Below are 227,427 nucleotides of genomic sequence, written 5' to 3' on the forward strand. Positions count from 1 at the left end.
CAACGCAGCGCCACTACTGAAGTATGCCGAGCGCATCTTTAGTCGGCCTGCATACATTGAAGCGCTCACCCCTTCTGAGAAGGTGATGCGCCGCTAATTGCGGGGCGTTAAGGGTCTGCAATCATTACCATGGCTGCCGACGGCGTTTCAATTCCGAGTACCAAGCCGTATTTAATCCGCGCACTGCATGATTGGTGCTCGGATAACGGCTTTACGCCCTTTATTGCGGTGTTTGTCGACGGTAGAGTTGAAGTCCCCATGGAGTTTGTAAAGAACGACGAGATTGTGCTCAACCTCTCATCCGAGGCGTGCCATCAACTCGATCTGGGCAATGAATGGGTCAGTTTTCAGGCCCGCTTTGGCGGTGTACCCAAGCGCGTAATGGTGCCAGTGACCCACGTTCTGGCTATTTATGCCAGGGAAAATGGCCAAGGCATGTCATTCCCCTTTGATGGCGCTAAAAACCCATATCCAAGCAATGCCAGCGAGGGTGCTAGCGATGCGCCCAAAAAGCCAAGACCCAGCTTGACGATTGTGAAGTAGGATAAAATTCAAGCGTTGTAAAAAATTGCCCCATTAGCTCATCTGGTAGAGCAACTGATTTGTAATCAGTAGGTGGTCTGTTCGAGTCGGACATGGGGCACCATCGATTTACTATTTCCGTAAATTGACATCCCGCGTCTCTGGTAAATAAAACACCGCCACGATCGCAGCCGTCGCTAAGAAGAGCGTCGGATACCAAAGCCCCGCTAGGTTATTTCCCATTGTTTTATTCAGCCAAGTCACGATGAACGGCAGCATCCCCCCGATCCATCCTGCAGCTAAATTGTGCGGTAGGGTGGCTGCGCTGTTTCGAGTACGCGCAGGGAAGAGTTCAGCCAGTAAGGCGATTTGAGGGCCCACCACTAGGGCTAATGGAATCGAGAGGCAAATGAGAGTGAAGCCGGCGAGCAGGAGATTTAATTGCGCTGCCGATGCCAGGTATTGCAGAAATTGAAAGGCCGGCAATATCGCGAGCGCGCCAATGATTAAACCGCTAATCACAACCGGCCTTCTGCCGATGCGATCGGAAATCGCCCCAGCCAGTATGGTGAGCGGCAGTAGCGCGAGTGTGGCGGTGATGCTTAAGGCATCGACTGTCTTGGGCGCAATACCCAGTGCGGTTTTCAGAAAGATCGCAGTGTAGACCTGCATACAAAAGAACAAGACTGCGCCGCCTGCTGAGATGCAGAAGAACAATAAGAACATGCGCTTACGCGTCTCCTGATCCCGAAAGTTATCCATCAGGGGTGAAGAAGATCGCTTATTCTCTTTGCGCATCTCCGTAAAGATCGGCGTTTCTTCTAAGGCCATACGCACTTTGAAAGCAATTACGAACAGCACAAGGGAAACCCAAAACGGCACGCGCCAGCCCCATTCCTGAAATTGTTCCGGCGTTAAGAAGAATTGCAATAAGGCAATTTGCAAAGTGGACGCTAAGATGCCGAGCGGCCCCATGGTAGACAGAAAGCTGGTTTTAAATCCCCGATTGGACTCCCCGGCATGCTCAGTTAAAAAGACCGCGCTGCCACCAATTTCTCCGCCAGCAGATAGACCCTGTATTAAGCGCAGAATCACCAGCATGATCGGGGCTGCAATTCCAATTTGCGCATAGGTCGGTAAAAAACCCACGGCCAGGGTAGCAAAGCCCATCAGCGTAATCGTGATCATGAAGACGGGCCTGCGCCCAATCCGATCTCCCAGAGACCCGAAGTAGGCTGCCCCAAGAGGCCGCACCACCATGCCAACGCCAAAGGTAGCTAAGCTGAACAAGAGACTGGCCGCTGGATCGCTGCTGGGGAAGAAGAGAGGGCCAAAGGTAACCGCCAACGTAGCAAAGGTCAGAAAGTCATACCACTCTAAAAAAGTGCCAAAGCAAGCTGCAGAAGCCACTTTTCGGTAGGATTCAGCCTCTTTTTTACGATCTAATGCACTGATTTCATTCAATTTAGACTCATTTTCTATTATTTTGTTGCTTTGCAACAAAAACACTTGATTTGTTGCACTGCATCAGTTACATTTACATGGTGCGGTGCAATATCAAACAGATAATGCCCCTCAAAATTAGGCTTCACCTTACATCCTATTTTGCAATCTTACTTATTGAAACGGAGCATCACATGAATCAAGACCAAATCAACGCTAAATTGTCGCAAATCAGCAGCAAGGGCTTAGAAAGCTCATTCGCACTCAGCGAAGCCGCTTTAGAGAATGCACAGAAATTAGCAGAACTAAACTACGCTGCATCCAAAGATGCATTAGTGAATGTACAAGATAGCATTACTCAAGTTCTGAGCGCTAAAGATACAAAGCAAGTGACCGATCTGATCACTGCTGATCTGTTGCAAGATGCTGGTACACAAGCTGCTGCATACCAAAAGAAAGTAACTAAAGTATTGCGTGACAGCAATAAAGAATTGAACAACGTAGTTGAGTCCAGCATTGACCAGTTCCAAAAGGGCATGCAAGAGTGGATCAACACCATCTCTGCTAACGCACCAGCTGGTTCAGATGCATTTGTATCCGCAATGAAAACCGGTTACGGCAGCGCCTTGCAGGGCTTTGAGCAATTCCGCGCAGTAAGCAAAGATGCAATGGCAACTGCTGAGAAAAATGCTGAGCAAGCATTTGAGGCGTTTCAGGGTCAAGTAGCTCAAGTGAAAAAAGCAGCTACACCAGCAACACGTAGCCGCAAAGCTGCTTAATTTAGTGCAGCCACTTTAGTACCTTCGTTGGTACTTCAGTAAGTAAAAATCCCACTGCAGTGATGCAGTGGGATTTTTTTTTATGCATTAAGAAAGGCGGAGCGTTTAATCGTCTGTCTCTGCTGTTGAATCCAATAAGCCCGACGGCAGTGTTTTACTGGGCTTCACACCCAGCTCACGAACCTTCTCTGCCGTACGTATTAAATTGCCTTTACCCGTTTTGAGTTTGCTAAAAGCATCGTGGTAACTGGTTTGAGCTTGATCAATCCGTTGACCAAGTTTCTCCATGTCATCAATAAAGCCAACAAACTTGTCGTAGAGTGCGCCGCATTGGCGAGCAATTTCCAAGGCATTTTTATTCTGGTGGTCTTGCCTCCATAAATGGGCAACGGTACGGAGTGTCGCCATTAGAGTGCTTGGGCAAACCAAAACAATATTCTTGGCCAGAGCTTCTTGATAGAGATTAGGCGCTGATTTAAGTGCTAATAGGAATGCAGGTTCAATCGGAATAAACATCAATACAAAATCAACCGAGCCGACGCCGTAGAGCGAGCTGTAGTTTTTGCTGGAGAGCCCCTGAATATGTTGGCGTAGCGACTGTATGTGGGCATGGAGTTCGATCTGTGCTGTATCCGCATCAATTGATTCAGCATGGCGTGCATAAGCAGTAATCGATACCTTACTGTCAACTACCAGATGGCGTCCTTCAGGTAGGCGCACCACAATGTCGGGCTGCAAGCGTGAGCCATCCACTTGCGTATGGCTATCTTGCACCAGGTACTCTTCGCCTTTGCGAAGGCCCGACGATTCAAGAATGGACTCCAGAACGAGTTCGCCCCAATTGCCCTGAACTTTAGAGTCGCCCTTTAATGCTTGAGTAAGCGAGCGGGTTTCATCCGACATCTTGACGTTTAAAGCTGATAGACGCTCGATCTCGCTTTTGAGGGCAAAGCGTTCGCGGGATTCGTTGGCGTAGGACGTTGAAACCTGTTCTTTAAATTCCGTCAGCTTGGTTTGTAAGGGCTTGAGCAGGGCATCCAGGCTCAAGGCATTTTGCTCAGTAAAGCGCCGTGTTTTATCGTCCAAGATATCGTTAGCAAGATTCTTAAACTGAATGGTCAGCGCTTCTTTTGCTTCATTGAGTGACTCAATGCGACCGAGGCCTTGCTTGCGCTCCGAATCCAGCGCTGCCTCGAGGCGAATGGCATTTTGCAAAGCCGTATCGCGCTCCGCACGCAGGCTCGCAACTAAAGTAGTTTGTTCGGCAAGGGCCTGCTCCGTACTGCTAAAGCGACTGCGCAAAGTCAGCACATAGATCAGCAGCCCTGCACAGGCTGCAATGAGTAAACCAAAAAACAGAAGGGGGCTGGTATCAAACGACATCGTCATTGGACTTTCATTGAAAATGCGCGGCGATGCGAAAGGCTATGGCGAAAAAGACTCAGCTGGCTCGCCAATGAAGGCAAGCCGCTAAACGCATTAACCCTGAATCAACTGCTTGAGTTCACCGCTTTGAAACATCTCGGTCATGATGTCCGAGCCGCCAATAAACTCACCGTTGATGTAGAGCTGGGGGATGGTTGGCCAGTTAGCATATTGCTTGATACCTTGACGAATACCCTCATCATCAAAAACGTTGACGGTATGCAGGTTTTCAGCGCCGCAAGCCCGCAAGATGTTAATCGCATTGCCTGAAAAGCCACACTGTGGAAACTGGGGGGTGCCTTTCATAAACAGCACGACGGGGTGGCTGGTGACGATTTCTTTGATTTGAGCTTGGGTATCCATTGCGTTACTCCATATGTACAAAATTGATATGTCAATTTTAAGACCGAATCAAAAATAAGGTTATCGATTTGACCTTAGATGGCTTTACGGCCAGAAGCGACCCGCCAATGGCCCGCCAAATCCCGATGAGGCTTAATGTCCTCAAAGCCAGCCAGAGCCAGTCGCTCTAGAACGGCAGGGGATTGATCAAAACCATGCTCTACGGCCAAGAGACCGCCCGGTTTCAAATGGGCTATGGCGCCATCGATGATGGTTGAGAGGCAGGTCAGTCCCGAGCCAAAATCGGTTAAGGCACTTGGCGGCTCAAAACGCAGATCGCCTTTGCTGAGGTGCGGATCATCCGCCTGAATGTAGGGCGGGTTACTCAGAATCAGATCAAAACGATGGTGAGTATTGCCAAGGGTCTGCAGTGCCCCGTACCAATGACCAAGGCAAAACGACACGCGATTGCCCAGCTTGAGGCGTGCTGCATTCTGCTGAGCAATGTCCAGTGCAGCCTGCGACGCATCGGTCGCTACTACGGTTACATTGGGCTGGCTAGCCGCAATCGCCAGGGCAATTGCACCGGAGCCCGTACCCAAATCAAGCATATTAAGCGAACACTCACTCTCATTTAAAGTATTATTATTGTTGATTAGGCGCTGTAGTTGGTCAAGACCTAGATCGACCAAGAGCTCGGTTTCTGGGCGGGGGATAAGTACCCCTGGCCCTACCATTAACTCGATCACATGAAACCCACGTTTGCCAATCAGGTAGGCAATCGGCTCGCCATCCAGACGGCGTTGCTCTAGCAAAACCCACTCCTTTACAAAGGCATCGCTGAGTTCGGTTTCATCGTGCGTCAGTAAAGCCGACTTGGGTAATTGCAGGTGGATTTCAAGCAAATGGGCCAAGACCATGCGCGCTTCATTTTTGGGAAGTCGGGTTTCGTTCAGCAGGGAACGCAGGGTCGCCATCGGTTCAGATGAATGCCAAAAATTACTAGGGGGGCTTAGCTATCACCAAGGGCGGCGAGTAACTCAGCTTGATGCTCGCTGGCCAGGGCATTGCATAAATCATCAATATCGCCATCCATCATGGCATCAATCTTGTAGAGCGTGAGATTAATGCGGTGATCGGTAATTCGGCCCTGCGGGAAGTTGTAGGTCCGGATGCGGTCACTACGATCACCTGAGCCGATCAGGGATTTGCGGGTTTGCGCTTCCTGCTGATGCTGTTCGCGTTGACGGCCATCCATGATGCGGGAGACCAGGACTTTCATGGCTTGTTCTTTATTGCGGTGTTGGCTGCGGTCGTCTTGGCACTCCACCACGATTCCGGTAGGCAGATGCGTTATGCGCACCGCCGAATCAGTTTTATTGATGTGCTGACCGCCGGCGCCCGAGGCCCTAAAGGTATCAATCCGCAACTCAGCGGGATTGATTTTGACGGCCTCGATTTCATCTGCCTCTGGCATCACTGCCACCGTACATGCCGACGTATGAATGCGCCCCTGGGTTTCAGTTTGAGGAACGCGCTGCACCCGATGCCCCCCAGATTCAAACTTTAGACGGGAATATACCGATGGGCCAACGAGGCGGAGCACCACTTCCTTGTAACCACCGAGATCCGACTCGGCGGAATTCACCACCTCGATTTTCCAGCCTTGGCGTTCCGCAAAGCGGGTATACATGCGCAATAAATCAGCCGCAAATAAGGCGCTCTCATCGCCGCCCGTACCCGCCCGAATTTCCAAGAAGACGTTGCGATCATCGTTTTCATCTTTGGGCAGCAAGGCCTTTTGTAGGCTGGCCTCGAGCTCAACCATCTTCGCCGCAGCCGCCTTTTGCTCCTCATCCGCAAACGCCTTCATCTCCGGATCTGCGCGCATACCTTCGGCCGCCGCCAAATCTGCTTCTGCTTGGCGATATAAACCAAACTGCTCAACAACCGTCGCAATGTCCGAATGCTCGCGCGTTAATTTGCGATAGACGTCCATATCCTTGGTGGACTCTTCAAGCGTTAACAGGGAATTTAATTCAGCCAAGCGAGTATCAAGATGCTCCAGCTTGGCGCGCATGCTGGGTTTCATCTAAAGATCGTTCTTGTCGGATGTGTCGTTGGTGTGTTTACTAGAGTCTTGCTCGGCATGATGATAGGTGTGCGAGTAGGCGCTCGAGTGGGTGGAAAATAATTTAGGTAATAGTTTAATCAAGGAATCCCGTTCAGCGCCATTGGAGTGCTGCAGGGTGTGGAGCGAGCCATGCAAGAACTTATTGGTTAAGCCTTGTGCCATAGCGTTGAGAACGTCTTGAGGATCATCGCCGCGCATCAGGCGTTTCATGGCGCGCTCGAGTTCAATTTGTCGCAGGCGTTCCCCATGTTGCTGAAGGTCCTGAATCAATGGCACAGTATTGCGGCCATTGAGCCAATGCATAAAGTTGCCAACGCGGTCTTCAATAATGGCTTCTGCTTGGCTCACCGCCGCATGCCGCATTGATGTGCCGGTTTGGATCATGACGCCCAAGTCATCAACGGTGTAGAGGTAAATGTCATTTAAGCGAGCGATTTCGGGTTCGCAGTCGCGTGGCACGGCCAGGTCAATCATGACCATGGGCTTGCGCCGCCGTTGCTTGAGAGCGCTCTCGACCATGCCAAGACCAATGATCGGCAAGGAGCTTGCGGTACACGACACAATGATGTCGAACTCATGTAAGCGGCTTGGCAAGTCCGATAGCTTGAATGATTCTGCTTCCACATTTTGCGATGCAATCGCATCGGCTAATTCTTGGCCGCGCTCAATTGTGCGATTGGCAATTGCGACTTGCTTAGGCCGGCGCGCCACAAAGTGAGTGGCGCACAGCGAGATCATGTCGCCCGCGCCAATAAAGAGAACGCGCTGCTCGGCAATTTTTTCAAAGATGCGCTCAGAGAGCCTTACTGCCGCAGCCGCCATGGAAATCGAGTGCGCACCAATCTCGGTTGAGCCCCGCACCTCTTTGGCAACCGCAAAGGTTTTCTGGAAGAGCTGGTTTAAATACGTACCGAGTGCCCCTGCTTGATTGGCGGTACGAACCGCATCTTTCATTTGCCCGAGGATTTGGGTTTCACCAAGGACCATGGAATCCAGGCCGCAAGCGACTCGAAATGCATGGCGCACGGCATCGGACTGGGGCAGGGAATAAATGTGGGGCTCTAAACTACTGGGAGCCAGTTGCTGGCTTTTGGCTAGCCAATCAAAGGTAGCGCTGTGCAAGAGGGTGGCGGAGTCGGCATCGTTCGCTGCGCAATACAGTTCAGTTCGATTACACGTCGACAAAATGGTTGCTTCAGGCAGGCCCGACTGACTGACGCCGCTGAGGTGCTGGCGCAAGTCATGCAACGCTTCTTGCAGGTATTCAGGGTCAAAGGCGACTTTTTCCCGAACGTCCACTGGCGCTGTGTGATGATTGATGCCGAGGGTCAACAGCTTCATAGGCCCTAATTATAGGTTTGATGGCGTTTTAATGGGGATGCGCATGGGGTTTTTGGCTTTTCTACTGATTGGGTCGGCTGTTGGGTGGTCGGCGTATTACTTTTACCCTGGCCGCTCACGCCAAAAAACAGGACTATTGGGGATCTGCGGCCTTTTCTTGGCGGGCTTTCTGGGCGCTGCTGCCGGATCGTATGGGGGGCAGGCCTTAGGGCTATTTCAATCGGGTCAGATTGCGGAGTGGCTAACTGCCATCGGGTCAGCCTGGCTCGCCGGCTTGCTATTAACGCTTATCCGCAAATAAGCCGCTTTGCCTCAGTTGCTGCTGGGGATCAATCCAGCGAATGGGCCTCTTGCCGTGGGCAATCAACCAATCATTGGTTTTAGTGAAATGGCCGCAGCTTGCATTGGGCTGCTCACCCGTGCGCTGCTGAATTAAAAAAGGCTGCGCTGTTTTATAAACTCCCAAGCCCGAGGGGTGTGAGGCTTGCAATATCAGATGGCTTGGTTCCTCTGAATTAAGTATTCCATGCTCAATCAAGGGTATTTTGGATTGGGCATGCGCTCCCCACAGCAGCCAGACTAAATTGGGTTTTTCGATCGACAACTGACGGATCAGCGCATTGATGCAGTGCTGCCAACCCAGATGAAAGTGGCTGCCAGCCTCCCCTTGTTTGACGCTAAGCGCTGTATTCAAAAGTAAGGCGCCCTGTTTGGCCCAATCGCCTAAGTCGCCGTGCGCCAAGTAACCAAAACCTTCGAGCTCTAACGCTTTGCTGATGTTGCGCAGCGAACTTGGAAAGCTGCGTGAGCCGGGAACAACGGAAGCGGGTATTGAAAATGCCAAGCCTTGAGCTAAGCCTGGCGAGTGGTAAGGGTCTTGCCCAAGAATCACCACTGATACGGCATCTACTGGAGTCAGCGCTAAAGCCCGAAAGAACAGCGGGGGTGGTGGGCAAATGGCATTCCCATCTTCCTCAATTGCCTTATGCACATTAGCTTGTAGCTGCTGCCAATCCGGTGAGGCGAGGTAATCCCCAAGCAGTAATTTCCAGTCGTCTGGTATTAGCGCTTCTACATTGAGCATTGCCACGCCGTGTTCGTAAGAGTTGATTTACTTTGCGGACAATTGGTACTGCATAACGGGGCTGGAGGGTTCCAATACAAATTGGCTTTCATGCTCGCAGTCTTGACGATAAAAACGCAAGCGTGCATTTGTTCCCATTTGTAATTGCGCAAACACCGCATCCAGTCGAATGGGAGTAAGACGTTGACCGTTGATGCTAGAGATCAAATCACCAGGAGCCAAACCAGCACGCTGAGCGATTCCGCCATCCAGCACATTCGTTACCTTGACCCAGCCATTCTGATCGCTGTAGCGCATCGCCCATTGCAATTTCATCTGCTCGAGCAGACTCATTTTTTTATCACTAACCGCAATACCCTGGGCTGTAAGCCACTGAGCCAGCGGTAGGTCATGCGTACCCTCGATGAATCGCGCCTTAAATTGCAGCCAGGGCTTTTTAAAGTCAGGCCCAATCGCAGCCAGTACAATCCGATCAAAACCATCCTCTAGAAGGCCCTCTTGTGTTTTGCCATGCGCAGCCCAAAGCAATTGCATGACGTTATCTAGGGATTTGCGTTGGCGCGTTTGTGCCCGAATGAGTAGATCCAACCCAAGCGCAATTAAAGCGCCTTTGGCGTAATAGCTCACTACGGCATTGGGGGTGTGTTCATCGGCCTGGTAATACTTGGTCCAGGCATCAAAGGAGCTATCCGCGACGCTTTGCTTATGACGACCAGGACCACGCAAAACCATATTCCAATTCTTGGCGACTAAATCGAGGTAGGGCTGCAAGGCAATGCGCTTACTGCGCAGCAATTGCAAGTCATCGTAGTAGCTGGTGAAGCCCTCAAAAAGCCAAAGCAGGCGTGTGTGATTGCGGACTTGCAAATCGTAGGGCTGGAATGCCTTGGGCTGAATGCGCTTCACTAACCAAGCATGAATGTATTCGTGGCTACATAGACCTAAAAATTCGCGATAGCCATCTTCATTCAGAGGGGAGCCTTGTTGCGGCAAGTGATCGCGATTGCACAGCAATGCCGTGCTGTCGGCGTGCTCTAAACCGCCGTAGCCGGATAAAACCGCATTGACTAAAAATAAATACCACTGAAATGGCGCTTGCTTTGTCTTCGGTTCAAATAAATCAATGATGGATTCACAAATAGCAAACAAGTCAGTAGCTAAACGCTGGCGATCGACTTCCTGTAGGCAGCCCTGAATCACCATGCTGTGAGCGGTGCCGCGGGATTTCCAATCAATCGTCTGAAAATGTCCCAGCGCCACCGGATGATCGAGTAGGGCGTCATAGTTGGGTGCGAGGTAAAAACCAAAACCGGCAGAATCTGTCTTTACGCGACTTAAGGTGGTTTGTACCGACCACGTACCGATGGGCGCAATTGCGAGCGCAGTAGGTAAGTGTGTCTGACCTTCCACGGCCAAGCATAGGCTGCTGGGGTTAAAAAAGCCGCGCTCCGAATCCAGATATGCCGTGCGAACTGAAGTATCAAAGGCATACACCGTAGTACGAACTTCAACTACAGAACCTAAATCGACTTGAGGCAACTTCCAGCTATCGTTGTCGATGCGCTCGAGCTGTAGCTCGGTCTCTGTTGTATCCGTAATGGAAAAAGCAGCAATGCTTTCAATGTGCTTACTAAAGTCCCGAATTAAATAACTGCCCGGAATCCAAGCTGGCATCCGTAGCACTTGTCCCGCAGGATTAGGATTGGCGATGCGCAGGGTAACCTCATAGCGATGGCCATCTAAGTCAGCGGCATGGACGGTATATTGAATTGCTGGAATGGCCATAGAAAAAGTCAGTTGAGTTGGTTTATTTCAGCGAAGCAAATTTCTTTTCAATGTCGCTTAACTGCACTGCGCCCGGAAAGCGTGAGCCATCGGTAAAGAAGATGGTGGGTGTGCCGGTGATGCCATAGGACTTAGCCAAGGCTAGGTTCTTATCAATCGGCGTAGTGCACTCGCCTTTGCCGCTGGGTGTGGTGTTATTGATGGTCCAGTCGGCCCATGCTTTTGTGGCATCCGCAGAGCACCAAATTTGCTTGGACTTTTGCACCGAGTCTGCAGACAGAATCGGCAATAAAAAGGTGTATACCGTTACGTTATCTAACTGCTGAAACGTTTTTTCCAGGCGCTTGCAGTAACCGCAATTGGGGTCAGCAAAAACAGCGAGTTGACGACTGCCATTGCCGCGCACCATTTTGACTGCATTGCTTAGGGGCAAATCAGACCAGCGAATCCGATTGAGATCAGCCTGACGCTTTTCAGTAAGATTTTGACCGGAAGCTAATTCAATGACTTCACCCTGAATCAGGTATTTTGCATTGGCATCGGTATAAAAGATTTCACCATTGAGTTGTACTTCAAATAAGCCGGGCACCGGTGAGGCTGACACCCCTTTGATGTTGGCGGTGCTGCCCAGTCGCTTTTGCAACTCCGCCTTAATCTGTTGGGTATTTTGGGCCTGTGCAAGAGGAGCGCTAGCCAATAAGCCAATGACGCTAGCGCAGAATGCTAAGGCGGAAGCGGTATTTCGCAGATTGTTTTTCATTGCACTTCTCCTAAGGCTTCTTTAATTAAATACCGTTTAATCAGATGACTGCGGTTGACTAGGCCCATGCCCCAATTGCGAATGTGTTTCTGGAGAGGGCTCGCGCTCGTAAACAGTTGCTTGAGTCGATCAGTTACCCACAGTATGGCACTGGTATCGCCATGGCGTTCGCGTTCATAGCGGCGTAGCAAGACCGGATCGGTAATTGCTCGAAATGATTCACGTTCGCGCAGGATGCGCAGCAAAGCGGCCACATCACGTAAGCCCAAATTTAATCCTTGCCCAGCTAAGGGGTGAATGACGTGCGCAGCATCCCCAATCAAAATCACCTTGGGCATGAGCTCCGGCCCAATCACGCGCTGCGCGCGGATTTTGCGTAAGGGAAATGAGCCTGGCCTCGAGTGTGGGGTGAGTGTTCCGAGGGCATGCACAATCGCACCATCCTGCAGCATTGCAAACTCTGACTGCCATTGGTTGGTATCGAGCGTAAGGAGTCGGGTGGCATTTTCAGGGGAGGTTGACCACACCATCGACACCTGCTTGCCCGGTAGAGGTAGCATCGCCAGAATGTCGCCGCCTGGTAAAAACCACTGATATGCGGTTTCTAAATGGGCGTTCGTACATACAAAATTGGCGACCACCGCGCGTTGCTCATACGACTTTTCATCGGTTTGGATTTCGAGCATGGAACGCAGGGATGAATTCGCGCCATCGGCTGCAATGACCAAACTGGCTTTAATCTCGATCGGTGATTGCGCGCCATCGACTCGGAGTAAAGCGCCATCGGGCTCAATAAACACATTCTCGAGCGATCCAACAACACACTCCAATTTGGACTGAAAGCGGCAGGCTTGCTCGAGGGTATGCTCCAGTAAATCGGACTCTCCAATCCAGGCAAGCTGGGGAACGCCCGCTTCAAATGCGGAAAGATGCAATCCATCGCTGGGTTCACCGCGGTCGCCATAGATGCGCATATCGCGGACCACTTGGAGGCGGGCATGATCAATCGCATCCCACACTTGTAGGGATTGCAGTAGGGAGCGAGTTCCAGGAGAAATAGCGTAAATGCGTTCAGTCCAGCGATCCCCGCTGGGTTTGGCGGTTTGCTGGTCTAAATCTGGTGCAATTTGGACTACATCAAAACCCTGTTGCGCCAGGCCTAGGGCGCAGGCCTTACCGACAATACCCCCTCCAATGATGGCAATATCGCACTGACGTGTTTTGCCAGAGACCGGTGCGGGCGCCTTGGCTGAAGAAGCGGATTTGGATGAATGGAATGCCATAACCCGATGATATCGAAACAAGCCGAATTACAATGGAGGCATGTCTTTAAAATGCGGCATCGTCGGCCTGCCTAACGTCGGCAAATCTACCCTCTTTAATGCGCTTACCAAAGCTGGAATCGCGGCAGAAAACTATCCGTTCTGCACGATTGAGCCCAATGTAGGCGTAGTCGAGGTTCCTGACCCCCGTTTAGCTGCCTTGGCTGCTATCGTGACTCCAGAACGCATTGTGCCGGCGGCCGTCGAGTTCGTTGATATTGCGGGCTTGGTTGCTGGTGCATCCAAGGGCGAAGGCCTTGGTAATCAATTTTTGGCAAATATTCGGGAAACCGATGCAATTACCCATGTGGTGCGCTGCTTTGATGACCCGAATGTGATTCACGTTGCCGGTAAGATCGATCCCATTTCAGACATTGGGGTGATTGATACGGAATTGGCGCTATCTGATTTAGCCACGGTTGAAAAAACCCTGAATCGCTCGAGTAAAGCAGCCAAGTCAGGCAACGATAAAGAAGCGGCTGCCTTGGTAGCTGTTCTGAGCAAGGTCCAGACCCATTTGAATGAGGCGCAGCCAGTGCGAAGCATGAGCCTGAGTGATGATGAGAAGTTGCTTCTCAAGCCCCTTTGCTTGATTACTGCTAAGCCTGCCATGTATGTGGCTAATGTGAAAGACGATGGCTTTGAAAATAACCCGCATTTGGATGCGGTGATTGCACACGCAGCGAAAGAGGGCGCCCCAGTTGTGGCGGTTTGCGCTGCCATTGAGGCTGAGATTGCCGATCTAGAGGATGCCGATAAGACGGAATTCTTGGCTGATATGGGCATGCAAGAGCCCGGCCTAGATCGGGTGATTCGTGCGGGCTATGCTTTGCTGGGTTTGCAGACCTATTTCACGGCAGGCGTAAAAGAGGTGCGTGCCTGGACGATTCGCATTGGGGACACTGCACCTAATGCAGCGGGCGTGATCCATACGGATTTTGAGCGCGGCTTTATTCGAGCCCAAACCATTGCATTTGATGACTTTATTCAATACAAGGGCGAATCGGGCGCGAAAGAGGCAGGCAAAATGCGCGCCGAAGGAAAAGAGTACATCGTCAAAGATGGCGACGTGCTGAATTTCTTGTTTAACGTCTAAGTTTATTTAGCCTGCGCGAACTGCTTTTTCGAGGCATTTGGATAATTCTTCGTAGCGCTTGATGGCAAGCTTAGTTGGGACAACGTGTTTTTTACGGCCATCCTCATCGGCGTTCATCTCGATTAAGCCCATCGCGCGTAAGTTTTTCAGTCGGCCATGTAAGGTCGCTTGCGAACCGAATTCAGCGAGCGAAATCAAATCTCCCACCAACATAACCTGACCTTGGTGCGCGCTTAAAACAATCTTATTGAGTAAACTTTCCTCGGTGGCATCTAATTTCTTGCCCGGATTAATGCGATCCAACACATCAATTAAATTGAGGAAGCGAATATAGGCAGAATTCTTGGAGCTGGATGGGCCTGGCATTATTCAGTTTTTTCGATGTGGATTACGTTTTAGTAGTCAATACATTATGCGCGGTGTACACCATAAAGCTAAGTATAAACCCTCTATACATATGCTGAGCAAATAATTGCATAGAATTAAAGCATGGAACACATCAGCATTTCCTCTGAACGCCCGCGGCTTTTTCTGCTGGGCGCACTGATTAGTGCGCTACTGTACAGTGCTTTATTTTTTTTCAATGACTGGATCACTGAGATGCTGAAATACGATCTCGGTGTGAGCTGGATTTACTTGCCAGCAGGCTTGCGCTTATTTCTCATTTTGATATTTGGTTTGGCTGGTGCCATCGGTATTGCAGCGGCTTCCTTCGCTATTTCGTATTTTGGGGTTTTCCCACCCGATTTATTCACCTGCATTGGCATTGGCTTGATATCCGGATTTGCACCTTTATTCGCGAAGTGGGTTGTTGTCTCGAACACGTACATTAGTAATGACCTCAGTAATTTAAGTATGCAAAAAATTCTTCTTTGCATTGTGGTCTACGCATTAATGAGTTCGGCATTCCATCAGTATTGGTTTGTGTTGCGCGACTTAGAGTCAGGCAGCCTCAATCATTTTCTGGTGATGTTTGCTGGCGATGTCGCAGGATCTATTTTGTTAACTGCTCTCATCAAATACGGCATTGATTTAATGCGGCGTGGCGTACCTAGAAGGAGTTAGGCAAAAAGTGCAGCAAGCGCGGCGCCAGGGTCGGGCGCTCGCATAAATACTTCGCCTACTAAAAATGCATTGACGTGATGCTCTCGCATACGCAGAACATCCGCTCTCTCCAGAATTCCGGACTCAGTCACGATAATCTTGTCGCCGCCAATGCTGCTGAGTAGGTCAATAGTGGTGTCTAAGGTAACCTCAAAGGTCTTGAGGTTACGGTTATTGATGCCGAGTAAGGGAGTTTTAAGCTGCAGCGCAGCCGTAAGCTCTTCTGCATTGTGTACTTCAACCAAGACATCCATGCCCAGATCATGTGCGTATTGCTCAAGCTCACGCATGTGATCTAAATCAAGAGCCGCTGCAATCAGCAGAATTGCGTCTGCACCCATCGCGCGCGCCTCAAGCACCTGGTAGGGGTCGATCATAAAATCTTTGCGTAGCACCGGAAGGGTACAAGCTGCGCGTGCTGCTTTTAAATAGTCACTGGAGCCCTGAAAGTACTCGACATCTGTTAATACAGAGAGGCAAGCTGCACCGTGCTGCTCATAGTTTTTTGCAATCGATGCAGGCTCAAAGTCCGCACGCAAGATGCCCTTGCTCGGACTGGCTTTTTTAATTTCAGCGATGATGCCTGGATTACCGCTCGCGATCTTACGCTCAATCGCGGCTACAAACCCACGCGGTTTAAAAAGAGGGTCTTGACGCTGCGCTTCGACTTGATCACGTAATGCGTTCATTGGCATGGTGTTCAGGCCGTGCGCGACTTCAACGCGCTTAGTCGCAATAATGCGATCTAAGATATCACTCATGATTGAACCTGCGTTGTTGCTATGAACTGATCCAAGGTACTGCGAGCAGCGCCACTTGCAATCGCCGCTTTAGCCATAGCAATTCCGGCGGCAATGTCCGGCACGAGATCAGCAACATAGAGCGTGGCACCGGCATTAAGGCAAACAATATCGCTGGCAGGACCTGCCTCGCCGCTGAGAACGCGCAGCACAATCTGCTTGGACTCGTCGGCATTGGCTACCTGAAAGCCGCTAGTGGGAGCGGTGCTTAAACCAAAATCACGGGGATGGATCTCATATTCACTGACAAGGCCATTTTTGAGTTCGCCGATGAGCGTAGGGCCCTCGAGGGAGATTTCATCAAGGCCATCGCGGCCAAACACGACCATGGCATGGGTCATACCAAGGGATTGCAATACGCGCGCCTGAATGCCGACCAACTCCGCATTAAACACACCCATCAAAATGTGTTTGGCATTGGCTGGATTGGTGAGCGGCCCCAAAATATTAAAAATGGTGCGAACCCCGAGCTCTCTGCGAATCGGAACCACGTTCTTCATTGCAGGGTGGTGGTTGGGGGCAAACATGAAGCCTACGCCCAGCGTTGAAATACTTTCTGCAACACGCTCTGGACTGACGTTGAGATTGACGCCCAAGGACTCTAAAACATCGGCGCTGCCGGACTTGCTGCTCACGCTGCGATTACCATGCTTGGCAATCTTGGCGCCGGCAGCAGCTGCCACAAACATCGCTGCGGTTGAAATATTGAAGGTGTGCGCACCATCACCGCCGGTGCCAACCACATCGACTAAATGGCGTGTGTCGCTGACTTGAACCGGAGTAGCAAACTCACGCATGACTTGCGCTGCAGCAGCAATTTCACCCACGGTTTCTTTTTTGGTTCGCAGCGCGACTAAAAAAGCGGCGACCAGGGTGGGCGGAATATCACCGCTCATGATGTGGCGCATCATCGCGGTCATATCATCATGACTCAGTTCACGACCGTCAATACAGCATTGCAGGGCTTCGGATGGTGAGATCGCCATGGATTAATGGGCCTTTAAGTGCAGGAAGTTCTTGAGTAGGGCGTGGCCTTGCTCCGACAAAATCGACTCGGGATGGAACTGGACGCCCTCGATCGGTAACTCACGGTGCCGAACGCCCATGATCTCGCCATCGGCAGATTGCGCTGTAATCTCTAAGCACGCTGGAATGGTCTTGCGATCAATCGCGAGCGAGTGATAGCGCGTGACCGTAAATGGGCTTGGGAGCTTTTCAAATACACCAGCACCGGTATGCGTAATCGCATCGGTTTTGCCATGCATGACCTTCTGCGCGCGAATGATGTCGCCCCCGAAGGCTTCGCCAATCGCCTGGTGGCCAAGGCAGACTCCCAAAATAGGCACCTTGCCAGCAAAGTGCTTAATCACATCCACTGAAATGCCGGCCTCGCTTGGACTGCAAGGCCCTGGTGAAATACAGATGCGATCCGGTTTGAGTGCCTCAATCTGTTCAAGGGTAATTTCATCATTGCGATACACGCGAACATCTTCACCCAGTTCTGCAAAATACTGCACCAAGTTATAGGTAAACGAATCGTAGTTATCAATCATGAGGAGCATCAAGACCTCCTTGTACTAAATCAGCGGCCATCAGAACCGCACGCGCCTTGGCTTCGGTTTCACGCCACTCAGCAGCTGGGTCAGAGTCAGCCACAACCCCGGCACCCGCCTGCGAGTGCAGCATGCCATCGCGAATGACACCGGTACGAATCACAATGGCCACATCCATGTCGCCAGAAAAAGACAGGTAACCGGCTGCTCCACCGTAGATGCCGCGCTTGGTAATTTCCATTTCATCGATGATTTCCATGGCGCGTATTTTAGGAGCGCCCGATAAAGTACCTGCTGGAAAAGTAGCTCGGAGCACATTCATATTACTCATGTTATCGAGTAACTCGCCCTCGACCGAGCTGACGATGTGTTGTACGTGGGAGTATTTTTCAATCACCATCGAGTCCGTGACCTTCACCGTGCCGGTCTTAGCAATGCGACCCACATCGTTGCGCGCCAAGTCAATCAACATCACGTGCTCGGCAATTTCTTTTGGATCGGCGAGTAGTTCGGTAGCTAAGCGCGCATCCTCTTCGGGGGTAGCGCCGCGCGGACGGGTTCCAGCCAAGGGACGAATGGTGACGATCTTTTGTGATTCACGCAGCTCTTGGCGTACCAAGATCTCGGGCGATGAGCCGACCACCTGCAAGTCACCGAAATCATAGAAATACATATAGGGTGAAGGGTTCAATGAGCGCAGTGCGCGGTAGAGTGCCAATGGCGATTCAGTAAATGGCTTACTAATGCGCTGACCAATGACCACTTGCATGCAGTCGCCTGCCAGGATGTAGTCTTTGGTGCGGCGAACGGCAGCTTCAAAATCAGCCGCATCAAATCGGCGAATCAACTCGGTTTTGGTGCTTGGTGGTGTTGCTGGCATGGTGATCGATCGACCAATGCACTGACGCAGTTCATCTAATCTGGCCTGCGCCCGCTCAAAATCGTTTTTGATGTTGGGATCCGCATAGACGATTAAATAAATACGGCCCGCGACGTTATCAATCACTGCGAGCTCTTCGGTGAGCATCAATTGAATATCGGGTACATGCAATTCGTCGGGCAAGGTATGTTGCGCAAGACGGGATTCGATGTAGCGTACCGTGTCATAACCAAAGTAGCCGGCGAGGCCGCCGCAGAAGCGCGGGAGGCCAGGAGGAACAGCTACCTTAAAGCGCTTAAAGTACGCATCGACAAAATCCAATGGATTGTCGCGATTGGTTTCAACAACTGCGTCATCGGTAACGACTTCGGTGACGGGTGCGAGCGGCGTACCAACCGAGCGAAGAATGGTTTTTGCTGGGAGACCAATAAACGAAAAACGCCCAAAGCGCTCACCCCCAACAACGGACTCTAGTAAATAGGTATTTTTTTGACCGCTGGTACTCGTGAGCTTGAGGTACAGAGATAGCGGCGTTTCTAAATCGGCTAAGGTTTCTTGTACAAGGGGGATGCGATTAAAACCCTGAGCGGCTAGGGCATCAAATTCAGCGCGTTGCATTAGGCTTTGCTCACTTCCGTTCGCATGGCCGCAATGACATCCGCATAATTTGGTTTACCAAAAATAGCCGATCCCGCAACAAAAGTATCGGCACCCGCCTTGGCAATCGCCGCGATATTGTCGACCTTAATGCCACCATCGACTTCGAGGCGAATGTGTTTGCCAGTCTCCCGCTCATGGCGATCGAGGCGCGCACGTAGCGTCGCAATTTTCTCTAGCGTGCTCGGAATAAAGGATTGCCCACCAAAACCCGGATTTACCGACATTAGCAAAACCAAATCAATTAAGTCTAAGGTGTGATCAAGGTGATCCAGTGGCGTAGCCGGATTAAACACGAGGCCAGCGTAGCAGCCATGGTCGCGAATCAAATTCAGGCTGCGGTGTACGTGGCTACTCGCTTCCGGATGAAAGCTAATTAAATTGGCTCCCGCCTTGGCGAAGTCTGGAATGATGCGGTCAACGGGCTCCACCATTAAATGGACATCAATCATGGCTGGTTTGCCATCTTTCACGGCATAGGAGCGAATGGCTTCGCAAACCAAAGGCCCAATGGTTAGATTGGGAACGTAATGGTTGTCCATCACATCAAAGTGCACCCAGTCTGCCCCGGCGGACAAAACGCCAGTGACCTCTTCGCCGAGGCGAGCAAAGTCAGCCGACAGAATGGAGGGGGCAATAAGGTATTGCTTCGATTGACCTAGTTCTGGCTTTTGGCTCATATTGGCTTGAAAGAAAAGGGTTTTTGACGGTCCATACCTAGATTCTAGCTTGCAGTTGCCCTCAGGATGAAGCAGAATGCCTCCATGAATTCCCACGAAATCCGTATTTCCGTACGCACCCAGTACTTGCCAGAGCAGTCTGACCCCGATAACCGGCAATTTGCCTTTGCCTACACGGTCACGATTCGTAATATCGGCACTACTCCGGTGCAGCTCATTGCACGCCACTGGCACATCACGGATGGAGACAATGCCGTGCAGGAGGTTCGTGGTTTAGGGATTGTGGGGCAGCAGCCCCTATTGCGCACAGGCGAGCAGTTTGAATACACCAGTTGGGCCACTTTGCCCACGCCGGCTGGAACCATGCGCGGGGAATACTTCTGTGTTACCGAGGATGCCCACTTTTTTCAGGCGCCGATCGCTGAATTTGCCCTGGTGATGCCGCGCACCCTGCATTAAGGGTGTTGGGGGCTTAGTCCTCTTTTCTGCCCTTGCTAGTCCAAAAAACAATAAATAAAAGCAGGCATAAGGCAAGCAGTCCCTCGAGTACAAACAGCAGCATGGGGTATTGATCGAGTAAATTGGCAATCATGATGATGAATTTGCACCCTTTTTGTAAAAGCAATAAACAGCCACCGCTGCAACGGTCTAATCTTATCGCGATGTGTGCTCTGGTGCTGGTTTTGCTGGCGGGGTGCGCTAGTCCACCTACACGAGCCCCAGGACAACGCACACCATCGATTGAAAGCAGTGCTCCTGCAGCCAGCTTTACTAGCTCGATCGCCAGCTTTAGTCCGGTCGCATGGCAGCAAATACCCGGCTGGCAAGAAGATGATTTGAGCGCGGCTTGGTCTGCATGGCTTGAGAGTTGCAAAGCCATGGTGAAGCGCAATAGCACGCGCTCCTGGAGCGGTGTTTGCGATCGCGCCAAAACTGTTTCTGGTTCAAATCCACAGGCAGTGCGACGCTATTTCGAAGATGCGTTTCAGGCATACTCCATTCGTAGCAATTCCACTAGTAGTGAAACGGGCCTAGTGACAGGCTATTACGAGCCGATCATGAATGGCTCGCGCGTACGCACGTCGCGATACACGGTGCCCCTGTATGGTTACCCCGCAGCATGGAAGCGCAACAAACCCAATCCGGGACCCAGTCGCGCCGAGTTAATGGAATCCAATGTATTGCGGGGCTCAGAGCTGGTGTGGGTCGAAGACCCGGTTGCTGCAGCCTTCATGCAAATTCAGGGCTCGGGCAAAATTCAATTGGATGACGGTACGGTTTTGCGTTTTGGCTTTGCTGGTACCAATGAGCAACCATTCAAATCCTTTGCGCAATGGCTTTTGAATAAAGGCGAGATCACCCGCAGCCAAGCGACGATGCAGGGCATTCAGAGCTGGGCAAAACGCAATCCCCGCCGCGTGGAAGAGATGCTCAATGCCAATCCACGGTTTGTATTCTTTAAGGAGTTGCCGAGCAATGTCAGCCCCGATTTAGGCCCAATCGGCGCTCTAGGTGTGCCATTAACGGCAGAGCGCAGTATTGCCGTTGATCTCAAAGCAATGCCGCTCGGAGCACCTGTTTTCATTGCAACCACACGGCCCTTAAGTAAGCAATCCTTACGCCGCTTAGTGATGGCACAAGATACGGGGACGGCTATTGTGGGCGGCGTTCGTGCCGATTACTATTGGGGTACGGGTGATGCCGCTGGAGAGCTTGCTGGTAGGATGAAGCAAGACGGGCAGATGTGGTTACTATTACCGAAGTAAATGCGCGCAATGATGCGTGCAAAATCGCAAGCGCTTAAAGGAAAAAATGCATTACGACACCATACTCACCGCCGTCGATGGCAAAGTAGCAACGGTTACGTTAAATCGCCCACAAGTCCTTAATGCCTTAAACGATGCTCTGATGGATGAGTTGGGTGCGGCCCTTTTGGCATTTGATGCGGACGACCAGATTGGCTGCATCATTATTACGGGGAGCGAGAAAGCCTTCGCTGCTGGAGCAGACATTGCGAAGATGGCTGAGTATGGATTTCATGAAGTGTATCGACAGGACTTCATTACCCGCAATTGGGAGACCATTCGGAAAATTCGTAAGCCAGTGATTGCAGCGGTCAATGGCTATGCGCTTGGCGGAGGTTGTGAGCTTGCCATGATGTGCGACATGATCATTGCTGGTGATAGTGCCAAGTTTGGTCAGCCCGAAGTGAAATTAGGCATCTTGCCGGGCGCAGGCGGTACGCAGCGCTTACCGAGAGCAGTCTCTAAATCCAAAGCAATGGATCTATGCCTTACTGGGCGCATGATGGATGCGCAAGAGGCCGAGCGCGCGGGTTTAGTGAGCCGCATTTTCCCCGCCGCAGAGTTACTCACTCAAGTGGTTGCGATTGCAAAGACCATTGCCGACATGCCGCTACTCACCACCATGATGGTGAAAGAGAGCATCAACGCAGCGTATGAGATGCCTTTGTCGGAAGGCATTCGCTTTGAGCGCCGTCTCTTTCACAGCTGTTTTGGAACAGACGATCAAAAAGAAGGCATGGCCGCATTCATTGAGAAGCGCCCACCACAATTTAAAAATTCGTAATTGAATTGCCTGGCGGCTTAGGGCTTGTCCAGGAATTTTTGCGCTAATGCGACCCAGTAATTCACGCCGACCGGGATCAGCGCGTCATTAAAGTCGTACGAGGGATTGTGCAGGTGGCACGGCCCCATGCCATGACCGGTACTGCGGTGATCGCCATCGCCATTGCCCAAAAATACATAGCATCCGGGTTTTTCTTGCAACATAAAGGCAAAGTCTTCTGCACCCATAGTGGGATCAATGCGGACATTGACGTTGTCTTTGCCCACGAGATCCTGCATGACGCCGATGGCAAATTGCGTTTCTTGCTCGTGGTTAATCGTAGGTGGGTAATTGCGCGTGAAGACAACATCGGCTTGGCAATCAAAACCTTTTGCAACATGCTGGGCAACTTCATTTAAGCGCTGCTCAATCAGGTCGAGCACCTCGTGTGTGAAGGTGCGAACCGTGCCCCCAATCATGGCGCTATCGGGAATTACATTGCTGGTCTCGCCCGCATGAAACTGCGTAACCGATAGAACGGCGGCATCAACCGGACGCTTATTGCGGGTAATGATGCTTTGCAGTGCCGTGACCACGTGTGCTCCAGCAAGAACGGGATCGGCGCTGTTGTGGGGTAAGGCGGCATGACCGCCTTTGCCGCGAATGGTGATCGTGAACTCATTGCTCGATGCCATCATCGGCCCCGGAGTAACACCAAAGTGACCTTCCGCTAAACCGGGCCAATTGTGTAAGCCGAAAACAGCATCGCAAGGAAATTGCTTAAACAAACCATCTTTAATCATTTCGCGAGCGCCGCCGCCCCCTTCTTCTGCCGGCTGGAAGATAAAGATGATCGAGCCAGCAAAGTTGCGGTGGGTTGAAAAGTAGTGTGCAGCGCCGAGCAAGATAGCGGTGTGCCCATCGTGACCGCAGGCATGCATTTTCCCGGCATGTTGCGATGCATGCGCAAACGCATTTTTTTCTTGCAGCGGCAGGGCGTCCATATCGGCGCGCAAACCAATCATTTTTCCTGGGCCCGCGTCACCATCAATGCGGCCGACCACCCCAGTCTTGCCTAGGCCGCGCACTATTGGAATGCCCCAGTTGGTGAGCGCTTCCGCTACCAGTTCAGCCGTACGGATTTCCTCAAAGCGCAACTCGGGGTGGGCGTGGATGTCACGTCGAATGGCTTGTATGCTTGCCGCTGAATCGACGATTTCAGGAAGTAATCGCATAGAAGGATCTTATCTGAAAGGGAAATCACCTGCATATTGCAATGCAATACGGTATAAATCCTAAAAAATACGAATATTGCTACAGTACGGAAACAACATTCTGGATCCTATGTCAAACACTGCCCCATCCCTTCCTTGGCTTGCGCAATACCCCGCTAGCGTGCCTGCACAATTGGATTACAGCGCACATCATTCGGTGGTGGAAGTGCTGGAGGAGGCGTTTAGCGCCTATGCAGACCGGACGGCATTTTGGTGCATGGGTAAGGGCCTTACCTATAGCGAGCTCGATGCAGCATCTGCGCAATTTGCCAGCTACTTGCAAGGCATCGGATTAAGCAAGGGTGCGCGCGTAGCGATTATGTTGCCCAACTTGCCGCAATACCCCGTTGCTTTATACGGAATTATGCGGGCGGGGTATGTGGTGGTGAGCATCAATCCACAGTACACCGCGCATGAATTGGAGTTTCAGTTGCGCGATAGCGGAGCTGAGGCGATTGTGTTTTTAGAGCATTTTGGCAACACCTTAGAGCAAGCCCTCCACATCAATCCAGGGCTGCCAATCAAGTACGCGTTTGTCAGTAGTATTGGTGAGTTTTTGGGCTGGCGTGGTCCTTGGTTGGATCGTTTTATTCGTACATTTAAGCGCAAGGTAGAACCTTATAGCTTGCCAGCAAACCTCAATTGCTTGCAACTCAAGCCAACGCTGGATTTGGGTAAGCGGGCGAAGTATCAAAAGCCGCACCTGAGTGGGGATTCGATTGCCTTATTGCAATACACCGGCGGCACTACGGGTGTGAGTAAGGGCGCCATTTTGACGCACCGTAATCTACTCGCCAATTTATTGCAAGTGGAAACCTGGCTAAGGCCAATTGAGAAGGTCAAGCCCATTCGGCAGTGGAATTTTTTATGTGCACTACCGCTGTATCACATCTTCGCATTTACGGGATGCGGTCTTTTGGGTATGCGTTTGGGCGCGAAAATTATTTTGGTCCCCAATGCCCGTGATGTTCCCAATTTAGTCGGAATCTTGAAAGCATTTCCAGAGATCAATTTTTTCCCCGGCGTTAATACCTTGTTTCAAGCCCTGCTAAATAATGCCGACTTTGCTAGGTTGGATTTCTCGCAATGGGTCTTGACAATTGGCGGTGGCATGGCGGTACAAAAATCCGTAGCAGACCGCTGGAAAGCGCTCACCGGTGTTGCGATTGCCGAGGGCTATGGCCTCTCGGAGACTGCCCCCGTGGCCTGTTGCAATACCCCTTTGATCGAATCATTTACTGGCGGCATTGGCTATCCACTCCCTGATACGGAGTTGTCGATTCGAGATGAATCAGGAATGCCGTTGCCAGTAGGAGAGGTGGGCGAGATTTACATTCGAGGTCCGCAAGTGATGCAAGGGTATTGGAATCAAGCGGAAGAAACCGCCAATGCCATTACAGCAGATGGATTCTTTAAGACGGGCGACATTGGCGAGATGGACTCGAGCGGTTTTTTCCGCATCGTTGATCGCAAAAAAGACATGATTACGGTTGCTGGATTTAAGGTGTATCCAAACGAAGTAGAGGATGTTGTTGCATCCATACCTGGCGTATTGGAATGTGCTGTCGTCGGTATCGAGTCCGCATCGGGTGAGTTAGTGAAGCTGTTTGTTGTGTCAGATGACCCTGATTTGACTGCGGAGCGGATTATGGCGGTATGCGTAGAGCAGCTCAGCCCCTACAAGCGCCCGAGTGCAATCGAGTTTACGGAGAGCCTGCCTAAAAACAACGTCGGCAAGATACTGCGTCGCGTGCTACGTGATCAAGCGCGCAACGCGGTCTGAGTCAAGCGCATCGGCTGCAAACTGCATTGCCGCTAGTGGATAGGCTTGATTCGTTTGATGCTGACACTCCGCCGGTAGTGCATTCACGATACCCAAGAGCGGCGCCGCAATGCGTGCCCGCAGTGTGTCGATATTCTCGTGCAAGTAGGGCATGTCCGCATCAAGCGTATTAGCTACCCATCCGGCAAGCGTAAGACCGCGCTTAGCAATCGCTGCAACGGTTAAGAGCGCATGATTAATGCAGCCCAGGCGCAGCCCAACTACCAGGATGACCGGCATTTGCAGAGCCTCGGCCAAATCCCCTAAATCCTGCTCTTCATTGATGGGTACTAAAAAACCGCCCGCACCTTCGACTACAGTCCAGTCGGCCTTTGTACTGATTGCTTGATAGGCAGACAGCATGGCAGATAGCTCGAGCGTGACGCCCATCGATTTCGCTACTAGGTGGGGTGCAGCCGGGGTTGGTAACACATAAGGGCATAGATCTCTCGCATTCCCTGGGTAGCCGGATGCCAGCTTGAGTGATTCGAGATCTTCGTTCACCGTTAGGCCTGCAGGAGACTGGCTTGTTCCGGCAACGACCGGCTTAAAGCCCATGACTGTTTGATTGGGTGCAAGCGCTTTGATTTTGAGAATCAGCGCAGAAGCAATCAGCGTCTTGCCGACTTCAGTATTGGTGCCAGTAATAAAAAATCCACGATTACGCAATTGACTCATACTGCTTTCATTCCGCTGGAGGTGTAAACGAGGGCTTCTATTTTTTGTAACGCTGCAATGAGTTCGCGCACTGCCTGGGTGCTGTGATTGGCGGAGAACGTAATCCGCAGGCGCGCACTGCCTTCTGGAACGGTCGGTGGACGTATCGCCGGAATCCAGTAACCTGCCTCGTCTAATTGTTTTGATGCTGATAGTGCCGCCGCATTACTACCCAATACCAGCGGCTGAATCGGCGTCATCGACGAACTGATTTGCCAATGCTGAAGTTGTAATTCGTGATGCCAAATGGCAATCAGTTGATTTAAGTGAGCCCGTCGCGCTTGGCCTTCCTCGCCTTCAATCAGATGCAAGCTCGCCAGCACCGTATGCGCAATGGCAGGAGGAGTGGCGGTGCTGTAAATATACGGCCGCCCTTTTTGAATCAGGCACTCCATCAATGTTTTATGTGCACAGACAAAGGCACCACTGACCCCAGCGGCTTTACCCAGGGTGCCGATGTAAACAATGCGATCCGATTGAATTTGGCAGTGCTCCAAAATACCGTGACCGTATTTTCCGAGTACACCAAAGCCGTGTGCGTCATCGACAATTAGTAGGGCGTCATGGGCTTCTGCAATCGATAGCAAATCGGCAACCGGAGCCAAGTCGCCATCCATACTAAAGACGCCATCCGTCACAATCAATTTATGCGCCGATGCATCCGCTTGCAGCATTTCATTTAAATCAGCTAGCTTCGTGTGATCGAATAAATGAACGCTTGCTTTTGTCTGTGCCGCTGCCAGTTTGACGCCATCGATCAGGGATGCGTGATTTAACTTGGCGGAATAGATGCTAATGCCAGCATTCTGTTTTGCTGCTTGTAAACACAATCCTGCTAGCGCAGTAATCGCGGTGATATTGGCAAGATAGCCCGTGCAAAAGAAGAGCGCGCGCGCATCGTGGATATGCTCCGTTTGGGTACGGGCTAATTCAGTTTCAAGTAAGTCATGTGCCATGCTATGGCCGCTAATAAGGTGAGAGGCGCCGCTACCAACACCATATTGCGCTGCGCCTTCAGCCATCGCTGCGATAAGCCGCGGGTGATTGGCAAAACCCAGGTAATCGTTACTGCAAAATGCCTTCAGTTGGCGACCCGCCACATTGACTTCGACATCGCAGGGACTTTGCGTTTGCTTGAGGCGACGTCGCAACAGAGAGGCATCCAGGGTATCTAGCTGTTGCTGCGCAAGCGCAAGGGCAGTGAACGGAGTTGTCCTGGACTTCATGGTTTTTGTGCGTGCAGAACGTCTTCCACCACCTGCTGAATGCGCTGACCCATTTCCATGGTTTCATCGGCGCTGAGTATGTAGGGCGGCATGACGTAGACAGTAGAGCCAATGGGCCTTACTAAAATTCCTTCCTCGATGCCACGTGTAAATATTTCGCGGGCAAAGGTGCCGGGCTTATTCAATGCATCAGGGACAACATCAAAAGCCAAGATCATGCCTTGTTGCCTGAGGTATTTAATGCGCTTATCTGACTTTGTCCAAGTAAATGCAGATGCTAGATCGTGCGCGCGTTGTAGATTGCACTCCAAAACGTTTTCTGATGCAAACAGATCAAGGCAGGCCAGCGCAGCAGCGCAGGCTAAGGGATTGCCAGTGTAAGAGTGGGAATGCAAAAATCCGCGGGCCGTGTCATCCGAATAGAAGGCCTGATAAATGGCGTCAGTTGTTAGGCATAGTGATAGCGGTAAATAGCCGCCACTAATTCCTTTGGAGAGGGTGATGAAGTCAGGCCAAATGCCTGCATGCTCACAGGCAAAGAACTTGCCCGTTCTGCCGCACCCCACGGCAATTTCATCGGCGATGAGGTGAACGCCATACTGGTCACACAGTGCACGGGCACGCTGAAGATAGATTGGGGGGTGCATCGCCATTTGCCCAGCACATTGCACCAGTGGCTCTAATATGAGGGCGGCAATATGATGGTGTTCGCGTTGCAAAAGCTTTTCTAATTCATGCGCGGCGCGCAGCGCAACTTCGGCTTCTGATTCCCCATCCTGCGCTTGGCGACTGTCCGGCGACATCACTGTGAACACATCTGAAAGTAGTGATCCGTACGCAGTGCGAAACAGCGGCACATCGGTTACTGCCAAAGCGCCTAGGGTTTCGCCATGGTAACTGTTTTGCAAACAGACGAAGCGGGATTTCTCAGGCTTGCCGGCAAGTTGCCAATAGTGATGACTCATCTTTAAAGCAATCTCAACGGCAGAGGCGCCGTCCGATGCGTAAAAAGCATGGCCTAAGCGATGCTGCGTTAAAGCGGAGAGGCGTTCCGAGAGCTCAATGACCGGTTGGTGTGTAAAACCCGCCAGCATCACGTGCTCTATTTTTTCGAGTTGAGCCTGAATGCGTTGATTAATAAACAGGTTGGAATGCCCAAATAAATTGGTCCACCAAGAGCTGATGCAGTCCAGAATGGGTTTATCTTGATCGTCATACAACCAAGCACCTTTCCCTCGCGCAATCGTCACCAGGGGCATCTGCTCATGGTGCTTCATTTGTGTGCAGGGGTGCCATACCGACGCAAGACTGCGCAAAATCCACTCGTCAGTTGATTTGGGCTGGCTTACCGATGTCGTCATGAGTGATATTTGACCATTAGTTTTCGGCTTGAAGTGGATTCATCTGTTATGTTTATGGCTTATTGCCTCCTTTTTTGGAATTTCCTTATGTCCCAAAGCCAAGTCCTCGAAAAACCCCTGATTCAAGCAATGTCGGCATCGGCCGCCAAAGCAAGTGTTTCTCAGGGTGACTGGACGGTAGCGGCGGTCGAAGCCTTGTTTGCCTTGCCTTTTAATGACTTGCTTTTTCGTGCCCAAGAAGTGCACCGGGCTTATTTCCCAGAGGGTGATGTGGAATTGGCCACCTTGTTATCCATTAAGACCGGCGGCTGTCCGGAAGATTGTGGCTATTGCCCCCAGGCAGCGCGGTACAACACGGATGTTAAAGCCAACAAACTGATGGATTTAGAGGAAGTGCTAGAGGCAGCGAAAGCAGCGAAAGCAGCCGGCTCCAATCGATTCTGTATGGGCGCAGCCTGGCGTGAACCCAAAGACCGTGATATTGAAAAAGTGTCCGCCATGATTCGGGGGGTCAAAGCCCTGGGTCTTGAAACCTGCGCCACACTGGGTATGCTCGAGCCAGAGCAGGCCAAGGCGCTGCAGGGTGCGGGATTGGATTTTTATAACCACAATCTCGATACCAGCGAGGATTTCTACCGCTCAGTAATTAAGACCCGTGATTATCAGGATCGCCTAGATACGATCTCGCATGTCCGCGCCGCTGGTATGTCGGTCTGCTGTGGCGGTATTGTGGGCATGGGCGAGTCGCGCGAGCAGCGCTCTGCCTTCATTGCGCGCCTGGCTAATTTGAGTCCGTATCCCGAGTCTGTGCCAATTAATCATTTGGTTCCAGTGGCAGGAACGCCACTGGCGGATCAGCCACCGATGGACCCCTTGGAGTTTGTGCGAACCATTGCCGTTGCACGGATCACCATGCCCAAAGCCCGTGTGCGTTTATCGGCCGGCAGACAAGAGCTAGGCCGAGCCGTCCAAGCGATGTGCTTTCAGGCGGGTGCCAATTCGATTTTTTACGGCGATCAATTGCTGACAACCGGTAACCCAGAGGCAGAAGAGGATCGCGCACTGCTGGCCGAGCTCGGCCTCAAGACAAAGCAACACATGAAGGCGGAAGTAACGGTATAGTTTTAGCTATGCCCATGTCATTGCTGGACCGATTCATTACCGAGTTTGATGTCGCTTTGCGATCCCTTGCTGGCGGCGCTCAGGCCCGTCGTGCAATGCCGACAGCAGAAAATACAGCCACCCTTGATTCTGCCGAGCGAGCCCATGCAGCCGGGCTCATGCGGGTTAATCATGTGGGCGAAGTGTGCGCCCAAGCCTTATACCAATCGCAAAAAATACTTGCACGCAGCCCGGAAACGCGAGCCATGCTGGACGTTGCGGCGCAAGAGGAAATGGACCACATGGCGTGGTGTGAAGAGCGCCTGTCTGAGCTTGGTTCGCACACCAGTTATTTAAATCCGATTTGGTATGCTGGGTCCTTTGGCATCGGCCTATTAGCTGGCTTAGCGGGCGATCGATGGAGTCTGGGCTTCGTCGCGGAAACCGAAAAGCAGGTTGAAAAGCACCTTAATAGCCACCTTGAAACCTTGCCACTGGCAGATGCGCGCTCACGTGCCATCGTCGATCAGATGCGTCGCGATGAAATCAATCACGGCCAATCAGCATGGGATGCGGGCGGCCAGCCTTTGCCACAGCCCATCAAAAATGCCATGGAGGCTGTTTCCAAAGTCATGACTACAGCAGCCTACAAGGTGTGAATCGGATTGCGGAGCAAAACCGAATAAAAAAAGAGGGCATTATTTACCCAAAGTCTATTAATACTGTATATATAAACAGTATTAATTTAGATAATTAAGGTATATATCTAAGATACCTTCTTAAGTATATTTTCCAAGCCCTTGTTTCGGGTGACTATTTTTAAAATACCTTTCTCAATAGTCATCGCTAAGTGACTGTAAACACTAGAGAAAATCCAAAAAAAACCATTAAAAGACTTGACCCTCTGAATCCCTTCCTCTAAAGTGGGAAGAAGTGTGAAAAAGTGGGGTAAATGGTGTTTCAGGGTGCGTCATCTCTCAATTTAGATGCAAAAGGCCGCATGTCTGTGCCGGCAAAGCATCGTGACGCCTTGCTCGTGCAAGGTGAGGGAAGAGTGACGCTTACAAAACACCCCGATGGCTGTTTGATGCTTTTTCCACGCCCTGAGTGGGAAGCATTTCGAGCGCGTGTAGCGCAATTACCAATGGATGCGCATTGGTGGCGTCGAATTTTTCTCGGTAATGCAACCGAACTCGATCTGGATAGTGCGGGCCGAATTTTAGTCAGCCCCGAACTGCGATCTGCTGCAGGTATTCAGCGTGAAGTCATTCTGCTTGGCATGGGTAGTCATCTTGAGTTATGGGATGCAGCAACGTACGCAACAAAAGAGCAGGCCGCAATGATGCAAGGTGTGCCGGACGCCCTCAAACAATTTACTTATTAATGACAGGGCCGCATGAATCAGACTCATCGCCCAGTCTTACTGGCCGAGGCGGTAACTGCACTATTGGAAAGCCCTTTATTGCAAGCAGAATCGTCCGAGAAATCAATTGTGATCGACGGCACTTTCGGGCGCGGTGGTCATACGCGAGCACTCTTAGAGGCGATGCGATTCGATGCGCAGTTGATTGCATTCGACAAGGATCTGCAAGCGATTGCAGAGGCAAAAAAAATAACGGACTCACGTTTTCAGATTGTGCACAGCAGCTTCGCCAGTATGGCGCAGCATGCCGAGCCCGCATCAGTAGCGGGAGTGTTACTCGATTTAGGTATCAGTTCGCCACAGGTCGACGAGGCCGAGCGAGGGTTTTCATTTCGTCGCGATGGACCGCTTGATATGCGCATGAATACCACGACCGGATTGACTGCAGCGCAGTGGCTAAATCAAGCAAGCGTCGAAGACATTGCGCGCGTGATTAAAACCTATGGGGAAGAACGCTTTGCCTTGCCGATTGCGAAAGCGATCTTTGCGCGCCGTGAATTAAATCAGCCCTTAGCAAGCACCATGGAGTTGGCTAACCTTGTTGCCGGCGTTGTTAAAAAACGCGAGCCAGGACAAGATCCAGCAACGCGGACATTTCAAGCGCTGCGCATCTTCATCAATAAAGAGTTGGATGATTTGGCCAGTGGACTTCAAGCAGCCTTGGATTTACTCAAGCCAGGTGGACGTTTAGTTGTCATCAGCTTTCACTCCTTAGAAGACCGCATCGTCAAGCAGTTTATGCAAACGCATTCAGCAGTCGAGGTGCCGCGCGGTTTGCCCATTCGCGCAAAAGATTTACCGCAGGGTGAATTGGAGCTCATCTCTAGAGTCAAGCCAAGCAGTACTGAGATAAGTGATAACCCACGCGCACGCTCTGCAGTCATGCGTGTAGCGCAAAAACGTAGCCTTGAAGCAGGTCTTATATACCGAAAACAGGTGAGCCAATGAATCGTGCTACCTTAACTTTACTGGCCTTGCTTTTAATCTGCGCGCTCTCGCTCGTATCGGCGCAGCAGCGTGGTCGTAAGTTGGTAACTGCAATTGAGCGCGCGCAAATAGAAGAGCGCAAACTCAATCAAGAGTGGCTGCGCCTTGAGTACGAGCAACGGAATTTATCGAAATCGGCGCGGATTCGCGATGCAGCACGCAATCAACTCAATATGAGTCCTATTTCACCCAATCGAACCATTTATTTGCGAGAAGAGCGGTGAAGCGAGTCGGATTCTCAACCACGCCTAATTTAGTGTTGCGTCTGCCCATGTGGCGGTCGCGCTTAATGCTATTTATGTTGTTTATTGCATTTGCTGCACTGGTACTGCGCGCACTTTGGATTCAGGGACCTGGCAACGCCTTTTATGAAGCCAAGGCAGTCAAGGGAACCCAGCGTGAGCTGGAGATGTCTGCTAGACGTGGAAAAATACTAGATCGCAACGGTCAGGTCATTGCAACTAGCCTTGAGGCAAAGGCGGTAATTGCCTATAACGATACGATTCCCAAAGATTTATCGGATGAAAAAATCAAACAGCTCGCCAATCTACTGCAGATGCGCGAAGCCGATGTAAGAAAAAAATTAAAAGATGAGCGTAACCAAGTTTTCTTAAAGCGGCAGGTGGATCCTGTAGTAGCTCAGCAAATCCGCAAGTTAGAAATTCCAGGCATTGGACTCAACAATGAGTTTCGTCGCTTTTATCCCGAAGGCGAAGCGATGGCCCACGTTGTTGGCTTCACCAATGTAGAAGACCGCGGACAAGAGGGAATGGAGTTATCGCGCGAAAACGATTTGGCTGCGAGTACCGGTAAGCGCCGTGTCGTGGTTGATCGCCTCGGGCGCATCGTCGAAGATATGGGTGTTTTGCAGTTACCGCAAAACGGTAAGGATTTGAAACTCTCGGTTGACAGCAAGATTCAGTACATTGCTTACAACGCATTAAAAGACGCAGTTGAAAAGCATCGCGCTAAAGCGGCCGGAGCAGTTGTCATTAATGTGCAGACGGGTGAAATCTTAGCGCTCGCTAATTGGCCAAGTTATAACCCAAACGATCGCAAGATATTAAGTGGCGAACAGTTGCGTAATCGTGTGATGACCGATACGTTTGAGCCGGGCTCAACCATTAAGCCATTTACCGTTGCACTGGCAATGGAAAAAGGGCAAGTGAACCCCAATACGGTAATGGCGATCGGTGCGAAGTATTTGGTTGGACCAAAACCAATTACCGATACACACCCTTATCCATCATTGACGGTGGCAGAGGTGATTCAAAAATCAAGCAATATTGGCACCTCTAAGTTGGCAATGAATATGCCGGCGAGCGAAATGTGGGACTTATTTACTGCGGTTGGATTTGGTCAGACGCCTAAGGTTGGATTTCCGGGTGCCGTTGCAGGCCGAGTGCATCCCCATCAAAAATGGATGCCAACCGATCAAGCGCGCATAGCCTTTGGCTACGGTATCTCAACATCCCTTTTTCAGATGGCTCGGGCGTACACCATCTTCGCTCGCGATGGTGAGTTGGTTCCAGTCACGATCGAACACAGTCCTGATTACAAACCGGGTACACGGGTTATCTCAGCAAAAACGGCAATCGAAATGCGCAGCATGTTGGAATCGGTAACCGAGCCTGGAGGTACTGCGCTCAAAGCCCATGCTGAAGGTTATCGTGTTGGCGGAAAAACAGGTACGGCCCATAAGGTTGCTGGAAAAGGGTATGCAAGCAATAAGTATTTAGCTTATTTCACAGGGATTGCACCGATGAGTGCCCCGCGCATTGTGGTGGCGGTAATGGTCGATGAGCCGACTGCAAATGGCTACTATGGTGGCCAAGTTGCGGCGCCTATTTTTTCAACCATCGTTTCTGAAACGCTTCGCGCAATGAATGTAGCGCCGGATAGCGCAGTAAAAAATATGGTGCAGCGGGATGACGCGATTAAGCCAGGGCAGACAGCGCCCATTCAACGAGTCGTGTTAACGCAATGATGGTTACCTTGATAAAGCCAGAACAAGCCATTGATCACCTGCGGCGATTGGCTTTGCCGGCTGCACGCATCGTTAGTGATACACGGCAAATCAAGACAGGCGATGTTTTCATGGCGTACCGAGTGGGGCATGGTACTGCCATACAGGATAGCCGTCCCTACATTACAGCCGCTTTAGATGCTGGGGTCAGCGCTGTTATTTATGACCCAAGGGATTTAGAAGAAATTCCAGCCTTGAGCGATCCACGCTGTGTTGCACTGGAAAACTTATCAGCCCATGCCGGACCAATTTGTTCCGAATGGTATGGCAAGCCGAGCACTCAAATGACGGTGTTTGGCGTAACTGGAACCAATGGGAAGACGAGTATCACTCAATGGCTTTCTCAAGCCTTAGATCGCCCTAAGTCGCGGGCAGCTGTAATGGGCACATTAGGCATTGGCTTTCCAGGGCACTTGGAGGTAACGAGCTACACCACACCAAATGCTGCGCGCTTACAAACCGAACTCAAAGTACTTTTGGATTCCAATGCAAAGCACATTGCAATGGAGGTCTCTTCACACGCCCTAGAACAGGGTCGCGTTAATGGCGTCCAATTCACCACCGCTGTGTTTTCTAACTTGAGTCAAGATCATTTGGATTACCACGGCAGTATGGCGGAATATGCAGCAGTGAAGTTTCGTTTGTTCCAGTTCCCCGGTTTACAGAATGCGGTCATTAACTTGGAAGATCCATTGGGTCGTGAATTAGCCATGCAGTTACTGGCAAAGACAGGCGTTCAGGTTTGGGGCTATGCAGTCGACCATAAAGCCTTTGCCGGTTTTGAAAAGTTTGGCAAGCGACTGCATGCTATTTTTTCCGGCGGCATGCAGTTTAAAGAGTATGGCTATCAGGGTGTATTTGAATGGCAAGACTCCGGCAGGACGGAGGTCAGTGTTCCGGTTGTGGGCGACTTTAATCTGAGCAATTGCCTTGCGGTCTGGGCTTGCCTATTGGCTGGTGGCATGGATGTGCTTGAGGCAGGAAAGCGCATTGCACACTTAAAACCCGTTAGCGGAAGAATGGAGATGGTGCTTGGCAATTCGCGTAGCACGGGTCCATTGGTTATTGTTGACTATGCCCATACCCCAGATGCGTTAGAAAAGGTATTGAGTACACTGCGTCCCATCGCTACTCAGCGGGCAGGAAAGTTGGGGTGTATTTTTGGTTGCGGTGGTGATCGTGATGCTAGTAAGCGACCGCTCATGGGCCGTATTGCTGCGGAGTTGGCTGACCACACTATTTTGACCAGCGATAACCCACGCTCCGAGAATCCAGAAAAAATTAGCGCAGATATTCGAGCTGGAATGAGCAATGGCAAATCGGTCGAAGTCATTCTAGATCGGGCTGCAGCAATTCTTAGCGGGGTTCGGCATGCACAGGCTAATGATGTTGTATTGATTGCAGGCAAAGGCCACGAAACAAGCCAAGAGATTAATGGCAGAAAAGTCGATTTTTCAGATCAAGAACATGTTTTATTGGCTAGTGGGGGCTCCGTTTAATGGCGATGACTACCCTAGGCCAAATCCATGCATTTTTGCCATCCAGTAAATTGATCAATATCTCTGAGGTGGCAGCACAAAGTCATCCAATTGATTCCATTTCTACGGATAGCAGAGCCATTGAGAGTGGGTCGCTCTTTATTGCGCTCAAGGGTGAGCGTTTTGATGCACATCATTTCTTAGGCGAAGTTAGTGCCGCCGGAGCAAGCGCCGCACTGATTGAAGATGAGAAGGCATGCCCAAATCAACTTCCCGCAGTATGCGTTGCCGACACCCGAATGGGTTTAGGTGATTTTGCTGCAGCGTGGCGGCAGCAATTTACATTGCCGCTGGTCGTGGTAACGGGTAGTAATGGTAAGACTACCGTGAAAGAGATGATCGCAGCGATCTTTAGTGCGGCAGTAGGCAAAGAAGCAACCTTGGTTACGCCTGGTAATTTGAATAATGATATTGGGCTACCGCTAACGGTATTGCGTTTGCGTGAGTACCATCGATTGGCCGTGATTGAGCTCGGAATGAATCATCCTGGCGAGACAGCGTACCTTACCAAGATTGCCAAGCCAACGATTGCACTCATCAATAATGCCCAGCGTGAACACCAAGAATTCATGGAGACCGTGGATGCAGTTGCACACGAACATGCGGATGCAATCACAGCATTGCCAGTAGATGGCGTTGCAGTTTTTCCAGCAGACACTGCGTTTAGTGCCGAGTGGCGCAAAAAAGCTAGCGGGCGTCGCTCGATTGACTTTGCGCTCAATGGCCCTGCAGCAGTTAGCGGCACTCTCCTGATGGACGGTACGCTTGAAATAAAAACAAATGTAGGTCTTATTCAAGTAAAGCTTTCCGTACTTGGTGAACATAATCTTCGCAACGCCCTTGCTGCTACAGCTGTAGCCTTAGCTGCAAAGGTAGATCTAGAGGCTATTCGTCTTGGGTTGGAATCATTTCAGGCGGTCAGCGGCCGAATGATGGCAAACCAATTGGGTGCTTGCCTGTTGATTGATGACAGCTATAACGCCAATCCCGACTCAGTGCGCGCTGCAATTGATGCCCTCAGTCAGGCTAGCCAAAGGACCTGTTTGGTCCTGGGCGACATGGGTGAAGTGGGATCAAAGGGGCCTGAGTTTCATTACGAGGTGGGCGCATATGCAGCAGAGCGCGGCATTGTGCGCTTATGGGCGCTGGGAGAACAAACGCAGGCTTCAGTACGGGGCTTTAATGAATTTAATGGCCGCATCGGAAGTAGTAATGCAGCGATCCATTTTGAAACCATCGACGCATTAAATGCATGCGTAGCGCGTGTTGCTGACTTATTTTCTGAAGGCGCCTCAGTATCTCAGCCCTATGCAGTACTAGTAAAAGGATCCCGTTTTATGCGCATGGAGCGAGTAGTAGCGGCGTTAAAAGATACGCTGGCGGAGGTTAAAGCATGCTCTTAATCTTGGCGCAGTGGTTGCAAGACGATTACAGTTTTTTCCGGGTATTTAATTACATTACCTTCCGCGCAGTGATGGCGACATTGACCGCATTATTGATTGGTTTGATTTCGGGTCCTTGGGTCATTCGGAGACTGACTGAGTTAAAAATGGGCCAGGCAGTAAGGACCGATGGGCCACAAACCCATTTAGTCAAATCAGGTACTCCAACGATGGGCGGCGTGCTTATTCTGATTGGCATATTTATCTCCTGCGTTTTATGGGCCGACCTTACCAACCGATTCATCTGGATTGTGATGCTGGTTACCTTTGGTTTTGGTTTGATTGGCTGGGTCGATGATTACCGTAAAGTTGCCCGCAAAGACCCCAAGGGAATGGCGTCGCGCGAAAAGTTTTTTTGGCAAACCGTGATTGGATTATTTGCTGCAATTTACTTGGCTTTTTCTGTATCTGAAGTCAACAACTTAAAGGTGTTGCAGTTGTTCATTGATTGGGTGCAGAGCGGTTTTTCATTGGACCTGCCAGCCAAATCAAACCTCTATCTTCCGTTTGTCAAAGAAGTTAGCTATCCACTTGGGGTGATGGGTTTCATCATCCTGAGTTACCTGGTCATTGTGGGTAGTAGTAATGCCGTCAATTTAACGGATGGCCTGGATGGCCTAGTCATCATGCCCGTGATTTTGGTCGGCGCTGCATTGGGCGCGTTTGCCTATGTAATGGGTAACGCAATTTATGCCAAGTATTTACTATTCCCATTCATTCCTGGCGCAGGTGAGTTGATGATTTTCTGCGGCGCTATGGGTGGAGCGGGCCTTGCCTTCCTTTGGTACAACACCCATCCTGCGCAGGTCTTCATGGGCGATGTTGGCGCTTTAGCCCTAGGCGGCGCCCTTGGAACCATTGCGGTCATTGTGCGCCAAGAGATTGTTTTGTTTGTGATGGGCGGCATTTTTGTTGCCGAAACGGTTTCCGTGATGATGCAGGTGATTTGGTTTAAGTACACCAAAAAACGCTATGGCGAAGGACGCCGTATTTTTCGGATGGCGCCACTGCACCACCATTTTGAACTGGGTGGCTGGCGTGAAACCCAAGTCGTTGTTCGTTTTTGGATCATCACTATTTTGTTGGTGTTGGTTGGTTTATCAAGCTTGAAATTACGGTAATTAGTAGACGATGCGCAATGTAAAAGATCCTTTTGTACGCCCAGAACTGAGTAGAGCGGAGGCCCTCTCAGTTGAGCCAACACGCTTTTTAATTCTGGGGCTGGGCGAGTCTGGAATCGCAATGACCAATTGGTGCTTGCGTCATGGTGCGCATACCTGCTTGGTTGATACGCGCGAGCGAAGCGCCCTCAATGAAAAGCAGCAGGCGCAGTTAAGCGAACTGGAGTTTGCTGGTCTAACCGACATGCATTTTGGTAGTTGGAACTCCAGTTTTTTGGATCAGATTGATGTGATTGGTATATCGCCGGGACTATCGCCAATTGCAGAGCCAGCACAATCAATTTTGGCAGCGGCACAGGAAAAAGGTATTCCGGTGTGGAGCGAGATCGAGTTCTTTGCCCGCGGTATTGCGGCCTTGGAACGGGAATCGATTATTGAGTCATCTGATTCCGATGCTTGGACCTATGCGCCAAAAATCGTTGCCATTACTGGTACCAATGGTAAAACAACCACAACGGCGCTAGTTGGTCAGTTGTGTGAGCGTGCCGGCAAAACGGTGGCAGTGGCTGGCAATATTAGTCCCGCAGCATTGGATAAGTTAATGGCTTGTCTGGATAGCGCCGATGGTTTACGTGATCTGCCCGAGTTGTGGGTACTTGAGCTATCGAGCTTTCAACTGCACTTTACCTATAGCCTTAACCCGAGCGCAGCAACGGTTCTCAATTTAAGTCAGGATCACTTGGACTGGCATGGGGATATGCAGGCCTACGCAACTGCAAAAGCTGCCATTTTTGGACCTAGCAGTATTTGCATTGTGAACCGGGATGAGATTGAATTAAATCGTTTGCTGAGCAGTCAATTGGAAGATCGGCAGATCATTCACTTTGGCTCAAATCGGCCGGATGAGCCGGGATCATTTGGTATTGAGCGCGATCCTCAGGCCGGCGGAATTGATTGGTTGGTGTGGGCTGAGGTGGATGAGGATGCCGAGTTAGAAAAGCCGAAGCGGCGACGTAAAGTGGCAGCCGTAGAAGCCGAACCGATTCGTTTGAAGCGTTTAATTCCGGCGGATGCGTTACGTATTCGCGGAAAACACAATGCCCTCAATGCCCTTGCTGCCTTGGCATTGGCTCGCGCAGTCGGCTTGCCGCTCAACAAATTGCTGCATGGGTTGCGCGAGTACCGCGGTGAACCCCATCGCGTTCAAAGCGTTGCCATCATTCGGGATGTGGAGTACGTCGATGACAGCAAAGGAACCAATGTAGGCGCTACCGTTGCAGCTCTAAATGGCCTGGGTGATACGGCTGGCGCGAAAAAGATTTGGTTAATTGCGGGCGGCGATGGCAAAGGCCAAGATTTTTCGCCCCTCTTTGATCCAGTGCAGCGTTTTGCAAAAGGCGTTCTATTGATTGGTAAAGATGCGCCGCTTATTCAGGATGCGCTGCAAGCAACCGGTGTTGCAGTAGAGCGCTGTGAAACGATTACAGTCGCTGTGAAAACTGCCTCAGAGCGCGCAGCTTCAGGGGATGTGGTTCTGCTTTCGCCGGCATGCGCCAGCTTTGATCAGTTCAAGGACTACGTTCACCGTGCCGCTGTCTTTGTATCTGAGGTAGAAGAGCTGGGCATGCAGTTTTCCGACTCCAGCCTTGAAGCCGATTGCTCGTCTGGAGTAAGCGTATGAATCTAAATCGCTTTTGGAACTATTCCCGTGGCGGTATCACTGGCTTTCGAACTGGCTTACGTGATGCGGTTACAGGGGTAGAGCAAACGCGTTCGCGCATGATGGAATATGACCAGCTGCTGGTATGGGCGGTTGTTTCATTGGCGCTCATTGGCTTGGTGATGGTGTACTCAGCATCGATTACCTTGGCCGATGGTCCAAAGTATAAAAATTACAGTAGTAATCACTTTTTGATACGGCACTTGATTTCGCTCACGATTGCGACGGTAGTGGGCTTGTGTGTGTTTCGGATACCCGTGAAGGCGTGGGATAAGCTTGCGCCGATTCTATTTGGAATAACGATCCTGTTGTTAATTGCCGTCCTGATCCCTGGGATCGGTAAAGGCGTTAACGGAGCGCGCCGCTGGATCTCCTTCGGGTTTATGAATTTCCAGCCATCGGAGCTGATGAAGTTTGCCGTTGTCATTTTTGCTGCGAGCTATACCGTTCAGCGCCAAGAGTATCTTCACTCGTTTGTGAAAGGCTTGGTACCGATGGGTGTCGCTGTCATGATCATTGGCGCATTACTGCTATGGCAGCCGGATATGGGCGCTTTTGTAGTGATTGCTTTAATTGCCTTTGGCATTCTTTTCTTAGGCGGAATTAATGTGAAATTGTTTGGTGGCTTAGTGGTTGCTGGAATTTCGAGCGCCGCCATCATCATTGCGCTCTCGCCATTTCGCCGCGAACGCATCTTTGCATTCCTAGATCCCTGGGCGGCGGATCACGCTGCCAATAAAGGCTATCAATTAACGCATTCGCTCATGGCTTTTGGGCGGGGCGAGTGGTTTGGTACTGGCCTTGGCGGCAGTGTCGAAAAATTGCATTACCTGCCCGAAGCGCATACCGATTTCATCTTGGCCGTGATTGGTGAGGAGCTCGGTTTTGCTGGAGTGCTCGTCATTATATTTTTGTTCTATTGGATTGTGCGCCGCGCTTTTCTGATTGGTCGAACTTCATTGCAATTGGATCGCAGTTTTGCCGGCTTGGTAGCAAAAGGCATTGGGATCTGGATTGGATGGCAAGCCTTCATCAATATGGCAGTGAATTTAGGTCTGCTGCCGACAAAAGGATTAACACTGCCCTTAATTAGCTATGGCGGCTCGGGAATTTTGATGAATGCCGTTGCGATTGCAGTCCTACTCAAGATTGATTATGAAAACCGTGTATTGATGCGAGGAGGGAAGTTATGAATAAGCCCTCTATCTTAGTCATGGCTGGTGGCACTGGCGGGCATATCTTCCCTGGATTAGCCGTTGCCGAGCTTTTGCAAACGCGAGGCTGGCAGGTTTCTTGGTTGGGTAATGCGACTGGCATGGAATACCGTTTGGTACCGAGTCGCGGGTTTCCGTTTGAGGCTGTTAATTTTGGCGGCCTGCGCGGTAAGGGCCTGCTGACTAAGCTAATGCTGCCCTTTAATTTAGCAAGAGCATGTATACAAAGCTGGCAGATTATTCGTAGGCTCAAGCCCAGTGTGGTACTGGGCATGGGCGGCTACATCACCTTTCCGGGTGGATTAATGAGCGCCTTACTGAAGCGTCCACTGGTTTTGCATGAGGCAAACTCAGTTGCTGGCAGTGCCAATCGTTATCTCTCCAAGATTGCGACTAAAACCCTGACGGGATTCCCTAATACCCTGCCCGAAGGCGAGTGGGTTGGCAATCCGATTCGCAGTGAGTTTGAGTCAATAGCGTCGCCCGCTGAGCGTTACTGCGCGCGTACTGGCCCGCTGTCATTGTTAGTCGTCGGCGGTAGTTTGGGTGCCGCCGCTCTCAATGAAACAATTCCCGCTGCGTTAGCGCTAATACCTGCAGAAGAAAGGCCGCTTGTATTGCATCAGGCGGGTGAAAAACACGTCGCTGAACTCAAGCAACGCTATGCCGATTGTGGTGTTGTTGCGGATGTTCGCGCTTTTATTGGTGATATGGCGGAGGCATATGCTGTAGCTGATCTCGTCATCTGCCGTTCGGGTGCAATGACCGTCTCAGAGGTTGCCGCCTGCGGTGTTGCCGCTTGCTTCGTGCCATTTCCATTTGCCATTGACGATCACCAAACTGCGAACGCAGCATTTTTATCAACAGCAGATGCGGCTAAGTTATGGCCACAAACTGAGCTCAATCCAAGCGCACTGGCTGCTTGGTTGCAAACTTTACGGCGCCCTGAACTAATGGCAATGGCAGAGCGTGCTCGCGCACTAGCAAAGATGCAAGCAACGGAGCGCGTGGCAGCCATTTGCGCTGAATCTGCAGGAGTAAAGCAATGAAGCATATTGTTCAGCAAATTCATTTTGTCGGTATTGGCGGCGCTGGCATGAGCGGCATTGCCGAAGTGCTACTGAATTTGGGATACCAAGTTTCGGGTTCTGATTTAGCCGAAAGCGCGACAACGAAACGCTTACGTGAGCTGGGCGCCGATATTCAGATTGGGCACAAGGCTAGCCATGTTGGCACTGCTGAGGCTGTCGTGATTTCAACAGCAGTCGCTGGCAACAATCCTGAAGTGATTGCTGCACGCGCTGCAAAAATTCCGATTATTCAGCGGGCGGTAATGCTGGGTGAGCTGATGCGCTTAAAGCAAGGCATTGCCATCGCAGGCACACATGGAAAAACTACCACTACGAGTTTGGTTGCTTCGGTACTGGCGGAAGGGGGTCTTGATCCTACTTTTGTAATTGGCGGAAAACTCAATTCAGCCAATGCCAATGCACGCTTGGGGCAGGGCGATTTTATTGTGGTCGAGGCAGATGAATCGGATGCCTCATTCTTGCAGTTATTTCCGGCGATGGAAGTCATCACCAACATTGATGCTGATCACATGGACACGTATCAGCATGATATGGCGCGCCTCAAGCAAGCGTTTGTGCAATTTACGCAGCGCATGCCCTTTTATGGCATTGCGATTGTGTGCGCAGACGATGCCAACGTGCGGGATCTGATTCCATTTGTATCCCAACCCATTCTGAAATACGGCACTGCTGATGATGCCGATATTCGCGCGCACCACATTCAGGCGGATGGAACGCGGATGCGCTTTACGGTGGAGCGCCGTACGATTCGACGCCATGGTGCTAAGCCCGGACCCTTGCAAATCGAGCTGAACCTTCCAGGATTGCACAACGTGCGCAATGCCCTTGCCGCGATTGGTATAGCGACCGAATTGGGTATACGCGATGAAGCCATTGTGAAGGCCTTAGCCGAATTTAGTGGCGTTGGCAGGCGCTTCCAACGCTACGGTGATATTGCTTTGACACAGGGTGGAAGCTTCACCTTGATTGATGATTATGGACACCACCCCGTTGAAATGGCAGCCACCTTGGCGGCAGCACGTGGGGCCTATCCGGGTCGCCGATTAGTCTTGGCATTTCAGCCCCATCGCTACACGCGAACACGCGATTGTTTTGGTGACTTTGTGGATGTGTTGCGCGGCTTCGATGCCTTGGTTTTGACGGACGTATATCCTGCGGGAGAGCCCCGCATCAAAGGTGCTGATGGGGAGAGTCTCTTTAAAGCAACTTGCAGCAATGACCTTGAGGCCAAGTCAGCACTACTGAAGAATGCCGACTCTAGTTATGTAGCCAAAGTAGCGGATATGCCTGTAGCGATTACGACCATGCTGCGTGATGGCGATGTAGTTATTACGATGGGTGCCGGATCCATATCTACTTTGCCTGCTATTCTATCGGGAGCGCAACATGCTTAATCGCACGATGCCCTGGGGAGAGCGCGTCAAGATTGATCTTGCTAAGCTAAAGCCAAGTGACTTGGGTAAGGTCGGGGTATTGCTTGGCGGCAAATCAGGCGAGCGGGAAATTTCCCTCTTGTCTGGCAATGGTGTTTTAAGTGCATTGCTGGAAAACGGGGTTGATGCACATGTCTTTGATCCAGGTACGCGCAGCCCTACTGAGATTTCGAAGGAAGGGTTTGATCGGGTCTTTATTGCCCTGCATGGTCGCTATGGCGAGGATGGCACGATTCAGGGATTGCTCGAGTTATTGGAAATCCCGTATACCGGTAGTGGGGTCCTTGCTTCTGCGTTGTCCATCGACAAAATTGCAACCAAGCAAATCTGGCTCAGTAATGGTTTATCAACGCCTGACTTCGAAGAGCTGACACCAGAGAGTAATTGGGCTGCAGTAGCAAAGCACTTGGGCTTACCTTTGATCGTCAAGCCAGCCCATGAAGGCTCATCATTAGGTTTAACCAAAGTCAAAACCGTAGAAGAATTGCCGGCTGCTTACGCAAAAGCAGCTTCTTTAGATTCGAAGGTGATTGCCGAGACCTGCATTATTGGCGATGAACTGACTTGCCCTGTAGTGGGCGAGGGACATAGCGCCGAAGCACTGCCAGTGATTCGGATTGTTCCGCCTGACGCAAATTACGACTTCCACAATAAGTATTTCTCAAACGATACCCAATACTGCTGCCCAACTGGCTTGGATGAGGATGTTAACCAAAAGGTGCAAGCCTTGGCGCTTGCTGCTTACCGTGCATTGGGTTGCCGTACCTGGGGCCGTGCTGATGTGATGCTGGATAGCCGCGATGGCAAGCCCTATCTCTTAGAAATGAATACATCCCCTGGCATGACTTCACACTCCCTGGTACCGATGGCAGCAAAAGCAGCGGGTGTCAGTTATGCCGATTTAGTGTTGTGGCTACTGAGCCAGACAATGGATTCAAAACAATGAGTAATTTAGCGAAGCGCTCATTCAGTTTGGTCTTGGGCATATCCACGCCCTTGCTGAACAATCCCGCACGCATGGCTGAAGTGAGTCGTTGGTTAATGCGCCTCTTTTTTCTACTGGCGACGATAGCGGGATTAATGTGGCTAAGCCAGCGACCTGTTTTTGCCTTACGCCAAATGCAAGTTGAGCCCATACCAGGGCAGGTCGTCAAGCACGTCAATTTATCTCAAGTAAAAAATCAAGTACTCGAACAAGTCCAGGGGAACTTTTTTACAGTACGTCTAGAAAATATTAAGGAAGCGTTTGAAGATTTGCCGTGGGTAAGGCATGCGAGTGTTCGGCGGGTATGGCCGAATAGCCTAGCAGTTAGCATTGAAGAGCAAAAACCATTTGCTATTTGGGGTAGTCGTAGTGAACAAAAGTTTATGAATGGGTTTGGTGAACTGTTTAGCGGCAGCCTTTCTCAGGTAGAAGATCCGTCGCTTTTAATTGAAGTATCCGGACCGAATGACTCCAGCAAAGAGGTCATGCAGCTCTATCAAAAAGCGAGCCGCTGGTTTGCGCCATGGAATGTTGAAGTGGTTAGCGTTAATTTGTCGGATCGGTATTCGTGGAGCGTTAAGTTATCCAATGGCATCCGAGTGGAATTTGGCCGCGATGAGGAAGCGCAAGGCAAAGCCTTAACGGAAGAGCGTGTCGCTCGTTTAATTGAATATTGGCCAAAGGCGCAAGAGCGCCTGACGGGCCGTGTTGATGCAATTGATTTGCGGTACGGCAATGGATTTGCAGTACACCTTGCTAGTGCGACGAATAAAAAGTCAGAGCTAGATGAAAAAAAAAGTGGAGCACAACGGTGAATTTAATCATGAGGAAATTTGATGAGTAAGGATAACCGAGACCTTTTGGTCGGTCTTGATATTGGCACATCAAAAGTAGTTGCTTTGGTTGCTGAGCTTGAAGTGGATGGGCAATTTAATGTGGTTGGCGTTGGCCAAACTGCGTCCAAGGGTTTAAAGAAGGGTGTTGTGGTCAATATCGAGGCCACAGTGCAATCGATTCAAAAGGCGCTCGAGGAAGCCGAGGTCATGGCGGATCGTCGCATTGTTCAGGTGTTCACTGGTATTGCAGGGAATCATATTTTTAGTTTTAACTCGAGCGGCATGGTTGCCATTCGGGATAAAGAGGTTGGCTCTACTGATGTGGAGCGCGTACTGGAGACAGCAAAGGCCATCAATATTCCAACGGACCAGCAAATTCTGCACATCTTAATTCAGGAATTCATCATCGATGGGCAAGAAGATGTACGTGAGCCAATTGGTATGAGTGGGCTTCGTTTGGAAGTGAAGGTTCATATTGTTACCGGCGCTGTGAGTGCGGCCCAAAATATTGTGAAATGTGTTCGACGCTGTGGTTTAGAAGTGAACGATCTTATTTTGCAACCCCTCGCATCGAGCCTTGCAGTCCTTACGGATGATGAGAAAGAGCTTGGTGTGGTGTTGGTCGATATTGGTGGCGGCACAACGGACATTGCAATCTACAGTCAGGGATCGATTCGCCATACCGCGGTAATTCCGATTGCCGGCGATCAAATTACGAACGACATTGCGATGGCATTGCGCACCCCAACGGTGGAAGCAGAAGACCTCAAAATTCATTATGGAATTGCCCGCCAAGATATGGCTGATTCCGCTGCCATGATTGATGTGCCTGGCGTAGGTGATCGTGAGCCACGTCCCATTTCAAAGCAGGCTCTCGCCGCCGTGATTGAGCCGCGCGTCGAAGAACTATTTACCTTGGTATTGGGCGTTGTGCGCGACTCAGGCTATGAGGGCATGGTTTCGTCGGGCATTGTGCTGACGGGCGGCACCTCCTTGATGCCCGGCATGGTTGAGTTAGCAGAGCAGGTCTTTTTGAGGCCTGCGCGGATCGGAACACCAGAGTACCGCGGCCATCTTCATGAGGTATTGCGCAGCCCACGCTTTTCAACAGGTATTGGACTCTTAATGGAAGGTCAGGCACAGCTGATGCGCGGTCGCCGCGTATCGCAATCCGGCTCTTTTCAAAGTGTTTTTTCGCGAATGAAGGAATGGTTCGCGGGTAATTTTTAAGTTTTTTTCGTCGTCGTTAATGTAACTAAGTAACTCAGGAGGGTTTATGGAATTTGAAATGCTAGATCAAGATACAGCCGGCAAGACCATTATTAAAGTGGTTGGAGTCGGCGGCGCTGGTGGCAATGCTGTCCAGCATATGATTCGTCGCGGTGTCGATGGGGTGGAATTTATTTGCATGAACACGGATGCGGGTGCATTGCAGCGCTCCGCGGCATCGATTAATTTGCAATTAGGCTCAAGCGGTTTGGGCGCAGGTGCAAAACCAGAAATTGGCGCAGCATCGGCACAAGAAGCTCGCGCTCGCATTGCAGATTCATTGCAGGGCGCGCATATGGTATTCATTACCGCCGGTATGGGCGGCGGAACTGGCACAGGCGCGGCACCCATCGTCGCTCAAGTGGCGAAGGAAATGGGAATTTTGACGGTCGGTGTCATTAGTAAGCCATTTGATTTTGAGGGCGTTAAGCGCTTAAAAGTGGCAGAAGATGGAGCGCATGAATTAGAGGCGTATGTCGATTCGCTCATCGTTGTTCTCAATGAGAAGCTGTTTGAAGTCATGGGTGAAGATGCCGAGTTTGATAAAGCATTTGCCTGCGCTGACGATGTTTTGCATAACGCCGTTTCTGGCATTGCCGAAATCATCAATGTCCAAGGCTTGATTAACGTCGACTTTGAAGATGTGAAGACAGTCATGGGTGAGCAGGGCAAAGCCATGATGGGAACAGCTACTGTTTCTGGAATGGACCGCGCTCGTTTGGCCGCAGAAGCAGCAGTCGCATCACCCTTGTTAGAAGGCGTTGATTTATCGGGCGCACGTGGTGTTTTGGTCAACATTACTGCTAGCCGTTCCCTCAAGTTATCGGAAACGCGTGAAGTCATGGCAGCCATTCGTGGCTATGCTGCGGACGATGCCACGGTTATTTTTGGTACGGTATACGACGACAGTTTGGGCGATGCCTTGCGCGTTACGGTCGTGGCTACAGGCCTAAATCATCCCCAAGCGATGCAAAAAAGCCAGCCCGAAGTCATTTGGCGCAAAGCAACGGGTACGCACGATGCAATGCCTACGATGGCTGATTTAAATAGTTTCGCTCCATCTAGCCCATCGGCCGCAATGAGCATGGCGGGTATGGATTCAAGCATTTCAGCGGTAGGTTCTGGCGCAGGGATGGCTTCCACTGGTGGCAATGCATTTGGAGCAGCTTCAGCCCAGCCAGCTGGGGTCGATTACAGCCAATATGATTTGCCACGGGTATTTCGGTCCCGTTCCGAGCCTTCTAGCGCGCCAAGCTTGGGTGCAGATAGTTCGCCACAGGCCAAAACCATGCTCGATAAAGGGGCGGATTTCTATGAAATTCCGGCTTTTCTGCGTAAACAGGCCGACTGATGAATTGCTCAATACAATAGTGTTATGAGAGATGCCAGCGCAGCGCCCCTCCGGACGACGAATCCTGCGCTTGCGTTGGCTCACCCATTTATAACTATTGAATTGGAGATTTTATGATTGCAGTTGGACAAAAACTACCGAACGCCACCTTGTATGAGTTTCTGAATGAAGAAACCGAAGGCTGCGCCATTGGCCCTAATGCGTTTGAAGTGGAGAAGTTAGTTGCTGGCAAAAAAATTGTAATTTTTGCTTTGCCTGGCGCTTTCACGCCAACCTGCTCCGCACAACACGTGCCAGGTTATGTGGCCCAGTTTGATGCCATTAAAGCAAAAGGCGTTGACGAAATTTGGTGTGTCTCTGTGAACGATCCATTTGTCATGGGTGCATGGGGACGTGATCTCAATGTCGGTAAAAAAGTACGTATGTTGGGTGACGGTAGTGCCGAGTTCACCAGCAAATTGGGTATGGAATTTGACTTAACCAAGCGAGGACTCGGAATTCGTTCCCAGCGTTACGCCATGGTGGTAGAGAACGGCGTAGTGAAGTCGCTGTCCCTCGAGGCTCCAGGTAAGTTTGAGGTTAGCGATGCTGCCTCGGTATTAAAACAGCTGTAATTTCAACACTCGTTTCATCGATCTCCCCGAATTTACGAACGCGACCATGCTTAAGCAACGCACCATTGCCAATCCGATCAAAACGGTTGGCATTGGCTTGCACTCCGGTCGTAAAGCAAGCTTGTCAATTAAGCCTGCGCCCGTGAATTCGGGAATCCAGTTTGTCCGTATTGATTTACCCGAGCCAGTCGTAATTGCGGCAGATGCCATGCTGGTTGGCGATACGCGCCTCGCATCGGTCTTACAAAAAGACGGTGTGCGTGTATCTACAGTCGAACACTTGCTGTCTGCTTGTGCTGGACTAGGGTTAGACAATGTATTGATTGAAGTGGATTGCGAAGAGATTCCAATCATGGATGGCAGCGCCGCATCCTTTCTTTTTTTGCTGGAGTCTGCCGGCATAGCGGAGCAAGATGCGCCCCGTCAGTTCATGGTGATTAAGAAATCTGTTGAAGTGCGGGATGGGGATAAGTTAGCTCGCCTCGATCCTTTTTTCGGATTCAAGTTGGATTTCACGATTGACTTTAAGCACCCTGCGGTGGATAAAACGGGCCAGCATTTTGTGGTCGATTTTGCAGAGCATGCATACCGTAGTGAGATCGGCCGAGCGCGTACATTTGGTTTCGCGCACGAAGTTGAGGCTTTGCGTGAAATTGGTCTTGCGCGCGGCGGTAGTTTAGATAACGCGATTGTTTTAGATGAGCACCGCATTCTTAACAATGAAGAATTACGTTACGAGGATGAGTTTGTGCGTCACAAGATCCTCGATGCCATTGGTGATTTGTATTTAGCAGGACATCCGATTGTCGGATCGTATGTGGCAAAAAAATCAGGCCATGCCTTGAACAATGCCTTGTTACGCAAACTGTTTGAAGATCCCAGTGCCTTTGCAATTGAGTCGTTTCCACTCAATAAAGCGCCAGCAGCTTACACCGTAGAAAATCAGCCCCTCTTTTTTTAAGGCGAACCTGTTTTCGATTGCAGAAGGTGCTTTACTGCCTTACTGAGCTCGGATTCCGGCTCCAATTTACTGAGCAAATCAAGCCACGCTGAGCGGGCGACGGGATTTAGTCCCTTGGGCTTTTCCCTAGCCGGGGCTCGGGGCTGAACAACCCATTCCGACTGAGGAAGGGTGGGCTTTAGACTCACTTTTATTGCTGTGCAATTCAAGCCACTCTTGCCTAACTCATTGATTAAGCTAGGTAAAGATTGTTGTAAGCGGGCGGCAATGGTGGCATTGGGCACCATCAGCAAAAGCTCGGTAGGCTTGCCGGAGACCCAAACTGGCTCAACTTTAGAGCCAAAGTGCGCTAATTCAAGGGTTTTTAGGCAGTGCTGCAGGCAGGCCTTCAGTTTGGCTAAATCTTCCGTACGCGCCAAAATGCCATTGATTCCTTCTGGCCCGCGCAGGCAGTCTAGCCACTCGCGGGCTATCTTGGGCTTGGCAGAATAAGGGGTTTTTGGCTTTAGATTCATTGGGAAAAGGGGATTCGGGTGATAAACTCAAAGGCTTAATTTTGGTCAAAATCCCATGGCAATCGGCATTCTAAAAACTCTATTTGGCAGTCGAAATGATCGACTCTTAAAGCAATACCGCAAAGTCGTTCTCAAGGTTAATGCACTTGAGTCTACCTTGCAATCGCTCGATGACGCTGCGCTTCAAGCAAAAACAGCAGAATTCAAATCACGCCTTGCCGCCGGCGAATCTCTAGATGATCTTACTGCTGAGGCATTTGCTGTAGTCCGCGAATCCAGCCGTCGCGTCATGAAAATGCGCCACTTTGATGCGCAGATTATGGGCGCCCTAGCTTTGCATCAAGGCAAAATTGCCGAAATGGGTACAGGCGAAGGTAAAACCCTGACTGCAACCTTGGCCGTTTACCTCAATGCAATTGCGGGCAAGGGCGTTCACGTGGTGACGGTTAACGACTACCTAGCGCAGCGCGATGCCGAGTGGATGGCCAAGCTCTATAACTTCTTAGGTCTTCAGGTTGGGATCAATTTATCCCAAATGGATCATGAGGCAAAGCAAGCAGCCTACGCAGCCGATATTACCTACGGCACCAACAATGAATTTGGCTTTGATTATTTGCGCGACAACATGGTGCAAGATGCTGCGCAGCGGGTTCAGCGCGGCTTGGCCTATGCCATCGTTGACGAGGTCGACTCGATCTTGATTGACGAGGCGCGCACGCCATTAATCATCTCAGGACAGGCAGAGGACCATACCGATCTCTATCTGAAAATGAATCAATTGCCTTCGCACTTGGAGCGACAAATTGGCGAAGAAAAATCCGATGGCACCGGTGTTGAAAAGCCGGGTGATTATTGGGTTGATGAGAAAACCCAACAGGTTTATCTAACCGAGACTGGCCACGAAAAAGCCGAGAATATCTTGGCGCAAATCGGTGTTTTAAATCCAGGTGATTCGCTTTACGCACCACAGAACATTACCTTGATGCACCACGTCTACGCTGCCTTGCGAGCCCATTGCTTGCAACACCGCGATCAACAATACGTGGTTCAAAACCAAGAAGTCATCATTGTTGATGAATTCACAGGCCGTTTAATGACGGGCCGTCGTTGGTCCGATGGACTGCATCAGGCAGTAGAGGCAAAAGAAGGGGTACCGATTCAGAGTGAGAATCGCACTTTGGCCACCATCACTTTCCAGAATTATTTTCGCATGTACGGCAAGTTAGCTGGTATGACCGGTACTGCGGATACCGAAGCCTACGAGTTCAAGGAAATCTATAACTTAGAGACCGTCGTTATTCCGCCTAACCGCATGAGTCAGCGGACCGATCGCCAAGATCAGATTTATAAAACATCCGCAGAGCGTTACGCTGCCGTAGTCAAAGACATTGAAGAATGCTATGGCCGAGGTCAGCCTGTATTGGTGGGCACCACGTCGATTGAAAACTCGGAGCTGATTTCGCACTTGCTGGATCAGAAGAAGTTGCCGCACCAGGTCTTGAATGCAAAGCAGCATGCAAAAGAGGCTGAGATTATTGCGCAGGCAGGCCGCCCAAAAATGATTACGATTGCAACCAATATGGCCGGCCGTGGTACTGACATTGTGCTCGGCGGCAATGTCGAGAAGCAAGCGTCACTCATTGAGGTCGATGGCAATTTAGCGCCTGCTGATAAAGAAGCGCGCATTGCGGTCTTGCATGATGAGTGGCAAGGGCTGCATGACCAAGTATTGGCTGCAGGCGGTCTGCATATTATTGGTACTGAGCGCCACGAGAGTCGCCGTATTGATAATCAATTGCGTGGTCGATCGGGTCGCCAAGGCGATCCAGGCTCATCGCGTTTTTACTTGTCTTTAGATGATCCACTCTTGCGTATTTTTGCAGGCGATCGCTTGCGTGCGGTGATGGATCGCCTAAAGATGCCCGAGGGTGAGCCAATTGAAGCCGGGATGGTGACGCGCTCAATCGAGTCTGCACAGCGTAAGGTGGAAGCCCGCAACTTTGATATTCGCAAGCAGCTGTTGCAGTACGACGACGTTGCCAATGATCAACGTAAAGAGACCTACCGCTTGCGTAACGAAGTGCTGGAGAGCAAAGACATTGGTGATCTCATTACCAACTTGCGCGACGATGCACTACGTAGCTTTTGTGATTTGTATGTTCCTGCTGAGTCGATGGAAGAGCAGTGGGATTTGTCAGGACTCGAAAATAGCTTAGCGAATGAATGGGGTCTCGGCGTTGATTTAACTGGCCTAGTTCAGTCGGCTGACACGATTGAGGCAGAGGACGTAGTCGAACACGTCTTGACTGCCGCAAAAGCAGCGTATGACGGCAAAGTAGAGTTATCGGGGCGCGAGTCATTTGCTGGCTATGAGCGTTCAGTCATGCTCTACAGTTTAGATAGCCATTGGCGTGAGCATTTGGCTGCCTTGGACCATTTGCGCCAAGGTATTCATTTACGGGGTTATGCACAAAAGGATCCAAAACAAGAATACCGCCGCGAAGCATTTGAGCTGTATGGCGAACTCTTAAATGTGATTAAGAACGATGTAGTGAAGAGCATCATGGCGGTCAGAATTCGAACTGCCGATGAACTCGATGCCGCCTCCGAATCCATTAATGAAGACATGAGTCAAATTAAGGAAGTGCAGTATCAGCACGCCGATGTCAGCGCTGATGCTGCCGAGAGCGAAAAGCCTGCTGAACGCGCACCCGCTCCAGTTCGCTCAGGACCTAAGGTTGGTCGAAATGATCCCTGCCCTTGCGGCAGTGGCAAAAAATACAAAGCCTGTTGCGGTGCCTTGAGTTAATCATGCCAGTCAATTTGCCCTTGCCAGAACGCTCTGCGCTGAGTCCAGTTGCTGGAGTGCAGTTGGGTATTGCCGAGGCGGGTATAAAAAAAGCAAATCGGAAAGATCTTTTAGTCATCACCCTCAGTCCGGGCACACAGGTGGCTGGTGTGTTTACCTTAAATCGATTTTGCGCTGCCCCGGTGCAGCTATGCCGAGCCCATTTAGATTGGGTTGCCCAAACTGGTAGTGGAATTCGTGCTTTGGTTGTAAATACCGGTAATGCCAATGCGGGAACTGGCGAGCAGGGCATGCGCGACGCCTTGGAGACCTGCTGCGCCTTGGCGGCTGCTTTGAATATCCAACCAGAGCAAGTATTGCCTTTCTCCACCGGCGTCATCTTGGAGCCCTTACCCATTGCAAAGCTCACTGCTGCGCTGCCAAGCGCGATAGCTAAATTAACAGACGATGCCTGGTTTGATGCAGCAGAAGCAATCATGACCACGGATATTCAGCCCAAGGCCTTTTCGCAAGTGGTAATTACGCCGGATGGACTCATCACGCTCACCGGCATTTGCAAAGGCGCCGGCATGATTCATCCAAACATGGCTACGATGCTCGGCTTCATTGCAACGGATGCCGGTTTTGCGCCAGAGGTATTGCAAAGCCTAACCAAAGAAGTGGCCGACCTTTCCTTTAATGCCATTACGATCGATGGCGACACCAGCACCAATGATTCATTTATTGTGATGGCGACCGGTGTGTCCGCAGTAAAGATCAAGAGCACTGCCGATGCCAGCTACGCGATTGTGCGATCTGCGCTGATTGCATTTGCGCGCCGACTGGCGCAAATGATTGTGCGCGATGGCGAAGGTGCTACGAAATTCATTTCGATTGAAGTCATTGGTGGCAAGACAAACGAAGAGTGCCGTCTAGTAGCAGAGGCAGTAGCCCACTCTCCTTTGGTGAAAACCGCTTTTTTTGCCAGTGATCCCAATTTAGGCCGCATTCTGGCTGCCATTGGCTATGCCGGAATTACCGATCTGGATGTGAACCGAGTGCAGCTCTGGCTCGGTGACGTTTGGGTCGCAAAAGACGGTGGACGCAATCCCAGCTACCAAGAGGCGGATGGGAAGCGCGTGATGCAGGCTGCTGAGATTGCGGTCAAAATCGACTTAGGTCGTGGCGCTGCCGAGCAGACCATGTGGACCTGTGATTTATCGCATGAATACGTTTCGATCAACGCCGATTACCGCTCTTAATTCCATGAACGAAAAACTAGATCGATTACTGAGTCATCTCGAAACATTTCTTCCAAAACCATTGGACGAGGCGCAATGGAAATCATCCACCGCATTTCGTTGGCGCCGTCGCGATAGTATCTTTGGTAGCATTGGTTTTTTGCAGCCCGTAAAACACGTTGCCGGTATTTCGTATGAAGATCTGCAACACATTGATCGTCAGCGCGATGCGATTAAAGACAATACCCGCAACTTTGTACAAAAGAAACCAGCCAATAATATTTTGCTCACCGGCGCACGCGGTACAGGTAAATCTTCTTTAATTAAGGCCAGCTTGCATGCCTTCGCAAAAGATGGCCTACGCTTGGTCGAGGTTGAGAAGGAGCACTTGGCGGATTTAGCAGACATAACGGATCTACTGGCCGACCGCCCGGAGCGATTTATCGTTTTTTGCGATGACCTTTCCTTTGAGGAAGGTGAGTCTGGCTACAAAGCAATGAAGTCAGCCTTGGATGGTTCGATCTCCGCTCAGGTCGATAATATTTTGATTTACGCTACATCAAATCGCCGCCATTTATTGCCGGAGTACATGAAAGACAACCAAACATATCACCACGATGACGATGGCGAAATTCATCCGGGTGAGGCAGTGGAAGAGAAGATCTCTTTATCAGAGCGCTTTGGCTTGTGGCTTTCTTTTTACCCACCCAAGCAAGATGAATACCTTGCTATCGTGGCGCATTGGTTACGGCATTTTGGCTTGAGTGATGTTCAAATTGAGGCTGCTCGATCGGAGGCGTTAGTTTGGGCCTTGGAGCGCGGATCGCGTTCGGGCCGTGTAGCATGGCAGTTTGCAAAACACTGGACTGGCACGCACGCCTAAGCCCCCATGAGTGATACTCGGCGCCCAGTAACCGAGGTAGCAGCCGGTATTGTGCTCGATTCACAGCAGCGCTTTTTGATGGGTCAGCGACCCCTCGGCAAACCCTATGAGGGCTATTGGGAATTTCCGGGCGGCAAAGTGGAAGCAGATGAAACGCTGTTTCAGGCTCTGCAGCGCGAACTCCAAGAAGAGCTCGGAATCACCATTCATGGCAGCGTCGATTTAATGACGATTGAACATGACTACCCGCATGCGTATGTGCGCATTCACGTTAGCGTCATTCGGGATTGGAGTGGCGAGCCTACTGGTTGTGAAAACCAAGCTCTATCGTGGCAAGACTTAGGCGCGGATCACTTAACGATAGAGCCGCTGTTGCCGGCGGCGTTGCCGATGATTCAGCGCTTGAAACAGTTTTATGCCGAGATTAAAACTGGCACAAAGTTAGTTTGAATGGGATATCTTCCAGAATGGGATGTGGCTTTTTGTCCCGGTCGCTTTTTAAGAAACGAACCGATAGCAAGTATTTGTTTGCACTGATTTCAGAAAAGACGGAATCATCCTCAACCCCAATCCGCATGAGTTGGTAGACCTTGCCAGATGGCGCTTGTTGAAATGCACCTTGATGAGCAACCGCATCGCGCGATTCACCCGACTGACGCAGCAACTTTAAAAATAACTGGGATGATTCATTCCAAGGCAGTAGGGGTGCGATGAAATTTTGTAGTAGATCACGCCGATCACTGGGTGCGCTGCATTTCCATGCATGAAAATTCGGTAGATCAATCGGACTGGTACCGCCGGGTATCGATAGACGGGTTCGAATGCCATTGAGCCATTCATTTTCCGTAATTGCCGAATTGGGTTTGCCAAGCGATTGATTGAGGTGTGCGGATGCGCCATCGATCTCGGCTAGGGCTTGACTTAATATCGCTTGATCTACTTTTGCCGATGATTTGAGGCCATGCAGTGCCTGCTTTTGTCGCTCAAACTCTTTCAATAGCAGTGATTTGATATCACCCCGTGCGCCAATATCACCTAACTCAAATAAGGTTGCAATCGCGCACTGGTGTAGCTCGGGATCATCGGATTTAGAAAAATGGGTATAGCGCCCAAACAAATACTCCAAGCGGAGCATGTTGCGGACCAACTCATTGAAAGGATATTCATAAACAATCACGGAATCTATTCTATGCGGAATTGCTGGGCTTAGACCTATTTTTTGTGATCCATTGGTGCAGGGCATCGATTTGGGGAATCAGCTTGTCGAGGCTGCCATCATTGAGAAGAATCGTATCGGCTGCCGCTAGCCGATCCTCGCGCGATGCTTGTTTACGCATAATCTGCTCAATTTCGCTACGGTCCAAATTACTGCGCTGCATGACCCGTACAATTTGTAGCTCCGGGGGGCAGTCCACTACGACCAGATGATCGATTACCTGAGGCCAATAGCCCGATTCGACTAGGAGGGGAACCATAAAAACCAAGTACAGGGCTCCGTTTTGATAGGCTGCCATAGCTTGCCGGGCAGTTTCTGCTTGTATTAGCGGGTGGGTTATTGCTTCCAGCGATTGAAGTGCGCTTGGATCATTAAATACAAGGCGCCGCATCTTGGGTCGATCCAGGGATCCGTCGGCAGCCAATAAATCGGGGCCAAAACGATCCAGAATTGGGGCGATGGCCGCTCCATGCGGGGCAGTAATGTCATGGGCAATTTGATCTGAATCGATTACCGTTGCCCCAAGCTCGGCCAAGCACTTGGCTGCTAATGACTTGCCGGACCCAATCCCGCCCGTCAATCCAATAAGCGGAATTTGCCCTTTTAGTGCAGTGAGAGCGGAATGCGCAGGAGTTGGGGCCATATTAAGTAAATAATGCCAGCAAACGCCAAAAAGGGTCCAAATGGAAAGGCGCACGCACGCCCTTGTTTTTGCCAGTAAAGCCATATAACGCCACCCAGCAAGCCACTCAGTGCCGATAGCAACACAATACCCGGCAAGGCTTGCCAGCCCAGCCAAGCCCCCAGAGCAGCCAGCAGTTTTGCATCCCCCATACCCAAGCCGTCACGGCCTTTGAGGGAGCGATAGAGCCAATTCAGCCCCCAAAAGAATCCAAATCCGAACGTCGCACCGAGGATGGCCTCTTGAGGACTACAAAAGCGCACATCCACAAAGAGATTAAAGAGTAAGCCGCCGGCAATCAGCCGATAGGTGACGGCGTCCGGAATCCGAAACGTTCGAAAATCGACGTAGGCCACATAGGCCAAGGGCAGAATTAAGCCATAGCGAAGCACATCCGCAAGTAAGGTGAGATCAGTCAAACAATTTGCCCCAAGTTAAAGATTGGTAAGTACAGGATTATCACCAATCCCCCAATCAAAAGTCCTACAAATACAACGAGTATAGGTTCAAGGCTATGGCTCAAAAGCTTGAGTTGATTGGTTAACTGCTGTTCGAGGGCATCGGCGCGATTGCTGAGCATGGTTGCCAAAGAGCCACTAGCGCTACCAATCTGCAAGAGTTGCGCTGTCTCGTGGTCAAAAAACTGCTGCCGCGGATCGGCGCGTTGTAATGCTTCGCCAAAAGACCATCCTTGCGCAAGCGACTTAAAGATGTGCGCACTGAGATCATGGCAAAGCCACTGATTTGAGGTTTGCGCTGTAATGCGCATGGCCTCTAATGCAGGCAAGCCAGCCTGCATCAAATAACCTAAGCTACGACACCAGCACGCTAAGGTCGATTGGCGAAATGCATCCCCTATTATCGGAATCCGTAATAGGTACTGATCACAGCGCTTCTGAAGCCCCGGATAGCGCAGCCATAGTAGTGAGCTGCTAATTGCAGTGAGCGCAAGCCCACCGCTCATTACTGGCAAGTACAGCGTGAATTGCTCCGATGCGTTGAGAAGCAATTGGGTCGACCAGGGTAGGGGTGCATTGAAGTGACTAAATACGTCACTGAACACCGGGATGACCCAGGCGATCATCGCAATCATAAGTAAGCATGCCGAGCCTAAAGTAATCACGGGATAGGCGAGGGCGTGTTGTATCTGGCGATGCAATTCAATTTGGGTGTGTAATTGCTGTTGGATGGTACGCAGTGCAAGACTGATTTCGCCGGATTCTTCGCTGACACGGATTAAGCCGATAAAGGCTGGATCAAAAATAGCATGTTGCATTGAGAGGCATTGTGAGAAGCGCTCACCTTGCGCTAAGTGCTGCGCAATCAATGCCATCACCTTTTGCCACCGAGGCGAAGCCGATTGCTGCATAAGCTTGATGCTCTCCAATAGGGGTAATCCGGCATCAAGCAAGACGAGCATGCGCTCCACAAAATACAGCTGCTCTTGTTTTCTGAGTACCATGACTAATGCCAAGAGCCAAGCTGGGAATTGAGCTCGGCAAGGGTGATGCGTTGATGATCAACATGGACCATGCCAGCGGAGCGCATGTCCTGAAAACCGCAATGCTCGACCTGGCGTTTTAATTCAGCAGAATTTGAATTACTCTCAAATGCAGTGGCAATGGCGCTGGTGAAGGGTAAAACTTCATGGATGCCAATCCGATCAAATAGGCCTATTCCGCCGCACTGCGGGCAGTCATCGATTGACGCTGTAGCATGGCATTTGGAACAGATTTGACGTGCTAGGCGCTGCGAGCTAATGCAACGCAGGCACGCCCTTAAGACATCGCTGGCTATGCCTAAGCTACGCAGCCGTTGAATACTGGCGAGCGCGCCGCGGGTGTGTAAGGTGCTCAATACCAAGTGGCCGGTTTGCGCAGCCTGCATGGCCAGTTCGGCGGTCACCGCATCCCGAATTTCGCCGATCATGATGACATCGGGATCTTGCCTTAGTAGTGCGCGAACAATACCGTTGAAATCCAAGCCCGCTTTTGGGTGATAGGCAATCTGATTGACGCCCGCAAGACGGATCTCGATCGGGTCCTCGATGGAACATACATTTCGTCCGCTAGTATTTAATTGGCTTAAGCAGCTATAGAGTGTGCGGGTTTTGCCGCTACCAGTTGGTCCTGTAACGAGAATCAGGCCATCGGGCTGTGCAATGGCATCTGCGAGGTGGGTCAATTGCGCTGCATGCAAGCCAAGCAAGTTTAAATCCAATGCCGAAGTAGGGGGTGGCAATAAACGCAATACGGCTTTTTCCCCATACAGTGTGGGCAGTATGGAGACGCGGCAATCGATATCGGGGCGCGTGTAATTGAGTCCCACTGATAGTCGGCCATCTTGGGGAATGCGTTGCTCAGCGATATCTAATCTGGCCAGTATTTTGATACGGGCAATGATGCGTTCGTGCTCAACCGCTATGGGGACTTGAAGGATTTGTAATACGCCATCGACACGGATGCGAATGACAGTCTTATGTTCGAGCGCTTCGACATGAATATCGCTTGCGCGCGCATGCAGTGCTTGGGTAACGATGGCTTGCCACGCTCGAATAACCGTAAAGTCATCATGTTGAGTAGTCAAATTAATACAGTACCTTGAACAATGTTGAAGTAAGAGACCATGCATTAAGCGCTCAGAAGTGCTTGGCCTTACTGTAGTGACTGCACGCCTTCAGTACTATCGGGCGCGATTGAATTACCTGTCAGATACCATAGACCCCAATGACAAGCTTAGCCTCCACTCACCCACCATCCCATCACCAGAGCAATGCATGTGTGATTGCTGCGCCGTTTGGGTGTCTTGGTATCACTACCGAAATGGTCGATGGCAGTTTGATGCTGGCCTACATCCGCTATCTGCCCGCATCGGCAAAGCATCAAGCGCCTGGTAATGCCTTAGCAGCCTTGGTAGAGGAGCAATGTCGTGCCTATTTTGCGGATCCTAGGACGGTATTTGATTTACCCCTAAAGCCCCAAGGTACTGCGTTTCAACAGCGGGTATGGAATGCCGTTGCCCAGCTGCAATCGGGTGAAACGACCACCTACGGGGAGATCGCAGCCCGTTTGCATTCGGGTGCGCGCGCCGTCGGTGGCGCGTGCGGCGCCAACTATTTTCCCTTGGTGATTCCGTGCCACCGGGTTGTTGCGAAAGCCAATCTAGGTGGTTTTATGGGGCAGGATGCTCCCGGTCTCTATCGGGATATTAAGCGGTGGCTTCTCAATCACGAAGCGCGCGCTTGATTGGTCTTCCTGCAATCGTACAAAATTGCTGCATCACATAATCGGAACGTGCAGCAATCAATGTGAAGTAATAAAAAAGCCATACTGTTCTGCGAGGCAGTTTGACGTCATTCCCCCGAGAAAAATGGCTTCGATCGGCAATCTTACTGAGCGTGAGTACGGCCAACCCAAGGGCTAAAAAACAAAAGCGCCGAATACCCACTTCATCTGCCGGAATCAGGCGTATGTAGTCCATTGCTTCTGCTAACTTCTGGTCAGCAATCGCCAGCAAGGCAAGTTGGCTATAGCCTTGGGGTTTCCAGGAAACGCCGCGTGCGCTGTCTTCGGGAGAGTCTTTCAAAATATTGGTCATCTGCAAGGCTTGACCAAAGCCAATCGCCAGATATTCTTTACCAGCAATGGCACGAGCAAAGGCCGGCGAGTGCATGGCAAAGACGCTGGTGAGCATTTCACCAACGACGCCTGCCACCACATAACAGTACTCTTCAAATTCAGGTAGGTCGCGTAAGCCTGCCAAGGTTTGCTTGTCATGAAAGCGCAGCATGCCGTTCGACATAATTTCAACACAGCGGCTAATCGCGGCTTGCTCGTTTGTATTAAAGCCATGAAAAATGCGCAGTACCGTTGGGGTATTGGCAATCAAATCGCGCTCGTCCGCATTGCAGTGGCCTTCTAGTGCACGCAAGCAAGGGCTCACAAATGCATCAACCGATTGCTTACCTAAAACAGCATCCAGAAACAAGGAAGATAACTCCTGCTTCGCTTCGATGCTCAGAGTAGGCGCATCTTCGATCGTATCGATAATGCGGCACAGTAAATAGGTGTTCCCAATGACGGTTTCGAGCGCCTTGGGCAACAAAGGGATGGTGAGGGCAAAGGTTCTGGAAACCGCCCCCAAAATGGACTGCTGATATGCCATGTCGGCTATGGATTGCGGATGCACCTTGCTCATGCTGGAATTATGTCAGAGCGGCGTGTTTCAGAGGTCGTCATAAAACATATTTGCCATAAGTAACAAGGCCATATAATTTGTGCAAATGATTGAATGGGGCGGTTTGCCGTGCTGATTTGGTTTGTTGTCATCTATTGGGTAATCTCCGTTGGCATCGGCCTGTGGGCTGCTATGCGCGTCAAAAATACGGCCGATTTTGCAGCAGCAGGCCATAGCCTCCCCTTGCCGATTGTCACCGCCATGGTTTTTGCTACTTGGTTTGGTTCAGAGGCGGTTTTAGGTATTCCAGCCGAGTTTATTAAAGAGGGTTTGGGCGGGGTCGTCTCTGACCCCTTTGGATCGGCGCTCTGTTTAATCTTAGTGGGCCTTTTTTTTGCCAAGCACCTCTATAACCGCCGGATGCTCACGATCGGTGATTTCTTTCGTGAAAAGTATGGCCGCACAGTCGAGGTCTTGGTTACCTTGTGCATCGTCGTATCCTATTTAGGCTGGGTTGCTGCGCAGATCAAAGCCCTGGGTCTCGTCTTTCATGTTGTGTCGGATGGCGCCATCTCCGAAAACCTCGGCATGATGATTGGTGCCGGCAGTGTTTTGATCTATACCCTGTTTGGTGGCATGTGGTCGGTGGCGATTACCGACTTCATTCAGATGATTGTGATTGTGATTGGGATGCTCTACATCAGTGGGGAGATGACCGCGCTCACGGGTGGATTTACTGTAGTGGTTGAGCATGCGGCTGCGGCCGGCAAGTTCTCTTTTTGGCCCGATATGAATCTGGTCTCCATCCTTGGATTTACAGCGGCGCTGTGCACCATGATGCTGGGCTCGATCCCGCAGCAAGACGTCTTTCAGCGGATTAGCTCGTCCAAGAACGTCAATATTGCTGTGCAGGCGTCGATTTTGGGCGGCGTTTTGTATTTCATCTTTGCGTTTGTGCCAATGTACTTAGCCTATTCGGCAACCTTAATCGATCCCGGTTTGGTAGAGCGCTACATCAATACCGATTCCCAAATGATTTTGCCTAAGTTAGTGCTTGAGCATGCGCCGGTATTTGCCCAAATTCTATTTTTTGGCGCACTGCTCTCGGCCATCAAAAGTTGTGCAAGTGCAACATTATTGGCGCCGTCGGTCAGCTTTGCCGAAAACATCGTGCGCGGGTTTTATAAGAACTTAAGTGATCAAGGTTTGCTAAAAATCATGCGAATTACGGTCCTATTCTTTACCTTGGCCGTGACCTTATTTGCAATGAACTCAGAGCTATCTATCTTTAAGATGGTCGAAAGTGCCTATAAAGTCACTTTAGTTGCTGCATTTGTGCCTCTTGCCTTCGGAATTTACTGGTCGAAGGCCAATTCCTTGGGCGGCCTGCTTGCCGTCGTTTTTGGCTTGACAGTTTGGATTGGGGCTGAGATATTAGCTCCTGAAGCTACTTTACCGCCGCAATTGGCGGGACTCTTAGCCAGCATCGCTGGGATGCTGCTGGGTGGTCTAGTCCCCCGTTCTGCACTGCGTTAAGTGCAGGTTTGAATAATTTGTATTTTGTTGTGATTGATCCGCTGCGCGAGATCTCGCAGCAAAAGTTGCCTACGATGGGTGCAATGAAAAATTTTTTGTTCTTATGGAGTTGTTATGAAAATCTGTGTGATCGGCGGGGGTGGAGCCATTGGCGGCTACCTAGCTGTCATGTTAGCGAGAGCTGGCAATGATGTAACGGTGGTCGCCCGAGGGGCCACATTAAAAGCAATTCAGGAAAGAGGGCTGGCACTCATTACCAATGAAGAGCCAGAGCCATTGCATGCCACCGTTACTGCGGTTGAAAAGATTACCGATGCCGGTAAGCCCGACATCATTATTTTGGCGGTCAAGGCCCACCAAGTGGAGCCCGTCGTGCACGATATGGCGGCGATCATGGGCCCTGATACGATCTTGATCCCCATGCAAAACGGAATTCCGTGGTGGTACTTTCAAAAACTGCCCGGCGAGTATCAAGACCATTCGGTTGAGACAGTGGATGCGGGCGGCCTCATCATGCGCACGATCAATCCCAACAACATTCTGGGTTGCGTGGTGTATCCCGCTACATTTACCCAAGCCCCTGGCGTGATTCGCCATGTGGAAGGAACGCGCTTCCCAATTGGTGAGCTCGATGGCTCGGTATCCGATCGCGCAAAGATGGTTTCCGAGTTAATGGCGGCTGCTGGTTTTAAGTCACCGATTCTGGAAGATATCCGTGCCGAGATTTGGCTCAAACTTTGGGGCAATATGACCTTCAATCCGATCAGCGCCTTAACGCATGGTCACCTCGAAGGAATTTGCCAGCATCCGCTCACCAAAGATCTAGCGCGCAATATGATGGCCGAGGCGCAAACCATTGGAGAGAAGTTGGGCGTTACGTTCCGGGTTGATATTGAGCGCCGCATTGGTGGTGCTGAAAAAGTCGGCAAACATAAAACATCCATGCTGCAGGATTTAGAAGCCGGTCGTTCACTCGAGATTGATGCCTTGCTCGGTTCAGTTATTGAGCTGGGTCAGATCACCAAGATCCCAACACCATGCCTTAGTACGGTTTTTGCATTAACCAAAGTGCTGGATGAAAACGTCCAGGCATCCAATGGCAGTTTGGCTTTGCCATTTGCTGCGGGATATTAAGCCGGTTGATGGAGTGATGCGGAGTTCTACAGTTTTATAAAGTTTGTTCAGTTGTTAAAAAAGCCTCAAAGCAGCAATGCCTTGAGGCTTTTTTTATGAGCCCTACCTCTTTACTCGAAGGTGTTGTCGAGCTGTCCAACGCCATCAATCACAATGCTGACCTTGCTGCCAGGCTTCATTGAGCCAACACCTACTGAGGTGCCGCAGGCAATGATGTCACCCACCTCTAGAGTGATGTCTTGGGAAATCAAGCTCACCAATTTGGCGGGTTGGAAAATCATATCGGCAACTGGATAATTCTGGCGCTCTTGATCGTTCAAGATCGTTTTAATGTGCAACTGGCTTGGGTCGATGCCAGTAGTGATGTAGGGGCCAAAGGCGCCAAAGGTGTCGAAGCTCTTCGAGCGCGTCCACTGGGCATAGCCGGGATCACGGTTGAGGATTTCAATGGCGGTGACGTCATTAATGCAGGTGTAGCCAAAGATGGTAGAGGCGGCTTCGGCTTCACTAATACCTTGGCAGCGCCGCCCAATCACGATACCGAGCTCCCCTTCATACACCACTTTGCCGGAGTAGGACTTGGGCATACGAATGGTTTGGTTGGCAGCCAGAAATGAGCTATTGGATTTCAAGAAATACAGTGGTTCTGCTGGTACTGCATGCTCAAGCTTGGTCACCAGGGCATGGAAGTTATCAACCAGCGCAACCATCTTCGTTGGCACGCAAGGAATATCAATCACGACATCGGAGAGCTTTAGCGTAGCGCCGGTTGGTGTGGGATTGCAAAACAAATCGCCGCTGTACACCGTAATTTGATCGTTTTGAATTTGCCCAAAGCCAATTTGACCTTGGTGCTGATAGCGTACCCATTGCGTCATAATGAATTCCTCTTGTTTTCAGTATTGATGCGTTCTATCTTATCAAGGATCGGTTATGTCCCAGCCAGCGACCCCAGCTGAAATCCGTTTTGCCCCGGAATTCGATCAACCCGTGCGTTACATGATGCGCACCCGCAGCTACTATTTGGGCTTAGGCTATGAAAATCCCTATGTTTGGGCGCATTACATCGACGCACCATTTACACCACTCAAGAAACCACTAAGCGTAGCCAGGTTGGCCTTGGTGACAACGGCAGCGCCTTATCAGGCAGATAAGGGTCCGCAAGGTGCAGGCGCAGCATACAACGCGAATGCAAAGTTTTATGAGCCTTATGCGGGATCCATGAGCAGTAAGCCGGATTTACGCATCGCGCATGTTGGGATTGATCGCAAGCACGCCAATATGAGCGATAGCGAATGCTGGTTTCCGTATGAGGCGGCGCAGGCCGCACAGCAATCGGGCCGAATTGCAGCGCTCTCGCCCCGTTTTTATGGATTACCCAGTAATCGTAGCCAGCGTCACACCCTCGAGATCGATGCGCCCGCCATCATTGCACTCTGCCAAGCAGATGCGGTCGATGTTGCGGTATTAATCCCGAACTGTCCGATCTGCCATCAATCCCAAAGTCTGTTGGCCAGAGCTTTAGAGTCTACAGGGATCTCCACTATCGTGATGGCGAGCGCAAAAGACATTGTTGAGTACTGCGGGGTGCCGCGCATGCTGTTTAGCGATTTTCCGCTGGGCAATGCTGCGGCAAGACCACATGATCCAGAGTCACGCGCAATTAATTTTGAGTTGGCATTGCGTTTATTAGAGTCGGCAGTTGGACCACGAACCACGATGCAGTCGCCGCTCATCTGGAGTGATGATCCAAGCTGGAAGCTCGACTATTCGAATATTGAGCGCTTGTCCCCGCAAGAGGTGGCACGTTTGAAAGCGGAGGCGGAGGTGGCACGTGAAACAGCCAAAGCCTTGCGATTAAAAACGGTGGGCAAGTAAATCAATCCATGGGGGTTGGTCGGAATGAGAGGATTCGAACCTCCGACCCCCTCGTCCCGAACGAGGTGCGCTACCAGGCTGCGCTACATTCCGTTTTGTATTGCTCTATGGCGATGCCAGTGCAACTATTTTATCTGACTAGTGCTGTCTGGAAAAGGAGCTACAGACTGCTACATTTGCCTTGCAAGGGAGTATTCGCAGAGCGCAATCAAGGAGTCTGTCGCGGCATTCTTGGGGAATGCTTTGATATTCCCGAGCGCAAGGTCCGCTTCGCGTTTGGCAGCTAGTTGGGTGTATTCCAGGGCGCCAGAGCACTGTACCGCAGCCAGTATTTGCTCAAATACATCTTCCGGAAGATCGGTATTTTGGGTGATGGCTGCGCGCACTAAGAGCTGCTCTTCCGTATTGCCCTTTTCCAATAAGTAAATCAGTGGGAGGGTTGGTTTTCCTTCGCGCAGATCGTCTCCGGCATTTTTACCCATTTGTTCAGGGCTAGCGGTGTAGTCCAGTAAATCATCCATCAGCTGAAATGCGGTGCCGATGTGACGACCAAAAGCCGCGGCAAGCTCTCGCTCACTATTGCTCGCACCCGCCAAAATAGCACCCAGCTCACTGGAAGCCTCAAACAATTTGGCCGTTTTATAGCGAATCACTTGCAGGTAGCTGGACTCGTCCACCTCAGGGTCATTCATATTGAGGAGCTGCAATACCTCGCCCTCAGCAATCGTATTGGTGGCATCCGACAGAATCTGCATGATCCGAATGTCATTGGGGGCCACCATCATTTGGAATGCCCTGGAATACAAGAAATCCCCGACGAGCACGCTGGCAGCGTTGCCAAAGGCCGCATTGGCAGTCTCACGCCCTCGGCGCAGGGTGGATTCATCGACCACATCGTCGTGTAAGAGGGTGGCGGTATGGATAAACTCGACAACAGCGGCTAAATCCAGCACATGGGGGATTTCTCGGCCGCTGGAGAGGGCTTTTGCGACCAAAATTAACAGGGCGGGACGTACCCTTTTCCCGCCGGATTGGATGATATAGCCCGAAATCTGGTCAATTAAGGCCACTTCAGAGGTCAAACGGCGCTTAATAACCTCGTCTAGAGCCTTTAAATCAGGGGCTATTGGGGCCAAAATGGCAGCCAGATCAGTAGTTTTGACAGTGGTACTCATGCAAGATATAATAATCGGCTCAGCTAGTCCGTGTGGATTAGCTTCAATGTTTCATTAATTTGAGGTTTCAAACCATGTACGCGGTCATAAAAACCGGTGGCAAACAGTATAAAGTTGCTGCTGGTGAAAAATTGAAAATAGAACAGATACCAGCGGATATCGGCAGCGAAATTACCTTAGACCAAGTTCTTGCCGTAGGCGAGGGCGCTTCACTCAAGTTGGGTGATCCACTGGTTAATGGTGCCGCTGTGATGGCCACTGTCATCTCCCAAGGACGTCACGACAAAGTGAAAATCTTTAAGATGCGCCGGCGCAAGCACTATCAAAAGCACCAGGGTCATCGTCAGAATTTCACTGAAATTTTGATTAATACGATCAAGGCCTAGTTAGGCACACGCTGAAATAGCAGGAGAAGAACAATGGCACAGAAAAAAGGCGGCGGCTCGACACGAAATGGCCGCGACTCAGAATCGAAACGCTTAGGCGTGAAGGTATTTGGCGGCGAGCACATCAATGCTGGCAGCATCATTATTCGTCAACGTGGTACCAAGGTCCATCCTGGTGCAAACGTGGGTATTGGTAAAGACCACACTTTATTTGCATTAATCGATGGTCAAGTGCAGTTTGGTATCAAAGGCGCCTTGAATAAGGCCCAAGTTTCGGTATTGCCTCGTTCATAAGGCAGCCTGACTGAGATCCGTTTTATTTCTGAACGCAACACCGAAATTTAACTCTTAGGAACAGGCCTCGCACAGCGAGGCCTTTTTTATTCATGAAATTTATTGATGAAGCTCGAATCGAAGTAATTGCTGGCGATGGTGGCGCCGGTAGCGCTTCCATGCGCCGCGAAAAGTTCATCGAGTTCGGTGGACCCGATGGTGGTGATGGTGGGCGCGGCGGCAGTGTCTATGCAGTTGCCGATCGCAACATCAATACCTTGATTGATTACCGCTATGCCAAAACCCATACCGCCAAAAATGGCGAGCCGGGGCGAGGTGCCGATTGCTATGGCAGGGCGGGTGTTGATATTGAATTGCGTATGCCGGTCGGTACCATCATTTCTGATTTTGAAACCGGCGATCTGATTGCTGATCTGACAACGCATGGTGAACGCCTATGCTTGGCTGAAGGCGGTGTCGGCGGCTGGGGCAACATTCACTTTAAGAGCAGTACGAATCGCGCGCCACGGCAAAAGACTAATGGCAAACCAGGAGACCGTCGCAAGCTCAAACTCGAGTTAAAGGTGCTGGCTGATGTGGGTTTGCTGGGCATGCCTAATGCCGGTAAATCCACCCTGATTACTGCGGTATCCAATGCCAGACCCAAAATTGCCGATTACCCGTTCACGACCTTGCATCCCAATTTAGGTGTGGTGCGCATTGGGCAAGAACGTAGCTTTGTGATTGCCGACATTCCGGGTTTGATTGAGGGCGCAGCAGAGGGCGCTGGTTTAGGCCATCGATTCTTACGCCACTTACAGCGTACCGGTGTTTTGTTGCACATGGTTGATCTGGCGCCTTTTGATGAGGGCGTTGATAACGTTGCCGATGCAAAAGCGATCGTCAACGAATTGCATAAATACGATGAGGCTTTGGCTGAAAAGCCACGTTGGTTGGTGCTCAATAAGATCGACATGATCCCAGAGGATGAGCGCGCCGCAAAGGTAAAAGACTTCATTAAGCGCTTTAAATGGAAAGGCCCAGTCTTTGAGATTTCGGCTTTGACTGGGCTGGGTTGTGAAAAGCTCTGCTACGCCTTACAAGATTATTTAGACTCGGTACGCCGTGAGCATGATGCGGCAGAGGAGCGTGCAATCGATCCGCGTTATCAAGGTAATGATGATGAGCGGGCACGTAAAGTGATGGATGCTGAAGATTAATCTGAATTAAATATACGATCGAGATGTACATGGGAATACAGAACGCAAAACGGATTGTGGTGAAAGTGGGTTCTAGCTTGGTTACCAACAATGGCGAAGGCTTGGATCATGCTGCTATCGCCAATTGGGCAGAACAAGTTGCGGGCTTGCAAAAATCGGGATGTGAAGTCTTGATGGTGAGCTCTGGTGCAATTGCAGAGGGAATGCAGCGCCTTGCATGGACGCAGCGCCCTACCGAAATTCACCAGCTGCAGGCCGCTGCTGCAGTGGGTCAAATGGGTTTAGTGCAGGTGTATGAAAGTTCCTTTGCGCGCTTTGGTTTGCGTAGCGCCCAAGTCTTGCTTACCAATGCTGACTTAGCGAATGGCGAGCGCAATGCGAATGCAAAGGCAACCCTTACTACCTTGCTGCAATTGGGTGTTGTGCCGATCATTAATGAAAACGATACGGTCGTGACCGATGAAATTAAGTTTGGTGACAACGATCACCTTGCTGCCTTAGTCGCCAACTTAGTCAGTGCAGATGCCCTAGTGATTCTGACGGATCAAGGCGGTCTCTACACAGCCGACCCCAGAAAAGACGCCAGCGCAAGCCTGGTTGCTAATGCCATTGCTGGCGATCCTAATTTAGAAACCATGGCAGGTGGCGCTGGCAGTGCGCTAAGTAAGGGCGGTATGCTGACTAAGGTCTTGGCCGCTAAGACAGCTAGGGCAACCGGCGCAAGTACCGTTATAGCCTCAGGCCATGAGCCGGGTGTGCTAACCCGCCTGCTGGCTGGTGAACAAATTGGTACCTGCCTTAGCCCAGAATAAGGGGCAAATTAGCCCGCATCAATTGGGATAGTCGGGCAATTGATTGCCGCCAATAAAGCTATTGGGGTTTAGTGATCGGATGACGGTCTTTAGGCTTTTCTCTTGACTCGATAAATTACAAATGGCGCCCTGCGCTAAAGCAGCCTGATAGCGATTCGGAATGTTATCGCTAATCTTAGACCAGCTACCTAAGGGATTTTTCCGCCAGCTCCCATTGGCCTCATACGTGCCGTAAAGACGGACTTGATAGGAATCACAGCGAATGCCTTCGTATTGGGTTTGCTTGGATCCGCTTGGACTCGTGATTTGCACCATATAGCGCGTTACACCATCATTACCAATCAAAATGGATTGGGTATCGATTGCAAACTTAAATATCGTGGTTTCAGAAACATAAAAAGGCAGTAGGGTTTTGGGGTTTGGCGCAACCAGCGGCATGCTAGTATTGCCTTCCTTAAAAACCGTAGGGGCGTAGGGATCAACGCCGCTGATCATTGGGTCGCCAGAGCAAGCAATAAAGCTTGCCGAAACCAGTAAGCAGCTCGCATAGGCGAATAACCGGCGATGCGTCAAAGGAGGGGTATGCATGGGATTGGCCTAAGAGGAGGGTGCAGCGTTAGTTGGGTGGAGCGTCTGAGTCATGGCGCCGAACATGCTGTGTGAGCTCGAGCGGTGAACCCCAAACCAGTTGCTGTAATTTCAGATTGCGGGTCAGGTAGCGCGCCAGTTCAGATAAGGCTAACTCATATACCTCGCGCTTAAAATCCACGACGGAATCGAGCTCAATCCAATAGGGGTGCCAGCGCCAGGCATCGAACTCAGGATGCTCGGTTGCCCGCAGGTGAATGTCGCTGTCCTGCCCGGTCAGGCGCAGTAAAAACCAAATTTGCTTTTGACCGCGGTAGCTGGCCCGTTGCATCCGACTGGCGGTTTGACGGCGCAAGAACTCCTCCGGGACATCATAGCGAAGCCAGTCCCTGGTGCGTCCAATGATCTGGACATGTTCCGGCAGCAAGCCAACCTCTTCGTGCAATTCGCGGTACATGGCTTCTTCTGGGCTTTCACCATGCTGAATCCCGCCTTGCGGGAACTGCCACGAATGCTGTCCAACGCGTTTTCCCCAGAAAACCTCGTTAGCGCCGTTAAGGAGGACAATGCCGACATTGGGTCGATACCCTTCGCGGTCGAGCATAATCGCGCTCCAAATCCATTAAAATCAGTGATTTGATTATATCTATACATGAAAGCCACACAAACCTTTCTCGCGACCCTCAAGGAAGCCCCCTCCGACGCTGAGGTGGTTTCGCATCAGCTCATGGTGCGTGCTGGCTTAATCCGTAAGTTAAGTGCCGGAATTTATAACTACTTGCCACTGGGTTTAAAGGTCATTCGCAAGGTCGAAAATATCATTCGCGAAGAAATGAATCGGGGAGGCGCGATTGAACTCCTCATGCCCATGATTCAGCCAGCAGAGCTATGGCAAGAAACCGGCCGCTGGGAAAAGATGGGCCCTGAACTACTCCGAATTAAAGACCGACATGAGCGCGATTTTTTAATTCAGCCTACTTCCGAAGAGGTAGTGACCGATTTAGCCCGCAATGAAATTAGAAGTTATAAGCAGTTGCCAGTGAACTTCTATCAAATTCAGACGAAGTTTCGCGATGAGCGCCGTCCGCGTTTTGGCATCATGCGTGGCCGTGAGTTCAGCATGAAGGACGCCTATTCGTTTGATCGGGATACTGCTGGCCTCAAGCAGTCGTATCAATTGATGTTCGATGCCTATACCCGTATTTTTGAGCGTATGGGTTTGGTGTTTAGGGCTGTTACCGCCGACAACGGTGCGATTGGTGGCTCAGGTAGCCAAGAATTTCATGTGATTGCCGATACCGGTGAAGATGCGATTGTGTATTGCCCCAACTCCGATTACGCTGCCAATTTAGAGGCGGCGGAATCACTCTCATTGATACCCGCTCGCGCTGCTCCAAGCGCCGCTATTCAAAAAGTGGCAACACCCGATCAAACCCGCTGCGATCAAGTGGCGCAGTTTTTGTCTCTTCCGATTGAGCAAACCGTGAAGACCCTGGTTTTTGCAGTAGACCAAGAGAAAGGCCCTGCCAAACTCTTCATGCTTTTGCTCCGCGGTGATCACGAATTAAATGAAATCAAGCTCAGTAAAATTCCTGGTCTAGCCGAATCCCGTTTTGCCAGCGAGGCAGAGATCGCCGCCGCATGCAATGCGAGTCCGGGCTCCTTAGGCCCAGTGGGTGTGCGCTCCGATGTCGTCGTCATTGCCGATCGCACCGTAGCCAATATGAGTAACTTTGTCTGCGGAGCTAACGCGACTGGATTCCATTTGACGGGTGTGAACTGGGGGCGTGACTTACCCTTGCCGCAGGTTGCTGACATCCGCAATGCCGTCGCTGGTGATCCGTCGCCGGATGGCAAAGGGGTTGTCGAAATTTGCCGCGGCATTGAAGTGGGGCATGTCTTTCAACTGGGTACCCGCTACTCTGAAGCAATGCGTTGCACCTTTTTGGATGAGAACGGCAAAGCGCAACCCATGGTGATGGGTTGTTATGGGATTGGCGTAACGCGTTTACTTGGCGCGGCGATCGAACAGGGTCACGATGATCGGGGTATCGTATGGCCGATTTCGATGGCGCCATTTGAGGTCGTTATTTGCCCGGTGGGTTACGACAAGTCGGATTCTGTGAAGGTGGAAGCCGATGCCTTACACGACGCACTTCTGGCTGCGGGCATTGACGTGGTGCTGGATAACCGTGGCGAGCGCCCAGGCGCGATGTTTGCCGACTGGGAGTTAATCGGCGTACCCTACCGCGTGGTGATTGGTGAGCGCGGACTAAAAGACGGGCAGGTGGAGTTTCAAGGTCGCACCGAAAGTGCTGCGCAAAACATTCCGCTTGCCTCGATCAAGGATCACGTCATCGCTGCTGTTCAAACGGCCAAGCAGTAGATCGTTTAATCGAATAAAGACAAATGGTAAGGCAGCTTATTTTTTAAATAGGCCGCCAAGTCCTTTAGCCGCACCACGCGCTGCCATCGAGCCCATCATGCGGGCCATCTTGCCGCCCTTAAATTGCTTCATCATGGTTTGCATTTGCTCAAACTGCGCGAGCATACGATTGACTTCTTGCACTTGAACACCGGCGCCCGCAGCAATGCGGCGCTTACGACTTGCTTTAAGTAGCTCAGGCTTGCTGCGCTCTTGCGCGGTCATGCTATCGATGATGCCGCGCATGCGTTTGATTTGCAGATCGGCTTGACTCATATTGACCTTGCCCGCATTTTGCGTCATGTGGCTAGGTAATTTATCCAGCATATTGGCCATGCCGCCCATTTGTTGCATCTGGGTAATTTGATCCCGAAAGTCGGCTAGATCAAAACCACCCTTTTGCATCTTCACTGCCAGCTTCTCGGCTTTGGCAACGTCGATGTTTTGATGCGCTTGTTCAACCAACGCCAGAATATCGCCCATGCCCAAAATGCGATTAGCCATGCGTTCGGCATCAAACGGCTCAAGGCCATCCATCTTTTCGGCCACGCCGATGAACTTGAGCGGTACCCCAGTGACGTGGCGTACCGATAGGGCGGCACCACCACGGGAGTCACCATCGAGTTTGGTAAGTACTACACCGCTCAAGGGCAGCGCCTCATGGAATGCCTTGGCCGTGTTCACGGCATCTTGACCTAACATCGCATCGACCACAAAGAGAGTCTCGATCGGTTTGACTGCCATATGTAGTTGCGCGATTTCCTGCATCAAGGCTTCATCAATACCCAAGCGACCTGCGGTATCGACAATGAGCACATCAAAGTAGTGACGGCGTGCCCAGTCCAATGCATTGGTGGCAATGTCCACTGGCTTTTGATTGGTATTGCTCGGGAAGCACTCGACACCCACCAATTGACTGACGGTTTCCAATTGCTCAATCGCGGCAGGGCGATAGACGTCGCAGGAGACTGTTAAAACCTTTTTCTTTTTGGTTTCGCGCAACCATTTGGCGAGCTTGCCGACCGAGGTGGTTTTACCTGCGCCTTGTAAGCCGGCCATCAAAATAACGGCAGGAGGTTGGGTGGCGAGGTTGAGTTCACTGCTTTGACTGCCGTCGCCAGCCATGACGCTGGTTAATTCCCGCTGGACCACCCCAACTAAGGCTTGCCCTGGACTGAGGCTACCAACCACATCCTCACCAAGGGCTTTGAATTTAACCTGTTCGAGCAGGGACTTGACTACGGGGAGTGCGACGTCGGCTTCGAGTAAGGCCAAACGGATCTCGCGCAGCATGTCTGCGGTGTTCTTTTCAGTGAGGCGAGCCTCACCGCGCATTGTTTTAACAACACGAGAAAGACGGTCTGTGAGGTTCTCTAGCATTTATCGATTAGACTTTCCAAATGACAATTTTAGGTTACTCCAGCTTTGACTGGCTTCCCTCCGCACTTTATCTGCTTTTGCTGATCACATTAAGCGTGCGGCCGCGTAATCGGCCCGAGACCGAGCCCTTCATTTTTTTGGTGCAGGGCCTCATTTTCCTCATTCTATTGGTGCATGGCGCGGTCTTGCATGACTCCATCTTTACCCCTGAGGGCTTTGTCTTTGGGTTTGCGCAAAATCTCTCCTTAATTGCCTGGGTTGGACTGGCCTTTTATTGGGTTCAGAGCTGGATGTTGCCGATTTCCAGCATGCGCTTAATGGCCCTTGCCTTGGCGATGGTGTGCGCCATCCTGCCGGATATTTTTCCAGGGACCTTGCTCTCGGCCAGAACCGTCTCGGATGCTTGGTTCAAAGGGCATTTCATTGTGGCCACCAGCGCTGTTGGTTTGTTAAGCCTCGCTGTCATGCATGCGATTTTAATGAGCATTCAAGACCGGGCATTGCGTCGTCAATTTACCTATGCCCAAGATAGCCGTATTGGCCATTGGCTCGAGTCCCTGCCACCCTTAATGGCAATGGAAAGTCTCCTCTTTAACTTCATCTATGTGGGCTTTGCATTACTGAGTCTGACCGTGTTTTCTGGGCTCTTTTTTTCGCAAGCGCTGTTTGGTAGGCCACTCGTCTTTGATCACAAAACTATCTTCGCCTTGATCTCCTGGTTCTTGTTTGCCGGACTCATTGTGGCGCGTTGGCGTGTGGGTTTGCGCGGCTTAGTAGCGATTCGCTGGGTTTTGGGCGCCTACGTTGCGCTCATTCTGGCTTATGTGGGAAGCCGCTTTGTGCTTGAAGTTATTTTGCAGCGAACCTAATTGTGCTGAAATGGATTCTGCTGCTGGTCGGTATTGGCCTCATTTACTTTTGGATCAAAAACAAGGGCCGCGCTGCGCAAGTAGAAAAAGCAAAAACAAAAGCCCAAGCGCCACCACCAGTCATCGCCGAGTCAGAAGAAATCCGGCCTTGCCGCCATTGCGGGGTGCATTTGCCCAGCTCTGAAGGGGTAATCCAAGAAGACCGTTTTTACTGCTCTGCCGCGCACCGCGATGCGATTGATTCAAAGGGCTGGCTGGGATCGGCAATATGGCGGGCTTCCCCGAATTTTGATGCGCGACCCAGTGAGGTCGCGACGGATCTGGTGGTGTTGCATCACATTAGCTTGCCGCCAGGGCAATTTAGAACCCAGAACAGTACGCAATACATTGTTGATTTTTTTCGGAACCAACTGGATCCGCAGGCACACCCCTACTTTGCCGACATTGCGGACCGACGCGTCTCAAGCCACTTCCTGATTGCCCGCTCAGGGCGCATCATTCAATTTGTGTCGACGCAGAATCGGGCTTGGCATGCCGGCGAATCGCAGTTTGAAGGGCGCGCACGGTGCAATGATTTTTCGATTGGGATTGAGCTTGAAGGCGATGGGGATACTGTTTTTGAAGAAGCCCAGTACCAGGCCTTACAGCAGCTCATTACCCAGTTGCAATCCCAGAATCCGCTTTTCCGTTTTGCTGGCCACAGCGATATTGCGCCGGAACGAAAAACCGATCCCGGCATACAGTTTGATTGGGCGCGGTTTCAAAAAGACAACAGATTACCGATTGATAAATTGCCATTTGGCCTCGCTTCACGCTAGTTAATTTAGGCCGAATTTTATGTATGTAAGCATTCGCTTACATTATTTGCCAACAGCCAAAACACCCTCTAAATTTGCACCAAAATTGACCCTCACATTGCCTATAAAAATCAGGGCAAATCCTAGGTATTTTTTGTAATAAAAAGCATACGCGATTCACAATAATTCCCTATACTTAGTACTTAAGTGCAAAAAAAACACTAGATGTAGTGTTATTTTGCCAAAAACACAATTGCAAAATAAGGTTAAATCCTTGTTTTAAAAAGACATTTCTTACACGAACTTAGGTAAACGCAGGGGCGCTATGACATATACCAACCAATCGGCAGCAGAGACACAATTAGGGCTTCCTTCCGGCGGCAATCCCACCGCAAATATGACCCAAAACCCTTCTGCTGGATTTGTGGCTGGTGGCGTCGGTGGAGCTCAAGCAACCCAGTTATCCGATTACAAAATTATTCGACGCAATGGTTCAGTGGTGGCATTTGAGCCTTCCAAAATTGCCATTGCTGTAACCAAAGCATTCTTAGCAGTGAATGGTGGACAGGGTGCTGCCTCGGCTCGCGTGCGTGAACAGGTGGAGCAATTAACCCATGCGGTTGTTCGTGCCTTACTGCGTAGTCGCCCCAATGGCGGTACCTTTCATATTGAAGACATTCAAGACCAGGTTGAATTGGCGCTCATGCGCAGCGGCGAGCACAACGTCGCCCGTGCGTATGTTTTGTACCGCGAAAAGCGCAATCAAGAACGCGCAAGCCAGCAAGCAACTGCACCAGAGACACAAACTGCAGCACAACAGGCCGAGTCTGGCATTACTGTGCTGGATAACGGTGTAAGCAAGCCCCTCGATATGGCTGCACTGCGTACGGTGATTCAGGCGGCATGTGAAGGTTTGGGCAATGCAATTGACGCCACTCCAATCATTACGGAAACCATCAAGAATTTGTACGATGGCGTACCGATGGCGCAGGTGTATGACTCTGCCATCCTGGCCTCCCGTACCTTAATTGAAAAGGACCCTGCGTATAGCCAGGTAACTGCACGGATCCTGATGCACGTGATCCGCAAAGAGATTTTGGGTCATGAGGTATTGCAGGGCAATATGCAGGCTGAGTACGGCACGTACTTTGCGAAATACATTAACGAAGGTATCGATGCCGAGTTGCTTGACCCCCGCATGCGCGAATTTGATTTGGCTCGCCTGGCTACTGCCCTGAATGCGGATCGCGACCTGCAGTTCAATTATCTCGGTCTGCAAACCCTGTATGACCGGTATTTCTTGCACATTGAAGACCGCCGCATTGAAATGCCACAGGCGTTCTTTATGCGTGTGGCTATGGGCCTTTCTCTGAATGAGCTTGACCGTGAAGCCCGTGCCATTGAGTTTTATGAAGTGCTCTCGACGTTTGACTTTATGTCCAGCACACCAACCCTCTTCAATTCAGCAACCACCCGTCCGCAGCTCTCCAGCTGTTATTTGACTACCGTCGCAGATGACCTCGATGGTATTTATGAGGCCTTGAAAGAGAACGCCTTGCTATCGAAGTTTGCTGGTGGCCTTGGCAATGACTGGACCAACGTGCGTGCCCTTGGTAGCCACATCAAAGGTACCAACGGCAAGTCACAGGGCGTAGTGCCATTCTTAAAGGTAGTGAATGACACAGCCGTTGCAGTAAACCAAGGCGGTAAGCGCAAAGGCGCTGTATGTGCGTACTTGGAAACATGGCACTTGGACATCGAAGAATTCTTGGAGCTGCGCAAGAACACGGGCGATGATCGCCGCCGTACGCATGACATGAACACCTCCAACTGGATTCCAGATCTGTTCATGAAGCGCGTGATGGAAAACGGCAACTGGACCCTGTTCTCGCCATCCAATACCCCCGATTTGCACGACAAATTTGGTAAGGCATTTGAAGACGCCTATGTTGCCTATGAAAAGCAAGCAGAAAGCGGCGTCATCAAGCCATCCCGCACCATCCCTGCGCAACAGTTATGGCGCAAGATGCTGGGCATGCTGTTTGAAACTGGCCACCCTTGGATCACCTTTAAAGATCCTTGCAATATTCGTAGCCCACAGCAGCACGTCGGCGTAGTCCACTCGTCCAATTTATGCACTGAGATCACTCTCAACACCAATGACGATGAAATCGCGGTTTGTAACTTGGGTTCGGTGAACTTAACCGCCCACATGACAACCGATGCAAAGGGCCGTTTGGTACTGGATCACGAGAAATTGCAAAAGACCATTCGCACAGCCATGCGCATGCTCGATAACGTGATTGACATCAACTACTATGCGGTTGCTAAGGCACGCAACTCCAATCTCAAGCACCGCCCAGTCGGTCTTGGCATCATGGGTTTCCAGGATTGCTTGCACATGCAACGCATTCCTTACGCCAGTGATGCAGCAGTTCAATTTGCGGATGAGTCAATGGAGGCAGTGTGCTACTACGCCTACCAGGCATCGAATGCTCTGGCAGAAGAGCGCGGCACCTACAGTAGCTACAAAGGATCGCTGTGGGATCGCGGCATTCTTCCGCAAGACTCCGTGCGCTTGCTAGCGGAAGAGCGCGGCGGCTATCTGGAAGTCGATATGTCTTCAAAGCTGGATTGGGATAGTTTGCGCGCCCGAATTAAGCAGTTTGGTATGCGCAATTCCAACTGCGTGGCCATCGCACCGACTGCAACGATTTCCAATATTATTGGCGTGTCGGCTTGCATCGAGCCTACTTTCCAGAATCTGTTTGTGAAATCCAATTTATCGGGCGAGTTCACGGTAGTGAATGAGTATTTGGTACGCGACCTCAAAGACCGCGGCCTTTGGGATGAAGTAATGATTGCTGATTTGAAGTACTTTGACGGTACCCTGTCGAAGATTGATCGCGTGCCACAGGATTTGCGTGATATATACGCGACTGCCTTTGAAGTGGAACCAAGTTGGCTGGTGGAAGCAGCATCGCGCCGTCAAAAATGGATCGATCAAGCCCAGTCCTTGAATATTTATATGGCTGGCGCGTCCGGCAAGAAGCTTGATGACACCTATAAGTTAGCTTGGTTGCGTGGATTAAAGACCACGTATTACCTCCGCACGATGGCAGCAACCCACGTGGAGAAGTCCACTGTGGCAAGCGGTCAACTCAACTCGGTTTCGAGTGGCGGCGGGGTGAACGGTACCGATGCGGCGGCAGCGGCAGTGGAGGCAGATGGCCCTGTTTGCACGATGCGCCCAGGCGATGCTGGATTTGATGAATGTGAAGCGTGCCAGTAAGCCATTTGCTTACGAGTAGTGAAACGATGGAATTTTGGAGAACACTATGTTGAATTGGGAAGAAGAAGTGGCGCCAGCACTGGCTAAAGTCGGTTTAGCGCCGCAGCCAGCAGTACAGCCACAGAAAGCACCGCAGCCGGATCAGGTTGCAATTGCGCCCCAAGCGGCCGCACCTGCGCCAGCACAGGCTGCTAATGTATCCGGCGGCGCAGCCATGCGTGTCAATGCGGCGGATAAGCGTGTGATTAATGCGAAGACTGATGTAAATCAGCTGGTTCCATTTAAATATAAGTGGGCCTGGGAGAAGTATTTGGCGGGTTGCGCAAACCACTGGATGCCACAAGAGATCAATATGAACCGCGATATCGCCCTTTGGAAAGATCCAAACGGCTTGACGGAAGACGAGCGTCGCATCATTAAGCGCAACTTGGGCTTCTTTACAACCGCAGATTCGTTGGCCGCAAACAATATTGTTTTGGGTACGTATCGTCACATTACTGCTCCAGAGTGCCGCCAATACCTATTGCGTCAGGCTTTCGAGGAGGCAATTCATACCCACGCCTACCAATATATTGTGGAATCGTTAGGCTTAGACCAGTCTGAAATCTTTAATGCGTACAACGAGATTGAGTCCATTCGCGCTAAAGACCAGTTCTTAATTCCATACATTGACGTACTCACGGATCCCAACTTTAAGACCGGCACATTAGAAAACGATCAAAAGTTACTGCGTTCGCTGATCGTTTTTGCCTGCGTAATGGAAGGTTTATTCTTTTATGTTGGTTTTACGCAAATCCTTGCAATGGGTCGCCAAAACAAAATGACGGGTGCTGCTGAGCAGTATCAATACATCTTGCGTGATGAGTCCATGCACTGCAATTTTGGTATCGACTTGATTAACCAAATCAAGCTGGAGAACCCGCAGTTATGGACTTCCGCGTTCAAAGAAGAGATCCGCGGCATCTTCGAACAAGCAGTCGAATTAGAGTACCGTTATGCCGAAGATACGATGCCCCGGGGTGTCCTCGGATTGAACGCGCCGATGTTCAAAGGCTACCTCCGATACATCTGTAATCGTCGGTGTATGCAAATAGGACTTGACGCAATGTTCCCAAATGAAGAGAATCCATTTCCATGGATGTCAGAAATGATCGATCTGAAGAAAGAACGAAACTTTTTTGAGACACGCGTTATTGAGTATCAAACTGGTGGTGCGCTGAACTGGGAGTAATGGTTTACCTAATAAGCGCCTCACTGGTTCATAGGAGAGTAAACGGTTGGATAGTTTTAGTAATCTAAAGCAGACACAGTTTAAAAAACCCCTCAAACGAGGCGTTTGCTCTTTATTCTCCTTTTTTTCCAGCATTTTTAAGAAGCCGTCACCCCTTGGGGTCGCGGCTTTTTTTCCAGGATTCATTAGCGTGCAGCACTTAGCATCAAGCCGCGCGCCGATGAATGGCTCGCTCGCTCGGTCCGCCAGGCCTTATGGCACGGTAGATCTGAATGGTCGGGTCTTCTTAATCGGTAGTTCGTACTAATCCTCACGTGAAGGAGTATCACTATGGCAATCGCCAAAAAGAAACCAGCTGCAAAGAAACCTGCTGCAAAGAAAAAAGTAGCTGCTAAGAAGCCTGCTGCAAAGAAAGTAGCAAAGAAGAAGCCTGCTGCTAAAAAAGCTGCTGCTAAGAAGCCTGCTGCAAAGAAAGTAGCAAAGAAGAAGCCTGCTGCTAAAAAAGCTGCTGCTAAGAAGCCTGCTGCAAAGAAAGTAGCAAAGAAGAAGCCTGCTGCTAAAAAAGCTGCTGCTAAGAAGCCTGCTGCTAAGCGCAAGCCTGCTGCAAAAAAAAAGTAAGTAAGCCTGCTGCCAAGAAGAAAGCGGGCTCTGCTGTAAAAAAGCCCGCGGCTAAGAAGCCTGCTGCTCCTACGCAAACTGCGTTGAATCCAGCTGCTGCTTGGCCTTTCCCAACCGGCACACGCCCATAAGCGCAAGCTTGTAGGTAAGGTAGTAATGCAATGGGGTCCCTCGGGACCCCATTTTTATGGCCAATCACCAAGCGCCGCGAGCAGCGCATTTGGCTTAAATCACCTTAAAACCCAAATCCAAACGCCGTTTTGAATTGATCTTTAATCTGATCTAGGCTCAATTGGTGGTTTTGTGGACCTTGATGGGCAATTTTGATCGAGCCCATTAGGCTGGCAAGGCGACCGGTTGTCTCCCAGTCCATGCCGTTTTCCAAACCAAACAGGAGTCCGCCCCGAAAGGCGTCGCCACATCCGGTTGGATCAATGAGTTGTGCGGCTTTGACCGGCGGAATGGAAATCGATTTACCGCCCGTATAAATCTGCGCGCCTTCTGCACCTTTGGTGACGATCAGGGCTTTGACGCGTTCACCCAATTGCGCAAGCGATAAGCCAGTCCGCTTGGAGAGCATTTCACCTTCATAGTCATTGACTGCCAAATAGCTTGCCAGTTCAGTGAGCTCTAAAAGCTCAGGACCATCGAACATGGGTAAACCCTGACCTGGATCAAAAATGAATGGAATCTGTGCCTCTGCCAGTTGATGGCAGTGCTCCCACATACCAGCACGACCATCGGGCGCAACAATCGCCAACGTAATCGGTGCACTTTTCTTCTGACTGCGTGCAGCCGCGACATCGCTGACCTGATTGAGGTGCGATTCATTCATGGCGCCAGGGTGAAAGGCCGTAATCTGATTATTCGAGAGATCGGTGGTGATCATCGCCTGTGCGGTAAATGCACCCTCGAGGGTGCGAATATGGCCGGTATCAATTTGCAAGTCTTTGAGGCGATCAAGGTAGGGCGTAGCGTCGCCTCCCACCGTTGCCATAATGACGGGCTCACCGTGGAGTAACTTGAGGTTGTAGGCAATGTTGCCAGCACAGCCTCCGAATTCCCGCCGCATACTCGGCACTAAAAAGGCAACATTCAGAATATGAATTTGGTCTGGCAGGATTTGATCCTGAAAGCGGCCTTCAAAATTCATGATGGTGTCGTAGGCGATGGAACCGCAAATAAGGCTAGCCATAAAGTACTTTCGTGAAGATTAAAAGATTAGGGATAAAAAAGCCGCACACGATAGCCGGCAGCATTGCTGGGTAATTGCAGTGGAATGAGGGAGCGGATACTTTCTCCGCCGGGAGCGCCGTTGCGTTCAAACTGGGTATGGGATTCTCGCCACGATGCCGGCAACCACTCTTCTGGCGTAAACACAATCAATTGCACGGCAGATTCATCGGTATCGGTGAGGGTTAACTCCAAATGCGGGAGTGCAATTGGCATCATCAATCGATTTTGTACCTCTACTTCGAGAACAGATGGATTTGCAGGCGCTTTAGAAGCTTGCTGCGCAGTTTGCATGCCGAGCGCACTCGATGTGATCTTCCACGCAGAAAAATCGCGTATAGCCCCTTCTGTGCAGCTTAATGACTCACACAGCATTTGATCAACGCGCAGTAAAGTAGCAAACGTTTCTAAATGGAGCGCCGATGGTGTTTGATCGATCTGCGGCGCAGCAAATGGTAGCAAACGATCGCGAGTGAAGTGCAGGGCGAGAAAGCTAAGGACACAAACCAGAACAAAAATCAGCGCCAACTTGGAGAGCCGGGCAAAAACCACGGCCTTGTTGGTTGATGATGGACTGTGCGAACTTGCTACATCAGTACTGTTTTTTTTTACTTCTAAGGTGCCAGAAAGACAGACCCAGCCCTCACTTTCTTTCCAGACGGAGAGCGTCAGCCACTGGCTATAGGTAGCGATTACCTCATCGGCCTGACGGCTCAGCACTCCAGAGAGTACGATTTGACCGCCAGGGCGAATGCGCTGGACTAAAGCCGGAGCCAATACTTGTAAAGGATTGGCCAAAATATTGGCCATGACGATGTCATAGCGTGCATCGGCGCTCAGCATCGGCACCGAATCGTCCGGTAAAGCAAAGGTGATATCAACCCCATTAATTTCAGCATTGCTGCGCGCAGCCACCATCGCTTGGGGATCAATATCTGTACCCACAACCGGATTGCAGCCTAACTTTTTGGCGGCAATAGCCAAAATGCCCGAGCCACAGCCGTAATCAAGCAGGCTTATATTCTGCAAGTGGGATTGTTGCTCGAGCCATAAGAGGCAAAGGTGGGTAGTAGGGTGACTGCCAGTGCCAAATGCCAGCCCTGGGTCAACCGCCAAACATATGGCGTTTGGATCGGTTGGGGTTTCATGCCAAGAGGGCACCACCCAAATGCGTTCACCAATCTGAATCGGTGCAAATTGGCTTTGCGTTAAACGGACCCAGTCTTGCTCGGCCACGATTTTTTCTTCAGGGGGTCTTAGGAAAAAGCCAGCATCCCTTAATGAATGAAGCAACTCCGGAATGAAGTCAGCATCATCCGAATGATCTTCATCGGGATTAAACAGGGCGGTGACGATCGAGCGATCCCATGCTTGAACCTCGGGAGAAAGTCCGGGTTCACCGTAAAGGGGATTCTCGTCGTAGCCACCAGCGGCAGCGTCTTCGACTGTAATGGATAGTGCGCCGAGCTCCATCAGCGCATCCCCTAAGGGTTCAGCTATCTCAGCATGAACCGTAAAAATCAGTTCACGGTACGGCATGGCCCTGCGCTTTCAAGAAAAACTACCCCTTCACTCGGCTGGCAGCTTGCTCTTCCAGTCGATGTTCGAGGTAATGAATGCTCGTGCCACCTTCTTCAAAGTTGGGGTCGAGCATGAGTTCGCGGTGCAGTGGAATATTGGTAGTGATGCCATCGATCACAATTTCCGAGAGGGCAATGCGCATGCGACGGATTGCCTGCTCGCGGGTCTTGCCATAGGCAATCAATTTACCAATCATGGAATCGTAGTTGGGCGGCACCATGTAGCCACCATAGGCATGGGAATCAACCCGGATGCCAGGACCGCCTGGCATATGCCACGACAAAATACGACCTGGGCTGGGGGTAAATTTGAAGGGATCTTCGGCATTGATGCGGCACTCGATGGCATGCCCTTGAAATACGATGTCTTTTTGGCGAAACCCGAGCTTGAGTCCTGCCGCAATGCGAATTTGCTCTTGCACAATATCAACGCCCGTAATCATTTCAGTGACGGGGTGCTCGACTTGAACCCGGGTATTCATCTCAATGAAGAAAAACTCACCGTTCTCATACAGAAACTCAAAAGTGCCTGCACCGCGGTAGCCCATTTTGCGACAGGCTTCTGCGCAGCGCTCACCAATTTTGGCAATCGCACGACGATCGATGCCGGGCGCTGGCGCTTCTTCAATGATCTTTTGATGGCGGCGCTGCATTGAGCAGTCACGTTCACCGAGCCAGACAGCATTGCCGTGGGTGTCGGCCAGAACCTGAATTTCCACATGGCGAGGCTTTTCTAAAAACTTCTCCATGTAGACCTCGGGATTACCAAAAGCACGGCCCGCCTCTTCCCGCGTCATATTGACTGCGTTAACTAAAGCTGCTTCGGTATGCACGACGCGCATGCCGCGACCACCGCCGCCGCCAGCTGCTTTGATGATGACGGGATAACCTACTTTTTTAGCGATCGCAATAATTTCTTTTGGGTTATCGGGCAGTGCGCCGTCGGAACCTGGAACGCAGGGAACACCCGCTTTAATCATGGCACGTTTGGCCGACACCTTGTCACCCATCAAGCGAATGGTCTCAGGACGCGGGCCAATAAAGGCAAAGCCGGATTTTTCAACGCGCTCAGCAAAGTCGGCATTCTCGGATAAAAAACCATAGCCGGGGTGGATGGCTTCTGCATCCGTAACCTCCGCTGCAGAAATGATGGCTGGCATATTGAGGTAGCTCAGCGGCGAAGGGGCGGGCCCAATGCATACCGCCTCATCAGCGAGTTTCACGTACTTGGCTTCTTTGTCGGCAACGGAATACACCACCACCGTTTTAATGCCGAGTTCGCGGCACGCGCGCTGGATGCGAAGAGCAATTTCTCCGCGGTTAGCAATCAGAATCTTATCGAACATGGCGTCCTGGCTAAAAAGGATGTGGAGAAATTAAGCAATTACAAACAAAGGCTGATCGTATTCAACGCCCTGGCCGTTCTCACACAAAATTTGTTTAACAACGCCCGCCTTCTCAGATTCGATTTCATTGAGGAGTTTCATCGCTTCAATGATGCAGAGGGTTTGGCCTACCGTTACGGTGTCGCCAACATTCACGAAATTGGGCGATTCCGGATTGGCTGCGCGGTAAAAGGTGCCAACCATGGGTGATTTAGCAACAAATCCTGCCGCAGTAGCTGTCGCTTCTTCAGCAGCAGCATGTTCGGCCGCAGTCGGTGCTGCAGGTGCAGGCGCAGTCACCGCAATGGGGGAGGGCGCTGCAGCTGCATACGTTATTGGCGCAGTACTTTGTTGTCCTTGCGCTAACTTCGTGTTCACAATGCGAACTCGGTCTTCGCCTTCATTGACTTCAAGCTCAGAAATGCCTGATTCAGAAACCAAGTCGATCAGTGTTTTTAGTTTTCTCAGATCCATGGAGATAGGTCCTTCTGGTAAAAGTGACAGGAAAGAAAAATAACGATTATTTGAGTTGCTGACTGGCTGCTTGCAATGCTAGCGTATAGCCGATTGGGCCTAGTCCGCAAATGACACCTTTGGCAATGTCGGACAAATACGAGTGCTTACGAAATTCTTCGCGTTGGTGAATATTGGATAGATGCACTTCAATGAAGGGAATAGCAACACCCGCCAAGGCATCCCGCAGGGCAACGCTAGTGTGGGTAAAGCCACCCGGATTGATGATGATGAAATCAACCCCATCCTGTTTTGCCTTCTGAATGCAGTCAATTAACTCGCCTTCATGGTTGCTTTGAAAGGTATTGATTAGTATCCCGGCTTCTTTTGCCTGGGTTTCCAGACCTTGGTGGATGTCACTGAGGGTGGTGTGACCATAAACCTGTGGCTCGCGGCTACCCAATAGATTGAGGTTAGGACCTTGAATAACTAAAACTGACCGGTTTTTTGACATAGATCGCTAATTTTAGAAACAGTTAAGGACAGATGATGTCAGGCTGTTCAAATCCCTCTGCGACGCTTTGTGCTAAATAACGGGGTACGCAAACGCGGAGTTGGATCGATACAGTATGAGGTGAAGTATACCCCCTAGGCTTGGGACAAAATCGCTAAATGCAGGAAAAAAAGATCTATTTTCTGCAAAATGAGTGAAGTTAAGCCGCTTTAGGCACTAAAAACGGACTGTAATACTAATCTGTTCTTGGGTTAAAAAACATCAATTCATTTTAAATTGCAGCTTTTATCTGTTTTCTGAGCTCATCTTCGCTTATTTTCCCTAATTTCGTATTGGTCACCTTGCCTTTGGCATTGATGACGACAGTATAGGGAAGGGCGCCTTGCGTATTGCCTAAGGCCTTGCCAATTTTACTGCCCTGCAATCCACCCATGACAATGGGATAGGAAACTAGGGTAGTTTCCAGAAATTGACGTATGTTCGATGGTGTATCGATACCGATACCAACAAATAAGACATTTTTTGCTGCAAACTCATCCTGAAGATTGCTCAAAGCGGGCATTTCTTCGACACACGGCGGGCACCACGACGCCCAAAAGTTCACTACCAACACCCGGTTTTGCCATTCGGCGGTATTGACTGGCGTGTTGTCGGGTTTCATCCAGGGATTGGCAAGCAGCGCGGCAACCGACTCGTCGCTCGCAGTGCCGTCTCGGTAAATCCAGCTTGCGGTGATGAGGCCTGCAGCAAGGGCGCCCAAGCTCATTCCGGTGATGATTCCCATTTGTCTTCGGTTCATGCGCACTCCTTCGCTAAAATTCAATCATGCATATACACATCTTGGGCATTTGCGGCACCTTTATGGGCGGCATCGCTGCCATCGCACGGCAGGCCGGCCACCGCGTAACGGGATGCGATGCCAATGTGTATCCGCCCATGAGTACCCAGCTCGAAGCCCAAGGTATTGAGCTTATCGAAGGATACTCTAGCGACCAATTATCGCAACTGGGTAGCAAGCCAGATTTATTTGTTATCGGCAATGTGGTCTCGCGCGGCAATCCTCTGATGGAAGCGATTCTTAACCAAGGCTTACCGTATGTTTCCGGCCCGCAGTGGCTGGGTGAGCAAGTGCTGTACGGTCGCCATGTTCTGGCGGTGGCGGGTACCCACGGCAAAACCACTACCTCAGCGATGCTGGCTTGGATTTTGGAATTCAATGGCAAAGAGCCGGGTTATTTAATCGGCGGAGTGCCGCTGAATTTCACGGTCTCAGCACGGCTGGGTAAAAGCCCCTACTTTGTAATTGAGGCCGATGAATACGACACTGCGTTTTTTGATAAGCGCAGTAAGTTTGTGCATTACCGGCCACGTACTGCCCTCCTCAATAATTTAGAGTTTGATCACGCCGATATTTTTACTGATCTTGCTGCGATCGAAACACAGTTTCATCATTTAGTACGAACGGTACCAAGCGAAGGATGTTTGGTGGTCAATGGTGCTGAAGCCTCCCTGGAGAGGGTGCTTGAGCGCGGCACCTGGTCGCCAGTAGCACGCTTTGGCATGGAGGCCCATAACACCTGGTCAATGCAGCCGCACCCCAATGATGATTTCACAGTAGTGCACGAAGGCAAAGAAGTGGCTACGGTTTGCTGGGCCCCGGACTCGGGCGTGATGGGTCGCCATAATCAACTCAATGCCCTGGCCGCCATTGCAGCAGCCCAGCACATTGGCATTAGTCCACGCGATGCAGCCAGTGCCTTAGCCCAATTTAAAAATGTAAAACGCCGCTTAGAAACGGTTGGCCAGCATAATGGCATCACGATCTACGATGACTTTGCACACCACCCCACGGCAATTACCACCACGCTCGATGGCTTGCGCCGCCGCGTAGGCAGGGGCCGAATTTTGGCGGTGTTAGAACCGAGATCAAACACCATGAAGCTGGGCATCATGAAGGCTCAGTTGCCTGCAAGCTTAGAGGCAGCCGATCGCATTTATGCCTATGGTGCTGCCAGTGGCAAAGAGTCTTTGGGTTGGAATTTGCCGGAAGTGCTGAGCCCCTTAAATCAGGTTCAGCCGGGCCGCGCAAATGCATTTGATGATTTAGAAGCGCTGGTGAGCGCTGTCGCAAAAGAAGCCAGACCAGGCGATCACATATTAGTAATGAGTAATGGCGGCTTTGGTGGCGTGCATCAAAAATTACTGCAGGCCATGCTTGCAGCAGCAAACTAAAACAACATAGAAAGCATTTTTATGCCAGCACGATTACAAGATAAGGTTGCGATCATCACCGGGGCGGCCAAAGGGATTGGTTTGGCTACAGCGATTCGCTTTGCCGAGGAGGGCGCCAAAGTCATGCTGGCCGACATCAATCAGGCTGAGCTGGAAAAGTGTGCCGCGCAGATTCCGAATGCGGAGGCGTATGCCATGAATGTGACGGACCGGGACAGCATTCAGGCTGCAGTCGATGCCATCATGAAAAAGCATGGTCGCATTGACATCTTAATTAATAACGCGGGCATTACGCAGGATGCGCGGCTCGTGAAGATGACCGAAATGCAATTCGATGTGGTGATTGATGTCAATCTCAAAGGCGTTTTTAATTGCACCCAATTAGTGGTGCCGCACATGCTGGAAGCTAAACGCGGTGCTATTGTCAATGCCTCCAGCGTGGTGGGCTTATACGGTAACTTTGGTCAGACCAATTATTCTGCAACCAAATTTGGCGTGATTGGTTTTACTAAAACGTGGGCACGCGAGCTCGGTCCGAAAGGCATTCGAGTCAATGCCGTTTGCCCTGGTTTTGTGGGCACTGAAATGGTGATGGCAATGCCAAGCGCCATTTTGGAAGACATTGCGAAACGCACATGGATGGGGCGCCTTGGCACTCCTAACGAAATCGCCAATGTGTATGTATTTTTAGCTAGCGATGAAGCTAGCTACATCAATGGCAGCACCCTCGAAGTTAGCGGCGGGATCTCCCTTTAATATGCACCTTCTTTATGAGGAAGGCGGCGACATTAAAGCCGCTACCGTGCAATCGACCACGGGGGAGGGCGATGCCCAGTCATGGCAGGCAACGGGTCTATCTGGCAAAAAGCTCAAGCTAAAAGCCAAAGAAGTTTGGCTGCGCTTTGAAAAGCCCGATGCCCAAAGCATGATGGACGAGGCCAATACCTTGGCTGCTGAGATTGATTTGCAATTGCTATGGGATTGCGCCCCCGAAGGCGAGTTTGCGTTTACCGACATCGCTTCAGAGTATTTTGGTGGCCAGGCTAGCGCGGCTCAACAAGCAGCATTGGCGATTGCTTTGCAATCGGCGCCCGTTTATTTTCGGCGTAAGCAGCGCGGCCGATTTATGCGCGCACCCAAAGAGCAACTTGATGCAGGTATTGCGGCCCTCGAGCGCAAACAGCGTGAACTGGAGCAGCAGAGTCAATGGCAAGCGGAATTAGTTGCAGGGCGCTTTCCGGAAGGCTTGGTATCGCAAGCCAAGCAACTTCTCTTTAATCCCGATAAAAATACCCTAGCCTATAAGGCATTTTTGGCAGCCTGCAATGAGACCGGTGAATCGCCGCCGCAACTCATGATGCGTTGTGGCGCTTTGGAGTCGCCACTGGCTTACCACCAAGGGATGTTTTTAAAGGCGAACTTTCCGAACGGTGCAGGCCACCATGCCGATGCGGCAATTTCCGATGCTATTTATGATGCAGCGATTGCAGCATTACCGACTGCTGCAGTACAGGCCTTTTCGATTGATGATGCCGCTACTACCGAAATTGATGATGCGCTGTCGGTCACGGCCTTGCCTGATGGAGCTCACCGGATTGGCGTGCACATCTCTGCCCCGGGGCTCGTGATCAACAAGGATGATTCGCTGGATCAGGTGGCGCGGGCGCGTATGTCAACGGTCTATATGCCAGGTGACAAGATTACGATGTTGCCCGATGCGGTGATTGCGCGTTTTTCTTTGGATACGGGTAGTGCCAGGCCGGCAGTATCGATTTATGTGGATGTGGATGCGGAAGGCGATTTAATCGACCACTCCGCCCAAACCCGAATTGAATTGGTGCCGATTGCCGCCAACTTACGTTTAGAGCATTTAGAAGAATCCGTTAATCGGTTTGCCGATCCAGAATACGTCGCCAAGACGGACAATGCCTTTGCGTTTCAACATGAATTACTGATTCTTTGGCGCGCAGCACAAAAATTGCATGCGAAGCGCCAGGAGCAACGGGCAAAAAATGGCTTGCGTGTCGAGCAGCTCGGTGTTGTCGATCCCAATGCCTTGCAACGCGATTTTCAGTTTCAGATTAGCCAAGTCGATGGTGTAGAACAGGTTGAGATTCATCCGCGATCACGGGGTTCGGTGCTGGATACCATCGTCGCCGAGTGGATGATTTATTGCAACAGTACTTGGGGGCAGTGGTTAGCGGATCAGGGTTTACCGGCCCTGTTTCGAACCCAGAAAGGCTGGGGCCCACAACGGACACGCATGCAAACCACACCAGCGCCGCACGAAGGCTTAGGTTTGGAGTATTACGCTTGGTGCACTTCCCCATTGCGGCGCTATTCGGATTTAGTTAATCAGTGGCAATTGATTGCTTTGGCCAAGCATGGCGTCACGGCAAAAATGGTGGCGCCGTTTCAGCCGCGTGATGCCAGCCTGATGGGGATTGCTGCTGATTTTGAAACCTGCTATCAGTCCTATGCCGAGTACCAAGATCGCATGGAGAAATACTGGTGTTTGCGTTGGTTAGCGCAGGAGCCGCTCCCACGCAGCGTATTTGCGCGCCACCTCAAGGAGGGGATGAGTCGCCTAGAGGATGTGCCCTTGCATTTGCCGATACCGGAACTTGCGTCGCATCCCCGCATGACGCGCGCCGAGATTGCTATTTTAGAAACCGATCTATTGCAACTGAGCGCCAGCGTACGCGTCAATCAGATTGAAAAATCAGAGTCCGCTGCATCAGAAATGGATTCGTCAGAATTGGATGCACCGGAAACGGAGCCGTCATTGGCGGATCCAGCTCCTGTAGGCGATACGCCGATTTCGTGAGATTGACTAGATGCAAATGCGCTTAAAGGATCGTTTGCATTGGTGGTGGCGTCACCATCCATTTTGGTTTGCCCTGATGTTATCGCTTGCCTTGCATGCGATTTTCTTATCCGTCCGCTGGAGTTACGGTGAAATCCAGCAACGCAGACTCAATACACCATTGAGTGTGGTCTTAGTTAACTCCAGCAGTCCAACGCCACCCAAAAAAGCACTCAAACTCGCGCAGGCCGATTTGCAAGGCGGTGGAGTTACCTTGGATCAAGACGCCAGTGCGATCCACCGGGCGCGCTTAAGTGCCGAAGCCCAGCTCGAGGTCTTGGAAAAGAATCAAAAGCAAATGCTCTCGCGCATGCAGGCTGAAAAAGATGCTGCTGCAGGTCGGCGAAGCGGCGAAGAGCAGCGGGTCGTCTCGCAACTGAACGCCTTAGAGGCAGAGTTAGCTAAACGCATTCAGGCCAATGGCAAAGAGCCGCGCAGGACGGTGTTGACCGCAAGCAGCACAAAAGCAGTGGTCTTTGCCAGCTACTACGATGCGATGCGGCAAAAGATTGAGGCATATGGCAGTACGTTTTTTCCGCGGGTCAATGGTAGACCCCTGTATGGCAGCGTGGTGCTGGTCGTGAGTGTCGATGCCCAAGGAAAAATCGCCAATAGTACGAGCGGCAAGGAGGGTGTTGAGGTACGACGTTCCTCTGGCATCGCCGATTTGGATCGCCAGGCAGTAGCAATCGTGCGCGCCGCTGCCCCGTATGGCCCTTTCCCACCCGAGATGCGCAAGCAAATCGATGTGCTCGATTGGGTATCTACGTTTGAGTTCACGCGGGATGGGTCGATAAACCGTCTTGAAGGCAATCGCTTGGAATTGCGTCCATAGGTGGGCACGCGTGCCGCTTTATTCGCTACACTCATAGCATGCCGTCTAATTTCATTTCATTGAGCCGCAGATGAGTAAGCCATCTGAACTACAAACGAATCCCGCTGATTTTTCAGAAGTGGATGTGTATGCCGTTGCGGGCAATCCTATTGCCCACAGCAAGTCACCCACCATCCATCGGCGTTTTGCGCAGCAAACAGCGCAAGCCATGCATTACGGCACACTCATGCCAGAGCTGGGTGAGTTTGCTAAGGGAGCAAAGGCTTTTTTTGCAGCGGGCGGGAAAGGCATGAATGTCACCGTGCCGTTTAAATTGGATGCCCAAGCCTTGGCCGATGTCTTGACGCCGCGAGCAGCGCTTGCAGGTGCGGTAAACACCCTATGGCAAGAGGAGGGGTTGCTCTACGGCGATAACACCGATGGCGCTGGACTCGTACGTGACTTGCGCGCTCAAGGCATTGTGCTAACCAATGCATCCATTTGCATCTTGGGCGCAGGTGGCGCAGCGCGCGGGGTATTAGGCCCACTGCTCGAGCAAAAGCCGCAATCCATTGTCATTGCCAATCGATCGATCGATAAGGCGCGGGATTTAAAAACGGTATTTCAGGGATTAGCTGATATGCATGGCGTGCTTCTCACGGTATGCCCAGTTGATGCATTAGGGAGTGAGCCCAGTCATACCGCAATGGACCTGATCATTAATGCGACTGCGGCTGGCCTCAGTAATGACTCTCCGCTTAGCGATGCGATCGCGCAACAAATTCTTAAACCTACCGTATTTGCCTATGACATGGTCTATGGAAAAATCACCCACTTTATGCAGCAGGCTATCAATCAGGGTTGCCGCGTGAGCGATGGATTGGGCATGCTGGTAGAGCAAGCAGCCGATGCGTTTTTACTCTGGCGCGGCGCAGCGCTTGCTCAGCAATTAAATGCGCGGGCAGTTTTAGATGAGCTGCGCCAAGCGCTCACCACTAAAGCGCCGTAAGTTAAGCGACGCTTTTCGTGCTGCATTTTTTTTGAGCCCACTGATGCGCTGGATTGCCTATCTGATTAAATGCCTGCTGTTTGGCATCCTTGCTATGCAGATTTATTTTGCCGTGCAAATCGCAGCGTGGGCTTTTGTTGACCCGAGCACGACGGCATTTCAGCGGGCGGAGCGTTGGCGTTTGTGCACATGGCATTGGTCTTGCCCAATCGAGTCGCGTTGGGTGCCGTATGATGCTATTTCATCCAGTCTCAAGCGAGCCGTTCTAGTAAGCGAGGATGATATCTTTTTTCAGCACCCGGGTGTGCGCGTGAGTGACATGCAAAAAGCATGGGAGAAAAACCAAAAGCAGGCGAAGAATAAAAAAGCTCCTGTACTACGGGGTGGTTCCACCATCACGCAGCAACTCGGTAAGAATCTGTTTTTGTCGTCTGAGCAACATTACGTGCGTAAGGCGCAAGAGCTGGTGATTACTGGCTTATTGGAATTAATCCTAAGCAAAGAGCGCCTATTTGAGATTTACCTAAACTCAGTAGAGTGGGGTGAGGGTATCTTTGGTGTGGGCGCTGCGGCAAAACATTATTTTGTAACGACACCCCAGCAACTAGACCGTGAACAAGCGGCGAGTTTGGCTTCAGCGCTGCCGGCGCCCAAGTGTTTTGATAAGGCGCAGTATTGCCGCAGAGGCCGCATTGATTATGGCGCCCGCCAAGAATTTATTCTCGCCAATATGGATCGCATTGCACTGCCAAAAGTAGCAAAGCAAACAAAGTAAGCGGTTTTATTGAGCGCTTGCAGCACGCAGTGCATCGCGCGTTTCGATGGCAACAACGCGCGCGGCTTCTGCAAAATCAGCCCCGCTACTTGCGTACAAAATGGCCCTTGATGAATTAATCATCATGCCGGTACCCGGCTTTCCTGAAACGTGACCGGCCTTGACGGTGGCCTTGAGATCACCGCCTTGCGCGCCAATCCCCGGAATCAGGAGAGGCATCTCACCCACAATCGCGCGGACCTTGGCAATTTCATCGGGGAAGGTAGCGCCGACGACGAGGCTAACTTGACCCGTACTATTCCACTCTTTCGCTGCGAGGGTGGCAATGTGTAAATACAGTGGTTGACCGTCGCTAGCGACATTTAAAAACTGCAAATCAGAGCCTCCCGGATTAGAGGTACGGCACAGGATAATTACGCCTTTGCCTTTGTGTTTCAGGTAGGGCTCGATCGAATCGCGTCCCATGTAGGGGTTAACGGTAACGGCATCGGCGCCATAGCGCTCAAATGCTTCGAGGGCGTAATGCTCTGCTGTACTGCCAATATCGCCACGCTTGGCATCCAAAATCACCGGAATATGCGGATAGCGGTCTTTGAGGTGGCGGATGAGTTTTTCGAGTTGATCCTCGGCTCCTTGAGAGGCGAAGTAGGCAAACTGGGGTTTAAAGGCGCACACCACATCGGCGGTGGCGTCGGCAATATCGCGGCAGAACTCAAAAATGCCCAAGGGTTTGCCGCCTATGGAAACGGGCATGCGCTTGGGGTCGGGGTCAAAGCCAACGCACAGCATGCTGCCTTGCGAAGCCCATGCAGACTGGAGTTGCTGGGTAAAGGTGTTTTGGCTTGAGTTCATTGGTTTCGTGTTTATTTTCGCAAAGCTGTCATTATCTATAGGATAAACTAGCGCATTCCCTAGGAGTTCACCATGATTAACTTGTTCGTCCTGCAAAATGGCCGCCTCTCCCAAGAGCAAGTGGAAGATCGCAATGAGCTCCTGAAGCACGTCAATCCAATCTGGATTGACGTTATTGACCCCGAAGAAGAAGAGTTAATCTGGATTAAAGAGGCTTTTGGCGTTCTTTTGCCTGAATTGGATGATTTGGGCGATTTAGAGGCGTCTGCCCGCTACTTTGAGGCGGACGATGGCCATATGCACATTCGGACCGATTTTTTACTGGACGAAGAAGAGACCTCGCGCAACGTCCGCGTTGCGTTTGTGATGACCAAGCAAGTCCTGTTTTCGATTCACGATGAAGATTTACCGGTATTCCGTTTGGTGCGCTTGCGTGCCCGTTTGCGCCCCGGTTCGGTGAGTAATGCCAAGGACGTTTTATTGGACCTCTACTCAACCGATGCGGAGTATTCAGCAGACGCGCTCGAGGAAGTCTACGAGAACCTAGAGCAGGCCGGTAAGCGGGTGCTCTCCGACGACATTAGCGACAAAGATGCTGCCGAGGTATTAGAGACGATTGCGAAGGAAGAGGATACCAACGGCCGCATTCGTCGCAATGTGATGGATACCCGCCGGGCTTTGTCGTTTTTGATGCGCAGCAAATTGCTGTCGGATGAGCAGCAAGAAGAGGCGCGGCAAATTTTGCGTGACATCGATTCCCTTGAGAATCACACCGCATTCTTATTCGACAAGATCAACTTCTTGATGGATGCCACGGTCGGTTTTATTAGTTTGAACCAAAGCAAGATCATCAAGATCTTCTCGGTGGTATCGGTTGCTTTAATGCCACCGACTTTACTGGCGAGTATTTGGGGTATGAACTTCCAGCACATGCCCGAGCTCACCGAGACCTGGGGCTATCCAGTCGCTATTTTGTCGATGGTTATTTCAGCGATTATTCCGCTGAGCTATTTCCGCCACAAAGGGTGGTTGGGTTGATCGCTTCGATTTAAGCAATGGATTGCAGTAGGCCACGCAAGGCAAAGACCACCGCTTGCTGCCGCACCGATTGACGGTCGCCTACGAAGTGTGCGGTAGTTGTCGTGATGTGATTGCTCGCATCGGCGCGCTCTAGTGCCCAGCCAAAACATACGGTTCCCACTGGCTTTTCCGCTGTACCGCCGCTAGGGCCTGCAATGCCGGTAATCGAAATAGCCGCAGTGACACCACTACTTAGCTGCGCGCCTAGCACCATTGCACTGGCTACTGCTTCGCTGACTGCACCTTCGGCTTCAATCAGCATGGGTGAGACTTGTAAGCACGCTGTCTTTGCGGCATTGCTATAGGTAACGTAGCCGCGCTCAAACCACTGACTCGATCCCGCTAAGTCGGTGAGGCTCGCTGCGAGTAGTCCGCCCGTACAAGACTCCGCTACCGCAAGAGTCCAGCCGCGCTGACTGAATGCAGTGGCGACTGCATTGGTTAATTCTTGAAGATCAGCAGAATCAATCGATGTAGCTGCTGTTGATGGAGAAGAAGTGTGCATGCAATACCTTGTGAATGGATCGCTCTGAAATTAATACGACGGCAACAGCTGGGTTGTGCTGAGTAAAGCAAGAATAAGTAGGGTTGCAAAAGCCGCTGCAAGATCATCAATCACAATCCCGAAACCGCGCCACAGGATTTTGGGTAAGGTTGTGGGCGAGCCGGGAGCAATCCAAGCGCAGTCTTTAAAGTAGCGATCAATCATGCCTATCGGACCTGGCTTGACTGCATCAAAGAAACGAAAGAGTCCAAATGCCAAGACCTGCATCCAGAGCGGAGCCGGCAGAATCAAGAGTAAGACGAGCCAAAAAGCCAAGATCTCGTCGAGCACAATGCCACCAAAATCAGCCACACCTAATTCCTCACTCACTTGCCCGCAAATCCAGCAAGCAGCGATCAGTCCGCCGCCGACAATCCAAAACCAATTCTCGGTCGTAAAAAAGAATTGCCCAATCAAAAAGAGTGCCCATGCCCACAGTGTTCCAACGGTGCCGGGAGCAAAGGGACTCAGCCCGCTTCCAAAACCAAGGGCTAGGGTTCGGCCTGCAGTCTGAAACATCCAGCGCAAGGTCGGCTTAGGTTGATTGGCGTTGATCACCACTTAGCTGCTCTTAAAGTGATCAAAGGATTGCCTTAACTGCATGCTGTCGGCTGCCGCGAGTGGATTTCCATTGGCATCGCGCAGCATGAGTGTGGGTTCAGTCCCATTGCTAGTAAAGGTAATGCTGCCAATGCGTGTGAGCGGCAGTAGGGTAGTGCTGAGCGATTCCACTTCCATTCGTTTGCCGGCTGGGGCAGTGAAACACAGTTCGTAATCATCACCGCCGTTGGCAGCGCATTGTCTGCGTAGACTTTCGGTTTGCTCAGCAAGGGTAGGCGAGGTGGGTAATTGATCAATCAATACTTCGGCATTCACTTGGGATGCTTTGAGGATGTGGCGTAAATCACCCAAGAGTCCATCGGATACATCCAGGGCGCTACTCGCAACGCCGCGCAGTTGCAGGCCCAGCGCAATGCGTGGTTCGGGCTGATGCATGCGGGGCAGGACCGCCTCTAAGCCGCTAGGGCTAAGTGACCATTCGTTGCGCAATGCTCCCAAAGCAAGCCTTGCATCACCCAGCGTGCCAGATACCCAAATGTCATCACCTACCTTCGCGCCAGAGCGCTTGATGGCGGCACCAGCAGGCACATGGCCTAAAGCGGTGATGCAAATGGTGAGAGGTCCTTGGGTTGTATCGCCACCGATTAAAGGGCATTGCCACTGCTGCGCAAAGCGAAATAAGCCTTGGCTAAATTGCGCGAGCCAGTCCGCATTTGCATCTGGCAGTGCAAGTGCTAAGGTAAAGCCAACCGGCTTTGCGCCCATGGCAGCAAGGTCAGAGAGGTTAACTGCCAAGGCTTTATGGCCAAGCCATTCCGGGTTGGCGCCTGCAAAAAAATGTCGCCCTTCGACCAGCATATCGCTGGTGACTGCGAGGTTTTGTGCCGCATCTGGCTGAAGCAGGGCGCAGTCATCCCCGATCCCGAGAAGAACCTGGTCAGTTTGGGTTTGGGCCATGGATTCCGAGCCGGCTTTGAAAAAACGCCAAATCAGGTCAAATTCCCCTAGTTTTGCTTCCATATTTTCATTTTATGTTCCTTGGGGGCGATTGTGCTGGAGAGGACTAGAATAAGAACCTTCCAATCGCCACACCAATGAGTCAATCGATGAGCCAAGCGGACAACAGTAAAGAACAGCAAATCAAAGCCTTACGGGCTGCAGCCCTGCATTATCACGAGTTTCCTGTCCCTGGAAAGATTGAAATTGCGGCAACCAAGCAACTGACCAACCAGCGCGATCTCGCCTTGGCCTATACCCCTGGTGTTGCTGCTGCCTGCGAAGAAATCGCCAAAGACCCAGCCAATGCCTTTCGCTATACCGCTCGCGGTAATTTAGTGGGTGTGATTACCAACGGTACTGCGGTACTCGGCCTTGGGAATATTGGTCCTCTAGCCAGTAAGCCAGTGATGGAAGGTAAGGCGGTCTTATTTAAAAAGTTTGCCGGCATTGATGTCTTTGATATTGAGGTCAATGAAAACGATCCCGACAAATTGGTTGAAATCATTGCAGCGCTTGAGCCTACTTTTGGCGGCATCAACTTAGAAGACATCAAAGCGCCGGATTGCTTTGTGGTTGAGCGCAAATTGCAAGCCCGCATGAAGATTCCAGTTTTTCATGATGACCAGCATGGCACAGCCATTGTGGTTGCGGCGGCCATTTTGAATGGTTTAAAAGTCGTTGGGAAAGATGTATCTAATGTCAAACTCGTGACATCGGGCGCGGGCGCTGCTGCGCTGGCGTGTATCGACTTATTAGTGGATTTGGGTGTACCTAGAAAAAATATTTGGGTTACCGACATTGCGGGCGTCGTCTATAAAGGCCGTAAAGAGTTGATGGATCCTGAGAAGGAGCCGTTCTCGCAAGATACGCCGTTGCGTACCTTGAGTGAGGTAATTGAGGGCGCGGATATTTTCTTGGGCCTCTCAGCGGGTGGCGTACTGAGGTCCGAGATGGTGAAGAAGATGGCGGATAAGCCCTTGGTGTTTGCCTTAGCAAATCCCACGCCAGAAATCTTGCCAGAGGAAGTGAAATTAGTTCGGCCCGATGCAGTGATGGCAACCGGTCGTACCGATTACCCCAATCAAGTGAATAACGTGTTGTGCTTCCCATTTATTTTCCGCGGCGCTTTGGATGTGGGCGCTACGACCATCACCCGCGGCATGGAAGTGGCTGCAGTCAAAGCCGTTGCTGAGCTGGCTCAGGCTGAACAAAGCGAAGTGGTTGCGGCCGTCTATAGCACCGAGAATTTGTCGTTCGGTCCGGAGTACTTGATTCCAAAACCCTTTGATCCACGGTTAATCACGGTGATTGCGCCGGCGGTTGCTAAGGCGGCGATGGATGACGGCGTAGCCCTGCGCCCGATAAAAGATTTTGATGCTTACCGTAATCAGCTCCAGCAGTTTGTGTATCACTCGGGCACTTTGATGAAGCCCCTCTTCACGATCGCCAAAGGCGTTCCTGAGGCACAAAAACGGATTGTCTTTTGCGAAGGTGAAGATGAGCGCGTCCTGCGTGCCGTCCAGATTGTGCTCGATGAAGGTATTGCAAAGCCAATCTTGATTGGTCGCCCCAGCGTGATTGAGCACCGGATTGAGAAATTCGGTTTACGCATGGTTTGCGGTACCGATATTGATATTGTGAATCCAGAAGACGATTCCCGTTTTGGGGATTTTTGGAAATCCTATTTGGCCATCATGGAGCGCAAGGGCGTGACCGCGTCGTTTGCCAAACTGGAGATGCGTCGCCGTAATACCCTGATCGGCGCTACGTTGCTCTCTAAAGGAATGGCCGACGGCTTGATTTGCGGCACCATCAGTAAGGTATCAACCCACCTCAAATACATTGATGAGGTGATTGGCCATGAAAAAGGCGCCAACGTCTATGGTGCGATGAGCGGTTTGATACTGCCAGGACGCCAAGTATTTTTAGTCGACACCCATGTGAATGTCGATCCGACGGCAGAGCAGTTGGCCGAAATCACCCTCATGGCCGCGAGCGAAATGCGCAAGCTGGGCATGACACCTAAAGTCGCATTGCTGTCGCATTCCAATTTTGGTAGCAGTGATGCACCATCGGCTGCGAAGATGCGTCAAGTCCTCGCCATTTTGCAGGCCACCGCTCCAGAACTCGAGGTCGATGGTGAGATGCACGGAGATTGCGCGCTCGATCCAGAGATTCGTGCCGGTGCAGTGACAAGCTCACCACTGGAGGGCGCTGCTAATTTATTGGTATTGCCCAATATTGATGCCGCCAACATTTCCTATAACTTACTCAAGACTGCTGCCGGAAATGGCATCGCCATCGGCCCACTGCTACTCGGGGTAGCTAAGCCAGTGCATATTCTGACCCCCGCAGCGACCGTACGGCGGATCGTGAATGTCACCGCATTAACGGTGGTAGAGGCAGCTAGCAAGGCCAGAATCAAGGGAAGTTAAGGTTTATCTATATATGTGAGCAAACACTCACATATATATTTATCTATATAAATCAGTGGTTTATAAAAAAACCACTGTAATTAGGCTTGATTTGGCTGTCGCTTACGGGTAACCTTACACCCATCATGAATAATCCTGAAATTACATCCGCTGAGTGGGACGACCACAGTCGCGCCGAAAGTTGGGATCGAAGCGAGCAGTCTGACGGTGAGCCTTCAGCTACGAATGTGTACGCTCAAGGTGGCCTATCGCGCTTACAAACGCTTGCGGCTAATCATGCTTCCAGTAAAAAAGTACCCGCATCCTGGCGTGCTGCATTAGCCGTTCGCGATGCAGGCCCGCCCGCGATGCTACGTAGCGTTCGCCCTAACATCGTTCAATCGATCCGGGCCTTCCGCACAACCGATTTAATGGAAGCAGCAGCCGAGCTCGGTCAGCATTTTATCTACGCCAATTGCGCAAATGGCCTCACCAAGAGCGAAGTGCTCGAGTCGATCGCCAATGCTTATGTGTTTACGAAGCAGCAAGCCAAGAATTACGACCCTTTATTGGATACTTTAACCACCATGGTGGATAAAGCCGGACCACAGCCTGGTTTCGTTGTCGTATTAGAAGGCTTGCCTTGCACCCAGAAATTTGACAAAGAAGCCCGCGAGACTTTATTGGATGTCTTCCGTGATGCGGTTGATTTCTGGTCTGAGCGCCGCGTACCGTATCGGGTGTTCTACTCTTTCGCGTAAACATTTGCGCTTTGCTACAAGCCCTTGATCTGACTGGATCCAGGGCTTTTTTATTGCCCGTTTAGTAGATTAGTGATCCCAAATGGCGTGGATCGTGCTGATGGCTGCAATCCCAGCGGTCTCGGTGCGCAAAATACGCTTACCCAAAGACACTGCCTGAAATCCCGCTTTCATTGCGAGCTCTATTTCTACTGGTGTAAATCCCCCTTCTGGCCCAATCAACAGAATTACATCTTGCGCAGGCAAGGGCGCGAGGATTGTCGCTAAGGATGGGTGATCCCCGGTGTTGAAAAGGAGTTTTAAAGCGTCCTTGACGTCGGCGTCAGAGGCTTTAGCAAGGTAACCCTCAATCGCCTGTACTGGCTCTACAAAGGGCAACACGGTGCGTTCGCATTGTTCGCATGCAGCTTGCGTAATCGCGCGCCAGTGGATTAAGCGCTTTTGCGCACGCTCAGCATCACTACTGCGGTTCAGTTTGATCACGGAGCGTTCGCATTGCAGGGGCACGATTCGAGTGGCACCAGTTTCAACCGCTTTCTCGATGACCCAATCCATCTTATCGCCGCCAGCCAGCCCTTGGGCCAAAGTAATGCCATAGGGCGGCTCGCTTTGGGTGTCTTTCTTTACGGCAGCGATTGTTAATTCACCGGCTTTATTGCCCATTCGGGTGAGGGTGGCGGAGGCGATTTGCCCTTGCCCATCAAAAATGGGAATGACTTCGCCCTCGCTAATGCGCCTAACCCGCAGGTGGTGCAGCAACTCCGCAGGAATTGGGTGGGGTTTTTGGGTTTCCCAGGGAGGAGGAAGATAAAATTGAGGCATTACCGCAATATAGCCAATTTAATTCCTTCGAGACCACTTTTACGATGTCAAATTTACAAACCCGCATGGCCAATGCCATTCGTGCACTTTCGATGGACGCTGTTCAACAAGCCAATTCTGGGCACCCGGGTATGCCGATGGGCATGGCCGATATTGCAGTAGCGCTATGGGATCAGCATTTGCAACACAACCCAGCCGATCCGCATTGGATCAATCGCGATCGCTTTGTGCTCTCCAATGGCCACGGCTCGATGTTGCTCTATGCGTTATTGCATCTCACCGGCTATGACTTGCCGATGAGCGAGCTAAAAAATTTCCGTCAGTTACACAGCAAGACCCCAGGCCATCCAGAATATGGCATTACGCCGGGCGTCGAGACGACCACTGGCCCCTTAGGTCAAGGCATCTCCAATGCCGTTGGCATGGCGCTAGCTGAAAAATTACTCGCCGAAGAATTTAATCGTCCTGGTTTTAATGTCGTTGATCACTACACCTACGCTTTCTTGGGCGATGGGTGTTTGATGGAGGGCATTAGCCATGAGGTGTGTTCTTTGGCCGGCACACTCAAGCTCAATAAACTCATCGCACTGTGGGATGACAACGGCATCTCGATTGATGGCAAGGTTGTGGCGTGGTTTAACGAAGATACGCCTAAGCGTTTTGAGGCCTATGGCTGGAATGTAATTCGCGGGGTTGATGGTCACAATGCTGGCGCGGTTGCGAATGCAATTGCCAGAGCAAAGCAAAGCGATAAGCCTACCTTGATTTGTTGTAAGACGGCCATTGGTCAAGGCTCGCCCAATATGGCGGGTAGCGATAAAGTGCACGGCGCTCCCCTGGGCGCCGATGAAATCGCCGCTACACGCAAGGCCTTGAACTGGACCTCCCCGCCCTTTGAAGTGCCAGATGATTTGTATTTGGCATGGGATTTCCGTAGTCGTGGTCAAACCATTCAGAACGCGTGGAACGAGCGCTTTACTGCATATCAAAAAGCCCATCCCCGCTCAGCAGCCGAACTCGTGCGCCGCATGCGTGGCGATTTGCCATCGGACTTTGCGGCAAAACTACAAGCGCTGCTCGCGCAATGCCAAGCCAAAGCAGAAACGATTGCGACGCGTAAGTCGAGTCAGAATGCGATTGAAGCATTGGCACCTGCCGTTCCAGAAATGATGGGCGGCTCTGCCGACTTAACCGGCTCGAACTTAACCAATTGGAGTGCATGCAAACCCGTGCGCGCCAATCAGTGGGGCAACCACATCAATTACGGCGTACGCGAGTTTGGTATGAGCGCCATCATGAATGGCATGGCATTACACGGCGGCTACATTCCGTTTGGCGGCACCTTCTTGACCTTCTCGGATTACAGTCGTAATGCGCTGCGCATGGCAGCTCTCATGAAGCTGCGCAGCATTTTTGTGTTTACTCATGATTCGATTGGCTTGGGCGAAGATGGCCCTACCCATCAGTCGGTCGAGCAGGTATCGAGTTTGCGTTTGATACCCAATCTCGCCGTCTGGCGCCCATGTGATACCACGGAGAGCGCAGTGGCGTGGGGCGCCGCGCTAGAGCGTCGGCACGGCCCAAGCGCACTCATTTTTAGTCGCCAAAATTGCCCATTTGTGGCGCGTTCTCCAAAACAAATCGAGAATATCGCACGCGGTGGCTATGTGGTGCACGAGCCCAGCAAAGTAGCCAAAGCCATCATTATCGCAACCGGTTCTGAGGTGGGGTTGGCATTTCAAACCGCAGCACATTTAGCGAAAGAAGGAATTGGTGTTCGTGTGGTGTCGATGCCATCGACGACTTACTTTGATCAGCAAGATGCGCAATACAAAGCCAGCGTATTGCCAGCCGGTTTACCACGCATTGCGATTGAAGCAGGCGTGACGGATTACTGGTGGAAGTATGGCTGCGCGGCAGTTCATGGTGTGGATACCTTTGGTGAGTCTGCGCCTGCGAATCAGCTATATGCGTATTTTGGTTTAACCGTTGATCAGATTAGTACGACGGTGAAGCAGTGCATTGCACAAGTAAAGTAAGAAATTAATGTTTGTAATTTAGAAAACGAGTAGAGGAATAGTGATGGCGATTCGGGTTGCAATTAATGGGTATGGCCGCATTGGCCGCATGGTGCTACGCGCTTTATATGAGAGCCAGCCAAATTTAGATCGCAAGCGCGATATCAAAATTGTTGCCATCAATGCGATGGGCGATATTGATATTAATGCCCATCTCACCCAATACGACTCGGCCCATGGCCGTTTCCCCGGCACAGTCACCGTCGATGGTGATCACATGATTGTCAATGGTGATCGCATCAAAATGTATTCCACACGCAATCCGCTAGAGACACCATGGGGCGAGCATCAAGTAGATTTAGTGCTCGAGTGCTCGGGTAAATTTACCTCCAAAGAAAAAGCCATGGTGCACATTCAGCAGGGTGCAAAAAAAGTATTGATCTCGGCGCCTGGCGAAAAAGATGTTGATGCAACCATCGTTTATGGCGTGAATGAAAAAGTACTTAAGCCTAGCGATGTCGTTGTGTCGAATGCCAGTTGCACCACCAATTGTTTGGCGCCTTTGGTTAAACCCTTGCTGGATGCGATTGGCATTGAATCCGGTTTAATGACTACCATTCATGCGTTTACCAACGATCAAGTATTGACGGATGTGTATCACAAGGACATGCGCCGCGCGCGCTCTGCAGTCAGCAGCATGATCCCAACCAAAACAGGCGCTGCCAAAGCGGTTGGCTTGGTATTGCCAGAGCTAGCCGGTCGTTTTGATGGCTTTGCGATGCGGGTTCCGGTGATTAATGTCTCGGTGGTTGATTTAACCTTTGTGGCCAAGCGCGCCACCAGCGTAGATGAGGTCAATGCTGTTCTGAAGAAAGCCAGCGAAGGCGAGCTCAAGAGTATTTTGGGCTTTAATACCTTGCCGCTGGTATCGATCGACTTTAACCATGATCCCCGCCCCAGTATTTACGATGCCAGCCAAACGCGGGTTTCAGCGGATGGTAAATTAGTCAAAGTCCTTGCTTGGTATGACAACGAGTGGGGGTATTCAGTACAGATGCTCAATGCCGCTGAGGCATTGATGGCAGCCTAGGCAAAACAGCCAAAAGGCTACTCTAATTGTTAAAAAAGGGGCTCTTTAGCCCCTTTTTGCATAAAACGGCTTATTTACGCTTGTGGGCGCAATTTTTCTTTTGGCAATGCCCATACATGGCTAGGGAATGCTCCTCAAGGGCAAAACCCAAGGATTTGGCGATCTCCTTTTGGCGCCGCTCAATTGCGGCATCCACAAATTCCTCCACGTGGCCACAGTCAAGGCAAACGAGGTGATCGTGGTGCGTACCCTCATTGAGCTCATAAATCGCCCGGCTGTCGCCTTTGCTGGACTCAAAATGACTGCGGAGCAAGAGGCCTGCCTGTTCAAACTGGGTGAGCACACGATACACCGTGGCCAGACCAATGTCTTTGTCTTCCTTGGCCATGGCCATGAAGATTTCTTCGGCGCTGAAATGGGCGCCTGGATGCTGATGAAAAAAATCCAGGATTTGCATGCGGGGGGCCGTGGCTTTAAGGCCAATATCCCGTAAATCGGCTGGGGAGGGGTTTTGGTTCATAGGCATCGATTGAGGGCTAAAATCAAGACCTTAATGATACGGCTTGCCATGCAAAACTGCCTTTTACCGATTCGCAGCATCCCAATGCGGGTTTTAAGCCCCAGCAAACGATTGCTGCGCTGGTGCACGCTGGCTTCAATCGTATTGGCCGCCTTAATTGCAACGGGTTGCACGACAAAGGTCGATGAAACCCAGCGTACGCTGATGAACAGTATTTTTCGACCTTATGTACCGGATACTATTCAGGGCAACTTTATTTCTAGCGAACAATACGCCAAGCTGGAAGTTGGCATGAGCCGTGAACAAGTGCGGCAAATTTTGGGTACCCCATTATTAGCAAGTTATTTTCATGCCAATCGCTGGGATTACATATTTGAATTCAAACGCCTCGGTGAAAAAATCAGCAAAGAGCGGCGAGTGACGGTGTTCTTCGATGGCGATAAGGTAACGAAATTTAATGGTGACGCATTACCAACTGAAGTTGAGCTCGTTGCAGAGATCGATAACTATGCCAAGAATAAGCGCTCCTTCTGGGATATGGTTACCGGCAAAAACAAAGGTCCAGTAACGCCACCATTGCAACAGCCTGAGGTATTGATACCGAGTCCGCCGAGCAGCGGCCCAATCGTCACACCGGTCAAGTAAGCGGCGCTGATGCTGAGTCAGTAATGCCGAAGTGGAATTAAAAAATTAGTTAAGCAAAGTTAGTTAAGCAAAGAGTGAGATTATGAAAATCGCAATCGCAGGAGCGAGTGGCCGAATGGGCCGAATGCTAATTGAGGCAGTATTGCAATTGCCGGATGCCACTCTGGTGGGGGCACTAGATCACGCATCCTGCCCTTTATTGGGTGAAGATGCTGGCGCCTTCTTGGGCAAAAAAACGGGCGTGATGATTACAGCCGATTTAGCGCGCGGCTTACGCGATGCCGAGTATTTGATTGATTTCACGCGGCCCGAGGGCACGATGCTGCATTTAGCCGCCTGCACTACTCACGGTGTCAAGATGATCATCGGCACTACCGGTTTGAGTGCTGATCAAATCGCTCAACTGAAAACCGCATCTTCCAAAATTGCAATCGTATTTGCCCCTAATATGAGCGTGGGCGTTAATGTCACTTTGAAGTTATTGGAAGTAGCCGCCAAGATGCTGGATACCGGTTACGACATTGAAATCATCGAAGCCCACCACCGCCATAAAGTCGATGCGCCATCCGGCACGGCACTGAAGATGGGCGAAGTGATTGCCGGCGCTTTGGGACAATCTTTAAAGGACGTAGCAGTCTACGCGCGCGAAGGCCATACCGGTGAGCGTAAGCCCGGATCGATTGGTTTTGCCACCATTCGGGGCGGCGATATTGTTGGCGATCACACGGTGCTCTTTGCGGGCGAAGGTGAGCGCATTGAGATTAGCCATAAATCCTCGAGCCGTCAGTCCTATGCCCAGGGATCGATTCGGGCGGTACGCTTTTTAGAGAAAAAAACGTCCGGCCTATTTGATATGCAAGATGTATTGGGTCTGCGAGCATAAGACCGATAAAAACACCAAGCAATTTCAGCGAAAAGAGCCTTACACAATGAGTATGGAATACGACTACCGCAGCATTGAAGCGGCAGCCCAAGCAGATTGGAATAGCAAAGACGTCTACCGTGTCACCGAAGATGCGGTCAATGCACAAGGTAAGCCTAAGCCCAAATACTATGCTTGCTCGATGTTGCCTTACCCATCGGGTAAGTTGCACATGGGCCATGTGCGCAACTACACCATCAACGATGTGATGGCGCGCCAATTGCGCATGCAGGGCTACAACGTTCTGATGCCGATGGGTTGGGATGCCTTTGGTATGCCAGCTGAAAACGCTGCAATCCAGAACAAAGTACCCCCAGCCGAGTGGACCTACCAAAACATTGCGTATATGAAAAAGCAAATGGCCGCGATGGGCCTAGCGATTGATTGGTCACGGGAAATTGCTACTTGCAAACCGGATTACTACCGCTGGAACCAGTGGCTCTTTTTAAAGATGCTGGAAAAGGGCGTGGCGTACCGCAAAACCCAGGTCGTCAATTGGGATCCGGTCGATCAAACCGTATTGGCCAACGAGCAAGTGATTGAAGGGCGCGGTTGGCGCTCTGGCGCTTTGGTCGAAAAGCGTGAGATCCCCGGTTACTACTTGAACATCACTGCCTACGCAGAACAATTGCTCACGGGTCTGGATGATTTAGGCTGGCCCGAGCGCGTGAAGATCATGCAGCAAAACTGGATTGGCAAAAGCCGCGGTGTGCGCTTTGCCTTTGACCATGCGATCAAGAATAGCGCCGGTGAACTGATTCAGGATGGCAAGTTATACGTCTTCACCACGCGTGCCGACACCATCATGGGCGTGACCTTTTGCGCAGTTGCAGCAGAGCACCCGCTGGCGACCGAAGCGGCGCGCAGTAATCCGGAGCTGGCTCGCTTCATCGAAAAATGCAAAACCGGTAGCGTCATCGAAGCCGATCTGGCTACCCAAGAAAAAGAAGGGATGTTCACGGGCTTATACGTCACGCATCCTTTGAGTAAAGAGCCTGTCCCCCTGTGGGTTGGTAATTATGTATTGATGAGCTATGGCGATGGCGCTGTGATGGGTGTGCCTGCCCACGACGAGCGTGACTTTGCGTTTGCGCTCAAATACCATCTGCCGATTAAACAGGTGATTGCGCTCAGTGGCGAGTCGCCGATGTTCAACCCGACTCACTGGGATGCCTGGTACGCCCAAAAAGAACAGGCGCAGTGCATTAACAGCGGCAAATACGATAGCCTGTCGGTTAGCGATGCGGTGACTGCGGTTGCTGCTGATTTGGCTGCACTGGGTGTTGGTGAAATTAAAACCACCTACCGCTTGCGCGATTGGGGCATATCACGGCAGCGTTATTGGGGTACGCCCATTCCGATCATTCATTGTGGCGATGAGACCAATCCCGGCTGCGGCGCAGTACCGGTTCCAGAAAACGATTTGCCGGTCGTATTGCCGGAGGACTGCGTTCCCGATGGCAGTGGTAATCCCCTCAATAAGCGCGCTGACTTTTTAAATGTGGCATGCCCAAAGTGCGGTAGGCCAGCACGGCGTGAGACCGACACCATGGATACCTTTGTGGATTCGTCGTGGTACTTCATGCGTTACACCGGCGCAGATGCCAAGACCATGGTCGATCAGCGCAATCAATACTGGATGCCAATGGACCAATACATTGGTGGTATTGAGCATGCGATTTTGCATTTACTCTACGCGCGCTTTTGGACTAAGGTGATGCGTGACCTCGATTTAATTACCTTTGATGAGCCATTTGCGAATTTGTTAACGCAAGGCATGGTTCTCAATGAAACGTATTACAGCGAAGACGCGAGCGGTAAAAAGACCTGGCTTAATCCCCTCGATGTGGAATTAAATCTCGATGACAAAGGCCGGCCAACCGGCGCAAAGCTCAAGGCAGTTGCTGGTATTGAGCTCAACGGCAATCCCATCACGATTGGTGGGGTGGAAAAAATGTCGAAGAGTAAAAATAATGGCGTGGATCCGCAAGCACTGATTGATCAATATGGTGCCGATACGGCCAGACTCTTTACGATGTTTGCTGCGCCACCCGAGCAGCAGCTTGAGTGGTCTGGTGCTGGTGTTGAGGGCGCTTCGCGTTTTCTGCGTCGGGTGTGGTCCTACTCGATGAGTCAGGCCGCTGCCATTCGATCAATTGTAGAAGCCAATGCCGCCCTGCCAAGCCAGCTGACTGAGGCGGAGCAAACCCTGCGCCGTGAAGTTCACACCATATTGAAGCAAGCCAATTTTGATTACCAGCGCCGTCAGTACAACACGGTTGTTTCGGCTGCCATGAAAATGCTCAATGCATTAGAGCCAGTCAAGTTGAGTGAAGGAAAAGATGCCGGGCAAGCGATTCGCCCAGCAGTTTTGCGTGAGTGCATCAGCATCCTGCTGCGCATGCTCTACCCGGTTGTGCCGCACTTGACGCATCGCTTGTGGATCGAGATGGGTTACAGCAATCAGGGTGGACTGATTTTGGATGCGCCTTGGCCAATAGTCGATGAAGCTGCCTTGGTGAAGACTGAAATTGAATTGGTATTGCAGGTTAATGGCAAGCTGCGCGGCGCAATTACGGTCGCGGCCGATGCCAATAAAGAGGCAATCGAGGCCACTGCACTACAAAGCGAAATCGCACTAAAGGCCTTAAATGGGGGATCACCCAAAAAAGTGATTGTGGTTCCCGGCCGCTTAGTTAATATTGTTGTTTAACGGAATAGAGGCGCCATCATCAACTCCAAGAGAAGCGATCCCGTAGTGAACTCTAGCGCAAAGGGTAAGAGTCAAGCCCCTAGCTTGGACCGCAGAGCTTGGCTTGGGGCCTTGATTGCGTTGCCGACTCTTTTCGCTACGGCCTGCGGGTTTAAGTTGCGTGGCTCCGTATCGATTCCGTATAAGGTGATTGCGATTACTGGTAACCCATCGCCACCGCTGCGCGCCGATTTAGAAATGATTATTTTGACGGGCAGCGATGCCAAGGTTGCCAATAATGCCAAAGACGCTGATCTGATTTTGGAGATTATCAGCGAAGTCAATAGCCGTGAGATTTTGGCCTACAACGCTGCGGGTCAGATTTCAGCCTATCGACTGAATTCTCGGGTGGAGTTCAGAGCAGCCGATCAAAATGGCGTGGACGTTGTTCCTGAGGCTGAAATTTACGTCACCCGCGATATGGACTTCTCTGTTTCGACGGTGCTTGCTACAGACGTACAGATGGCGCAGTTTACGAATGAAATGCGCAGCAATCTTGCCTTGCAAATTCTGCGCCGCGTTTCCGCGACAGCAAGACCGAGGGCGCCTGCGCCCACCGGCGTTAAGCCGGTCATGGGCAAGCCGTGAGCATGGGAACAATTTCCCAATGCTGACGAGCGATGCGCTGCAAGCGCACATCAGTGGACTCAAATCCAGCCTAGCGCTCTCACCGGTTTACGTATTCAGTGGGGATGAGCCCCTGCTAATGATGGAAGCCATGGACCAACTCCGCTCTGTTGCTCGAACGCTCGGGTATACCGAGCGTGAAGTATTGATGCATGAGCGCTATTTTGATTGGTCATCATTGCTGTCTGCCGGGCAAACCATGTCTTTGTTTGGCGATAAGCGCTGGTTGGAGTTACGCATTCCGTCGGGTAAGCCGGGACGCGATGGCGCAGAGGCACTCAAGCAATTCGCCGCGCAAATGGAGTCTCAGTCACCCGGCCATGATGGCCCCGATACCATCGTCTGTATTGTGTTGCCCAGGTTAGACAGCAAAACCAAGACTTCAGCCTGGTTTAGTGCACTAGAAGATGTGTCGATTGCGGTGCAGATTGACTCGATTGATCGCAGTCATTTGCCGATGTGGATAGCGCAGCGTTTAAAAAAACAAGGCCAGTCTGTAGAGTCTGGTTCAGTCGGTCAAGAAGCGCTGGAGTTTATTGCCAATCAAGTGGAAGGTAATTTGATTGCCGCCCATCAAGAAATCCAGAAATTGGGTTTGCTTTATCCTCAAGGCGCCCTAACGGAAGCGCAAATACGTGAATCCATCCTCAAGGTGGCGCGCTACGATGTATTTCAGTTAACTGAATCGATTTTGGCTGGTGATTTGGCCCGTTTAAATCGCATGCTCGATGGCCTTAAGGGAGAGGGCGAGCCTTTGCCATTAATTTTGTGGAGCGTGACCGAGGAGCTTCGGATACTATCGAAGTTACAGGCTGCGAGTCAGCGTGGTGAGTCGGTGCAGCAGTTAATGCGTGCGAATCGTATCTGGGGAAATAAAGAAAAGCTATACCCTGGAGCCTTGCGTCGCGTGAATCCCCTAAAACTGCGCCGCGCAATGCAGGTGGCGGCTGGTTTAGATCGGCAGGCTAAAGGATTATCGGCAGCCGAGTTGCCTGCGGATCCGTGGGATGGCTTACGCTTAGTTGGCAGTTTGTTGCGATGAATAGACTAGATTAAAACAGTGACAGAGTAAATATGAGTTCAGCGATTACCGAGATGATGCAGGCAGTGGGCAAAGAGGCGAGGCAGGCTTCGCGGGCGATGGCGCGTGCTACTACCGAGCAAAAGAATCAGGCCCTGACGCATATGGCACGCTTGGTACGTGAGCAGTTGCCACGCATCCTAGAAACCAATGCAGTGGATGTAGAGCGCGCTAAAAAAGGCGTGCACGATGCGGCATTTATCGATCGCCTCACTATGACTGCCAAAACGGTTGAGTCAATGGCCTTGGGTTTGGAGCAAATTGTCCGCTTGGAAGATCCGATTGGCAAAATCAGCCCGTTAAAACGTCAAGCCTCTGGAATTGAACTCGGGCAAATGCGCGTACCGCTGGGTGTGATTGGCATCATTTACGAATCCCGCCCCAATGTAACGATTGATGCGGCTGCTTTGTGTCTCAAGTCGGGTAACGCCGTGATTTTACGCGGCGGCTCTGAAGCGATTGATTCCAATACCCTTTTGGCGGCTTTAATTCAGCAGGGTTTAGCTAGCGCACACTTGCCTGCGAATGCGGTCCAAGTAGTGACAACGACAGACCGTGCCGCTGTTGGTGAAATGATCACCATGACCGAGTACATCGATGTCATCGTGCCGCGCGGAGGTAAGAGCTTAATTGCGCGCCTGATGGCCGATGCCAGGGTGCCAATGATTAAACACCTTGATGGCATTTGCCATACGTTTATCGACCGTGATGCCGATCTTGATTTAGCCGTTACGGTTTGCGACAACGCTAAAACCCAGCGTTACGCCCCTTGCAATGCGATGGAGACCTTGCTGGTGCATGAGGCGGTTGCTAGTACGGTATTACCGCGCCTGTGCAAAATCTACCAAGACAAAGGGGTTGAGCTGCGGGTGGATTTACCCACGCGCAAGACCTTAGAGGCAGCGGGCTTTCAGAAATTAGTGGATGCCACAGAAGAAGACTGGAAAACCGAATACCTTGCGCCGATTTTGTCGATTAAGACGGTTGCATCGCTGGATGAGGCGATGGACCACATCGAACGCTATGGCAGTAAACATACCGATGCCATCATCACGACCAATACAGCGACGACGGATCGCTTCTTGCGCGAAGTCGATAGTGCGAGCGTCATGGTCAATACCAGTACCCGCTTTGCGGATGGTTTTGAGTATGGCCTGGGCGCAGAGATTGGCATCTCCAATGACAAGCTGCATGCACGTGGCCCGGTTGGTCTCGACGGCTTGACCTCCCTGAAATACATCGTGATGGGTCATGGGGAAATTAGAACCTAATTAAATCGGTATAGTAGTTAGCAATAAACCAAGGCAATGCTGCTTTGGTAAACGAACAAAGGGGATAAAAATGGGTGACGCGTATCTTTGGACGAAAACATTCCACATTGTTTTAGTCGCTTCCTGGTTTGCCGGCCTTTTTTACTTGCCGCGCATTTTTGTCAATATGGCGCAAGAGACCAATCCCGAAGTCAATGCCCGCCTATTAGGTATGGCGGATCGCCTCTTTCGGTTTATGACCATTTTGATGGTGCCCGCGGTAGTGCTGGGTGTGGTGCTTTGGCTCCACTTTGGCATTGGTCGCGGTGCGGGCTGGATGCACCCCAAACTGCTTTTTGTGCTGATCATTTTGGGATACCACCATTCCTGCTACACCTTGCTCAAAAAATTCCGAGCCGGCAAAAACAAGCGCAGCCACGTTTGGTTCCGTTGGTTTAATGAAGTGCCCGTGGTCTTGCTTGTCATCATCACTGCCATCGTCGTGATCAAGCCATAAGCTAATCGGCATTTCCCTTTTTTATTTTCTAGGCTTTCTTCATGCGATTTTTTGTAGTGTGTCCCGGCGGATTGGAAACAGTCTTAGCTACTGAGCTGCGGCAGATTGCCGAGCGCCCTGAAGTCAAAGCCCAGGGTGCTTGGGTGCTTGATCCAACCCCAACGAGCCCGACGGGTGGGGTTGGCTTGGCTGGTCCCTTATCAGCCGCTATGGCACTCAATTTGCATTCACGGATTGCTAGCCGGGTGCTCTTGCAAATGGCAGAATCCACCTATCGCCAAGAAGACGATTTATATCGCTTGGCGCATGGCCTCGCCTGGGAAGAGTGGTTTACGCACAAACAAACCCTGCGCGTTGATGTGACTGCGCATCGTTCACCACTGAAGAGTTTGAATTTTGCGACTTTAAAAATCAAAGACGCGATTGTCGATCGCTTGCGTGAAGTCTCGGGTGATCGCCCCTCAATCGATACGGCCTTTCCGGATGTACGTGTGCAAGCGCACTTAACTGCTACTCATGTATCGATCTATTTGGATACCTCGGGCGAGGCTCTGTTTAAGCGCGGTTGGCGCGATGAAAAGGGCGATGCCCCTTTAAAAGAAAACTTGGCTGCCGGTATCCTGGCTTTAACCGGTTGGCAGCCGAAGCAGCCCTTGTTTGATCCGATGTGCGGTAGCGGCACTTTTTTAATTGAGGCAGCGCAAATCGCCATGGGTATTCCGTCGGGAGCAATTCGGGCGGGCTTGTATGACGAGGCTGGCAAAGAAACGACCCACAGCCGCTTGGCTTATCGTCCATTGGTGACATCGGTGCATGGCTTTGGTTTCTTACGTTTGAAGCCATTTTTGGTTGGTGCGGAACAGAAAAAGTGGCAAGCCCTGAAGGATGCCGTCCTCGCAGAAATACTCGAGCGGCGTAAGGCATTTCCCGATGCGCAGTCATTGGGTATCAGCGGTAGCGATATTAATGAAAAACTGGTCTCGATGACCAAATCCAACTGGCAGCGTGCGCAGCTGCCGGGCTTGCCAGTGGTGCGCCAGGTCGATGCCTTGGCGGCCAAGCCTCCTGCCATTGCCAGTAGCTCAGGAGGCGTAGACGCCTTGCCAGCGCTGGCCTTACTCAATCCCCCTTACGGACAACGCCTGGGCATCAAAGGCGGCCGGGGTGATGATCGTGACTCAGATCAGAGTCGCTACGACGACGAGGGCTACGCCGATGATGCAGATCCATACAGTCACAACATTGAAACTGGACGGCAGAGCGCGAAGCGGTCAAGCCGTGAGTCACTCAAGCGCTTGCAGGCCGAAGAAGAAATCGATCCTGCTTTTTTAGAGTTCATGAAGCAATTTGGCCAGCATTTGAAAGATGCCTTTGGTGGCTGGCATGTGTTTATCTTGACGGCCGATATGGCATTGCCAGGGCAGCTGCGGATCAAAGAGTCACGCCGCACCCCACTCTTTAATGGCCCGCTTGAGTGCCGTTTGTTCCGCTTTGAAATGCGCTCTAGATCCGAGCGTTTGGAGTCTGCCGGTAAGCCGATTTAGAATTAGTAATGATGATGTAACTATCACTACAAAAAAGAAGATAGAAAGATAAAACGCCATGGAATTCAAAACCTATATGTGCCTGATCTGCGGTTGGGTCTACGACGAGGCAGCCGGCTTGCCGGATGAGGGAATTGCGCCTGGAACCCTCTGGAAAGACGTACCCATGAACTGGACTTGCCCCGAGTGCGGCGCACGCAAAAATGATTTTGAAATGATGGCCATTTAAGTTCTAAAGCAAATTACACATTAACAAATAAAACGAATGAGAATCACATGGGCCTAAACGAAACCATATTCGAGCGTGCACAAAAAACCATTCCGGGTGGTGTGAACTCCCCCGTGAGAGCCTTTCGTCAAGTGGGCGGCGCCCCGCGCTTTATTAAGAAAGCACTCGGCCCGCACTTTTGGGATATTGAAGATAAGCGCTATGTGGACTTGATCATGTCCTGGGGCCCCATGATCGCCGGCCATGCCAATCCCGAAGTAGTAGAGGCAGTGCAGCGAGCGGCCACCCTGAGTTTTAGTTATGGCGCCCCCACCGTTGGTGAAATCGAATTGGCTGAGCGCATTTGCGCCATCATGCCCAGCGTCGAGCAAATTCGGATGGTCTCGAGCGGGACGGAGGCAACCATGAGCGCCCTGCGTTTAGCGCGTGGGTATACCGGACGTGATCTGATCATTAAGTTTGAGGGTTGTTATCACGGCCATGCCGATAGCCTCTTGGTAAAGGCCGGCTCGGGCTTACTCACCTTTGCTGATTCAACTCAAAATGCACCTTCATCGGGCGGCGTTCCACAAGACTTGGTGAAATACACCTTGGTGCTGCCGTACAACGATACGGCAGCGATTGAAGAAACTTTTAAGTTGCACGGCGATCAAATTGCAGCCGTGATCATTGAGCCCATCGCTGGCAATATGAACCTGATTAAAGCCAAACCAGAATTTTTAGCAGCAATCCGTAAGTTAACCCAGCACCATGGCAGCGTCTTGATTTACGACGAAGTGATGACGGGCTTTCGGGTGGCACTCGGTGGGGCGCAAAGCCTGCAAGGCATTACGCCGGATCTGACCTGCCTTGGCAAGGTCATGGGTGGCGGTATGCCGATGGCTGCTTTTGGCGGCAAAAAAGAGATCATGCAGAAGTTGGCACCGATCGGCAACGTGTATCAGGCGGGTACCTTGTCTGGTAATCCGGTTGCCGTTGCGGCCGGCATGAAGACTTTGGAAATCATTTCGCGGGATGGTTTTTTTGATTGCCTCGGAGGTCAAACCAGTAAGCTGATGGCGGGCCTGAAACAGGCAGCAGATGAAGCCGGCATCCCATTCTCTACTGATAGCGTAGGCGGTATGTTTGGTTTTTACTTTACCGATCAAGTGCCCACCTCATTTGATGCGGTAACCAAGAGCAATATTGATGCGTTTAAGGTCTTCTTTCATGCGATGCTGGATGAAGGCGTCTACTTGGCTCCATCCGCCTATGAGGCCGGCTTTACGTCGATAGCGCATGACAATACCGTACTGGATGAGATCATTACTGCATCAAAAAAAGCCTTTGCCAAACTGAAATAGCTATTTGATAAGACTGCAGGTTTACATCCGTAACGGATGGTCGTAGCCTGCTACCTGCACGATGCGGTATTTATTTGAACGACCCGTCGAAGAAGGGTCGGGAACTTCCACTGCGGTGAGCTTGCCACCCCAGACGCAGCCGGTATCCAGCCCACTGACATTGCGTTTCTGAATTAATCCGAGCGTAGACCAGTGCCCAAAAATGACATGGGTATTTGCGGTCTTGCGCTGTTTGACTTCAAACCAGGGTAGGTAGCCTTTCGGGCTTGCATCCAATCCCTCTTTGCTCTCAAACTCCATTTGGCCTTTGGGTGTGCAAAAACGCAGGCGCGTTAGGGCATTGGTGATGACGCGCAGGCGATCGTTTCCTTTTAAGGAATTACTCCATTTGGTTGGCGTATTGCCATACATCTCAGCCAAAAATCGTTTGTAAGATGATTTGCGAAGGGCCTTCTCCACTTCATGGGCATATTCCAGGGTTTGGCTTAAATCCCAATCTGGCAGCACGCCTGCGTGAACCAGTAAGGCATGGCCATTGCTAAGGGCCATAGGACGATGGCGCAGCCAATCGATCAGTTCTGGGCGGTCTTTGGCTTTTAAGATGCCGTCAAGCGTATCGAGTGGGCGCGATCCCCGCAGGCCCGCATCCCGCGCTAAGAGATTGAGGTCATGGTTGCCAAGGATGCATTCGGCAATGCCTTGCTCTTGCAGTTTTTTGAGGCGACGCAATGTTCCAAGAGAGTTTGGGCCCCGATTGACGAGGTCACCCAAGCAAATGAGTTTTGATTTCTTGGGCAATTTGGCAATCAGTGCATCGAGCTGCACTAAACAGCCTTGCACATCGCCGATAGCGTAAACGGATGACATAGACAAAGTGTAGTTGATTAAGAGTGAATGGGTATAGCGCTAGTACTTAAGCTGCTAGCCCATTTAACCATTTTGCAGCATCGGTAATGGCGATGCCATTTCGGAATTCCTCTTGCCTTAAATTAAAAACAAGCTGCACTGCATTGGCTTGTGGAAACTGAGCAGCAAACCGAGTTAATGCAGTGTGGGGCTTGGTATCGCTTAATTTACATTCAATCAGATGGCTTAACTGTTGCCCATCACTGAGGGCAAAATCTACTTCAGCACCATCTTTGGTGCGAACGTAATGAAGACCGGCGTCTTGACCAGTGCTATCCCGCAGAAAATCCGTTTGTTTGAGTAGCATGCCGGCAACGGCATTTTCTAAGCGAATCCCTGGGTCGCCGCGCACCAGTCCCGTATCAAAAAAATACACCTTTGGCATCTGCAGCATGGACCGAGCAATGTTGTGGTGCCAGGGCTGGATCGTGAAAACAATAAACAGGGCTTTTAGGATTTCAAGATAGTGTTTTAGGGTAGTGGGGGAGACTGCTAAGTCACGTGCAATGGACGCAAGGGATAGGGGCGATCCAACCCGTTCACGCAATAATTCAATGAAGAGGCGCATTGTTGTAATTTCATGAAGGCGTGAGAACTCCAACACATCTTCGCGAATCAGATCGGTAAAGTATTGTGCGCGCCAGCGGTCTGCCTCTATTGCATTTGGAGCTAAACAGGGCTCCGGAAATCCGCCACGCTCTAGCAAATGATCCAGTGCAATTGCTGGACTTACTCCTTCTTGAGTGCACCATTCGCGCACTGAAATCGGATGCAATCGAAATGAAAAATAGCGCCCCGCCAAAGATTCACCGGATTGCCTAAAGGTATCCATTCGGGCGCTACCGGTAACGAGCAGCGCTTGGCCGTTAGGGCGCGCATCGATGACGCCTTTCAACCAGGTTTTCCAGTTGGGCATTTTATGGATTTCATCCATTACCAAGAGATCGGCTGCCGGACTCCAGGATTGATTTTGTAAAACCATGCGGTCCGCAAGCACGTCCCAATTGAGGTATTGGGCCTGGTTGAACTTGCCCATCAACTGCCGGCTGAGGGTAGTTTTACCCACCTGCCGAGGGCCGGTTAAGACCACAGCCTTGCTGGCAAGGTCTTTGAGAACAATCTGGTCGAGATAACGTTTCATGCGACTATTATATAGTCAATTGGATAAAAGTCGCGACTTTTATCCAATTATATGTAAAAAAGTCGTAATTTAATTAGATTAGACCGGATGGGGTGGCTACAGTGAGGAGAAGGGGTCGCCCCGTTTAGGCTGAGGCAACCTTCTTCACCACGCTATACCGCACTAAGGTTTCTTTTCTAGCCTCGTCGTGATTCACGATGGGCAGGGGGTAATCGCGACCGAGCAAAATACCTGCGGCTTCTAATTCAATGTGACCCGCTTCCCATGGGGCGTGGATTGATTTATCCGAGAGCTTTTCTAAAGCAGGAATGTAGCGACGAATGAATTTACCTTGCGGATCAAAGCGCTGCGACTGGGTGGTGGGGTTAAAGATTCGGAAATAGGGCTGTGCATCACATCCAGAGGAAGAGGCCCATTGCCAGCCACCGTTGTTCGATGAGAACTCAAAGTCATTGAGGTGTTTTGCAAAGTAGGCTTCGCCCCAGCGCCAATCGATACCCAAGTCTTTGGTTAAGAAGCTGGCCACGATCATGCGCAGGCGGTTGTGCATATAGCCGCTTTGATTGAGTTGGTGCATAGCGGCGTCGACCAAGGGGTAGCCGGTCTTACCATCGCACCAGGCCGCAAAGCGTTTCTTGGCAGTGGCGCCACTCTCCCAGACGATGCCATCGTAATCGGGCTTAAATGCTGCGCCGCTGGCGAGTCGAGGGTGATTTGCCAAAATCATGAAATAAAAGTCACGCCAAATGAGTTCGCTTAGCCAGATGGTGGCGCCCATGCTGCCAGCCAGCATCCGCCGATGGGCTTCCCTTACCAGGCCCCGAATCGAGAGCATGCCAAAGCGTAAGTGAGTGGATAAATAACTCACACCCTTGATCGCTGGAAAATCCCGACCAATTTGGTATTGATCGATGCGCTTTAAGAAGTCTTCTAAAAAAGACTCGCCACCATCTGAACCCGGGGGCAAGTACGATTCGATGCCAGTTGCGCAAAAGCCCATCGACTCGAGCGACGGAATGCCTAAATCCAGTTTTTTGGGAATAACTGCGAATTGCCCAGGCTTTGCATTACATGCATGGGGCGCAAGATCACCTTCATTGAGGCGCTTAAGCCAAGCATTTTTAAAGGGCGTAAATACAGAAAACACCGTGCTTGAGTTAGTCAGCACCTCTTTCTTTTCAAAGATCACTTGATCTTTAAAAGACTCAAAAGCAATGCCTTGCTTTTCAAGGGAAGATGCAATCACAGCATCGCGCTCAATTGCACTGGGCTCATAGTCGTGATTGACCATCACACAAGAAACCCCAAGATCGCTTGCGATTTTGGGGATGCATTCAGTCGGTTTGCCATAGCGAACGATGAGGCCACCGCCTTGCTTGCGAAGGGCGGCATCAATTTGGTCAATGCCCTGCCAAATAAAGTCCACGCGCCGATCGGCTGTGAGCGCGCCACTCTTACTCTCTTTTAAGGGCTCCAAGATCGTTGTGTCGAACATAAATGCGACCCAAACTGATTTGCTGGATGCAAGAGCATGGCTAAGCGCAGTATGGTCATAGAGCCGCAGGTCACGGCGGAGCCAAACCAGGCTAGCGGGATGAGAATGGGCAGGTGAAAAGGCGGGAGAAGGGGTATTCGATAGGGCCATAGCCGCTATCTTAGGGCTTTATAGAAAATCGGGTGAAACTTAAGCAAAGTAGCGGTCTAAGATCCCCAAAATAGCTACCCCTGAAATCAAAATACCACCAAGCTTGTAAACCAATTTATGTTCGATCACACTCAGTTGGGTATGAATGCATTGAATATCGATCCGAAGGGCATTGATTTCATGTTTCACTTCTTGCATTTGGGTTTGGGTTGCATAGTGTTCGTGGTGATCATTCTCGTAAATACTATCCAGGATCGCTTTTGCCTGAGGCTCTGTAAACCCACTGGACTGTAGGTTTTTAATGATGCAGTAGGTATCTACGGGACGATGGATCATGAAAGTCAAATAAAGTGAACACGTGAACCCCCAAATTTTAATGTCAATAGTCTAAAGTTCAAAGTAAGAAAATAGTTTGTAGGACGGTAGGGTGATTGCAATCAAGATCGCGGTATAGTCAGTAGGAATAATGACTCAAATAAATGAACTAAATGATGGATAGTATTTTTTTCGTTTTCTCCAAGGTAGTGCACATCCTGATTGAGCCCCTCAATTGGCTCATGATTCTGATTGCTTTTGCGTTGCTATTTTTATTGCTGCGTAAGAATCATCTCGTGAAGCGAGTATTGGGCATTGCACTCTGTTTGGGATTCTTCATTGGCTATATGCCAACTTCGCAGTTGGCCATGCGCATCTTGGAAGATGCGGTACCGCAGACGCCAATAACGCCAGAACAACTAAATCAGATCGGCGGCCTTCTGATATTGGGTGGTGCAATCGAAGGCGGGCCCATTACTCGTGATCGTGGTGAGGTATCGATTGGCTCCGCCGCTGAGAGGGTAACAAAAGCATTTCAGTTGCTGCGCCAGTATCCGGAGCTACCTTTTATCTTTAGCGGCTATTCAGGCCGCTTACTACCGCAAGGGCTCTCAGAAGCTGATGCGTTTAAGCAGTTGCTACAAGAACAAGGTCTAGGTAGTCATCCCGGTTATTACGAGAATCAATCGCGCAATACCTATGAGAATATGCTCTACTCCAAAAAAATCATCGATGGGATTGCAGAAAAAGAGGGCACCCCATTCAAGCCCTGGCTACTCATTACCTCTGCAAGTCACATGCTGCGCTCAATGCAGGCTGCCAAACAACAAGGTTTGCTACTTGTACCGCTATCAGTCGATTATCAAACCAGTAAACAAACCAGCTGGCATCGCTTTGATTTAGTTGGGGGTGGCGATCAATGGAATCGCTTGATTCATGAACTGGTGGGGATTGTCGCTTATTGGATTACCGGTAAAGGGGCATTTTCGGTAAAATGAAATGACATGAGCGTTCCCAAGAAAACCTCCGGCAGCAAAGGCCCAAGAGATGCAGAGGGCCCGGGTTCGGCCTCGGCTTTTCCAGACGCAACGCCGCAGCCGAGCAGCCAACTAGCCAACCAATTTTTACTGGCCATGCCGGGTATGCTGGATGAGCAGTTTGCCGGTTCGGTGGTCTACCTCTTTGAGCACAATGCTAAAGGTGCTATGGGCCTAGTAGTAAACCGCCCAACCGACGTCAATTTATCGACCTTGCTCGATAAAATCGAGCTCAAGTTAGAGATCACGCCGTTTGCCGATCAAGCCGTCTATTTTGGCGGCCCAGTACAAACCGAGCGCGGCTTTGTATTGCATGAACCGTCCCACTTCAGTGCTACAGATGCTGGGGCCAGCGTTGATCCTTCAGTTAATACTGCTACAAGTTACAGCTCATCCTTAACTGTGCCGGGCGGCCTCACCATGACTACATCGAAAGATGTGCTGGAAGCAGTCGCTAAAGGCAATGGGCCAAAACGGTTCATCATGACCCTGGGTTACGCAGGCTGGAGCGCTGGCCAGTTAGAGGAAGAGATTGCCTTGAATGGGTGGATTAATGCCGAGCTCAGTCGCGCGCAAATGGCTGAGATCATCTTTAATACACCAGCAGCACAGCGCTATCAGCGGGCCATGCAGGCCTTGGGTTTTGATCCTGCGGATCTATCGGGGCAAGTAGGGCATGCGTAACGCAGCCACTAGTCTGACCATCATCCGGTCGCAAAGCAATACGAGGCTGACTGGATGATGGGGGCAAAGGCTATTACTGCCCTCGCATTTGATTTTGGTACACGCCGCATTGGTTTGGCGGTGGGCAATTCGATTACAGGCTCGAGTCAATCCTTGGCCCCCATTACCACTGACCAGGACGATGTCCGTTTTGCCCTGATCGCTGCCCAAATAAAAGAATGGGCGCCGGATCAATTGGTAGTGGGTCTACCTTGCCATCCCGATGGTGCAGAACACGCTATGACAGCAAAAGCCCGGCGCTTTGGTAATCAACTCCATGGCCGTTTTGGCTTGCCTGTCGCTTGGGTAGACGAGCGCTACACCTCGGCCATACTTGAAAACGATCCCAGTTTTAAGAAAAGCCAAGCGAGCAAGAAAGATGGCGGCCTTGACTCTGAATCGGCCAGATTGATTTTGGAGCAGTATTTTTTGGAGCGTTTGGGCGAGAGTTAGGAGGATAACTACGATACCCAATTCTCTAGGGCTAAATTAGGCACCCGTTTAAATTCACGTAAATTGTTCGTCACCAGAATCAAGCCGTGGCTAGTAGCATGGGCTGCAATATGAATGTCATTCTCTCCAATGATCTGCCCTTTTTTCTCTAGCGCAGCTTTAATTCGGCCGTAGTGTTGTGATGCTTTTGCATCATAGGGTAGGACCTCAAGATGACTGACAAATTCTTCAATTGCCTCTAAATTCTGATCGGTTTTCACACTTTTTTCTGCTCCGTAAAAGAGTTCAGATAAGGTGATACTCGAAATTGCCATACGACTGGCATTAGCATTAAAAATTCCCAATACTTCTTTTGGTCTGCGTTTGAGGACATAGATCACGATGTTGGTATCGAGCAAATACTTGAGCATTACAGACCTTCGCGCTCAACCGGCGTTTGAACGCCGCGCTCATTCAAAAAGTCATTGGTGACTAAAGGACCATTTAAGAAAAAGGCATCCCAGGTATTTTCAATCGGGGTAATGATTCTTTCCCGGCCCCGAATGCGAACGATGACCCGCTTGACCTCATCAGGCAAGCGCGCTTCTGCGGGGAGGCGAACCGCTTGGGTGCGGTTATTGCTAAAAACCGTAGTGATGGCGATAGTCATGACTTGCTCCTATGTATATAGCATTAGTATATAGCATATTTAAGCGGAATGTTGCCAGTCGATGGATTTATTAGGGACAGAAAAGCCGCAAGAAATTCTTTAGGTAAGTAGGGGTGCAAGGACCTTTTGGCCCTATTTATGCAAAAAAACGCTTGGGGTACAGCTAGGGCAATAAAATAAGTGAATCAACATCTTGTGTGCAGATGCACGGGCATGCGAGATAAACCCTTTCAGGACACCAGGATGGACGCCGAGTTACTGTACAAAAAGCTGCTAGCCCAACTGCAGGCCCGAACATCCAAAACCAATCCACCATTTCTGCTCGCTGGTTTAGCAATTGGAGGCGCATGGATTGCAGAGCGCTTGGCACGCGATTTAGGTTTCCCAAACTACGGTGTGATTAATGTCGCCTTTCATCGGGATGACTATGCTGAAAAGGGTCTAGCTGCAATACGCTCTGCAGACAGTATGGCTACCCACTTACCGTTTGAAGTGGCGGGCGCGCACATCGTACTGATTGACGATGTCCTGCTGACGGGCAGAACGGTGCGCGCCGCCTTAAATGAATTATTTGATTTTGGCCGCCCGGCTAGTGTCGAACTGATGGTACTCGCGGATCGCGGCAAGCGGGAGTTGCCTATCGCCGCTGATTTTGTGGGTGAACATGTGAGCGTGCCAGACCACCAGATACTCGCATTGGAAAAGCACAGTTCAGATGCAAAAAGCGACCAATACACATTCCGCTTTGTTCTGGAGGAACGAGTATGAGTATTCAGATCAAGCAAGCCATGCAGACTAATCAAATTAATGAGGCAGGTGAGCTCACCCATTTGCTGACCTTGGAGGGTATGCCCAAAGAGCAGATCCTGCATATTCTGGATACGGCTCAGCAGTTTGTTAGCGTGACCGACCCAGCGCGTGAAGTAAAAAAAGTGCCACTGCTGCGCGGCAAAAGTGTATTCAATCTCTTTTTTGAAAACTCTACCCGTACGCGTACCACCTTTGAGATTGCTGCCAAGCGTTTATCGGCCGATGTAATTAATTTGGACATCTCCACCTCGTCCACTACCAAAGGCGAGAGTCTAATTGACACCATCGATAATTTGATTGCGATGCAGGCCGATATCTTTGTCGTGCGCCACAGCGTATCGCGGGCTCCGATTGAAATTGCTAATCATGTGCCACCCTATGTGCATGTAATTAATGCGGGGGATGGCAGCCATCAGCACCCGACGCAGGGTTTGCTCGACATGTACACCATGCGCCACTTTAAGCAAGACTTTAGTAAGCTCAAGGTAGCGATTGTGGGTGATATCGTCCATAGCCGAGTAGCTAAGTCCAACATTCATGCGCTAACGGCGCTGGGCTGTACTGATATCCGTGCCATTGGCCCAGAAAGCTTATTGCCGAATGATTTGGATATGCTGGGTGTAAAGGTCTTTCATAGTATGGAAGAGGGCTTACGCGGAGTGGATGTCGTGATGACGCTGCGCATTCAGAAAGAACGTATGGAAGCCGGTAAGGTGCCTGAAGGAGATGCCTTCTTTAAGCAGTTTGGTTTAACCGAAGAGCGCCTGGCTTTGGCCAAGCCCGATGCGATTGTCATGCACCCTGGCCCGATGAACCGCGGCGTTGAGATTGACTCCAAAGTAGCGGATGGCGCGCAGTCGGTCATACTGAAACAAGTGACCTTTGGTATTGCAGTGCGCATGGCAGTGATGTCGATTGTGGCGGGTAATTAAGATTATCCGACTAAGAGCCACGATTAAGCACTACTACAACTCCCCTAATTAATACAGTGACGGCTCCATTACCCCGGATTACCAATCGTAAGCGCTGGCTCATTCTGTCGCATGCATTCAATATGGATGGCAGGGCAGCGAGCCAAACCATTACCGATAAGATTCCTTATTTTTTACAGGCCGGGGTAAAACCTACGGTGTTTAGTTCGATTACGGGTATCAAAGATACTCGCTTTCCACACTATCAATTTTTAGCTTGGGGGCCAGCTGCCTTTCGCTTTGACTTTCGGCATTGGTTTGCTAATCAATACGGTCGTGGCCTCCCCTATAAAGTCGTCACAACTACCGTTTCAATCCTGCTGGCTCCGTTCATTGCTTTAGAGCGAATCCTCTTAGGCTTATCAAATCAGTGGTCCTGGGCCATGCCTGCTTACTTGCATGGAAAAAAACTTATTCAGAATAAGCAAGTGGATTTGGTGTATTCCACTGCAGGGGCGTGGTCTGCGCAGCTGGCAGCCTTATGGCTCAAAAAGAGTACTGGAGTCTTTTGGATGACCGAGATACATGATCCGCTTGTTATCCGCAATAGCCCAGACGATTTGGGTTTTGTAACTCCACGCAATCGCGATGCCCGATTCCGTAAGTGGTTAGAGACCCAAATCTGCAAACATGCCGATCTTGCTTGGTGGTTTACCGAAGGCGCCGTGCATTACGCCAAGCTCCGCAATCCCAACTTAAATGAACCTGGCAATGCCAAAGGGGTGATGGTGATTCCGGGGGCAGAGCCGCCCGGAGCCCCTGAGGAAATAAACCTAGTCACTCAGCAGGTAGAACAAAAGCAAGAACAAAAAAGAGTAGAAGAACGAGCAAAAGAAATGCAGCCCCATCACTACGGAATCCATTTGGTGATTAGCCACTTTGGCTCTTTGGCCAAGAACCGATCGATTTCGACGATCCTCAACCGACTGCCAATGCTCTTTAAAAACCATCCAGAAGCACGTAATGCTATTCAGGTGCATGTGTATGGGGCCAAAGTTGATTCTTTAACGGCAGATGCTATTAGTCAGCATGGGTTTGCCGATCTAGTGATCGAGCATGGCCGAATTGAAAAAGACCCTGTCACTGGTAAATCTGGGCGCGAGCGCATTGCGGAGCGCATGCAGGCTTCCGATGTACTTTTACTGCTACACGGCGATGATGAGTGGTGTGCCGAGTACATTCCATCGAAGATGTACGAGTACTTTTGGATGGGTAGACCCATTTGGGCCATTACTCACCGCAATCCCCAGATGAATGCCTTGCTGGCTGAGCGCAATGCCTATATTAGCGCTGCTGATGATGCGGCTTCGATTGATGCGGCCCTAGAGCGAATTTGGCTGGGCTGGCAGCAGAAAAACCTGATGCAATTGGCCTGGAGACCCATTGGGGTGGATCAGGCGGCGCAAAGAATCTTACAATTATTAGAATCCATGCAAACGGCAAAAGCCCAATGAAATTTACCGCCCTTGTTGCTTTAATCATTTCCTAATTCAATCAATCCTATTCTATGACCAATCAATCTGTGCGTAATCTTGTTCTGTACAGCTGCACCTTTCGAAAAGACTTAAAACGAACGGTGAAATTGGCACAGAGTATTCAAAAGCACAATAAGGCCAACATTCCGTTCTACGTATCGGTTCCCGAAGAGGATGTTTCCCTCTTTAAGGAATACCTCTCCGCATTTGATGTGACGGTCTTTAATGAACAAGAGATTTTTGAGAAAAACCCGAAACTCGATATTACGAAGTTATATCAAGTCCGCGGCGGCCTGCGCCAGCAGGTCATCAAGTCGGAATTCTGGCGCTTGGGCCTTTCAGAAAACTATTTGGTACTGGATGCGGATTGTATTTTTATCCGAGACTTTGATGAACGTGATTTTATTGTCAAAGATGACATTCCATATTCCATCGTTCATGAGGGCAGGGATGTCTTACAAGCAACCGATCGCTTTGGCCCTAAACAAATCCGCCAGCATTTTTTAAATGACCGTGTACCTATAAGGCAGGCTTTGGGCAGAGAGGGCGTGACCTATGATTTTGGCTATGCTCCCTTTTTATGGAGTAGTAAGGTATGGCAGTCTCTGGATAGCAATTACCTCACACCCAATGGCATGAGCTTTCTAGATGCGGTTGAGCTCTGTGCTTCGGAATTCACTTGGTATGGCGAATCCCTAATCAATTTCAGGGCCATTCCCATCTACCCTCGAGAACAGCTCTTTAAGCATTACCACTACGAGCACCAGCTTTGGGCCGATCGGCTGCTGGGATACACAGAGGCAATCCTAGCTAAAGATTGCTTAGGGGTGGTCTATCAATCGAACTGGGAGAGCTGGGGTGACTATGGCCCTAGCAAGAAGAGCGTTGCTTCGCGGGTGTTGCGTTCAACCAAGCGCCTTCTTAAGAAACTGTACTTTAAGTTGCGCATTTTTTTCAGAGTATTTTTTTAGAGTATGACAAATCTACAGCCGTTAGTAAGCTTTTTAATACCCAGTAGAAAGCGGCTTGACATGCTTAAAGCATCATTGGACAGCTTGAGAAAGACTTGCGCTGATCCAAAAAATATTGAGGCTATTGTTATCTTTGACGAAGACGATTTGGAAACAATAGAAGGCTTTAAGGAGCTAAAGTTTGATTTTAAAGTGCTCCAGATTGTTTCAAAGCGCCATGGTTATTATGGCTTACATCACTACATAAATAATGCGTTCACGATTTCATCAGGCAAGTGGTTTTGGCTATGGAATGACGATTTAAAAATGGTTGGGTCAAATTGGGATGTTGTGATCGGTGAGTATGGTGAGCAATTTGTTATTTTGAATCCCCGAAATATCCATCCGTACTGGGAGAAGTATTGTTTAGATGCAACAATATCTCCAGTGGTTCCAAGAAAATGGTATGAAATTACTAACAGATTTAGTGCATACAATCAATACGACACTTATATCAACGAAGTTGCCTACCCATTAAACCTAGTTATTAACGAAGATAGATTAGTAAATTTTCATGGGCAAGTAGAGGATGAAGTATCTGCAGGCATCTCCTACGACACTGTTCAACTGCCTGCTCAAGAGTGTAAAAAAGACCGTGATCTTATAAGGCACTATCTTGGGGCCAAGACATTATTTATATATAGAATCCAACGCACGCCCTATCGACTTGAGAAATACTTGAGAAGAAGAAAAGCCCATTTCAGAAGAATGTTTTCAATTCAATACCTTGGTTCACGACTAAAGCCAGCGAGGTTATACAAAAAATTCAGCAACGCTTTATCTAGTAAAAAACAAGATAGAGAATAGTAAGCCTTATATGGATATACATTCTACTTATGCTTAATCTATCTAGCATCACTCTGCTTTGTGTTGAAACAAGAGATCCGACGCTCGCACTTTACGCAATGCAGAAGTGCCTAGAGCAAGCGAATTTTGGCAAAATAGTTCTGATTACAGATTTAGCCAAGTTGGGTAAAGAGCCCAATCAAGCAGAGGGGATAGACTTCGTTCAGGCCCCACCAATCAAAACCACCAAGGACTACTCTGATTTACTACTCACGGGCTTACGTCAATACGTTGCCGGCACCCACGTCTTAATTATTCAGTGGGATAGCTTCATTCTTCATCCTGAGCTGTGGGTCGATGATTTTCTGCAATACGACTACATCGGTGCAATTTGGCCCCACCATCCGGATACACCCGTGGGCAATGGCGGCTTTTCACTCCGCTCAGTCAAGTTACTCAAAGCGCTTGAGAGCCCAAAGGTTACAAAGCACCACCCCGAAGACTTTTGCGTCTGTGTCGATAACAAAGCAACTTTAGAGAATGAATTTGGCATTCGGTTTGCGCCAACGAATGTTGCAGAGCAATTTGCAGTAGAGCGCAGTGACTGGCACCCTGCCTTCGGATTCCATGGGTTTTTTAACTTCGGCAAAGCGCTGAATCCGCACGAGCTCACTGAATTTCTGCAACTACTACCTGATGCGTATTTGGGTGGGGTGGATACCTACGATTTAATGCAGTATTTGATTGAACACCAGAATAAAGAGCTTGCAAAGTCGATTTGGAGGCGGGTGAGCTTTCGGTGGAGGATGCGCAAAAATTACGTTAGAACGAAGTTAAGGCTAATGTATTAATAGCATTGATAATAGATATAAAATTGATACATAAAAATAACTGTGCAGATGCCATGATGGTTACTTCGATAGCCAAAGCAGCAATTGAAATGAATTTATCTAAAATATATGAAAAAAGTAACTAATAATCCTTTCATTGCTAGCTTTCTTAAAAATAAGTATCGCGACTTTATTCTCAAGCCAGCACTGAAGTTGCTAAATAGAAACCAAAAGACTGCTCAATGTGCTTTCTGGACCATGCCCTATGACTCCATATGCCAATCCATCATCCTGAATGGGTTTTATGAGCGCGAGTTGTTACAAGGTATGTGCGCCCTAATAAAAGACAAAAAGGGGGTTGCACTTGATATTGGTGCGAATATTGGTAACCACAGTTTATTTTTTTCAAAGCACTTTGACGCCGTTATCTCCTTTGAACCGGTACCCAATAACTGCCTCTTACTCAAAGCCAATCTTTTTTTAAATCAGGCTCAGAACATCACTCTGATTGAAAAAGCTTTATCCAATACCAACACTAAAATGGGTATTGATAAGGGTAATTCAAGAAATACAAATAACACTATTTCCGAGTTGTCTAAAAAAGACGAAGACGCTACCAATCAAATCATGATTGATGTGGCGGTAGGCGATGAGGTGATTGAGGCACTGAATCTAAAGCAGAGAATTGCTTTAATTAAGATTGATGTTGAGGGTCACGAGCCATTTGTGGTGGAAGGGCTCAGAAAAATTATTAGCGCTAACCAGCCAATAGTCTATTGGGAGGCCTTTAACAAAGAGGAGGCCGAAAAGACAAGGGTACTCTTGATAGAGATGGGGTACAGCAACTTTTATCACCTGACTACTAAAAAATACCAGAGCCGCCTCATGAATAAACTAATAAAATCGTTTACAAATGCGGCTTACCTAGCGGAGTTTGATCAGTGCACTCAATTTGATGGCATGAATGTAGCTTCAGTAGAGCAACTTTTGTAGAAATTGGCTGTGTTTCGGCTTTCAAATTAAAAGCAGTATGTAGTTTGACAAAAAGGGAATCTAAATTGATTTTAGTAACCGGCGGTGCCGGCTTTATTGGCGGTAATTTTGTTCTCGATTGGCTTAAAGACCCAAAAGCCGAAGGCATTGTTAACTTAGATAAATTAACCTATGCGGGCAATTTAGCTACGCTCGATTCTTTAAAGAGTGACCTTCGGCATATTTTTGTCCATGGCGATATCGGTGATCAAGAGCTCGTTACAAAACTACTAAAAGAGCATCAGCCTAGAGCGATTGTGAATTTTGCTGCCGAGAGCCATGTGGATCGCTCAATTCATGGTCCGGCAGAGTTTGTGCAAACCAATATTGTCGGCACCTTTAATTTACTGGAGTGCGCAAGGAGCTATTGGAACGATCTAGATAAGTCTAAAAAAGCAGCCTTTCGCTTTCACCACGTTTCCACGGATGAGGTATATGGTTCTTTATCGGCAAGTGATCCCGCCTTTACTGAAACTAACTCTTATGAGCCGAATAGCCCCTATTCAGCATCGAAAGCCGCTTCAGACCATTTAGTGCGGGCTTGGTTTCATACCTACGCTTTTCCGGTCGTCACCACCAATTGCTCGAATAACTATGGGCCGTATCACTTGCCAGAAAAGCTCATTCCGCTGGTGATTCTCAATGCCTTGAAAGGTAAGCCCTTGCCCATTTATGGTGATGGCCAGCAAGTGCGTGATTGGCTTTATGTAAGCGATCATTGCTCAGCCATTCGGGAAGTGCTTGCCAAAGGCAAGTTGGGTGAAACCTACAACATCGGCGGCTGGAATGAAAAAGCCAATCTCGATGTGGTCAAAACCATTTGCCAGATCTTGGATGAGCTCAAGCCAAGGGCAGACAAAAAATCCTATGCCGAGCAAATTACCTTTGTTACAGATAGACCTGGTCACGACCGCCGCTATGCAATCGATGCGAGCAAACTCAATCGGGAGCTTGGTTGGAAACCCAAAGAAACCTTTGACACTGGCATTAAAAAAACGGTGCAGTGGTATTTAGATAACCCAGTTTGGATTGAAGGCGTGGTGAGCGGATCGTATCGCGAGTGGTTGCAAAAACAATACAACTAAATACACCGCTAACAGCATAACTACATAGATTGCCCAGATGAACATTCTCGTTTTTGGTAAAGATGGCCAACTCGGTAAAGCGTTTAAGGTCGTCTTTGATGCGAGTAAGGCGGGTGAAATACACCACATCGAGTATGTTGGCCGTGCTAAATGCGACCTGAGTAATTCAGATGCGATTGCAGAACTACTCAATCGAGTCAAGCCAGATTTGCTGATTAATGCCGCTGCTTATACAGCCGTAGATAAAGCAGAAACCGAAGTGGATTTAGCTTATGCGATAAATGCCAAAGCCCCAGAAATTATGGCGCAGTATGCAGTTGCAAATGGCGCTAGTTTGTTGCATTACTCCACCGACTACGTATTTGATGGCAGTAAGAAAACCCCCTATATAGAGAGTGATGTTCGTAATCCCCTAGGAATCTATGGCAAAAGTAAGGCAGCCGGGGAAGAAGCAATTGAGGCTGTTTTTAAAACGAATCATCACAGTAATGCAGAAATATCTGATTTAGCAGTAAAAGCGCAATACGCACAATACGCCATTCTTCGCACGAGCTGGGTCTATGGCGATGGGGGTAACTTTATTCGTACGATATTGCGCTTAGCCAAAGAGCGTGAAACCCTTAAAGTCATTGCCGATCAATATGGCGTACCAACCAGCGCCACTTGGTTAGCAGAGGTCAGTTTGGCTTTAGTGCTGAATGAACAGCATCAGTTAAAGCCATTTCCATCGGGGATTTACCATGCGGTGCCCCTAGGGGAAACGACTTGGCATGCCTTGGCGTGTCACGCAGTTCAGGCGGCGTTCGATGCAGGCGCAGCGCTTAAGCTTCTTCCAGATGCTATTGCGGCCATCCCCGCCACAGATTACCCCTTACCAGCCCCAAGGCCGATGAACTCACGTATGAAGAGGGGCGCTGATGCCGCTTTAGATAGGGCGCTGGATAAAGCATCGGGTGATTTGGGAGATATGACAAAATCACCGTTATTAGCTCAATCCTGGGAGTCGCAAGTCGCAGCCTATGTTCAAGACTTGGCACTCCGAAAACTTCTTTAAACGCATTTAAAAGTATTTAAAGGCATTCATGGTGGCAAATCAAACGAATTCAATTAAGCGCAAAGGCATCATTCTGGCAGGGGGCTCGGGTACACGTTTGTATCCCGTGACGCAAGCCGTCTCTAAACAGCTGATGCCGGTCTACGACAAGCCGATGGTGTATTACCCTTTAACAACTCTGATGCTTGCCGGCATTCGGGATATTTTGCTGATCTCGACTCCGCAGGATACTCCCCGTTTTACTGAATTACTGGGTGACGGTTCGCAGTGGGGCCTTAACATTGAATACTGCGTGCAGCCTTCGCCCGATGGTTTGGCGCAAGCATTTACTCTGGGTAAATCCTTTGTTGGTAATAGTCCCAGTGCCTTGGTGCTGGGCGATAACATTTTTTATGGCCATGAGCTGGTTGGGCAGCTTAATAGCGCAAACGATCGAAGCAGTGGCGCAAGTGTGTTTGCCTACCACGTCACCGATCCAGAGCGGTATGGCGTAGTGGAGTTTGATAAAGATTACAAAGCCCTCTCGATCGAAGAAAAGCCCCTCAAACCCAGAAGCAACTATGCAGTAACGGGCCTGTATTTTTATGACAATCAGGTGTGTGATATTGCTGCCTCGATTAAGCCCAGCGCTAGAGGCGAGTTAGAAATTACCGACATTAATCGGACCTACCTGGATAAAAATCAACTCAGCGTCGAGATCATGGGTCGCGGTTTTGCTTGGCTGGATACGGGAACGCACGACTCTTTACTTGACGCGGCGGGCTTTATCGCAACCCTGCAAAAGCGCCAAGGTTTGATGGTGGCTTGCCCTGAAGAGATTGCTTACCGCCAAGGCTGGATTAGCGCCGAGACGGTGCAAAAGGTGGCCGACCAGCTCAAGAAAAACAGCTACGGTCAGTATTTAACAAGAATACTGAATGAACTCAATGCTAGTGCCCAGCCCATTGGCCTATCCAGAAAAAAATAATATAAAAGATACCGCAATGACAGCCGATTCCAATCTGAAACTGCAGGCCACGCCAACCGCGATTCCAGAAGTTCTGATTTTGGAGTCTAAGGTATTTGGCGATAACCGCGGCTGGTTTACCGAATCCTTTAATGCCAATGACTTTGCAAAAGCAACGGGCCTAAATGTACAGTTTGTTCAAGATAACCATTCTTTTTCTCGGCAGTGGACGCTACGGGGAATGCATTACCAGCTTAAGCATACTCAAGGCAAATTAGTGCGGGTGACGTCAGGTGCGGTGTTTGATGTTGCGGTTGATGTAAGAAAAGACTCCAGCACCTTTGGTGAGTGGGTGGGTGTTGAGCTCTCGGCTGATAACCACAAACAGATGTGGGTGCCACCCGGTTTTGCTCACGGATTCCTAGTTCTGTCGGAAACGGCTGAGTTTTTATACAAAACGACCGATTACTACGATCCTACTAGCGAAGCATGCCTATCGTGGTGCGACCCCACGGTAAAAATAGATTGGCCTATCCCGCTTGGTAAGCAGGCACTACTCAATGCCAAAGACGCTGCCGGACTAGCGTGGGATGTTGCTCCAAAGTTTTAATAATGCAATCATTTTTTGAAAAAATTTATAGAAAAGCACTGCTAAAGTTATTTGAAAGTAATGATGTAAAGAAATTAGCACAGTTCACTGCTGATGATAAGTGGGAAGAGGCAAGTCACCTATTAACTCAGAATGCAATTCCGGTAAAAATTCAGATAGAGGCTGATACCCAAATTCCAAGACATATAGGCGTTCATTGGGATGCATATAAACCTGACTTATGTGTTTTTAAACTAAATCCAAATCTTTCAAAAGAGCGCAAGCACTTTATTGCGGTCCGATTAATGATGTTGTTAACTCTAATAGTGTCGTTTCATAAATCGAGTTACTTTATTGCGGGGTCAATGTTCCTCAATCTAGACGATGCTGCTGAGACCGATGGCTTGGCATTTTGTTCGAATCGTGGGGGGCAGATTTTAATTCCGGATACCGATTTTTTAGAAACAAAAGGGTATCTCAAAACTCGCAATCAGTTTGATGCTAATCCGGTTGCATGGGAACAGAGACGACCAGTGGCATTTTGGCGCGGCAATACTACGGGGATACGATCGGGGGATTCATGGAGAACCATACCTCGCATTCAGTTATGTGAAATTTGCTCTGATCCAGAAGTAAGTAGCTTATTTGATGTGGGCTTAAGTGGGTTAGCCCAAATACCGAAGGTGGAGAAAAATTCGCTTGAGGCTTCTGGCTTAATGCGCGCTTACGTGCCCATTATTTTAAGCAATCAATATAAGTATCAAATTGATATCGATGGCAATTCAAATGCATGGGCCGGCTTATTCCAAAAGCTTTTTTCGAAATCCGCTGTAATGAAGATTGCGTCACCACATGGTTTTCGGCAGTGGTATTACGATAGGCTCATTCCGTGGGAACATTTTGTACCCATAGAATCAGGCATGGGGGATTTGGTTGAAAAAACCCAGTGGCTCATAGCGAATGATCATAAAGCCATGCTGATAGGCCAAAAAGGTGCAGAATTAGCTTCCAACTTGTCATATGACTTGGCGATTAGTGATGCGCTTCAACGTATCCATAATGCTTTGCTAGAAAGTGGGTCTGCGTCAGCGAATAGGCCTATCCAGTAAGGTGTTGCCGGCTTGCTTAGGGCTCGCATTCAGCTTGACTTAAGGGAACGTGTGCTACTCATTTGAAAAATACGATAATGCTGGAATGATAATTCAGCGCCATGCCCCAGCTTCTGATTTAAAGCAAGTAACTCAATCGCCAAAAATACTATTGGTGAAGCTCTCCTCTTTAGGCGATGTGCTGCATAACCTGCCCATCGTTTGGGATTTACGCAAGCGCTTACCCGATGCCCAAATTGATTGGATTGTGGAAGAGGCCTATGTGCATTTACTGGAGCCGCTGAGAACAACGGCCACATTCAAAGGCATTGATCGGATTATTCCGGTGGCCTTTCGGCGCTGGAGAAAAAGTATCTTTTCTATTCGAACCTGGCGCGAGTTTTTTGCCATGCGCAAATTACTCCAGTCGGTGAGCTATGACATCGTAATTGAAACCCAAGGTCTATTGAAGTCTGCTTTAGTCTGCGCGCTAGCTAAAAAATCAAAGAATGCAGTTATTGCCGGTCTGGGCAATGCAACAGAACACTCGGGCTATGAGCCGATGGCGAGAGTGTTTTATAACCAATCGGTGCATGTGCCTCTTAAATGCCATGCGATTGATCGCTCGCGCTGGGTGATGTGCTCAGCCTTTGATTGGCCTTTGTTTGACCGTCGTAGCGAGCCACCTCTTTTTTATCCCCCTAAATTTGTAGAGCATTTAGCGCCCCTTGCATTCGAAGGTTTGAGGAAATTGCCTAATGGCGTAGCAGTTCCTTATGTGGCGTGCTTCCATTCAACAGCAAGAGCGGCGAAGCGCTGGCCCACTGAGCACTGGGTTGAACTAGGCAAAGCTTTATCGAACCAAGGCTACCAAGTGATTTTTCCGTGGGGCAGCCCTGAGGAAATGAAAATCAGCGCACTCATGGCAAGTCAAGTTCCTGGGGCTATTGTGCCAAGGGCATTTTCGATTGAGGAGGCCTATTCCTTAGTGGCGCATGCTGCGCTGACCATCGGTGTGGATACCGGCTTAACCCACTTGGCTGCGGTACTGGGTAAGCCTACGATTGAGATTTACTGCGATTCCCCGAGATGGAAGACAGAAGGCTATTGGAGCGGCAATATCATTAATTTGGGGGACTTTAAGAGTATTCCCCAAGCTAATGCAGTATTACAGGCCGCTGGGGCGCTATTAAAAGAGGGGTGCTAGTAAAGAATAGGCGCCTTAGGATTTATAGCATTTAGGTCATATAAATCAGTCAATTAAGAGCGTCTTGGGGGCTGAATTTAATCCTAGCACTTTTGATTGTTCAGATAAAATAGGCTTTCTTTCTTTATAGAAACCATAAAAGTTTCGATAGCCTAATTCATGAGCAGCAGCAGATCTTCTTTAGTCACACCAGTCATTCTTTGCGGCGGCTCTGGCATTAGCGGGCTTGATACCCAATTAAGCATTCAATAAGCTGAATGAATAGATCAATAAGAGGAATAAATGACCAGTAATAACTCAACTGCAAAATTCACTGCGCAAAAAGTCGCCCTCATCACCGGCATCACTGGCCAAGATGGTTCATACCTTGCTGAGTTTTTGTTAGAAAAAAAGTATATTGTTCACGGCATTAAGCGTCGTGCCTCTTCTTTCAATACCGAGCGTATTGATCATATCTTTCAGGACCCCCATGTTGGTCATCCTGATTTGATTTTGCATTATGGTGATTTAACCGATACCAGTAACTTGGTGCGCATCATTCAAGAGTGCCAACCCGATGAGATTTACAACTTAGGTGCGCAGTCTCACGTAGCAGTCTCTTTTGAGTCTCCCGAGTATACGGCAGACGTGGATGCAATTGGCGCCTTACGTATGTTAGAGGCTATTCGTATCCTGGGCCTTGAGAAGAAAACCCGTTTTTATCAAGCATCCACTTCTGAGCTCTATGGTTTAGTGCAAGAGGTCCCGCAAAAAGAAACCACTCCTTTTTATCCACGCAGTCCTTATGCAGTAGCTAAGCTGTATGCCTACTGGATCACAATCAACTACCGTGAAGCCTACGGCATTTACGCATGTAATGGCATTCTCTTTAATCATGAGTCCAAACGTCGTGGTGAAACCTTTGTAACGCGTAAAGTGACTAGAGGTCTAGCCAATATTGCCCAAGGTTTGGAGAAATGCCTATATATGGGTAATATCGATGCTTTGCGTGACTGGGGTCATGCTAAAGACTATGTGCGTATGCAGTGGCTCATGCTCCAGCAAGAAAAACCTGAAGATTTTGTGATTGCTACCGGCATTCAATTTACAGTTCGGGAATTTATTATCCGTAGCGCTCAGCAACTTGGCATCACACTCGAGTTTGAAGGCGCTGCTGAGAATGAAAAAGCAATTGTGGCTGCTATTGAAGGTGAAAAGGCCCCAGCACTAAAAGTCGGCGATATGATTGTGCAAATCGATCCTCGTTATTATCGTCCAACCGAAGTCGAAACTCTCTTGGGTGACCCTGCTAAAGCAAAAGAAAAACTTGGTTGGGTTCCTGAAATCACCCTCGATCAAATAATCGTCGAGATGGTGGTTAATGACCTTGATCAAGCAAGCCAGCATGCCCTATTAAAAAACCATGGTTACTCTGTGGCTGTCGGCAAGGAGAGCTAAATCATGACTCATATCCAGGTAGGTTTGAACGGTTTGATTATGAGATGGGCATAAAGCCTAAAGTTTTGCTAACGGGTGGAAGAGGCATGGTTGGCCGTAACATTCTCGAGCATCCCCTAGCAGAACAGTTTTCTTTTTTAGCGCCAACTAGATCAGAGTTGGATTTGCGCGATTTTCTCCGGGTGAGAGATTATGTTGCCTTTCACCTCCCAGAATATGTAATTCATACCGCAGGTTTAGTTGGGGGTATTCAGGCTAACATGGCAAATCCAGTCAATTTTTTGGTTGAGAATGTGGATTTGGGACGCAATGTGATTCTGGCATCGCGTGATGTAGGCGTGAAAAATCTTTTAAATTTATCGAGCTCATGTATGTATCCACGTTATGCCAGCAACCCACTCACTGAGGACTTGATTCTCAAGGGTGAGCTTGAGCCTACCAATGAAGGCTATGCTTTAGCGAAGATATTTGCCACCCGTCTATGTGAGTATCTGCATAAAGAAGATAGCTCATTAAAATATAAAACGCTCGTACCCTGCAATTTATTTGGACGCTTTGATAAGTTTGACCCTAAGCACTCACATTTAATTCCGGCCATTATTCATAAGGTCCATCTAGCAAAAGTAATGCAAGAAAAAAAAGTTGAGATATGGGGCGATGGAACTGCACGTCGCGAATTTATGTATGCGGGAGATTTAGCCGATTTTGTGTTGAAAGCTATTTTGAATTTTGATCAAATTCCCCACCTCATGAATGTTGGCCAGGGTTTTGACTACTGCATTAATGAGTATTATCAGGCGGTTGCTGATGTGGTAGGCTGGAATGGCCTATTCATACATGACCTTACAAAACCTGTAGGGATGCAGCAAAAATTAGTATCAATTGACCTACAAAGGGCATGGGGTTGGCAGGCTCCTACCTCTTTGAAAGAGGGCATCACCAAATCCTATAATTTTTATTTAAAGAGTACGCAATGAATTTTAAATACCCTTTAGCCACCACCACCTGGGATGAGGCTGAGTATCAAGCCCTGCAAGATGTAATTTCTAGCGGTATGTTCACAATGGGGCCAAAAGTTGCCCAATTCGAGTGTGATTTCGCTCAATATATTGGCAGCAAGTATGCGGTGATGGTCAATTCTGGTTCGTCTGCGAATTTGCTAATGATTGCTGCGCTCTTTTATACAAAGAACTCAAGTCTTAAGCTTAATAGAGGTGATGAGGTGATCGTTCCAGCAGTGTCGTGGAGTACTACTTATTACCCGCTTTATCAGTACGGATTAAAGATCAAGTTTGTGGATATAGATTTAAACACTTTAAACTACGATTTAGATCAGCTGCGGCTTGCAGTTTCAGAGAAGACACGTGCAATTATGGCTGTTAATTTGCTGGGAAATCCAAATGATTTTTCAAGCATTAAGCATATTATTGGTGATAGAAATATAGTTCTTATTGAGGATAATTGCGAATCTTTAGGCGCTGAATTCGAAGGGAAAATGGCTGGCACGTTTGGTGTAATGGGTAGCTTCAGCTCATTCTTTTCTCACCACATTTCAACAATGGAAGGTGGCCTAGTTGTCACCGATGACGAAGAGTTTTATCACATTCTTCTATCGCTTCGCGCTCATGGCTGGACTAGAAATTTACCTAAAGAAAATCATGTGTGTGGGACTAAAAGTGAAGACTCATTTGAAGAGTCATTTCGTTTTGTACTACCCGGATACAACGTCCGACCCTTGGAGATGTCTGGCGCCCTAGGAATCGAGCAAGTTAAAAAATTACCGCATTTAATTTCAGAGCGTAGAAATAATGCTGTTTTATTGCAAAGTACCTTAAGAGATCATCCGGAGATATTGATTCAGTCTGAAGTTGGGCAGAGTAGTTGGTTTGGGTTTAGTTTAGTAATTAAGCCAAAGTCATCTTGGATAAGAAAGGATTTGATTGGTAGGCTTACTAATTTAGGTTTTGAATGTAGGCCAATTGTCGCTGGGAATTTTGCTAAAAATGAAGTGGTCAAATTTTTTAACTCAGAAGTTCATGGGCAATTGAAGAATGCTGAGCATGTAGATCAGAATGGTTTATTTATTGGGAACCATCACCATCCAATTTGTGACGCGATCAAAGCCTTAGAAAATATTTGAGAAGTTTGAGGATCTAAATGTGTTGGTTACAGAGAGTTTTTTGCGGACTCCACCAGCCCTCTTGAGCCCTAGTTAATTTGCCAAGTAAGGCCTTAATAAATTTCGACTAATTTCAGCAGTTTTTACTCCTTAAGAGCGAGTAAGGTGGGTAAAAAGTATCTCAGGCATTCTTAATTGCTTGTAATTATTTCAATACAGTATATTTGAGTCCGGCAGCTATTAATCTGGGTGATATGAAAAAACCATCCTCGCTAAATGAAGTTACAAAAGATATTAAAGTGCTTATTTAGTTCTGGGATAGTCTGTCTTAGTGCAAACTGTCTTAGTACAAACTAACTTTTTACCTGACTGTTTTTTGCAATATGGTGATGAGGTGTGGCGCATTAATGTATTGTCTAACCACTCTGAATGAGCCTTTGAACCCATACATTTCAGCATCTCTGTGAACATCATCAAAGTATGCTGCAAATGTCTCATACGTTATTACGTTCACATGGGTTGGGTCTCTATAAACCTCAGAATAGGGGTAGACCGGTGTGTGTGAAAGAAAATAGCCATTTGGCTTGAGGGTACGCCAAACCTCGTTCATCAGCTCTACAAATGGAAAGCGACGATGGGGTGCATAGACAATCCTCGGGATATGCTCTAGGAAGTCAAATGCAGTGATGAAGTCAAATGCGTTGTCTTCAAATGGAATCGGCTCAACTATCAGGTCGGAACACTTAATGCATTTATTGGGATTATCGCGTATATCAATGCCGAATACGCGTTCGGCCTGAAATGGATTCCTTGGACTTAAGCCGCAACCCAGATCAAGCGTAGCAGTTTCATTGAGAATGTTTTTTTTGGCAATCAACCCCTCTAAGCACTGGTCGACTGACTTCACTTTAGGTAAATCGATTAAGCGGCCGATTGATTTCCTGCCAACCGTATATATCTTAAAAAAACGAGAAATTTTATAAATTGGACTCATTAGGAATTAATCAAAAAAACCACTCGTTTTAAACGAAAATTGCAAAGTTGGAACAATATTAACCTATAAACTTAAAATAATGCCTTCAGTTCGTTAAAATCATGAAATGAACCCATTAATTCGCCCTGTGATTTTGTGTGGTGGCTCAGGCACTCGGCTCTGGCCCTTGTCACGATCAGGATTCCCGAAGCAATTCTTAGCACTATCGGGTAATGATCAAAATACCAGTTTGTTTCAGGAGGCCGTAAGGCGCCTTAATCAAATTGGGGATAAATCTAGCAGCGCAACTACTGGCGCATCCATTGCACTTGGCGGCACCCTGATTGTTACCAATGAAGACCATCGATTTTTAGTACTGGATCAATTGCGCGAGATGGAGGGTGTCAATGCCACTCTCTTGCTGGAGCCTGTGGGCCGCAATACCGCCCCGGCGCTCACTTTAGCGGCGCTGTATGCACAAGAAATAAATATTGGCATGGATAACGACCCAATTTTAGTAATTACCCCTGCCGATCAAACCATTCAAGATGCAGATGCGTTTCTGAGTGCCTTACAAAGCTGTATCTCGGTTGTTGTAGGTGATGCCAATAACAAAACGATTGCCATATTAGGCATCGCTCCAACTGCGCCAGAAACTGGCTATGGCTATATAAAGCGTTCCGCAATTAAAGGCAGTTTTGCAGAGTATGCTGTTGAGCAGTTTGCTGAGAAACCCAATCTCGAGACAGCTAAAGCGTATTTAGACAACGGTAATTACTTTTGGAATAGTGGTATGTTTGTGCTGCGCGCAGGTACTTGGCTTGCCGCCCTGCAAGAATATCGCGCTGATATTTTGGATGCCACCAAAAAAGCATGGGATCAAAAGACCGAAGATCAAGCAGACGGCAGAGCCTTTGTACGTCCCAATAAAGAATTATTTAACACCATTTCAGGTGAGTCGATTGACTATGCTGTCATTGAAAAATGCCCTGGCAGCAAGTACCAAACCAAGATGGTAGAACTCAATGCAGGTTGGAATGATTTGGGTGCCTGGGATGCGGTTTGGCAAGTGGGTAATAAAGATGCTGACGGTAATGTCACGAGTGGTGATGTGTTACTCAGTAATTCAAGAAACTCATTAGTGCATGCCAGTAGCCGATTGGTAAGTGCAGTTGGCTTGGATAATGTGATTGTGATTGAAACAGCGGACGCCGTTTTAGTGGCAGATCGCAGCAAGAGCCAGAATGTGAAACACATCGTGAATCAACTGGAAGCTCAACAGCGTGAAGAAAAGAATCTGCATCGTAAAGTAGCCCGTCCTTGGGGTTGGTACGACAGTGTCGATGAGGGTGAGCGCTTTAAGGTGAAGCGCATACAGGTTAAGCCAGGAGCAAGCTTGTCCCTACAGATGCACTACCACCGCGCCGAGCATTGGATTGTGGTGAAGGGTACTGCGGAAATTACGAACGGAGATCAGGTCATTACACTCACTGAAAATCAAAGTACCTACATTCCGCAAGGCCAAACTCATCGACTAGCAAACCCTGGCAAGACCCCTTTAGAGATTATTGAGGTGCAGTCCGGTAGCTATTTGGGAGAGGATGATATTGTGCGTTTTGAAGATAACTATGGAAGAGGTAGTTAATGTCTGGCACAACTGCCTCCATCGTTTTATTGACCTATAACCAAGCAGCATTTGTTCAAGAGGCTTTTAAAAGCATCTTGAATCAAGACATAGACAATATCGAGATTGTTGTCAGTGATGATTGTTCCAGCGATGCCACTTGGGATATTATTTTGGATGTTGCACATTCTTATATTGGACCTAAGAAGCTCATTCTTTCTCGGAACACGAGAAATCTAGGTATGGTTGGTAACTATGCTGCTGCCGTTGAGCAATCAACAGGCGAGTTAATTTTTATGGCGGCGGGTGATGATGTTTCAATGCCAGATCGCTGCTCTAAATCGATTCGGTTCTGGATTGATAATCAAAAGAGATATGATTTAGTCGCCGCAGATGCTCTAGATATGTCTTTAGCCGGAGAGGTTTTAAGGCGCAAAGATAGCAGCAATCTAGAGGATTGGACTACGGAAAAATGGTTCAGGAGAAGACCATTTTTTTTTGGTGCAAGCCATATGGTAACCAGGAAATTACTCGAGATTGGGCCATTGGATAGCAACTTACCTTATGAAGATCAATGTTTGGTCTTTAGGGCAATGTTGATGGGGGGGTGCGTACGTCTACCCATTCCACTGGTTAAACACCGCCGGGGCGGTATCAGCCAAAAATTAGGATTTCAAATTGGCCATAGAAGAGCAGAAATTAGCCGCAGTATGGGTTTTGAGATAATAGAGTTAGAACAATTTTTAAGGGATGCCGTATCCCTTAATAGACGGTTTATTGTCGATGATTTAATTAAGCAGCGAATGGCTTATTGTAATTCGGTGTTGACGCTCTTTAAAAGTCCTAATCCCATCAAAGCATTAATTGTATTTTGGGGCTCCTCAGAGGTTCCGGTGAAGGATCGATATCGATATTCTCGATACTTTTTATTTTATCCTGTTCTTGCGATAGCGCATGTTTTTAGGGACGGCATTCGTGCCTTAAGAGGGAAGGCATGATTCTACTCAAGAAGCTATTTTGTAACATAAATTGCCACCCCTTTTTGGCGGATAAAAAGAAATGCCTTCTTCATCCAGCAATGAACTTTTATTAATTTTTATCAATGAATTTACGAGCCTCCAGCACAAACACTTCCCCCAATCAATTGCGTTCTGCTGACGCAGTTAAATTGGCGCTGGTTGTCTTATTTGCGCTACTGTGGGCTATTTTGATTCAGCCAAACACGATTGCTTTACGCCATGTATTGCTCACAATCGGCTCGCTTCTCGGTCTGTATGTGATGGCCAAAAATAAAGATTTATTAATTAGCAAATCTGCAACGCCTATTTACCTGATATTCGTTCTTTTGGCCTGGATCACCTTTCATTTATGCTTCTTAAGCAGTCATTATCAATTGCAGTTAGAGGAGTACCAAACCATATGGAAGCGAATTCTTTGGGGGCTTCCGTTTGCAGTTGGCTTAGGAATTGTGCTTGGGCAGACATATCAAAAAAAGGAGCCCTCAGATAAGGATCTCCGTTTTGAAAAAATACTTCAGTGGATTTTTGTGGCCGGCATTACAGCACCAACTTGCATTTACTTATTGAGGTTTGGCCTAATGGCATTGGCCGCTAGATTGAGTTTGAATTTACCAGATTTCGCCATGATTCTATGGCCCCCCTCTTCATGGCATATTCCTAAGATGGCTTATATTTTCTATTGTCTGCCAGCGCTTGCTTTAGCATGCGGTCAAATCATTCGGATAATGAAGAAGCCAAACCAGAGCTTTTATCTCTCCGTGGCTGTCTATTCAGGAATTATTGCCGCTGTTTTTGCCGTCTTTTACCTAGAAAATGCTAAGAATGGTTTTGCTTATGCAAGCGTTCTCTTTTTTGCTACGCTAATAAGAATTGGTTTTGATAAAAGATCCCAATGGAATTTACGTAAGAGTGTACTTACTGCTAGCGCAGTACTGGTGGTGATTTTTTTATTGGCGCAACATGTGCAAAAAAATGACTCCTGGAAGACCTTGTTTTCGGATATTAAGGTTGCGCAGCGCCTAGATGATATTGATGCCTGGAAAGATTATGGTGCTCGTGGTCTACCAATAAATGATATGGGAAAAGTTGTCTCTATTACGAACTATGCGCGCGCAGCCTGGGCTCAAGTAGTTCTAGAGTTTATTGCGGAGAAGCCATTGGGTTATGGTTTGATTTTCAAATCTTTTGGAGCGATGGCGCTAGAAAAGTGGCCGGAGTCCACATTAGATACAGCGCATAGTGCTTGGCTTGATTTAACCCTCGGCGTTGGTATTCCGGGCATAACTTTGCTATTACTATCTGGGCTTCTGGCTTTAATTAATTCTCAACGAGTAACCCGCTATTTTTGGGGATCAGCTGCATTTTGGTTGTTAATTAGTATTGCCTTGCTAATGATTACTACAGAGGTAGCACGCAAGGGCTATATTGAAGCACTCCTTTTTTTAATCTTATGGACTGCTGGTTTTGGGCTTCATGCAAAGGTAGATGGAAATTTAGGTGGCCTTGCAGGTAAATCATTTCCAACTGGTAAATAAATTTATAATCGTTTTTAATTAAATTAGCTAAAAAAGTACGAAAAAAATTGCCCTCATTACCGGCATTACCGGCCAAGATGGCTCCTACCTTGCGGAGTTTTTGCTGGAAAAAGGCTACGTCGTGCATGGCATTAAGCGCCGCGCCTCTTCCTTTAATACCGATCGCATTGATCACTTGTATCAAGATCCGCATGTAAACCACCGTGATTTGGTTTTGCACTACGGCGATCTATCCGATACCAGTAATTTGGTGCGCATTATTCAAGAGTGTCAGCCCGATGAGATTTATAACCTCGGCGCCCAAAGCCACGTAGCAGTTTCTTTTGAGTCCCCCGAATACACCGCCGATGTCGATGGCATGGGAACCCTGCGTATTTTGGAGGCGATTCGGATTTTAGGCATGGAGAAGAAAACCCGCTTTTATCAAGCCTCCACTTCCGAGCTCTACGGTCTAGTACAAGAAATCCCCCAAAAAGAAACCACTCCTTTTTATCCGCGTAGTCCCTATGCTGTCGCTAAGCTCTATGCTTACTGGATTACCGTGAACTACCGTGAGGCCTATGGCATGTATGCCTGTAATGGCATCCTCTTTAACCATGAGTCCAAGCGCCGCGGCGAAACCTTTGTAACCCGTTAGGTAACGCGGGGCTTAGCCAATATTGCCCAGGGATTAGAAGAGTGCCTCTATATGGGTAATATCGATGCCTTGCGGGATTGGGGTCATGCCAAAGACTACGTGCGCATGCAGTGGCTGATGCTCCAGCAAGATAAGCCCGAAGACTTTGTGATTGCCACAGGCGTGCAGTTCACCGTGCGCGATTTTATTACTTGCAGCGCCAAACAACTCGGCATTACGCCCAAGTTTGAAGGCGCTGCTGAGAATGAAAAAGCCACTGTAGCGGCCATTGAGGGCGATAAAGCGCCCGCACTCAAAGTGGGTGATATGATTGTGCAAATTGACCCGCGTTATTACAGGCCGACGGAAGTGGAAACGATTTTGTGCGACACAACCAAAACAAAAGAAAAACTCGGCTAGGTTCGCGAAATCACCCTCGATGAAATGATTATCGAGATGGTGGCGAATGATTTGGACCAAGCCAAGCAACATACTTTACTGAGCAAGTATGGCTTTAGTCAAGTTGGGTGACTTAAGTCACAAGAAAAAAGAAGCTAGACCATTCATCTGCTAACCTCAATCGGCAAAGAGAATAAAGTAATAATGACCGTAGACTTTATGGAGAGTAAGGTAGTCAAGCGTTGTCACACCTAAAGTATATTATTCTGATACATCTAAAACTTTTGTACAAACCAAATATGTTGAATAAAAGCGAAAATTTGAAAAATGACCTTGAGTTTAAGCTTATTGACCTTGTATGGTTTTTTAAGCGAAACTTTAAAATTGTTGTCTTATTTATGGCGATGGGGTTTATTTTTTCGATTTTTTACTATTTAAGCTCTGAAAAGCACTATTTAGCTGAAGTTAATTTGAAGGCTATTCAATATACTAATCGCGACACGGATCAGTCAATTATTATTGAGCTACCCGCTTTGATTGAAAAGATCAAGAGCGCCATTAAAGATGACTTGGAATTACAAAAAGAATGTGGCTTTTCGATGGCCACCAAAGAGAGTAATTTTTTTAATTATATAAGTTTCGTTATTTTAAAAGTTTCACCGCCGAAATTGCAGGTAACCGTACACCGTCCAAGTTCTGAGCTCGCAAGAGAATGTATAAATGCGGTTGCAAATAAGATTTACATAATACAGATATCGATAATAAAAGAAAAAATAGATATTGAAAATACTAAAGTTAACCTTGATAAAGTTACCGAGCGATTGATAGAGGATAAAAATACTCGATCAAAATTGAATTTAGGATCACAAAATAATCTAAGTATATATTTCGCGTTGACACAAAGCATTCGCAATATTGAGGATCAAAGACAACAACTTCTTCGTAGGATTGCAGAATTTGAATTAATTAATAGGAGATACAATTTTGAGATGTATTTAGGTAAATCCCCAGAATTTCCACCTAAATTCGGAACATTATTTATAGGCCTAATAGTTGGTTTTTATTTGGGTTTATTTTTCGCTGTTTTTCGCGAAATATATTACAAATACAAATAATTTAATTTCTTTATAAACATTCTAGTCGCGTAAAATTCGGGCTTGTAGCTCGTCCTCTCAGGGAAAAAGGTATTTATACAACATGCAAACAGCATATCAAATTGCACTTGCAACATTGAATCAGGCACCTAAGAAATGGTTGATATCTGGAGTTGCGGGTTTTATTGGCAGTAATTTATTGGAAACCCTTCTGATAAATAATCAACAAGTTGTTGGGCTTGACAATTTTGCCACTGGATACCAAAAAAACCTTAAAGAGGTAAGGGCAAATATCGGAGATAAAAAATGGTCGAATTTTAATTTTGTTGAAGGTGATATTACTCAGTTAGAACAATGCAGAGCTGCCTGCAATGGTGTCGACTATGTTTTGCATCAGGCTGCCCTTGGTTCAGTGCCCCGGAGTCTTTTAGACCCTATTTCGAGTAATGCGACTAATGTCGATGGTTTTTTAAATATGCTGACTGCAGCTAAGGATACTGGCGTGAAGAGTTTTATCTACGCCTCAAGCAGCTCGGTATATGGTGATCATCCAACCCTTCCTAAGATTGAGGAAAGTATAGGGCATCAACTTTCCCCATATGCAGTTTCAAAATTTACTAACGAACTATATGCCCAGGTCTTTAGCCGGTCTTATGGTTTTTCTACTATTGGCCTTCGTTATTTCAACGTATTTGGTAAAAGACAGGATCCCGAAGGTGCATACGCAGCAGTTATCCCAAGATGGATTGGGTCATTAGTTGGGCAGAAGCAAATTACTATAAATGGAGATGGTAGACAAAGTAGAGATTTTACTTATATAGATAATGTAGTTCAGGCTAATATTCTAGCAGCAACTTGTACTGACGTCTCCGCTCGAAATAATGTCTATAATGTTGCTGTGGGGGAAAAGACCACGCTAAATGAATTATTTCTAATTCTTAAAAATATTTTAAATTCTCATCAAGTTAAATGTGAGAATCCTGCTTTATATCAGAGTGCTCGTGAGGGAGACATTATTCATAGCCATGCCAATATTAATAAGGCAATAAGTCTTCTCGGCTATTCCCCAACTCACAATATTATCGATGGTTTAATGTTAACTATGCCGTGGTATTTACCCCGATAAATTTTTTTAAAAATATATTATGAATTTATTAAATAAAACAGTTGCTATTATTGGCCTTGGATATGTTGGACTACCTCTTGCGGTGGAGTTTGGCAAAAGATTGAAAGTTATTGGTTTTGATATTAATCGCGAAAGAATAAAAGCGCTTGAAAAAGGTTTTGATGAAACATTAGAAGTTTCTTCGGAGGAGTTAACTAAAGCTCATTATTTAAGCTTTACCTGTAACGCAGAAGATTTAAAGTCTGCTCAGGTTTTCATTATCACCGTACCAACTCCTGTTGACAATGCTAATTGTCCGGATTTGACCCCTTTAATTAATGCAAGCTCCACTGTAGGTGCTGCATTGCATTCTGGCGATACTGTTATCTATGAGTCAACGGTATTCCCTGGGGCAACGGAAGAAGTATGCGTACCGATTTTGCAGAAATATTCAGGTTTAAAATATATTCAAGCATTCGATTTAGATTTAATGCCAAATTTTGATGGTGGAGGTTTTTATTGCGGGTATTCGCCCGAGCGAATTAACCCAGGAGATAAAAAGCATCGTCTACCTGATATTAAAAAAGTGACTTCTGGCTCAACTCCTGAGGTTGCTGAAGCAATAGATGCGCTCTACCGCTCAATAATTTCGGCTGGTACGCATAAGGCATCTAGCATCAGGGTTGCGGAGGCGGCAAAGGTTATTGAGAATACTCAGCGTGACTTAAATATTGCACTTATGAATGAGTTAAGTTTAATTTTCCATAGGCTTGGTATTGACACCATGGAAGTACTTGAGGCTGCCGGTACAAAATGGAATTTTTTACCTTTTAGACCTGGTCTTGTCGGTGGGCATTGTATTGGTGTCGATCCTTACTATCTTACTCACAAAGCTCAACAAGTCGGCTATCAACCTCAGGTAATATTGGCTGGAAGGAGAATAAATGACTCCATGGCTGTGCATATTGCAGATGAAACTATAAAAATTATGTTGCGTAAAGGGCTGGGTGTTTTAAATAGTTATGTTTTAGTGCTAGGCCTTGCTTTTAAGGAGAATTGCCCAGACTTAAGAAATACAAAGGTGGTCGACATAATTTCTCAGTTAAAAAAATATAACCTAGCGGTTGATATTTACGACCCTTGGGTTTCTTCTAAAGAGGCAGAGCATGAATATGGGATTACATGTTTAAGTGCTTTACCTGAAAAAGGGAAGTATTCGGCCGTTATTTTGGCGGTAGGCCATCAAGATTTTGTAGAAATGGGCATAGATGTAATTAAGAGTTTTGGAACCATCAATGCAGTTTTTTTCGATGTCAAGAGTCTTTTCCCCCTCAATTTATCTGATGCACGTCTATAATTAATTAGTACCTGATACGCCTTTATGTATCTAACCTGCCAAAATGGCACTAAAGATGGCAATATGAACATGAATAACTTTGCATTAATCGGCGCAGCAGGTTTTATTGCGCCTCGTCATATGAGGGCTATAAAAGAGAGTGGTGGAGGTTTAATAGCTGCATATGACCCCAATGATTCGGTTGGCATAATTGACAGTTACTTTCCTGAGGCTGATTTTTTTACAGAGTTTGAGCGGTTTGATAGATTTGTTGATAAATTAAGCAGAAAGAACGACGATAGAAGAATTCATTACGTATCAGTTGCCTCTCCAAATTATCTTCATGATTCACATATCCGATTCGCATTGCGCTCGGGGGCGGATGCAATCTGCGAAAAACCTTTAGTTTTAAACCCTTGGAATATAGATGGTTTAAAAGAAATAGAAATTGATACTGGTAAAAGAATTAATACTATTTTGCAACTAAGACTACATCCTTCAATTATAGATTTAAAAAAACAAGTTAACTCTGGTAAAGACCTAAAAAAACATGATGTTGATTTAACCTACATAGCTTCGCGCGGGCATTGGTACTTACAGTCATGGAAGGGGGATGTGAGGCAGTCAGGGGGAATTGCAACAAATATTGGAGTTCATTTTTATGACATGCTACATTTCGTTTTTGGAAAAATTCAAGAAAATATAGTTCATTACTCCTCCAATACCAAGACTGCAGGTTATCTTGAGTATGAGCATGCACGTGTACGGTGGTTTTTATCTATTGATATAAACGATGTCCCTGTAGCGCTAAGAGAAAAAGGTCAACGAACTTATCGATCCATAGTCTGTGATGGAGACGAAGTTGAGTTTTCAGATGGTTTTACTGATCTGCATACAAAAAGTTATCAGGAGATACTTTTGGGAAATGGATTTGGCCTTGAGGAAAATAGGGTCGCAATTGAGACGGTGGCAGAAATTCGCAATATGAAACCGAAAGGTTTGATTGGTAATTATCACCCCTTCTTAAAGTCAGTTTTGTTGTGAGTATAAACATTCATCCTACCGCAATTATTGATGAGGGCGCTTCAATTGGTGAGGGAAGTCGAGTTTGGCATTGGGTTCATATTTGTGGAGAAGCAAAAATTGGTCGTAGAGTATCTTTAGGACAAAATGTTTTTGTAGGAAACAAAGTTTCTATAGGCGACGACTGCAAAATTCAAAATAATGTAAGCATTTATGACAATGTTGTTTTGGAGGATGGTGTATTTTGTGGGCCTAGTATGGTGTTCACAAATGTATTTAATCCCAGGGCTTTAGTTGATCGAAAATCAGAATATCAACCTACCTTAATAAAAAAAGGTGCAAGCCTAGGTGCTAACTGTACGATAGTTTGTGGTTTAACAGTTGGTCAGTATGCATTTATTGGGGCAGGTGCAGTAATAATTAGGGATGTAAAGCCTTATGCCATGATGGTCGGTGTTCCTGCACAACAAATTGGTTGGATGAGCGAATATGGGGAAAAATTAAACTTGCCACTATGTGGGGAGGCCCGGATTACTTGCGCGAATACTGGGAAAGTGTATAGGCTAACTAAGGATCAATTGGAGATTGAAAATTAATGATCAGCACAAAAAATCAAGTCATGCAATTCAGTGACTTAAAAACCCAATACGAGCACTTGAAGATTGAGATTAATACAAATATTCAGGCCGTACTCTCTCATGGTCAATTTATATTGGGCCCTGAGGTATTTGATTTAGAAGAAAAGTTGTCTGAATTCTGTGGTGCTAAATACTGCATTAGTTGCGCCAATGGTACTGATGCGCTTCAAATTGCTCAAATGGCTTTGGGCATAGGGCCAGGCGATGAGGTTATAACGCCAGGGTTTACCTATATTGCAACTGCTGAAACTATTGCATTGTTGGGCGCCAAACCTGTTTATGTCGATATTGATCCTAAAACTTTCAATTTAGATCCAGGAAAACTTGAGGAAGCAATAACAACAAAAACTAAAGCTATTATTGCGGTCAGCTTATATGGGCAACCCGCTGATTTTGACGCGATAAATTCAATTGCCGCATCCTATGCCATACCAGTTATAGAGGATGCTGCTCAAAGTTTTGGCGCAACTTACAGAGGTCAAAAAAGTGGAAATCTCGGCACCATTTCCTGCACAAGTTTTTTCCCAAGCAAGCCGTTGGGGGCTTACGGCGATGGCGGTGCAATATTTACAAATGACTCTACATTAGCAACTGTTATGCGACAAATTTCTCGCCATGGGCAGGAGAAACGTTACCATCATGTCAGGGTGGGTGTTAATAGCAGGTTAGATACAATTCAGGCTGCAATTTTATTGGCTAAGTTACGAATATTTCCAGAAGAAATTCAGATGCGAGAGAGGGTTGCGAGGCGATACTCCAACCTGCTGGAATTGTGTGATCAGCCTCCGGGGAATTCAAATATTTCTTTTGAAAGTCCGTATGTAGAGTCTTGGAATCAATCAGTTTGGGCGCAATATACGATTAAAGCAGTAGATCGAGAGAGTTTGCAGGAGAGGTTGAAATCTGCAGATATTCCATTCTCGGTGCATTACCCAACACCACTCAATAAACAACCGGCCGTCAAAGATGAAGGCGCCCTACTGCCAATTGGCGACAGTGTTGCTAAACAAGTAATTAGCTTACCTATGGGCCCATATCTGTGTGAAAAAGATCAAGATAGGGTGATAGAAGCTTTGTTAAATTGAGATAAATTTAATTGAAGCGGGATATAGATTTTTTTAATCTTTTTTGAAAGACTTTGAGATGGATATTAAGGGTAAAAAATTTGTTGTTGTGGGTGGCGCAGGTCTTATCGGATCGCACACTATTGATCAATTACTTAAAGAAGATGTTAAAGAGGTAATTATTTATGATAATTTTCTTCGGGGTAGCAAAGAAAATTTAAGCAATGCCTTAAAAGATCCACGCACCAAGATTTATGATGTTGGTGGCGACATAATGCAAACAGATATTCTTGAATCTGCTTTTAACGGGGCGGATGGTGTTTTTCACCTGGCTGCATTATGGCTTCTGCAATGCCATGATTATCCTAGGAGTGCTTTTGACGTCAATATTCGCGGCACTTTTAATGTAATCGAGGCTTGCATTAAAAAAGATATTAAACGACTTGTCTATTCTTCTTCAGCTTCTGTTTACGGCGATGCAGCTTATGAGCCAATGGACGAGAGCCACCCCTTTAACAATCAAAATTTTTATGGCGCAACTAAAATTTGCGGTGAAGCTATGTTGAGAGCATTCCATCATCGATACAAACTTAATTATGTTGGACTGCGTTACATGAATGTCTATGGGCCGCGTCAAGACTATCATGGTGCTTATATCGCAGTCATAATGAAGATGCTGGATGCAATTGACAGGGGTGAAAGTCCAACTATCCTCGGGGATGGGTCCGAGGCATTTGATTTTGTCGCGGTTGAAGATTGTGGTGTTGCCAATGTATGCGCAATGAAAGCTGATGCAACCGATTCTTTCTATAACGTTGGGACTGGCAAACGAACTTCATTAAAAGAGTTGGCTGAGATTTTGATGTACTTGACTGATTTTAAACAATCGATTAATTATGCTCCTCGAAGCCAGGCTACCTTAGTTAGAAATAGGATTGGCTGCCCAGAAAAAGCAAGAAGTGAAATTAAGTTTGCTGCAAAAATAGATCTTGAGGAAGGACTTAAACGTTTAATAAGTTGGCGATCTACACATAAGCATGAACTAGAGGTTCGTAGGCAGGCTGTTGGCCTGGTTGGATAAAAACTATGTCATATTTAAATGTCCCAATTGCACGAACCAATCTAACAGAAGCCGAGATTCAATCAGTTTTGGATCCGTTACGAACTGGCTGGTTGGTACAGGGCCCTAAAGTTAAAGAATTTGAGGATAAATGGTCTCAGTTTACTGGCTCTAAAAATTCTATTGCTGTTACATCGTGTACTTCCGCACTCCATCTTTCATTAGCTGCACTTGGATTTGGCCCAGGAGATGAAGCAATTGTTCCTGCCTTTACATGGGTTTCTACAGCTAATGTGGTTGAGCATCTAGGAGGAAGGGTGATTTTTTGTGATATTGATTTAGAAACATTTAATTTAGATGTAACTAAATTAGAAGAAAAAATTACCGGTAAGACCAAAGCAATTCTGCCAGTGCATTTATTTGGATTGGCTGCAAATATAGAGCCTATTATTAATCTTGCTAAAAAACATGGTCTTTGGGTAATAGAGGATGCTGCTTGCGGGTTTGGAAGTCGTTATCACGGTCAACATGTTGGTACGTTTGGTGATACTGGCTGCTTTAGTTTTCATCCTCGTAAAGCCATTACTACGGGCGAAGGTGGCATGATAACTACTAACGATGATGCGTTGGCTGAAAGACTTCGTAGACTGCGTGATCATGGAGCTGCTATGTCTGATCTTCAGAGGCATTTAGGGGCTCAGCCATATTTACTTGCCGATCATCCTGATGCAGGCTATAACCAGCGGATGACTGATATGCAGGCAGCTCTTGGAGCTTCTCAAATGAATCGCGCAGCAAATATTATTTCTGAGCGTCAGTCTATTGCAGCAGAATATGATAAGGAATTTTCAGCTCTAGAATGGTTGTCAACCCCAGCAAATATAGAGAACTATGAGCATGGATATCAGAGCTACCCCTGCCTATTTAGTCCTGAAGAGGTTAAAAACGCAGTCAAGCTAGCTGATTTTCAACAAATAAGCGAAATTAAATCTGCTCGCAATAATTGGATGAATCAATTATTGGCATCTGGTATTTCCACTCGACCCGCAACACATGCGGTTCATATGCTCAATTTTTACGAAAAAAAATATCATCTAAAGCCTGAGGATTATCCAAATGCTTGGGCAGCTAATGACTGTAGTATTTCTCTACCTCTTTTCCATGGTATTACCGAAAATGAGATGGCACATGTAATTCAGAGTGTAAAAGATAGAGTTAAATAATGTGCGGCATTGCTGGCATGGTTAATTTAGATGGTCGCCCTGTTGTTCGCGAAACCTTGCAAAATATGACTGACGCCATTACTCATCGTGGGCCAGATGGAGAGGGTCATTGGATAGACGGAAATATTGGTTTAGGCCATCGAAGATTAGCCATTATTGATTTATCTCCGGCTGGACACCAGCCAATGATTACAGGAGATGGGAGATTCGTTTTAAGCTATAACGGGGAGGTCTATAATTTTAGAGAATTGAGAAAGGAGTTAGAAATGCTGGGGCATAGCTTCCGCGGCAATTCTGACTCTGAGGTGGTTCTTAAATCAATAGCTCACTGGGGGAATGATGCATTTCTCAAATTCAATGGGATGTTTGCACTAGCTTTTTGGGACGCCAAAGATCGAAAATTATTACTTGCACGTGATAGGTATGGTGTTAAGCCGCTATATTATTCAAAACAAGACAATACTCTTTATTTTGCCTCAGAGCAAAAGGCATTCACCGGCTTAACGAGTTTTAGGAAAGAAATAAATAAACCAGCTTTGTTGGAATATTTTACTTTTCAAAATCTTTTTACTAGTCAGACATTATTGAAAGACGTGGAGTTATTAAAGCCTGGGCATTATTTAGAAGTATTTCTGGGGTCGAGTAATACAGTATTCAATATTAATTGTTATTGGGACTATAGATTTCGAGAGCCTGAGCAACAGAAAAAGCCCCAGGAGTATCTTGAAGAGCTTGATAGATTATTTAACCAGGCCGTAAAAAGGCAGCTTATTGGCGATGTTGAATTAGGAGCTTATTTAAGCGGCGGTATGGATTCTGGTTCCATAACGGCTATCGCAGCAAATAAATTTCCCAATCTAAAAAGTTTTACGTGCGGATTTGATTTAAGCTCAGCATCTGGTATTGAGCTTGCATTTGACGAAAGGGTTAATGCTGAAGCAATGTCTGCCAGCTTTAAAACTGAACATTATGAAATGGTTCTCAAGGCAGGTGACATGGAGCGGTGTTTGCCAAGGCTTGCATGGCATTTGGAGGAGCCGCGGGTAGGTCAAAGTTACCCTAATTATTATGCGGCCTACTTAGCGAGTAAATTTGTAAAAGTGGTCTTATCTGGCACTGGTGGTGATGAGCTATTTGGGGGATACCCATGGCGTTATTACAGAGCGGCTAATTGTCAAAATTTTGAAGATTATGTAAATCAGTATTATGGCTATTGGCAAAGATTATTAAGTAATACCCAAATAAAACAAATGTTTGCTCCGGTTTGGGGTGATGTAAAAGATGTTTGGACTCGCGATATTTTTCGTGATGTATTTGCTACACATGATAATGAGCTTAAACGCCCAGAAGACTACATAAATCATTCATTATATTTTGAGGCTAAAACCTTCTTGCATGGATTATTTGTGGTTGAAGACAAGTTGTCGATGGCTCATGGGTTAGAAACTAGAGTCCCATTTATGGATAATGACCTTGTTGATTTTGCTATGCAATGCCCAGTTAGTCTTAAATTAAATAATTTATCTAACGTATTAAAGATAAATGAAAACGATCCCCGGGATAAGCAGGGGGTATATTTTCAGAAGACTAATGATGGAAAACAGATCCTTAGGGATGTAATGAGAAGATATATCCCAGAGGATGTTGTGAAGAGAGAAAAACAAGGATTTTCTTCGCCTGATGCAAGTTGGTTTAAGGGCGATAGCATCAATTTCGTTAAAATGAAACTATTAAATAAAAATGCAAACATTTACAACTTTTTTGATAGAGCCACAATCACATCATTGCTCGGAGAGCATTTGCAGGGAAGCCAAAATAGACGCTTATTAATATGGTCTTTGTTAAATATAGAAGTTTGGCTGGAAAGTTTCTAAGAATATAAAAGCTGTAATATTTAGAATATAAAACAACAAAGAAAGAGTTTATTTGTGACTGTTCTAAATAACTTTACATTGACAGAATACGAAAAGTATTTGAAGGCCACTAAAGCAAAATATCCCTGCGTGGGTTTCGAGGTATTAGATTATGAAATACTCCCAGATCGTTTTGCAATAATTCGTCACGATGTAGATATGTCCCCTTACTGCGCAATTGAAATTGCAAGAATTGAGGCAAGGCATGGAGTTAGAGCAACCTATACAATAATCCTCAATGAAAAATTTTATAATCCGTTTGAAATAAGTGTACGAAAATTAATTGCTGAAATATCTGAACTTGGCCATGATATAGGCCTGCATTTTGATCCAGAGTGGCATGATATTCGATCCGAAGTACAGCTTTCTGATGCTATAAGATGGGAGGCTGACTTATTAAATAAAATACTCCTGAAAGAAAATGTCAAACCTGTAAAAACATTTTCTTTTCATAATACAACTCCTTTTTCAATGAAATGCCAAAAAAGATTTTATGCTTCTTTGAGGAATGCTTACGCTGGTGATTTACAGAAACACGTTCAATACATAAGCGATTCAAATGGTTTCTGGAGGCATCGATCATGGGATGCATTATTAATGGAAGATCATCCGAGAATACAAATTTTGACGCACCCTGAGTGGTGGATGTCGAAAGAGCTTGAGCCTGCTGAGAAAGTTTGCAATGAGCTTTCTAGGAGGGCAATAAATGCATGGCATGAATACAGATCCCATCCAATGCTTAGGAGCAATGATTCGGGTCTTGAGGCCGCGTTAAAAATTCTCCCGTCAATATATGGTCATGAGGGTGATAGCTTACTATTGAGTTGGTTAAGCGGTAATCGTAAAGAGGCTTATCTAAGACTATTTTTCATGTTTGAAAGAAGGGTAGCAGAGGTTTTTGATAGAGTTTTATTGGACAATATTTCCAAACTTGGGCAAGATTTTCTAAATGTCATTAAAAAGCTTTCTCTTGGAGTTGATCTATTGGTCGTGTTTAATATTTTTTTAAATATTGATCACGAAAGGTCTTACGGAATTACTGCGGTCGAATTTAATAATATGATCTTATTAAAAAAATCACTATGCTTTGGTTCTTATGAAATATCAGCAGAGATATTTCAGCAAGAGTTTGATAAATTATGTGAAATAAATAATAAATTTATAGATTGGATTGATGCTTTTGGAAGTATAGACAATATTAATCCTACTATACAGTGCAATATGGGCTATAAAAATAATGATAGTTGGATACATCTATGGCTAGCTGATCACCAAAAACTTTTTGGGATATCAAGCGAATGCATTGAGCAAATGACGGTGAAAGATTACAAGTATGATGCAAACTGAAGATGCAAGCTTAAAGATATTAGTGCTTTGCACTGTAGAAACAGGGCTTGATTCGATCTCAGACTTTATCAGAAGAGGGGGGGGGATTGTAGGTCTAGTAGGCCTGAATCCCAAAATAGCGAACCCTTTAATAGTAAGTGGATTTACGGATGTAGCTATTTTTGCAAAAAAGCATAATATTCCTTACGCTTATATTGAAAGCTATGATTTAAGTCTAGAAGCAGATGCTGAAATTATCAAATCGATGGACTTCAACTTGGTGTGGGTTGCTGGATGGCAAAGATTGGTCCCTTCTTGGTTAATTCAATTAAGTGCGAGCGGGGTTTTAGGTTGTCACGGAAGTCCAGATGGTATAACAGGAGGGAGAGGTAGATCTCCGCAAAATTGGGCGTTAATCTTGGATGCCAATCGTTTTGATTTGGCTTTATTTTTAATTACTCCAGGAGTGGATGATGGGCCAATCGTAACCCAGAGATCCTTTGCATATTTTCCAGGGGACGACATAAGAATTTCATACTACAGGGTATCAATAGCGGTAGCAGACATGATGCTGGAAGTGGTTTCAGACCCAGAGTGTTTACTCACTCCTAAGGCACAGAAAAGTCAGGGCTTTTATTTCCCCAAAAGAATTCCCGAGGACGGTATAGTTGACTGGAACAAAGAGCGTAAATTTATTTTACGTCAATGCAGGGCATTGACTCACCCATACCCTGGACTGCAAACTTATTTTGAGAATATACAAATTATCCTATGGGAGTGCGCTGACTTTGATGATGTTATTGATTCAGATGTTGGCCAAATAAGCAACTGCTTTTGTTCTGGTGAATTTCTGGTTAATTGTAAAAATGGGCGAATATTAGTACGAAAATGGACATCTAATGGAGAATGGGCTCCTGTCCATGGTATGCAACTTGAAGGCCAATCTTTTAAGGCTCAAATGAACAATATTGCCGAGAGACATCAGAGTAAAAATTCATTGCAGATATTAAGTCCCCGTATCACTAGATGGTTAATGGAGTAGCTCTTATTTAATATGGATAGCTATAAACGGAAGCATTAAAGATAGGCCATTATTAATTTTCTTCTTAAATGCTACAATTGACCATGAAACACAAGAGCTTAAAGCCATTCGATCTTAAGACGGCATATAAAGATTCGTATGAAAGATTTGGGGATACCCCTGCTGGAGTTCAATGGCCCCGAGGGCGTCAAGAACTTCGTTTTAATTCCCTTACATGTAATTTTAAAAAGACGAGATTTTTCTCGGTACTTGATTATGGGTGTGGGCTAGGACATTTAAAGCCATATTTGGATGAAAGATTTCCAAATTATGAATATTATGGCGTTGATATAGTGCCTGAATTTATAGCTGCAATTAAAAAAAAATACCCAGAAATAATCGTTAATCTAATCGATTCATACCATGACGTAAGCGGAAATTTTGATTACATTGTTATATCGGGTGTATTTAATATTAGGGATGAAAAAATATATTCCCATTACTTGCAAAAAGTTAAATATATTTTAAAGCACTTGTTTAGTATTGCAAAAATCTCATTATCCGTAAACTTTATGACTGATAAAGTAGACTATATGCAGATTCATGCAATGCACTTCAACCCTGCGGAGATGACAAATTTTGTGATGAATGAAATTACACCACGTTTCACATTGGATGCCTCATATATGCCTTATGAATATACGATTACCATGTTTAAAGATTTTGAAATAATTCGCCCAGATAATATTTATAATCCTGCCTAATGAAAATTGAAAAACTAAATATTACTTTTGCTGAAAGGTATGAAAGTTTTTTATTGGTACATCAAGAGGCCCTAATTTACCATTCTTGGCGCTATCAAAATTTTCTTGTGGAGTTGTTGGATTGTTGTCAAGAAACTCGTCTGGTAGTTGATCGTGAGGGGCAAATATTGGCTGCACTTCCATTAATGAGCATGAATGATTGTAAGTATGGAAGGGTTTTTAATTCAATGCCTTACTACGGGAGTCATGGGAGCATTATTGGTAACAATGCCGAAGCAGTACGTATGCTTCAAAATGAATTTCGTGACTTGCATCGTGACAACAAGGTTGCCGCCTCTACAGTTATAGAAAACCCGCTAAGCAAAAATGATAATAACAATTTTGATTATGATTTGTATGTAGAGCGAATTGGACAATTTACTAGAATAGAAAATTTAAAATCAGCTGATCTGATGGAAATATTTCATTCTAAAACTAGAAATATGATTCGTAAGGCATGTAAATTAGGGATTACTTGTGAAGTAGATAATAAAAACTTTACATTCTTAGGCCGTGTACATCATGAAAATATGTTGGAAGTTGGAGGGCTCAGTAAGACATTAAGATCTTTCGAGTTGATAAAAAAACATTTTATTGAGGAAAGTGACTATCGCCTTTATATTGCAAAGCATCAAGGTAGCGAGGTCGCTGGATTATTAGTTTTTTACTACAATTCCGTTGTTGAGTATTACACCCAGTAATTTCAAAGGATTACAGAGATACCCAGGCCCTAAGTTTTTTAATTTTTAAGGCAATGTGTGATGCTGCTTATAGAGGTTATAAATTATGGAACTGGGGGGGGACTTGGTTAACCCAAGATGGAGTTTATCGATTTAAGAGTAGGTGGGGTACATTCGATAAGTCGTATCGTTATTTCATAAAGATAAGTAACTCAGCGTTATACGAGGCATCCTCCGGCGAGATAGCATCAAGATATCCTAATTTCTTTGTCATACCATTTGGTGATCTTAAAATTTAATTTTTTAAAGAGTTATTGGGATCACATAGCTTTAGTTAACAATTTAAAAAATTAATTTCATTATGGAAAAATTAGATATTGTTGTAGGCGGAGGTATTGCTGGACTACTGGCGGCATTAATACTGTCGGAAAAGCAACAGCGTAAGGTTATTCTGATAGAGCGTGAGAATGAATTGGGTGGCCTATTACGTTCTTTTGACTATGGCATATACGGGAAGTTTGATTATGGCATGCATAATATGTACGAGACAGGGATTCGGGAATTGGATGAATTCCTCTTTGATTTACTACCAGATAGTGAATGGCAGATACTTGAAGGTTCAAAGCGAGATTTAGCCGGAGCTATATATGCAGGTAATGTTCAATATAATTCTCCATTTATAGATTTAAGAAATCTCGCTAAAAAAGAACATGAACTTTGCGTAAGTACATTCTTCAGTCAGCTTGATGAGATTGAAACTTCAATAGATAAAAGTGCTTATGAATACAACCGCACAAGATTTGGTGATGAAATTGCAAAACGACTGGATCAAATTCTGCGAAAGCAATTTGGAAAATCATCAAAGCAATTAGATTGGTTTGCAAATTATTTAAGTACATTGTATAGGGTCGTACTATTTGGTGAGTGCGCTATTCAAAAGCTAAATCAATCCAATCACCTTAGAGAATTAATCGCATGGCCTGAGCAACGAACTTTGCCATCTAATCTTGAGTCTGGGCGCAGAGCATATTACCCAAAGGAGTATGGGATGTATCGTATAGTTGACTCTATTAAAGCAAGACTATTAGCTGCTGATGTAGAGGTTTATACAAGTTCTGAGGTTGTAGATATGAGTATTGATAGTGATAGAGTTTCCTCTATTAAAATTAGAGCTGCTGATGGTGAAAAAACAGTTAGTTCACTTGACAATATCATTTGGACATCTGGACTACATTCAGCTGCTAAAACATTAGGTATAAATCTTTTAGAGTATCAATTTGATAGGCCTAGGAAAACTATAGTTGTCAATATGGTTCTTGAGAGGCCTCCATTAATGGAAGACTTATATTATTTATATTCTTTTGAGCTAAACAGCAATATATTTAGAATCACTAACTATTTCAATTATTGTAAGAATGCAACCAGAGCAGATGGTTGGCCAATATCAGTCGAATTGTTGATTGACGAAGTATTGGGGGATAGAGAAATGTGCGATATGGCAATAAATCAGATAATTGATACTGGCATCATACTGAAATATTCAGATGTTATTTTCTCGTGTGCTGAAATAGTTAATCCCGGATTTCCAATGCCTACAATAAAAAATTTTACAGCCATAGAAAGTATTCGCAAAGATATTAACTCGATCGGAGCCAAAAATTTACATGTAGTTGGCGTTCAAACTGAGAAAGATATTTTTTTTCAGAGGGATGTAATATCCCAAGTTTGGAAAAAAATGGAGCAATTAAATTAATATGACAGAAGATCAGCTGGAATTAGGCAGCATCCCATTTTATTGGAGAGCAAAAAGAACAATTTCCGAAATTGATGAAGTGGTGCCTGAAAGATTGCCATTCTCCTTCGCCTTTGAAAAGTCATTGCAACTTTTGATTCAAAAGCCAAATTTACAGGTTAATAGCTGGCTAAATTATGTATATAAAAAGGAGTCTAACGTCGGGTATTTGCAAGAAGGGCATTCATTGGCAGAGTCTTATGGGAATGAGTTCTTAGCTTTTTTCAACAAAACTTTAGATGTAGTGAACATATCTTCACGTAAGGTCCTTGATATTGGTTGCGGCGGGGTGTATCTGCTTAGAAGGTTAAGGGATATGGGGATGGATGTGCGTGGGATGGATCCCAGCCCAATTACCGTTGAAGCTGGAAAAAAAATAGGCATTCCAATAATTCCAGAGTTTTACCCAAGCCCGCTAATGCAAGATAAATATAATGTTATTTACCATTATGATGTTTTGGAGCATGTAGAAGACCCAGTTAAATTTCTTAGCGCTCATCACCAAAATTTAGAGAGGGATGGTTTAATAGTTATCGCAGTTCCAAATTGCAGCAATCAAATAAAGAACGGCGATGCATCTATGGCGATACATGAGCATTTGAATTATTTTGATAAACAATCCTTAGCAAATGTTTTGAATGCAGCAAACTTTGAAATTATATTAATAGAGGAATCTCGTGTAAATGGAGTATTGCTTTGCTCCGCAATACCATCGAGAACTAATAAGAAAATTGCTAATGAAATTTTTTATGAATATAAATTTCAAGAGTTCATTAAAAAATACAAAACGTCAGTAGAGAAAATTAAAAAACTAGCTATGACGGATGGTGAGCTTGGTATCTATATTCCTATTAGATTTCTTCCGTTTATCAATCTTCTCGAGGTTGGCCAAAAAATACGCTTTTTTGATGATGACCCTGGATTATATGGAAAGTATTATGATGGCGTGGATATACCTATTGAAAATTTAAAGGACTTAATAATAACCCCCCCTAAAAAAATAATAATTTGTTCATATGGGTTTGCAAATCTTATATCAGAAAAGATCTGCAATTCATTGGGGCATGAATTTGAGGTCATCAAATGGTCGGACATCTTTTCGTAGGTTTAGAATTGAATGGAAGGCGTCATGAATTTAAGGAAAAATATGGAATGCACTTGCAATAGATGCTTGTTAAATACTTCTTTTTCGGGGGTGGTGATAGCTGATGATGGAATTTGCAACTTTTGTAAATTCCATGACGAGCTTATTGAAAAATATCAAAGCTCTGACGAAAGTAATCAAGGGTTAATACAACTTTTTAATAAAATAAAAGAGGATGGAGCTGGAAAAAAATATGACTGTATTATTGGTGTCAGTGGTGGAACCGACTCCTCTTATCTTTTATATTTAGCCGTAAAAATGGGCTTAAGACCATTGGCGGTGCATTACGATAATACATTTAATAGGGAAATTGCCTCTCAAAATATATATGAAATTACAAAGAGGTTAAATGTTGATTTATATACCCATGTTTTAAATAATGAAGAAGGTAGCTTAATTAAACGAGCCTTCATTCTATCTGAAGTTTTTGAGTTTGATGCCGACTCAGATATTGCATATGTTCAGTTAATGCGAACCCAAGCAAGAAAATGGAGAACTAAATATATTCTTGAGGGACATTCATTCACGGCAGAAGGAATTTCACCGGTTGGACGTGCTTACATAGACGGAAAGTATATAGATACGATAATAAATACATATGGAAAAGGAAGGGTTAAAACACTCCCAAAAATGTCATTTATTCAATTCTGTATTTGGATATTTGTTTACAGGCAAAAATTTGTACGGCCGCTATGGTACTTGAAGTACGAGAAAGAGGCGGCTCGGAAATTGCTTACTGATAAGCTCAATTGGAAGTATTACGGTGGGCATCATCTGGAAAATAGAGCATCATACTTTTCTCATAATATTTGGTTTACAGAGAAGTATAGTGTTGATTATCGGATATTAGAGTTATGTGCCAAATTACGTATGAATTTAATTAATAGAAAAGACGCCGAAGATTCACTTAAGGAGTCGGTAGTGAGAGACTCTGAAAATTTCGAATACATGTGTAAGCGCTTGAATATAGCAGAGACTGAAATGAATAAGATCTTAAATAATGGCCAACAAAGATCTTATAGGGAGTTTAAAACTTATAAAAAACTGTTTGAATTTTTTGCACCTTTTTTTAAATATGCATCAAAAAGACAGTATGTTTCAGAAAGTTTTTATATGAAATATTGTGTGCCTGAAAAAAATATTAGGTGAATTCAGTCTTGGAAAAAAATACAATCACGATTATTGGTTTTCCATATGGAAATATTGGCTCATTGGTTAATATGTTTAAGCACCTCAAAGTTAATTGTGTTGTAGAAAGTGATCCCAAGAGCATTGCAAAAGCTACTCGGATAGTTCTTCCTGGTGTAGGGGCATTTGATCAGGGGATGCAATGTTTGAATTCCGTTTCAGGTCTGATTGATGTTTTGAATAAGAAGGCATTAGTTGAGAAAATACCAATTCTAGGAGTTTGCTTGGGCATGCAAATGCTTACTGATGGTAGCGACGAAGGTAGCATACCTGGATTGGGCTGGATAAAAGGTAAGGCAAGTAGGTTTCCAGAAATGCGGGATCTTAAAATCCCTCACATGGGATGGAATATTTCAACCCCAACACAAAATCATTCATTATTTAAAGATATATCTATTGATCCTAAATATTACTTTGTTCATTCATATATGGTTCAAGCTACCAATCCTGTTAATGTGCTGATGAAGGCAAATTATGGTGTTGAATTTGATTCCGCTATAGGGAGTGAAAATATTTGTGGTGTTCAGTTTCATCCTGAGAAAAGTCACAAATACGGCAAGCAAATTTTAAAAAATTTTTCGGAGATGTAGGATGATTCCAGTAAGAATTATTCCTACACTATTATTGCGTAATGGTGGCCTTGTTAAGACTGTTAATTTCAAGAAATATTCCTATGTCGGGGATCCGTGTAACACGATTCGAATTTTTAATGAAATGGAGGTGGATGAGCTAATAGTTTTAGATATTGATGCAACAAAAAAAAATAATGGAATTAATTTTGCTTTATTGAAAAAAATTGCGAGTGAATGCTTCATGCCAATTGTTTACGGTGGTGGGATAAGGAATATTGATGAGGCAAGCAAAGTATTTAATATTGGTTTTGAAAAAATTTTACTCAACACATATGCATATCAAGAAAAAAATTTGATTCCTGAACTTGTTAAAAAATATGGTAGTCAAGCAATCATTGCCTCAATCGATGTACGAAAAAATTATTTTGGAAATTATCGGGTATTTATAAAATCAGGAAAAATAAAAATCCCATACACTCCTTTGGAGTGGGCTCTAGAAGTCCAAAAACAAGGTGCCGGGGAAATTCTATTGACGTCTATAGACTGTGAGGGTACTTGGAATGGTTTTGACATTGAGCTAACTAGATCAATTGCGGAGAATTTGACAATACCCTTAATTGCAAACGGGGGTGCTGGCACCATAAATGACATTGTTCATGTGGTTAGGCGGGGGAAGGCTTCCGCTGTTGGTCTGAGCAGCATGCTTTTATATCAAGGTAAAGATAAGGGCGTATTAATAAATTTTCCAGAGAAAAATTTAATCGAAGAGGCCTTTGAAACGTATAAAAAAGATGAATGATTGCATGAAAAATTAACTCTGAATAAAGTAAAAGTATATGAAAGCTATAAATGATGGCCAGTCAAAGAAAAAACCACCTTCAATATTTATAGGATTTAGCGAGGTTGCTAATTTTTATACTAATTTGCTAAAAGGTTTCCATAAAAATGGATTGCATCCTAAATTTATGACTTGGGGTCAAAATATTAGAAAATACGGAAATTCAGACTCTGAAACCATAGATCAAAAGATTCTTCATTATCTATCTAAGGGCGCTTCAACAGGATCGGGTAAAGTATTTTTTACTCCGATATTCTGGTGCTACAGAATATTGCTGCTCTTAATTGCATTAATCAAATATGATACTTTTTTATTCTCATACAACTCTTCATTTTTAGGAACATATGATTTGCCTTTGCTTAAGTTATTGGGTAAAAAGATATTTTATTTTTATCATGGGTCTGATGCGAGGCCGCCCTACATAAATGGAAATAACATATATACAGACGTAAATTTGGAGCATGTTAATTTCTTAACTAGATCCATGAAAAAGAAGCTAGCAAGGATAGAAAAATATGCGACCGGTATCATTTCAGCGCCACCCTACAGTCAGTTCTTAACTAAGAGGACTATACATTTTTTATGGGTTGGTTTGCCTTTTGTAGCAATGAATGAGCTAGAAACACCGAACATAGTTTCATCCAGTCTCAAAGTTAGAATCTTGCATGCGCCATCTGTTAGGAAATCAAAAGGAAGTGACATATTCAAACAAATCATTACGGAGCTAATTCAGGAGGGAGAGAAGATTGAATATATAGAACTTTTTAATGTTGAAAATGCCGAAGTTATTGAGGCTTTAAAACATACAGATATCCTGCTAGATGAAATGTACTCCGACACTTGTTTGGCCGGGCTTGCAACAGAAGCTGCATTTTTTGGAGTTCCAACACTTGTCTCTGGCTACTACTCCGATATGGCTCAGGATTTTAACCACAAAAGATTGCCGCCAAGCATGTATGTATACCCTGAAGATATCAAGGAATCACTTAGGTTTTTAGTGAATAATAAAAATATTAGAGATGAATTGGGAAATAGTGCAATGGAATTCGTTAGGGATGCGTGGAGTCCAAAAAAAGTAGCATCTCGTATATTGGCAATTATTAATGGGGATATTCCCATAGATGCAACCTTTGATCCAGCAAAGATAGCTTATTACAATGGATGGGGCGCATCTAAATCAGATCTACACTCTTTTTTAGGTGATTACTTAAGAGTATATGGGGAAGAGGGATTATTTCTTGACCACAATTTAGACTTATTAAAAAAAATCAAGTCATTTACCCTTGAAAAATAATTTAATTATTATAAATAGTAGTCCTTATGAGGATATTGTTAAAAAAGGCGTATCCCATACTTATGAGGACTATCTTGAGGGAGGGTATTTTAATCACATTCACTTTATATGCCCCTTCTCACGAAAATCTAATTCTAATAGATATTCTGAAAACATAACAGTTAGTCAATACGGGTGGGAAACTGGGATTACCTTATTCGATAATATTCCATATATAAAGTATCTTTTAGCACTAAAGTGTCTTTTTTTTGGGTTATCTAATACTTTAAAAATTATTAATTTAGAAAAACCCTCCGTGATAAGAAGTACTGATCCTTACTTATTAGGATTTTTTGGATTTTTAATAAGCAAATTAACCAATAAAAAATTTGTTGTTTCCGTGCATGCTGATTACGATATTGGCTCTGAATTAAATGGCTTTACGTTTAAATTATTTGGGTCACGATGGATTGCAAAGATCTTAGAAAAATTTATTTTGAGTCACGCCGATGCTATTTTTCCTATAAGAATGCATCTAAAGAATAAAATACTATCAAGTCAACCTGAGTTGGCATGCAAAATAGCAGTTTTTAATCACTCAATAGATCTAGTTAATTTCGATAATATTAAATATATATCTATAAAAGATTTATTCTTAATACCTGCTGAAAAAAAGATAATTAGTTTTGCGGGTAGGTTATCGAATGAAAATTTTATTTTTGACCACTTGGAGTTATTAAAAAGAATTATTGCCACCAGAGATGATGTCATGCTGGTGATGATTGGAAGCGGAGAGCTTTATGATGAACTTGTTGGTTGGGTGGATAGCAGTGATCTCAAAAAATTTGTTGTGCTTGCGGGATTTCAACCAAATGAAGTTGTTATCAACCTTAGGAAGCAAAGTAATATTTCATTGTGTCTCATGGGCGGTTATAGCTTGCTAGAGGCTTGTGCTGCTAAAAGCCCTGTTGTTACATATGATGTTGATTGGCATGGTGAATTAATTGAAAACGATAAAACAGGCTTCATATTTCGAATGGGTGATGTCGACGGCATGGCAAATGCTGTAAACGAAATTCTTGAAAAGCCGGCTGTCGCTAAAATACTTGCTGCAAATTCCAGGTTAAGAGTGGTTGAAAATTATTCCAGAGAAGTAGTGGTAAAGAAGAAAGTTTTTGCATACAATCAGATTATTAATAGTGGCTCTGAAAATATTTAATTAAAAGAAAAATATGAATAATATAGCTTATATATGTCCTATAACAAAAGTAAAATTAGATTATCATGCGATATCAAATAAAATTAATTTAGACGATTCAGGATTTTATTATGCAGATAAATCCCCCTATGTGTATCCTGTTATAAATCAAACACCAATTTTCTTTGTATTTCCAACCAAGATAACTCAGAGCTTTTTTGTTCGAAATAGTGAATTAATTCAAAAAATTAAGAAGGGTGGAATCTGTCCAGATAAATCTCCAGAAAAAGGAGAGGCTAGTGTTCAAACAACATTTACCGAGCAGTGGACGAATTTGGGCGATGATGAATTAAGTTTTACTTACACACATGATGATTTGATTTATCTGCATAAAAGTGTTTGGCTGCATGATGACCCAACAATTACAAAAAAAATAAATGTTCTCAACATTGGATGCGGTTTTGGCTTGGAGGCAATGGTGCTATCTGACATCTTCTCTAATGCCACGATATACGCAATTGATCTGAACTTAAGCGTGGTGAAGGCAGGTAAAAATCTAATTGAGAAATCTGGGTCTAAGGTTATCCCCATTGCAGCTTCCTTATTTCATTTACCCTTTGGTGAAGATACTTTTTGCCATATTCATTGTCAGGGGGTTGCTCATCACACATACTCCACACAAGACGCATACAAGGCTATATCAAGGCATGTGAACCCTAAACTAGGCTCTATTTTCTTTTGGGTTTACGCCTGGGAGGATTCAATGGGAATGCCAGGGTTTAGGGGGGCACTCATAAGGATGTATTGGTTTCTTTCCCATAGATTATTGCGACCGATCCTAAGTAGGGCTCCATCATCAGTAAGGGCATTCACAATTTTTACCATGGCGGTCCCCTATCATTTTCTAGTGTCAAAAAGAAGAGGGCGTTTGCGAGATAAGTGGAAATTCAAAAATACTATGCATGGGTTAAGGGATATGTTCACTCCACAATATGCTCACCAGCATAGGTGGAATGAGGTCATTGGGTGGCTACAAGAGTCTGGATTTGAAATGCAGGTTCAAAAAAAACATGATTTTGAAAAGAAATTCTCCCAAAGAATGCTGGGAATCGGTCTCTTTGGTAAAAGGGTAGCGTAATGAAAGGTTATTACGAATTTGAGACTCACTGGAAAATAGCTGCAGATATATCTAGTTATGAGCTAGCCAGATACAAAAGTGGTGCCGACCTAATTCCTGATGATGTGGTTTCGTTGGTTGATATTGGATGTGGAAATGGTGGATTTCTTGCGTCGATAGAGAGGCAAATAGGTAGAGACATAAAGCTTCAAGGGTTTGAAAGATCTGCATCAGCTATCAGTAACAAGTTATGTAAGACTGAGATTGTGAAAGGCGATATTGACAGATTAGATTTTGGCAATCAGAAAGTTGACCTTGTCTCATGTTTGGCTGTATTGGAGCATTTGCCAGAGGCTCTAGAGGCCTCTCTTATTGGTAAGATGATAGATTTGACATCCAAGTACATTCTAATAGATGTCCCATATAAGGAGCGTCGCGTGAGAGTTGCTTGCCCATCTTGCGGATGCAGGTTTGACCCACATTTGCACCTAAGAAGTTATGCAATCAGCGACATTGAGAAAAGATTCCCCGCATTCAAAGTTAAAAAGAAGCTTGTCTTGTCAGGACCAGAATCGCTGCTAACAATCTTGATAAGATTTTTTCGAATAGAAGTTTCAGCAAGCTTAGGGGGGCCTAAAATATGCCCACAGTGCGGCACAAATTCTAAAGAAGTTTTGGACTCTGCTGAAGTTGGTAATAGAGGTGAGCGTTATGATGCCAGGCTTAAAAGTCTATTGAAAAAGATTCAGCCGAAATTTATATTGAAGAGAGAAGTATTTTTATTGCTCGAAAAAATCTGAGATGATGGGTCACTAAATCATGTGTGGAATTGCAGGCATCATCTCCTTGAGAGAAGTTGATAAAGATTTAATAGGACGGATGAAGTCTCAGATCATGCATAGAGGCCCAGATGCATCTGGCATCGCTATGTTAAATTTAGAGGCAACAGAAGAAAATTGCCCGGATATATTTTTAGGTTTAGCACATACAAGATTATCAATTGTTGATCTTTCGTCCAGCTCAGATCAACCCCTTATGTATTTAGGTAGATATACCATTACATTTAATGGTGAAATCTACAACTATAAGCAGTTAAGGGATGAATTAGTTCTGCGTGGACATGTTTTTCAAACATCCTCAGACACTGAAGTGGTCATTGCAGCTTATGTTGAGTGGGGCCCGGATTGCCTAAATAGATTCAATGGAATGTGGGCATTTTGTTTAATAGACACATTGAAAAATCAGATATTCATATCGCGGGATAGGATTGGAAAGAAGCCGTTTTATTTTGCATTAAGGGATGAACAAAGCTTTGTTTTTGCATCCGAAATAAAGGCAATTTTGGAAGTGCTCAAAGCGCCTGTAGAGTATGACTCTAAATTGGTGGATAACTATATTCAAAAAGGACCAGAAGAATGGTGTGAGGATACAGTTTTTAAGGGGATAAAGCGTTTACCACCTGCCACATACATTTATTGCAAACTTCAGAATCTTATGAGCTATCCTAAATTAATTAAGTTTTGGGAGCTTAAGCCAAATTTATCTGATGAAGAATTTAACGAGGCCAAGGCGCTTGAATATGCAAAGCAATATTATGAAATATTAAAAAATTCTGTAGAAATCAGGATACCAGATGAGGTCAATTTCGGGATTACATTATCAGGCGGCCTTGATAGTTCCTGTATCTTGTATTTAGTAAGCGAGATTCTAAAAACTAGAAATTCTACCAATATACCTTTCACATTCTCATCGGTTTATAAAACCTCAGAGTACCAATATTGTGATGAAAGTAAATACATACAAATCTCTGTTAATAGCGTCAATTGCAGATCGTTTTCTATAGAGCCAAATCCTGCTGAATTAGAAGTCGAAATCGAGACTTATTTACGCTTACTGGATACCCCACCTCAAAATACATTGATGTCTAGTTGGTTTACTTATCGACTTGCTAAAAGCCACGGAATAAAGGTCTTGATTGAGGGGCAAGGCGCGGATGAAACACAGGGTGGATATGAGTCATATCTAATGTTTTACATTGCAAATATGCAATTGTTCTCTGCATTAAAAAATTCAATTAAAGCATGGAATGTTGCCGCACAAAAAAAATGGATTGTGTTGGGGTGTATTTTTGCATTTGCCAAGAGCATCTTAGGGAAAAATTATGCAGTAAAAATGGTTGGGCTTTTAAAGATAAGTTCATCCCCATACTTGCCGTTGAACGCTGTTTTAAAAAATTCTCTAGTCAATCCACTGCAAAATTTAATTCATTATGCGGATAGGGGCTCAATGGGACATTCAATAGAATCTAGGATGCCCTATTTAGATTATCGGCTAGTAGAATTTCTTGCATCAGTACCAAGTTGTTACAAAATTCACAAAGGCTGGACAAAATATTTATCAAGAATAGCATTTTCAAACAGATTGCCTGATGAAATTGTGTGGAGAAAAGAAAAAATGGGTTGGCCTGCACCCGAAAGACAATGGTTTGATAAGGAATTGCGAAGATATAGTGATGATGAAATTTCCAAATACATTGGGATTAATGATAAAAAAATCCACTATTTATATAAAAAAAATTTTGGACGTTATGTGCGTTTATATTGTTTGGCAATAAATAAAAAAATATTTTCAAGGTCATGGGGGTAAAAATAATGAATAAGAAAATAATGACTATTGTCGGCGCTCGACCACAATTTATTAAGGCCGCACCAGTATCTTTTGAAATTTCGGAAAGAAATGGACTAGAAGAAGTTTTAGTACATACAGGGCAACATTTTGATGACGCAATGAGTGGGATTTTTTTTCGAGAGCTTGGGCTTCCTCAGCCAAATTTTAATTTGGGAATATCAAATATGGCCCATGGTGATATGATAGGATCGATGTTAATTGAGTTGACGAAGGTGATTGGTTCAGTGAGGCCGGATATGGTTCTTGTATATGGAGACACAAACTCAACCTTAGCAGGCGCTTTAGCCGCAAGAAAATGTAATATTCCCGTTGCACATGTTGAAGGTGGATTAAGAAATTACGATCTTTCTATACCTGAAGATACAAATAGGGTATTAACAGATAGAATTTCTGACATCATTTTTTATTCTACTAATGTAGCTTTTAAGAATTTAGAAATTGAAGGTTTTTTAAACTTCCCGGTAAAAATATATAGAACTGATGATCTTCTAACTGACGCGATAAAGTTATTTAAGAAATATGCAAAGGAGCCTACTAGTCTTATTAAACGTCCATATATATTAGCAACGATTCATAGGGAGTCAAATACAAGTTCAGATAGTTTGAAAATAATTATTAATGCCTTAAATCTGATATCAAAAGACTGCAACATTTATTTTCCTTGTCATTACAGAACCAAAAAAGCAATAAAAGATTTGGATTTAAGTTTGTCCGGCAACATACACTGTGTTGAGCCACTTGGGTACTTGGAAATGTTGTATGCGATTGAAAATTCAAAATTTGTAATTACAGATAGTGGCGGGCTACAAAGAGAGGCATACTTGTTTAATAAAAAATCTTTATTACTAATGGGGTATACGCCATGGGAAGAGTTGGTTGATGGAGGCTATTCGATGACTTCAGAAATTAATTCAAAAAAAATTGCATCAAATTATTTTGATATGAATTCTAAAAATGTAGATTTCAGTACAGAGATATATGGAAGTGGCAAAGGTGCAAAGAAAATAGTGGATGTTTTATTTGAGGTATTAAATGAGGTTTAAGGAAAATGATCGAGCTCTAATATTGGCGCCACATTGTGATGATGGAGAGTTGGGCTTAGGCGGTACGATTTCAAAGCTAGTAAGCGGTAAGGTGGATGTTGTATATGTTGCATTTTCTTTGGCTGAAAAATCAATACCTAAAGGATTGCCGCCGGATACAACGCGGAAAGAAGTTTACAAAGCTACCGATTGTCTTGGAATACCAGCGAAAAATGTAATTCTTTATGATTTTGAGGTCAGAATATTTACGGATTTTAGGCAAAAGATTTTAGATTCTATGATTGAATTGCAAAAAAAAATAAATCCAAAAGTTGTATTTATTCCCTCATTAAGCGATAAGCATCAAGATCATCAAGTTATTGCAATTGAGGCTATCAGAGCATTTAAGGGCGCGAATATATTTTCTTATGATTTACCCTGGAATAGCCAAAAATTTACTCCAAACTTATTTATATCCATTAGCAAAATTGATTTGGATCGCAAAAAAAAATCAATATCTTGCTATGAATCCCAAAAAAATAAAATATATATGAATGACGATTTTGTAGAATCCTTGGCTATAGTGAGGGGTGCACAGTCTAATTATAGATATGCTGAAGCTTTTGAGATAGTGAAATGCAATATAGATTAAACGTAAGCCAAATTGAAATTGAAAAATTTCTTAATCTAAAGTGCAGTAAAAATAGTATTACAGTAAGCAATATTTGCTCTTATTCTCGTCCACTGCAAAATAGTTTGCTTTTTATCAAAAATAATAAAATGCCAGTTGAGCATTTAAAAGGCTGCATTATTTTTTGTCCAAAAGATTATGATCTTAATCAAGGTGAAAATATCCTTTTAAGGGTGGAGAATCCCAAATTTATTTTTTCAAAAGTAATATCTAATTTTGCCCAAAGAAAATTGAAGCAGGGCTTTATTAGCGATGATGTTGAAATTGGGCAAGGATGTGTAATTGGAGACCAAGTTTCTATTGGCGCAGGCACAAAAATATTGAACAACGTTGTCATTGCGCCTGGTGTTACTATCGGATCAGAATGCTATATTAAATCTGGCGCTGTAATTGGTGAAGAGGGTTTTGGTATGGTATTTAATAATAGCAGTATGCCAGAAAGAGTTTTGCATTTGGGCTCCGTTTTCATTGGGGATCATGTGGAAATAGGTGCAAATTGCACCATAGCAAGTGGTAGCATTGACGATACAAGAATTGAAAGTTTTGTAAAAATCGATGATCAAGTCCACGTCGCTCATAATTGCGTAATTCACAGAGGTGCAATTATTACTGCAGGTGTGATTTTTAGTGGGGGTGTTGAGGTAGGGTCTAGAGCATGGATAGGTCCAAACTCAACTATTATTCAAAGAACTAAAATTGGTGAGAAAGCCCTTATTGGAATAGGGGGGATAGTTACAACAGATGTCAATTCATCACAAACTGTAATGGGGATTTCTTCGATGCCATTACGAGCGTTAAGTAAAGCATTAAAAAAAATATTGGATTAAAAATTAAAATAATTTTTTTCGTAGCACCTTTCTTTCCGCCAATTAACCTAAGTGCTACGGAACGTGCTGTAAGGTTGGCAAAATCTCTTTCCGAACACTGCGACATGCTTTATGTGTTTACTCTTGGCAGAATCGGTATCCCAAATAAATGGATAGACTATGAGTTAGAGTCTACCTTTTTAGAAGACCTACCTAAAAATATAAAAATTGTAGAAATAAACTCATTATTTAAAAATATATTATTCATAGACATAAAAAATGGGCAAGCAAAAGCAAATGTATTGGGGGCGTTGTCATACCTAATAACCTCAGATTTAGGCCTTTTTTGGACTCCGAGTCTTTATAAGGAACTAAAAGCATATGCGAAAAAATTAACACCTAAATATATAATTTTTACATGCCCATTCTTTTTGCCAATAATACTCGGGGTAATTCTAAAGAGAAAATTCTCAATTCCATTTGTAATTGATTATAGAGATTTATGGTTTAATAAGCCAATGGGGCATCTTTCTATAATTGGTAAATGCCTCTCCTATATTATTGAAAAGTTTTGTAATAACGAAGCTCATTTAATTTCTACAATATCAAAAACTTACACAAATGAATTGCTTGGTTCAAATCCAAGAAAACTAGTTTTATATAATTTGAATAATAATAATTTTTTTAAATATGATAAAAAAAATAATTTAGAATATTTTAACATTGTATATATTGGATCAATTTATCGCGGGCAACGAAGTTTCAAGCCAATTCTCAATGCTATTTCATTATTTGAGAAAAAAATTAGAAACAAAATTATAATAAATTACTACGGTGATCAGGGTCATATTCTCCTAGAAGAATTTAATGAATATTCAGAATTAAATTTTATCGATAATGGAAGAGTTCTAAAAGAAAATATAAACAGATTGATTGCTGATAGTGATTTGCTAATATCGCTAGTACACACAGATGAAGTTACTACTAAGTTATCAGTAAAAGGAATTATGACGGGTAAAATATTTGAGTATTTGCCGAGTAAGAAGCCCATACTTAATATTGCACCTAAAAATGCGGAACTAGTAGAATTTTTCAAGGAACTTGGGCAAAATCAGGTTTTCTCACATACCGCTAATGATATTTCTGGAATAAGCAAAACTATATTAGAAATAATGGAGTTAAGAAAAAACATAGATATAAAATTACTCCCGACATGGAATCAGTACTTTAATAAATTTTGGTATGAGTTAAATAAAACTTAACTGATTTAATGATAATGCTAAATGAATTAATAAAATTCCTGCCTAAGAATAAGATGAGCAGTCTTATTTTTATAATTCTCATATCAATAATCGTTGGTGTAATTGAGACTTTAAGTGTGGCGGCATTAATTCCGCTTTTAGGAATAATATCAAACGCAGAACTAATAAGTACCAATAAATATCATAAAATTGCATTTGGATTTTTTGGAAATGAAAGTATTAAATCCTATATTATAGTTTTATCGATAGTAACTTTACTTTTTTATTTTTTTAGAGGAGTAATTGGGTTTTATTACAATAAGTTTATATCTAAATTTTCTTTTTCTATATATCTCCACTTTCAAAAGATGCTATCTAGGAAATTTTTAGAAACCACCTATTTAGATTATTTAGGAAAAGATATAGGAGATTATTTAAAATTAATGACTAAAGAGCTTGTTAATATAACTACAATTTATTCGTCTTTTGTATTAATTGTAAGTGAAATAATAATTTTCTTAATGATATTTACTTTACTTTTATATTTTGATGTAAGAACAACGCTATCAGTTACAGCAGTATTATCGTTTATAGGGGTTGTAAATTTATTATATGTTTCAAAGAAGATACGTATTCAAGGGGATGTAAGGGAGTTGGCTGAGAGTCAAATTTATATAAACCTCAAAGAAATTTTCTCGTCATTTAAGTTATTGAAATTTTCTAAATCTACTCCATTTTTTTTGAATAGGTTGGATTCAAATACCTCCAAATTTATAGATGCAAATGTACAAAATCAAACAATAAGTAATACTCCAAGAATAATGCTTGAGACTTCTGCATTTATGCTTGTAATAATAATAGCGGTATTAATTTGGAGTAGAGGATCTGCTGGGGAAGCGATAGCATCATTATCATTATTTCTATTTGCCTTATTTAGGTTGCTTCCTTCTATTAATCGTATTATTTCATCAATAAATATTATTAATTATTCAATGCCATCACTTGATATTATTAGTGCTGAATTATCTAGAAAAGAATATAACTATAATAATCAAAATATTTTATTTTTAGATTCCATTGAATTAAGAAATATATCATTCTCCTACGGCCATGTAAATGTTATAAATAGAGTAAATATAATAATTAAAAAAGGAGAAAAGGTAGTTATTACCGGCAGAAGCGGTTCTGGCAAAACAACTATTGTTGACTTAATCTCTGGCTTGTTAACACCGTCAGAGGGCGATATATTTGTTGATGGAATAAGTATATCAAATCCTGCTGCTAAATTATGGCAACAAAAAATTGGATACCTGCCGCAAAACCCCTATATATGCAATGATACAGTAGAAGAAAATATTTTTTTTGGGATGCCGCCGGATTATGAGAAGTTAATAAATGTGTTGAATAAAACACAAATGCTCGACATTTTTACAAACGATAATCTTGGCTTTAAGGTCATTCTTGGGGATGGCGGAGCAAGATTAAGTGGGGGGCAGAAGCAGCGAATTGCCTTAGCTCGACTGCTCTATGCTGAGACGGAAGTAATTATTTTTGATGAGCCAATAGCCTCATTGGATAAAAATACTAGCAATGAAATTATTGAATTACTGTTTGATGCTGAGTCTAATAAAACAATAATTGCAATTGACCATAGTGGTTATATTAAGAATTACTGCGATAGAGAAATTGTTGTTGAAAATGGCACTATTAGTGCTTTTAATTTACGCTAAGCAAGTTTCTAAATGTTCACTATTTATCCAAATTATTTTAAAGCTGAAATATTCGAAATTAATGAGATATATTATAGTAAATTTGCATTATGTAATATTACATTACTTTTATTTATATTATCTTTAATTTTCGGATTTAAATTATTTCGCAGTTGGAAAATAGCTTTTACATTATCATTTATAAAATCCGCATTCTTTTTTTTATTTTTTTTCTTTTTTTTTAATGCAACAAATTTTAACGAAATTGATTCATTAACTTATATTGAGGGTACAAAGGCTTTAGTGGAATCTGTCAATAGCGTGGATGCCTTTATAAACTTTGATAATTTTAGGAATTACGGACAGGGACATTATTTTTATTATATTTATAGCTTCATATTATGTAAAATATTTGGAACCTATATCTTTGTTCCAATAGCATTTAATATCATAAGTACATATTTTGGTGGTTATTTAATCTTTCAGATATTAAAAAAATTTTATAAAATTAATAATGAAGTTTGTAAAGTTTTGACGATCATATTTTTACTGCATTGGGAAAACATATTTTGGAGCAGTTTTTTTAATCTTCGAGATATCCTTATACAAACATCAATACTTGCAACAACATATCTTTTTATTAAATTTACTACAGATGATAGTAAATATAAAATTTTGAATTTTGGCATTCTTTTAATTTCATTCTCAATTTTATTTATTCTGAGGGTCCATATTGCAATTGCGCTTTTTGCCCTATTTTATTTTTTATACTTCTTTATCAATGGAATTTCATCAAAAAAAATACTAGGAATCCTACTTATGTCTGTCGTGGGCTTTTTCTATACAAGTGAATTTTTAAATGTAGTTATTAAATGGCTTGAATTTTTTGATTTAGGATATGGACTTAAGATGTTAAGATATTTTTTCTCACCCGCCCCATTTACGCATCTGTATGGAGGATATGGTTATTTAATATTGTCAACGCCACTTAATATAATTTTATTCCCATTTACTATTATAGGCGTAATCTATTTATATAATAAAAATAAAATTACTACACTAATATTATTTTCTGTTTTATTATCAATTACTTTTATTATGTCAGGCTATGAAAATGTACAAGGCCCAAGACAAAGGCTAATGATAATTCCTTTTCTGTATATTTTTCAATCGATTGGGTTTTTAAGAGCTATTAGTCACTTCAAAAATACTTTTAACAACAAAAATCAACTTAATTAGTTTAAATTTTTTTATTTAAATCAGGAGTATGCATTTGGTAAGGATAATTCATATTATTATTGGATTGAATGTTGGCGGAGCTGAAATGATGCTAGTACGTCTATTAAAATATAAATCTATAACTGGTGGGTTCGAATGCATGGTGGTTTCTTTAACGGACGTTGGTAAATTAGGGCCGACTATTGAAGGTATGGGTATCAGAGTAATTGCTATTAATATTACGTCGATATTAAATTTACCTTTTTCTTTTATAAAGCTTATTCATATAATTAAAGAATATAGGCCTAATATAGTACAAACTTGGATGTATCACTCCGATTTACTTGGTGGAATTGCGGCTCGAATTTGTGGTGTGAAAAGAGTTATATGGAACATCAGAAATACACAAATCTCACATAAAAATTTTAGCCTCTCATATTTTCTAGTAAAGCTGTGCGCTGTTTTTTCTTATTTCTTACCAACTAATATTGTTTGCTGTGCAAATTCCGTGCTTTCGTTTCACGTGGCAAGGGGGTTTAGTCGAAAGAAAATGCTTGTTATTAATAACGGTTACGAATTACCAAAGAAATATATTTTTTCGAACTCTGAAAAGATATTTTCTAGGGAGCGGATAGGAATAAATCGAGATGACTTTATCATTGGTGCTGTTGGTAGATTTGATATTTTGAAGGACTACAAAAACTTTATTCTTGGCGCAGCTGAATTCGCTAGAGTTGTTCCTAATACTAAATTTATTTTAGTCGGTAAAGATATTAACTGGAATAATTACCTGTTGGTTAATTGGATTTTAGAGGCTAATATGTCTACTAACTTTATTCTTCTAGGTGAGCGTAGCGATATTAATGAATTATTTTTAGCGATGGATATTTTTTGCTCGTCATCAAAATCTGAAGGCTTCTCTAATGTAGTGGCAGAGGCTATGGCTATGAGGTTGCCATGCGTTGTTACAAATGTGGGTGATTCAGCTTTGATAGTCGGGGATTCTGGCATTGTGGTGCCGCCGGAAGATTACGTTGCTCTCTCAGAAGGTTTCTTTGAGTTATTTTCGCTTGGTGCTTGTGGCCGCTTATTAAGAGGTAGTCGGGCTAGGGAATTGATTATTAATGGATTTTCGATTGATTTTATCGGTTCTCTTTATATGAAATTATATCTTTCGGACGAAAAGCACTGTGCGTAAAAATTCATTAAATGAAGATAATGCAACTATCAAGGGATTCGGCGATGAATGGGAAAGATTTGATCAGTCGGATTTAGATAAAGAAGAAGCGCAAGAATTATTTCAACGATACTTCGCAATATTTCCTTGGTGGTCGCTACCAGACAATGCAATTGGTTTTGATATGGGCTGTGGAAGTGGGAGATGGGCACTTTTAGTTGCCCCAAAAGTATTTAGACTGCACTGCATTGATCCAAGCTTGGCTTTGCATGTAGCAAAGAAAAATTTGATCAATGAAAGAAATTGTACATTTCATGCTGCTAGTGTGGGCGATGAAATCCTTGAGGAAAATTCTATGGATTTTGGTTATTCCTTAGGGGTACTTCACCATATACCAGATACTCAGGCCGGGATAAACGCCTGTGTGAGGTTACTTAAGCCAGGAGCACCATTCCTGCTTTATCTTTACTACGCTTTTGATGGCAGACCTTTTTGGTTTCGTAGTCTATGGAAAATTAGCGATTTTTTTCGCCATTTTATAAGTCGACTTCCATATGGCATGCGCTATTTAAGTACCCAGTTATTTGCCTTTCTTGTATATCTCCCTCTAGCTAGATTATGTCTTTTTCTTGAGAAGTTGGGTGTTAACGAGGATTTTATTGATAGGCTGCCCCTTTGCAGTTATCGTAAGTCTAGTTTTTACACTATGAGAACAGATGCTCTTGATCGATTTGGGACTAAACTGGAAAAACGTTTCAGTAAGCAACAGATTGAACAGATGATGACAAACGGCGGGCTAATTAATATTTCCTTTTCTGAAAATGTGCCTTATTGGTGTGCGGTTGGATATAAAGGAGGTTAAATTTGTGCGGTATTGCAGGGTTTATCGATCAACAATCGGGCTTTAATTCTCAGGGCGCTCTGTCACGAATGGCAGGATCAATTTCGCATCGAGGCCCTGATGATAGTGGAGTGTGGCACGATAATCGATTTGGTGTTGGACTGGCCCATACTAGGCTTTCAATACTTGATCTCAGCGTTGAGGGTAATCAGCCGATGATTTCAATTAGCGGCCGATACACTTTAGTATTTAATGGAGAAATCTATAATCATTTAGAAGTTCGAGAATTGCTTTCAAGTAGAGATAATAGTATCGAAATTTTAAGGTGGAGGGGACATTCTGATACCGAAACTTTATTAGCTGCTTTTGAGGCTTGGGGTATTAATAAAACGCTACAGAAGTCGGTTGGTATGTTTGCATTTGCCGTTTGGGATAATCTTAAGCGTACGATTACTCTTGGTCGAGATCGTATGGGAGAAAAACCTCTTTATTACGGATGGCAAGATGGCATATTTCTTTTTGGGTCAGAGCTAAAGGCGCTTAGAGCGCATCCAAGATTCGAGAATAGGATAAATCGCAATGCAATCGCATTGCAATTAAAGTATAACTACATACCTGCGCCCTATTCAATCTATTTGGGTGTGCATAAACTAATGCCAGGAACTACACTCACTATTTCGCATAGCGCATCTCCAGCTTCTGGCTTTGAACTAACACCTTATTGGAGTCTTAATGAATCCCATTCCAAAAGTTTTGATAGTAAATACTATGGCCGGGATATTGATGGAATTTCTCAGCTTCACTCCCTCTGTCTAGAGTCAATTAAGCAGCAAATGGTTGCCGATGTACCGCTTGGTGCTTTTTTATCAGGGGGCATAGATTCATCTGCTGTCGTAGCAATGATGCAAGCTCAATCAGTTAGACCAATTAGTACATTTACCATTGGATTTTCTGAGTCGATCTATGATGAGGCAAATTATGCAAGAGAAGTTGCTAAACATTTGGGAACTAACCACACTGAACTTTATGTAACGCCTCAGCATGCATTGGATGTAATCCCAAAATTACCATCGCTATATGATGAGCCTTTTTCTGATTCGTCACAAATACCAACATACTTGGTATCTATGTTGGCCCAACAGCACGTTAAAGTCTCTCTTTCAGGCGATGGCGGAGATGAATTATTCGGGGGCTACAACAGGTATTTATTCACCACATCTATTTGGAAAAAAATTAGTTATTATCCACCTAGGCTTAGAAAAGCTTGTGCAAGGCTAATTTGCAAGATTCCACCGCATAGATGGAACATAATATTTAATTCAATTGACCATCTGCTTTTCAGTCGATTCCAATTTAACAATCCTGGAGATAAACTTCATAAATTATCAGGAATACTCGGAGCATCTAGTGTAAAAGAGATATACCTTAGCCTTATTTCCCATTGGGAAGATTCATTGGATATTGTTCTTGGTTCGGAAGATGTGCCGACAATTTTTAATGATCCTAATGGGTGGTCTATAACTGAGCTTGCTGAAAACAAAATGATGTTTTTGGATATGGTCAGCTACCTGCCTGACGACATATTAGTAAAAGTAGATCGTGCAGCTATGGGCGTTGGGTTAGAAACAAGAGTTCCGCTCTTGGATCATAGAATAGTTGAATTTTCTCAAAGCATACCTTTGTCTATGAAAATACGAAATAGGCAGGGAAAATGGCTATTGCGCAAGGTATTAGATCTCTATGTTCCTTCAAATCTAATTGATAGACCTAAGATGGGATTTGGAGTTCCTATCGGCGAATGGTTACGTGGCCCCTTGAAGCATTGGGCTGAGGATCTGCTCTCCGAGTCAAGACTAAAGAAGGAGGGTTATTTGGCTCCTGTTCCAATACGAAAAAAATGGGCTGAACATCTGTCTGGAAAGCGTAATTGGCAGTATCACTTATGGGATGTATTAATGTTTCAGGCCTGGGTTGCCGAAAATAATGTGTAATGGCAAAAATATTATTTGTTGTTAATGTAGATTGGTTTTTTGTATCACATCGACTTCCTTTGGCTTTGTCGGCTCTCGAAGGTGGGCATGAGATACATATTGCCTGCACTTTAACGGATAAGGCAAAATATTTAAAAGAGTTGGGAATAAGATTGCATTCACTTGAATTTAGGCGAGATAGTATCAACCCTTTTGCTTTGCTGGCAATACTATGCAATATGTATAGTCTTTTTAGGAGAATCAAGCCCGATATAGTGTATTTAATAACAATTAAGCCGGTCCTAATGGGCGGTATTGCGGCTAAGCTCGCTAAAGTTCCAGCTGTTATAAGCGCGGTACCTGGATTGGGATTTGTATTTTTAAATGCAAAGAGTTTTAAGCAAAAACTATTAAGATATCTAATAATTCTGCTGTACAGACAATCCTTTTCTCATAAAAATCAAAAAATTATATTTCAAAATTGTTCTGATAAGGATTATTTACTTAGTGCCTCCAAGGCTTCTTCAATCAAATCTGTTCTGATACGGGGGGCTGGTGTGTCACTGGAAAAATTTCCATATATCTCTCTATCAGAATCGGTTGGTGAGAGACCTTTGATTGTGGCTATGGCGAGCCGACTTTTAAAAGATAAAGGTGTATTTGAGTATGTTGAGGCGGCCAAAATACTAAAAAAAAGGGGGAATTCAGCAGATTTTTGGTTGATTGGTGCACCGGATCCGTCAAATCCTGGCAGCATAGAATTTTCTCAAGTTGAGGTTTGGCGTAAGGAAGGTTTTGTAGAGTGCTTGGGCTATCGCACTGAGATTGCAGAACTATATTCAAAGGCGTCAATAATTACCCTACCATCTTATGGAGAGGGGTTACCTAAGTCATTGATTGAGGCGGCAGCTTGTGGGCGCCCAGTAATTACAACAAATGTACCGGGATGTCGCGATGCAATTATTCAAGATATAACAGGATTATTGGTTCCTCCAGGTGATGCAATGGCGCTTGCAAATGCAATTGAAAAATTACTTTTAGATGAGCGAGCTCGAATCAAAATGGGTGACGCAGGCCGTAAGCTAGCTGAAAAAGAGTTTGATGTTGGAGCGGTGATAGCATTACATAATAAAATTTATAATGAACTATTACGAAATTCCTAATTTAAAAATTATAAACATGAATGATATTATTGCAGTTACTGGGGCCAGTGGATTTATAGGAGCTGCCATATGTGAAAGATTGGAGTCGGATGGATGTAAGGTTCGAAAGTTATCTCGATTTTTAGATTCTCAAAGAGGCTTGATTGCTATTGGTGAAATTGATGGACATACGTCTTTTAGAGAGGCGTTAAAAGAGGTGTCTGTGATTATTCATTGTGCTGGTCGCGCGCACATTATGAATGAGCAGTCAACCGATGTGCTAAGGAAATATAGGTTAATAAATGTTGAGGCTACATTAAATTTGGCTAGGCAAGCTGCTGAAATTGGTGTTAAGCGTTTTATTTTTTTAAGTTCAATTAAAGTAAATGGGGAGTGGACAAAAGGGGATAGTGCTTTTACTCCGCAGGACTTACCAGATCCAAGAGATCCATATGCAATCAGCAAATATGAGGCTGAACTTGGCCTTAAAAGAATTTCTGAGCAAAGTGGAATGGAGATCGTTATCATTCGCCCCCCCCTTGTTTATGGGCCAAATGTAAAAGCCAATTTTTCGAGAATGATTAATTTAATTCCTAGGATTAAATTTTTCCCACTTGGGGCCATAAAAAATAAGAGAAGCTATATTTTTTTAGATAATCTCATAGATTTAATTATTTTATGTATGACACATCCTGCTGCAGCGAATGAAGTATTTTTAGCATCCGATTGCCAAGATATTTCTACTCCTGATCTTATTAGAAGTATAGGCTTTGCGCTTTCTCGATCAGTTTATTTGATTCCTGTGCCCGTTTGCTTTTTGCGTTTTCTTTTTTCGATTTTTGGGAGAAAGGATATTATTATTCGGATTTGTTTTTCGCTTAGAGTTGATGTGACCAAGAGTATTGAAATGCTTGGGTGGAAGCCAAAAGTAAGTCTGGATGAAGGATTGTTAAAAACGGTATCAATTTTTAACGAGTCAAAATGTTTGGTCGAGAAAGTTCCAGAACTTATGAATCGGAATTAACTGGTAATGGGTCTTCAATTTAAATTTATATGAGACGCTTTTTTGATATTTGCCTTAGTGTTATTTGTATTTTAATTTTGTCTCCACTGATTTTGAGTTTGGGGTTTATGGTTAAGCTTACTTCTCAAGGCGCTATGCTATATTGGTCGGAACGTGTTGGTAGGAATAATATATGTTTTAAGATGCCTAAATTTCGCACGATGAAAGTTGGAACTCCTACTGTGGCAACTCACTTACTTTTTGGCTCAAGTCAATACTTAACGCCAATAGGTTCATTCTTGCGGAAATTTAGCTTGGATGAATTGCCACAGCTATGGAGTATTTTAGTTGGAGATATGAGTTTTGTGGGGCCTCGTCCTGCGCTGTTTAATCAAGATGACTTAATTGCTTTACGGACTCAATATGGATTGGATGAGATGTTTCCAGGATTAACGGGCTGGGCGCAAGTCAATGGACGCGATGAATTGTCCATTCCTGATAAAGTGCAATATGACTTGGAGTATCTCCAAAAGCAATCTTTTTGGTTTGATATGAGGATAATAGGTCTAACTTTTTTAAAGGTAATTCGGCGTTCAGGTGTTTCTCATTAATTCGGCATAAAAAACTTGATAAATCAAGGCATAGAAATCTTTCTTTTTTACACACTATTGTTGATTAGACGGTTTATTTAACTACTAATTTTTTTTAGTGTATTTCTAGATAGATACTCCTCATTTTTGTAATTAAATCTAGCACCCAAATTTAATTTTATAATTTATAAGAATCTTTGTGTCAATTAATGCAACTAAACAGTCACTATTAAATCTTCCTCGTTCGGTTAAGCGGGGCTTGGTGATTTTTGTCGATTTGCTAATTTGTGGATTTAGCGTTTGGCTTTCATTTGGGCTTCGCTTAGATCATTGGGAATATTTTCAGAGTCCGCAGTGGTTTTCCTTTCTTGTTGCCATTGGTTTTTCATTCCCCCTCTTTGTGTCCTTTGGTCTATACCGTGCTATTTTTAGATATATCGGCACAGCCGCTTTTATTTCTATTAAGCGCGCTTTTATTGTTTATACGGTATTGTTTTTTGGTGTTTTTACACTCTATGGAGTTGATGGCGTGCCTAGGTCGATCGGTGTCATTCAGCCGATGCTATTGTTTTTTGGAATTGGTGCTAGCCGATATTTTGTTCGGTATTGGTTGGGGGGCATCAATAATGTTCAAAAGGCCTTTCACCGAGCCCAGCCGATTGCTCTGATTTATGGGGCTGGTTCTGCAGGCCGCCAATTGGTATCTGGCTTGATTAGTAATCATGAGATGTTGGTTAAAGGCTTTATTGATGATGATCCCCATTTGCAGGGAGGTACGATCAATGGAATTTCGGTATATCCCAATACTGACCTTGAAGACTTAATCCGCCGTCTTGATATTACCGATGTACTTATGGCCATTCCTTCAGTAAGTCAAGAGCGCAGAAATGAAATTATTGCTTCATTAAATGGCTGTGGGGTCCGTGTTCGAAGCTTACCTAGGCTGATTGATCTTGCTTCTGGCAGAGTTAGGGTATCGGACCTGCATGATTTAGATATGAATGACTTGCTTGGTAGGGCAGTTGTTCCTCCTGAAATTAGCTTATTAGAAAAAAATATTCTGGGTCGAGTGGTTTTGGTAACGGGAGCTGGCGGATCTATTGGCAGTGAGCTATGCCGACAGATTATTAAATTTTCACCTAAATCATTAATTTTGATCGATAGTAGTGAGCACTCCCTCTATCTTATTTATGAGGCATTACAGAGGACCCTCATAGGCCTTGAAGACGAGCGTTTAGCTGGTGATAGTGATGATACTTTTTCTTCATTAAATGCTGAACTGTCAATCGAGTTAGTGCCGTGCTTGGCTTCAGTGCGTGATCACGACCTACTATTGAAGATATTCAAGATCCATAAACCGGCTACGGTCTTTCATGCGGCAGCATATAAACATGTTCCCTTGGTAGAGCAAAATCCTACCGAAGGTATTCGTAATAATGTGTATGGCACATTGACCTGCGCGCAAGTCAGCCTTGAGTGCGGCGTTGGCAATTTTATTCTAGTGAGTACGGATAAGGCTGTTAGACCAACCAATGTGATGGGGGCTAGTAAACGTATTGCTGAACTAGTTTTGCAGGCAATGGCAGATCTTGCTATTAAAGATAAGCACGCAACTAATTTCTCTATGGTGCGATTTGGCAATGTGCTGGGCTCTTCAGGATCAGTAGCGCCACTATTTAGTGCTCAAATTGCAGCGGGCGGACCGATTACATTGACTCATCCTGAGGTAACGCGGTATTTCATGACCATTCCAGAGGCGGCGCAATTAGTGATTCAGGCAAGCGCAATGGCAGAGGGAGGGGATGTCTTTGTATTGGATATGGGTGAGCCAGTCCGTATTTATGATTTAGCCACCAAAATGGTGTATTTATCTGGCCTACTGGTAAAGGATGAGGCGCGCCCTCATGGTGATATTGAGATTAAGATCACGAGTTTACGCTCAGGTGAAAAGCTCTATGAAGAGCTTCTTATTGGCGATAATCCGCAGTCAACGGTGCACCCTAAAATCATGAAGGCACATGAAGAGTTTTTGTCTTGGGGTGATTTGCAGAAGGAGCTTGAAAAGCTGAATCTTGCCTTAGAGTCATCTGATGCCAGACTGATTAAAGAGACGCTTAAAAAGTTAGTTCCTGGCTACCAGCCTAATTAGTCTTTATTTGAGTAGGGCATTAACCGCCAATAAATCCTGATCCGTGAGTGCCGCAGCTTGGGCTTTGAGTCTCAAGGCATTGAGGATGGTGTCGTATCTGGCTTTGTAGAGCGTTGCTCTTGTCGTGAAGAGAGCGTCGAGCGCAATCAAGACATCCAAATTAATTAAAGTGCCGACATCAAAACCCAGTTGACTCGATGCCAAGGCAGAGGCCGATGATTTTTCTGCGGCCTCAAATGCTTTAACGGTAGCAAGCCCGCCATAAAAGCCGGTAAAGGCTTGGCGTGTTGCTTGAGCAGCAGCTCTACGTAAATTGTCGTAATCCGATTTGGCTTTATCCACTAGCGCTGCCCGTTGTCGAATCACCGAGTTATTAAAGCCGCCTGAGAAGATCGGCAAACTCATCTGCAGGGCAATGGTGTTATTAAAGATGTTTTGCGTAGTTGATGGATTAAAGTTGGTCGGAGAGCCGTTCGCTGCGTTAAAGCCAGTCGTGCCTACAAAGTTCACTGTGGGGTAGTTGGCTGCCAAAGAACCCCGATAGGAGCTTTGGGCAATATCGACATTGAGTTGACTAGCGAGAACCCCATAGTTGGCTGCTTCAGCTTGCTTAATCCAGTCAGTTAATTCTTGGCCGGGGGGCAGCTTCGGGTTGACGCTTTCTGCAATCGGTATGCCTTTGGCATCTTTTATCTTGGCTCTGGGATCAGCAACCACACCTTCAATTTTAGCGTCTTTTGCAAGTGGCCTCAGCGGCGGTACTGGGTGACCAACGATCTGCTCAAGCACACCGCGCCTGACGATTAATTCTGCTTGGGCGGCGGTCTCTTGGGCGTTGGCTAGATCAAAGCGAGCCTGCGCATCATTGGCATCGACAATGGTTGCTGAGCCCACTTCAAATTTGGATTGGGCGGCTTGGAGCTGCTGCTTAATCAAGGCCTTTTTATTTTGGAAGAGTTCGACGTTGTCTTGCGCCGTGAGCACATCAAAATAGGCCTGAGATACCCGAATGACTAGATCTTGTTGGGCCTGTAAAAACTGTAAGTCCGATACTTTAGTGATTAAGTCACCTTGCTTAAATACCTCGAGGGCGGCGGCATTAAAAACTGGCTGGGTTAAGCTAACCGTGTAGCTCTTTTGATCAAAGATACGGCTATTGCCTTCGCCATGTTGGAAAAACCGGGTAGCAGTCGGGTTCGCGGAAACTTGAGGCAACAGTGTCGATAAGCCTTGCCAATAAATCTCTTTATTGGCAGCGTAATTAAAACGGGCGCTATTGAGAACCGGATCATTAAATGCCGCTTCTTGATAGAGGCGCATCAGATCGATGTTTTGCCCAAAATTGACGGCATCGCGTGGATTGATGCTGAAATTACTAAATGCCGGAACACTGCTCGAGGCAGGCGCTGTTAATGCTGGCGGCAAGGAAAGATTTTGATTGCCTTGAGCCGCGCTCGGCATTTTGCCGGTTGCATCGGGCAGCACAGTCACTTGGCCGGCTGCGGGCCCATTGCGATCTTGGACTGGATTAACTGCTTGCGCCAAAGCACTTGCAGGAATGCTCAAGACGATCGCCCCCCAAATGCCAGCGCTCATCACGTCCTGTAGGTAGCGGCGCTTAAAGTGGGTGGGAACTGAAAAAAACGGCAAGGTCATTCAAATTGGCATTAGCAAAAAATAGATGAAAAATGAGTACTGAATAGCCTTCAGTTTAAGGCTAAACCGACTCTGAATGCCTAAGACCGCCGGCCTATAGCAGGAGGGCTATTTCCCCGGGCTGGAATATGGGCTTGGCATTGCTCGCAGGTCGTAAAATCAGACGATGGATCTATTACTACTGGGCAAGGCCCTCATTCTTGGCATTGTGGAAGGCCTGACCGAGTTTTTACCGATTTCCAGTACGGGGCACCTGATTTTGGTCGGTGACTTACTGGGCTTTAATGATGAGCGCGGTAAGGCCTTTGAGGTGATTATTCAGTTTGGTGCTATTTTGGCGGTTTGCTGGGAGTTTCGTAGCAAGCTGTGGTCAGTCGCTTCTACAATAAAGACCAATAGCGCTTCTCAGCGCTTTGTAATCAATGTGCTGATTGCCTCATTTCCGGCGATGACCTTGGCCTTGCTATTGGGTAAATACATTAAGCAATTTTTGTTCTCGCCGGTACCTGTTGCCACGGCCTTTATCGGCGGCGCTCTAATTATTTTTTGGGCAGAGTATCGCCAAACGCAAATGGCAAACGCCAGCAGTAGCGCAGATAAAACAGCGAAAGAGGGCAAGAGGGTGATTGCATCGGTCGATGATCTCAGGCCGCTGGATGCCTTCAAAGTCGGCTTAGCGCAGTGCGCTGCACTCATACCGGGAACCTCCCGCTCCGGTGCCACCATCATTGGCGGCATGTTGTTTGGTCTGCCAAGAGCAGTTGCCACCGAGTTTTCTTTTTTCTTGGCCATTCCAGTGATTGGTGGCGCTACCGCATATGAGCTTTTAAAGCTTTGGATCAATCCCATTCAAACGAGTGGTGCAGAGACCATGCATTTTGGCTGGGCAATTGTGGTGGGCTTTATAGCGGCATTCATCTCCGCATTTATTTGTGTACGTTGGTTAATTCAGTATGTGGCGTCTCATACCTTTGTGCCGTTTGCCTGGTACCGCATTGTGTTTGGTGTGGTGGTGCTGATTACAGCATATACAGGTTTAGTTGCGTGGTCGTAATGCAGTCCTAGATAGGTGGTTGCTTCTTACCAAGCGCACCATCTTGAGCTAATTGACTCATTCCGTTTGCTTTGGCAATCGTCCCAAGTACTTTACTTATAAAGGTAGGATCATCCCCTGCCTCCGCCAAGCAGGCCTCAAGGTAAGCGGCCATATCCTCATCGGTTTTGAGGTGTTCTGCACTATTCCATTTGCGTAGTTTTATTTTGCTCATTTATTCCCCCCCTCTCTTTCAATGGTCTTTTGAACTATTACAGGATCCGCTTAGGCGCGTTCAGTAGAGCCAATCAATGCGATTACAAAGCTAGGATTTGCAACCTACTTTATAAAATTCGCTATAGCTATTATTGGGTAGAGAATATTCTGTGTATTCATTTGCCAAATAGATCGGAATGCGTACCGGTACGCTCAAAGCGAACCTCATCTATTAGTGGGGTATAAATTAAGATCCAATCCGGTTCGATGTGAAGATCCCGATTGGGCTTCCAATGACCTTTGAGAGGATGATCGTTCAGTTCTCGTGGCAGTGCTTGATTGTTTAGCAAAAGTTCGATGATGCTTTTGAGCTTGCCCATGTCTTTGCCACGCTTTTGTGCCAACTTCACATCTCGCTTAAATTGACCTGTATAACTAGGAATCCGCATTAAATCCCTAATTGCTCAAATAGTTGGGACGCACTTTTAGCTGTAAATACATCCTCACCTTTGCGGCTTTGGGTGATTGTCTTGGCAGTTAATGGGTTAGGCACTCTACTTTGGGCGATATAGAGGCGCATGAGATCCCGGATAATTTGCGCAGCAGGGCGATGGCGTTCAGTAGCGATCGCCATGAATTCATCGCGCAACTCGCTTTCCATCTTGATCGACATTTGCACTTCTTTAGTCATAGTGGGGCACCTTTTTGTCTTAATGCTGCTATTTTATTAGGTATCTAATTAATATTCAATAGATACCTAATAGGTATCTATTAATATGCTGGGAGGGCAGGGAATATGTAATTTCACTTAGTTAAATACAGCTATTTTCATATAAAAAACGATGTTTTCACTGTAGATTCCTACCAATTTTTTCTTTCAAGCAGAATTAGATATGCCTTTTCTTTGCAATTCTTTTATATTTCCCGATTGGGAATATTTGCCTATAAAAAAAGCATTTACCTAATAAATTACCTGATCGGGAAATTATGTAGAAAAAACCGGAAATTTCCCGTAAAATTTCCCGATCAGGAAATAATTATGAGCAGACCTATTCAAACCCCTCAAGATCTTGGCCGCATCGTGCGCGAGACACGTAAGCGCCTTAAATTGACCCAGCCGCAATTGGCGCTGGCTGCCAATGTGGGGGTTAGGTTCATTGTTGAGCTTGAAGCAGGCAAATCAACCCTCCGATTGGAAAACATTTTGAGGGTGATTCAAGCTTTGGGTGGTGTATTAAGTGTGGTGGGTATGGATTCCCTTATAGGAAAATTGAATGAGAATAGTTCCCATAATCCCGAGCCCGTAAAAAATACTGACACCCCAATGCCCCTATGAACATCACCATTGATGCCCTAACTAGTAACATTCAATTGGCTTTAGCGCCGGTGTTCTTACTCACTGCGGTAGCCACCTTGGTGGGTGCTATTTCAACGCGCTTAGCCAGAACAGTAGACCGCATGCGCTTTGTGCAAAATGCCTTATATGGCAGCCAAGCCCTTTCGGACAAGTTACGCATGCATTATGAGATTGAGCTGCGTGAGTTTAAGATGCGGGGCCGCTTATGCACCGTCGCTATCTTCTTTAATGTACTCAGTGGCGTGTTGATTTCTTTAACGGTATTGGAGCTGTTTTTCTTTCAGACTGGCTCGGTAGCACTGCTGCAGACTGGGTATGTTGTTGCCACTTTTGTATTGGGTTTAATTTCCTTTATGACTTCCCTGCTTATTGTGTTGGCAGAGGTGGTTTATGCCTATCGCTCGGCGAGCTGGGATATGCCACCATCATGAGCGCATTCAATCGTGTTATATCTTTAAACCCATTCATACTGATTACTCCATCTACTAACGTCGCCCCATTATCTATCTGGAATACCCCATGATTAAGAACCCTGCCTCAATCAATACCATCAGTGCTAAAAAAATCCTCATTACCGGTGGCGCTGGTTTCGTGGGCTCGCACCTAACTGAAAAGCTCTTGTCTATAGGCAATGAAGTGCTGGTCGTGGATAACTTTTTTACCGGCAGCAAACAGAACATTGCACACCTATTGGATAACCCCCGTCTGGAGGTGATGCGCCACGATGTGACCTTTCCGCTGTATGTAGAGGTAAATCAGATTTATAACTTAGCCTGCCCGGCTTCGCCTGTGCACTACCAATACGATCCGGTACAAACCACCAAAACCAGCGTGCATGGCGCGATTAATATGCTGGGCCTAGCCAAGCGGACGCGGGCCCGTATTCTGCAGGCCTCGACCAGTGAAGTCTATGGTGACCCGGAAGTGCACCCCCAGCCTGAGTCCTACTGGGGCAAGGTCAATCCCATTGGTATTCGCTCGTGCTACGACGAAGGCAAGCGTTGCGCCGAGACCCTCTTTTTTGATTACCACCGCCAGCACGAGCTCGACATTAAAGTGGTGCGCATCTTTAATACCTATGGTCCACGCATGCACCCCAATGATGGCAGGGTGGTGAGTAACTTTATTGTGCAAGCCCTGCAAGGCAAAGACATCACCATTTATGGCGATGGTCAGCAAACCCGCAGCTTTTGTTATGTCGATGACCTAATCGATGCCATGGTCAAAATGATGAACTCCGAAGCCGGGTTTACTGGTCCAGTGAATACCGGCAACCCAGGTGAGTTCACTATGTTGCAACTGGCTGAAACGATTCTGCGTTTATCTAATAGCAAATCCAAACTCGTCTTTGCGCCACTGCCATCCGATGACCCGAAGCAGCGTCAACCCGACATCGCCTTAGCAAAAGCCAAGCTTGGCTGGGAGCCGAAGGTTAATCTGGAGGATGGCCTAAAAGAAACAATTGCCTACTTTAAAGCCCTTTTGGCGAATACTTAAGTCATTGCATCAACTGTACCAGCGCATTCTGTGGAAACTAAATCAACGCAAGTCGGCCAGACTGCCTTTGTAGGGCAAGCGGATCGCACGGATCGCATTCGGTCGTTTGTGCTGCGCGCAGGGCGCTTAACCGCTGGTCAGCAGCGCGCGCTCGATGACTTAGGCCCTCAGTTTTTAGTTCCCTTTGAGAAGCAGCCATTCTGCTGGGAGACTACATTTAGTCATACGAATTCTGGCGATACAAGTGGGCCTCGCCCCCGCATTTTGGAGATTGGTTTTGGCATGGGCGAAACCACGGCTGCCATTGCGCAGCTACGCCCGCAGGATGATTTTTTAGCGATCGAAGTGCATTTGCCGGGAGTGGGCGCATTACTCAAGCGTATTGGTGAACTAGACCTCACCAATTTGCGCTTAATTCGGCACGATGCGGTCGAAGTGCTGGAGCACATGATTGCTGAAAATTCCTTGGACGGAATCCACATTTACTTTGCAGACCCATGGCATAAGAAGCGTCACCATAAAAGGCGCCTGATACAACAGCAGTTTGTCGAGCTTTTAGCATCCCGTATTAAGCCTGGTGGCTATTTACACCTAGCAACCGATTGGCACAACTACGCCGAGCAAATGCTACTCGTTCTGAATCGAGAAGCGAGCTTGCAAAACACCTCTACTGCATGCATCCGTATTGAAACGTTTACTCGCGCCGATGTTGTTGATTCTGGCGCGGATGGCCCGGGTGAATCTAAAAACGAATTTACGCCCACCTTAAAAGATCTTGAGGGCGACCATCCCGGATATGCCGAGCGTCCCTCCTACAGACCCATTACCAAGTTTGAGAACCGCGGCATACGCTTGGGGCATGGCGTTTGGGATTTGGTGTATCGCAAGCGGTAAAAAAGTGTCTTTAGTGTTGCGCAAGTTACTTTTGTAACTAAGTTATTTTTTTACTGCAGACAGCTTCAGTGCCTAGCAAGGCCAAATAAAGGGGTTTTAAAAACACAACAGATGTGTTATATTGTATCCAATGAATTCGAAGCAGATGAAAAAGTGGCTAGAGCTACAAGGAGCTACTTTTTTACCTGGTAAAGGTTCTCATTTGAAGGTATTTTTAAATGGTAAACAATCTACTTTACCGATGCATGGAACAAGCGAATTGGGTAAAGGTTTAGAGGCTGCAATTAAGCGGCAACTCGGTTTGAAGTAAGGGGAAGTGCATGTTTAACTATCCGGTAACACTGACAAAAGATGGTGACACTATCTTGGTACGCTTTCGGGATATACCAGAAGCAATTACGTTTGGCGCCGATAAAGAAGAGGCATTACTAAATGCAGTAGATGCTTTAGAAACAGGATTATCTTTTTATGTAGATTCTCGCAAGGCATTGCCATTGCCGAGCAAAGTAAGGCGGGGAGAGCGAACAGTATCCCCGACCGCTCTTGAATGTGCCAAATTAGGCGTTTATCAGGCAATGACAGAGCAGGGTATTAAGAAGTCGGAATTAGCCAGACGTCTGGGTTGGCATATGCCGCAAGTCGATCGCTTATTTGATTTGCGTCACGCATCTAAGCTTGATCAAATTGAGGCGGCGGCATTGGCACTTGGACGTCATCTTGAGGTTCGGATTGCTGCTTAAGGTCGTATACGTAATCAAGATAGTAACCAAGACGTCGAGAGCTCCTATTACGACCAGCTTTTAGCTCAGTTCACTGATGCGTCTTAAACGCTCTATTGGGTCCGGGGCCACAGATCTTATTTTGCTCTAAAAAGGCGGCTTCGAACTACTGCACCAATTAGTTTGGGTGCCCCTCTTTTGATTTGAGCAAGCTGTATTTGGCTTAGCGGCCCCTCGTCTGCCTCATACAAAGGGCAGGATTTTTCTGTTGGTTTAGATTGTTTTTGTAAATGCCGAACCAAAGGCACCCCCTTTACTTTTTAAGGAGCAGAGTTAGGCAACGAGCTAGAGTTAGGCTCCAGTCTTATGACTATTTTATCGAGCACATTCTTTACGCCTAGAAAAATTATTCGTTAGGGCCCCTTACAGCCCCACGCACACGTATTTCATCTCTAGATACTCATCCATTCCCCAGACGCTACCTTCGCGTCCAAGACCCGATTGCTTGACGCCCCCAAAGGGACCCACTTCATTGGAGACTGCGCCGCTGTTGACGCCGACGATACCGTACTCCAGTGCTTCCGCCACGTTCCAGATCCGGCCAATGTCGCGGCTGTAAAAGTAAGAAGCTAGGCCAAAGGGTGATTGGTTGGCTAGGCGCACAACCTCGGCATCGTCATCAAAGGCCATGATGGGTGCCACTGGTCCAAAGGTTTCTTCACTGCTGATGCGCATCGTTGTTGTGATGTGAGACAAAATCGTGGGTTCATAAAAGTGTCCCCCGATGGCAGCCACCTTGCCACCGGTAACCAGCTTTGCCCCCTTAGCAAGCGCATCGGCCACGTGCTCCTCAACTTTGGTGAGTGCTGCTTTATCAATCAAGGGGCCTTGCATCACACCGGTATCTAAACCATTACCAACCGTTAAGGTTTGTACTGCTTTAGCAAAGCGTTCGGTAAAGGCATCGATAACCTTGCTGTGAACATAAAAGCGGTTGGCACAGACGCAGGTCTGCCCGGCATTGCGGTATTTGGAGGCCATGGCCCCAGCAACCGCGGCATCAATGTCAGCATCTTCAAACACAATGAAGGGGGCGTGGCCACCCAGCTCCAGGCCGAGCTTTTTAATCGTTGGGGCGCACTGCGCCATCAAAATACGGCCGACTTCAGTCGAGCCGGTAAAGGAGAGGTGGCGCACAATCGGCGAGCTGCACAGAGCCTTGCCAATCAGGACGGAATGGTTTGCATCCCCGGTCACCACATTAACCACGCCGGCGGGTATGCCGGCTTGGCGACTGAGTTCAGCCAAAGCCAGGGCGGATAAGGGGGTTTGCTCGGCGGGCTTAATCACAATCGTGCAGCCTGCCGCTAAAGCAGGGGCAATCTTGCGGGTAATCATTGCAATCGGAAAGTTCCATGGGGTAATGGCTGCGCACACGCCAATCGGCTGCTTTAGCACCAGCATGCGTTTATCGTTCCAGGTGCTGGCCGGAATGCTGCCGGCCACCCGCTTGGCTTCTTCGGCAAACCACTCTAAAAAGCTAGCACCATAGGCGACTTCGCCTTTGGCCTCGGCAAGGGGTTTGCCTTGCTCTAAGGTCAAGATCCGGGCCAAATCATCACTATTGGCGACAATCAAATCAAACCAGCGGCGCAAAATAGCAGAGCGCTCTTTTGCGGTTTTAGCCCGCCAGGCTGGCAGGGCTGCCTCGGCCGCCGCAATTGCTGCTTCAGCCTCAGTAGCGCCTAAATTACTCACCTGCGCAATTACTTCGCCGTTTGCTGGGTTGTCCACTGCAAAGCGCGAAGCCGCCCCAACCCAATTGCCATTGATCCAGGCGTCGGATTGGAACAAGGCAGGGTTTTGTAAGGTGGATTGAATAGTGGAATTGGACATGGCTAGACTCGGTTGGTGGTGGCAGCAACATTACTGCGCTTGAGTTATGAAGTGTAGCAAGGCCCCAATTAGTCTGTTTAATGCTGTGTGAATGAGCTCAATCCATTGCTCATAAGTCGGCGATTGGACACTACCCCTAGTTCTATGTTTACAAAAAAATAACTAGATATAGTGTTTTTATCTTCTACATCATGAAAAAAGGTGCGTTTATGGGTAGATTTTCATATGTCAAAATTAGTGTCGACTAACATCTATAAGTAAATGATTTATATGTATTTTTATTGTCATATTGGCTCTAGAGCGAGTCGAGGACCTTTCTATAGTATTAAAAAGATATAGAAAACTACTTTTATATACTTGACATGATATAAAGGGCTACCTACTATGCATCATCTATATTAAATGTTGCAATGCAATATGCAGGACGTAGAAGTAGCGAATTGCAGAGTGACTCCAGTAAATGAGAAAACGCGTAGACAACGTAACAACACAATTAGGCACTTCACAGCTTGCACTTCTTGCGCTGAAATTGACCCCCTTCCTAAAGGCGTTCAGCAAGAACACCTGGCTAGCCATTGTATTTTTGGCTATTGCCCTTTGGCTAACTGGTCCGCGCACCAATGCTGGAGCATTTGAGTTTGCACGCATTTTAGTGCCCAGTGAAGCGCGGCAATTGCTCCTGGAATACACCCAATTCGAATTTGCCAATACCGAATCCACAGCGGCATTTCCGTCGATTGCCCCTGCCGCATCGGCAATACCGAGCAGCAAGATCGACCTTGCTGCACTCGATGCCCAGTTTTTGAAGAGCGATAAAGAGCGCCAGGCGGTAGCCAACCACTTGGCAGCAAAGTACCGGATTAGCACGGCCGAGAGCTTGCGCTACGTAAGTCATGCCATCGAAGTAGCCAATGAGGTCAATTTAGACCCCGTGTTACTGCTGGCGATTATGGCAACCGAGTCCAGCTTTAACCCCAACGCCCAAAGTCGCGCAGGGGCCCAGGGCTTAATGCAGGTACTCACCCGCGTTCATACGGAAAAATTTGAGCCTTACGGCGGCGTTGTAGCAGCATTTGTGCCGGAGGCAAATATTCGGGTAGGTGCGTTAATTCTCAAAGCATGTATCGCCAAAGCTGGATCACTGGAGGCGGGTTTGCGCAGTTACCTTGGCGCCCCAAATGCCAGCGGCGGACCAAACAGCTATACCTACAAAGTGATTGCAGAGCGTGAAGAGCTCAATGAGGTAGCGCGTAATCGCTCCCCAAAGGGGTCGGGTAATTCGAACGCATAAGTGCTAAGCCCTGAGGTCAGGGGGCTTGTGCTTAGCCCGCTTGGGTCTCGGCTGTTCTGAGGGACTGTGCCAATAGATCCAGCACCCCGTTGACGTACTTATGGCCATCGGTGCCGCCAAAGGTTTTGGCTAGCTCCACCGCTTCATTGATGGCTACTTTATACGGCACAGAAATATCCATCGCTAGTTCATAAGCGCCAATGAGTAAAGCAGCATGCTCTACGGGCGATAGCTCATTGGCAGGGCGATCGAGCGCAGGCGCAATCACACTATCGAGCTGATCAGCGTTATCGAGAACACCCTTAAACAAACCTTCAAACAAATCCAGCTTGCAACGAGCAAAAGCAGGATCTTCTGCTAACTGCTTGCTAATTGCTGCAGCATTACCTAGGCTGCCAGCGCGGCGCATCACGAGCCATTGATAGATTCCTTGCAGGGCGTATTCACGGGCGCGGCGGCGCGGCGTTAAGGAGCGCTTGGGGGCTACTGCTTTGGAAACGCCTTCTTCGGCTGGTTTTGGGGTTTTATTCGGCATTATTGATTTCAATATCGAGGTCAGGCGTTAGGGCTAAGGCAAGGTTGGCCATCTCGACGACGGCACGTGCGCAGTCAGCCCCCTTAATATGAACACGCTCATCGGCCTGCTCATCGGTGTCGCAGGTTAATACGCCATTGGCAATGGGTAAACCAGACTCAAGGCTAACCCGAGTAATACCAGAAGCAGACTCATTGGAGACCAATTCGAAATGGTAGGTCTCCCCCCGAATAACAGCGCCCAAAGCAACTAGACCATCAAACTCGCCTGTCTCCGCCAGCTTTTGGAGTGCAAAGGGAATTTCCAGTGCGCCAGGAACGGTCACCAATCGAATGTCGTCTTGCGCCACCCCTAGGTGAATTAACTCGGCGATGCATGCTTCACTTAAGGCATTGCAATGGTCTTCATTAAAGCGCGCTTGCACAATACCAATGCGCATATCTTGGCCATTCAGATCGGCCTCTAAGATGCCAACGCCACGACTTTCATTGTCATCATCCATGGCGGCAGTAGAAGTTGGGCTTGTCATAAAAGTTCCGATTGGTTCGATGTAATTGGTTGGATGTAAAAAAGTGATGTGCGGTTTATCTGAACTCAGGCAGATTTAGGCCGACTCAAACGGGATATGCCCCGTGATTTCAAGTTTATAACCGGAGAGGCTAGGTACAGGCGTAGGCTTTGCTAGTAAGCGCATCTTGCCCACATGCAAGTCTTTCAGAATTTGCGCGCCGATACCGTAACTCCGAAAATCGGTTTTGTGACCAACGGTTTTATTCTCGCTGGGCGAAACACTCTTATTGAGTTTATGGAACTGCGATAACCAGCTCGCCTCCGATGGGGCGGCAACGCCAGCAATATTCAAGAGGACTGCAACACCTACGGGAGCAGCTGCAATTTTCTGCAGGGCATGAGCCAAAGGCCAGGAGTGGGTGCTTTCTTTACTGTCTAAAAAATCCAGAACGGTTGCGGGCTCATGCACGCGCACTAAGGTTTCAATGTTTTCCATTGGCTTACCCTTGACGAGGGCCAGATGAACACAGGAGCTGGGGGTATCGCGGTACACAATTCCCTGAAAGTCGCCCCATGGTGTAGAGAAGGTACGCTCACCTTCGCGCACAACGATGCTCTCGTTTTGACTGCGGTACTGAATCAGGTCGGCAATGCTGCCAATCTTCAATTGATGTTCTTTAGCAAACTCCAAGAGATCCGGCAGCCTTGCCATGCTGCCATCGTCTTTCATAATCTCGCAAATGACAGCGGTCGGCGAGCAGTGTGCCAATGCAGCGAGATCGCAACCGGCTTCAGTATGGCCAGACCGAATCAATACTCCGCCTGGCTGCGCCATCAGCGGAAATACGTGGCCTGGTTGCACCAGGTCATTTGGTTTTGCGTGGGGCGCGACTGCCGTCTGAATCGTATGCGCGCGGTCCGCTGCCGAGATACCGGTTGTAACGCCGCTGGCCGCTTCAATTGAGACCGTAAAGTTCGTGCCCATGGACGTGCCGTTGTCGCGCACCATCAAAGGTAAGTTCAATTGCTGGCAGCGTTCGCGCGTGAGGGTTAAGCAGATCAAACCCCGCCCATACTTGGCCATAAAGTTAATGGCATCTGGGGTGACGTGATCCGCTGCTAAAACTAAATCGCCTTCGTTCTCGCGATCTTCTTCGTCAACCAAAATGATCATGCGACCCGCTTGCATTTCAGCAATGATCTCCTGGGTCGAGGAGAGGCTGCCTTGCGTGACAGGAGAAATGGCGGATGAGGTTGTAGGCATAAGCCGCTATTTTAAGCGCAGGGGGCAAAAGCGGTAGGTCTGCAGCACTTTTACCGCAGAAAAGCCGTATTGCCTGATAGAAATTAGCCCCCATCCCTCGCAATATGGGTGAATGCAAAACCCACTAGCAAGCCAAATATACCCATCAATGCAAAAGTCGCGTGCAGCCTACCTTGCCGGCGACAGGGGCTTTGGGCTGATTGAGGTGGTGGTGGCGATGGCCTTGATCGCTGGTGCTTACATCGGTGTGGTCGAGGCCTATCAGCGCGTACTAATGCAATACAGGCAAATCGAGGTCCAGCGTACCGAGCTACATCGGGCTCAGGATCAGCACGAGCGGGGCTCACCATGACTCTTTTAGGATGTTTGGTGAGTATGGGTTTGGGCATTGCAGTGATTGCGCCCATGATGCAGTCCAGCGCAGTACTTGTGTGCAAACAAACCCAACTCGAAAAAGCCTGGCTAGTGGAGCACGATGCGATTCGGGTGCTGGAGCTCATGGCCCGCTCCATTCGTATGGCGGGATACCGCAAGATCAATTCCTTGGGGGAGTACCGGCAACAGCACATGGCTAAAGTCGATTACATCGGTATTGAACACCGCAGCGGTTGGAATCGTTCTGATTTTCTGTGGGTAAAGCACGAATCAGCCGATGGCGCAGAAGGGGATTGCTTGGGTAACCGGGTTGAACAAGTTAGTTACGGAAAAGCCCAATCCAGAACCAAAAAGGGCTTGCGGTACCAAGGCTTTTTTGTACAAAAGGCAGTGGGCGAGCACACTGGATCGCTGATGTGTACCTCACTGGATAAACAAGGCCGACTCCAAAACACCAGCTTGATGAACCACATTGACTCACTCCATTTCAATTGGGTCGAGTACAAAACACAGCAAGGTCAGTTGGCTCCTGCAGCACGCAGTGGTATCCAAATTGTGCTCAAGACCACCCTGGTGGAGCGCGAGTTCAGTCGCTTTGTAGCGCTGCGTAATACTCCATGATTATTGCGTGGATCCTCAGCATCATTGCAATCATGACAACTCTGGTAATAAATTTAGAGCACAGCGCCGCTCTGCAAATTCGGCTACTCGCCATCGAGCAAGAAGCGCACGCAGCCTTTGCAGCGGCAGAGAATGAACTTAATCAATGCGAAGCGCAATTGAGTAATACGGCCCCACTTGATGTGCCAACTACGCACGATGCCGGTGCAGCATGCGACATTACCGTAGTGGATGCCAATCGAGCAGGCGAGCTCATCCGAGTCCGAGCGCGTGGGAGTGCTGTATCAAAACATCCCATAGCATCCAAGCCCAATCATCCCAAACAAACCCAACTGGAGTCCATGGTGTACCGCGATAAGCAAGATCACTCTATCCGGCGCCTCAATTGGCGCGTACTGTGGTCGGTAACTGGGTCAACAAGACCCCAGCTGCCTTAATGCGCTACACGATTACAAATATGGAGGGTGGCACTGCAAATGGCCATACCCTGCTGGAGATGATGGCGGTTGTAGCCATTGTTGCGATTATGGCCAGTATGGGAGCGCCACTCCTGCACCAGCAATTGGCGCAGCGCGAAGTTGAAAACGTAGCCCGGCGTTTTATTCAGCATGCGCAATTTGCCCGTCAAGTTGCTTTGTTTAGTGAGGGGCTTGCTGTTCAAATGGTGCCGCTTGAGCAGCAGTGGTCGCGGGGTTGGCGAGTCGTTCAAATGGAAGTGCATCCACATGCCAGAGGCCCAATGCAACAGGTATTACTCAGCCAGGGCGATATCACCCCAGTAGAGATTGATGAACGGAGCTCGGGTTTTGCAGGGCCCAACGGGCAACATAAACGGATTGGCTTTGATGCTTTTGGGGCAGCTAAAAGCCAGTCTGGCGGATTTGTGGCGAACCGGGTGGTGTTTCGGCATCAGTCTGCTAGCGGAATTGAGCGCCACGCCATTTTGAGTAGTGGTGGGCGTTGGCGCTTATGTGACCCAGCCCAAGATCGCAGGGCCTGCCGATAAATCGGTTTTAATAGGGGTATGTTCACCAAAGACGATACCGACTTTATGCGCTTGGCCATAGCCGCGGCGCAAAAGTCTTTATACCTTTCTAATCCCAACCCACGGGTTGGCTGTGTGATTGTGAAGGCAGGGAAAGTGATTGGCACCGGTTTTACACAGCAAGTCGGCTGTGCCCATGCTGAAATCGAGGCGCTTGCCGATGCCCGCAAGCACAGTGCCGACTTAAGTGGCATAACCATTTACGTCAGCCTAGAGCCCTGTTGCCATCAAGGTAGAACACCCCCATGTACGCAGGCCATCATTGCTGCTAAGCCAGCGCGCGTGGTCATTGCCATGCAAGATCCCAATCCCTTGGTTGGTGGAAATGGCATCCAGCAGCTGATCGCCGCGGGCATTCAGGTGGAGTGTGGTCTCCTGGAAGAGGAGGCGGTTGCCCTCAACCCAGGCTTCATATCCCGCATGACGCGGCAATTGCCTTGGGTACGACTCAAGGTTGCTGCCAGCCTTGACGGCAAGACAGCTCTGCCCAATGGCCAAAGCCAATGGATTACCGGCGCCGCTGCCCGAGAGGATGGTCATCGCTGGCGCGCTCAGGCCTGCGCTATTCTGACTGGCGTTGGTACAGTCAAAGAAGATGATCCCAGTCTGACTGTCCGAGCCGTTGATACCTTGCGCCAACCCAAGCGCATCATCATTGACTCCAAGCTCGATATTCCGCTCACTGCGGCTGTGCTGAAGCCGTTTCCAAGTCAGTCGGCTTCAATCAAGGACGGTGGTGCCATGGTGGTGTGCGGTGCAATCACAAGCGATGCGCAATTAGCGAAGCAGGCGCAGCTGCAGGCTCAGGGCGTTGAGGTAATTTCCATGCCAAACGCTGCGGGTAAAGTCGATTTACCTGCACTCATGCGCTACCTTGCGACCGAGTGTGGGATGAATGAGATTCATGTGGAAGCGGGCTATAAATTGAACGGCTCTCTGTTGCGTGAAGGCTGTGTAGATGAGCTGCTCGTTTACTTGGCACCCACCTTACTCGGTTCTGGCCTGGGCATCGCCAATTTGCCTGAGTTGACCTCATTAGCGCAGCGTACTGATTGGAAGCGAATTGACCTTAGCGTATTCGAGCCGGATATCCGTTTACGCTTTGTGCAGCAGTAAGGTCGTAACATAAGCAGACGATACAAGTAATAACACCTTAGAAAACCACCTACCGATAAAGCACCGATATGTTCACAGGAATCATTACTGCAGTTGGCCGCATTACAACAGCATCTGCCTTTGGTGATGGCATGCGCCTCACCATTGAGACGCCTGCAGGCTACCTGGATGATGTTGCGATTGGCGATAGCATTGCAATCCAGGGCGCTTGCATGACAGCGACCCAAATCCATGGCAATCAATTTACCTTGGATATTTCGCGTGAGTCGTTGAATAAGACGATTGGACTGGATTTACAAGCCGCCGTGAATTTAGAGAAAGCGCTGCGCCTCTCTGATCGCCTCGGCGGGCATTTGGTGAGCGGTCATGTCGATGGCATTGGTCAGGTAGAGCGTTTCGCAGCAGTCGATCAATCGCCGGATGGATCGTGGCATTTGGTGATTCAAGCGCCTGCCGAGATTGCGCCATTTGTAGCCTACAAAGGTTCGATTGTGGTGAATGGGGTTTCGCTTACCGTGAATGCCACAAACAAAACCAATGCAGGTGGCTGCACCATCGAAATCAATATCATCCCGCACACCATGCAGCAGACCACATTAGGTCAGCTCAAGGCCGGAGACGCTGTGAACCTAGAAGTTGATCTGATTGCACGCTATGTGGCACGCTTGATGGATTTTCAGGCTAGGTAGTTGATTCTATGAAATCAGTGTAATTAGCTTTGCTAATACATCATCCATTACATCGGTTGAAACACGCTCCAACTTTTTTGCTTTTCTTGCACCTAAGTCAAGTACTCTTGGTTGATCGCATCGTACAACCCCCATTGTTTTAGAGCCAATTAAATCAACCGTAAATCCACTTAATCTTGCAAAACTCCCACCAGATGTTATGGGCACTACGATTGGTGCCTTTGTCAACTTATTAAACGCATCAGGTGAAACTACCAATACCGGGCGCATACCTTTTTGCTCATGCCCTGCTGTTGGATCTAGTGAGACTAAATAAATATCACCACGATTCATTACAGAATCTCTTTGCCAACAAGGCTCGAGCTAAGCCATAACTTGTCTTCTTTTTGCATTTTGGCTTTGGGATCACATTTTGCTAATAACTCTGCTAAGGTATATTTTGGTTTAGTGATGGGTTTTACTATTAGCTGTCCTTCGCGCAGAGCTACATCCACGATTGATCCTGGACAAATTTTAAGCTCCTCTAAAAATGCAGGGGATACGGCCAGCATTACAGAACCACCAACTTTTCTTAAATTTGTTTGCATACCACCCTCCAATTAAGTTATATATTAATATAACATATGGTTGATGCAATATCAAGACAAAGCCTTCACTTTAAAAAACAAACCCTATCTGTGCTATTGATTTAGTCAATTTTGTAGATTTTGTATTAAATCCATTTTGCTAGAGAATTACTGCTTACAGCGCAGGTAGTAATCTACTTACGCAGATTTGCGGTAGTGCGTTGGGTCAGCAACACCAGCCTGCGCAAAACCAGCTTGACGTAGTTTGCAGGATTCGCATTCGCCACAAGCATGGCCCAAAGCATCTGCTTGATAGCAGGACACAGTTTGGCCATAATCAATCCCGAGAGCGCTGCCTAAGTGAATGATTTCTGCCTTGCTCATAGCGATGATGGGGGCGTGTACCCGAAAGCGCGCTGCATCGTTGTGTGCTTCGACCCCTACTTTAGTGGCTAGGTTGGCCATGCGCTCAAAGGAGGCGACGTATTCGGGGCGGCAGTCAGGGTAACCCGAGTAATCCACGGCATTGGCGCCATAAAAAATATCAGAGCCCCCCAAAGCCTCTGCCCAGCCGAGTGCAAGTGAGAGCATGATGGTGTTGCGGGCCGGAACATAGGTAATCGGAATATCGGAGTCGGGATTAGCGATGGCGTTCGACGTTGTTGGTACATCCAGATTGGAGTCGGTTAGCGCAGAGCCACCAAAACGCGTGAGTGCCAGATCAATCACCTCATGCCGCACTACGCCAATCGATTTGGCAATACGTTCTGCAGCAATGAGCTCTGAGGAGTGGCGTTGACCATAGCGAATGGAGAGCGCATAGGGTGCGTAACCCAATTGCTTAGCTAAAGCCAAAATCGTTGTTGAATCCAGTCCACCGGAAAACAAGATAACTGCAGGTGCCCCAGAGATGCGGGGTGCAGATTGAGAAAAACGAGATAGCGAATTGATGCCAGTCATACTGCGCTTAAAAAATAACGGGGGTATTTACTTGGTACGCGGCAGCATCTGACGAGCCTCTACTGCGACCTCAGTGTCGGGGTAGCTTGCAATCAGATCGCCATAGGTTTTGCGCGCGGCTGTTTTGTTGCCGCTCTCGAGTTGGCAATTACCCAATGTCAGCATTGCTGCTGGAATGCGGGGATGCTTTGGGTAGGCCTTGATGAGGTTCTGCAATTGGGTGATGGCGCCGGGGTACTCTTTGAGGGCGTATTTGGTATTGCCTAGCCAGTAAAGCGCTAAGGGCAAGTAAGGGCTGGCATTGTATTTACGAACGAAACCAGCAAAGCCAGCATCCGCTTTTTTGAGTTGACCTGCCTGAAAGGCGGCTAACGCATCATCGTAAGCTGCTTTTTCACCTGGCTGAATTGTTCCTGTAACGCCTTCAATTTCAAGGGTACGGGGTTCAAATTTACTGAGGCGCGTGTCTAAATCTTGGTAGTTGGTTTTTTGACTTGCAATAAGCTCTTCACCCTGCCGTTGAAGGCCCTCAATCTGACCGCGCAATTGGGCATTCTCTGACTTGAGGCGCTCAATTTGACCTTGCAGTTCTAACTGAGTACTCGCCAAGGTCTTGCGTAAATCCAAAATGGCTTTGCGCGCCTCATCATCTGAAAGAATCGCTAATGCAGGTGTGGGCAGAATAAAAAAAACAGCAAGGGCGCCAGTTGCTAGCGCCCTTGTGAAGTTGACATTCCATGTCATTGTGGCAATTCCAAATTACTTGGGAACGTAAACAATGTCAGCACGGCGATTTTCTGCGTACGCTGCGTCAGTAGTACCTTCTGCTTTGGGTTTTTCTTTACCAAAACTAACCGCTTCCATTTGTGCATCAGAGACGCCCATTAAAGCCAGCGACTTGCGTACCGCATCAGAACGGCGTTGGCCGAGTGCCAAGTTGTACTCGGTTGTACCGCGATCATCGGTATTGCCTTGAATAATGATTTTTTGGGCGGTATTTTGTTTTAGGAAGCTGGCATGAGCCGACAACATCTTTTGGTATCTGCCATCGACAGTGAACTCATCAAAACCAAAGTACACGCTACGCTCAAACAGGGGGCTTTTTGGATCGTTCCAGGGCTGCGAGCCAAATGCACCGGCTCCGCCACTGCCATTAGCGCCATTAACATCATCCAACTTCACGCCCGAAGAACAAGCGGTTAAGAGGGCAACGAAGCCTAAGATCGCGAATCCAGCTGAACGCCGAGCTATAGAAATCATGGTTGTAGTCCTTTTCAGTATGGGTAGTAGGCATTTATCACAATGCCGCTATGACTCTATTATGCCTTCTCGTCCCCGAATTAGAAAGGGATCCCTAATCCATGAAGGGCCCCCAGGAGGGTTGTCTAACGTCAGACCCTGGAATGCTCAGCACTTGTTTTGATTGCCCATCGACCGAGACTGCGGCTAGCACCCGCTTGCCACCGACCCGGGTGGAGTACAGGATGTAGCGGCCATTGGCAGCAAAGGAGGGGGATTCGTCATTGGCGGTATCGGTCAGGGCGCGGACCTCTCCGGTTGCTAAATTGAGGGTATGCACCCGAAAGCCACCACCCACGTTGGCGATGTACGCCATCAGTTTGCCGTCCGGCGATATCCGGGGTGAGGTTGCAAAAGACTGCTTAAAGGTCACCCGCTTAGCACCTTCTACCCGCTCACCTTCGGCGCTCATGCGGTAGATTTGTGGATTGCCGCCGCGGTCGCTGGTGAAATAAATCGAGCGACCATCGGGAGAGTACTGCGGCTCGGTATCAATCGTATTGCCTTGGGTGAGGCGACGTAAATTGCTGCCATCGGCATTCATGGAATAAATTTGCGTGTTGCCATCACGCGATAAAGCCAGCGCAACGCTCTCGCCATTGGGCGACCATGCTGGCGCACTGTTATTGCCTTTTTGATTAGAGAGCGAGACACGGCGACCGGTTGCCAGCTCATGCACATACACAACCGGTTTACGATCTTCAAAGGAAACGTACGCTACTTTTTTACCGTCCGGAGACCAGGATGGAGAAATAATCGGCTCGGCACTATTGAGGGCATTGCGAATATTCTGACCGTCGGCATCCGATATCACGAGGCGGTAGCGATTGCCATCTTTAATGACATAAGAGAGGCGGGTTGAGAAGATCCCGCGCTCGCCCAACAATTTAAAGATGATGTCATCGGAAATCTTATGTGCTGCTTGGCGCAGATTGTCGCTACTGGTTGTGATTAAAAGGCCATCTAAGCTCTGCTGCTTGCGAATATCAAACAGCTTGTAGCGGATTTCAAACTGGGTAGGACCCGCTTGTTTGACCGAGCCCACAACCAAGGCATCAGCTCCACGTGCAGACCAGGCTTTGTAATTGGGCGTACCTTCATCGCTCTCGCTGGTATTGCCATTCTCGGTATTTTTAAAGTAGCCGCTGCGCGCTAAGTTTTGACGAATGATTTCCGTCACGCCGACAGGCAATTTTCCTTCGTCCTGAAAGCGCATTACTGCAATGGGGTAAAGCGATTGGCCGACGCCCGTGATTTCAATATTCATTTGTGCGGCAGCTGGACTAACTGCGCCTAGGGAGGCAAGCAGGATGAAAAGGGAGCGCAGGAGTCGCAATAGGGATGTCCGCATGGCATTAATCCTTGGGTTTAAAAGTGAGTCTCATTTGACGCATAGGGATGATGCCATTGTCGTCTTTCGGAAATGTTTCTGCACGATCTAGCGCTTGTAAAACCGCTTGGTCCCAGCTCGGAATGCCGCTGGACGTGATCACGCCGCGCTTTAGAATCGCCCCATCGGGTGCGAGATCCACCAATACGACAACCGCCGGATTGCCCGTAATGGATTCGGGGTTAAATACAATGAGCGGCTTAATCTTGCGACGCACTTTATCGGCGTACGCCGGCGGCGCGTTGCCACCACCACCAACACTACTTCCGACTTGACCACCGCTGCCGCCCTCAGCGCCTGCGGCAGCGCGTAGCCTTGCTAATTGATCGGCACGGGCTTTTTCAGCGGCGGCATTGGCTTTCATTTCTGCCGGTGTTGGTGCTTTCGCTTGCTCTACTTTTTTGGGCTTCTCCGGCTCTTTTGGTTTTTCTGGGGGCGGAGTCACCTTGGCTGGCTTCGGCACTTCTTTCACCACCTCTTTTTTTGGCGGTACTTTTTCGATTAGCTTCGGCACTTCTTTCACCACCTCTTTTTTTGGCGGTTCTTTTTCTACCGGTTTTTTCTTGATTGCAATATCGGCCGCTTCTTCTTTGACGGGGGCTGGCGGCGGCGTTTCAGTGCGCTCAACTACGGGCGTGGAATCCCATAGCTCTACTTCTACTCCGCCTGGGGCGCTGGTACGCCAATTAATGCCAATCGTGAACATTGCAATGAGCAGCAAATGCGCCACTATTGAATAGGAGAAGGCGCGAGCCGTACTTTCCGTTTTGATTGGTTTTGCCCGTAAAAAAGGCGAAGGCCATTGTTGTGCGGTATTCATGGGGTCAGCATGAGCTGGGAGATGCGCCCATGAAACTACTGGCTCTTAACAGCAAGACCAACCCGCTTGACGCCATTCTCTTTGAGTTTGGCCATGACGTCCATCACCACTTCGTACTTAACGGATTTATCGGCCGCTAATACAACGGGTTGATCGGCAGATTTTTCTGCTTGGGTGCGTGCAAATGCGCCGAGCTCGAGGCGGCTGAGGGTTTGCGATGACTCACCCTCACGTTTGACGGTAATATTTTCATTGGCATCCACCGATAAATAAATAGGAGGCAATGCCTGCGTCTTGGCGCCGCCAACGGTGGGTAGATTGACTACGCCAGGATTAACGGATGCTGCAGTCGCCATAAAGATGATGAGCAAGACGAGCATCACATCGATGTACGGAACGACATTGATGTCCGACATCGCACGGCGGCGATTAGATCGAAAGGAGGATCGACTGGATTGGGCCATTCGCTTAGCTATTTCTCAAGGCAATCAATTAACGATGGGCAGCTTGGCGCTGCAGGATGTTAGTGAACTCTTCCATGAAGGTTTCAAAGCGAATCGCTAAACGATCGATTTCAGTGGCATTGCTGTTGTACGCCACGACTGCCGGAATCGCCGCAAATAAACCAATGGCGGTAGCAACTAAGGCTTCAGCAATGCCAGGCGCAACTGCAGCTAAAGTGGCATTCTGTACGTTGGACAAACCCTTAAAGGCATGCATGATTCCCCAAACGGTGCCAAATAAGCCAATGTAAGGCGACACTGAGCCTACAGAGGCCAGGAAGGGTAAATTGGCCTCCAAAAGATCCATCTCGCGTTGGTAAGTGGCTTTCATGGCACGGCGCGCCGCATCAATTTCCCGTGCTTTAGAAAATTCCAGCATGCCACCCGCAAAAATACGTTCCATGACGGCTGAGCTACGGTTATTACGCTGCGCAGCCTCTAGTAGGGTATTGAGGTCGCCACCAGACCAAAAGTCACGCTCAAAGCGTTCGGTATCGCGCTTTACACCCCGCAGAGTCGATCCTTTCTTAAAAATCACGGTCCAGGATGCAATCGACATCGTGATTAGGATCAGCATGACCAGCTGGACGATCAAACTGGCATTGAGAATAAGGGATAAAAAGGAGAGGTCTTCGGTCGGGTTCATAGGTGTTTTGTATTATGTAGGTTGATTTTATCTAACCAATCCAACTTAATCAGGATTATCGCTATGTTTGACCGCCAAAATACCCTTGCCAAGACCGATTCCGAACTCTGGGCCGCCATTGAGAATGAAAATCGCCGCCAAGAAGACCACATTGAGCTGATTGCTTCTGAGAATTACACTTCGCCGGCCGTAATGCAGGCGCAAGGCTCCCAGCTGACCAATAAGTATGCTGAGGGCTATCCAGGCAAGCGCTATTACGGTGGTTGTGAGTTTGTGGACGTCGCCGAGCAACTGGCGATTGATCGCGTGAAGGCCTTATTTGGGGCCGAGGCAGCGAACGTCCAGCCCCATTGCGGCGCCTCCGCGAACCAAGCTGTTTTCTTGGCCTTCTTAAAGCCAGGCGATACCTTCATAGGAATGAGTTTGGCGGAAGGCGGTCACCTAACCCACGGCATGGCACTGAATCTCAGTGGTAAGTGGTTTAACCCGATCTCCTATGGCCTCGATCAAAACGAAGCGATTGATTATGAGCAAATGGAGCGTTTGGCACGCGAGCACAAGCCAAAGTTAATCATTGCCGGCGCATCGGCATATTCGCTCCACATCGACTTTGAGCGCTTTGCCAAAGTGGCAAAAGAAGTCGGCGCCATCTTCATGGTGGATATGGCCCACTACTCCGGCTTAATTGCTGCCGGTGTCTACCCCAATCCAGTGCCGCATGCCGACATCGTCACCTCAACCACCCACAAGAGTTTGCGTGGTCCCCGTGGCGGCATCATTTTGATGAAAGCCGAGCATGAGAAAGCCATCAACTCTGCCGTCTTCCCAGGATTGCAGGGCGGCCCATTAATGCATGTAATTGCTGCCAAGGCTACTGCATTTAAAGAAGCCTTGGAGCCTGGCTTCAAGGACTACCAAAAACAAGTCATTGCCAATGCACAAGCCTTGGCCAATACCTTAATTGAGCGCGGCTTGCGCATTGTTTCGGGTCGCACTGAGTCGCACGTGATGTTAGTTGATTTGCGCAGCAAAAACATGACGGGCAAAGAAGCAGAAAAAGTATTGGGTGATGCGCACATTACCTGCAATAAAAACGGCATACCCAATGACCCGCAAAAGCCGATGGTGACGAGCGGTATTCGTTTGGGCTCACCAGCAATGACGACCCGCGGCTTTAAAGAGGCGGAATCGATTCAGGTGGGTCACTTTATTGCCGACGTGCTGGATAACCCAAATGATGCAGCGAACATTGAGAAAGTCAAAGCCCAAGTACATGCTCTAACGAAGCGCTTCCCGGTTTACGGAGGCTAACGCATGCGCTGCCCTTTTTGTCATGGTGAAGACACCCAAGTGATGGATACCCGGGTGTCGGAGGAAGGAGATACCACGCGCCGCCGCCGCCGCTGTGCCAGCTGTGACAAACGCTTTACAACTTATGAACGCGCCGAGTTAACGTTTCCTGCGATCGTAAAAAAGAATGGCAGCCGGGTTGAGTACAGCCATGAAAAGCTTGCGAGTTCGCTTAAGCTAGCACTGCGTAAGCGTCCGGTATCGTCTGATTTAGTGGATGAAGCCATTGCGAGTATTGAAGAAAAACTGGTGGCAACGGGCGAGAAAGAGATAGCCAGTGATCGCATCGGCGAATTGGTGATGCGTGAGCTCAAGCGCCTCGATAAAGTGGCTTACATTCGGTTTGCGTCGGTCTATCGCAGCTTTGCCGATATTGAATCGTTTGAGAGTGCGCTTAAAGAATTGAAGTAAGGAAAAGCTGAGAAATGAACTAACGCAGTACCCAATCACCCGATTTGCGAATTGCCGCATGCATGGAATCTGGAGCTAAATCAATATCACCAGGCCAACTGACGGCACCACCATTAATTCGGACTTGGTTGAAGAACTTAGGATTTTGAAGCGAAGTAAAAACGCCAGTCAGGTGAGTGGGTTCAAATACCACACGACCGCGGGTGCCATCGGCAAAGGCAACCTCTAATTGCAGAGGGCCGACAACCTTAACTTGGCTTACATCCCAATCCATAGCAATCTCACTTTAATGGCTCTATGCATTTTGGCTGCTGTTTAGACATGCATAGATTCCAATCTTCAAGTAACTCAACTTGATGGTTATGAGCCCAATCTAACACCAAATCGTGAGCCCGTCTAGGAAGGGTGCCGCTCAAAACGGACAGCGTTTTAATATCAATAGTTGCCTTGAATTCACCGTATTCGGCATGAGAATGAGGAGGCGCGTGATCATTGAAAAACATTCGAATGAGGATGCCATAAAACTGCTGATTGTTGGCATATAAACCTTTCTAAGAATCAACCCTCTATTTTAGAGAATGCACTTGTACGTGCAATAAGTTGGTTCAATAGAACGGTTATTGTATACGGCACATATAAAACTTTTATAAATATTTTTATGTTTACTTCAATACCGCAAAGATCGAATTCGTAATGTCGTCCACAGTGCCTGTGCCACTGACCTTGCGATAAGCGGGCGCCTTCACCTTCGCAGAATCACCGCTAGCAGCCCAGCTGGAGTAGTACTCCACTAAGGGACGCGTTTGGTCGGTGTAGACCTGCAGGCGCTTGCGCACGGTTTCTTCTTTGTCGTCATCACGCTGAATTAATGGCTCACCCGTAACGTCGTCTTTGCCATCCACTTTGGGCGGATTAAATTTGATGTGGTAACTGCGGCCTGAGGCAGGATGCACGCGACGGCCACTCATGCGATCAATGATGGCATCAAAGGGCACATCGATTTCTAGTACAAAGTCGATTGGCACCGACGCATCTTTCATGGCCTGTGCTTGGGGAATGGTGCGCGGAAAGCCATCAAACAAATAGCCTTGGTTGCAGTCTGATTCTTTGAGACGGTCTTTGACTAAGCCAATAATGATGTCATCGGAAACGAGGCCGCCCGCATCCATAATCTTTTTTGCAGCAACGCCAAGGGGCGTGCCTGCTTTAACGGCAGCGCGCAACATATCTCCCGTGGAAATTTGCGGAATACCAAATTTCTCACAAATAAACTGAGCTTGTGTCCCTTTGCCGGCGCCTGGGGCGCCCAGTAGGATTAACCGCATTGTTGTTCTCCCCTCAATTCGTCATTGTCCCGTATTTTGCAAGCCTATTGACGGGAACTTTCCTAGGATTATCCCCGAGAAGCAAAAGCCAGCCGTACGCGCTCCAAATCGGCCTCGGTATCGACTCCGGGCGGAGGCACATCCGCCGTAATGTGAACCTGAATGCGGTAGCCGTGCCATAGGGCGCGAAGCTGCTCGAGTGATTCTGCCTGCTCCGGCGGGGCCGGGTCGAGGCGTGCATAGGCACCCAAAAAACTCGCTCGGTAGGCGTAAATCCCCAAATGCCGCAGGTATGGGGGGTTCGATATTGCTGCATCGCGTGCAAAGGGAATGGCTGAGCGCGAAAAGTACATAGCCTCATGCTGGCGATTAAGCACTACCTTCACCACATTGGGATTATTGATTTCTGCTAGATCATGTATTTGCGTCGCCACTGTGGCGATTGCGCATTGCGAGTGGCTTGCTAATGCCAATGCAACCTGATTAATGAGTTCAGGCGGAATTAACGGCTCATCGCCTTGAACATTCACAATCAAGGCATCAGCCGGTAACTTCAATAATTGCGCTACTTCAGCAATACGATCGGTGCCGGTCGGGTGAGTGGCTTGCGTTAAGAGACACTCGATCCGATGGGCATCGCATACCGCCTGAATTTCTCCGGAATCGGTTGCCACAATCACGCTCTGGGCGTCAGAGCGTTTTGCCTGCTCAGCAACACGGACCACCATGGGCTTACCTGCGATATCTGCTAGGGGTTTGCGGGGAAGGCGAGTGGATCCTAAGCGCGCTGGAATGACAACGCTAAATTCGGGGAGGGTGAGTGTGTTCAAAATGGATTGACTTACAAAGCCTGCATTTCTTCAGGCGTTAAGGTGCGCGCTTCATCCACCAACATCACCGGAATATCATCCCGAATGGGGTAAGCAAGCTTATCAATGCGGCAGATTAATTCATGCTGCTGCTCATTCAAGTGCAAGCCACTTTTACATAAAGGGCAAACCAAAATACTGAGTAAACGCTTATCCATTTTTTTTCCTTCGGGGCTCGCTCTTTAAGGCATTCGGATCTGGTCTTCGCAGGATTGATTCAATCCAATCCATTAGTGCATTAGGTAAGCTGAGTTGCATCGGCACAACCCAAATGCGCTGATCATCAATATGAGTGCATTTTACGGCATCCTTTTCGGTGATCAAAATACACTTTGCATCCAGTGTATTCAAAAGGGCGGTATCAATGTGCCCATGGTCTGGCAATGCAATGCCCTTAAATGCCGCGCTTGGTTGAGGAAGAAGTGACTGGATTCCATCAAAAAATCGCTGGGGGTTACCAATCGCGGCAATTGCAACGATCGGCGCATTGGCCTGTTCTGCCAACACGGTTTCAAGCGAACTGACTAGGCTTGGATTGTGTAATGGGTAGGCAAACTCCAATATCGGCTTTAGCGTAAATGCAGGGCGGTCGGCAATGTAATGCAATCCATCATCCGCATTAGTAGCGCTATCAGCGCTTTGACTCTTTCCGGTGACTAAGGTGATATCACGATCGCGATTAGCAGGCTCACGCAAGGGACCAGCCGGCAACAAAAAGCCATTGCCTTCGCCGCGGTGATCGCGCACGACGATTTCAATATCACGGCCACCGTCGCGTGCTGGCCAGCGTGTCAGGCCGTAGTGCTGTAAACCATCGTCGCTGATGATGACGTTGACTTCGGGATTGGCAACTAGGAGCGCACGAATGCTTTTACGGCGCTCTGGGCACACCCAAATGGGTATTGCATCTTGCGTACGCTGTGCCATCAGTACGGGTTCATCGCCCACCACGGCGGGATCTGACTTGCTGCTTACTTCGATTGGATTGGCTTGCTTTAAGTGGCTGCGACCACCATAGCCTCGGCTGATAATCCCCGGATAAAAACCACGGGCACGCAGGCGCTCAGTTAGTGCAATCACGATGGGGGTTTTACCGGTGCCGCCGACACGTAGATTGCCAACAATAATGATGGGCACTGAAAATGGTTTTCCGATACCAACGCCAAGATCGCGCACGGCATTTTTGCCTGCCACCAATAGACCAAACAGTTTGGATAGTGGCCACAACAGCCAACTGATGATGCCGCGCCGCTCCCAAAAAGTGGGCGCCGATCGACCTTGAATTGGCGCTTTACGCACGGTCAGCAGGCTGCATTATTTGCTGCCCTGGCTACTAAAGACAACGTTGGGCAGGTTCGCATCGCGCGCCGCCTCAAGGGCGCGCATGACTGCCTGATGGGGGGCCTTGGCATCGGCATCGATGTTAATCTGCGGACTATTTTCTAGGCTCGTTTGTGCGGATGGGTTGGCGATTTTGCTCAGGGATGGGGCCAGTTGGCTCCGATCGATTACCTTGCCGTTGAGGGCGTAGCGGCCATCGCGGCTAACTGTAATGGTGATGGACTGGGGCTTTGTCGATGCATCAGAACCGCTTGCAGTCGGCAATGTAATCGCCAGTTCGTTGTAGCGCGTAAAGGTGGTTGAAACCATTAAGAAAATTAACACCACCAGTAACACATCAATAAATGCAATCAGATTAATTTCTGGTTCTGCGCGCGCAAAGCGATTGGCGTTGCGTAGCGAGCCGAGATTGACTCGCTGACCGCTTAAACGTTGCGTAATCCAGCTCATGTATTTTCGGGGTAGAGTTTTTTAAACAGTTGGCGTGCGAATTCTTCACACTCCCGCTGGCGGTGATCGGCCATGGCCCGTAAGCCACGCCAACCGGCATAAGCCGGTATCGCAATCAATAGTCCAAATGCCGTGTTGTAGAGCGCAATCGAAATCCCGTTCGCCAACTGCTGCGGGTTGCCGCCGCTGCCGGTAACTATTCCTTGGCTACCAAAAATTTCAATCATGCCAACCACGGTACCGAATAAACCGAGGAGTGGAGCGAGGGTTGCAATCGTAGCGAGCGCTCCGAGGTAGCGTTCCAACTTCATCCAGGAGGTATCTGCAAGCACAGCAAGTTCTTCAATTGCTTGTCCGGCTGAATGCCCTGCCTGTTTTTCAGAGAGAATCGAGGCGAGCAGTGTGCCAATGACCGAGCCCTGGCGCAAATCCTGAATCAATCCAGCTGGGGCTGCTTTTCCGCTTGCCATTCCTTCGGCTAGGCCAAAGGCAACTTCCAAGTCCGTCTGCGGGGCAATGCGCGCTTGGCGCAGGTACCAGGTACGCTCCATGAGGATGGCGAGGCCAAAAATGGAGAGGGCTAAGAGGGGCCAAATGGGCCAACCGGCAGACAGTAAGATGGTATACATAAGATCAGTACTTTAGCTGAAATGAAATGGGCTTCTGGATCGACAGGGATTGCTAGAAGCTTGATATTTTTCAAAAAATTTAGCTTTAGCGGGGTTTTAGTTAGGCTGTGGATAACTCTGTGCAAAACTTTTGACCCTATTAACTGTAAGTCCTTGATTTATGGTGTAACGCACCAAACAATAGCAGTAAACTGAATCGAATATAAAAAAATTTATGTATATGAATCAATGCATTGCAGTGTTAGTGTCAGATTTATACGACGTTATGGGTCAGCAAACACTTACTTCTTAATTGAGCCCCATAATGCCATTCAAGACTGTGGATATGTATTGGTCCAGATTAGCAAACCCCATTAAATTCATCAAAACCGACCCCTAGAAAATGCCTGAAATACCCAACCCCATTCTGAGTGTTGGCGACCTAAACCGCGCCATTGCAAGCTCCTTGCAGGACCAGTTTGATTCTGTCTGGGTTAGCGGCGAGGTATCGAACTTTAAGGCTTATGACAGTGGGCACTGGTACTTCTCTTTAAAAGACGAGGAAGGGCAAATACGCTGTGTCATGTTCCGCGGCAAAAACGCCCAGGTGGGCTTTATGCCCCAATCGGGGGATTTGGTTGAGGTCGGGGCTAGTCTCGGCTTATATGTACCGCGTGGGGATGTGCAATTAACAGTTCAGGTTATGCGGCGTGCCGGCATGGGCGGACTCTTTGAGGCCTTTTTAAAGCTCAAAGCCAAGCTGGCAAAAGAGGGGCTATTTGAAGCCGATCGAAAGCGCCCCATACCTACTCACCCGCGCGCCATCGGCATCGTCACTTCGCCCCAGGCGGCGGCATTAAAAGATGTGCTGAGTACCTTAAGTAGAAGAGCTCCACACATTCCGATTGTGATTTATCCCACCTTAGTGCAGGGCCCAGAAGCACCTCCTAACATCATCGCCGCACTCGAGCATGCCAATCGGGAGGCGGTAGTGGATGTGATTCTGCTCGTGCGGGGCGGCGGTAGCATCGAAGATTTGTGGGCCTTCAATCATGAGCAGTTGGCCTACGCGATTGCAGAATCCAGATTGCCCATCGTCTGCGGCGTAGGGCATGAGACGGACACGACGATTGCTGATTTTGTTGCTGACTTGCGCGCACCAACACCGACCGGTGCGGCCGAGATGGCGGCACCGCGGCGCGATCAATTGCTGGCCGAGTTGGCAAGCTTCAAGCAGGGTATGACGCAAGCCGTAGAGCGGCGACTCGAGCGCGAGGCGCAGACACTGGATCAATTTGCATTGCGCTTAAACCATGCGCTACCTAATCCCGAGCGGATGCGCGAGCAGATTCAAAATCTCCGGCAGCGCCTCGGTCAATCGTGGATGGTGCGCACGCAATACTGGCAACGGCATCAGCAGCACCTCACGGCGCAGTTAGAGGCGCTCAGTCCGCAGCGCACCTTGGAGCGGGGTTATGCCGTGATTTTGCAAGAGGGCGCGGGAGCAGTTCGTAAGCCAGATCAACTGCTGGCTCAGCACGATTACCGCATTCAATTGGCAGAAGGCAGTGCTGAAGTCACACTCGCCAAGGTGAAACCTCAGTAGCGGATCGGCTCAATCAACAAAGCAACGCCAAAGGTGTCTTGCACTTTATCTTGAATGGTTTTTGCTAAGGCCAAGACAGAATCAGCGTTACCTCCGCCGTGATTGACGAGGACCAAAGCTTGGTGTTGATAAACGCCTACAGCGCCGTCGCGCTTGCCCTTAAGGCCGCAGTGATCAATCATCCAGCCCGCTGCCAATTTGCGTTTGCCTTCGCGCTCATCCCCCTCAGGGTAAGACACCAATTCAGGAAACTGCTTCAGCAATGCCAAGTACTGCGCATTCTCCACAATCGGATTTTGAAAGAAGCTGCCGGCGTTACCGATTAATTTGGGATCGGGCAGTTTGTGATTGCGAATCTTGCAGACCGCAACCATCACTTCTTCTGCTGTTGGGGCATGACGATTTGCAAAGGCAGCAGCCAAATCGGCATAACGTAGGCGTGGACTCCACGCAGCTGGCAAGTAAAAATGCACGCGCGTAATGATGTAGCGCTTGGGGTGGGCTTTAAAAATACTGTTGCGATACGTGAATGCACATTCACTCGCTGGCAAAGTGACCATGGTTTTGGAATGGCAATCGTAGGCTTCAATCGATTGGATGTTTCCACCCACCTCAACGCCATAGGCGCCAATGTTCTGAATCGGTGCCGCGCCCACCGTACCTGGAATCAGTGCAAGGTTCTCGAGGCCAGGTAGGCTTTGGTCAAGCGTCCAAATTACAAAGTCATGCCAGTTCACGCCGGCCCCAACCGATACCACAGTGCCGCATTCATCTTGCTGCGAGATCGCTTGCCCTGCAATGTCCATGAGTAAGGTCGCGCCGGATAGTGTTGGCGGCAAGACCACATTGCTACCGCCGCCCAGTACCCGCCATGGCAGGCCTGCCGACTCAATCGCTTCCATTACAGCCCCAATTTGCTCAGCATCGGTAATGGAATACGCTTGCTCGGCCAGGACTTCAAATCCAAAGCTATTGCGTGCCCTTAAAGAAAAGTCAGGCAGCATCGCTGGAATCCTTGAGGGCGAGGCCGTTTTGGGCGAGGAAGGCGCATTTGGGGCGGAGTTCATGCCACAATCTTATTCGTCTTCCGTAATTTTGAGTAAATAGGAGCAATAAATGCCAACATTTGACGTAGTGTGCGAGCCAAATATGGTGGAATTAAAGAACGCCATTGAACAGGCCAATAAAGAGATCTCGACCCGCTTCGACTTTAAGGGATCGGATTCCAGGGTGGAACTCAAAGAGGAGCTCCTCATTTTATTTGCGGACGATGACTTTAAATTGGGTCAAGTACGCGATGTCCTGATTAACAAAATGGCTAAACGAAACGTTGATGTGCGCTACCTCAAAGACGACAAGTTGGAAACAATTGGCGGCGATAAGCGCAAGCAAAGCATGAAGATTCAAAAAGGGGTGACCTCCGATTTATCGAAAAAAATTGTGCGCATCATCAAAGACAGCAAGATAAAGGTGCAAGCCAGCATTCAGGGGGACGCGGTACGCGTTACCGGTGGCAAGCGGGATGATCTGCAAGCGGTCATGGCCTTGCTGCGCAAAGATGTCAGCGAAGCACCCTTGGGTTTTGATAACTTCAGGGACTAAGCCGCCATCAGCGTGACCATTAGAGCCGCTACAACTCAGATGGAGCAGGCACTATCGCCAGTTTCATCTGAGGCCATTGAGCGATTCTGCGATGCCTGTTGGCTAGAAGATGGGCTCGCTAAAAATAGCCTCGCTGCCTATCGACGGGATTTGCTTTTACTAGCCCACTGGTTGCAACAGGAGCGCGGCATCGATTTATATGCCGCCACCGAAACTGAATTAACAGCGTATATCGCACATCGTCGCGACGATAAAGCCACCACAGCCAACCGACGCCTCACCGTATTCAAACGGTTTTATCGCCACGCCTTACGTCACCAGTGGGTAAAGCGGGATCCGTGCATGACCTTGCGCGCCGCAAAACAGGCGCAGCGCTTTCCGAAGACCCTCAGCGAGGATCAAGTCACGCGCTTAATCCAGGCGCCTGACATCGAAACCCCATTAGGTTTGCGCGATCGCACCATGCTCGAGTTGATGTACGCCAGTGGCCTGCGCGTTTCTGAAATCGTTAGCCTGAAAACAGTGGCAATCAGCCTCAATGAAGGAGTAGTACGTATCGTGAACGGCAAGGGCGGCAAAGAACGCCTCGTGCCTTTTGGCGGCGAAGCCGGAGAATGGTTGCGTAAATACCTTGGAGAAACACGGGCAACCCTATTGGCAGGCAAAACATCCGATGCGGTATTCATTGGTCGGCATACCGGTGGCGCCCTGACTCGCCAAGCATTTTGGGCTTTAATAAAGCGCTATGCTGCCATCGCACAAATTCCGGTAGCGCTCTCACCGCATACCCTGCGGCATGCCTTTGCTACGCATTTACTCAATCACGGCGCTGACCTTCGAGTGGTACAGCTACTGCTAGGGCATGCCGATATATCGACTACGCAGATTTATACCCATGTTGCCCGAGAACGGCTCAAATCCATTCATCAGCACCATCACCCCAGGGGCTAGTTGCCCTAAGGACTGCGGATCCACCAAGCAGTGCTTGGATTTAAGGTAGTTTATTAATAATGATTAAGATAGTGTCATGACTTGGTTACTAATTCCCCTTGCTTACCTGATTGGCTCAATTTCGTTTGCAGTCGTCGTCAGTAAATCCATGCGTTTGCCCGATCCATATTCATATGGATCCGGTAATCCTGGTGCAACCAATGTGCTGCGCACGGGGAACAAGCGTGCTGCGGTGCTTACCTTGCTGGGCGATGCCCTTAAAGGGTTTCTGGCAGTGATCCTGGCTCGGTTGGTTTTAGGTGAGGCAATGGTGACCCAAGGCGCGGCCGCGTGGATTTTTTGCGGTGTAGTGATTGCTGTGTTCCTGGGGCATCTGTATCCCTTGTTTCATGGATTCAAGGGAGGCAAGGGTGTTGCCACTGCCTGCGGTATTTTGTTTGGAATTAATTTGACCCTGGGCCTCGCAACGTTGGCAACCTGGTTGATTGTGGCTTTCTTTTTGCGCTACTCCTCGCTCGCTGCCTTGGCCGCCGCTATCTTTGGCCCAGCTTATTTTGTTTTCTTGTTTGGTTTTCAGCCCATGGCGATTGCGCTCAGCGTGGTATGTGCTTTACTGATCTGGCGTCATCGAAGCAACATTCGTAATTTAATGAATGGCACCGAGACGCGCATTGGCAAGAAAAAAACGCCACCACCAAATCCCGCGAAGAAAATCGAATGACGATTGCATTTGCATGCGTGTTGATTGCAGGTCTACTGCCGATCGTAGCTGCAGGTATCGCCAAGTCTGGCTTTAAAAATTTTGATAACAGTAACCCGCGCCAGTGGCTAGCTCAGCAAACTGGTTTTCGGGCGCGTGCCAATGCAGCGCAAGCCAATACCTTTGAATCGATCCCCTTCTTTTTTGCTGCCATCGCCATTGCAGCGATTGCGCAGGCACCACAAGACCGCATTGATCTATTGGCAGTCATTTACGTATTAGCGCGCATCGCCTTTATTGTTTGCTATGTCGCTGACTGGCCTAAATTACGTACTGCCGTTTGGACCATAGCGTTAGCGGCAATCATTGCTATCTTTTTCCAGATTTAACCCTGGCCTGTGAAGCTAATCATTTTTGATTACTATTCATAAATTCATTAACGTACTCAAACATCCTATGCCCGCCACCAAAACCAGCAGCCGTAAGAGCAGTAGTACCCCAAAGGTAGCAAAGCAAGCCGTGGCACCAAAGCCGACTGTAAAGAAAGCAACACAGTCCAAGGCCGAGGATGGTGTGCCGCTGTCTACCATTATTCGTCGTCGCATACAGGCAAAGAAAGCCCGCTTTCATGCCAATGACAATATTTCCCAGTTCATTGAGCCAGGTGATTTAGAGGGTTTGGTCGATGAGGTAGCGGTGAAGATGCAAGCCGTTTTAGAAAGCTTGGTGATTGATACTGAGAGCGACCACAATACCCGGAACACCAGTCAACGCGTTGCCAAAATGTTTGTCAATGAAGTGTTTAATGGCCGCTACGTTGAGCAACCGGCGCTCACAAAGTTCCCAAATGTAAGTCACCTCAACGAGCTCATGATCATTGGTCCGATTACGGTCCGCAGCGCCTGCTCGCACCACCTATGCCCCATCATGGGCCGGGTTTGGATTGGGGTATTGCCGAGCAAGGAATCTGCACTCATTGGTTTGTCGAAGTATTCGCGGCTGACCGAGTGGGTGATGTGCCGCCCCCAAATTCAGGAAGAGGCAGTAGTCCATCTTGCTGACATGCTCGAGAAAAAGATTCGTCCTGTTGGGGTTGCGATTGTGATGGATGCAGACCACTTTTGCATGCAGTGGCGCGGGGTAAAGGATCGCGATTCGAAGATGATCAACAGCGTAATGCGAGGTGCGTTTTTAAAGGACGCTAATTTACGCCGCGAGTTTTTGGCACTAATGGACCGCCGCTAAAAGGACGCAGTAGGGCTGTTTTCAAATTGAGAACGATTCTCAAGAATAAGTCTATATAAATCAATTATTTAGATGGTATGTTGGTGCTAAAGTACTTCTGCTCTATGATTCATCGCAGAACTATTAGAAGTTACGTTAAATTGTTTTATGTCCTACCTTTTTGGAGAATGTATGAAGAATAGCCGTCGCCAATTTATGATCATGTCCGCTGCTGGTGCTTGCAGCATTGCACTCAGCAATACCGTTCAAGCGCAAGCCATGGTTGCTGAAACCGATCCACAAGCTGCTGCCCTCGGTTACGTAGCTGATGCAACTAAAGTAAACAAAGCCAAGTTTCCTAAGTACGCAGCCGGTCAAGTTTGCTCTAACTGCGCTCTGTACCAAGGCTCTGGCCCTACTGGTGGTTGCAGCTTGTTCGGTGCGAAAAAAGTGGCTGGCCCAGGTTGGTGCTCTGCATGGGCTAAGAAGGCTTAATTTCTAGTCAGCAATTTTCGAATCACGGTATGGCCATCTTCGGATGGCCATATTTCTTTTGGGGTAGCCAATAAATACATACTCGCTTGGCGCTGGCTTACCTAAGCGTTATTTAAAAGATGAAGAAACAAGTGAGAAGAAAAATACCAAAAGAAAAAGGCTGCCGAGGCAGCCTTTTTCAATCACAGCAAATCCAATTACACGTTTGCTAAGTGCGCTTCCAAAGTTTTGGTGAACTTGTTTGCGTGGCTACGCTCAGCCTTCGCTAAAGTCTCAAACCAGTCAGCGATTTCGTCAAAGCCTTCGTCGCGTGCAGTCTTAGCCATGCCTGGGTACATGTCGGTGTACTCGTGTGTCTCGCCTGCGATTGCAGACTTGAGTGCATCTTCAACAGTCTTTGCTGGCAAGCCAGTTTCTGGATCGCCGCTACCACCAGCAATCAAATACTCCATGTGACCATGGGCGTGACCTGTTTCACCTTCAGCGGTGGAACGGAAAACAGCTGCTACGTCGTTTGCACCAGCAACGTCAGCCATGTTTGCGAAATACAAATAACGGCGGTTGGCTTTGGATTCGCCAGCGAATGCGGCCTTCAAGGACTCTTCAGTCTTTGTGCCTTTTACAGTTTTGCTCATTTAAGGGCTCCTTGTTTTCAGTTAAATCAAAATGGAGGGGATGCAATTCAATCCAGGATTGAAGGGATCACCACAGACAAATTATGCGGATCTTTGGGGTCTAAATAATCGTATTTTTGTATTAGATCGATAGTTAAAACCATTCAAATTTGTCTTTCTGATTAACTTAATAAATGTGTCACAATTTAAAGTAAGTAAATACTAACAAATATTGAATGCAATAAACCATCCCAACCCATTGTTTTTATTATATATACTGCTGGATAAGGCTTATTCAGTTTACTTTGCCTTCAGGGCTGCGATCGATGCAGCGCAATCCCGAATGCCATAGTTGTAAAACTTGCCTGCATTTTCCTTTTTAAGGGACTGGGCGCATTCCGTAACGGAATTACGTAAATGAATTGCAGGAGCGGTGCTGGTAGCCATATCAAAATCCTCAGAAGATAAACAAAAAGAACATCAAGCCAAAATCGCAGTTTGATGTCGCTTGATTCATCCTACAGCATAAAATGAAGGCTGAACGCACTTAAAAGTAATCGAAAGACCCGTCGTTTTGTAAGTCAGTTAAGCGACATTATTGGCGCCAATTAATCCCTTTTCTAAGTGAGCCAGGAAATCCCCCATGAAAAAAACAGACCTTTACAAAAATCTGGGGCTATCCGTGGCGCACAAGATGAAAAATGCGTCCAAAGTAAAAGGCCCCGGATCAGGCGCTCAAGCCAAAACTAAGCAACAACTGGCAGATGAACTGGTAAAAGCCAATCCACTGTTAGCGGCCTTCTCCAGCAAGCCTAAGTCAAAAACAAATGAGCCCTGAACGATCGCAATATTGGCTGATTGATGTATTAAAGGTTTTAGCGGCACAAATTATTGTTTTACACCACTGCGTTAGTTATGGCGAGCTTGCCGCTGCGGCCAAAGAACTGCTCCCTAGCGTTAGCGCCTTTCTATTTGATTATGGTCGGTATGCCGTACAGATTTTCTTAGTGATGGCGGGCTACCTTGCAGCACAGTCCGCTGAAAAAGCCATTGCGATAAGCCATGCGCATTCACAGTTAAGCGGATCTCGATTGGTGCTGCAGCTGGCGATTCGCCGCTATTTGCGTTTGGTGGGCCCTTATGTTGCGGCTTTACTCATTACCATCGTGTGTGCAGCATTGGCGCGCCAGTGGTCTGCAGACGAGTACATTGGTCAGCCCGAAACCATCGCCCAAGTTTTGGCGCACCTCTTTTTATTGCAAGGTCTGCTGGGGTATGACTCCATCTCGGCAGGTGTTTGGTATGTAGCAATCGATTGGCAGCTTTTTACAGCGCTTGCAGTGATCTATGCAGTTTTTCAGAGACCGGTAATGCGTATCGGCGTCATATCTATTTTGATTGTGGCATCGCTCTTGTACTTTAATCGCCATGCTAGCTTCGAAAACAGCTTCATTTACTTTATCGGCGCTTATGGCCTAGGCATCCTAGCCTATTGGGCTGGTAGACTGAAAGCAATCAAGGCTGGCATCAATCCGGTGAATGCGAAAAGAATACTGCTGGCGATTGCCTTCATTTTGCTTCTTTCTGCTCTGCATTCAGTCTGGCTGCGCAATTACCTGGCAATTGGTATTGCATTTTTATTGCTGTATGTAGGCAATAGGTCCTATCCGAATCCGCAATCGTGGCTCGCACGTGCAATGCAGTGGGCTAGTCCTCGCGCGTATTGCGCCTTCTTAATCCACTTTGCATTCATCCTCTTGGCTAACACCGTACTACTTGCATTACATGTGGCAAGCCCTGCAATTGGATTGGGTTTGATTGTCCTTGTATCGGCACTGAGCTGGATGGCTGCAAACTATTTATACCGCTGGGTTGAGTTGCCCATTGGGCGCTGGCGTCCTGCCACATTGTTTTCCTAATCTGTACTTCGCAAAATAAAATAAGAAGCAGCCTACATAGTGACTACGGTGTTTTTAAAACCGCATGTGAAACGAGGCCGTGACTTTCTAATTTATCCCTGCCGCCTAAGCATTCAATTTCCAGCAAGCAGATCGATGCAATGGCTTGGGCACCGACTTGGTTGATTAGCTTAGCGGCAGCGATGAGCGTACCACCGGTTGCTAATACATCATCAATCAACAGGGCGCGTGAGCCGACAGGCAGTGATGTGCTTTGGATTTCCAGTGCGTCCGATCCGTATTACAAACCATACGACTCTCGGTGGCTGGCCAGCGGAAGATTATTGGGCTTGCGGACCAGCACCAGGCTTTTTTGGGTATGCAGGGAAAGTGCTGAGGCAAACACAAATCCGCGGGATTCCACCCCAACGATGTGGCTGTAGTCAAACTGCTGAGAAATGGCAGCCATATGCTGGATGGCCTCAGTAAAGGCCGCCGGGTCCCCTAGCAATGGGGAGATATCCCGAAACTGAATGCCTGGCTTTGGAAAGTCGGCAATGGTTGGCAGATAATCGAGTAATTGCATTTGCATAATGTGTATCAGTTTAGCTGTGCTGTTTATTGATTGCATGTCTGTAGCGACTACCCAAGGTAAATTTCATCATGCGCCACCCTTTTATCATTATCACTGCTCTCGAGAATGAGCTCGATCCAAAACGCCTCCCGCCAGAAACCGCAGTGGTTTATACCGGGATTGGAAAAGTAAACGCAGCAATTGCAACCTTTAAAGCAATCCAAGTCTATAGTCCACGGGAGATCATCAATTTCGGTACGGTAGGGCGAATTAACCCAGCTGTGAATGGCTTGCTGGACATTGGTAGAGTAGTCCAGCGGGATGTGTTTGCAGAGCCCTTAGCCCCGCGTGGCGAGGTGCCATTTTCTAGTCGTCCGAATGCCTATGTATCCGAGGGCGGAAAGTACGTATGTGGTTCTGGTGATAGTTTTGTAACGGAGACTGACCCATGGCTGATTGCACAAGCCATTGATGTGGTGGATATGGAGCTCTTCGCCATTGCCGCAGTGGCGCACGATGCGGATATTCCATGGCGCTCATTCAAATACATTACAGACGATGCCGATGCCTCCGCTGGTAGCGATTGGCATACGAGCGTGCAACACGGCGAAGAACTCTTTTTGCAACAACTGCGCAGGGTAATGGGGTTGTAAATCCAGTGCCCGCTTATGTTGTGGATTAGCGCATTCCAGGAAATACCTGGTGCGATAGGGGCTTGCCATTGGGTCCAATTTTGACAAGGACCATATCGCCAGAGCCAAGCACCACTCCAGTGAATGCCTCAATGTTGACGTGGTGACTGACCATGATGATGGGCGTCTTCGGAAATTGCTTCAAGCTTTTTTGTACGAGCTGACGCAGCCCTTCAGTTTGCTGATTAGATTGACCCATGCTTTCAAAAAAAGAGCCCAGCGATTTATCGATGAGTACAGGCCCTTTATTTAATAAGGTAGCGGTGTCAACACAGCGGCACCAGGGACTACTAAAGACTTTGGCGCTTTCGATGCCTTGTTGGCTTAGCCACTGCCCAGTGCGCTCAGCCTGTTTT

Annotated in this window: 232 protein-coding genes, 2 tRNA genes and 5 pseudogenes (2 of these 239 running past the window's edge); 154 read left to right on the plus strand and 85 right to left on the minus strand. The window is 47.4% G+C overall.

The genetic code is table 11. The features are described 5' to 3' along the window. From AOC34_RS00640 to AOC34_RS00650, 3 genes are all read left to right on the plus strand, one after another. Positions 1 to 97, plus strand: partial view of a glutathione S-transferase N-terminal domain-containing protein gene (locus tag AOC34_RS00640; protein ID WP_108468304.1) — the final stretch only. The gene continues 515 nt to the left of window position 1, outside the view; the window shows 97 of its 612 coding nt (coding positions 516-612); its start codon lies off the left edge, out of view; it ends in the stop codon at positions 95 to 97. A gap of 32 nt (positions 98 to 129) precedes the next feature. Continuing rightward, positions 130 to 543: a ClpXP protease specificity-enhancing factor gene (locus tag AOC34_RS00645; protein ID WP_108468305.1), complete on the plus strand. Its 414-nt coding sequence runs from the start codon at positions 130 to 132 to the stop codon at positions 541 to 543. Between the two features lie 27 nt (positions 544 to 570). Continuing rightward, positions 571 to 646: transfer RNA gene (locus AOC34_RS00650), tRNA-Thr, on the plus strand. Between the two features lie 8 nt (positions 647 to 654). Here AOC34_RS00650 and AOC34_RS00655 read toward each other — a convergent pair. Beyond that, positions 655 to 1,986, minus strand: coding sequence for an MFS transporter (locus AOC34_RS00655; protein ID WP_108469958.1), 1,332 nt, complete (start codon positions 1,984 to 1,986; stop codon positions 655 to 657). Positions 1,987 to 2,159: 173 nt separating this feature from the next. Here AOC34_RS00655 and AOC34_RS00660 point away from each other — a divergent pair, with 173 nt between their 5' ends. Further along, positions 2,160 to 2,744, plus strand: a complete 585-nt coding sequence (locus tag AOC34_RS00660) for a phasin family protein (protein ID WP_159074763.1) — start codon at positions 2,160 to 2,162, stop codon at positions 2,742 to 2,744. Positions 2,745 to 2,849: 105 nt separating this feature from the next. Here the strand turns inward: AOC34_RS00660 and rmuC are convergent, their stop codons facing one another. The 5 genes from rmuC to hemA all read right to left on the minus strand — a co-directional run bounded on the left by rmuC (position 2,850) and on the right by hemA (position 7,986). Then, positions 2,850 to 4,133, minus strand: coding sequence for a DNA recombination protein RmuC (gene rmuC, locus AOC34_RS00665; protein WP_234408108.1), 1,284 nt, complete (start codon positions 4,131 to 4,133; stop codon positions 2,850 to 2,852). A gap of 90 nt (positions 4,134 to 4,223) precedes the next feature. Continuing rightward, the gene (gene grxD / locus AOC34_RS00670) at positions 4,224 to 4,532 is read right to left on the minus strand and encodes a Grx4 family monothiol glutaredoxin (protein ID WP_108468307.1); all 309 of its coding nucleotides are present in this window, start codon (positions 4,530 to 4,532) and stop codon (positions 4,224 to 4,226) included. A gap of 74 nt (positions 4,533 to 4,606) precedes the next feature. After that, complete coding sequence (gene prmC, locus AOC34_RS00675) at positions 4,607 to 5,488, minus strand: peptide chain release factor N(5)-glutamine methyltransferase (RefSeq protein ID WP_108468308.1); 882 nt, start codon at positions 5,486 to 5,488, stop codon at positions 4,607 to 4,609. A gap of 35 nt (positions 5,489 to 5,523) precedes the next feature. Then, positions 5,524 to 6,603: a peptide chain release factor 1 gene (gene prfA / locus AOC34_RS00680; protein ID WP_108468309.1), complete on the minus strand. Its 1,080-nt coding sequence runs from the start codon at positions 6,601 to 6,603 to the stop codon at positions 5,524 to 5,526. Beyond that, a complete protein-coding gene (gene hemA / locus AOC34_RS00685; RefSeq protein ID WP_108468310.1) occupies positions 6,604 to 7,986 on the minus strand; it encodes a glutamyl-tRNA reductase in 1,383 nt (460 codons plus the stop codon). It lies immediately after the preceding gene. Positions 7,987 to 8,017: 31 nt separating this feature from the next. Between hemA and AOC34_RS00690 the strand changes: the two genes are divergently transcribed. Continuing rightward, positions 8,018 to 8,287, plus strand: coding sequence for a hypothetical protein (locus AOC34_RS00690; RefSeq protein WP_234408109.1), 270 nt, complete (start codon positions 8,018 to 8,020; stop codon positions 8,285 to 8,287). Here the strand turns inward: AOC34_RS00690 and AOC34_RS00695 are convergent. From AOC34_RS00695 to AOC34_RS00710, 4 genes are read right to left on the minus strand one after another with little or no spacing between them, the layout of a single operon-like run. Further along, a complete protein-coding gene (locus tag AOC34_RS00695) occupies positions 8,267 to 9,070 on the minus strand; it encodes a uracil-DNA glycosylase (RefSeq protein ID WP_108468311.1) in 804 nt (267 codons plus the stop codon). The genes AOC34_RS00690 and AOC34_RS00695 overlap by 21 nt on opposite strands. A gap of 27 nt (positions 9,071 to 9,097) precedes the next feature. Beyond that, entirely contained in the window at positions 9,098 to 10,855 is a 1,758-nt protein-coding gene (locus AOC34_RS00700) for a M61 family metallopeptidase (RefSeq protein ID WP_108468312.1), read from the minus strand. Positions 10,856 to 10,877: 22 nt separating this feature from the next. After that, positions 10,878 to 11,615 (minus strand): DsbC family protein, encoded by a 738-nt coding sequence (locus AOC34_RS00705; protein ID WP_108468313.1) that lies wholly within the window; start codon positions 11,613 to 11,615, stop codon positions 10,878 to 10,880. Further along, positions 11,612 to 12,898: an FAD-dependent monooxygenase gene (locus AOC34_RS00710; RefSeq protein WP_108468314.1), complete on the minus strand. Its 1,287-nt coding sequence runs from the start codon at positions 12,896 to 12,898 to the stop codon at positions 11,612 to 11,614. Before AOC34_RS00710 ends, AOC34_RS00705 begins: the two co-directional genes overlap by 4 nt. 40 nt (positions 12,899 to 12,938) lie before the next feature. On the opposite strand from AOC34_RS00710, the gene ychF reads away from it, so the two are divergent. Further along, on the plus strand, positions 12,939 to 14,033 hold the full coding sequence (gene ychF / locus AOC34_RS00715; RefSeq protein ID WP_108468315.1) for a redox-regulated ATPase YchF: 1,095 nt from the start codon (positions 12,939 to 12,941) through the stop codon (positions 14,031 to 14,033). A gap of 6 nt (positions 14,034 to 14,039) precedes the next feature. Here ychF and AOC34_RS00720 read toward each other — a convergent pair whose 3' ends face one another. Further along, complete coding sequence (locus AOC34_RS00720) at positions 14,040 to 14,399, minus strand: winged helix DNA-binding protein (RefSeq protein ID WP_108468316.1); 360 nt, start codon at positions 14,397 to 14,399, stop codon at positions 14,040 to 14,042. A 123-nt stretch (positions 14,400 to 14,522) separates the two neighbouring features. On the opposite strand from AOC34_RS00720, the gene AOC34_RS00725 reads away from it, so the two are divergent. Beyond that, positions 14,523 to 15,098, plus strand: a complete 576-nt coding sequence (locus tag AOC34_RS00725; RefSeq protein WP_108468317.1) for a hypothetical protein — start codon at positions 14,523 to 14,525, stop codon at positions 15,096 to 15,098. Here the strand turns inward: AOC34_RS00725 and trpC are convergent. From trpC to rpe, 5 genes are read right to left on the minus strand one after another with little or no spacing between them, the layout of a single operon-like run. Further along, on the minus strand, positions 15,095 to 15,898 hold the full coding sequence (gene trpC, locus AOC34_RS00730) for an indole-3-glycerol phosphate synthase TrpC (protein WP_108468318.1): 804 nt from the start codon (positions 15,896 to 15,898) through the stop codon (positions 15,095 to 15,097). The two genes, AOC34_RS00725 and trpC, sit on opposite strands and share 4 nt — an antisense overlap. Beyond that, entirely contained in the window at positions 15,895 to 16,923 is a 1,029-nt protein-coding gene (gene trpD, locus AOC34_RS00735; protein WP_108468319.1) for an anthranilate phosphoribosyltransferase, read from the minus strand. Before trpD ends, trpC begins: the two co-directional genes overlap by 4 nt. A gap of 3 nt (positions 16,924 to 16,926) precedes the next feature. Further along, positions 16,927 to 17,499: an anthranilate synthase component II gene (locus AOC34_RS00740; protein WP_108468320.1), complete on the minus strand. Its 573-nt coding sequence runs from the start codon at positions 17,497 to 17,499 to the stop codon at positions 16,927 to 16,929. Then, positions 17,483 to 18,988 carry an anthranilate synthase component I gene (trpE, locus tag AOC34_RS00745; protein WP_108468321.1) on the minus strand — a complete coding sequence of 502 codons (1,506 nt, stop codon included), beginning with the start codon at positions 18,986 to 18,988 and terminating at the stop codon, positions 17,483 to 17,485. Before trpE ends, AOC34_RS00740 begins: the two co-directional genes overlap by 17 nt. Then, entirely contained in the window at positions 18,988 to 19,707 is a 720-nt protein-coding gene (gene rpe / locus AOC34_RS00750; protein ID WP_108468322.1) for a ribulose-phosphate 3-epimerase, read from the minus strand. Before rpe ends, trpE begins: the two co-directional genes overlap by 1 nt. 84 nt (positions 19,708 to 19,791) lie before the next feature. Here rpe and apaG point away from each other — a divergent pair, with 84 nt between their 5' ends. Then, entirely contained in the window at positions 19,792 to 20,166 is a 375-nt protein-coding gene (gene apaG, locus AOC34_RS00755; RefSeq protein WP_108469961.1) for a Co2+/Mg2+ efflux protein ApaG, read from the plus strand. A 13-nt stretch (positions 20,167 to 20,179) separates the two neighbouring features. On the opposite strand, the gene AOC34_RS10305 is transcribed toward apaG, so the two are convergent. Next, the gene (locus AOC34_RS10305; protein ID WP_234408189.1) at positions 20,180 to 20,587 is read right to left on the minus strand and encodes a hypothetical protein; all 408 of its coding nucleotides are present in this window, start codon (positions 20,585 to 20,587) and stop codon (positions 20,180 to 20,182) included. Between AOC34_RS10305 and mltA the strand changes: the two genes are divergently transcribed. Together mltA and AOC34_RS00765 are read left to right on the plus strand one after the other, a co-directional pair. Beyond that, positions 20,586 to 21,473 carry a murein transglycosylase A gene (gene mltA / locus AOC34_RS00760; protein ID WP_234408110.1) on the plus strand — a complete coding sequence of 296 codons (888 nt, stop codon included), beginning with the start codon at positions 20,586 to 20,588 and terminating at the stop codon, positions 21,471 to 21,473. The genes AOC34_RS10305 and mltA overlap by 2 nt on opposite strands. A gap of 46 nt (positions 21,474 to 21,519) precedes the next feature. Next, positions 21,520 to 22,296, plus strand: a complete 777-nt coding sequence (locus AOC34_RS00765) for an enoyl-CoA hydratase (RefSeq protein WP_108469963.1) — start codon at positions 21,520 to 21,522, stop codon at positions 22,294 to 22,296. A gap of 17 nt (positions 22,297 to 22,313) precedes the next feature. Here the strand turns inward: AOC34_RS00765 and AOC34_RS00770 are convergent, their stop codons facing one another. Continuing rightward, a complete protein-coding gene (locus tag AOC34_RS00770) occupies positions 22,314 to 23,510 on the minus strand; it encodes a M20 aminoacylase family protein (protein WP_108468323.1) in 1,197 nt (398 codons plus the stop codon). A 109-nt stretch (positions 23,511 to 23,619) separates the two neighbouring features. Between AOC34_RS00770 and AOC34_RS00775 the strand changes: the two genes are divergently transcribed. Beyond that, positions 23,620 to 25,332, plus strand: coding sequence for an AMP-binding protein (locus AOC34_RS00775; RefSeq protein WP_108468324.1), 1,713 nt, complete (start codon positions 23,620 to 23,622; stop codon positions 25,330 to 25,332). Here AOC34_RS00775 and bioD read toward each other — a convergent pair. From bioD to bioA, 3 genes are read right to left on the minus strand one after another with little or no spacing between them, the layout of a single operon-like run. Continuing rightward, complete coding sequence (gene bioD / locus AOC34_RS00780; RefSeq protein WP_108468325.1) at positions 25,303 to 26,049, minus strand: dethiobiotin synthase; 747 nt, start codon at positions 26,047 to 26,049, stop codon at positions 25,303 to 25,305. The two genes, AOC34_RS00775 and bioD, sit on opposite strands and share 30 nt — an antisense overlap. Continuing rightward, a complete protein-coding gene (locus AOC34_RS00785; protein WP_108468326.1) occupies positions 26,046 to 27,314 on the minus strand; it encodes an aminotransferase class I/II-fold pyridoxal phosphate-dependent enzyme in 1,269 nt (422 codons plus the stop codon). The genes bioD and AOC34_RS00785 overlap by 4 nt, the downstream gene beginning before the upstream one ends. After that, positions 27,311 to 28,675 (minus strand): adenosylmethionine--8-amino-7-oxononanoate transaminase, encoded by a 1,365-nt coding sequence (gene bioA, locus AOC34_RS00790; RefSeq protein WP_108468327.1) that lies wholly within the window; start codon positions 28,673 to 28,675, stop codon positions 27,311 to 27,313. Before bioA ends, AOC34_RS00785 begins: the two co-directional genes overlap by 4 nt. 87 nt (positions 28,676 to 28,762) lie before the next feature. On the opposite strand from bioA, the gene bioB reads away from it, so the two are divergent. From bioB to lpxC, 19 genes are all read left to right on the plus strand, one after another. Next, complete coding sequence (bioB, locus tag AOC34_RS00795) at positions 28,763 to 29,797, plus strand: biotin synthase BioB (RefSeq protein WP_108468328.1); 1,035 nt, start codon at positions 28,763 to 28,765, stop codon at positions 29,795 to 29,797. Positions 29,798 to 29,820: 23 nt separating this feature from the next. Beyond that, the gene (coq7, locus tag AOC34_RS00800; RefSeq protein WP_199908331.1) at positions 29,821 to 30,435 is read left to right on the plus strand and encodes a 2-polyprenyl-3-methyl-6-methoxy-1,4-benzoquinone monooxygenase; all 615 of its coding nucleotides are present in this window, start codon (positions 29,821 to 29,823) and stop codon (positions 30,433 to 30,435) included. Positions 30,436 to 30,731: 296 nt separating this feature from the next. Continuing rightward, complete coding sequence (mraZ, locus tag AOC34_RS00805; protein ID WP_108469965.1) at positions 30,732 to 31,160, plus strand: division/cell wall cluster transcriptional repressor MraZ; 429 nt, start codon at positions 30,732 to 30,734, stop codon at positions 31,158 to 31,160. A 12-nt stretch (positions 31,161 to 31,172) separates the two neighbouring features. Beyond that, positions 31,173 to 32,147, plus strand: coding sequence for a 16S rRNA (cytosine(1402)-N(4))-methyltransferase RsmH (gene rsmH / locus AOC34_RS00810; RefSeq protein WP_108468329.1), 975 nt, complete (start codon positions 31,173 to 31,175; stop codon positions 32,145 to 32,147). After that, entirely contained in the window at positions 32,144 to 32,410 is a 267-nt protein-coding gene (ftsL, locus tag AOC34_RS00815; RefSeq protein WP_108468330.1) for a cell division protein FtsL, read from the plus strand. Before rsmH ends, ftsL begins: the two co-directional genes overlap by 4 nt. 47 nt (positions 32,411 to 32,457) lie before the next feature. Next, entirely contained in the window at positions 32,458 to 34,173 is a 1,716-nt protein-coding gene (locus AOC34_RS00820) for a peptidoglycan D,D-transpeptidase FtsI family protein (protein ID WP_199908332.1), read from the plus strand. Next, on the plus strand, positions 34,173 to 35,711 hold the full coding sequence (locus AOC34_RS00825) for a UDP-N-acetylmuramoyl-L-alanyl-D-glutamate--2,6-diaminopimelate ligase (protein ID WP_234408111.1): 1,539 nt from the start codon (positions 34,173 to 34,175) through the stop codon (positions 35,709 to 35,711). The genes AOC34_RS00820 and AOC34_RS00825 overlap by 1 nt, the downstream gene beginning before the upstream one ends. Then, positions 35,711 to 37,153, plus strand: a complete 1,443-nt coding sequence (locus tag AOC34_RS00830) for a UDP-N-acetylmuramoyl-tripeptide--D-alanyl-D-alanine ligase (RefSeq protein WP_108468333.1) — start codon at positions 35,711 to 35,713, stop codon at positions 37,151 to 37,153. Before AOC34_RS00825 ends, AOC34_RS00830 begins: the two co-directional genes overlap by 1 nt. Next, on the plus strand, positions 37,144 to 38,313 hold the full coding sequence (mraY, locus tag AOC34_RS00835) for a phospho-N-acetylmuramoyl-pentapeptide-transferase (protein WP_108468334.1): 1,170 nt from the start codon (positions 37,144 to 37,146) through the stop codon (positions 38,311 to 38,313). The genes AOC34_RS00830 and mraY overlap by 10 nt, the downstream gene beginning before the upstream one ends. 10 nt (positions 38,314 to 38,323) lie before the next feature. Continuing rightward, positions 38,324 to 39,994, plus strand: a complete 1,671-nt coding sequence (murD, locus tag AOC34_RS00840) for a UDP-N-acetylmuramoyl-L-alanine--D-glutamate ligase (RefSeq protein WP_108468335.1) — start codon at positions 38,324 to 38,326, stop codon at positions 39,992 to 39,994. Next, positions 39,991 to 41,226 carry a putative lipid II flippase FtsW gene (gene ftsW / locus AOC34_RS00845; protein ID WP_108468336.1) on the plus strand — a complete coding sequence of 412 codons (1,236 nt, stop codon included), beginning with the start codon at positions 39,991 to 39,993 and terminating at the stop codon, positions 41,224 to 41,226. Before murD ends, ftsW begins: the two co-directional genes overlap by 4 nt. Continuing rightward, positions 41,223 to 42,296 carry an undecaprenyldiphospho-muramoylpentapeptide beta-N-acetylglucosaminyltransferase gene (murG, locus tag AOC34_RS00850; RefSeq protein WP_108468337.1) on the plus strand — a complete coding sequence of 358 codons (1,074 nt, stop codon included), beginning with the start codon at positions 41,223 to 41,225 and terminating at the stop codon, positions 42,294 to 42,296. The genes ftsW and murG overlap by 4 nt, the downstream gene beginning before the upstream one ends. Then, positions 42,293 to 43,732, plus strand: coding sequence for a UDP-N-acetylmuramate--L-alanine ligase (gene murC / locus AOC34_RS00855; protein WP_108468338.1), 1,440 nt, complete (start codon positions 42,293 to 42,295; stop codon positions 43,730 to 43,732). Before murG ends, murC begins: the two co-directional genes overlap by 4 nt. Before the next feature lie 7 nt (positions 43,733 to 43,739). Beyond that, positions 43,740 to 44,717 (plus strand): D-alanine--D-alanine ligase, encoded by a 978-nt coding sequence (locus AOC34_RS00860; RefSeq protein ID WP_108469966.1) that lies wholly within the window; start codon positions 43,740 to 43,742, stop codon positions 44,715 to 44,717. Then, positions 44,714 to 45,571, plus strand: a complete 858-nt coding sequence (locus AOC34_RS00865) for a cell division protein FtsQ/DivIB (RefSeq protein ID WP_108468339.1) — start codon at positions 44,714 to 44,716, stop codon at positions 45,569 to 45,571. The genes AOC34_RS00860 and AOC34_RS00865 overlap by 4 nt, the downstream gene beginning before the upstream one ends. 21 nt (positions 45,572 to 45,592) lie before the next feature. Beyond that, positions 45,593 to 46,822, plus strand: coding sequence for a cell division protein FtsA (gene ftsA, locus AOC34_RS00870; RefSeq protein WP_108468340.1), 1,230 nt, complete (start codon positions 45,593 to 45,595; stop codon positions 46,820 to 46,822). A gap of 46 nt (positions 46,823 to 46,868) precedes the next feature. Beyond that, positions 46,869 to 48,212: a cell division protein FtsZ gene (gene ftsZ / locus AOC34_RS00875; protein ID WP_108468341.1), complete on the plus strand. Its 1,344-nt coding sequence runs from the start codon at positions 46,869 to 46,871 to the stop codon at positions 48,210 to 48,212. A 113-nt stretch (positions 48,213 to 48,325) separates the two neighbouring features. After that, positions 48,326 to 48,826, plus strand: coding sequence for a peroxiredoxin (locus AOC34_RS00880; protein ID WP_108468342.1), 501 nt, complete (start codon positions 48,326 to 48,328; stop codon positions 48,824 to 48,826). A 46-nt stretch (positions 48,827 to 48,872) separates the two neighbouring features. Next, on the plus strand, positions 48,873 to 49,787 hold the full coding sequence (lpxC, locus tag AOC34_RS00885) for a UDP-3-O-acyl-N-acetylglucosamine deacetylase (protein WP_108468343.1): 915 nt from the start codon (positions 48,873 to 48,875) through the stop codon (positions 49,785 to 49,787). On the opposite strand, the gene AOC34_RS00890 is transcribed toward lpxC, so the two are convergent. Continuing rightward, positions 49,784 to 50,302, minus strand: coding sequence for a hypothetical protein (locus AOC34_RS00890; RefSeq protein WP_108468344.1), 519 nt, complete (start codon positions 50,300 to 50,302; stop codon positions 49,784 to 49,786). The genes lpxC and AOC34_RS00890 overlap by 4 nt on opposite strands. Before the next feature lie 55 nt (positions 50,303 to 50,357). On the opposite strand from AOC34_RS00890, the gene secA reads away from it, so the two are divergent. From secA to AOC34_RS00910, 4 genes are read left to right on the plus strand one after another with little or no spacing between them, the layout of a single operon-like run. Beyond that, positions 50,358 to 53,111, plus strand: a complete 2,754-nt coding sequence (gene secA / locus AOC34_RS00895; protein ID WP_108468345.1) for a preprotein translocase subunit SecA — start codon at positions 50,358 to 50,360, stop codon at positions 53,109 to 53,111. A gap of 2 nt (positions 53,112 to 53,113) precedes the next feature. Beyond that, positions 53,114 to 54,352 (plus strand): bifunctional glutamate N-acetyltransferase/amino-acid acetyltransferase ArgJ, encoded by a 1,239-nt coding sequence (gene argJ, locus AOC34_RS00900; RefSeq protein ID WP_108468346.1) that lies wholly within the window; start codon positions 53,114 to 53,116, stop codon positions 54,350 to 54,352. Between the two features lie 4 nt (positions 54,353 to 54,356). Next, the gene (locus tag AOC34_RS00905; RefSeq protein WP_108468347.1) at positions 54,357 to 55,214 is read left to right on the plus strand and encodes an ATP-binding protein; all 858 of its coding nucleotides are present in this window, start codon (positions 54,357 to 54,359) and stop codon (positions 55,212 to 55,214) included. A 6-nt stretch (positions 55,215 to 55,220) separates the two neighbouring features. Next, positions 55,221 to 55,664 (plus strand): NUDIX domain-containing protein, encoded by a 444-nt coding sequence (locus AOC34_RS00910; protein ID WP_108468348.1) that lies wholly within the window; start codon positions 55,221 to 55,223, stop codon positions 55,662 to 55,664. On the opposite strand, the gene zapD is transcribed toward AOC34_RS00910, so the two are convergent. The 5 genes from zapD to AOC34_RS00935 are packed head-to-tail and all read right to left on the minus strand — an operon-like array spanning position 55,639 to position 59,698. After that, positions 55,639 to 56,391, minus strand: a complete 753-nt coding sequence (gene zapD / locus AOC34_RS00915; protein ID WP_108468349.1) for a cell division protein ZapD — start codon at positions 56,389 to 56,391, stop codon at positions 55,639 to 55,641. The two genes, AOC34_RS00910 and zapD, sit on opposite strands and share 26 nt — an antisense overlap. 10 nt (positions 56,392 to 56,401) lie before the next feature. Continuing rightward, positions 56,402 to 57,073, minus strand: a complete 672-nt coding sequence (coaE, locus tag AOC34_RS00920) for a dephospho-CoA kinase (RefSeq protein WP_407675563.1) — start codon at positions 57,071 to 57,073, stop codon at positions 56,402 to 56,404. Then, the gene (locus tag AOC34_RS00925) at positions 57,034 to 57,531 is read right to left on the minus strand and encodes a prepilin peptidase (RefSeq protein ID WP_108468350.1); all 498 of its coding nucleotides are present in this window, start codon (positions 57,529 to 57,531) and stop codon (positions 57,034 to 57,036) included. Before AOC34_RS00925 ends, coaE begins: the two co-directional genes overlap by 40 nt. Beyond that, complete coding sequence (locus AOC34_RS00930) at positions 57,528 to 58,574, minus strand: type II secretion system F family protein (protein ID WP_108468351.1); 1,047 nt, start codon at positions 58,572 to 58,574, stop codon at positions 57,528 to 57,530. Before AOC34_RS00930 ends, AOC34_RS00925 begins: the two co-directional genes overlap by 4 nt. 2 nt (positions 58,575 to 58,576) lie before the next feature. Continuing rightward, positions 58,577 to 59,698: a GspE/PulE family protein gene (locus tag AOC34_RS00935; protein WP_199908303.1), complete on the minus strand. Its 1,122-nt coding sequence runs from the start codon at positions 59,696 to 59,698 to the stop codon at positions 58,577 to 58,579. Between the two features lie 140 nt (positions 59,699 to 59,838). Here AOC34_RS00935 and AOC34_RS00940 point away from each other — a divergent pair, with 140 nt between their 5' ends. Then, positions 59,839 to 60,357, plus strand: a complete 519-nt coding sequence (locus AOC34_RS00940; RefSeq protein ID WP_108468353.1) for a methylated-DNA--[protein]-cysteine S-methyltransferase — start codon at positions 59,839 to 59,841, stop codon at positions 60,355 to 60,357. On the opposite strand, the gene AOC34_RS00945 is transcribed toward AOC34_RS00940, so the two are convergent. After that, positions 60,335 to 61,309 (minus strand): squalene/phytoene synthase family protein, encoded by a 975-nt coding sequence (locus tag AOC34_RS00945; RefSeq protein WP_108468354.1) that lies wholly within the window; start codon positions 61,307 to 61,309, stop codon positions 60,335 to 60,337. The genes AOC34_RS00940 and AOC34_RS00945 overlap by 23 nt on opposite strands. Positions 61,310 to 61,417: 108 nt before the next feature. Here AOC34_RS00945 and AOC34_RS00950 point away from each other — a divergent pair, with 108 nt between their 5' ends. Together AOC34_RS00950 and AOC34_RS00955 are read left to right on the plus strand one after the other, a co-directional pair. Next, entirely contained in the window at positions 61,418 to 62,824 is a 1,407-nt protein-coding gene (locus tag AOC34_RS00950; RefSeq protein WP_108469968.1) for a sodium:solute symporter family protein, read from the plus strand. Between the two features lie 114 nt (positions 62,825 to 62,938). Further along, positions 62,939 to 63,958, plus strand: a complete 1,020-nt coding sequence (locus AOC34_RS00955) for a 2-dehydropantoate 2-reductase (protein ID WP_108468355.1) — start codon at positions 62,939 to 62,941, stop codon at positions 63,956 to 63,958. 110 nt (positions 63,959 to 64,068) lie between these two features. Here the strand turns inward: AOC34_RS00955 and AOC34_RS00960 are convergent, their stop codons facing one another. After that, positions 64,069 to 64,836 carry a fumarylacetoacetate hydrolase family protein gene (locus tag AOC34_RS00960; protein WP_108468356.1) on the minus strand — a complete coding sequence of 256 codons (768 nt, stop codon included), beginning with the start codon at positions 64,834 to 64,836 and terminating at the stop codon, positions 64,069 to 64,071. 55 nt (positions 64,837 to 64,891) lie between these two features. Between AOC34_RS00960 and AOC34_RS00965 the strand changes: the two genes are divergently transcribed. Beyond that, positions 64,892 to 65,836 (plus strand): glycine reductase, encoded by a 945-nt coding sequence (locus AOC34_RS00965; protein WP_108468357.1) that lies wholly within the window; start codon positions 64,892 to 64,894, stop codon positions 65,834 to 65,836. Positions 65,837 to 65,852: 16 nt separating this feature from the next. On the opposite strand, the gene AOC34_RS00970 is transcribed toward AOC34_RS00965, so the two are convergent. After that, positions 65,853 to 65,929, minus strand: a tRNA-Pro gene (locus AOC34_RS00970). A 77-nt stretch (positions 65,930 to 66,006) separates the two neighbouring features. Further along, positions 66,007 to 67,011 (minus strand): polyprenyl synthetase family protein, encoded by a 1,005-nt coding sequence (locus AOC34_RS00975; RefSeq protein ID WP_108468358.1) that lies wholly within the window; start codon positions 67,009 to 67,011, stop codon positions 66,007 to 66,009. Between the two features lie 74 nt (positions 67,012 to 67,085). Between AOC34_RS00975 and rplU the strand changes: the two genes are divergently transcribed. The 4 genes and pseudogenes from rplU to proB all read left to right on the plus strand — a co-directional run. Then, positions 67,086 to 67,397, plus strand: coding sequence for a 50S ribosomal protein L21 (gene rplU, locus AOC34_RS00980; protein ID WP_108468359.1), 312 nt, complete (start codon positions 67,086 to 67,088; stop codon positions 67,395 to 67,397). Positions 67,398 to 67,430: 33 nt separating this feature from the next. Then, on the plus strand, positions 67,431 to 67,691 hold the full coding sequence (rpmA, locus tag AOC34_RS00985; protein WP_108468360.1) for a 50S ribosomal protein L27: 261 nt from the start codon (positions 67,431 to 67,433) through the stop codon (positions 67,689 to 67,691). A gap of 92 nt (positions 67,692 to 67,783) precedes the next feature. Continuing rightward, the gene (gene obgE / locus AOC34_RS00990; RefSeq protein WP_108468361.1) at positions 67,784 to 68,890 is read left to right on the plus strand and encodes a GTPase ObgE; all 1,107 of its coding nucleotides are present in this window, start codon (positions 67,784 to 67,786) and stop codon (positions 68,888 to 68,890) included. Between the two features lie 23 nt (positions 68,891 to 68,913). Next, positions 68,914 to 69,690, plus strand: a pseudogene (gene proB, locus AOC34_RS00995) (glutamate 5-kinase); the annotation flags it as partial. 30 nt (positions 69,691 to 69,720) lie between these two features. Here proB and AOC34_RS01000 read toward each other — a convergent pair. Together AOC34_RS01000 and AOC34_RS01005 are read right to left on the minus strand one after the other, a co-directional pair. After that, positions 69,721 to 70,290 carry a CNP1-like family protein gene (locus AOC34_RS01000; protein ID WP_108468362.1) on the minus strand — a complete coding sequence of 190 codons (570 nt, stop codon included), beginning with the start codon at positions 70,288 to 70,290 and terminating at the stop codon, positions 69,721 to 69,723. A 28-nt stretch (positions 70,291 to 70,318) separates the two neighbouring features. Then, positions 70,319 to 70,894, minus strand: a complete 576-nt coding sequence (locus tag AOC34_RS01005; protein ID WP_108468363.1) for an RNA pyrophosphohydrolase — start codon at positions 70,892 to 70,894, stop codon at positions 70,319 to 70,321. Between the two features lie 48 nt (positions 70,895 to 70,942). Here AOC34_RS01005 and AOC34_RS01010 point away from each other — a divergent pair, with 48 nt between their 5' ends. Then, a complete protein-coding gene (locus AOC34_RS01010; protein ID WP_108468364.1) occupies positions 70,943 to 72,676 on the plus strand; it encodes a proline--tRNA ligase in 1,734 nt (577 codons plus the stop codon). 36 nt (positions 72,677 to 72,712) lie between these two features. On the opposite strand, the gene ffh is transcribed toward AOC34_RS01010, so the two are convergent. Then, the gene (gene ffh / locus AOC34_RS01015; protein ID WP_108468365.1) at positions 72,713 to 74,095 is read right to left on the minus strand and encodes a signal recognition particle protein; all 1,383 of its coding nucleotides are present in this window, start codon (positions 74,093 to 74,095) and stop codon (positions 72,713 to 72,715) included. Positions 74,096 to 74,115: 20 nt separating this feature from the next. On the opposite strand from ffh, the gene AOC34_RS01020 reads away from it, so the two are divergent. The 5 genes and pseudogenes from AOC34_RS01020 (at position 74,116) to AOC34_RS01040 (ending at position 81,033) form a co-directional block, all read left to right on the plus strand. Further along, on the plus strand, positions 74,116 to 74,964 hold the full coding sequence (locus AOC34_RS01020) for a cytochrome C assembly family protein (protein ID WP_108468366.1): 849 nt from the start codon (positions 74,116 to 74,118) through the stop codon (positions 74,962 to 74,964). A 2-nt stretch (positions 74,965 to 74,966) separates the two neighbouring features. Next, positions 74,967 to 75,782, plus strand: a complete 816-nt coding sequence (gene ampD / locus AOC34_RS01025) for a 1,6-anhydro-N-acetylmuramyl-L-alanine amidase AmpD (protein ID WP_267895148.1) — start codon at positions 74,967 to 74,969, stop codon at positions 75,780 to 75,782. Positions 75,783 to 76,086: 304 nt separating this feature from the next. After that, the gene (locus AOC34_RS01030) at positions 76,087 to 79,053 is read left to right on the plus strand and encodes a ribonucleoside-diphosphate reductase subunit alpha (RefSeq protein WP_108468367.1); all 2,967 of its coding nucleotides are present in this window, start codon (positions 76,087 to 76,089) and stop codon (positions 79,051 to 79,053) included. Between the two features lie 46 nt (positions 79,054 to 79,099). Continuing rightward, a complete protein-coding gene (locus AOC34_RS01035; RefSeq protein WP_108468368.1) occupies positions 79,100 to 80,284 on the plus strand; it encodes a ribonucleotide-diphosphate reductase subunit beta in 1,185 nt (394 codons plus the stop codon). Between the two features lie 330 nt (positions 80,285 to 80,614). Then, positions 80,615 to 81,033, plus strand: a pseudogene (locus tag AOC34_RS01040) (histone). A 104-nt stretch (positions 81,034 to 81,137) separates the two neighbouring features. Here AOC34_RS01040 and AOC34_RS01050 read toward each other — a convergent pair. The 7 genes and pseudogenes from AOC34_RS01050 to AOC34_RS01075 all read right to left on the minus strand — a co-directional run bounded on the left by AOC34_RS01050 (position 81,138) and on the right by AOC34_RS01075 (position 86,866). Further along, complete coding sequence (locus tag AOC34_RS01050) at positions 81,138 to 82,097, minus strand: carbohydrate kinase family protein (RefSeq protein WP_108468371.1); 960 nt, start codon at positions 82,095 to 82,097, stop codon at positions 81,138 to 81,140. 26 nt (positions 82,098 to 82,123) lie between these two features. Further along, positions 82,124 to 82,687, minus strand: coding sequence for a DUF3426 domain-containing protein (locus AOC34_RS10310; protein WP_234408162.1), 564 nt, complete (start codon positions 82,685 to 82,687; stop codon positions 82,124 to 82,126). Positions 82,688 to 82,753: 66 nt separating this feature from the next. Continuing rightward, positions 82,754 to 83,674: pseudogene (gene prmA, locus AOC34_RS10315) on the minus strand (50S ribosomal protein L11 methyltransferase); the annotation flags it as partial. A gap of 22 nt (positions 83,675 to 83,696) precedes the next feature. Then, entirely contained in the window at positions 83,697 to 85,061 is a 1,365-nt protein-coding gene (gene accC, locus AOC34_RS01060) for an acetyl-CoA carboxylase biotin carboxylase subunit (protein ID WP_108468373.1), read from the minus strand. 30 nt (positions 85,062 to 85,091) lie between these two features. Continuing rightward, positions 85,092 to 85,574, minus strand: coding sequence for an acetyl-CoA carboxylase biotin carboxyl carrier protein (accB, locus tag AOC34_RS01065; RefSeq protein WP_108468374.1), 483 nt, complete (start codon positions 85,572 to 85,574; stop codon positions 85,092 to 85,094). A gap of 46 nt (positions 85,575 to 85,620) precedes the next feature. Next, complete coding sequence (aroQ, locus tag AOC34_RS01070; RefSeq protein WP_108468375.1) at positions 85,621 to 86,067, minus strand: type II 3-dehydroquinate dehydratase; 447 nt, start codon at positions 86,065 to 86,067, stop codon at positions 85,621 to 85,623. Between the two features lie 271 nt (positions 86,068 to 86,338). Next, a complete protein-coding gene (locus AOC34_RS01075; protein WP_108469971.1) occupies positions 86,339 to 86,866 on the minus strand; it encodes a TlpA family protein disulfide reductase in 528 nt (175 codons plus the stop codon). Positions 86,867 to 86,892: 26 nt separating this feature from the next. Here AOC34_RS01075 and mpl point away from each other — a divergent pair, with 26 nt between their 5' ends. The 6 genes from mpl (at position 86,893) to mtgA (ending at position 93,763) form a co-directional block, all read left to right on the plus strand. Beyond that, positions 86,893 to 88,299, plus strand: coding sequence for a UDP-N-acetylmuramate:L-alanyl-gamma-D-glutamyl-meso-diaminopimelate ligase (mpl, locus tag AOC34_RS01080; protein ID WP_108468376.1), 1,407 nt, complete (start codon positions 86,893 to 86,895; stop codon positions 88,297 to 88,299). 21 nt (positions 88,300 to 88,320) lie between these two features. Further along, a complete protein-coding gene (gene fabG, locus AOC34_RS01085; protein ID WP_108468377.1) occupies positions 88,321 to 89,055 on the plus strand; it encodes a 3-oxoacyl-ACP reductase FabG in 735 nt (244 codons plus the stop codon). Then, positions 89,015 to 91,126, plus strand: coding sequence for a ribonuclease catalytic domain-containing protein (locus AOC34_RS01090; RefSeq protein WP_234408112.1), 2,112 nt, complete (start codon positions 89,015 to 89,017; stop codon positions 91,124 to 91,126). Before fabG ends, AOC34_RS01090 begins: the two co-directional genes overlap by 41 nt. 10 nt (positions 91,127 to 91,136) lie before the next feature. Then, a complete protein-coding gene (locus AOC34_RS01095) occupies positions 91,137 to 92,000 on the plus strand; it encodes an energy transducer TonB family protein (protein WP_108468379.1) in 864 nt (287 codons plus the stop codon). Positions 92,001 to 92,070: 70 nt separating this feature from the next. Continuing rightward, positions 92,071 to 92,988, plus strand: coding sequence for a shikimate dehydrogenase (gene aroE / locus AOC34_RS01100; protein ID WP_108468380.1), 918 nt, complete (start codon positions 92,071 to 92,073; stop codon positions 92,986 to 92,988). A 43-nt stretch (positions 92,989 to 93,031) separates the two neighbouring features. After that, entirely contained in the window at positions 93,032 to 93,763 is a 732-nt protein-coding gene (mtgA, locus tag AOC34_RS01105) for a monofunctional biosynthetic peptidoglycan transglycosylase (protein WP_108469972.1), read from the plus strand. A gap of 6 nt (positions 93,764 to 93,769) precedes the next feature. Here the strand turns inward: mtgA and pyrF are convergent, their stop codons facing one another. Further along, positions 93,770 to 94,615, minus strand: coding sequence for an orotidine-5'-phosphate decarboxylase (gene pyrF, locus AOC34_RS01110; protein ID WP_108468381.1), 846 nt, complete (start codon positions 94,613 to 94,615; stop codon positions 93,770 to 93,772). A gap of 72 nt (positions 94,616 to 94,687) precedes the next feature. Here pyrF and corA point away from each other — a divergent pair, with 72 nt between their 5' ends. Then, a complete protein-coding gene (gene corA / locus AOC34_RS01115; RefSeq protein ID WP_108468382.1) occupies positions 94,688 to 95,653 on the plus strand; it encodes a magnesium/cobalt transporter CorA in 966 nt (321 codons plus the stop codon). A 10-nt stretch (positions 95,654 to 95,663) separates the two neighbouring features. Here the strand turns inward: corA and AOC34_RS01120 are convergent, their stop codons facing one another. From AOC34_RS01120 to thiL, 3 genes are read right to left on the minus strand one after another with little or no spacing between them, the layout of a single operon-like run. Continuing rightward, entirely contained in the window at positions 95,664 to 96,200 is a 537-nt protein-coding gene (locus tag AOC34_RS01120) for a CinA family protein (RefSeq protein WP_108468383.1), read from the minus strand. Between the two features lie 30 nt (positions 96,201 to 96,230). Then, complete coding sequence (locus tag AOC34_RS01125; RefSeq protein WP_108469973.1) at positions 96,231 to 96,758, minus strand: phosphatidylglycerophosphatase A family protein; 528 nt, start codon at positions 96,756 to 96,758, stop codon at positions 96,231 to 96,233. A 42-nt stretch (positions 96,759 to 96,800) separates the two neighbouring features. Further along, entirely contained in the window at positions 96,801 to 97,820 is a 1,020-nt protein-coding gene (thiL, locus tag AOC34_RS01130; RefSeq protein ID WP_108468384.1) for a thiamine-phosphate kinase, read from the minus strand. Positions 97,821 to 97,894: 74 nt separating this feature from the next. Between thiL and AOC34_RS01135 the strand changes: the two genes are divergently transcribed. Continuing rightward, complete coding sequence (locus AOC34_RS01135) at positions 97,895 to 100,234, plus strand: NADP-dependent malic enzyme (protein ID WP_234408114.1); 2,340 nt, start codon at positions 97,895 to 97,897, stop codon at positions 100,232 to 100,234. Positions 100,235 to 100,359: 125 nt separating this feature from the next. After that, complete coding sequence (locus AOC34_RS01140) at positions 100,360 to 100,974, plus strand: barstar family protein (RefSeq protein ID WP_108468386.1); 615 nt, start codon at positions 100,360 to 100,362, stop codon at positions 100,972 to 100,974. Between the two features lie 69 nt (positions 100,975 to 101,043). Here AOC34_RS01140 and AOC34_RS01145 read toward each other — a convergent pair whose 3' ends face one another. Further along, entirely contained in the window at positions 101,044 to 101,796 is a 753-nt protein-coding gene (locus AOC34_RS01145; protein ID WP_108468387.1) for a 16S rRNA (uracil(1498)-N(3))-methyltransferase, read from the minus strand. A gap of 44 nt (positions 101,797 to 101,840) precedes the next feature. On the opposite strand from AOC34_RS01145, the gene tkt reads away from it, so the two are divergent. Both tkt and gap read left to right on the plus strand, forming a co-directional pair. Then, the gene (gene tkt / locus AOC34_RS01150) at positions 101,841 to 103,835 is read left to right on the plus strand and encodes a transketolase (protein WP_407675564.1); all 1,995 of its coding nucleotides are present in this window, start codon (positions 101,841 to 101,843) and stop codon (positions 103,833 to 103,835) included. Positions 103,836 to 103,878: 43 nt separating this feature from the next. Further along, positions 103,879 to 104,904, plus strand: a complete 1,026-nt coding sequence (gene gap / locus AOC34_RS01155) for a type I glyceraldehyde-3-phosphate dehydrogenase (protein ID WP_108468388.1) — start codon at positions 103,879 to 103,881, stop codon at positions 104,902 to 104,904. A 70-nt stretch (positions 104,905 to 104,974) separates the two neighbouring features. Here the strand turns inward: gap and fur are convergent, their stop codons facing one another. Beyond that, complete coding sequence (gene fur / locus AOC34_RS01160) at positions 104,975 to 105,430, minus strand: ferric iron uptake transcriptional regulator (protein WP_108468389.1); 456 nt, start codon at positions 105,428 to 105,430, stop codon at positions 104,975 to 104,977. A gap of 27 nt (positions 105,431 to 105,457) precedes the next feature. Here fur and AOC34_RS01165 point away from each other — a divergent pair, with 27 nt between their 5' ends. The 10 genes from AOC34_RS01165 to hemL all read left to right on the plus strand — a co-directional run bounded on the left by AOC34_RS01165 (position 105,458) and on the right by hemL (position 116,334). Beyond that, a complete protein-coding gene (locus tag AOC34_RS01165; RefSeq protein ID WP_234408116.1) occupies positions 105,458 to 106,069 on the plus strand; it encodes an outer membrane protein assembly factor BamE in 612 nt (203 codons plus the stop codon). 82 nt (positions 106,070 to 106,151) lie between these two features. After that, entirely contained in the window at positions 106,152 to 106,952 is an 801-nt protein-coding gene (gene dapB, locus AOC34_RS01170; RefSeq protein ID WP_108468390.1) for a 4-hydroxy-tetrahydrodipicolinate reductase, read from the plus strand. Between the two features lie 46 nt (positions 106,953 to 106,998). After that, positions 106,999 to 109,704: a leucine--tRNA ligase gene (gene leuS / locus AOC34_RS01175; RefSeq protein WP_108469976.1), complete on the plus strand. Its 2,706-nt coding sequence runs from the start codon at positions 106,999 to 107,001 to the stop codon at positions 109,702 to 109,704. A 45-nt stretch (positions 109,705 to 109,749) separates the two neighbouring features. After that, on the plus strand, positions 109,750 to 110,331 hold the full coding sequence (locus AOC34_RS01180) for an LPS-assembly lipoprotein LptE (protein ID WP_199908305.1): 582 nt from the start codon (positions 109,750 to 109,752) through the stop codon (positions 110,329 to 110,331). A gap of 19 nt (positions 110,332 to 110,350) precedes the next feature. Then, positions 110,351 to 111,412: a DNA polymerase III subunit delta gene (holA, locus tag AOC34_RS01185; RefSeq protein WP_108468391.1), complete on the plus strand. Its 1,062-nt coding sequence runs from the start codon at positions 110,351 to 110,353 to the stop codon at positions 111,410 to 111,412. Between the two features lie 32 nt (positions 111,413 to 111,444). Further along, a complete protein-coding gene (locus tag AOC34_RS01190; protein WP_108468392.1) occupies positions 111,445 to 112,722 on the plus strand; it encodes a glutamate-5-semialdehyde dehydrogenase in 1,278 nt (425 codons plus the stop codon). Between the two features lie 70 nt (positions 112,723 to 112,792). Then, entirely contained in the window at positions 112,793 to 113,218 is a 426-nt protein-coding gene (locus AOC34_RS01195; RefSeq protein WP_108468393.1) for a CopD family protein, read from the plus strand. A gap of 41 nt (positions 113,219 to 113,259) precedes the next feature. Beyond that, entirely contained in the window at positions 113,260 to 114,762 is a 1,503-nt protein-coding gene (locus tag AOC34_RS01200) for a THUMP domain-containing class I SAM-dependent RNA methyltransferase (RefSeq protein WP_108468394.1), read from the plus strand. Between the two features lie 58 nt (positions 114,763 to 114,820). After that, positions 114,821 to 114,991, plus strand: a complete 171-nt coding sequence (locus tag AOC34_RS01205) for a rubredoxin (RefSeq protein ID WP_108468395.1) — start codon at positions 114,821 to 114,823, stop codon at positions 114,989 to 114,991. Between the two features lie 47 nt (positions 114,992 to 115,038). Then, positions 115,039 to 116,334: a glutamate-1-semialdehyde 2,1-aminomutase gene (gene hemL, locus AOC34_RS01210; protein ID WP_108468396.1), complete on the plus strand. Its 1,296-nt coding sequence runs from the start codon at positions 115,039 to 115,041 to the stop codon at positions 116,332 to 116,334. A gap of 21 nt (positions 116,335 to 116,355) precedes the next feature. Here the strand turns inward: hemL and AOC34_RS01215 are convergent, their stop codons facing one another. The 4 genes from AOC34_RS01215 to AOC34_RS01230 all read right to left on the minus strand — a co-directional run bounded on the left by AOC34_RS01215 (position 116,356) and on the right by AOC34_RS01230 (position 120,362). Then, positions 116,356 to 117,201, minus strand: a complete 846-nt coding sequence (locus tag AOC34_RS01215) for a symmetrical bis(5'-nucleosyl)-tetraphosphatase (RefSeq protein WP_108468397.1) — start codon at positions 117,199 to 117,201, stop codon at positions 116,356 to 116,358. Positions 117,202 to 117,247: 46 nt separating this feature from the next. After that, positions 117,248 to 118,381: an ATP-binding protein gene (locus AOC34_RS01220; protein WP_108468398.1), complete on the minus strand. Its 1,134-nt coding sequence runs from the start codon at positions 118,379 to 118,381 to the stop codon at positions 117,248 to 117,250. Positions 118,382 to 118,505: 124 nt separating this feature from the next. Continuing rightward, positions 118,506 to 120,026 carry a cryptochrome/photolyase family protein gene (locus AOC34_RS01225; RefSeq protein WP_108468399.1) on the minus strand — a complete coding sequence of 507 codons (1,521 nt, stop codon included), beginning with the start codon at positions 120,024 to 120,026 and terminating at the stop codon, positions 118,506 to 118,508. Between the two features lie 39 nt (positions 120,027 to 120,065). Then, complete coding sequence (locus AOC34_RS01230) at positions 120,066 to 120,362, minus strand: CCDC90 family protein (protein ID WP_108468400.1); 297 nt, start codon at positions 120,360 to 120,362, stop codon at positions 120,066 to 120,068. A gap of 152 nt (positions 120,363 to 120,514) precedes the next feature. Here AOC34_RS01230 and AOC34_RS01235 point away from each other — a divergent pair, with 152 nt between their 5' ends. The 3 genes from AOC34_RS01235 to ruvX all read left to right on the plus strand — a co-directional run bounded on the left by AOC34_RS01235 (position 120,515) and on the right by ruvX (position 122,554). Next, positions 120,515 to 121,339 carry a YdcF family protein gene (locus tag AOC34_RS01235; RefSeq protein WP_234408117.1) on the plus strand — a complete coding sequence of 275 codons (825 nt, stop codon included), beginning with the start codon at positions 120,515 to 120,517 and terminating at the stop codon, positions 121,337 to 121,339. Positions 121,340 to 121,474: 135 nt separating this feature from the next. Next, positions 121,475 to 122,062 carry a YqgE/AlgH family protein gene (locus AOC34_RS01240; RefSeq protein WP_234408164.1) on the plus strand — a complete coding sequence of 196 codons (588 nt, stop codon included), beginning with the start codon at positions 121,475 to 121,477 and terminating at the stop codon, positions 122,060 to 122,062. Between the two features lie 54 nt (positions 122,063 to 122,116). After that, a complete protein-coding gene (gene ruvX, locus AOC34_RS01245) occupies positions 122,117 to 122,554 on the plus strand; it encodes a Holliday junction resolvase RuvX (RefSeq protein WP_108468403.1) in 438 nt (145 codons plus the stop codon). An 8-nt stretch (positions 122,555 to 122,562) separates the two neighbouring features. Here the strand turns inward: ruvX and vapC are convergent, their stop codons facing one another. Further along, positions 122,563 to 122,964, minus strand: coding sequence for a type II toxin-antitoxin system tRNA(fMet)-specific endonuclease VapC (vapC, locus tag AOC34_RS01250; RefSeq protein ID WP_108468404.1), 402 nt, complete (start codon positions 122,962 to 122,964; stop codon positions 122,563 to 122,565). Then, the gene (gene vapB / locus AOC34_RS01255; RefSeq protein ID WP_199908306.1) at positions 122,964 to 123,203 is read right to left on the minus strand and encodes a type II toxin-antitoxin system VapB family antitoxin; all 240 of its coding nucleotides are present in this window, start codon (positions 123,201 to 123,203) and stop codon (positions 122,964 to 122,966) included. Before vapB ends, vapC begins: the two co-directional genes overlap by 1 nt. A 243-nt stretch (positions 123,204 to 123,446) precedes the next feature. Here vapB and pyrR point away from each other — a divergent pair, with 243 nt between their 5' ends. The 16 genes from pyrR (at position 123,447) to AOC34_RS01335 (ending at position 139,663) form a co-directional block, all read left to right on the plus strand. Next, positions 123,447 to 123,971 carry a bifunctional pyr operon transcriptional regulator/uracil phosphoribosyltransferase PyrR gene (pyrR, locus tag AOC34_RS01260; protein WP_108468405.1) on the plus strand — a complete coding sequence of 175 codons (525 nt, stop codon included), beginning with the start codon at positions 123,447 to 123,449 and terminating at the stop codon, positions 123,969 to 123,971. 20 nt (positions 123,972 to 123,991) lie between these two features. After that, positions 123,992 to 124,945, plus strand: coding sequence for an aspartate carbamoyltransferase catalytic subunit (locus AOC34_RS01265; protein WP_108469979.1), 954 nt, complete (start codon positions 123,992 to 123,994; stop codon positions 124,943 to 124,945). 56 nt (positions 124,946 to 125,001) lie between these two features. Then, a complete protein-coding gene (locus tag AOC34_RS01270; RefSeq protein WP_234408118.1) occupies positions 125,002 to 126,438 on the plus strand; it encodes a glycosyltransferase family protein in 1,437 nt (478 codons plus the stop codon). Between the two features lie 53 nt (positions 126,439 to 126,491). Further along, the gene (locus AOC34_RS01275) at positions 126,492 to 127,430 is read left to right on the plus strand and encodes a DUF6492 family protein (protein ID WP_108468406.1); all 939 of its coding nucleotides are present in this window, start codon (positions 126,492 to 126,494) and stop codon (positions 127,428 to 127,430) included. A gap of 3 nt (positions 127,431 to 127,433) precedes the next feature. Continuing rightward, complete coding sequence (locus AOC34_RS01280; RefSeq protein ID WP_108468407.1) at positions 127,434 to 128,276, plus strand: glycosyltransferase family 2 protein; 843 nt, start codon at positions 127,434 to 127,436, stop codon at positions 128,274 to 128,276. 29 nt (positions 128,277 to 128,305) lie between these two features. Then, a complete protein-coding gene (locus tag AOC34_RS01285; protein WP_159074765.1) occupies positions 128,306 to 129,106 on the plus strand; it encodes a DUF5672 family protein in 801 nt (266 codons plus the stop codon). Positions 129,107 to 129,214: 108 nt separating this feature from the next. Continuing rightward, positions 129,215 to 130,078, plus strand: coding sequence for an FkbM family methyltransferase (locus AOC34_RS01290; protein WP_108468409.1), 864 nt, complete (start codon positions 129,215 to 129,217; stop codon positions 130,076 to 130,078). Positions 130,079 to 130,143: 65 nt separating this feature from the next. Beyond that, positions 130,144 to 131,202 carry a dTDP-glucose 4,6-dehydratase gene (rfbB, locus tag AOC34_RS01295; protein ID WP_108469981.1) on the plus strand — a complete coding sequence of 353 codons (1,059 nt, stop codon included), beginning with the start codon at positions 130,144 to 130,146 and terminating at the stop codon, positions 131,200 to 131,202. Between the two features lie 37 nt (positions 131,203 to 131,239). Then, positions 131,240 to 132,256: a dTDP-4-dehydrorhamnose reductase gene (gene rfbD, locus AOC34_RS01300; protein ID WP_108468410.1), complete on the plus strand. Its 1,017-nt coding sequence runs from the start codon at positions 131,240 to 131,242 to the stop codon at positions 132,254 to 132,256. 52 nt (positions 132,257 to 132,308) lie between these two features. Then, the gene (gene rfbA / locus AOC34_RS01305) at positions 132,309 to 133,223 is read left to right on the plus strand and encodes a glucose-1-phosphate thymidylyltransferase RfbA (protein ID WP_108469982.1); all 915 of its coding nucleotides are present in this window, start codon (positions 132,309 to 132,311) and stop codon (positions 133,221 to 133,223) included. A gap of 16 nt (positions 133,224 to 133,239) precedes the next feature. After that, positions 133,240 to 133,812, plus strand: a complete 573-nt coding sequence (gene rfbC, locus AOC34_RS01310; RefSeq protein WP_234408119.1) for a dTDP-4-dehydrorhamnose 3,5-epimerase — start codon at positions 133,240 to 133,242, stop codon at positions 133,810 to 133,812. A 2-nt stretch (positions 133,813 to 133,814) separates the two neighbouring features. Further along, a complete protein-coding gene (locus AOC34_RS01315; RefSeq protein WP_108468411.1) occupies positions 133,815 to 134,900 on the plus strand; it encodes a glycosyl transferase family 90 in 1,086 nt (361 codons plus the stop codon). A gap of 85 nt (positions 134,901 to 134,985) precedes the next feature. Further along, complete coding sequence (waaC, locus tag AOC34_RS01320; protein ID WP_108468412.1) at positions 134,986 to 136,086, plus strand: lipopolysaccharide heptosyltransferase I; 1,101 nt, start codon at positions 134,986 to 134,988, stop codon at positions 136,084 to 136,086. 282 nt (positions 136,087 to 136,368) lie between these two features. Next, a complete protein-coding gene (gene gmd / locus AOC34_RS01325; RefSeq protein ID WP_108468413.1) occupies positions 136,369 to 137,523 on the plus strand; it encodes a GDP-mannose 4,6-dehydratase in 1,155 nt (384 codons plus the stop codon). A 44-nt stretch (positions 137,524 to 137,567) separates the two neighbouring features. Next, complete coding sequence (locus AOC34_RS01330; protein WP_108468414.1) at positions 137,568 to 138,500, plus strand: GDP-L-fucose synthase family protein; 933 nt, start codon at positions 137,568 to 137,570, stop codon at positions 138,498 to 138,500. Next, positions 138,497 to 139,663: a DegT/DnrJ/EryC1/StrS family aminotransferase gene (locus AOC34_RS01335; RefSeq protein WP_108468415.1), complete on the plus strand. Its 1,167-nt coding sequence runs from the start codon at positions 138,497 to 138,499 to the stop codon at positions 139,661 to 139,663. The genes AOC34_RS01330 and AOC34_RS01335 overlap by 4 nt, the downstream gene beginning before the upstream one ends. 340 nt (positions 139,664 to 140,003) lie before the next feature. Here AOC34_RS01335 and AOC34_RS01340 read toward each other — a convergent pair whose 3' ends face one another. Beyond that, the gene (locus AOC34_RS01340; RefSeq protein ID WP_199908307.1) at positions 140,004 to 140,549 is read right to left on the minus strand and encodes a class I SAM-dependent methyltransferase; all 546 of its coding nucleotides are present in this window, start codon (positions 140,547 to 140,549) and stop codon (positions 140,004 to 140,006) included. Positions 140,550 to 140,742: 193 nt separating this feature from the next. On the opposite strand from AOC34_RS01340, the gene AOC34_RS01345 reads away from it, so the two are divergent. The 40 genes and pseudogenes from AOC34_RS01345 (at position 140,743) to AOC34_RS01540 (ending at position 187,463) form a co-directional block, all read left to right on the plus strand. Further along, positions 140,743 to 142,260: a mannose-1-phosphate guanylyltransferase/mannose-6-phosphate isomerase gene (locus AOC34_RS01345; RefSeq protein ID WP_108468417.1), complete on the plus strand. Its 1,518-nt coding sequence runs from the start codon at positions 140,743 to 140,745 to the stop codon at positions 142,258 to 142,260. After that, positions 142,260 to 143,237 carry a glycosyltransferase gene (locus tag AOC34_RS01350; protein WP_108468418.1) on the plus strand — a complete coding sequence of 326 codons (978 nt, stop codon included), beginning with the start codon at positions 142,260 to 142,262 and terminating at the stop codon, positions 143,235 to 143,237. The genes AOC34_RS01345 and AOC34_RS01350 overlap by 1 nt, the downstream gene beginning before the upstream one ends. Positions 143,238 to 143,341: 104 nt before the next feature. Further along, a complete protein-coding gene (locus AOC34_RS01355) occupies positions 143,342 to 144,793 on the plus strand; it encodes an O-antigen ligase family protein (protein ID WP_108468419.1) in 1,452 nt (483 codons plus the stop codon). Positions 144,794 to 144,839: 46 nt separating this feature from the next. Continuing rightward, positions 144,840 to 145,940 (plus strand): annotated as a pseudogene (gene gmd / locus AOC34_RS01360) (GDP-mannose 4,6-dehydratase). A 167-nt stretch (positions 145,941 to 146,107) separates the two neighbouring features. Then, positions 146,108 to 146,923, plus strand: coding sequence for a GumC domain-containing protein (locus AOC34_RS01365; RefSeq protein WP_159074766.1), 816 nt, complete (start codon positions 146,108 to 146,110; stop codon positions 146,921 to 146,923). An 82-nt stretch (positions 146,924 to 147,005) separates the two neighbouring features. Continuing rightward, the gene (locus tag AOC34_RS01370; protein WP_108468421.1) at positions 147,006 to 148,028 is read left to right on the plus strand and encodes an NAD-dependent epimerase/dehydratase family protein; all 1,023 of its coding nucleotides are present in this window, start codon (positions 147,006 to 147,008) and stop codon (positions 148,026 to 148,028) included. Positions 148,029 to 148,047: 19 nt separating this feature from the next. Beyond that, complete coding sequence (locus tag AOC34_RS01375; protein WP_108468422.1) at positions 148,048 to 149,364, plus strand: nucleotide sugar dehydrogenase; 1,317 nt, start codon at positions 148,048 to 148,050, stop codon at positions 149,362 to 149,364. 69 nt (positions 149,365 to 149,433) lie between these two features. Then, complete coding sequence (locus tag AOC34_RS01380; protein WP_108469984.1) at positions 149,434 to 150,387, plus strand: Gfo/Idh/MocA family oxidoreductase; 954 nt, start codon at positions 149,434 to 149,436, stop codon at positions 150,385 to 150,387. 2 nt (positions 150,388 to 150,389) lie between these two features. Continuing rightward, positions 150,390 to 150,962, plus strand: coding sequence for an acyltransferase (locus tag AOC34_RS01385; RefSeq protein WP_407675570.1), 573 nt, complete (start codon positions 150,390 to 150,392; stop codon positions 150,960 to 150,962). Next, the gene (locus AOC34_RS01390) at positions 150,962 to 152,089 is read left to right on the plus strand and encodes a DegT/DnrJ/EryC1/StrS family aminotransferase (RefSeq protein WP_325051257.1); all 1,128 of its coding nucleotides are present in this window, start codon (positions 150,962 to 150,964) and stop codon (positions 152,087 to 152,089) included. Before AOC34_RS01385 ends, AOC34_RS01390 begins: the two co-directional genes overlap by 1 nt. Positions 152,090 to 152,147: 58 nt before the next feature. Beyond that, a complete protein-coding gene (locus AOC34_RS01395; protein ID WP_108469986.1) occupies positions 152,148 to 153,149 on the plus strand; it encodes an NAD-dependent epimerase/dehydratase family protein in 1,002 nt (333 codons plus the stop codon). Positions 153,150 to 153,154: 5 nt separating this feature from the next. After that, positions 153,155 to 154,351, plus strand: a complete 1,197-nt coding sequence (locus AOC34_RS01400) for a DegT/DnrJ/EryC1/StrS family aminotransferase (protein ID WP_108468424.1) — start codon at positions 153,155 to 153,157, stop codon at positions 154,349 to 154,351. Then, positions 154,351 to 156,225 (plus strand): asparagine synthase (glutamine-hydrolyzing), encoded by a 1,875-nt coding sequence (gene asnB / locus AOC34_RS01405; RefSeq protein ID WP_108468425.1) that lies wholly within the window; start codon positions 154,351 to 154,353, stop codon positions 156,223 to 156,225. The genes AOC34_RS01400 and asnB (AOC34_RS01405) overlap by 1 nt, the downstream gene beginning before the upstream one ends. A gap of 54 nt (positions 156,226 to 156,279) precedes the next feature. Next, complete coding sequence (locus tag AOC34_RS01410; protein WP_108468426.1) at positions 156,280 to 157,611, plus strand: polysaccharide deacetylase family protein; 1,332 nt, start codon at positions 156,280 to 156,282, stop codon at positions 157,609 to 157,611. Beyond that, on the plus strand, positions 157,598 to 158,632 hold the full coding sequence (locus AOC34_RS01415; RefSeq protein ID WP_108468427.1) for a hypothetical protein: 1,035 nt from the start codon (positions 157,598 to 157,600) through the stop codon (positions 158,630 to 158,632). Before AOC34_RS01410 ends, AOC34_RS01415 begins: the two co-directional genes overlap by 14 nt. Before the next feature lie 83 nt (positions 158,633 to 158,715). Then, positions 158,716 to 159,375: a class I SAM-dependent methyltransferase gene (locus AOC34_RS01420; protein ID WP_159074767.1), complete on the plus strand. Its 660-nt coding sequence runs from the start codon at positions 158,716 to 158,718 to the stop codon at positions 159,373 to 159,375. Further along, positions 159,375 to 160,115 (plus strand): hypothetical protein, encoded by a 741-nt coding sequence (locus AOC34_RS01425; protein ID WP_108468429.1) that lies wholly within the window; start codon positions 159,375 to 159,377, stop codon positions 160,113 to 160,115. Before AOC34_RS01420 ends, AOC34_RS01425 begins: the two co-directional genes overlap by 1 nt. Before the next feature lie 340 nt (positions 160,116 to 160,455). Continuing rightward, positions 160,456 to 161,847, plus strand: coding sequence for an NAD(P)-binding protein (locus tag AOC34_RS01430; RefSeq protein ID WP_108468430.1), 1,392 nt, complete (start codon positions 160,456 to 160,458; stop codon positions 161,845 to 161,847). A 1-nt stretch (position 161,848) separates the two neighbouring features. Beyond that, positions 161,849 to 162,991: a class I SAM-dependent methyltransferase gene (locus AOC34_RS01435; RefSeq protein WP_108468431.1), complete on the plus strand. Its 1,143-nt coding sequence runs from the start codon at positions 161,849 to 161,851 to the stop codon at positions 162,989 to 162,991. A 66-nt stretch (positions 162,992 to 163,057) separates the two neighbouring features. Next, entirely contained in the window at positions 163,058 to 164,179 is a 1,122-nt protein-coding gene (locus AOC34_RS01440; RefSeq protein WP_159074768.1) for an adenine nucleotide alpha hydrolase family protein, read from the plus strand. Between the two features lie 8 nt (positions 164,180 to 164,187). Next, complete coding sequence (hisH, locus tag AOC34_RS01445; RefSeq protein ID WP_234408121.1) at positions 164,188 to 164,808, plus strand: imidazole glycerol phosphate synthase subunit HisH; 621 nt, start codon at positions 164,188 to 164,190, stop codon at positions 164,806 to 164,808. 1 nt (position 164,809) lies between these two features. Next, positions 164,810 to 165,589 carry an AglZ/HisF2 family acetamidino modification protein gene (locus AOC34_RS01450; protein WP_108468433.1) on the plus strand — a complete coding sequence of 260 codons (780 nt, stop codon included), beginning with the start codon at positions 164,810 to 164,812 and terminating at the stop codon, positions 165,587 to 165,589. Positions 165,590 to 165,626: 37 nt separating this feature from the next. Continuing rightward, on the plus strand, positions 165,627 to 166,922 hold the full coding sequence (locus AOC34_RS01455; RefSeq protein ID WP_108468434.1) for a glycosyltransferase: 1,296 nt from the start codon (positions 165,627 to 165,629) through the stop codon (positions 166,920 to 166,922). After that, entirely contained in the window at positions 166,912 to 168,120 is a 1,209-nt protein-coding gene (locus AOC34_RS01460; protein WP_108468435.1) for a glycosyltransferase family 4 protein, read from the plus strand. Before AOC34_RS01455 ends, AOC34_RS01460 begins: the two co-directional genes overlap by 11 nt. 13 nt (positions 168,121 to 168,133) lie before the next feature. Beyond that, positions 168,134 to 169,237 (plus strand): class I SAM-dependent methyltransferase, encoded by a 1,104-nt coding sequence (locus AOC34_RS01465; RefSeq protein WP_108468436.1) that lies wholly within the window; start codon positions 168,134 to 168,136, stop codon positions 169,235 to 169,237. Next, entirely contained in the window at positions 169,237 to 170,016 is a 780-nt protein-coding gene (locus AOC34_RS01470) for a class I SAM-dependent methyltransferase (protein WP_108468437.1), read from the plus strand. Before AOC34_RS01465 ends, AOC34_RS01470 begins: the two co-directional genes overlap by 1 nt. A 19-nt stretch (positions 170,017 to 170,035) precedes the next feature. Then, the gene (gene asnB, locus AOC34_RS01475) at positions 170,036 to 171,862 is read left to right on the plus strand and encodes an asparagine synthase (glutamine-hydrolyzing) (protein WP_108468438.1); all 1,827 of its coding nucleotides are present in this window, start codon (positions 170,036 to 170,038) and stop codon (positions 171,860 to 171,862) included. A gap of 5 nt (positions 171,863 to 171,867) precedes the next feature. Then, positions 171,868 to 172,947, plus strand: coding sequence for a non-hydrolyzing UDP-N-acetylglucosamine 2-epimerase (gene wecB, locus AOC34_RS01480; protein WP_159074769.1), 1,080 nt, complete (start codon positions 171,868 to 171,870; stop codon positions 172,945 to 172,947). Continuing rightward, a complete protein-coding gene (locus tag AOC34_RS01485; protein ID WP_108468440.1) occupies positions 172,937 to 173,578 on the plus strand; it encodes a PIG-L deacetylase family protein in 642 nt (213 codons plus the stop codon). Before wecB ends, AOC34_RS01485 begins: the two co-directional genes overlap by 11 nt. Beyond that, complete coding sequence (locus AOC34_RS01490; protein WP_108468441.1) at positions 173,563 to 174,444, plus strand: UDP-3-O-(3-hydroxymyristoyl)glucosamine N-acyltransferase; 882 nt, start codon at positions 173,563 to 173,565, stop codon at positions 174,442 to 174,444. The genes AOC34_RS01485 and AOC34_RS01490 overlap by 16 nt, the downstream gene beginning before the upstream one ends. A 74-nt stretch (positions 174,445 to 174,518) precedes the next feature. Beyond that, on the plus strand, positions 174,519 to 175,685 hold the full coding sequence (locus AOC34_RS01495; protein WP_159074770.1) for a glycosyltransferase family protein: 1,167 nt from the start codon (positions 174,519 to 174,521) through the stop codon (positions 175,683 to 175,685). Positions 175,686 to 175,801: 116 nt separating this feature from the next. Continuing rightward, positions 175,802 to 177,394, plus strand: coding sequence for an ATP-binding cassette domain-containing protein (locus AOC34_RS01500; RefSeq protein WP_159074771.1), 1,593 nt, complete (start codon positions 175,802 to 175,804; stop codon positions 177,392 to 177,394). A 12-nt stretch (positions 177,395 to 177,406) separates the two neighbouring features. Further along, positions 177,407 to 178,612 (plus strand): hypothetical protein, encoded by a 1,206-nt coding sequence (locus tag AOC34_RS01505; RefSeq protein ID WP_108468444.1) that lies wholly within the window; start codon positions 177,407 to 177,409, stop codon positions 178,610 to 178,612. A gap of 28 nt (positions 178,613 to 178,640) precedes the next feature. After that, positions 178,641 to 179,789 carry a glycosyltransferase gene (locus AOC34_RS01510; protein WP_108468445.1) on the plus strand — a complete coding sequence of 383 codons (1,149 nt, stop codon included), beginning with the start codon at positions 178,641 to 178,643 and terminating at the stop codon, positions 179,787 to 179,789. Further along, positions 179,782 to 180,630 (plus strand): class I SAM-dependent methyltransferase, encoded by an 849-nt coding sequence (locus AOC34_RS01515; protein ID WP_108468446.1) that lies wholly within the window; start codon positions 179,782 to 179,784, stop codon positions 180,628 to 180,630. The genes AOC34_RS01510 and AOC34_RS01515 overlap by 8 nt, the downstream gene beginning before the upstream one ends. Positions 180,631 to 180,632: 2 nt before the next feature. Next, complete coding sequence (gene asnB / locus AOC34_RS01520; RefSeq protein WP_108468447.1) at positions 180,633 to 182,600, plus strand: asparagine synthase (glutamine-hydrolyzing); 1,968 nt, start codon at positions 180,633 to 180,635, stop codon at positions 182,598 to 182,600. Then, positions 182,600 to 183,742: a glycosyltransferase family 4 protein gene (locus AOC34_RS01525; protein WP_108468448.1), complete on the plus strand. Its 1,143-nt coding sequence runs from the start codon at positions 182,600 to 182,602 to the stop codon at positions 183,740 to 183,742. Before asnB (AOC34_RS01520) ends, AOC34_RS01525 begins: the two co-directional genes overlap by 1 nt. Then, positions 183,720 to 184,745, plus strand: a complete 1,026-nt coding sequence (locus AOC34_RS01530) for an NAD-dependent epimerase/dehydratase family protein (protein WP_108468449.1) — start codon at positions 183,720 to 183,722, stop codon at positions 184,743 to 184,745. Before AOC34_RS01525 ends, AOC34_RS01530 begins: the two co-directional genes overlap by 23 nt. 29 nt (positions 184,746 to 184,774) lie before the next feature. Next, on the plus strand, positions 184,775 to 185,335 hold the full coding sequence (locus tag AOC34_RS01535) for a sugar transferase (RefSeq protein ID WP_108468450.1): 561 nt from the start codon (positions 184,775 to 184,777) through the stop codon (positions 185,333 to 185,335). Positions 185,336 to 185,513: 178 nt separating this feature from the next. Further along, entirely contained in the window at positions 185,514 to 187,463 is a 1,950-nt protein-coding gene (locus AOC34_RS01540) for a polysaccharide biosynthesis protein (RefSeq protein ID WP_234408122.1), read from the plus strand. A gap of 3 nt (positions 187,464 to 187,466) precedes the next feature. On the opposite strand, the gene AOC34_RS01545 is transcribed toward AOC34_RS01540, so the two are convergent. Further along, positions 187,467 to 189,119 carry a TolC family protein gene (locus AOC34_RS01545; RefSeq protein ID WP_234408123.1) on the minus strand — a complete coding sequence of 551 codons (1,653 nt, stop codon included), beginning with the start codon at positions 189,117 to 189,119 and terminating at the stop codon, positions 187,467 to 187,469. A 166-nt stretch (positions 189,120 to 189,285) separates the two neighbouring features. Here AOC34_RS01545 and AOC34_RS01550 point away from each other — a divergent pair, with 166 nt between their 5' ends. Continuing rightward, positions 189,286 to 190,173: an undecaprenyl-diphosphate phosphatase gene (locus tag AOC34_RS01550; protein ID WP_108468451.1), complete on the plus strand. Its 888-nt coding sequence runs from the start codon at positions 189,286 to 189,288 to the stop codon at positions 190,171 to 190,173. Positions 190,174 to 190,195: 22 nt separating this feature from the next. Here AOC34_RS01550 and AOC34_RS01555 read toward each other — a convergent pair. From AOC34_RS01555 to AOC34_RS01565, 3 genes and pseudogenes are all read right to left on the minus strand, one after another. Then, positions 190,196 to 190,387: pseudogene (locus AOC34_RS01555) on the minus strand (addiction module antidote protein); the annotation flags it as partial. Positions 190,388 to 190,544: 157 nt separating this feature from the next. Beyond that, positions 190,545 to 190,817 carry a type II toxin-antitoxin system YafQ family toxin gene (locus AOC34_RS01560; protein WP_108468453.1) on the minus strand — a complete coding sequence of 91 codons (273 nt, stop codon included), beginning with the start codon at positions 190,815 to 190,817 and terminating at the stop codon, positions 190,545 to 190,547. Continuing rightward, positions 190,817 to 191,059 carry an RING finger protein gene (locus tag AOC34_RS01565; protein WP_108468454.1) on the minus strand — a complete coding sequence of 81 codons (243 nt, stop codon included), beginning with the start codon at positions 191,057 to 191,059 and terminating at the stop codon, positions 190,817 to 190,819. The genes AOC34_RS01560 and AOC34_RS01565 overlap by 1 nt, the downstream gene beginning before the upstream one ends. Before the next feature lie 348 nt (positions 191,060 to 191,407). Here AOC34_RS01565 and AOC34_RS01570 point away from each other — a divergent pair, with 348 nt between their 5' ends. From AOC34_RS01570 to AOC34_RS01595, 6 genes are all read left to right on the plus strand, one after another. After that, a complete protein-coding gene (locus tag AOC34_RS01570; protein ID WP_108468455.1) occupies positions 191,408 to 191,704 on the plus strand; it encodes a helix-turn-helix transcriptional regulator in 297 nt (98 codons plus the stop codon). Continuing rightward, entirely contained in the window at positions 191,701 to 192,156 is a 456-nt protein-coding gene (locus AOC34_RS01575) for a DUF2721 domain-containing protein (RefSeq protein ID WP_108468456.1), read from the plus strand. Before AOC34_RS01570 ends, AOC34_RS01575 begins: the two co-directional genes overlap by 4 nt. A gap of 88 nt (positions 192,157 to 192,244) precedes the next feature. Further along, positions 192,245 to 193,222, plus strand: a complete 978-nt coding sequence (locus AOC34_RS01580) for a UDP-glucuronic acid decarboxylase family protein (protein ID WP_108468457.1) — start codon at positions 192,245 to 192,247, stop codon at positions 193,220 to 193,222. Positions 193,223 to 193,252: 30 nt separating this feature from the next. Next, the gene (trmB, locus tag AOC34_RS01585) at positions 193,253 to 194,116 is read left to right on the plus strand and encodes a tRNA (guanosine(46)-N7)-methyltransferase TrmB (protein ID WP_108468458.1); all 864 of its coding nucleotides are present in this window, start codon (positions 193,253 to 193,255) and stop codon (positions 194,114 to 194,116) included. 145 nt (positions 194,117 to 194,261) lie between these two features. After that, a complete protein-coding gene (locus AOC34_RS01590) occupies positions 194,262 to 194,426 on the plus strand; it encodes a type II toxin-antitoxin system HicA family toxin (RefSeq protein ID WP_234408124.1) in 165 nt (54 codons plus the stop codon). Between the two features lie 10 nt (positions 194,427 to 194,436). Next, a complete protein-coding gene (locus AOC34_RS01595) occupies positions 194,437 to 194,856 on the plus strand; it encodes a type II toxin-antitoxin system HicB family antitoxin (RefSeq protein WP_108468460.1) in 420 nt (139 codons plus the stop codon). 402 nt (positions 194,857 to 195,258) lie between these two features. Here AOC34_RS01595 and AOC34_RS01600 read toward each other — a convergent pair whose 3' ends face one another. Further along, a complete protein-coding gene (locus tag AOC34_RS01600; RefSeq protein WP_108468461.1) occupies positions 195,259 to 196,731 on the minus strand; it encodes an NAD-dependent succinate-semialdehyde dehydrogenase in 1,473 nt (490 codons plus the stop codon). Between the two features lie 460 nt (positions 196,732 to 197,191). Between AOC34_RS01600 and AOC34_RS01605 the strand changes: the two genes are divergently transcribed. Then, a complete protein-coding gene (locus AOC34_RS01605) occupies positions 197,192 to 198,022 on the plus strand; it encodes a lytic transglycosylase domain-containing protein (protein ID WP_108468462.1) in 831 nt (276 codons plus the stop codon). A 31-nt stretch (positions 198,023 to 198,053) separates the two neighbouring features. Here the strand turns inward: AOC34_RS01605 and nusB are convergent, their stop codons facing one another. From nusB to ribBA, 3 genes are all read right to left on the minus strand, one after another. Then, a complete protein-coding gene (gene nusB, locus AOC34_RS01610) occupies positions 198,054 to 198,557 on the minus strand; it encodes a transcription antitermination factor NusB (protein ID WP_108468463.1) in 504 nt (167 codons plus the stop codon). Then, entirely contained in the window at positions 198,547 to 199,059 is a 513-nt protein-coding gene (ribH, locus tag AOC34_RS01615) for a 6,7-dimethyl-8-ribityllumazine synthase (protein ID WP_108469990.1), read from the minus strand. The genes nusB and ribH overlap by 11 nt, the downstream gene beginning before the upstream one ends. 102 nt (positions 199,060 to 199,161) lie before the next feature. Further along, positions 199,162 to 200,331: a bifunctional 3,4-dihydroxy-2-butanone-4-phosphate synthase/GTP cyclohydrolase II gene (gene ribBA / locus AOC34_RS01620; RefSeq protein ID WP_108468464.1), complete on the minus strand. Its 1,170-nt coding sequence runs from the start codon at positions 200,329 to 200,331 to the stop codon at positions 199,162 to 199,164. A 148-nt stretch (positions 200,332 to 200,479) separates the two neighbouring features. On the opposite strand from ribBA, the gene AOC34_RS01625 reads away from it, so the two are divergent. The 6 genes from AOC34_RS01625 to AOC34_RS01650 all read left to right on the plus strand — a co-directional run bounded on the left by AOC34_RS01625 (position 200,480) and on the right by AOC34_RS01650 (position 204,177). Further along, positions 200,480 to 200,683 carry a type IV pilus modification PilV family protein gene (locus AOC34_RS01625; protein ID WP_159074773.1) on the plus strand — a complete coding sequence of 68 codons (204 nt, stop codon included), beginning with the start codon at positions 200,480 to 200,482 and terminating at the stop codon, positions 200,681 to 200,683. Beyond that, positions 200,680 to 201,327 carry a PilW family protein gene (locus tag AOC34_RS01630; RefSeq protein WP_159074774.1) on the plus strand — a complete coding sequence of 216 codons (648 nt, stop codon included), beginning with the start codon at positions 200,680 to 200,682 and terminating at the stop codon, positions 201,325 to 201,327. The genes AOC34_RS01625 and AOC34_RS01630 overlap by 4 nt, the downstream gene beginning before the upstream one ends. 32 nt (positions 201,328 to 201,359) lie before the next feature. Continuing rightward, positions 201,360 to 201,764 (plus strand): hypothetical protein, encoded by a 405-nt coding sequence (locus tag AOC34_RS01635; RefSeq protein ID WP_159074775.1) that lies wholly within the window; start codon positions 201,360 to 201,362, stop codon positions 201,762 to 201,764. Further along, positions 201,713 to 202,333, plus strand: a complete 621-nt coding sequence (locus tag AOC34_RS01640; protein ID WP_159074776.1) for a GspH/FimT family pseudopilin — start codon at positions 201,713 to 201,715, stop codon at positions 202,331 to 202,333. Before AOC34_RS01635 ends, AOC34_RS01640 begins: the two co-directional genes overlap by 52 nt. An 18-nt stretch (positions 202,334 to 202,351) precedes the next feature. After that, on the plus strand, positions 202,352 to 203,488 hold the full coding sequence (gene ribD, locus AOC34_RS01645) for a bifunctional diaminohydroxyphosphoribosylaminopyrimidine deaminase/5-amino-6-(5-phosphoribosylamino)uracil reductase RibD (RefSeq protein ID WP_108468469.1): 1,137 nt from the start codon (positions 202,352 to 202,354) through the stop codon (positions 203,486 to 203,488). Positions 203,489 to 203,556: 68 nt separating this feature from the next. Then, the gene (locus tag AOC34_RS01650) at positions 203,557 to 204,177 is read left to right on the plus strand and encodes a riboflavin synthase (RefSeq protein WP_108468470.1); all 621 of its coding nucleotides are present in this window, start codon (positions 203,557 to 203,559) and stop codon (positions 204,175 to 204,177) included. Positions 204,178 to 204,183: 6 nt separating this feature from the next. On the opposite strand, the gene AOC34_RS01655 is transcribed toward AOC34_RS01650, so the two are convergent. The 9 genes from AOC34_RS01655 to tolQ all read right to left on the minus strand — a co-directional run bounded on the left by AOC34_RS01655 (position 204,184) and on the right by tolQ (position 210,361). Then, positions 204,184 to 204,510, minus strand: coding sequence for a type II toxin-antitoxin system PemK/MazF family toxin (locus AOC34_RS01655; protein WP_108468471.1), 327 nt, complete (start codon positions 204,508 to 204,510; stop codon positions 204,184 to 204,186). Beyond that, positions 204,510 to 204,764, minus strand: coding sequence for an AbrB/MazE/SpoVT family DNA-binding domain-containing protein (locus AOC34_RS01660; RefSeq protein WP_108468472.1), 255 nt, complete (start codon positions 204,762 to 204,764; stop codon positions 204,510 to 204,512). The genes AOC34_RS01655 and AOC34_RS01660 overlap by 1 nt, the downstream gene beginning before the upstream one ends. Before the next feature lie 177 nt (positions 204,765 to 204,941). Continuing rightward, positions 204,942 to 205,694 (minus strand): 7-cyano-7-deazaguanine synthase QueC, encoded by a 753-nt coding sequence (queC, locus tag AOC34_RS01665; RefSeq protein ID WP_234408166.1) that lies wholly within the window; start codon positions 205,692 to 205,694, stop codon positions 204,942 to 204,944. 36 nt (positions 205,695 to 205,730) lie between these two features. Continuing rightward, positions 205,731 to 206,447 (minus strand): tol-pal system protein YbgF, encoded by a 717-nt coding sequence (gene ybgF / locus AOC34_RS01670; RefSeq protein ID WP_108468474.1) that lies wholly within the window; start codon positions 206,445 to 206,447, stop codon positions 205,731 to 205,733. A gap of 15 nt (positions 206,448 to 206,462) precedes the next feature. Further along, a complete protein-coding gene (gene pal / locus AOC34_RS01675; protein ID WP_108468475.1) occupies positions 206,463 to 206,963 on the minus strand; it encodes a peptidoglycan-associated lipoprotein Pal in 501 nt (166 codons plus the stop codon). Between the two features lie 94 nt (positions 206,964 to 207,057). After that, the gene (gene tolB, locus AOC34_RS01680; RefSeq protein WP_108468476.1) at positions 207,058 to 208,353 is read right to left on the minus strand and encodes a Tol-Pal system beta propeller repeat protein TolB; all 1,296 of its coding nucleotides are present in this window, start codon (positions 208,351 to 208,353) and stop codon (positions 207,058 to 207,060) included. A 4-nt stretch (positions 208,354 to 208,357) separates the two neighbouring features. After that, complete coding sequence (gene tolA / locus AOC34_RS01685) at positions 208,358 to 209,212, minus strand: cell envelope integrity protein TolA (protein WP_108468477.1); 855 nt, start codon at positions 209,210 to 209,212, stop codon at positions 208,358 to 208,360. Positions 209,213 to 209,247: 35 nt separating this feature from the next. Then, the gene (locus tag AOC34_RS01690) at positions 209,248 to 209,676 is read right to left on the minus strand and encodes an ExbD/TolR family protein (protein WP_108468478.1); all 429 of its coding nucleotides are present in this window, start codon (positions 209,674 to 209,676) and stop codon (positions 209,248 to 209,250) included. Between the two features lie 28 nt (positions 209,677 to 209,704). Further along, positions 209,705 to 210,361, minus strand: coding sequence for a protein TolQ (tolQ, locus tag AOC34_RS01695; protein ID WP_108468479.1), 657 nt, complete (start codon positions 210,359 to 210,361; stop codon positions 209,705 to 209,707). Positions 210,362 to 210,424: 63 nt separating this feature from the next. Between tolQ and glyA the strand changes: the two genes are divergently transcribed. Beyond that, positions 210,425 to 211,672, plus strand: coding sequence for a serine hydroxymethyltransferase (glyA, locus tag AOC34_RS01700; protein WP_108468480.1), 1,248 nt, complete (start codon positions 210,425 to 210,427; stop codon positions 211,670 to 211,672). A gap of 3 nt (positions 211,673 to 211,675) precedes the next feature. After that, positions 211,676 to 212,122: a transcriptional regulator NrdR gene (gene nrdR, locus AOC34_RS01705; protein WP_108468481.1), complete on the plus strand. Its 447-nt coding sequence runs from the start codon at positions 211,676 to 211,678 to the stop codon at positions 212,120 to 212,122. 19 nt (positions 212,123 to 212,141) lie between these two features. Here the strand turns inward: nrdR and AOC34_RS01710 are convergent, their stop codons facing one another. From AOC34_RS01710 to AOC34_RS01745, 8 genes are all read right to left on the minus strand, one after another. Next, a complete protein-coding gene (locus AOC34_RS01710; protein WP_108468482.1) occupies positions 212,142 to 212,396 on the minus strand; it encodes a DUF2442 domain-containing protein in 255 nt (84 codons plus the stop codon). Between the two features lie 7 nt (positions 212,397 to 212,403). Beyond that, positions 212,404 to 212,625 carry a DUF4160 domain-containing protein gene (locus AOC34_RS01715; RefSeq protein WP_108468483.1) on the minus strand — a complete coding sequence of 74 codons (222 nt, stop codon included), beginning with the start codon at positions 212,623 to 212,625 and terminating at the stop codon, positions 212,404 to 212,406. A gap of 159 nt (positions 212,626 to 212,784) precedes the next feature. Continuing rightward, complete coding sequence (gene adk, locus AOC34_RS01720) at positions 212,785 to 213,447, minus strand: adenylate kinase (RefSeq protein WP_108468484.1); 663 nt, start codon at positions 213,445 to 213,447, stop codon at positions 212,785 to 212,787. 68 nt (positions 213,448 to 213,515) lie between these two features. After that, positions 213,516 to 214,277, minus strand: a complete 762-nt coding sequence (gene kdsB / locus AOC34_RS01725; protein ID WP_108468485.1) for a 3-deoxy-manno-octulosonate cytidylyltransferase — start codon at positions 214,275 to 214,277, stop codon at positions 213,516 to 213,518. 11 nt (positions 214,278 to 214,288) lie between these two features. Further along, positions 214,289 to 214,474, minus strand: coding sequence for a Trm112 family protein (locus AOC34_RS01730; protein WP_108468486.1), 186 nt, complete (start codon positions 214,472 to 214,474; stop codon positions 214,289 to 214,291). After that, positions 214,467 to 215,615, minus strand: a complete 1,149-nt coding sequence (gene lpxK, locus AOC34_RS01735; RefSeq protein ID WP_234408125.1) for a tetraacyldisaccharide 4'-kinase — start codon at positions 215,613 to 215,615, stop codon at positions 214,467 to 214,469. The genes AOC34_RS01730 and lpxK overlap by 8 nt, the downstream gene beginning before the upstream one ends. 15 nt (positions 215,616 to 215,630) lie before the next feature. Next, complete coding sequence (locus AOC34_RS01740; protein WP_108468487.1) at positions 215,631 to 216,107, minus strand: ExbD/TolR family protein; 477 nt, start codon at positions 216,105 to 216,107, stop codon at positions 215,631 to 215,633. Further along, on the minus strand, positions 216,104 to 216,736 hold the full coding sequence (locus AOC34_RS01745; protein WP_108468488.1) for a MotA/TolQ/ExbB proton channel family protein: 633 nt from the start codon (positions 216,734 to 216,736) through the stop codon (positions 216,104 to 216,106). Before AOC34_RS01745 ends, AOC34_RS01740 begins: the two co-directional genes overlap by 4 nt. A gap of 382 nt (positions 216,737 to 217,118) precedes the next feature. Here AOC34_RS01745 and xseA point away from each other — a divergent pair, with 382 nt between their 5' ends. After that, positions 217,119 to 218,321 (plus strand): exodeoxyribonuclease VII large subunit, encoded by a 1,203-nt coding sequence (gene xseA / locus AOC34_RS01750; protein ID WP_108468489.1) that lies wholly within the window; start codon positions 217,119 to 217,121, stop codon positions 218,319 to 218,321. Here xseA and murB read toward each other — a convergent pair. Continuing rightward, positions 218,315 to 219,334, minus strand: coding sequence for a UDP-N-acetylmuramate dehydrogenase (gene murB / locus AOC34_RS01755; RefSeq protein ID WP_407675571.1), 1,020 nt, complete (start codon positions 219,332 to 219,334; stop codon positions 218,315 to 218,317). The two genes, xseA and murB, sit on opposite strands and share 7 nt — an antisense overlap. A 103-nt stretch (positions 219,335 to 219,437) precedes the next feature. On the opposite strand from murB, the gene AOC34_RS01760 reads away from it, so the two are divergent. From AOC34_RS01760 to AOC34_RS01785, 6 genes are all read left to right on the plus strand, one after another. Beyond that, on the plus strand, positions 219,438 to 219,923 hold the full coding sequence (locus AOC34_RS01760) for a YajQ family cyclic di-GMP-binding protein (protein WP_108468491.1): 486 nt from the start codon (positions 219,438 to 219,440) through the stop codon (positions 219,921 to 219,923). A 39-nt stretch (positions 219,924 to 219,962) separates the two neighbouring features. Continuing rightward, positions 219,963 to 220,874, plus strand: a complete 912-nt coding sequence (gene xerD / locus AOC34_RS01765; RefSeq protein ID WP_108468492.1) for a site-specific tyrosine recombinase XerD — start codon at positions 219,963 to 219,965, stop codon at positions 220,872 to 220,874. 76 nt (positions 220,875 to 220,950) lie between these two features. Further along, complete coding sequence (gene plsY / locus AOC34_RS01770; RefSeq protein ID WP_108468493.1) at positions 220,951 to 221,595, plus strand: glycerol-3-phosphate 1-O-acyltransferase PlsY; 645 nt, start codon at positions 220,951 to 220,953, stop codon at positions 221,593 to 221,595. After that, positions 221,592 to 221,963, plus strand: coding sequence for an MAPEG family protein (locus tag AOC34_RS01775; RefSeq protein ID WP_108468494.1), 372 nt, complete (start codon positions 221,592 to 221,594; stop codon positions 221,961 to 221,963). The genes plsY and AOC34_RS01775 overlap by 4 nt, the downstream gene beginning before the upstream one ends. Before the next feature lie 67 nt (positions 221,964 to 222,030). Then, on the plus strand, positions 222,031 to 222,819 hold the full coding sequence (gene folE, locus AOC34_RS01780) for a GTP cyclohydrolase I (RefSeq protein ID WP_108468495.1): 789 nt from the start codon (positions 222,031 to 222,033) through the stop codon (positions 222,817 to 222,819). Positions 222,820 to 222,990: 171 nt separating this feature from the next. After that, the gene (locus AOC34_RS01785; RefSeq protein WP_108468496.1) at positions 222,991 to 223,293 is read left to right on the plus strand and encodes a high-potential iron-sulfur protein; all 303 of its coding nucleotides are present in this window, start codon (positions 222,991 to 222,993) and stop codon (positions 223,291 to 223,293) included. A gap of 197 nt (positions 223,294 to 223,490) precedes the next feature. On the opposite strand, the gene AOC34_RS01790 is transcribed toward AOC34_RS01785, so the two are convergent. Continuing rightward, the gene (locus tag AOC34_RS01790; protein WP_108468497.1) at positions 223,491 to 223,928 is read right to left on the minus strand and encodes a rubrerythrin family protein; all 438 of its coding nucleotides are present in this window, start codon (positions 223,926 to 223,928) and stop codon (positions 223,491 to 223,493) included. Between the two features lie 279 nt (positions 223,929 to 224,207). Further along, a complete protein-coding gene (locus tag AOC34_RS10205) occupies positions 224,208 to 224,354 on the minus strand; it encodes a hypothetical protein (RefSeq protein WP_159074777.1) in 147 nt (48 codons plus the stop codon). A gap of 196 nt (positions 224,355 to 224,550) precedes the next feature. Between AOC34_RS10205 and AOC34_RS01795 the strand changes: the two genes are divergently transcribed. Both AOC34_RS01795 and AOC34_RS01800 read left to right on the plus strand, forming a co-directional pair. Beyond that, entirely contained in the window at positions 224,551 to 224,745 is a 195-nt protein-coding gene (locus AOC34_RS01795; RefSeq protein WP_108468498.1) for a hypothetical protein, read from the plus strand. Next, a complete protein-coding gene (locus tag AOC34_RS01800) occupies positions 224,735 to 225,826 on the plus strand; it encodes an acyltransferase family protein (RefSeq protein ID WP_108468499.1) in 1,092 nt (363 codons plus the stop codon). Before AOC34_RS01795 ends, AOC34_RS01800 begins: the two co-directional genes overlap by 11 nt. A gap of 43 nt (positions 225,827 to 225,869) precedes the next feature. Here AOC34_RS01800 and AOC34_RS10320 read toward each other — a convergent pair whose 3' ends face one another. Beyond that, positions 225,870 to 226,091, minus strand: a complete 222-nt coding sequence (locus AOC34_RS10320) for a phosphoribosyltransferase family protein (protein ID WP_325051259.1) — start codon at positions 226,089 to 226,091, stop codon at positions 225,870 to 225,872. 15 nt (positions 226,092 to 226,106) lie between these two features. Further along, complete coding sequence (locus AOC34_RS10325; RefSeq protein ID WP_234408127.1) at positions 226,107 to 226,391, minus strand: type I phosphoribosyltransferase; 285 nt, start codon at positions 226,389 to 226,391, stop codon at positions 226,107 to 226,109. Positions 226,392 to 226,468: 77 nt separating this feature from the next. Here AOC34_RS10325 and AOC34_RS01810 point away from each other — a divergent pair, with 77 nt between their 5' ends. Beyond that, entirely contained in the window at positions 226,469 to 227,032 is a 564-nt protein-coding gene (locus AOC34_RS01810) for a phosphorylase family protein (RefSeq protein ID WP_108468500.1), read from the plus strand. 25 nt (positions 227,033 to 227,057) lie between these two features. On the opposite strand, the gene AOC34_RS01815 is transcribed toward AOC34_RS01810, so the two are convergent. After that, a protein-coding gene (locus AOC34_RS01815) for a histidine phosphatase family protein (protein ID WP_234408128.1) crosses the window boundary here: on the minus strand, positions 227,058 to 227,427 show its 3' portion. 215 nt of this gene lie beyond the right edge of the window; the window shows 370 of its 585 coding nt (coding positions 216-585); the start codon falls outside the window, past its right edge; it ends in the stop codon at positions 227,058 to 227,060.

The organism is Polynucleobacter difficilis (genome assembly GCF_003065365.1).
GTDB lineage: Bacteria > Pseudomonadota > Gammaproteobacteria > Burkholderiales > Burkholderiaceae > Polynucleobacter > Polynucleobacter difficilis.

Bases quoted from the DNA above. Each gene is read 5' to 3' on its own strand.
- AOC34_RS00645 (WP_108468305.1), top strand. From the start codon at position 130: ATGGCTGCCGACGGCGTTTCAATTCCGAGTACCAAGCCGTATTTAATC.
- AOC34_RS00660 (WP_159074763.1), top strand. From the start codon at position 2,160: ATGAATCAAGACCAAATCAACGCTAAATTGTCGCAAATCAGCAGCAAG.
- rmuC (WP_234408108.1), bottom strand. From the start codon at position 4,133: ATGACGATGTCGTTTGATACCAGCCCCCTTCTGTTTTTTGGTTTACTC.
- grxD (WP_108468307.1), bottom strand. From the start codon at position 4,532: ATGGATACCCAAGCTCAAATCAAAGAAATCGTCACCAGCCACCCCGTC.
- prmC (WP_108468308.1), bottom strand. From the start codon at position 5,488: ATGGCGACCCTGCGTTCCCTGCTGAACGAAACCCGACTTCCCAAAAAT.
- prfA (WP_108468309.1), bottom strand. From the start codon at position 6,603: ATGAAACCCAGCATGCGCGCCAAGCTGGAGCATCTTGATACTCGCTTG.
- hemA (WP_108468310.1), bottom strand. From the start codon at position 7,986: ATGAAGCTGTTGACCCTCGGCATCAATCATCACACAGCGCCAGTGGAC.
- AOC34_RS00690 (WP_234408109.1), top strand. From the start codon at position 8,018: ATGGGGATGCGCATGGGGTTTTTGGCTTTTCTACTGATTGGGTCGGCT.
- AOC34_RS00695 (WP_108468311.1), bottom strand. From the start codon at position 9,070: ATGCTCAATGTAGAAGCGCTAATACCAGACGACTGGAAATTACTGCTT.
- AOC34_RS00700 (WP_108468312.1), bottom strand. From the start codon at position 10,855: ATGGCCATTCCAGCAATTCAATATACCGTCCATGCCGCTGACTTAGAT.
- AOC34_RS00705 (WP_108468313.1), bottom strand. From the start codon at position 11,615: ATGAAAAACAATCTGCGAAATACCGCTTCCGCCTTAGCATTCTGCGCT.
- AOC34_RS00710 (WP_108468314.1), bottom strand. From the start codon at position 12,898: ATGGCATTCCATTCATCCAAATCCGCTTCTTCAGCCAAGGCGCCCGCA.
- ychF (WP_108468315.1), top strand. From the start codon at position 12,939: ATGTCTTTAAAATGCGGCATCGTCGGCCTGCCTAACGTCGGCAAATCT.
- AOC34_RS00720 (WP_108468316.1), bottom strand. From the start codon at position 14,399: ATGCCAGGCCCATCCAGCTCCAAGAATTCTGCCTATATTCGCTTCCTC.
- AOC34_RS00725 (WP_108468317.1), top strand. From the start codon at position 14,523: ATGGAACACATCAGCATTTCCTCTGAACGCCCGCGGCTTTTTCTGCTG.
- trpC (WP_108468318.1), bottom strand. From the start codon at position 15,898: ATGAGTGATATCTTAGATCGCATTATTGCGACTAAGCGCGTTGAAGTC.
- trpD (WP_108468319.1), bottom strand. From the start codon at position 16,923: ATGGCGATCTCACCATCCGAAGCCCTGCAATGCTGTATTGACGGTCGT.
- AOC34_RS00740 (WP_108468320.1), bottom strand. From the start codon at position 17,499: ATGCTCCTCATGATTGATAACTACGATTCGTTTACCTATAACTTGGTG.
- trpE (WP_108468321.1), bottom strand. From the start codon at position 18,988: ATGCAACGCGCTGAATTTGATGCCCTAGCCGCTCAGGGTTTTAATCGC.
- rpe (WP_108468322.1), bottom strand. From the start codon at position 19,707: ATGAGCCAAAAGCCAGAACTAGGTCAATCGAAGCAATACCTTATTGCC.
- apaG (WP_108469961.1), top strand. From the start codon at position 19,792: ATGAATTCCCACGAAATCCGTATTTCCGTACGCACCCAGTACTTGCCA.
- mltA (WP_234408110.1), top strand. From the start codon at position 20,586: ATGGTGAAGCGCAATAGCACGCGCTCCTGGAGCGGTGTTTGCGATCGC.
- AOC34_RS10305 (WP_234408189.1), bottom strand. From the start codon at position 20,587: ATGGCTTTGCAACTCTCAAGCCATGCAGACCAAGCCGCGCTCAAATCA.
- AOC34_RS00765 (WP_108469963.1), top strand. From the start codon at position 21,520: ATGCATTACGACACCATACTCACCGCCGTCGATGGCAAAGTAGCAACG.
- AOC34_RS00770 (WP_108468323.1), bottom strand. From the start codon at position 23,510: ATGCGATTACTTCCTGAAATCGTCGATTCAGCGGCAAGCATACAAGCC.
- AOC34_RS00775 (WP_108468324.1), top strand. From the start codon at position 23,620: ATGTCAAACACTGCCCCATCCCTTCCTTGGCTTGCGCAATACCCCGCT.
- bioD (WP_108468325.1), bottom strand. From the start codon at position 26,049: ATGAGTCAATTGCGTAATCGTGGATTTTTTATTACTGGCACCAATACT.
- AOC34_RS00785 (WP_108468326.1), bottom strand. From the start codon at position 27,314: ATGAAGTCCAGGACAACTCCGTTCACTGCCCTTGCGCTTGCGCAGCAA.
- bioA (WP_108468327.1), bottom strand. From the start codon at position 28,675: ATGACGACATCGGTAAGCCAGCCCAAATCAACTGACGAGTGGATTTTG.
- bioB (WP_108468328.1), top strand. From the start codon at position 28,763: ATGTCCCAAAGCCAAGTCCTCGAAAAACCCCTGATTCAAGCAATGTCG.
- rsmH (WP_108468329.1), top strand. From the start codon at position 31,173: ATGAATCAGACTCATCGCCCAGTCTTACTGGCCGAGGCGGTAACTGCA.
- ftsL (WP_108468330.1), top strand. From the start codon at position 32,144: ATGAATCGTGCTACCTTAACTTTACTGGCCTTGCTTTTAATCTGCGCG.
- AOC34_RS00820 (WP_199908332.1), top strand. From the start codon at position 32,458: ATGTGGCGGTCGCGCTTAATGCTATTTATGTTGTTTATTGCATTTGCT.
- AOC34_RS00825 (WP_234408111.1), top strand. From the start codon at position 34,173: ATGGTTACCTTGATAAAGCCAGAACAAGCCATTGATCACCTGCGGCGA.
- AOC34_RS00830 (WP_108468333.1), top strand. From the start codon at position 35,711: ATGGCGATGACTACCCTAGGCCAAATCCATGCATTTTTGCCATCCAGT.
- mraY (WP_108468334.1), top strand. From the start codon at position 37,144: ATGCTCTTAATCTTGGCGCAGTGGTTGCAAGACGATTACAGTTTTTTC.
- murD (WP_108468335.1), top strand. From the start codon at position 38,324: ATGCGCAATGTAAAAGATCCTTTTGTACGCCCAGAACTGAGTAGAGCG.
- ftsW (WP_108468336.1), top strand. From the start codon at position 39,991: ATGAATCTAAATCGCTTTTGGAACTATTCCCGTGGCGGTATCACTGGC.
- murG (WP_108468337.1), top strand. From the start codon at position 41,223: ATGAATAAGCCCTCTATCTTAGTCATGGCTGGTGGCACTGGCGGGCAT.
- murC (WP_108468338.1), top strand. From the start codon at position 42,293: ATGAAGCATATTGTTCAGCAAATTCATTTTGTCGGTATTGGCGGCGCT.
- AOC34_RS00860 (WP_108469966.1), top strand. From the start codon at position 43,740: ATGCCCTGGGGAGAGCGCGTCAAGATTGATCTTGCTAAGCTAAAGCCA.
- AOC34_RS00865 (WP_108468339.1), top strand. From the start codon at position 44,714: ATGAGTAATTTAGCGAAGCGCTCATTCAGTTTGGTCTTGGGCATATCC.
- ftsA (WP_108468340.1), top strand. From the start codon at position 45,593: ATGAGTAAGGATAACCGAGACCTTTTGGTCGGTCTTGATATTGGCACA.
- ftsZ (WP_108468341.1), top strand. From the start codon at position 46,869: ATGGAATTTGAAATGCTAGATCAAGATACAGCCGGCAAGACCATTATT.
- AOC34_RS00880 (WP_108468342.1), top strand. From the start codon at position 48,326: ATGATTGCAGTTGGACAAAAACTACCGAACGCCACCTTGTATGAGTTT.
- lpxC (WP_108468343.1), top strand. From the start codon at position 48,873: ATGCTTAAGCAACGCACCATTGCCAATCCGATCAAAACGGTTGGCATT.
- AOC34_RS00890 (WP_108468344.1), bottom strand. From the start codon at position 50,302: ATGAATCTAAAGCCAAAAACCCCTTATTCTGCCAAGCCCAAGATAGCC.
- secA (WP_108468345.1), top strand. From the start codon at position 50,358: ATGGCAATCGGCATTCTAAAAACTCTATTTGGCAGTCGAAATGATCGA.
- argJ (WP_108468346.1), top strand. From the start codon at position 53,114: ATGCCAGTCAATTTGCCCTTGCCAGAACGCTCTGCGCTGAGTCCAGTT.
- AOC34_RS00905 (WP_108468347.1), top strand. From the start codon at position 54,357: ATGAACGAAAAACTAGATCGATTACTGAGTCATCTCGAAACATTTCTT.
- AOC34_RS00910 (WP_108468348.1), top strand. From the start codon at position 55,221: ATGAGTGATACTCGGCGCCCAGTAACCGAGGTAGCAGCCGGTATTGTG.
- coaE (WP_407675563.1), bottom strand. From the start codon at position 57,073: ATGGCCCCAACTCCTGCGCATTCCGCTCTCACTGCACTAAAAGGGCAA.
- AOC34_RS00930 (WP_108468351.1), bottom strand. From the start codon at position 58,574: ATGGTACTCAGAAAACAAGAGCAGCTGTATTTTGTGGAGCGCATGCTC.
- AOC34_RS00940 (WP_108468353.1), top strand. From the start codon at position 59,839: ATGACAAGCTTAGCCTCCACTCACCCACCATCCCATCACCAGAGCAAT.
- AOC34_RS00945 (WP_108468354.1), bottom strand. From the start codon at position 61,309: ATGAGCAAGGTGCATCCGCAATCCATAGCCGACATGGCATATCAGCAG.
- AOC34_RS00955 (WP_108468355.1), top strand. From the start codon at position 62,939: ATGAAAATCTGTGTGATCGGCGGGGGTGGAGCCATTGGCGGCTACCTA.
- AOC34_RS00960 (WP_108468356.1), bottom strand. From the start codon at position 64,836: ATGACGCAATGGGTACGCTATCAGCACCAAGGTCAAATTGGCTTTGGG.
- AOC34_RS00965 (WP_108468357.1), top strand. From the start codon at position 64,892: ATGTCCCAGCCAGCGACCCCAGCTGAAATCCGTTTTGCCCCGGAATTC.
- AOC34_RS00975 (WP_108468358.1), bottom strand. From the start codon at position 67,011: ATGAGTACCACTGTCAAAACTACTGATCTGGCTGCCATTTTGGCCCCA.
- rplU (WP_108468359.1), top strand. From the start codon at position 67,086: ATGTACGCGGTCATAAAAACCGGTGGCAAACAGTATAAAGTTGCTGCT.
- rpmA (WP_108468360.1), top strand. From the start codon at position 67,431: ATGGCACAGAAAAAAGGCGGCGGCTCGACACGAAATGGCCGCGACTCA.
- obgE (WP_108468361.1), top strand. From the start codon at position 67,784: ATGAAATTTATTGATGAAGCTCGAATCGAAGTAATTGCTGGCGATGGT.
- AOC34_RS01000 (WP_108468362.1), bottom strand. From the start codon at position 70,290: ATGCATACCCCTCCTTTGACGCATCGCCGGTTATTCGCCTATGCGAGC.
- AOC34_RS01005 (WP_108468363.1), bottom strand. From the start codon at position 70,894: ATGCTCGACCGCGAAGGGTATCGACCCAATGTCGGCATTGTCCTCCTT.
- AOC34_RS01010 (WP_108468364.1), top strand. From the start codon at position 70,943: ATGAAAGCCACACAAACCTTTCTCGCGACCCTCAAGGAAGCCCCCTCC.
- ffh (WP_108468365.1), bottom strand. From the start codon at position 74,095: ATGCTAGAGAACCTCACAGACCGTCTTTCTCGTGTTGTTAAAACAATG.
- AOC34_RS01020 (WP_108468366.1), top strand. From the start codon at position 74,116: ATGACAATTTTAGGTTACTCCAGCTTTGACTGGCTTCCCTCCGCACTT.
- AOC34_RS01030 (WP_108468367.1), top strand. From the start codon at position 76,087: ATGACATATACCAACCAATCGGCAGCAGAGACACAATTAGGGCTTCCT.
- AOC34_RS01035 (WP_108468368.1), top strand. From the start codon at position 79,100: ATGTTGAATTGGGAAGAAGAAGTGGCGCCAGCACTGGCTAAAGTCGGT.
- AOC34_RS01050 (WP_108468371.1), bottom strand. From the start codon at position 82,097: ATGGCTAGCCTTATTTGCGGTTCCATCGCCTACGACACCATCATGAAT.
- accC (WP_108468373.1), bottom strand. From the start codon at position 85,061: ATGTTCGATAAGATTCTGATTGCTAACCGCGGAGAAATTGCTCTTCGC.
- accB (WP_108468374.1), bottom strand. From the start codon at position 85,574: ATGGATCTGAGAAAACTAAAAACACTGATCGACTTGGTTTCTGAATCA.
- aroQ (WP_108468375.1), bottom strand. From the start codon at position 86,067: ATGTCAAAAAACCGGTCAGTTTTAGTTATTCAAGGTCCTAACCTCAAT.
- AOC34_RS01075 (WP_108469971.1), bottom strand. From the start codon at position 86,866: ATGAACCGAAGACAAATGGGAATCATCACCGGAATGAGCTTGGGCGCC.
- mpl (WP_108468376.1), top strand. From the start codon at position 86,893: ATGCATATACACATCTTGGGCATTTGCGGCACCTTTATGGGCGGCATC.
- fabG (WP_108468377.1), top strand. From the start codon at position 88,321: ATGCCAGCACGATTACAAGATAAGGTTGCGATCATCACCGGGGCGGCC.
- AOC34_RS01090 (WP_234408112.1), top strand. From the start codon at position 89,015: ATGGCAGCACCCTCGAAGTTAGCGGCGGGATCTCCCTTTAATATGCAC.
- AOC34_RS01095 (WP_108468379.1), top strand. From the start codon at position 91,137: ATGCAAATGCGCTTAAAGGATCGTTTGCATTGGTGGTGGCGTCACCAT.
- aroE (WP_108468380.1), top strand. From the start codon at position 92,071: ATGAGTAAGCCATCTGAACTACAAACGAATCCCGCTGATTTTTCAGAA.
- mtgA (WP_108469972.1), top strand. From the start codon at position 93,032: ATGCGCTGGATTGCCTATCTGATTAAATGCCTGCTGTTTGGCATCCTT.
- pyrF (WP_108468381.1), bottom strand. From the start codon at position 94,615: ATGAACTCAAGCCAAAACACCTTTACCCAGCAACTCCAGTCTGCATGG.
- corA (WP_108468382.1), top strand. From the start codon at position 94,688: ATGATTAACTTGTTCGTCCTGCAAAATGGCCGCCTCTCCCAAGAGCAA.
- AOC34_RS01120 (WP_108468383.1), bottom strand. From the start codon at position 96,200: ATGCACACTTCTTCTCCATCAACAGCAGCTACATCGATTGATTCTGCT.
- AOC34_RS01125 (WP_108469973.1), bottom strand. From the start codon at position 96,758: ATGTTTCAGACTGCAGGCCGAACCCTAGCCCTTGGTTTTGGAAGCGGG.
- thiL (WP_108468384.1), bottom strand. From the start codon at position 97,820: ATGGAAGCAAAACTAGGGGAATTTGACCTGATTTGGCGTTTTTTCAAA.
- AOC34_RS01135 (WP_234408114.1), top strand. From the start codon at position 97,895: ATGAGTCAATCGATGAGCCAAGCGGACAACAGTAAAGAACAGCAAATC.
- AOC34_RS01140 (WP_108468386.1), top strand. From the start codon at position 100,360: ATGAATAATCCTGAAATTACATCCGCTGAGTGGGACGACCACAGTCGC.
- AOC34_RS01145 (WP_108468387.1), bottom strand. From the start codon at position 101,796: ATGCCTCAATTTTATCTTCCTCCTCCCTGGGAAACCCAAAAACCCCAC.
- tkt (WP_407675564.1), top strand. From the start codon at position 101,841: ATGTCAAATTTACAAACCCGCATGGCCAATGCCATTCGTGCACTTTCG.
- gap (WP_108468388.1), top strand. From the start codon at position 103,879: ATGGCGATTCGGGTTGCAATTAATGGGTATGGCCGCATTGGCCGCATG.
- fur (WP_108468389.1), bottom strand. From the start codon at position 105,430: ATGCCTATGAACCAAAACCCCTCCCCAGCCGATTTACGGGATATTGGC.
- AOC34_RS01165 (WP_234408116.1), top strand. From the start codon at position 105,458: ATGATACGGCTTGCCATGCAAAACTGCCTTTTACCGATTCGCAGCATC.
- dapB (WP_108468390.1), top strand. From the start codon at position 106,152: ATGAAAATCGCAATCGCAGGAGCGAGTGGCCGAATGGGCCGAATGCTA.
- leuS (WP_108469976.1), top strand. From the start codon at position 106,999: ATGAGTATGGAATACGACTACCGCAGCATTGAAGCGGCAGCCCAAGCA.
- holA (WP_108468391.1), top strand. From the start codon at position 110,351: ATGCTGACGAGCGATGCGCTGCAAGCGCACATCAGTGGACTCAAATCC.
- AOC34_RS01190 (WP_108468392.1), top strand. From the start codon at position 111,445: ATGAGTTCAGCGATTACCGAGATGATGCAGGCAGTGGGCAAAGAGGCG.
- AOC34_RS01195 (WP_108468393.1), top strand. From the start codon at position 112,793: ATGGGTGACGCGTATCTTTGGACGAAAACATTCCACATTGTTTTAGTC.
- AOC34_RS01200 (WP_108468394.1), top strand. From the start codon at position 113,260: ATGCGATTTTTTGTAGTGTGTCCCGGCGGATTGGAAACAGTCTTAGCT.
- AOC34_RS01205 (WP_108468395.1), top strand. From the start codon at position 114,821: ATGGAATTCAAAACCTATATGTGCCTGATCTGCGGTTGGGTCTACGAC.
- hemL (WP_108468396.1), top strand. From the start codon at position 115,039: ATGGGCCTAAACGAAACCATATTCGAGCGTGCACAAAAAACCATTCCG.
- AOC34_RS01215 (WP_108468397.1), bottom strand. From the start codon at position 117,201: ATGTCATCCGTTTACGCTATCGGCGATGTGCAAGGCTGTTTAGTGCAG.
- AOC34_RS01220 (WP_108468398.1), bottom strand. From the start codon at position 118,381: ATGAAACGTTATCTCGACCAGATTGTTCTCAAAGACCTTGCCAGCAAG.
- AOC34_RS01225 (WP_108468399.1), bottom strand. From the start codon at position 120,026: ATGGCCCTATCGAATACCCCTTCTCCCGCCTTTTCACCTGCCCATTCT.
- AOC34_RS01230 (WP_108468400.1), bottom strand. From the start codon at position 120,362: ATGATCCATCGTCCCGTAGATACCTACTGCATCATTAAAAACCTACAG.
- AOC34_RS01235 (WP_234408117.1), top strand. From the start codon at position 120,515: ATGATGGATAGTATTTTTTTCGTTTTCTCCAAGGTAGTGCACATCCTG.
- AOC34_RS01240 (WP_234408164.1), top strand. From the start codon at position 121,475: ATGCCGGGTATGCTGGATGAGCAGTTTGCCGGTTCGGTGGTCTACCTC.
- ruvX (WP_108468403.1), top strand. From the start codon at position 122,117: ATGATGGGGGCAAAGGCTATTACTGCCCTCGCATTTGATTTTGGTACA.
- vapC (WP_108468404.1), bottom strand. From the start codon at position 122,964: ATGCTCAAGTATTTGCTCGATACCAACATCGTGATCTATGTCCTCAAA.
- vapB (WP_199908306.1), bottom strand. From the start codon at position 123,203: ATGACTATCGCCATCACTACGGTTTTTAGCAATAACCGCACCCAAGCG.
- pyrR (WP_108468405.1), top strand. From the start codon at position 123,447: ATGGACGCCGAGTTACTGTACAAAAAGCTGCTAGCCCAACTGCAGGCC.
- AOC34_RS01265 (WP_108469979.1), top strand. From the start codon at position 123,992: ATGCAGACTAATCAAATTAATGAGGCAGGTGAGCTCACCCATTTGCTG.
- AOC34_RS01275 (WP_108468406.1), top strand. From the start codon at position 126,492: ATGACCAATCAATCTGTGCGTAATCTTGTTCTGTACAGCTGCACCTTT.
- AOC34_RS01280 (WP_108468407.1), top strand. From the start codon at position 127,434: ATGACAAATCTACAGCCGTTAGTAAGCTTTTTAATACCCAGTAGAAAG.
- AOC34_RS01285 (WP_159074765.1), top strand. From the start codon at position 128,306: ATGCTTAATCTATCTAGCATCACTCTGCTTTGTGTTGAAACAAGAGAT.
- AOC34_RS01290 (WP_108468409.1), top strand. From the start codon at position 129,215: ATGAAAAAAGTAACTAATAATCCTTTCATTGCTAGCTTTCTTAAAAAT.
- rfbD (WP_108468410.1), top strand. From the start codon at position 131,240: ATGAACATTCTCGTTTTTGGTAAAGATGGCCAACTCGGTAAAGCGTTT.
- rfbC (WP_234408119.1), top strand. From the start codon at position 133,240: ATGACAGCCGATTCCAATCTGAAACTGCAGGCCACGCCAACCGCGATT.
- AOC34_RS01315 (WP_108468411.1), top strand. From the start codon at position 133,815: ATGCAATCATTTTTTGAAAAAATTTATAGAAAAGCACTGCTAAAGTTA.
- waaC (WP_108468412.1), top strand. From the start codon at position 134,986: ATGATAATTCAGCGCCATGCCCCAGCTTCTGATTTAAAGCAAGTAACT.
- gmd (WP_108468413.1), top strand. From the start codon at position 136,369: ATGACCAGTAATAACTCAACTGCAAAATTCACTGCGCAAAAAGTCGCC.
- AOC34_RS01330 (WP_108468414.1), top strand. From the start codon at position 137,568: ATGGGCATAAAGCCTAAAGTTTTGCTAACGGGTGGAAGAGGCATGGTT.
- AOC34_RS01335 (WP_108468415.1), top strand. From the start codon at position 138,497: ATGAATTTTAAATACCCTTTAGCCACCACCACCTGGGATGAGGCTGAG.
- AOC34_RS01345 (WP_108468417.1), top strand. From the start codon at position 140,743: ATGAACCCATTAATTCGCCCTGTGATTTTGTGTGGTGGCTCAGGCACT.
- AOC34_RS01350 (WP_108468418.1), top strand. From the start codon at position 142,260: ATGTCTGGCACAACTGCCTCCATCGTTTTATTGACCTATAACCAAGCA.
- AOC34_RS01355 (WP_108468419.1), top strand. From the start codon at position 143,342: ATGAATTTACGAGCCTCCAGCACAAACACTTCCCCCAATCAATTGCGT.
- AOC34_RS01365 (WP_159074766.1), top strand. From the start codon at position 146,108: ATGTTGAATAAAAGCGAAAATTTGAAAAATGACCTTGAGTTTAAGCTT.
- AOC34_RS01370 (WP_108468421.1), top strand. From the start codon at position 147,006: ATGCAAACAGCATATCAAATTGCACTTGCAACATTGAATCAGGCACCT.
- AOC34_RS01375 (WP_108468422.1), top strand. From the start codon at position 148,048: ATGAATTTATTAAATAAAACAGTTGCTATTATTGGCCTTGGATATGTT.
- AOC34_RS01380 (WP_108469984.1), top strand. From the start codon at position 149,434: ATGAATAACTTTGCATTAATCGGCGCAGCAGGTTTTATTGCGCCTCGT.
- AOC34_RS01390 (WP_325051257.1), top strand. From the start codon at position 150,962: ATGATCAGCACAAAAAATCAAGTCATGCAATTCAGTGACTTAAAAACC.
- AOC34_RS01395 (WP_108469986.1), top strand. From the start codon at position 152,148: ATGGATATTAAGGGTAAAAAATTTGTTGTTGTGGGTGGCGCAGGTCTT.
- AOC34_RS01400 (WP_108468424.1), top strand. From the start codon at position 153,155: ATGTCATATTTAAATGTCCCAATTGCACGAACCAATCTAACAGAAGCC.
- asnB (WP_108468425.1), top strand. From the start codon at position 154,351: ATGTGCGGCATTGCTGGCATGGTTAATTTAGATGGTCGCCCTGTTGTT.
- AOC34_RS01415 (WP_108468427.1), top strand. From the start codon at position 157,598: ATGATGCAAACTGAAGATGCAAGCTTAAAGATATTAGTGCTTTGCACT.
- AOC34_RS01420 (WP_159074767.1), top strand. From the start codon at position 158,716: ATGAAACACAAGAGCTTAAAGCCATTCGATCTTAAGACGGCATATAAA.
- AOC34_RS01425 (WP_108468429.1), top strand. From the start codon at position 159,375: ATGAAAATTGAAAAACTAAATATTACTTTTGCTGAAAGGTATGAAAGT.
- AOC34_RS01430 (WP_108468430.1), top strand. From the start codon at position 160,456: ATGGAAAAATTAGATATTGTTGTAGGCGGAGGTATTGCTGGACTACTG.
- AOC34_RS01435 (WP_108468431.1), top strand. From the start codon at position 161,849: ATGACAGAAGATCAGCTGGAATTAGGCAGCATCCCATTTTATTGGAGA.
- AOC34_RS01450 (WP_108468433.1), top strand. From the start codon at position 164,810: ATGATTCCAGTAAGAATTATTCCTACACTATTATTGCGTAATGGTGGC.
- AOC34_RS01455 (WP_108468434.1), top strand. From the start codon at position 165,627: ATGAAAGCTATAAATGATGGCCAGTCAAAGAAAAAACCACCTTCAATA.
- AOC34_RS01465 (WP_108468436.1), top strand. From the start codon at position 168,134: ATGAATAATATAGCTTATATATGTCCTATAACAAAAGTAAAATTAGAT.
- AOC34_RS01470 (WP_108468437.1), top strand. From the start codon at position 169,237: ATGAAAGGTTATTACGAATTTGAGACTCACTGGAAAATAGCTGCAGAT.
- asnB (WP_108468438.1), top strand. From the start codon at position 170,036: ATGTGTGGAATTGCAGGCATCATCTCCTTGAGAGAAGTTGATAAAGAT.
- wecB (WP_159074769.1), top strand. From the start codon at position 171,868: ATGAATAAGAAAATAATGACTATTGTCGGCGCTCGACCACAATTTATT.
- AOC34_RS01485 (WP_108468440.1), top strand. From the start codon at position 172,937: ATGAGGTTTAAGGAAAATGATCGAGCTCTAATATTGGCGCCACATTGT.
- AOC34_RS01490 (WP_108468441.1), top strand. From the start codon at position 173,563: ATGCAATATAGATTAAACGTAAGCCAAATTGAAATTGAAAAATTTCTT.
- AOC34_RS01505 (WP_108468444.1), top strand. From the start codon at position 177,407: ATGTTCACTATTTATCCAAATTATTTTAAAGCTGAAATATTCGAAATT.
- AOC34_RS01510 (WP_108468445.1), top strand. From the start codon at position 178,641: ATGCATTTGGTAAGGATAATTCATATTATTATTGGATTGAATGTTGGC.
- AOC34_RS01525 (WP_108468448.1), top strand. From the start codon at position 182,600: ATGGCAAAAATATTATTTGTTGTTAATGTAGATTGGTTTTTTGTATCA.
- AOC34_RS01530 (WP_108468449.1), top strand. From the start codon at position 183,720: ATGAACTATTACGAAATTCCTAATTTAAAAATTATAAACATGAATGAT.
- AOC34_RS01535 (WP_108468450.1), top strand. From the start codon at position 184,775: ATGAGACGCTTTTTTGATATTTGCCTTAGTGTTATTTGTATTTTAATT.
- AOC34_RS01545 (WP_234408123.1), bottom strand. From the start codon at position 189,119: ATGACCTTGCCGTTTTTTTCAGTTCCCACCCACTTTAAGCGCCGCTAC.
- AOC34_RS01550 (WP_108468451.1), top strand. From the start codon at position 189,286: ATGGATCTATTACTACTGGGCAAGGCCCTCATTCTTGGCATTGTGGAA.
- AOC34_RS01560 (WP_108468453.1), bottom strand. From the start codon at position 190,817: ATGCGGATTCCTAGTTATACAGGTCAATTTAAGCGAGATGTGAAGTTG.
- AOC34_RS01565 (WP_108468454.1), bottom strand. From the start codon at position 191,059: ATGACTAAAGAAGTGCAAATGTCGATCAAGATGGAAAGCGAGTTGCGC.
- AOC34_RS01570 (WP_108468455.1), top strand. From the start codon at position 191,408: ATGAGCAGACCTATTCAAACCCCTCAAGATCTTGGCCGCATCGTGCGC.
- AOC34_RS01575 (WP_108468456.1), top strand. From the start codon at position 191,701: ATGAACATCACCATTGATGCCCTAACTAGTAACATTCAATTGGCTTTA.
- AOC34_RS01580 (WP_108468457.1), top strand. From the start codon at position 192,245: ATGATTAAGAACCCTGCCTCAATCAATACCATCAGTGCTAAAAAAATC.
- AOC34_RS01590 (WP_234408124.1), top strand. From the start codon at position 194,262: ATGAAAAAGTGGCTAGAGCTACAAGGAGCTACTTTTTTACCTGGTAAA.
- AOC34_RS01595 (WP_108468460.1), top strand. From the start codon at position 194,437: ATGTTTAACTATCCGGTAACACTGACAAAAGATGGTGACACTATCTTG.
- AOC34_RS01600 (WP_108468461.1), bottom strand. From the start codon at position 196,731: ATGTCCAATTCCACTATTCAATCCACCTTACAAAACCCTGCCTTGTTC.
- AOC34_RS01605 (WP_108468462.1), top strand. From the start codon at position 197,192: ATGAGAAAACGCGTAGACAACGTAACAACACAATTAGGCACTTCACAG.
- nusB (WP_108468463.1), bottom strand. From the start codon at position 198,557: ATGCCGAATAAAACCCCAAAACCAGCCGAAGAAGGCGTTTCCAAAGCA.
- ribH (WP_108469990.1), bottom strand. From the start codon at position 199,059: ATGGATGATGACAATGAAAGTCGTGGCGTTGGCATCTTAGAGGCCGAT.
- ribBA (WP_108468464.1), bottom strand. From the start codon at position 200,331: ATGCCTACAACCTCATCCGCCATTTCTCCTGTCACGCAAGGCAGCCTC.
- AOC34_RS01625 (WP_159074773.1), top strand. From the start codon at position 200,480: ATGCAAAAGTCGCGTGCAGCCTACCTTGCCGGCGACAGGGGCTTTGGG.
- AOC34_RS01630 (WP_159074774.1), top strand. From the start codon at position 200,680: ATGACTCTTTTAGGATGTTTGGTGAGTATGGGTTTGGGCATTGCAGTG.
- AOC34_RS01635 (WP_159074775.1), top strand. From the start codon at position 201,360: ATGACAACTCTGGTAATAAATTTAGAGCACAGCGCCGCTCTGCAAATT.
- ribD (WP_108468469.1), top strand. From the start codon at position 202,352: ATGTTCACCAAAGACGATACCGACTTTATGCGCTTGGCCATAGCCGCG.
- AOC34_RS01650 (WP_108468470.1), top strand. From the start codon at position 203,557: ATGTTCACAGGAATCATTACTGCAGTTGGCCGCATTACAACAGCATCT.
- AOC34_RS01655 (WP_108468471.1), bottom strand. From the start codon at position 204,510: ATGAATCGTGGTGATATTTATTTAGTCTCACTAGATCCAACAGCAGGG.
- AOC34_RS01660 (WP_108468472.1), bottom strand. From the start codon at position 204,764: ATGCAAACAAATTTAAGAAAAGTTGGTGGTTCTGTAATGCTGGCCGTA.
- ybgF (WP_108468474.1), bottom strand. From the start codon at position 206,447: ATGACATGGAATGTCAACTTCACAAGGGCGCTAGCAACTGGCGCCCTT.
- pal (WP_108468475.1), bottom strand. From the start codon at position 206,963: ATGATTTCTATAGCTCGGCGTTCAGCTGGATTCGCGATCTTAGGCTTC.
- tolB (WP_108468476.1), bottom strand. From the start codon at position 208,353: ATGCGGACATCCCTATTGCGACTCCTGCGCTCCCTTTTCATCCTGCTT.
- tolA (WP_108468477.1), bottom strand. From the start codon at position 209,212: ATGAATACCGCACAACAATGGCCTTCGCCTTTTTTACGGGCAAAACCA.
- AOC34_RS01690 (WP_108468478.1), bottom strand. From the start codon at position 209,676: ATGGCCCAATCCAGTCGATCCTCCTTTCGATCTAATCGCCGCCGTGCG.
- tolQ (WP_108468479.1), bottom strand. From the start codon at position 210,361: ATGAACCCGACCGAAGACCTCTCCTTTTTATCCCTTATTCTCAATGCC.
- glyA (WP_108468480.1), top strand. From the start codon at position 210,425: ATGTTTGACCGCCAAAATACCCTTGCCAAGACCGATTCCGAACTCTGG.
- nrdR (WP_108468481.1), top strand. From the start codon at position 211,676: ATGCGCTGCCCTTTTTGTCATGGTGAAGACACCCAAGTGATGGATACC.
- AOC34_RS01710 (WP_108468482.1), bottom strand. From the start codon at position 212,396: ATGGATTGGGATGTAAGCCAAGTTAAGGTTGTCGGCCCTCTGCAATTA.
- AOC34_RS01715 (WP_108468483.1), bottom strand. From the start codon at position 212,625: ATGTTTTTCAATGATCACGCGCCTCCTCATTCTCATGCCGAATACGGT.
- adk (WP_108468484.1), bottom strand. From the start codon at position 213,447: ATGCGGTTAATCCTACTGGGCGCCCCAGGCGCCGGCAAAGGGACACAA.
- AOC34_RS01730 (WP_108468486.1), bottom strand. From the start codon at position 214,474: ATGGATAAGCGTTTACTCAGTATTTTGGTTTGCCCTTTATGTAAAAGT.
- AOC34_RS01740 (WP_108468487.1), bottom strand. From the start codon at position 216,107: ATGAGCTGGATTACGCAACGTTTAAGCGGTCAGCGAGTCAATCTCGGC.
- AOC34_RS01745 (WP_108468488.1), bottom strand. From the start codon at position 216,736: ATGTATACCATCTTACTGTCTGCCGGTTGGCCCATTTGGCCCCTCTTA.
- xseA (WP_108468489.1), top strand. From the start codon at position 217,119: ATGCCTGAAATACCCAACCCCATTCTGAGTGTTGGCGACCTAAACCGC.
- AOC34_RS01760 (WP_108468491.1), top strand. From the start codon at position 219,438: ATGCCAACATTTGACGTAGTGTGCGAGCCAAATATGGTGGAATTAAAG.
- xerD (WP_108468492.1), top strand. From the start codon at position 219,963: ATGGAGCAGGCACTATCGCCAGTTTCATCTGAGGCCATTGAGCGATTC.
- plsY (WP_108468493.1), top strand. From the start codon at position 220,951: ATGACTTGGTTACTAATTCCCCTTGCTTACCTGATTGGCTCAATTTCG.
- AOC34_RS01775 (WP_108468494.1), top strand. From the start codon at position 221,592: ATGACGATTGCATTTGCATGCGTGTTGATTGCAGGTCTACTGCCGATC.
- folE (WP_108468495.1), top strand. From the start codon at position 222,031: ATGCCCGCCACCAAAACCAGCAGCCGTAAGAGCAGTAGTACCCCAAAG.
- AOC34_RS01785 (WP_108468496.1), top strand. From the start codon at position 222,991: ATGAAGAATAGCCGTCGCCAATTTATGATCATGTCCGCTGCTGGTGCT.
- AOC34_RS01790 (WP_108468497.1), bottom strand. From the start codon at position 223,928: ATGAGCAAAACTGTAAAAGGCACAAAGACTGAAGAGTCCTTGAAGGCC.
- AOC34_RS10205 (WP_159074777.1), bottom strand. From the start codon at position 224,354: ATGGCTACCAGCACCGCTCCTGCAATTCATTTACGTAATTCCGTTACG.
- AOC34_RS01795 (WP_108468498.1), top strand. From the start codon at position 224,551: ATGAAAAAAACAGACCTTTACAAAAATCTGGGGCTATCCGTGGCGCAC.
- AOC34_RS01800 (WP_108468499.1), top strand. From the start codon at position 224,735: ATGAGCCCTGAACGATCGCAATATTGGCTGATTGATGTATTAAAGGTT.
- AOC34_RS10325 (WP_234408127.1), bottom strand. From the start codon at position 226,391: ATGCAATTACTCGATTATCTGCCAACCATTGCCGACTTTCCAAAGCCA.
- AOC34_RS01810 (WP_108468500.1), top strand. From the start codon at position 226,469: ATGCGCCACCCTTTTATCATTATCACTGCTCTCGAGAATGAGCTCGAT.